Origin of the sequence: Streptomyces sp. NPDC050315 (assembly GCF_040655775.1) — a bacterium.
Classification (GTDB): Bacteria; Actinomycetota; Actinomycetes; order Streptomycetales; family Streptomycetaceae; genus Streptomyces.
On record NZ_JBFAKN010000006.1, the window covers coordinates 1 to 225,667 of the forward strand.

The following is a 225,667-nucleotide window of genomic DNA, read 5'->3' on the forward strand; positions in this document are numbered from 1 at the left end:
ATTGTTCCCGAAGGAAGGCCGTGCAGTAGTGGGTTGCCGCCGGTGCGGCGTGAGTGGCTGCCGCAAAACCGTTACGGCTGTGTGGCAACTCGGAGGACACTACACGAGGCCCCGGGTTCGTTCAAACCCGTGCCCGGCGGCGGTCCGGGCAGTACCGTGGGGGTCATGCATACGCGTGCGCTCGTACAGCAGTGGTGGCCCGCCTGACGGCGGCCGACCACAGCGCATGCATGATCACGGCCGCCGCCTCCGGCGGCCGTTCGCGTTTCTCCCTCCCGCAGCCGGCCGTCGGATCGGTGCGGCGGTCTCCACGTACGTACGTATAAGGAGACAGGCAGAGATGGCGCAGCAGCGGATCTTCAGCGGGGTAAAGCCGACCGGGCACCTGACGCTGGGCAATTACCTCGGGGCGATGCGGCAGTGGGCGCAGGAGGAGCAGCACCGGGCGGACGCGCTGTTCTGCGTGGTGGACCTGCACGCGCTGACCGTGGACCACGATCCGGCGCGGGTGCGGCGGCTCACGCGGCAGGCGGCGACGCTGCTGCTGGCCGCCGGTCTCGACCCGGAGAAGTGCACGCTCTTCGTGCAGAGCCAGGTGGATGAGCACACGCGGCTGGCTTACCTGATGGAGTGCACGGCCACGGACGGCGAGATGCGGCGCATGATCCAGTACAAGGAGAAGGCCGCGCGGGAACGGGAGCGGGGCGGGAGCGTACGGCTGTCACTGCTGACGTATCCGGCGCTGATGGCGGCGGACATCCTGGCGTACGGAGCGGATGAAGTCCCCGTGGGTGAGGACCAGACGCAGCATGTGGAACTGACGCGGGATCTGGCGGTGCGGTTCAACCAGCGGTACGGGCACACATTCGTGGTGCCGCGGGCGACCAATCCGAAGGTCGCGGCTCGGGTGATGGATCTGCAGGAGCCGACGTCGAAGATGGGGAAGTCGCATGCGCGGACGGCCGGGATCGTCTACCTGCTGGATGAGCCGGAGGCGGTACGCAAGAAGGTGATGCGGGCCGTCACGGACGCGGGCAGCGATGTCGTGTACGACCGGGAGGAGCGGCCGGGGGTCGCGAATCTGCTGGATGTGCTGGCGGCGTGTACGGGCGGGGAGCCTCGGCGGCTGGCGGAGGAGTACGACTCTTACGGGGCGTTGAAGAAGGACGCGGCTGAGGCGGTGGTGGAGGTTTTGCGGCCGGTGCGGGAGCGGCATGGGGAGCTTGCGGCGGATCCGGCTTATGTGGATGGGGTGCTGCGGGACGGGGCCGCGCGGGCGCGGGAGATGGCGCGGCCGCGGGTGGATGCGGCCTATCGGGCGGTGGGGTTGCTGGGGTAGCGGGGGCGGCGCGCTGTGGGGGCGCGGGTGGGTGGGGGCGGCTCCCCGCCGCGGGGGTGCCGCTGTGCCCACCCGTGCCGCCCTTAGCGGCACGATTGCCCACAGCGGCGGCGGATGTGGCAGAGGAAGGTCAGCCGTTACCCGAAGCGAGTTCGCGGCTGCGGTCTCGGGCGGCTTCCAGAGCCGCGATAAGGGCGGCGCGTACGCCGTGGTTTTCCAGTTCGCGGATGGCGTTGATGGTGGTGCCGGCCGGGGAGGTGACGTTTTCGCGCAGCTTGACCGGGTGCTCGCCGCTGTCGCGGAGCATCACGGCGGCGCCGATGGCGGCCTGGACGATCAGGTCGTGCGCCTTGTCGCGGGGCAGGCCGAGGAGGATGCCGGCGTCGGTCATGGCCTCGACGAGGAAGTAGAAGTAGGCCGGGCCGGAGCCGGAGAGTGCGGTGCAGGCGTCCTGCTGGCTCTCGGGGACGCGCAGGGTCTTGCCGACGCGGCCGAAGATCTCCTCGGCGTGGGCGAGGTGCTCGGCGGTGGCGTGGGTGCCGGCAGAGATGACGGACATGCCCTCGTCTACGAGAGCGGGGGTGTTGGGCATGACCCGTACGACGGGCGTGTTCGGGGCGAGCCGCTCCTCGAAGAAGGAGGTCGGGATGCCGGCGGCGCCGCTGATGACGAGGCGGTCGGCGGGGACGTGCGGGGCGAGCTCGTCCATGAGCGTGCCCATGTCCTGCGGCTTGACCGTGAGGATGAGCGTGTCGGCGGCCTTGGCGGCCTCGGCGTTGCTGACGGTCTCGACGCCGTACTTCTCGCGGAGCTGGGCGGCGCGCTCGGGGCGGCGGGCGGTGACCAGCAGGTCGGACGGGGACCAGCCACCGCGGATCATCCCGCTGAGCAGGGCTTCGCCGATCTTTCCGGTACCGAGTACTGCGACCTTCTGGGTCATGGTGCGGTTCACCTCTACGCTGCGCCGGGCCTGGGCCTTGTCCGTCCGTACGGTCATCGTCGCATCGGGTGGGGCGGGCGTGCGGGGGTGTTCCACGTTGTGGGCGAGTGGCCGGGCGGGGAGGGGGCTGTGGTCACCGGGAGGGGGACGTGGCCGCAGTCGTTCCGGGGTTCCCGCAGGCCGGCGGCGGGGCCTGTGGAGCGCGCCGCGAGGCGGCCCTTGCCCTGGTCGGGGCTGAACCATTGGATCCGGTACAGCCCGCTGCCCGCCGGGATCAGCGTGGTCCGCTGCGGGCCGACCTCGTCGCACGGCCGCTGTACAGCCACGAGGGAGTCGTACCGGCCGTCCGGGACGCGCCCGTCGGTCAGACACGGGTCCGGGGCGCTCAGGGGGTGGAGGAGTACTGGGCCGGTGGGGACTGCGGCCTTCTCCTCCAGCTGGCGGTAGGGCAGGCCGGATCGTTCCTTCAGGCGCCGCGTTGCCTCTGTGAATTCGGCCGTGTCTTGCGCCTCGTACGGCACTGAGCTCTCCCCATTCCCCGTGGCGTCATAGTGCACGGGAGATGACGCCATGGGGAATGGGCATTTCTCGGTCAGCGCGTTCGGCGGCGGAGGGTGGCGGCGCCCAGGGAGAGCACCAGGAGGGCGCAGCCGGTGACGATCGCGGTGTCGCGGAGGAAGGCGCCGGTGACGTCGGAATGGCGGAGTACTTCGTTCATGGCGTCGACCGCGTACGACATCGGGAGGGCGTCGGAAAGGCCGGAGAGTACCGGCTGCATTTCGTCGCGCGGGGTGAAGAGGCCGCAGAGCAGGAGCTGCGGCATCAGGACCGCCGGCATGAATTGCACGGCCTGGAATTCGGAGGCGGCGAAGGCCGAGACGAAAAGGCCGAGGGCGGTACCGAGGAGGGCGTCCAGGACGGCCACCAGGAGCAGTAGCCAGGGGGAGCCGGTGACGTCCAGGTCCAGCAGCCATACGGACAGGGCGGTGGCGAGCGCGGACTGGACGACGGCGAGCAGGCCGAAGGCGAGGGCGTAGCCGGCGATCAGGTCGGCCTTGCCGAGCGGCATGGCGAGGAGGCGTTCGAGCGTGCCGCTCGTGCGTTCTCGGAGGGTGGCGATGGAGGTCACCAGGAACATCGTGATCATCGGGAAGATGCCGAGGAGGGAGGCGCCGGTGGCGTCGAACGTGCGGGGGTTGCCGTCGAAGACGTAGCGGAGCAGGGCGATCATCGCGCACGGGACGATGAGCATGAGGGCGATGGTTCGGGGGTCGTGGGTTAGTTGGCGTAGGACGCGGGTGGTGGTGGGCGCGGTGCGCGATGTGCGGGCGGCGGGGTGCGGTGCCGCGGCGGGGTGCGAAGGGCGGGCTGCGCCGTCGGGGTGCGGGGTGCGGTTGCTCGCCTCCCGGCGTGGGGGTGCCGCTGTGCCCACCCTCCCCCAAGCTCTCGACTTCGCTCGAGCAGGGGGGACCCCCATCGCCCCAGCGGCACGATTGCCCACAGCGGCGCTGGGGGTGGGGGAGGCCGGGGCGGCTCGATTGCCCACAGCGGCGGCGCGGCTGCCCACAGCGGTGGGGGCGGGGGAGGCGGAGTCGGCGCGGCTGCCCACAGCGTCCACCAGGTGCAGGAATGCCGCCTCCACCGTTGGAGTCCCCGTGTGGCTCGTCAGTTCGGCCGGAGTGCCGTCCGCCAGGACGCGGCCCTCGCGCATCAGGAGGAGGCGGTCGCAGCGTTCCGCTTCGTCCATGACGTGGGACGAGACGAGGAGGGTTGTGCCGCGGTCGGTGGCGAGGGTGTGGAAGAGGGTCCAGAGGTCGCGGCGGAGTACGGGGTCGAGGCCGACCGTGGGCTCGTCGAGTACCAGTAGTTCGGGGTCGCCCAGGAGCGCCACCGCGAGGGAGGCTCGGCTGCGCTGGCCGCCGGAGAGGTTCCCGGCGAGTACGTCGGCGTGCGAGGCCAGGTCCACGTCGGCGATGGCTCGGTCGACGGCCGCCCGGCGCGCCGCGCGGGCGCTCCGCCCGGGGAGCAGGATCTCGGCGAAGTACGCGAGGTTCTGGCGGACGGTGAGGTCGTCGTACACGGACGGGGACTGGGTCACGTAACCGATCCGGGGCCGCAGCGACGCCTCGCCGGCGGGCCGGCCGAGGACGTCGAGCGTGCCGGTGACGTTCGCCTGGGTGCCGGCGATGGCGCGCATGAGCGTGGTCTTGCCGCAGCCGGAGGGGCCGAGGAGGCCGGTGACCTGGCCGCGCGGGACGTCGAAGGCGAGCGCGTCCAGGACGGTCCGGCCGCCGCGGACCACGGAGAGCCCCCGGGCGCGTACAGCAGGGAGATCCGGGGCGCCCGCCTTCCCGGCCCCGCTCGTCCTCTTGGTCTCACCCGTCTCGCCGGACGCGTAATTCACCATGTGTTGAATATGCGCCTGTACAGAACGAGGCGTCAAGACCCCACCCAGGGGAACCTGCCGAGGAAGGTAGACGTTCGGTAAAGGTGTGCACGTTGTGTCACGGACCGGAGCCGCCGAGCGGTCGGAGGGTCCGGCGTGTGGGGGTTCCGGGCGTGCTCCCGGCGGCCGCCGGAGCGCACGGAGAAGATCGTTCCGCTCCGATAACACCGCGTTAACTTGACGGTTACACGCGGACTTGCCGTGGGACAACCATCTTTGGACACAATGGAATTGACTGTCCACGGACGCCGGAGGGGGCGACGATGGGGAAGCCGGGTACCGCGATACGCCCTGCCCTGACGCTTCTCCTGGCCGTACTGCTGACCCTGCTGTCCACGGCGGGCTTCGCCTTCGCCGAGCCCGCGCAGAGCAGCAGCAAGATACGGGCGACCGCGCCCGCGAGCGACGGGCCCCTGCCTGCCGCACCCGCGCCCGCCTCCCCCGCCACCGAGGTCAAACACACCGCCAAGAAGAGCGGGAGCGAGGGCGAAGTCGGCCCCGAGACCGCTCATCTCCGGCGGGCCGTCCGGGTCTCTGCCGGACCGCCCACTCCCCCCGATCCGCGCGCTATGTGCGTGTGTTGCCGTACCGCACCGGCGGACGAGCACGAGCCGGCCGTACCGCTCACCCGCGCGCACGCCAAATCACTGCAGAGAACCGGTCAAATACCCCTCACTCTCTGTGTTTTCCGCTGCTGAGGGATGTCACGACGGGCTTCCCCCTTGCCCGCGCACCGCACGGGCGTACGTCGCCACAGAACGGCTGACCGGAACCGGCTGCTGACCGGTCCCGGCGATGCCCGCTGACCTGGCGTACCCACGCCCGCTCGTACGGATCCAGCCATCCATCCGCAACAGCTCCCGCCTGCAGCACGCACTGCCGGCGGGTACCAGCTGGAGGCATCCTCATGCGCAATTTCGTCGACCGGATCTTCAACTCCCGTCTCGGTCCCCCGGGCACCGCCGGACCGCCGGGCGCCCCCGCCCCCGGGCGCGGCACCCTCCGTGCCGACTTCACTGCCTCGCTCGTCGTCTTCCTCGTCGCCGTACCGCTCTGCGTCGGCGTCGCCGTGGCCTCCGGCGTACCCGCCGAACTCGGCCTGGTCACCGGCATCGTGGGCGGCCTGCTCACCGGCCTCCTGCCCGGCAGCAGCCTCCAGGTCAGCGGCCCGGCCGCGGGCCTGACCGTGCTCGTATACGAGGCGGTGAAGGAGTACGGCGTCGGTGCGCTCGGCATCATCGTCCTCGTCGCCGGCCTGCTTCAGCTGGCCATGGGCGCGCTCAAGCTCGGCCGGTGGTTCCGCGCGATCTCGGTCGCGGTGGTGCAGGGCATGCTCGCCGGCATCGGTCTGGTGCTGATCGCCGGTCAGGTGTACGCCCTCGCCGACGCGAAGGCGCCCGGCAGCGGCCTCGCCAACCTGGGCGGACTGCCCGACCTGTTCATGGACACGGTCGGCTCGAACTCGGCCCTCGCCGCGCTCGCGATCGGCGTCGGCACGATCGCCGTGCTCGTTCTGTGGCCGCGCTGGAAGAAGGCCGCGAAGGTGCTGCCCGCGCCGCTCGCCGCGGTGGCCCTCGCCACGCTCGCGGTCTTCGCGTTCGACCTGCCGGTCGCCCGCGTCGAGGTACAGGGCCTGCTGGGCGCCATCCAGCCGCCCGGCGCCGACGACTTCGCGCGCGTCGCGGAGTTCGGCATCATCGGTACGGTGCTCGCCTTCACGCTCATCGCGTCCGCCGAGTCGCTGTTCAGCGCGGCGGCCGTGGACCGGCTGCACGACGGGCCGAAGACGGACTACGACAAGGAGCTGATGGCCCAGGGCGCGGGCAACGCCGTCTGCGGTGTGCTCGGCGCGCTGCCGATGACCGCGGTCATCGTGCGGAGCTCCGCCAATGTGTCGGCCGGCGCGAAGACCAAGGCGTCCCGCGTGCTGCACGGCGTCTGGCTGCTGGTGTTCGCCGCCGCCTTCCCGGCCGCGCTGGGCGTCATCCCGGTGGCGGCGCTGGCCGGTGTCCTGGTGCACGCGGGCTTCAAGCTGATGCCGCTGAAGGACATCCGTCCGCTGTGGCGCGATCACCGTGGTGAGGCCGTCGTCCTCGCCACGACCGCCATCGCCATCGTGGTCACCAACATGTTCGAAGGCGTGATCATCGGTCTGCTCATGGCGGTCGCGAAGACCGCCTGGGAGACCTCGCACGTGCACCTGGAGGTGTCCGGCGGCGGCTCCGGCAGCCACGGACGCGAGTCCCACAGCGTCGTGGTGGCCAAGTCGGTGCACGGCTCCGGCTCCGCGCCGACCGCCACCCTCGATGAGGCCGAGCCCGCGACCGCCAAGGCGGCGGAGCCGGTCCGGGTACGCGCCGTCGGCAACGCCACCTTCCTGCGGCTGCCGCGCCTCCTCGACCAGTTGGAGGCGCTGCCCGCCGACCGCGAGATCCAGCTGGACCTCTCGGGCCTGCGCCACCTCGACCACGCCTGCGAGGCGGCGCTCCTGGGCTGGGCCGAGCAGCGCCGCCGTGAGCTCACCGAGCCGGCCGGTGTGAGCATCGATCACATGCCGGTGCGCGGGGCCGCCTCCTGACCCGCCACCGCTGAAGCGGGCCCTCTGAAGCAGGGCCCTCGTCCTGGGACGTCCCTCTGGTGGCGGAACGCGTTCCCGTCACCAGGGGGATACAGGAATCCGTACGACCTCATAAGGTCAGCGCAACTTCCTGTCCCCCACACCACCCCAGGACTCCCCGTGAATCGCCGGCCCCTGCGCGCCTGTGGCGCGACCGCCGCCCTGTCCGTGGCCCTTCTGCTGTCCGCCTGCACCCACGACCTGGCGGCCGGCCCCGCCGGCACCGCGGCCGTGGACGGCCGGGACACGCTCGGCGACCCGCTCTTCCCCGCCCTCGGCAACGGCGGCTACGACGTACGCCATTACGCGATCGGCCTGGACTACGACGTCCGGCACGGCAGCCTGGACGCCACCGCCCGGCTCTCCGCGACGGCACGGCAGCGCCTGGCCTCCTTCTCCCTCGACCTGCACGGGATGAAGGTGACGCGCATTCAGGTGAACGGCGAGAAGGCGGAGTTCTCCCGCCGGGGCGACAAGCTGCGGGTCCGCCCGGCGAGCGCGCTGCCGAAGGGGAGGACCTTCCGCACGGCCATCGCGTACGAAGGGCGCCCGACGGACTTCGCCGACCCCGACGGGTCGAAGGAGGGCTGGGTCCGCACGGCGGACGGGGCGTTCGTCGTGGGCGAGCCGGCCGGGTCGCAGACCTGGTTCCCCGGCAATCACCACCCGAGCGACAAGGCCTCGTACGACATCACGGTCACCGTCCCCCAGGGCTACACCGCCGTCGCCAACGGCGAGTTGAAGGGGCGACCGACGGCGAAGGGAGGGACGCGGACCTTCCGCTGGCACAGCGGGGAGCCGATGGCGTCCTACCTCGCCACCGCCACCATCGGGAAGTTCCGCGTGCGGACCGGCCGTACGGAGGAGGGCGTGCCGCTGTATGTGGCGGTGGACCCGAAGGAGGCCAAGCGGAGCGCCGGGCCGCTCGCGCGCCTCTCGGAGATCATGAGCTGGGAGAGCGGGATCTTCGGCCCGTACCCCTTCTCCTCCGCCGGGGCCATCGTCGACCACCCGCCCCGGGGCATCGACTACGCCCTGGAGACGCAGACCAAGCCGATCTACTCCGGGGCGCCCGACGAGGTGACCGTGGTGCACGAGATGGCGCATCAGTGGTTCGGCAATTCGGTGTCGCCGGAGACGTGGCAGGACATCTGGCTCAATGAGGGCTTCGCGACGTACGCGGAGTGGCTGTGGGCCGAGCGCCACGGGGGCAAGGGGCCGCAGGAGCAGTTCGACGCGCACTACCGGCTGCCCGCGGGCGACCCGCTGTGGGCCTTCCCGCCCGGCCGTCCGGGCAAGGCGGAGAACGTGATGGCCGCGCCGGTGTACGAGCGCGGCGCGATGGTCCTCCAGCAGCTGCGGAACGCGGTCGGCGACCGGACGTTCTTCCGCATCCTGAAGGAGTGGCCCGCCGCGCACCGGCACGGCAACGCCGGGTCGAAGGAGTTCATCGCCTTCTGCGAGCAGCGCGCGGGGAAGGATCTGAGTGGATTGTTCAACGCGTGGCTGTACGGGGAGGGGAAGCCGGGCCGTACGTACTGACGCCGGGCGGTCAGCGGCGCTTCTTGCCCTTGCCCTTCGCGCCCTGTTTGCGGGCCGCGGGGTTGCCCGTACGGGCGGTGCGCCGGCGGGCGTGCCGCTCGCGGGCCGCTTCGTACTCCGCGCGGTGCAGCTTCTCGCCGGGCGCCTCGATGAGCGCGCGGCAGAAGTAGGCCAGCAGCGAGCCGATGAAACCGATCATCATCAGGCTCTGCGCGGACTTCTCGGCCTTTTCGGCCGCCCGGTCGGCGGCCGGTTCGCGGCGCCGGACGAACCCCTCCCACGTACGGCGGAAGGCGAGGGCGCTGCACACCGCGAAGCAGACCACGATCAGGACGTTCACCAGCGAGCCGACCTCGGCGACGGCCAGGCCCTGGAAGGCGAAGCGCAGGACGAAGGCGCCGAGCGCGGCGAGCGCGAGCGCGCCGAGGGCCACGCCCGCGCGGCGCAGCGCGTAGCCGCCGTCGTGGTGGACCCAGGTCGTGCCGAAGAACCGGATGGCGACCGGCTCGGGCCCGGCCGGCTCGGCGGCCGGGCGCGTCTGCTCCTCGCTCATGTCTCGATTATCCCCGGCGGCACCTCGGGCGGGTGCACCGCCCGGCCGGTGGTCAGCTCGCGCAGCGCGGTGCGACGAAGCCGTCGCTCCCGGTCTGCACGTACGTGTCCGAGACGTACTCGCCGCTGCCGATGGAGTCCCAGATGTCGCTGGTGCCGTACGGGCCGCTGACCCGCTCGCCGTGGCGCTGGCAGCGGATCGGGACCGAGGAACCGGCCGGGAGCGTGCGGACGATCGCGGCGTTGGTGCTCGGGCCGCTGCGGACGTTGAGGCGGTAGCCCGGCGCGACGGGATAGCTGCGGTAGGCCGCGACGGTGCCGACCGCTTCGGCCGCGCTGTCGACGGTGTTCTCCTGCGTGCTCATTGCGCACTCCCCCGTGAAATCTTGTGTGAATACGGGGCTCAGGCTAGCAAGCCGCACCCCGGCCGTAACCGACGTCCGCCGGGCATCCACTAGGCTCCGAGCGTCGCGTCTGCGGCCGATTACGCGGCCGAATACACGGGGGTGGGGAGATGCCGCCGCTGCGGAGTTCCGGCGCCGGACCGGAAGCGGAACATCCGGAATACGCGGGGAACTACCGGCTGGAAATGCCGCTCGGTTCGGGCGGTATGGGCGTGGTGCACCTGGCGCGTTCGGCGTCCGGGCTGCGGCTCGCGGTGAAGGTCGTACACGCGGAATTCGCCCAGGACCCGGAGTTCCGGGGCCGGTTCCGGCAGGAGGTGGCGGCCGCGCGGCGGGTCAGCGGGGCTTTCACGGCGCCGGTCGTGGACGCCGATCCCGACAGCGAGCGGCCCTGGATGGCGACGCTCTACATTCCCGGACCGACGCTTTCCGCGCATGTGAAGCGGAACGGCCCGCTGCCGCTGGACGAGGTACGGAAACTGGGTGCCGGACTGGCGGAAGCGCTGCGCGACATCCACCGTGCCGGCGTGGTGCACCGCGATCTGAAGCCGAGCAATGTCCTGCTGGCGGCGGACGGCCCGAAAGTCATCGATTTCGGCATTTCGCGACCGTCCGACAGTGAAATGCGGACGGAAACCGGCAAATTGATCGGGACGCCGCCTTTCATGGCGCCCGAACAGTTCCAGCGGCCGCGGGAAGTCGGCCCGGCGGCGGATGTCTTCGCACTGGGTTCGGTACTGGTGCACGCGGCGACCGGCAGCGGGCCTTTCGATTCGGAGAGCCCGTATCTCGTCGCGTACCAGGTCGTCCATGACGAGGCGGATCTCGCGGGCGTGCCGGAGGAACTGGCGCCCCTGCTGCGCAGCTGCCTCGCGAAGGATCCGGCGGACCGCCCGACGCCGAGCCAGCTGATGGCCCGGCTCCGCGTCGACCTCCCGACGGAGCTGCACCTGGAGCCGCTGTACGCGCCGGCGGCGGCCGCGCTCGCGGGGCCCGCCCTGGCCCCCGCAACGGACCCGTCGGTGGGCCCCGAGTCGCTGGAATCGCTGGAGTCGCTCCTGGATCCCGACTCGACCCTCGACGCGCCGGAACCCCGGACCTCGGACGCGCCCGACTCGCGGACCTGGGACGCGTCCGTGCCCCGCATACCGCAGCAGTACGAGCCCGCGGAGTCCGTGCCCACCCATGTGCGCGCCAGGCCGCCCGCCGCACCGGCCGAAGCACCGGCCGAAGCACCGGCCGAAGCCCCCGCGCCCCGCGGCCGGCGCCGCTGGCCGGTCTGGGCGGCGGTCACGGCGGTCGTCGTCGGCGGGGGCGGTTTCCTGGGCGTACGGGCGCTGCTCCCGGAGGACGGGCCGCAGCGGCAGCAGCCCCGTAGTACGGCGGAGCCCTTCCACCCCTGGCGCACGGCACTGCTCGAACGTTCCGCCGACCACCCCGCCGAGATGCCGTTCTGCTCCCTCGCGCCGAAGAACGCGGCGTCCGCTTCCGGGCTCTTCTGTGCCCAGCGCGGGGTACGCGCCGCGCACCTGGACACGGAGCACGGGGCCGTGCGGTGGCGGCTGCCTTCGGGGCCCGCCGCCGACACCGATCTGCCGCCCGCCGCGCCCACGCTCTCCGGCGGCCTGCTGTACGCCCTCTCCCCCGACGGCAAGCGGCTGGACGCCTTCGATCCGGCGGCGGACGGCAAGGGCGCCCGGCGCTGGAGCAAGGACGTCTCCGCGTACGACGGGCAGGTCGCCGTCGTGGGCGACGCGGTGCTGCTCACCGCGGCGGACGGCACCGTGACCGCGCTGGACAGCCGGACGCACGAGCAGCGGTGGCGCCGCTCCTTCCCGGGGCACGCGCTGCCCCGCTTCCACGCCTACGGAGCGGCCGCCGGCACCGCGTACACGGTCACCGCGCAGAACGGCGGCCGCTCGCTCGTCACCGCGGTCGGCCTCGCGCACGGCACGGTCCGGTGGGAGAAGCGGCTGCCCGGGACGCTCGCCCCGGCCGGGACCGGCAGCGGCGGCGCGCTCTTCCTGACCTCGGCGGCGCTGGACTCCCGTACCGAGGCGGTCGTGCGGTACGAACCCGGCAGCGGCACGGTCCGTACGTATCGGCTGCCGGCGCCGCTGGACGACGCGCTCGCCACGGTGCGGGGCGACACGGTCTACCTGCTCGCCTACGGAGGCACGCTGCAGGCCGTCGGCGCGCGGACGTGGCAGGTCGAGACCTCGGTCAGCCGCGGCTCGCAGCCGGTGGTGGACGGCGACCGGCTGTACTTCAGCGCGGCCGACGGGCGGCTCCTGGCGGTGGACGCCCGGCGCGGGGCGATGCTCGGGCAGACCCAGCCGCGGCTGGCCACGGGGCGCGGCGGCTTCCTGGAGACCGTTCCGGCGCCGGTGGTCGACCCGGGCGCGCAGCGGATCTTCGGGGCGGCGCCGGACGGCACGGTCTTCGGGATGGACGCGGAGGACCCCGGCCGCTGGTAGCGGATACACGCGAGGACCCCGGCGCCGCTGGCAGCGGGCCGGGGTCCTCGTGGTCGTGGGGCGGCGGGTCAGCCGAGCTTGCTGACGTCCCGGACCGCACCCTTGTCGGCGCTGGTGGCCATCGCCGCGTACGCGCGCAGCGCCTGCGAGACCTTGCGCTCGCGGTTCTTCGGCGCGTACACGCCGCCCAGCGCCTCGCGGCGGGCGGCCAGCGTGGCCTCGTCCACGGCCAGCTCGATCGACCGCTCCGGGATATTGATCTTGATCAGGTCGCCGTCCTCGACCAGCGCGATGGTGCCGCCGGAGGCCGCCTCGGGGGAGGCGTGGCCGATCGACAGGCCCGAGGTGCCACCGGAGAAGCGGCCGTCGGTGACCAGCGCGCACGCCTTGCCCAGGCCGCGGCCCTTGAGGAAGGAGGTCGGGTACAGCATCTCCTGCATGCCCGGGCCGCCCTTGGGGCCCTCGTACCGGATGACGACCACGTCGCCCTCCTTGACCTGCTTGTTCAGGATCCGCTCGACGGCCTCCTCCTGGGACTCGCAGACCACCGCGGGGCCCTCGAAGACCAGGATCGACTCGTCGACGCCCGCGGTCTTCACGACGCAGCCGTCCACGGCGATGTTGCCGCGCAGCACCGCCAGGCCGCCGTCCTTGGAGTAGGCGTGCTCCAGGGAGCGGATGCAGCCGTTCTCCGCGTCGGTGTCGAGCGAGTCCCAGCGCTCGGACTGCGAGAAGGCGGTCGCCGAGCGCTTGCAACCGGGCGCCGCGTGGAACAGCTCGACCGCCTCCGGGGAGGGGGAGCCGCCGCGGATGTCCCATTCCTTGAGCCATTCGGCGAGGGAGGCGGAGTGCACGGAGGACACGTCCTCGTTGAGCAGCCTGCCGCGGTACATCTCGCCCAGGATGGCCGGGATGCCGCCCGCGCGGTGCACGTCCTCCATGTAGTACGTGCCCTGCGGCGCGACGTTCGGCGCCACCTTGGAGAGGCAGGGGACGCGGCGGGAGACCTCGTCGATGTCGGTGAGGCCGAAGTCCTGGCCCGCCTCCTGGGCCGCGGCCAGCAGGTGCAGGATCGTGTTGGTCGAGCCGCCCATGGCGATGTCCAGCGCCATGGCGTTCTCGAAGGCCGCGCGGGAGGCGACGTTGCGCGGCAGGACGGTCTCGTCGTCCTGCCCGTAGTAGCGCTCGGTGATCTCCACGACGGTCCGGCCGGCCCGCTCGTACAGCGACCTGCGCGCGGTGTGGGTGGCGAGCACGGAGCCGTTGCCCGGCAGGGCCAGGCCCATGGCCTCGGTCAGGCAGTTCATCGAGTTGGCGGTGAACATGCCGGAACAGGAGCCGCAGGTCGGGCAGGCGTTGTTCTCGATCCGGAGGATGTCCTCGTCGGAGATGTTCTCGTTGACCGCGTCGGAGATCGCGTCGACCAGGTCCAGCTTGCGGACCGTGCCGTTGACCAGCGTGGCCCGGCCGGCCTCCATGGGGCCGCCGGAGACGAAGACCGTCGGGATGTTCAGCCGCATCGCGGCCATCAGCATGCCCGGGGTGATCTTGTCGCAGTTCGAGATGCAGATCAGCGCGTCCGCGCAGTGCGCCTCGACCATGTACTCGACCGAGTCGGCGATCAGGTCGCGGGAGGGCAGCGAGTACAGCATGCCGCCGTGGCCCATCGCGATGCCGTCGTCCACGGCGATGGTGTTGAACTCCCGGGCGATGCCGCCCGCCTCCTGGATCGCCTCGGAGACGATCCGGCCGACCGGCGCGAGGTGGGTGTGGCCCGGCACGAACTCGGTGAAGCTGTTGGCCACCGCGATGATCGGCTTCCGGCCGATGTCCGCGCCCGCTACGCCCGATGCCTGCATAAGGGCACGGGCGCCCGCCATGTTGCGGCCGTGGGTAACGGTGCGGGACCTCAGCTCAGGCACGATGGTCACTCCCTTGGGGTTCGTCTGCGGCACGCGGCTGCGGACACATTCCGCACCACGTATCACCTGATCCCGAGGTTACGCTGCCGATCCAAGATCTGGACAGCACCTCCAGAATATGAGACATCTGCCCGCAGTACGGACGCGTACGCTCATGCCTCCGCGAGGTACCGCTGGAGCGTCGGCGCGACCATCCGGACGATGTCCTCGGGATCGGCCGAGGCCAGCGGCTCGACCTGGACGACGTACCGCAGCATCGCGACGCCGACGAGCTGCGCGGCGGCCAGCTCGGCCCGGAGGCGCGGCTCCGGCACCGCCAGCTCCGCCGCCACCCGCTCCAGCATCCGCCGCAGCACGAAGCCGCGCAGCACCTTCGCCGCGGTCTCGTGCGTCACCGCGGACCGGATCACGGCCAGCAGCGGGGCGCGGGTGGCCGGGTTCTCCCAGATGCCGATGAAGTAGCGGGCGAACCGCTCGCCGACGCCCTCCGTGCCCTGCGCCAGCACGTCGGGCAGGTGCAGCGCGGGCTCGAACGTGACCTCGATGGCCGCGCCGAAGACCTGCTCCTTCGTGCCGAAGTAGTGGTGCACCAGCGCCGGGTCGACCCCCGCCGCTCGCGCGATGCCGCGGATGGACGCCTTGTCGTAGCCGCGTTCGGCGAATTCCGTACGGGCCGCGGCGAGAATCCGCTCCCGCGCGCCGGGACCGGCCGTGCTCTCCGTACGAGAAGGACGGCCGCGCCGCCGCGGAGCCGGCCCGGAAGCGCCCGTCCCGGGCGCGCTCACGACCCGTACACCCGGTTCGGCGAAGCCAGGTGCAGGCGGGTGAAGGCGAGGGCCTCGGCGAGGTCGGCCTCGCGTTCGGCGGCGGACATCGCGCGGCGGGTGTTGACCTCGATGACGATGTGCCCGTCGTAGCCGGTGGCGGCCAGCCGCTCCAGCAGCTCGGCGCACGGCTGCTTGCCGCGCCCCGGGACCAGGTGCTCGTCCTTGTTGGAGCCGTTGCCGTCGGCGAGGTGGATATGAGCGAGCCGGTCACCCATCCGGTCCACCATGTGCAGCGCGTCGCTGCGGGCCGTCGAGGTGTGCGAGAGGTCGACCGTGAAGTGCCGGTAGTCGTCCTTGGTGGGGTCCCAGTCCGGCGCGTACGCCAGCATCTCGCGGTCGCGATACCGCCAGGGGTACATGTTCTCGACGGCGAACTTCACGTCCGTCTCGCCCTCCATGCGCCAGATGCCGCTTACGAAGTCCCGGGCGTAGTTGCGCTGCCACCGGAACGGCGGATGCACCACGACCGTGGAGGCGCCGAGCTTCTCGGCGGCGTTGCGGGCGCGCTGGAGCTTGGTCCACGGGTCGGTGGACCACACACGCTGCGTGATCAGCAGACACGGCGCGTGGATGGCCAGCACCGGCACGCCGTGGTAGTCGGACAGCCGGCGCAGCGCCTCGATGTCCTGGCTGACCGGATCGGTCCAGACCATGACCTCGATGCCGTCGTACCCCAGGCGCGCGGCGATCTCGAAGGCCGTCGCGGTCGACTCCGGATACACCGATGCCGTGGACAGGGCGACCTTCGCATCCGGGATGCGCACCACTGGCTCCGTCACGAGGGACAGGGTACGGGGCCGCGGCTTGCGCGGGGGAGCCGACCGCCATTGGGGGGTGCCCCTGGTCCGCCGTGCGCGGCTGCGGCGCCGCGGTGGCTGGGCGCGCAGTTCCCCGCGCCCCTGGAGGGCTCGCCCTTCGGGCTTGCCCTCAGGGCGCCGACTCGCCGTTCGGGAGATGGTCCAGGCGGCGCAGGATTACTCCCTCTCGTAGGGCCCAGGGGCAGATTTCCAGTTCGTCGACGCCGAAGAGGTCCATCGTTGCCTCCGCGACCAGCGCGCCGGCCAGCAGTTGGCGGGCGCGGCCTTCGGAGACCCCGGGCAGCTCGGCGCGTTCTTCCGCCGTCATCGTGGCCAGCTGCGGTACCCATTCCTCCAGCGCCTTCCGGCTCAGTCCGCGCTGGACGTACAGGCCCTCCGCCGAGCGGGCCGCGCCGGCCAGCCGGGCCAGCTGCTTGAACGTCTTGGACGTGGCCACCACGTGGTCCGGGCTGCCGAAGCGTGTGAAGTCGCTCACCACCCGCGCGACGTCGGCCCGCACGCGGCGGCGCAGCGCCCGTACGTCCTCCGGGTCCGGCGGGTCGCCGGGCAGGTCGGTGTTGGTCAGCCGGCCGGCCCCGAGGGGCAGCGAGACCGCCGCGTCCGGGTCCTCGTCCAGGCCGTACGCAATCTCCAGCGAGCCGCCGCCGATGTCCAGGAGCAGCAGCCGCCCGGCCGACCAGCCGAACCAGCGGCGGGCCGCGAGGAAGGTGAGCCGCGCCTCGTCCTCCCCGGAGAGGACCCGCAGCGTGACGCCGGTCTCGTCGGCGACGCGGGCCAGCACGTCCTCGCCGTTGGGTGCCTCACGTATCGCCGAGGTCGCGAACGGCAGCACGTCCTCGACGCCCTTGTCCTCCGCGACCTGCATCGCCTCGCGGATCGTCGCGACGAGCCGGTCGACGCCCGGACCTGCGACGTTTCCGTCCTCGTCGAGGAGTTCGGCCAGCTTCAGCTCCGCCTTGTGGGAGTAGGCGGGAAGCGGGCGCGCGCCGGGGTGCGCGTCCACCACCAGCAGGTGGACCGTATTCGAACCCACATCGAGGACACCGAGTCTCATACACAGAAAGCTACTGCGGTCACCTCGCGCCTTTACGCTGGGGAGGTGGCGAAGACGAAAAAGGCGAAGCAGGAAAAGGCCCGCAAAAAGATGGAAAAGCAGCAAGCGCGCGGGGCGGCGCCCGACGAGGTGACCGACGAGGTCGGCCTCGACTTCGCCCGCGCCTGGGTCACGTTCCCGGACCCGGCCGACGACGAGCAGATCTTCCGGTGCGACCTGACCTGGCTCACCTCCCGCTGGACCTGCGTCTTCGGGAACGGCTGCCAGGGCATCGAGGCGGGCCGCGCCGACGACGGCTGCTGCACGCTCGGCGCGCACTTCTCCGACGAGGAGGACGAGCAGCGGGTCGCGGAACACGTGGCCCGGCTCACGCCGGACATCTGGCAGTTCCACGACGTGGGCACCGCGACCGGCTGGGTCGAGGAGGACGAGGACGACGGCGAGCGGCAGACGCGCCGCTGGAAGGGCTCCTGCATCTTCCAGAACCGCCCCGGCTTCGCCGGCGGCGCCGGCTGCTCCCTCCACATCCTGGCCCTCCAGGAGGGCCGCGAGCCGCTGGAGACCAAGCCGGACGTCTGCTGGCAGCTCCCGGTCCGCCGCACGTACGACTGGATCGACCGCCCCGACGACACCCGCGTGCTCCAGATCACCATCGGCGAGTACGACCGCCGCGGCTGGGGCCCCGGCGGCCACGACCTGAACTGGTGGTGCACGTCGGCGACCTCGGCGCATGGCGCGTCGAAGCCGGTGTACGAGTCGTACGCGCCCGAGCTCATCGAGCTGATGGGCAAGGACGCCTACGACCACCTCGCGCAGCTGTGCGCGGAACGCCTGGCAACGGAACGCCCGATGGCCCCGCACCCGGCGGACCCGGTACTGCTGCCGATGCCGGTGGTACCCAAGGCCTGAGCCCAGCCTTCAGCCCGGCAAAAATCAAGCCCGTCCGGCGATTGAGGACCGGGGGTCCGGGGGCAGCGCCCCCGGCACTCAGCCCGTCGGGCTACCCGATTCCGAGGGGGCCGGCGTCTCCGACGGCGGCGGGTCACTCGGCGACGGCTCGGACGCCGTAGGCGTAGGCGTCGGGGACGGCGGCGGCTCGCTCGGCGACGGGTCGGAGGGCGACGGCGTCGGCGTAGGTGTCGGGGAGCTAGGCGGAGCCGTAGGCGCTCCGCGGCCCTCGATCGTGATCACCGCCCCCGCCGGCTCCACGGCGACCCGTGCCCGCCAGTACCCGGCCGGCTCCCGGTCCCGGTCCACGTACACCCTGATCGTCGTCGTCTCGCCCGGCCGCAGCACCCCCGCGGTCGTACTGAACTGCAGCCACGGCGCCTCCGTATGCGCCGCCCACCGCACCGCCGTACCCCCGGACGCGGCCAGCGTGATGACCGTGAGGTCGCCGCTCGGCTGCGCCGCGACGGTCAGCCGCCCCGGCCCGGAGCGGGACCGCGAAGGGCTCGGCCCGGCCTCCCCCGGCCGCTCCCGCGCCCCGATGACCTCCACCGAGACGTCCGGCGTATGCGCACCGGGCCGGGACCGCGGGTCGGGCGTCAGCTGCGCGCTGCCGGCCTTCTCGTACGGGCTGCCGCCGATCCGGTCCCCCTCGTTGTCGCCCGCGGTGACGGCCGTACCGTCGGTCTCGCCGGTCAGCGGCGCGCCCCGGTACGCCGCCCAGAGCGCGAGCACGGGCGCCGCGAGCACGGTGGCCACCACGGTCGTGGTGAGCGCCCGGCTGCGCAGCCGGGCGTTCCGGGCGGCCCGGTCCTTGGGCCCGAGCGGGAACCCGCTGCGGTCGTAACGGGGTGCAGAACCGTTTACGCCGACCGCTCGTTTCGTGCGCCCCTGCGCCCCCTTCCCCGCTCCCTTCTCCGGCGGCTCCACCGCCCGCCCCGTACGCGACCGCAGCGCCGCCCGCATCGCCACGCGAGCCGCCGCGCGCGGCGCGGTGACCAGCGGGAGCGGCCCCTGCGCCACCGGCTCCGAGCCGGGCCAGGGCCCGCCCGCCGTCGCCCGCTCGGCCGTACGGCGGCACTCGTCGCAGGCGTCGACATGCCGCACCAGCTCCCGGAGCAGGGCGGTGCTCAGCAGCATCCGGCCGTCCCCGGCCGGTCGCGCCACCTCGGGGCAGCGGCCGGTCTCGGCCACGAGGAGCGCCGCGCGGGTGCGCTCCACCTCGCACGCCGCGGTGGACAGCAGAGCGCGGGCCGCGACCGGCTCCATGCCCAGTACGGCGGCCAGCTCCCGGGAGCCCAGCCCGTGCCGGACCGACAGCTCCAGGGCCTCGCGCTGCTCGGGCGTGGCGCCGGCGGCCTCCGGCCAGGCCAGCGCGGACAGTTCGCGCCGCCGGTCGGACTCCTCGGCGACCGCGGGCCCCGAAGGCGCACCGGGGTCGGCGAGCCGCCGCAGACAGGCCCAGCGGGCCAGCGCGTACAACCAGGGGCGGTACAGCGCCTGGTCGGACGGGCGGCGTCCGTGCTGCCGCTCGGCGAGCGCGAGCACCTCGCCGAGCACCTCGGTGGCCGCGTCGTGCTCGCACAGGACGGAGAGGCAGTACGTGAACAGCCCGTCGATATAGGGCTCATAGCGCTCGGGGGACGGGTCGTGGCGGTCGGGCCCGGCGGTCCGGCCGCCACGGCCCGCCCGCTGTGCCCGCTCCGCCCGGCCGACGGGGGGCGGAGCGGGGGCGGTGTACGTGGGGTGTCCGGGCCTGCTGCTCATCACCCGGCGACCGTAGACAGACGGCGCGGACCGGTCAGGGGCGCTCGGCCGGTTTTAATTCTTTCGGGTGACGATCTCCCTCAAAAGGGGACAGGAGTCCGAGAAAACCCCTCCCCCACACGCGCACCTGCCGTCCCGGGGCCCACCGCCCCGATACGGGCCATCCGTCGCCGCCCGGCCGCGTTGTCGGACCCCACGGCTACGGTGGCTTCCATGGCAACCCGTAAATCCCCGGCGAAGGACCGCCCGTCGTACCGCTGCACGGAGTGCGGCTGGACCACCGCGAAGTGGCTCGGCCGCTGCCCCGAGTGCCAGGCGTGGGGCACGGTCGAGGAGGCCGGCGGCAGCCCGGCCGTGCGGACGACCGCGCCGGGCCGGGTCACGACCGCCGCGCTGCCGATCGGCCAGGTCGACGGCCGGCAGGCCACGGCCCGCTCCACGGGCGTGGCCGAGCTGGACCGCGTGCTGGGCGGCGGCCTCGTCCCCGGCGCCGTCGTGCTGCTCGCCGGCGAGCCCGGCGTCGGGAAGTCCACGCTGCTGCTGGACGTCGCGGCGAAGGCCGCGAGCGACGACCACCGCACGCTGTACGTCACGGGCGAGGAGTCCGCGAGCCAGGTGCGGCTGCGCGCCGACCGCATCGGCGCGCTCGACGACCATCTGTACCTCGCCGCCGAGACCGACCTCTCCGCGGTCCTCGGCCACCTGGACTCGGTCAAGCCCTCGCTGCTGATCCTGGACTCCGTCCAGACCGTCGCCTCGCCGGAGATCGACGGCGCGCCCGGCGGCATGGCCCAGGTCCGGGAGGTCGCCGGGGCGCTCATCCGCGCGTCCAAGGAGCGCGGCATGTCCACCCTCCTGGTCGGCCACGTCACCAAGGACGGGAACATCGCGGGCCCCCGCCTCCTGGAGCACCTCGTCGACGTGGTGCTCAGCTTCGAGGGCGACCGGCACGCCCGCCTCCGCCTCGTACGGGGCGTCAAGAACCGGTACGGCGCGACGGACGAGGTCGGCTGCTTCGAGCTGCACGACGAGGGGATCACGGGCCTCGCCGACCCCTCGGGCCTCTTCCTGACCCGCCGCGACGAGCCCGTGCCGGGCACCTGTCTGACCGTCACCCTGGAGGGCCGCCGCCCGCTGGTCGCCGAGGTCCAGGCGCTCACGGTGGACTCCCAGATCCCCGCCCCGCGGCGGACGACCTCCGGCCTGGAGACCTCCCGGGTCTCGATGATGCTGGCCGTACTGGAGCAGCGCGGCCGGATCTCCGCGCTCGGCAAGCGGGACATCTACAGCGCGACGGTCGGCGGCGTGAAGCTCTCCGAGCCGGCCGCCGACCTCGCCGTGGCGCTCGCCCTCGCCAGCGCCGCCTCCGACACGCCCCTGCCCAAGAACCTCGTCGCGATCGGCGAGGTCGGGCTCGCCGGCGAGGTCCGCCGCGTCACGGGTGTGCAGCGCCGGCTCTCCGAAGCGGCGCGGCTGGGCTTCACGCACGCGCTCGTGCCGACCGATCCGGGCAAGATCCCGGCCGGTATGCGGGTCCTGGAGGTCGCGGACGTCGGCGAGGCGCTGCGCGTGCTCCCCCGCCGCCCGCGCCGCGAATCCCCGCGGAAGGAGGCGCCCGTCGAAGAGACGTCCGGGTCCCCGCTGAGCGGCCGCTGAGCCCCGGAGGCTGCCTCCGGTGTGCCGCCCCGCGCCGCCCGCGCAGGACTCCCCTAGGTAAACGGCGCGTCGCCGGTAGACTTTGCCCTGGTCTCGCCCGTCAACGCAGTCCTGCCGCAGATCGCGTCCGCGACGTACGTACGCGGCCAAGGCAACTCCGGGCGGGCTGCGGCACCGACAGACCTTGCGACGGAGGAGTGCAGTGGCAGCCAACGACCGGGCGTCGTCCCCCGGAAGGTCCGGCGGTAGCTCCGGCGGTGACAGTCTGATGCGCGCCTCGCTCAGCGCGGTCGCACCGGGCACGGCACTGCGCGACGGACTCGAGCGCATCCTCCGCGGCAACACCGGCGGCCTCATCGTCCTCGGCTTCGACAAGACCGTCGAGTCGATGTGTACGGGCGGCTTCGTCCTCGACGTGGAGTTCACGGCCACCCGGCTGCGCGAGCTGTGCAAGCTCGACGGCGCGCTGGTCCTCGACAAGGACATCACCAAGATCCTGCGGGCCGGCGTCCAGCTCGTGCCCGACGCCTCCATCGCCACCGAGGAGACCGGCACCCGCCACCGCACGGCGCAGCGGGTGTCCATCCAGGCCGGTTTCCCGGTCGTCTCGGTCAGCCAGTCCATGCGGCTGATCGCGCTGTACGTGGACGGTGAGCGCCGCGTCCTGGAGGAGTCCGCCGCGATCCTCTCCCGCGCCAATCAAGCGCTCGCCACGCTGGAGCGGTACAAGCTCCGCCTGGACGAGGTCGCCGGCACGCTCTCGGCCCTGGAGATCGAGGACCTGGTGACGGTCCGCGACGTCTCCGCCGTGGCCCAGCGGCTGGAGATGGTCCGCCGGATCGCCACCGAGATCGCCGAGTACGTCGTCGAGCTCGGCACGGACGGCCGGCTGCTCTCCCTGCAGCTGGACGAGCTGATCGCGGGCGTCGAGCCGGAGCGTGAGCTGGTCGCCCGGGACTATGTCCCCGAGCCGACGGCCAAGCGCTCCCGTACGGTCTCCGAGGCGCTCGCCGAGCTGGACGCGCTCTCCCACACCGAGCTGCTCGAACTCCCCATCGTGGCGCGCGCCCTCGGCTACAGCGGCTCCCCCGAGACCCTGGACTCCGCGGTCTCCCCGCGCGGCTTCCGCCTGCTGGCCAAGGTGCCCCGCCTCCCCGGCGCGGTCATCGACCGCCTCGTCGACCACTTCGGCGGCCTGCAGAAGCTCCTGGCGGCCAGCGTCGACGACCTCCAGACGGTGGACGGCGTGGGCGAGGCCCGCGCCCGCTCCGTCCGCGAGGGCCTCAGCCGCCTCGCGGAGTCCTCGATCCTGGAGCGGTACGTCTAGCGGTACGCCCAAACGCCTGCGGCCCGCTCAGCTCCTGCTTCGGCCCGCTCAGTCCTTCGCGAGGACGAAGGACGTGCTGTCCGGCTTCAGTCCCTGGACCGTGGCCTCGGCGAGGTAGGTGCCGGGCTTGGCGGACTTGGCGGCGGGGGTGGCGCACTGGTCGGCAGTGGGCTTGCGGTCCCACTCGACGGTGCGGGTGACGGCGGACCCGGCGGGGACCTTCACGAAGGCGCTGCCGGTGTCCGGCGGGCAGTCGTCCGAGGCGTACACATGGGCGTCGCTGTCGGTGTGACTGATCGTCAGCACCGCGGCCTTGCGGCCGAGGTCGACCTTGCAGTCCGCGTCCGAGGTGTTCTTGACGGTCAGCTCGAAGCGCGGCTTGGCGTCCGGGCCGTACGAGTTCTTGACGCTGCGCAGGGTCAGCCGCGCCGCGGAGCCGGTGCAGTCGGCGAGCGCCGAGCCGCCCGGCACGAGCACGCCGCCGCCGACGCCCGCGCCGGAGCCGCCGCCCGTACCGCCGCCTTCGCCGATCGGCGTGCCGGTGCCGGAGCCGCCCGAACCGCCGCTCCCGGTGCCGCCGGTGCCCGCGTCGGCGCCGCCCGTACCGCCGCCGTCGCCCGCCTCGTCGCGGCCGCCCGGCTTCTGGCTGATGCCGGAGTCGGTGGCGTTGGGTCCCGGGGTGATGGACGTGGCGGGACCGCCGGCCGAGCCCTTGCTGTTCGAGCTGCCGTCACCGCTGGTGTTGCCCATGTTGACGGCCCACACCGCCAGCAGCACGAGGAGGGCGAGGATCGCGCACGCGACCGCCCTCCGTCGCCAGTAAATGGACGAGGGAAGCGGCCCGATCGGATTGCGCAGAGATCCCACGCGGAAACTGTACGAGAGATCAGCCCGGATGCCAGCCAGTACCCGCCGACGGACCACCGGCTTTTCCCATCATCTGCCCGGTTCTTCCTGGTCAGGAAGGAGAATTGGCCCGGATGGGCGACCCCGTGGCGTCAACCGGCCACCTTCGTCCGCGACTTCACGCGCCCCACTCCTCCTTGTGGCCGAAACCGCGGGCGTTGTCGATCAGGCGGAGCCAGGTGGGGCGCAGCTCCCAGAAGGCGGTGTGGTTCATGGCGCCGCGGAGCTTGGGGTTGAGCGCCACGTAGGGGAAGCGGTCGGCGTACGCGCGCCAGGCGCGCCTGCGCTCCCCGCCGTCCAGGCGGCGGCACACGCCGCGCCCCTGTACGCCCGTCAGGCCGCTCCAGTCCTGGCCGTCGCGCTGGGCGGTGAAGGCGACCGGTGCCGCCGGCTGCGCGGCGGCCAGCGCGCGGCCGTGGCGGGTGGACTCGGAGGTGACGAAGAGGAGGACAGGGACGGCGGCCGGGTCGTCGTCCATGGGTGCGTACAGGACGGCGCACGCCTGGGGGCCGTCGCCGTCCGTGTAGGCGAGGGTCATGGTGGTGTGGTCGGCGAGGGCCTGCAGGATGCCGGGCGGGGGCGCGCTGTCGTTCATGACAGCATCCTCGCGCCCCGGCCGGACGCGCCGCGCGGCGCCCCGGGCCGCCTCGACCCCATCGCTCCGGGCCGCCTCGGTCCCGCCCTCCCGGCCGCCCCGCGCACGCCCCGTTGCAGCAGTGCGGGTACCACGTGCAGGTGCACAACGGGCGGCGTGGGCCCGGCGCGTTTCACCGGTGCGGGGGCCCGTGTCAGGATCGGCGGTGCCATGACTTCCACCTCTGCCACCGCCCAGTCCGCCGGCGACGCCGCCGTGGAGCCCGGCACCGGACGCCCCGCCGGGACCCCGGCGCCGCGCCCCGCCGACTCCGCCGCCGCCTCCGCCCCTGCTGCCGCATCCGTCACCGGCGCCGCCACGGATGCCGCCGACGCCGCCGACGCGGCCGGCCGGCGGCTGCACGCACCGGTCAACGACTGGTTCGACGAGCACGCCCGCGATCTGCCGTGGCGCCGCCCCGAGGCGGGTGCCTGGGGCGTGATGGTCAGCGAGTTCATGCTGCAGCAGACGCCCGTCAACCGCGTCCTGCCGGTCTACGAGCAGTGGCTGGCCCGCTGGCCCCGCCCGGCCGACCTGGCCGCCGAGCCGTCCGGCGAGGCGGTGCGCGCCTGGGGCCGGCTCGGCTACCCGCGGCGCGCCCTGCGGCTGCACGCCGCCGCCTCCGCGATAAGGGAGCGGCACGGCGGCGACGTACCGCGCGAGCACGCCCAGCTGCTGGCGCTGCCCGGCGTCGGCGAGTACACCGCGGCGGCCGTGGCCTCCTTCGCATACGGCCAGCGGCACGCGGTCCTCGACACGAACGTCCGCCGGGTCTTCGCGCGGGCGGTGAGCGGACGGCAGTACCCGCCGAACGCCACCACCGCCGCCGAGCGCAAGCTCGCCCGCGCGCTGCTGCCCGAGGACGAGGAGACGGCCGCGAAGTGGGCCGCGGCCACGATGGAGCTGGGCGCGCTGGTGTGCACGGCGCGCAGCCCGGAGTGCGTGCGCTGCCCGGTCGCCGCGCAGTGCGCCTGGCGGCTGGCCGGTTCTCCCGAGCACGAGGGCCCGCCGCGGCGCGTCCAGACGTACGCGGGCACCGACCGGCAGGTACGCGGCAAGCTGCTGGCCGTGCTGCGGGAGGCCGTCGCGCCGGTGCCGCAGGCGAAGCTGGACGCGGTGTGGCACGAGCCCGTCCAGCGGGCCAGGGCCCTGGACGGCCTGGTGGCCGACGGTCTGGTGGAGCCGCTGGCGGACGGCATGTACCGGCTCCCGCTGACCTGATCCCGGCGGTCCCGGCGGGCCCCCCGTACGGAGGGCCCGTCCTCCGCCTTGAGGAGGACCTCGGCGCCGCTCCCGTACCCCGCTGGGAGGAGCGCCGCGCCGCTGTTACACAACCGACGGATTTCCGTGCATCCGCTGTGCGGCAGTCGCGCATGACGCCGCAACACCCCCTCCGTAGCTTCGTCTTCGTGCTGGAGACGGACCGTGCGCCGAGGCGCTCGGTCCACGACCACCGGCACGGACAACGTGGGGAACGCAGGCGGAGAACGGAGGCGTCGGAATGGCGACCAGTGGCGGCAAGGTACTGGACTTCGAGGAATACGTGCGGACCCGGCAGGACGCCCTGCTGCGGAGCGCGCGGCGTCTGGTGCCCGACCCGGTCGACGCGCAGGACCTCCTGCAGACGGCCCTGGTCCGCACGTACGGGCGCTGGGACGGCATCGCCGACAAGTCGCTCGCCGACGCCTACCTGCGCCGCGTCATGATCAACACGCGGACCGAGTGGTGGCGTGCGCGCAAGCTGGAGGAGGTGCCCACCGAGCAGCTCCCGGACGCGAGCGTGGACGACGGCACCGAACAGCGCGCCGACCGTGCCCTGCTGATGGACATCCTCTCCGTACTGGCTCCCAAGCAGCGCAGCGTCGTCGTCCTGCGACACTGGGAGCAGATGAGTACGGAGGAGACCGCGGCGGCGCTGGGCATGTCCACGGGGACGGTCAAGAGCACGCTGCACCGGGCGCTGGCCCGGCTGCGCCAGGAGCTGGTGAACCGCGAGGCCGACGCGCGCGTACTGGAGCGTGACGACCAGGAGCGGGAGCGGTGCGCGGCCTGACCGGCCGCGGAGCCGTCGGTCCCCGGGCCGGCGGCGGGTGACAGGCATGGTGAGCAGGAGCGGTGTGACCAGAGGCGACGGAGCCGACGGCGGACCGGCCGGGAAGCGGCCGGGCGCTTCCGCGCGCCTGCCCGGGGGCTGGTGGCGCACGGCCGGTACGGCCCTCGCGGGGACCGCGGCGGTGGCGCTGCTGATGGCCGGGTGCGACGCGACCGGTGACGGGGTCCGGTCGGAGGGCTCGGCGAGCAACAGCCCCGTGCCGTCCCGGGCCCGCAGCGCGACGCCGACGCCTTCCCCCTCGTCCTCCGTGGCGTACAAGAAGGTCGACGCGCGGGCGCTGCTGCGCGAGGACCCCAAGGTCGGCGCCGACGTGAAGAAGACGCTGGCCAAGCCGTGCACGGCCGACGAGTACCCAATAGACGTCACGTACGCCGCGCTGACCGGCGGGAAGACCGCCGACGTCATCATCAATGTGATGACCTGCGCGGACTCCGTGGGGATCGGCTCGTACGTGTACCGCAAGGGCGACAAGGGCTATGAGAACGTCTTCAGCAACGAACAGCCGCCGGTCTACGCCGGGGTGAGCAAGGGCGAGCTGGAGATCACCAAGCAGACGTACGACACCGGCGACGCGGTGTGCTGCCCCACGGGCGAGGATGTGCTGACGTACCGCTGGGCGAAGAACCGCTTCAGCGAGTACTCCCGCTACCACACCGACTACAGCAAGACCGTGGACGGCGCCGAGGACGGCGCGACACCATCGGAGGACTGAGAACCGGCATGGCCGAGACCCATGTGCTCTTCGTCGAGGACGACGACGTCATCCGGGAAGCCACCCAACTCGCGCTGGAGCGCGACGGCTTCCGCGTCACGGCGATGCCCGACGGGCTGTCGGGCCTGGACGCCTTCCGCGCCACCCGGCCCGACATCGCCCTGCTGGACGTGATGGTGCCGGGCCTGGACGGCGTCAGCCTGTGCCGGCGCATCCGGGACGAGTCGACGGTCCCGGTCATCATGCTGTCCGCGCGGGCCGACTCCATCGATGTGGTGCTCGGCCTGGAGGCGGGCGCCGACGACTACGTCACCAAGCCGTTCGACGGCGCTGTGCTGGTGGCCCGTATACGGGCCGTGCTGCGCCGCTTCGGGCACGCGAGCGGCCCGGACAGCCGCAGCGGTGCGGGCAAGGAGGCGGCGGCGTCGGCGGCCGACGGCCTGCTGCGCTTCGGGGACCTGGAGGTCGACACCGAGGGCATGGAGGTCCGCAAGGGCGGCACGCCGGTGGCGCTGACGCCGACCGAGATGCGGCTGCTGCTGGAATTCTCCGACGCACCGGGCACGGTGCTCTCCCGCGACCGGCTGCTGGAGCGGGTGTGGGACTACGGCTGGGGCGGCGACACCCGGGTCGTGGACGTGCACGTCCAGCGGCTGCGCGGCAAGATCGGCCAGGACCGGATCGAGACGGTCCGCGGCTTCGGCTACAAGCTGAGAGGCTGACCCGCCGGTGGTCGGCCTCGCCCTGCGTACGGGACTGCGCTGGAAGCTCAGTGCGGCGATCGCGCTCGTCGGCGCGCTGGTCGCGATCGCGCTGAGCCTCGTCGTGCACAACGCGGCGCGCGTCTCCATGCTCGACAACAGCCGCGACGTGCAGATCGAGCGGCTGAACTTCACCCAGCGGATCTACGAGACCACCAGCCGGCTCCAGTTCGGCGCCCGCATCGACGACCCGAAGCTGCCCAAGGAGCTGCGCGCCGAGGTCGCCGAGGGCCGGCGCGCCACCTATCTGCAGGACAGCGGGGAGGGCGCGCCGGAGGTGTGGGCCGCGGCGCCGCTGGACGACGGCCGGGTGCTGTCCCTGCACAACGACTACCCCGACCGCTTCACCGTCCTGGACGACCTGGACCAGGCGCTGTTCATCGGGTCCATCTCGGTCGTCGCGGCGGGCTGCGCGCTGGGCGTGCTGGTCGGCGGCCGGCTCTCCCAGCGGCTGCGGAAGGCGGCAGCGGCGGCCCGCAAGCTCGCCGAGGGCGACACCTCCGTCCGCGTACGGGACGAGATCCCCGGCCGGGTACGGGACGAGACGGACGAGCTGGCGCACGCCATCGACGCCATGTCGGACGCGCTGCAGACGCGTATCGAGGCCGAGCGGCGGGTCACGGCGGACATCGCGCACGAGCTGCGCACGCCGGTCACCGGGCTGCTCACGGCGGCCGAGCTGCTGCCTCCGGGCCGCCCGACCGAGCTCGTACGGGACCGGGCGCAGGCCATGCGGACGCTGGTGGAGGACGTACTGGAGGTGGCCCGGCTGGACGGCTATGCCGAGCGGGCCGAGCTGCAGGACGTGGACCTCGGGGAATTCGTCCGGCGGCGGGTGCGCGCGCTCGGGCCCGACATCGAGGTCGAGATCGTTCGGGACGCGGAGGTCAGTACCGACCCGCGCCGCCTGGAGCGGATCCTCGGCAACCTCATCGCCAACGCGTCCCGGCACGGCAGGCCGCCGGTCGAGGTCACGGTCGAGGGCCGGGTGATCCGGGTGCGCGACCACGGGCCCGGCTTCCCCGAGGCGCTGCTGCGCGAGGGCCCGAGCCGCTTCCGCACCGGCAGCAGCGACCGGGCGGGGCGCGGCCACGGGCTGGGCCTGACCATCGCGGCGGGCCAGGCACGTGTCCTGGGCGCGCGGCTGACCTTCCGCAACGCGGAGCCCGCCGTCGACGGCACGACCGGCGCCGTCGCCGTCCTGTGGCTCCCGGAGAACGCCCCGACGGCGACGGGCAGCTTCCCGGTGATCCAGCTGCCGGGCCCGGAGAACTGACCGCCGGGCCCGGCAGCGGGCGTCAGACGCCCTGCGGCAGCTTTTCCGGGACGGCGTCCTGCGGCTCGTCACCGGACGCCGGCTTCGCCGGGCCGCCGCGCAGCGGGACCTCCTTGAGGAACCACGCCGCGGCGAAACCGATGACGCTGATGGCAGCGCCCCACAGGAAGACCAGGTGGGTGCCGTCGGCGACCGCGTGCAGGTACGCGTCCTTCAGCTGGGCCGGGATCTGTTCCAGGCCCTTGGCGTCGAGCTGCGTCCCGCCGGACATGGCCTTGCCGCCGGCCGCGCCGACCCGCTCGGTCATGGTGCTCTGCACCTGGTGGGTGAAGAGCGCGCCGAAGATCGCCACGCCGAAGGAGCCGCCGATGGTCCGGAAGAGCGTGGCGGAGGACGAGCCGACGCCCATGTCCTTCATCTCGACGCTGTTCTGCGCGATGAGCATGGTGGTCTGCATCAGGAAGCCCATGCCGGCGCCGAGGACGGCCATGTACGCGCCCGAGGTGAAGCGGCTGGTGCCGGTGTCCATGAGGGACAGCAGGAAGAGGCCCGCGGTGATCAGCGCGCCGCCGCCGACCACGAAGATCTTGTACCGGCCGCTGCTCGTGGTGATCCGACCCGCGATCAGCGAGACCGCCATCATCGCCAGCAGCATCGGCAGGAGCAGCAGCCCGGAGTTGGTGGCCGAGGCGCCCTGGACGCTCTGCTGGAAGAGCGGCAGGAAGGTCATCGACCCGAACATCACGAAGCCGACGAGGAAGCCGATCACGGTGACGAGCGAGAAGTTGCCGTTGCGGAAGATGTGCAGCGGCAGCACCGGCTCGCTGACCTTGCGCTCGACGAGCACGAAGGCGAGGAGGGACAGCACGCCGAGCGCGCCGAGGCCCACGATCTGCGCCGAGCCCCAGGCGTACTCCGTACCGCCCCAGGTCGTGATCAGTACGAGCGCGGTGATGCCGATGGTGAGCAGCGCGGCGCCCACGTAGTCGATGCGCGCCTCGGTGCGCTTCTTGGGCAGGTGCAGCACGGCGGTGACCATGGCCAGGGCTATCGCGCCGAGCGGCAGGTTGATGTAGAAACTCCAGCGCCAGCCGAGGTGGTCGGTGATGGTGCCGCCGACCAGCGGGCCGCCGATCATGGCGACGGCCATGACGCCGGCCATCATGCCCTGGTACTTGCCGCGCTCGCGGGGCGGGATCAGGTCGCCGATGATCGCCATGACGCCGACCATCAGACCGCCGGCGCCCAGGCCCTGGACGGCGCGGAAGGCGATGAGCTGGCCCATGTCCTGAGCCATGCCGGAGAGCGCCGAGCCGATCAGGAACAGCACGATGGACGCGAGGAAGACGCCCTTGCGGCCGTACATGTCGCCGAGCTTGCCCCAGATCGGGGTGGAGGCGGCGGTGGCGAGCGTGTAGGCGGTGACCACCCAGGAGAGGTGGTCGAGGCCGCCGAGCTCGCCGACGATCGTCGGCATCGCGGTGCCCACGATCATGTTGTCGAGCATCGCGAGCAGCATCGCGATCATCAAGGCGAAGAGCACCACGCGCACGCTCGCGGGCTGTTCCCCGCCGTGCTCCGTAGGTGCGGTGGCCTGGGTGGCGGCCATCACTCACTCCCCCGTTTTCCTGTTGTCGTGCCGTCCGGCCCGTCCACTTACTTGCCGACCGGCTAGTTTTGATTCCACGAGGACGGTAAGAGGCAACTAGCCGGGCGTCAAGTAAGTTTGTGCCCGGCCCGGCGCGGCCACGGACGGTCCGCGGGAACGAGCACGACAAGGCAGGAGCGCACCATGGGCACAGCACGCGCGCGCAGGGGCGACACCCGGCAGCGCATTCAGGACGTGGCCCTGGACCTCTTCGCGCAGCAGGGCTACGAGAAGACCTCACTGCGGGAGATCGCCGAGCACCTCGAAGTCACCAAGGCGGCGCTGTACTACCACTTCAAGACCAAGGAAGACATCGTCATCAGCCTCTTCGAGGACCTGGCCGGGCCCTGCGACGAGCTGATCGCGTGGGCCGCCGACCGGCCGCGCACGCTGGAGACGAAGACCGAGGTCCTCCGCCGGTACAGCGAGGCGCTGCGCGACGCCGCACCGCTCTTCCGCTTTATGCAGGAGAACCAGGCCACCGTCCGCGACCTGAGCATCGGCGAATCGTTCAAGGAGCGGATGCTCGCGATGGCCGGGCTCCTCAACGAGCCGGACGCCGCACTGAAGGACCAGGCGCGCTGCATCACCGCACTGGTATCGCTGCATTCCGGCATGTTCGCCATGCAGAACGTCGAAGGCGACCCCGAGGAGAAGCGCAGGGCCGTCCTCGAAGTCGCCTTGGAATTGGTCACCGCGGCGAATACCGCCGCGGCACCACAGGATTAAGTTGTCGTCGGCCGGCCGGCTCAGACGTTCACGTGCTCGCCGCGCAGGAAGTCCACGGGCTCGATGCCGGTGCCGTAGTTCGGGCCGGTACGGACCTCGAAGTGCAGGTGCGGGCCGGACGAATTACCGGTGCTGCCGGAAAGGCCGATCTCCTGGCCGGCGGACACCTTCTGGCCCGCCTGGACATCGATCTTCGAAAGGTGCGCGTACTGGGTGTACGTGTTCGGGCCGTGCTTGATCACAATGGCATTGCCGTACGCCGGACCGTCACCGCCGCCATTCGGGCCCGCCTTCACCACGGTGCCCTCGTGCGCGGCCTTCACCTTGGTACCGGTGGGCACCACGAAGTCCTGACCGCTGTGCTTGTTCGACCACATGCTGCCGGCGTTACCGAACTTCTCGCCGATGCCGTACTTGTCCACCGGCTTCTCCCAGCCGCTGGTCTTCTGCAGCTGCCGCTCGGCACGCTCGTGCCGGTCAGCGGCGGCCTGGGCGCGATCGGCCGCGGCCTTCTTCTCCGCGTCGATCGACTTCTTCTGCGCGTCGGCCTGCGCGCTCACCGTGCTCGCCACGTCCGTGGAGAGGCCCTGGAGCGATACCGCGCCGCCGTCCATCGCCGAAGCAGCACCGGCACCCAGCGCGAGGGAGGCGCCCATCCCGGCCACGAGAACGGTGGCACGGGTACGCAGGGCGGGCTTCTTCGAATACCGGGTGAGGGAGAACTTCGACATACGGGGATTACCTCCGAAAGAATTGACTCCCGGCCGGGACCAACCGGGATCGCTATTCATTGGTAACCGCCGCTCGCGGGCCTGCCAAGAAGCCTTTCTACTACCGCACCCCGTATTAAAAGCTGCGGGAATCAGCCCCTTGCGCTACCCGGCTCCGCCACTCCAAAACATCCCGACCCGGCCTGCGCGAAAGCCGATCTCGCGGCCCGGATTCCGCCCCCACCAGCCATTCCCTTGATCCTCGACTTCTCCGACGCAGGTCCCGCCCACCCCCCTGCCAAAAGTCCCGGCCCACCCGGGAAACGGGTCCCGCACCACTGTCCGGCGCCTTTCCTATGGCCTTTAGTAGGCCCGAAATCCGCTGTGCGGCATGTCACCGAACCCCCCGTTCCGTCCGCTTTGGGCGGGGCCCTTGGTATGTCCGTTTCGGGACCAAGGACCTGTGATCCCGGTAACGTAATAGGCCGCATCCGGCCCGGCGGAAAGAAGGGGGAGGGCCCGGCATGGACCCCTCGGCACTCGGCGCGCGGCTGGCGTCGTCCGTCGTCGCGCCGCTCGTGAAACGGCTCTTCGTGAAGGAGGGGCCCGGCGCGGGCCTGGCGGAGAAGCCGGTACGGGTGTCGGCGCTGGTCTCGTTCACGGGCGAGAAGCGCACCCTCACCGAGAGCGACCTGCGGAAGATCGCCGAGGAGCTGGTCACCCGCGCGGTGCGCGCGGCCGGGCCCGGCGAGCGGCCCGTCCCCGCCGACGAGGAGACCGCCGTCGCCGACGCGCTCGCGCGCACCCTGTACGGCCTGGGCGAGCTGGCCATGGACGACGTACAGGCCGTCCAGCTCGGCGCCCCGGCGCTCGCGGAGCGGCTGCGGCGGGCGAACGGGGCACGGCTCGACGCGCTCTCCCGGGACGCGGAGCTGCTGCACGACGCCCTGCTCGGCGTGGCCTGCCTGCACATCGTGCACTTCTTCACCCAGCGCTCGACCTTTGTCGCGCGCACCCTCGTCCAGCAGAGCCGGAGCCTGGACCGGCTCGTCGCGCTGACCGACGAGCTCCTCGCGCGCACGCCCTCGCCGCGCGCCGCCGACACCGCCTTCGAGCGCGAGTACCTCGGCTACCTCGGCAAGAAGCACGGCCGGCTGACGATCTACGGCATCGACCTGGCCCATTCACCGGACCGGTGGCCACTGGACGCGGCGTACATGAGCCTGGAGGCGACGTACGCGGACCGTGCGGCCGCCGCCCCCGAGGACGCGTTCTTCACCGGCCTGGACGACGCCCCGGCCCCACCCGCGCCGCCGGTCCCCGCCGACCACGCGCTCGCCGGGCACAGCCGGGTACTGCTGCGCGGCGTGGCGGGCTCGGGCAAGAGCACGCTGGTGCAGTGGCTCGCGGTCTCCTGCACCCCGGCGGGCGACGCGGTCGCGATGCCGCACCTGTACGGGCGCATTCCCTTCGTCCTGCCCCTGCGGACGCTCCAGCGCGCCGGCGCGGACCTCCCCACGCCCGGCCGCTTCCTCGCGGCCGTCGGCTGCCCGGTGTCCGGCGCGCAGCCGGACGGGTGGGCGCACCGGGTGCTGACGAGCGGGCGCGGGCTGGTCCTCGTGGACGGACTGGACGAGATACCGGAACGGGACCGCGACCGGACCCGGCGCTGGCTGCGCGACCTCCTCGACGCGTTCCCGCACAACCTGTGGATGGTGACCTCGCGCCCCTCCGCCGTACGCGAGGACTGGCTCGCGGCCGACGGCTTCACGGAGCTGACGCTCGCGTCGATGAGCCGGGACGACGTCGCCGCGTTCATCGGGCGCTGGCACGCCGCCGCCCGCGCGGACACCCCCGCCGACGAGGACCGGCTCGCCGCGTACGAGCAGTCGCTGCTGCACGCCGTACGCACCAAGGCGGACCTGGCGCGGCTGGCCACCAATCCCCTGATGTGCGGGCTGATCTGCGCGCTCCACCGGGACCGGCGCGGCTATCTGCCGCACGGGCGCAAGGAGCTGTACGACGCGGCGCTGACGATGCTGCTCTCGCGCCGCGACCGCGAGCGCGACATGAACGGCCCGGACGGCATCGAGCTGAGCGACGAGCCGCAGATCCAGCTCCTGCAACGGCTCGCGTACTGGCTGATCCGCAACGGCCGGACCGAACTGGACCGCGCGCACGCGGAACGGATCATCGCCGACGCCCTGCCGGCCGTCCCCGCGGCGGCCGCCCAGGGCGACGCGCCCGCCGTCTTCCGCCACCTCCTGCTCCGCAGCGGCCTACTCCGCGAACCGGCCCCGGGCGCCGTCCACTTCGTGCACCGCACCTTCCAGGACTACCTGGGCGCGCGAGCCGCGGTCGAGGAGTGGGACATCGGCCTGCTGATCGCCCACGCGCACGACTCCCAGTGGGAGGACGTGATCCGGATGGCGGTCGCCCACGGCCGCCCGCGCGAACGGGCCGAGATCCTGCGCGAGTTGCTGGCCCGCGCGGACGCGGCGAACGGCGAGGGGGAACGCGCGATCCGCATCCGCATCCAACTCCTCGCCCTGGCCTGCCTGGAACACGCCTCGGAACTGGACCCGGCGGTCCGCCGAGCCGTGGAGGAACGCACGGCCGACCTGCTGCCGCCCCGCTCGGCCGAGGAGGCACGGGAGCTGGCGGGGGCGGGATCGCTGGTACTGGAACTTCTGCCGGGCCCGGAGGGGCTGAGCGAGGACGAGGCCGTCGCCGTCACGGTCGCGGCATCGAACGTGGAGTCGGAGCGGGCACTGCCGGTGCTGGCGCGATTTCGGGACCATTCGGCGCTCCGGGTGCGCTCGCAATTGGTGTGGGCGTGGCACCGGTTCGATGCGGAGCGGTACGCGGAGGAGGTGGTCCGGCATCTCGATGCGGACGGCTTGATGTTCTCGGTCCACACCGACGCACATCTGCGGCTGCTGCGGGAGCTGGGCGGGCGCGAGCGGATCGACGTGCGCAGCAAGGTGTCCCAGGACGCGCTCGCGTCGTACGCCCGCGAGGCCGGCGCCGGGTTGCTCCGGATCGAGGCCAATGACGTCCACGACCTCGCATTCCTGCGGGAGACACCTCGGCTCGCCGAGCTGACCCTCTATGACACCCCGCGTGTCACCGATCTCTCCCCGCTCGCCGGGCTGCCTCTGGAGTGGCTGGGGCTGTTCCACCTCACCCAGCCCCGGGACCTGCGCCCCCTCGCCTCGCTGTCCGGGCTCACCAGCCTGTCGATCCATCTGCCGGACGTCCCCTGGAGCCCCGACGACCTGCCGAAGGAGGCCCCTCTCCAGAGTCTGCGGCTGGGCGGCACCGCTTCCCGCGACTGGTCCGGCCCGTGCGGCGTGCGGGCCTGGCCGGAGCTGAAGAACCTGCTGCTCGACTCCCATGCCTGCCCGCGGGACGCCGCGGGCTGGGCGGAGATCGCGGCTCTGGAGTCGCTCACGTACCTCAGCGTGAGCGCCGACTGCCTCGCCGACTGCCCGGCCGGCCTCACGCTCCCCGGCCTGGCCAGGCTCAGGCTCTACGACCCCACCGGGGAGTTCGCCGACCGGGAAGCCGTCGCACGCCACTTCCCCCACCTCCACGCGCTCGACGTCGTCGGGCAGGACTTCCCGGCCTCCTCACAATCCCGCCCCGCTCCCCTACCCTGATTCCCCAACAGCGTTGACCGCGCCCACCAGTTACCGGGGGACACCGCCGTATGGATCCCACGACCGACGACGCCGCCTTCGAGGCGCGGTTCGCGCGGGACACCACCGTGCTCCACAACCACCTCACGATCTTCGGCATCGACCTCGCGCACTCGCCGGACAGCTGGCCGCTGGACGCGGCCTACCTGGGGCTCCAGTGCGAGCGCGGCCAGCCACGACTGCCCGCGACGCCGGACGAACAGCGCGACCCGGGGCCGCAGGCCCCACCCGTGCCTGCCGAGCAGGCGCTGGCCGGGCTGGACAGGGTGCTCGTACGGGGCGTCGCGGGGTCCGGCAAGACGACGCTGCTGCAGTGGCTGGCGGTCGCCACGGCACGCGGCGAGCTGCCCGCGGCACTGGCCGGGGAGCTGCGCGGCCGGGTGCCGTTCCTGCTGCCCGTACGCCGCTTCGCGTCCCGCTCCGGCATCCCGTCGCCGGACGGCTTCCTGGCGGCCATGGGGTACCCGGGCGCGGACGCCCAGCCGGCCGGCTGGGCGGAGCGGGTGCTGCGGGACGGCCGCGGGCTGCTGCTCGTGGACGGCGTGGACGAGGCGCCGGAGGACGAGCGCGAGCGGCTCCGGCTGCGGCTGCGCGAGTGGGCGGAGCAGTACCCGGGCAACGTCTGGGTGGTGACCTCCCGGCCGTCCGCCGTGCCGGAGGACTGGCTGGCCGCCGACGGCTTCACCGAACTGCGGCTGGCGCCGATGAGCCGCGAGGACGTCGCGGCGTTCATCCAGCGCTGGCACCGCGCCGCCGCCCAGCAGTCACCCGCCGACCTGGACCGCCTCGGGCATTACGAGCGGACGCTGCTGAACGCCGTACGCATCACCCGTGACCTCGGACGGCTGGCGACCAACCCGCTGATGTGCGGCCTGCTGTGCGCGCTCCACCGGGACCGGCGCGGCTATCTGCCCAGCGGGCGCAAGGAGCTGTACGACGCGGGCCTGTCGATGCTGCTGGAACGGCGGGACCGGGAACGCGCGATGGTCGCCACCGACGCCATCGACCTGCCGCGGCAGCCGAAGATACAGCTGCTGCAGAAGCTGGCGCGCTGGATGCTGGTCAACGGCCGCTCCGAGATGGACCGCGACGTCGCCGTGGACACCCTGGCCCAGCATCTGCCCGCCATTCCCGACGCGGCCCGGCAGGGCGACGCCAAGGACGTCTACCGGCACCTGCTGAACCGTACGGGGCTGCTGCGCGAGACGACGCCCGGGACCGTCGACTTCGTACACCGCACGTTCCAGGACTATCTGGCCGCGCGGGCCACCGTGCAGCAGCACGACTTCACCCTGCTGCTGGACCACGCGCACCACACGGAGTGGGAGGACGTCATCCGGATGGCGGTCGCCCTCGCCCGGCCCGACGAGTGCGCGGCACTGCTGAACGGGCTGCTGGCGCCGCACGCGGGCGTAAAAGCCGCGGACGCCCGGCACCGCAAGCTGCTGGCCGCCGCGTGCCTGGAGCACGCCACGGAGCTGGACCCGGAGGTCCGGGCGCGGGTGCAGCGCTTCACGCGCGACATGATGCGGCCGACCACCCCGGCCGGGGCCCGCGCGCTGGGCTGGATCGGCCCGATCGTCCTGGAGATGCTGCCGGACCCGGCCAAGGCCACCAACGCCGAGGCGTACCTCCTCGCCCTCACCGCCACCTCCATCGCCGACGACATGGCCATCGACTACCTCACCGGGCTGCGGGAACGGTCCCACCTGGACGTACGGGCGCAACTGGCGAGCGCCTGGCGGCGGTACGACACCGAGCGGTACGCCCGCGAGATCATCGCCCACCTCGACGACGCCGAGCTGTACTTCCCGGTGTCCGACCTGGAGGAGCTGCACGCGCTGCGCCGGCTCGGCGGCCGGCCGCACCTCCAGATCGCCGGGCGGTTCACCCCCGACCAGCTCATCGAGGGCATCGCCGCCGAGCCGCTGACCCGGCTGTGGCTCTCCTACGACCTCGGCGTCCCGATGGACTGGCTGGCCGCCTTCCCGCACCTGGACACGCTCCTGGTGGGCAGCCGCCTGCCGCGCCCGACCGGCGTGCCGGAGGGCATCGAGGTCGTGGAGCTCTAGGCGTACGCCGCCCGAAAACGCCGCTGCCCCGGAACCAGGTGGTTCCGGGGCAGCGACGGTGAGCTGCGGTGACGCTTACGCGTCCTTGCTCAGGTTCGGGCCCGAGCCGGCGGACTCGATCGGCGGGGCGTCGGGCAGGGCCGACTTCTCCTCGCCGCGGAAGGTGAACTTGGCGTTCTCCCCCTCGCCCTCGACATCGACGACCACGATGTGGCCCGGACGCAGCTCGCTGAAGAGGATCTTCTCCGAGAGGGCGTCCTCGATCTCGCGCTGGATCGTCCGGCGCAGCGGGCGGGCGCCCAGCACCGGGTCGTAACCGCGCTTGGCGAGCAGCGACTTGGCCTCGGAGCTGAGCTCGATGCCCATGTCGCGGTCCTTGAGGCGCTCGTCCACCTTGGCGATCATCAGGTCGACGATCTGGATGATGTCTTCCTCGGTGAGCTGGTGGAAGACCACCGTGTCATCGACACGGTTCAGGAACTCCGGCCGGAAGTGCTGCTTGAGCTCTTCGTTGACCTTGTTCTTCATCCGCTCGTACCCGGACTTGACGTCGCCCTGGGCGGCGAAGCCCAGGTTGAAGCCCTTGGAGATGTCCCGGGTGCCGAGGTTCGTCGTCATGATGATGACGGTGTTCTTGAAGTCCACGACCCGGCCCTGGGAGTCGGTCAGGCGACCGTCCTCCAGGATCTGCAGCAGCGAGTTGAAGATGTCCGGGTGGGCCTTCTCGACCTCGTCGAAGAGGACCACGGAGAACGGCTTGCGGCGGACCTTCTCGGTCAGCTGGCCGCCCTCTTCGTAGCCGACGTAGCCGGGAGGCGAACCGAAGAGCCGGGAGACCGTGTGCTTCTCGCTGAACTCCGACATGTCGAGGGAGATCAGCGCGTCCTCGTCGCCGAAGAGGAACTCGGCGAGCGTCTTGGACAGCTCGGTCTTACCGACACCGGACGGGCCCGCGAAGATGAACGAACCGCCGGGGCGCTTCGGGTCCTTCAGGCCGGCACGCGTACGCCGGATGGCCTGCGAGAGCGCCTTGATGGCGTCCTTCTGGCCGATGACGCGCTTGTGCAGCTCGTCCTCCATGCGGAGGAGACGGGAAGACTCCTCCTCGGTGAGCTTGAAGACCGGGATGCCGGTGGCCGTGGCCAGGACCTCGGCGATCAGCTCGCCGTCGACCTCGGCGACGACATCCATGTCGCCGGCCTTCCACTCCTTCTCCCGCTTCGCCTTCGCGGCCAGGAGCTGCTTCTCCTTGTCGCGCAGGCCCGCGGCCATCTCGAAGTCCTGCGAGTCGATCGCGGACTCCTTCTCCCGGCGCACGTCGGCGATCTTCTCGTCGAACTCGCGGAGGTCCGGCGGCGCGGTCATCCGGCGGATGCGCATCCGGGACCCGGCCTCGTCGATCAGGTCGATCGCCTTGTCCGGCAGGAAGCGGTCGGAGATGTACCGGTCGGCCAGCTGGGCGGCCTGGACCAGCGCCTCGTCCGTGATCGAGACGCGGTGGTGCGCCTCGTAGCGGTCGCGCAGGCCCTTGAGGATCTCGATCGTGTGCGGCAGCGACGGCTCCGCGACCTGGATCGGCTGGAAACGGCGCTCCAGGGCCGCGTCCTTCTCCAGGTGCTTGCGGTACTCGTCGAGCGTGGTCGCACCGATGGTCTGCAGCTCACCGCGGGCCAGCATCGGCTTCAGGATGCTGGCGGCGTCGATCGCGCCCTCGGCGGCACCCGCACCCACCAGGGTGTGCAGCTCGTCGATGAACAGGATGATGTCGCCGCGGGTGCGGATCTCCTTGAGCACCTTCTTCAGGCGCTCCTCGAAGTCACCGCGGTACCGGGAGCCGGCGACCAGGGCACCGAGGTCGAGGGTGTAGAGGTGCTTGTCCTTGAGGGTCTCGGGCACCTCGCCCTTGACGATGGCCTGCGCCAGGCCCTCGACGACCGCCGTCTTGCCGACGCCGGGCTCGCCGATGAGGACCGGGTTGTTCTTCGTACGGCGGGACAGCACCTGCATGACCCGCTCGATCTCCTTCTCGCGCCCGATGACCGGGTCGAGCTTGGTCTCCCGAGCGGCCTGCGTGAGATTGCGGCCGAACTGGTCCAGGACGAGGGAGGTCGAGGGCGTGCCCTCGGCGGGGCCGCCCGCGGCGGCCGTCTCCTTGCCCTGGTAGCCGGAGAGCAGCTGGATGACCTGCTGCCGCACCCGGTTCAGATCGGCGCCCAGCTTCACGAGGACCTGGGCGGCGACGCCCTCGCCCTCGCGGATCAGGCCGAGCAGGATGTGCTCGGTGCCGATGTAGTTGTGGCCGAGCTGGAGGGCCTCGCGGAGCGACAGCTCCAGGACCTTCTTGGCACGGGGAGTGAAGGGAATGTGGCCGGACGGGGCCTGCTGGCCCTGGCCAATGATCTCCTCCACCTGCTGGCGGACCGCCTCGAGCGAAATCCCGAGGCTCTCCAGGGCCTTAGCGGCGACACCCTCACCCTCATGGATCAGGCCCAGGAGAATGTGCTCGGTGCCGATGTAGTTGTGGTTGAGCATCCGGGCTTCTTCCTGAGCCAGGACGACAACCCGCCGCGCGCGGTCGGTGAACCTCTCGAACATCGTTAATCGCTCCTCAGAGCGGTCAGGCAGTTAGGGGTCGGTCCCCTCCCTGTCCTTCCGCATGCTAGTCCCGCGGGGCGGGACAGCTCATTCCAACTGCCGACACCCGTCCTTGGCCTCCTGCCCCGAACAGCCGACATCTGCTCCAACCCGATGGTGCGAGACGATGTTCCCGCAGGCCAGGCATATACGCCCCATGCCAGTACGCCCATGGCGAACGCGGCCTTGCCCGACACGCCCGCGCTTCTTGCGCGGCCGTGGCATTGATCCCGTTCAGAGCGTCGATTCATCGTCCCTCCCCTCGGAAAAGTCTTACCCGCTGCCTCTGACAGTCCATCCGCGCGGCCCGCCTTCCTCCGCTACGGGCGAACACCCTTGCGCCGTTTTACGCGCCCGCACGCCTGTCCTATACCCACCGGACAAGCACGGTACGTGTCCACACTTCAACCCAGCGTAACTTCTGAGCATTTCGGGAGTTGCACCGGGCATGGCCCTCGCGCTCCCGCGCCCCCGCGACCCGCTGCACGCCGCAGGCCCTGCCGCGCGGCAGTGGTACGAACAGGCGCTGGGCTGGCCGACGGCCGGCGGGGAGCCGCTCCGGCTGCGCACGGGAATCCGCTTCGACGTCCTGGAGATGCCCGCGGACGCCGGATTCGCCACGCTGCGCCGTGCCGGGCGCACGGGCCCGGTCGCGCTCGGCAGGAGCCAGGGGCGCCCGTACGCCTCCCAGGAGCCCGGAGAACCGGTCCTGCGCCTTCTGGTGGCCACCGGCGCGGCGGACGAGCTGCCAGGGATGCTGGAGTGGCTGGAGTGGGGCTCGGTGAGCCTGGAGCTGACCGCTCTCGGCTCCGGTGACCTGATGCCCGCGCCACCGCCTGTGGCGCCCTGGACGCCGGCCGCGCGAGAGGCGACGGCGCCGGTCCCGGCAGCGGGGCCCGGGCTGCCTGCGGGCTTCGGTCCGTGGGGGGCCGCGTGGGTACGGCCTCCGGAGCCGGGCTGCGATGTCGAGGCGACACTGCCCTCCACGGGGAGCGGGGCAGGTCTCGGGGGCGGTGGTGGGGTTCCCCGTACGTCACGTATGGGGCGCGCCCCCGACCTCGTACGGCTCGTGAGCGTGGCGGCCACGGAATGCCACCGGGCCCGGTTGCTGCGCGTAAGAAAAGGTCGAACGGATCGCTTCCGCGGTGATCAGCCGTTGGCCTTCTCGTACGCCTCGCGGACGGTCGCGGGGACGCGGCCGCGGTCATTGACCTCGTAGCCGTTCTCCTTGGCCCACTTACGGATCTCAGCAGTGTCCTTGTTGCCGGACGAGGCGGCGCGCGCCTTGCCACGGCCGCTCGCGGCACGACCGGTACGACGGCCGGCCTTCACGAACGTCTCAAGGGCGTCGCGCAGCTTCTCCGCGTTGCCGTTGCTGAGGTCGATCTCATAGGACTTACCGTCGAGCGCGAACGTCACGGTCTCGTCCGCCTCGCCACCGTCGAGGTCGTCGACAAGAAGAACCTGAACCTTCTGTGCCACCGGTTTCCCTTTCATCGAATGTGGATTACGACGGAAAGCAAACCGCTTTTCCGGGAAAAACACAAACCCCCGGGTCGGGTTCAGATGCGACGGGTGCGGGGAACACCGGCTTCGACAGCTATGAGATAGGGGCGCGATTCGGACATAGAACGCTGATCACAGGTGCAGAAGCATGCGACTGTTGCCTAGGGTGTTGGGCTTCACTCGTTCGAGACCGAGGAACTCGGCGACGCCCTCGTCATAGGAACGCAGCAGCTCGCTGTAGACATCGCCGTCGACCGGAGTCTCGCCGATCTCCACGAAGCCGTGCTTGACGAAGAAGTCGACTTCGAAGGTCAGACAGAAAATACGGCGCACTCCCAGCCACCTTGCTGTACGGAGCAGCTTGTCCAGTACCTGATGCCCCACGCCCGCGCCCTTGAGCTGCGGGGCGACGGCGAGGGTACGGACCTCGGCGAGGTCTTCCCACATGACGTGCAGGGCGCCGCAACCCACCACCTCGGCGTCCTCGTCGCGCTCGGCGACCCAGAACTCCTGGATGTCCTCGTAAAGCGTGACGGTGGCTTTGTCCAGCAGGATCCCGTCACGCGAGTAGGAGTCGATGAGGCGGCGTACGGCGGGCACATCACTGGTCCGGGCCCGGCGGACGGTGACGCCATTCGATAGCGGTGGCATGCAAGGACGCTATCGTTCCGACTCCTCCGCTCCGGAGCCGGGTTCCGCGACTTCCTCCGGGGTCCCCGCTTGGACGACGCGCATGGCATCACTGAGGGCCTGCCGCTGTTCCTGCGACATCATCCCGAAGAAGGCGACGAGGGCGGCCGCGGGGTTGTCGCTCACGGACCACGCTTCGTTCATCAGTGCGGCCGAGTAGGCGGCGCGAGTGGACACCGCCTCATATCTATAGGCCCGGCCTTCCGCTTCTCGTCGTACCCAGCCCTTCTGGTGAAGGTTGTCCAATACGGTCATCACCGTGGTGTACGCGATGGACCGTTCCTTCTGCAGATCTTCGAGTACTTCCCGAACGGTTACCGGCCGGTTCCACTGCCAGACCCGCGTCATGACGGCATCTTCCAGTTCACCCAAACGTCTCGGCACACGAGAACAATAGTGGGAGATGTCCAGAATGCCGTGTGTTCGCGTCGGCGAGCGACCGATTCATCGCAGAAAAAGACGTACGGCCCGGGATGTGCAATCCCGGGCCGTACGCCACATTCGCGAAGCTCGAAGACCGGAACGGATCATGCCGCTCCGGGGCGCGATTCAGGCGCCTTGCGCCTTCGCCTCCTGGCGGGCGGACTCGGCGCTCTGGAGCACGGCGTCCACGGCCGCGTCTTCCTTCGTCTTGTTCGCGCCGCCCTGGCTCTTGATCATCGTCACGATGACCGCGGTGAAGGCGATGGCCATCACTACGGGGGGCAGCAGCGCCGATACGTAATCCATGCCGAGGGCCTCCTTGTGCGACGAGGGTTCCAGAGTACGCGCCGGGCTCAGGCCGTCCGGGCCGCGGGGGGCGGGGAAGGCCGGCGGCGTGGCGGGAAGACCTCGCCGGGGGTGGGCACGGGGCGGCCGCGGCGGCTCGGCTGCGGGCCCGCGGGGCCGGGCTGCGGGGGCTTCGGCGCGGGCTGCGGCGCCGGCTTCGGGGCGGGCGGGCGCTCCGGCTCGTCGGCCAGCCGGCCGCCGGGCAGGGCGCGCAGCCGGGCACGTGCGGAGCGCTCGGCGGCCTGCTCGCAGCGGCGCAGCAGGGCGGTGCGGCGGTCCCGCTCGGCCGGGCCCGCGTTCACCGAGCGCAGCACCCGGAGCGCGCCGAGGTCGTCCGGGCCCGGGACGTGCCCGGCCGCCAGGGCCTCCTGGAGGCGCCCCAGATAGCCGTGTACGGAGCCCGGGAGCGCGTCGCGGTACCGGGCGAGGTCGGCGAAGAGAAAGTCGCGCAGCCGGCCGCTCTCGCGGGCCGCCTCGTCCAGCTCCTCGGAGAGCCGGAGGCACTCCTGGACGGGGACGGTCGTGGGCTGAAGGGCGGCGGCGAGGGCCCGGCGCAGCACGCGCAGTTCGTCCGCGCTGAACGCCATGCCGCCGCAGTATCCGTATGGCGTGGGCATGGCCCCGACTTTAATTACTAAACGGACAAAAACCCCGGTATTTGGAATTCCCGGGTGCGGCGCACGGGGCGCTGCGCGGACACGCCTTACGGGGCGCCGCGGGGCGCCCCGCATTCAGTACCGCGTCACTGCCGCCCGACATTGCGCTCGTACACCAGGCGCAGCCCGATGAGGGTGAGCCAGGGCTCGTGCATGTCGATCGTGGAGGACTCGCCCAGCACCATCGGGGCCAGCCCGCCCGTGGCGATGACGGTCACGTCCTCCGGGTCCTCGGCCAGCTCCCGCGCCATCCGCTGGACGACGCCGTCGACCTGGCCGGCGAAGCCGTACAGGATGCCGGACTGCATCGCCTCGACGGTGTTCTTGCCGATGACGCTGCGCGGCCGGGCCAGCTCGATCTTGCGCAGCTGCGCGCCCTTGACGCCCAGCGCGTCCACCGAGATCTCGATGCCCGGCGCGATCACGCCGCCCACGTATTCGCCGCGCGCGCTCACCGCATCGAAGGTGGTGGCCGTGCCGAAGTCCACGACGACCGCCGGGCCCCCGTACAGCTCCACGGCCGCGAGGGAGTTGATGATGCGGTCGGCGCCGACCTCCTTGGGGTTGTCCATGAGGATCGGCACGCCGGTCTTCACGCCCGGCTCGACCAGTACGGCGGGCACGTCGCCGTAGTAGCGGCGGGTGACCTCGCGCAGCTCGTGCAGGACCGAGGGAACGGTCGAACAGATCGAGATGCCCTCGATGCCGTCCCCCAGCTCCTCGCCGAGCAGCGGGTGCATCCCCATCAGGCCGTTGAGCAGTACGGCCAGCTCGTCGGCGGTCCGGCGGGCATCGGTGGAGATCCGCCAGTGCTCGACGATCTCCTCGCCGTCGAAGAGGCCGAGGACGGTGTGGGTGTTACCGACGTCGATGGTCAGCAGCATCAGGCCCCGGCCTCCCCGGCTCCCTCGTGCGCGTCGCCCTCGCGCAGGTCCAGGCCGATGTCCAGGATCGGCGAGGAGTGCGTGAGGCTGCCGACCGCGAGGTAGTCCACGCCGGTCTCCGCGTACGTACGGGCGTTGCCGAGCGTCAGGCGCCCGGAGGACTCCAGCATCGCGCGGCCCGCGACCAGCTCCACGGCCTCGCGGGTCTGCTCGGGCGTGAAGTTGTCCAGCAGGATCAGGTCGGCGCCCTCGGCGAGGATCGGCGGGATCTGGTCGAGGCGGTCCACCTCCACCTCGATCGGCACGCCGGGGAACTCGGTCCGTACGGCCTTGAACGCCTCCGCGACGCCGCCGGCGGCCACCACGTGGTTGTCCTTGATGAGCGCCGCGTCCGAGAGCGACATGCGGTGGTTCACGCCGCCGCCGCAGCGCACCGCGAACTTCTCCAGGGAGCGCAGGCCCGGCGTCGTCTTACGGGTGTCGCGCACCCTCGCCTTCGTGCCCTCCAGGGCGTCCGCCCAGGCGCGCGTCGCGGTGGCGATGCCGGAGAGCCGGCACAGCAGGTTCAGCGCGCTGCGCTCCCCGGTGAGCAGGTCGCGCGTACGGGCCGTGACCGAGATCAGCTTCTGCCCCGCCTCGACCCGGTCGCCCTCGTCGACGTGCCGCTCGACCGCGAATTCGTCCGTGCACACGACGGAGAGCACCGCCTCGGCGACGCGCAGCCCCGCGACCGTACCGGCGTCGCGCGCGGTGAAGTCGGCGGTGGCGACGGCGTCCTCGGGGATGGTCGCGACGGTGGTGACGTCCACGCCCTGGTCGAGGTCCTCCTCGATGGCCAGGTGCGCGATGTCCTCGACCTGTACCGGGTCCAGCCCCTCGTTCACCAGCAGGGCCGCCAGGTCCGGGTCCAGGCCGCACTCCAGCGGGTCCAGCTCGTACGCGTCGTCGCCGGCGCCGCAGCCGCAGGCGTCGCCGCAGCCCCCGCCGGACGCGTCCGAGGGGCTCTGGCCGGGCCGGCCGATCTGCAGGAGGGGGAGGTCGTCGGGCGTGCTCACGGGTTCGGCTCCGTTTCGGGATGGGTGGCGGGGAAGTCGGCGGAGTCCGTGATACCGAACACCACTGTGTGGGGCGGGCGGAAGGTGACCACGGAGTGGCGCTGCCAGACCTCGTCGTTCCGGTCGGGGTGGTCCTCCCGCCAGTGGCAGCCGCGGGTCTCCTCGCGCGCCCGGGCGCCGGCGACCAGGGCCCGCGCGACCAGCAGGAGGTTGGTGGCCTCCCATGCTTCCACGCCGGGCTCGGCGGCCTTGCCCTCCTCGGATTCCGCCGAGGCCCTGGAGGCCAGCCGCACGAGCGCCTTGTAGGCGCCCGCGATGCTGTCCGCCGACCGCAGCACGCCGACGCCCGCCGTCATGATCCGCTGGATCTCGAAGCGCGTCTCAGGGGCGAGCAGCGGTACGGGCGCGCCCTCGGGCAGCCGCGGCTCCCCGGGGCGCGGCAGCGGCCGCACTCCGATGTCGGCCGCGATGCGCTCGGCGAAGACCAGGCCCTCCAGGAGGGAGTTGGAGGCCAGCCGGTTCGCGCCGTGCACGCCGGTGCAGGCGACCTCGCCGCACGCGTACAGGCCCGGGACGGTCGTCCGGCCGTGCAGATCGGTCCGTACCCCGCCGGAGGCGTAGTGCGCGGCGGGCGCGACCGGGATCGGCTCGGTGACCGGGTCGATGCCGTGGCTGCGGCAGGCCGCCAGGATGGTCGGGAAGCGCTGCTCCCACATGGCCGCGCCGAAGTGCCGCGCGTCCAGGTACATGTGCTCGGTGCCCTGCTCCAGGGCGCGGCGCAGGATGCCCTTCGCCACGATGTCGCGCGGCGCCAGTTCGGCCAGCTCGTGCTGCCCCACCATGAAGCGCACGCCGTCGCCGTCCACGAGGTGCGCACCCTCGCCGCGCACCGCCTCGGAGATCAGCGGCTGCTGCCCCTCGGCCTCCGGGCCCAGGTAGAGCACGGTCGGGTGGAACTGGACGAATTCGAGGTCGGAGATCTCGGCGCCGGCCCTGAGGGCCAGCGCGACCCCGTCGCCCGTGGAGACGGACGGGTTGGTCGTCGCCGAGAAGACCTGGCCCATGCCGCCGGTGGCGAGCACCACGGCGGGCGCGTGCACGGCCCCCACGCCGTCGTGCTGGCCCTCGCCCATCACGTGCAGGGTGACGCCCGCCGTACGGCCCTCGGAGTCCGTGAGGAGGTCCAGGACGAGCGCGTTCTCGATGGTGCGCAGTCCCTTGGCGCGGACCGCCTCGACCAGCGCGCGGGAGATCTCCGCGCCGGTGGCGTCGCCGCCCGCGTGCGCGATCCGGCGCCGGTGGTGGCCGCCCTCGCGGGTCAGCGCGATGCCCGCGCCGTCCTCGTCCGGGTCGAAGCGCGCGCCCGTGGCGATCAGCCGTCGTACCGCGTCCGGGCCCTCGGTGACCAGCGTGCGGACCGCCGCCTCGTCGCACAGCCCGGCGCCCGCCACGAGGGTGTCGTCCAGGTGTTGCTCCGGGGTGTCGCCCTCGCCGAGAGCCGCGGCTATGCCGCCCTGCGCCCAGCGCGTGGAGCCGGCGTCCAGCCGGGCCTTGGTGACCACGACCGTACGGTGGCCGGCCGCCGCGCAACGGAGTGCGGCGGTCAGCCCCGCGACGCCGGAGCCGACCACCACGACGTCCGCGTCGATGGCCCAGCCGGGCGCGGGGGCGTCGAGTCGTATACCGGGCCCGGTCATCGGGTAGCTCCTGCGGTCATCGTGGCTCTCCTGCTGACGGAGGTCCGCTCTGCGGTACGGCGGGCCCGAAAGTGAGGCGGATGTTGTCGATGAGGCGGGTGGTACCGACCCGGGCGGCGACGACGAGCACCGCCTCGCCTTCGTACCCGCCCTTGTACGGCCCGTCGTCCGGGGCCCGCTCCGTGTCCGGGAGCACCGTGAAGCCGTCCGGGTCGACCAGCTCCAGGTAGTCCAGCTCCAGCGGCGGGTCGAAGCGCGCTGCGTCCTCCAGGACGGCGCGGGCCGCCGCACGGGCCACGGCCGGGCCCTGGGGGCTGCCCGCGGACGCCACGTAGGCGAGGGCGTGCGCGTCGGCCGCCGCCCGGTCCTCGCCCATCGCGGCCAGGCCCATGGCGCGTGCCTCGGAGTGCGTACCGGACCCGGCCCGCACCCGCAGCGCCTCTTCGGCGGCCAGCCGGTCGCGGGCCGCGAACAGGGCGCGCGAGAGGGCCAGCGCGGTCCGGCGCTCGTCGGGCGAGAGGTAGCGGTTGCGGCTGGAGAGGGCCAGCCCGTCGTCCTCCCGTACGGTCGGCACGCCCACGATCTCCACGGGGAAGTTCAGGTCGCGTGCCATACGGGTCACGATGGCGAGCTGCTGGGCGTCCTTCTGGCCGAAGAAGGCCACGTCCGGCGCCGTGAGGTGGAGCAGCTTGGCGACGACGGTGGCCATGCCGTCGAAGTGCCCGGGGCGCGAAGCGCCTTCCAGCACGTCGCCCATGGGGCCCGCGCTGATGCGCACCTGGGGCTCGCCGCCCGGGTAGACCTCCTCGACGGCAGGCGCGAAGACCGCGTCGGCGCCGGCCGACCCGGCCACCACGATGTCGGCGTCCAGCGTGCGCGGATAGCGGTCCAGGTCCTCGCCCGCGCCGAACTGCAGCGGGTTCACGAAGACGGTGACCACGACCTGCCCCTCGGGGCCGACGTGCGCGCGCGCCGTACGGACCAGCGTCGCGTGGCCCTCGTGCAGCGCGCCCATCGTCATCACGACGGCGCGGCGGCCGCGGCGCGGCAGGGCGCGCAGCTCGGCGGCGGTGCTCACCATGCGGGGGCGGCCGGCGGGCGCGGGAGCGGGGGCGGCCGACGGGACGTGGGCGTCCGTACCGGCCCGGTGCTGTGCGGTGGCGTTCATCGGGTGCCTCCCTCCGTGCGGTCCGGGTCTCCGGAGAGCACGCCGAGCAGGTCCTCGGCGAGCTCCGGCTTGAGCAGGCCGTGCGCGAGCGCCCGGTCCGCCGTCGTACGGGCCATCGCGAGGTATCCGGCGACCGCCTGCGGGGAGTGCTTGCGCAACTCCGCGACGTGCGCGGCGACCGTACCGGCGTCACCGCGCGCGACCGGGCCGGTCAGCGCGGCGTCCCCGGAGCGCAGCGCGTTGTCCAGCGCGGCCCCCAGGAGCGGCCCGAGCATCCGGTCCGGCGCGCCGACCCCGGCCGTGCGCAGCAGCTCCAGGGACTGGGCGACCAGCGTGACGAGGTGGTTGGCCCCGATGGCCAGGGCCGCGTGGTACAGCGGCCGGGCGGCCTCCTCGATCCACTCGGGCTCGCCGCCCATCTCGATGACCAGCGCCTCGGCGGCCATCCGCAGCTCCGCGGGCGCGGTGACCCCGAAGGAGCAGCCGGCCAGCCGCTGGACGTCCACGGAGGTGCCGGTGAACGTCATGGCGGGGTGCAGGGCCAGCGGCAGCGCGCCGGCCCGGGTGGCCTCGTCCAGCACCCCGGCGCCGAACCGCCCGGAGGTGTGCACGAGCAGCTGTCCCGGCCGCACGGCGCCGGTCTCCGCGAGCCCGGCGACCAGGCCGGGCAGCGCGTCGTCGGGGACCGTCAGCAGCACCAGATCGGCGCGCGCGAGGACCTCCTCGGGCGTCACCAGAGGCACGTCGGGGAGGAGCGCGGCGGCGCGCCGCCGGGAGGCGTCGGAGACGCCGGAGACGGCGACCGGGTGGTGCCCGGCAAGCTGCAGGGACGCGGCGAGCGCGGGCCCTACACGGCCTGCCCCGACGACGCCGACGGTGAGCCGGGCGGGGCGGTCCTGGGGCTCTGCAAGGGGGTTCTCATTCACGCGGCAATGGCCTTCCGTTCCAGTCCGCGGGGGGTACCGGACGTTTCCTGGTCATGCTACGCGGTGTTCCGGACGCGCCCCGAGGGACGGACGGCAGGTGAGACGGGCGTCTCGTGGAGTGTCCAGCCCGTCCGGGGTTCGAGGACCGGGTCCGGGGCGGAGCCCCGGTGACGGGAAGGGGCGGGGTGGGGAACAATCCCCAGGACACCGAGGGGGAAGGCGGGGCACACGAATGGACAACGAGGCGCGGACGCGCCAACTGGCGGCGTGGCGCGGCTGCGACCGGGCACTGATGCGCCGCGCGGGCGACGAGAGCGTCGCCGAGCGGCTGGCCCGGCTGACCGCCGATGCCCCGGGAGCGTACGACCTGGACGCCCCGGTGGACTTCTACGCCGACGAGGAGGGCATCGTCGGCACCCTGGAGCGCCGCACGGCGGAGCTGCTGGGCACCGAGGCCGCGGTGTTCTTCCCCACCGGCACGATGGCGCAGCAGGTCGCGCTGCGCTGCTGGGCGGGGCGCACGGGCAACGCCACGGTGGCCGGGCATCCGATGTCGCACCTGGAGGTGCACGAGCGGGACGCGTACGCGGTGGTCAGCGGGTTGCGGATGATCCACCCGACGCGGGAGCCCCGGCTTCCGACCGCCGAAGAGGTACGCGGCCTGGACGAGCCCTTCGGGACGCTCACGCTGGAACTGCCCCTACGGGACGGCGGTTTCGTGCTGCCTTCGTGGGACGAGCTGGTGGCCGTGGTGGACGCGGCCCGGGAGCGCGACGCGGTGGTGCACTTCGACGGGGCGCGGCTGTGGGAGTCGGCGTCGCACTTCGGGCGCTCGCTCCCGGAGATCGCCGATCTCGCCGACAGCGTGTACGTGTCGTTCTACAAGTCACTGGGCGGGATATCGGGCGCCGCGCTGGCCGGCAGCGAGGACTTCGTGGCCGAGGCGCGGGCCTGGCGGCACCGGTACGGCGGCCTCCCGTTCCAGCAGTGGCCGGTCGCGCTGGCCGCGCTGGCGGGCCTGGACCGGGAGCTGCCCCGCCTCCCGGAGTACGTCGCGCACGCCAAGGTGATCGCGCGGGCGCTGGCCGAGGGACTGGCCGAGTGCGGCGTGCCGTGGTTCCGTGTGCATCCCGCCCCGCCGCACACCCAGGACTTCCAGGTGTGGCTGCCGTACGCCCCCGAGGTGCTGGACGAGGCGTCCCTGCGGCTGGCGGAGGAGACCCGTACGAGCCTCTTCAGGCGTTGGTGGGGCGGCGTACCGGGCGTGTCCGGGACCGAGATGTCCGTGGGCTCAGCCGCACTGAGCTGGACTGCCGCCGATGTGCGGGACGTTCTCCCGGACTTCCTGGCCCGGGTGCGGGCGGTGGCCGACGGGGGCTGAGACGGGCGTACGGCGCCCGAGGAGGGCCCGTACGGCACGCAGCAGGCCCCGGGCCGGCCGCCGGTCGGCGGGCGGCGTGACGACGGCTTCGAAGCGCCGCCACTCCCGCACGGCCCGCAGCGCCCGTACGTCGCCGGAACCGGGCAGCGGCGGCCCGGCCTCCCCTCGCTGAGCTGCGCGGTAGACATCAATCATGTGCTGCTGCATCGCGTTCATGCCCTTCACGGTGGGCGGCGCGCGCCGCCCGGGGCACGCCGATTGACGGGAGCCGTCAAACGTCGGCGGGCGCGCCCTACGGGTCGCGCATGATGGGCGTACCGGGCCGGCGACGGCGCGCGCACAGGGGAGGAACACGTGGGGATCCAGATCGACATCACCGGCCTGCCGGAGGAACGCTTCGTCTTCGTCCCCTCGCCACTCGCGGAGCTCGGTACCGCGCTGCACGCACTCACCGAGCCGGGCCACCACCCCGGGCTGCACGGCTGGACGACGGCGACGTCCAGCGCGATGAAGCCGGAACTGGCCGACCGGCTGCACGAGGCGGGCTTCCTGTGGGGGCCGGCGTTCTCCGACATCTCGATGCCGTTCGCGGCGCTCGCCGACACCCACGGCATGCCCGGCGCGACCCTCGCCGAGGACCTGGACCTGGTCGACCGGCTGGACGACGAGCTGTACGTCGCGGCGGCGCTGGAGATCTCCTGCGCCAGCCAGTACAGCAAGGGCGGCCCCTCGCCGCTGGTCGACGCGGAGTCGCGGCGCCAGGCGCTGGAGCGCGCGGTGGCGCGCGGCCCGCGCCAGGTGGAGTTCGCGCGCCGGCTGCTGGCCGACCCGCCCGCCGTACGGGCCTGGATACGCCGCTTCTTCGAGGACTGCGACCAGGCGTTCTTCGCGGACGTCTGGCAGCGTGTCCGCGTGCAACTGGCGGCCGATGCCCGGCACAAGACCGAGGTGCTGCGTCACAAGGGCCTGGCCGACGCGCTCACGGAGGTGTCCACGGCCCTTTCGGTGGACGAGGAGCAGCGCCGCATCACGGTCGACAAGCTGAGCAACGGCCGGACCACCGCCGTGGACCCGGAGGTCGGCCCCGGGCTGACGTTCGTCCCGAGTTCCTTCGGCTGGCCGCACCTGATGGTGCTGCACGCGCCGCGCTGGCGACCGGTGATCCACTACCCGGTGGCCGCCCCCGAGTTGTCGCGTACGGCCTCCGTGGAGCTGCTCCAGCAGCGCCTGGAGGCGCTGGCGCACCCGGTGCGCATCCGGATCTGCCGCAACCTCGCCCGGACCGCGTACAGCACCGGCGAACTCGCCGCGGAGCAGGGCATCACCGCGCCCGAGGTCTCCCGGCACCTCGGCGTCCTGAAGAAGGCGGGCCTGATCCAGACCCGCCGCCGCGGCCGGTACGTCCTGCACCAGCTCGACCTCCAGGTCGTCGCCCGGCTGGGGAGCGACTTCCTGGAGGGCATTCTGCGCTGACGGGGCGCCTACGGGGCGAGCGCTCGGCCTACGGGGGCGTGCGCGTTGCCCACAAGGCTGGCGCGCGGCCTACGGGTCCTGCCGCTGCCGCACCCGGTCCCGTACCGCCGCGCGCCACTCCTTCACGACCTCCTCCGGGTCGTACGGGGCGAGGCCCAGCGGCGGCCCCGGAGGCGGGTTCTTCAGCGCTTCCCGGATCCTGCCGTTGATGTCCGCGACGATGTGCCGGGCCTCGCGCTCGGAGCGGGCGCCGCGCGCCGCTGCCAGCGCGTCCTCGGCCTCCTTGCGCAGCGCGAGCGTGGGCGGGAGGTAGGACAGGCTCTCCCGCTCCATCTTGTCCCGCACCCACCACATCTCGTCGTACGGCTTGTTCAGGCCCTTCAGAGGCTCCCCGGCCCCTGGCAGATCGTCGAACTCGCCCCGCTCGGCGGCTTCCCTGATCTGCCGGTCGACCCAGGTCTCGAAGCTGACGCCCGGCGGCTTGCGGTCGGTCACGGTGCTCTCCCTGCTGCGTAGGGGGCTCGGTCCTTCTATGATGCGCCGCCGCCCGCCCGCACCAGGCCCGTCTCGTACGCCAGCACGACCGCCTGGACGCGGTCCCGCAGTTCGAGCTTGGTGAGGATGCGGCCCACGTGCGTCTTGACCGTGGCCTCGGAGAGGACCAGCCGGGCGGCGATCTCGCCGTTCGACAGCCCCTGCGCGACCAGCAGCAGCACCTCGCGCTCCCGCTCGGTGAGCCGCCGCAGCTCCGGGCGGCCCTCCTGCGGCGCGGCCGACGGCAGCATCGGCGTGAAGCGGTCCAGCAGGCGGCGGGTGGTGGACGGCGCGACCACCGCGTCACCGCTGTGCACCGCGCGGATCGCCCCCAGCAGCTCGTCCGGCGGCACGTCCTTGAGCATGAAGCCGCTGGCCCCTGCCTTGAGCGCGGAGAACGCGTACTCATCGAGGTCGAAGGTGGTCAGGATGAGCACCTTCGGGGCGTCCTCCGCCGTCCCGTCCGCGCAGATCCGCCGGGTGGTCTCCACGCCGTCCAGGTTCGGCATCCGCACGTCCATCAGGATCACGTCGACCCGGGTGGCCCGCAGCGTCTCCAGGGCGGCCACGCCGTCGCCCGCCTCCGCGACGACCTCCATGTCCGGCTGGGCCGCCAGCACCATCCGGAAGCCGGTGCGCAGCAGCACCTGGTCGTCGACGAGCATCACACGGATGGTCATGCGGGGGTCCGTCCCTTCGGGGGCATCGGTTCGGGGCATCGGTTGGGGCGTCGGTCAACAAGAAGTGCGCCGGTGCGGCGCATCCGTAGGTCGTGGCGCATACGTAGGTCCGGTGCCTCAACGCGCCGGTGCGAGCGGCAGCACGGCGCTGATACGGAAGCCGCCGCCCGGCCGCGGCCCCGCGTCCAGGCTGCCGCCGACCATACCGACGCGTTCCCGCATGCCGATGAGGCCGTGGCCCTGCCCGTCGGCGCCGCCCTCCTCGTACAGCTCGTGCTGCGCGCCCCGGCCGTCGTCCTCCACGAGGAGCTGCAGGCTCTCGTCCCCGTAGACGATGCGGACCGTCGCCGCGACGCCGGGCCCGCCGTGCTTGCGGGTGTTGGTCAGCGCCTCCTGGACGATGCGGTACGCGGTCAGCTCCACGCCGCTGGGCAGCGGCCGCTCCCGGCCGTCCACCGTGAACTCCACGGGAAGGCCCGCGCCGCGCACCTGCTCCACGAGGTCGGCGAGCTGGTCGACGCCGGGCTGCGGGACGTACTCGCCGCCCTCGGCCCCCTCGCCGGTCCGCAGCACGCCGAGCAGCCGGCGCATCTCGGCGAGCGCCTGCCGGCCGGTGCCGGAGATGGTCTCCAGCGCCTGCTGGGCCTGCTCGGGCGCGGACTTGAGCACATACGCCGCGCCGTCGGCCTGCACCACCATCACCGAGACGTTGTGCGCGACGACGTCGTGCAGCTCGCGGGCGATCCGGGCGCGCTCGGCCGCCACCGCAATCCGGGACTGCGTCGCCCGCTCCTTCTCCAGCCGCGACGCGCGCTCCTCCAGTTGCGCCCAGTAGGCACGCCGGGTGCGCAGCGAGTCGCCCATCACCCAGGCCAGTACGAACGGGACGGTCAGGAAGACGACGACGACCACGTCCTGCCACATCGTGTAGTACGGGTCGGGCTGGTGCCAGCGGAGTCTGGACAGGATCGGCGCGAGGATGCCGCCTGCCAGCGCGTACCAGGAGGCCCAGCGGACGTTCCCGTACGCGACGGTGTAGATGATCACCAGCATCGCGAAGTCCGCCGGATTCGACTCCACGTCGAAGACCAGCTGCGCGACGCCCGCGAGGGTCGCCAGCAGCAGCATCCTCAGCGGGGCCTTGCGACGCAGCGCGACGACCGTGCACAGCGCGAGGACGACCAGCACCCCGACGGCGCGCTGGACGGAGCCGGTGAGTATGTCGGACATCAGCCACAGGCCGCAGAACGCGAGCAGCAGCAGCGCCCAGAAGGTGTCCACACCTGTCGGGTGCCTGCGGAAGAAGTCGTAGAGACGCTGCACGTCACCCAGCGTAGGCAGGGCGTATAGGTGTACGGGTCAACCGAAGGAGCGATCCTGGGCGCGCGCCCTACTCCCCAAGGTGGATGCCGGGCGGTACCCGGGCCGCCCGTACGGTGGGGCCGTGACGAACGAGTGGTGCGGCTGGCGGGACGCGACGGAACGGGCGCTGTACGGGCCCGGCGGCTTCTACACGCGCGCCGACGGCCCCGGGCCCGCCGGGCACTTCCGCACCTCGGTGCACGCCTCTCGGCAGTACGCGGGCGCCGTGGCGACGCTGCTGGAGCGCGTGGACGAGGCGCTGGGGCGTCCGGAGCGGCTGGACGTCCTGGACGTCGGGGCGGGGCGCGGCGAGCTGCTGAGCGGCGTCCTGGCGGCGCTGGACGCGGCCGGGGCGGGGGCCGCCGGGGCGTCGGCCGCCGGGGAGCCCACCGGTACGTCGGCCGGGCGCCCGCTCCCGGCGCGGCTGCGTGCGTACGCCGTCGAGAAGGCGCCCCGCCCCGAAGGGCTCGACCCCCGCATCACCTGGCTCCCCGAGCTGCCGGACCCGGGGACGCTCACCGGGCTGCTCTTCGCCAACGAGTGGCTGGACAACGTCCCGGTGGACGTCGCCGAGACGGACCCGGAGGGCGTGGTGCGCCGCGTACTCGTACGCGCGGAGGACGGCGCGGAACGGCTCGGCGAGCCGGTGACGGGCGAGGACGCGGCGTGGCTGGCGGAATGGTGGCCCACTGGCGGGGACGGCGGTCCCATGGACGGGGACGGCGGACCGGGGTGCCGCGCCGAGATCGGGCGGCCGCGGGACGCCGCGTGGGCGCGTGCGGTACGGACGCTGCGCCGCGGGTTCGCCGTGACCGCGGACTACGCGCACCTACGGGAGGCCCGCCCGCCGTACGGCACCCTCACCGGCTTCCGCGACGGCCGCGAGGCCGCCCCCGTACCGGACGGCAGCCGCGACATCACCGCACACGTCGCGCTGGACGCCTGCGCGGCGGCCGGCGGCACCGGGGCGCTGCTGCTCACCCAGCGGGCCGCGCTGCGCTCCCTGGGCGTCGACGGCAGCCGGCCGCCGCTGGCCCTCGCGACCACCGATCCCGCCGCCTACCTGCGGGCCCTCAGCGGCGCCGGCGAGGCCGCCGAGCTGACCGACCCGGGCGGCCTCGGGGCCTTCCACTGGCTGGTCCAGCCGGTCGGCCTGCCGGCCGGAGCTGTCAGACTGTCCCCATGACGGAGACGACGGTCGGCATTGGCGGTGCGGCGGAGAGCACGGACATGGTGCTCAACATCGGGCCCCAGCATCCCTCCACGCACGGAGTGCTGCGGCTGCGCCTGGTACTGGACGGCGAGCGCATCAGCCACGCCGAACCGGTGATCGGTTACATGCACCGCGGCGCGGAGAAGCTTTTCGAGGCGCGCGATTACCGCCAGATCATCGTGCTCGCCAACCGCCACGACTGGCTGTCGGCGTTCTCCAACGAGCTCGGCGTCGTGATGGCCGTCGAACGGATGCTCGGCATGGAGGTCCCGGAGCGGGCGGTCTGGACGCGCACCCTCCTGGCCGAGCTGAACCGCGTACTGAACCACCTGATGTTCCTCGGGTCGTACCCCCTGGAGCTGGGCGGGATCACCCCGGTCTTCCACGCCTTCCGCGAGCGCGAAGAGCTGCAGAACGTCATGGAGGAGCTCTCCGGCGGCCGGATGCACTACATGTTCAACCGCGTCGGCGGCCTCAAGGAGGACCTGCCGGCCGGCTGGCTGGGCCGCGCCCGGGACGCCGTGGCCGCGGTCCGCTCCCGTATGGACGTCTTCGACCGCCTCGTACTGGGCAACGAGATCTTCCGCGGCCGGACCCGCGGGGTCGGCGTGCTGACCCCGGAGGCGGTGCACGCGTACGGCGTCTCCGGGCCCATCGGCCGCGCCTCGGGCGTCGACTTCGACCTGCGCCGCGACGAGCCGTACCTGGCCTACGGGGAGCTGCGGGACACCCTGAAGGTCGTCACCCGCTCCGAGGGCGACTGCCTGGCCCGCTTCGAGGTGCTGCTGGAGCAGACGCACAACGCGCTCGACCTGGCCGACGCCTGCCTGGACCGGATGGCGGAGCTGGCCCCCGGGCCGATCAACCAGCGGCTCCCGAAGGTGCTCAAGGCCCCCGAGGGCGCGACGTACGCCTGGACCGAGAACCCGCTCGGCATCAACGGCTACTACCTCGTCTCCAAGGGCGAGAAGACCCCGTACCGCCTCAAGCTCCGCTCCGCCTCGTTCAACAACATCCAGGCCCTGACGGAGCTGCTCCCCGGCACCCTGGTCGCCGACATGGTCGCCATCCTGGGCTCGCTGTTCTTCGTGGTGGGCGACATCGACAAGTGACGGCCGGGGCGTGGCCGGCTGTACGCCGGGTATCGCCCGGGCCAACACCAACAGGGTCGTCCACAGGGTGTGGATAACTTTCCCGCGGCTCTGGGACACGTAAAAGCGCCCGCACCGATCAGTGACCGGTGCGGGCGTTTCTCGTGCCTCTCGCGCGCCTACTGTGAAGCCGCGCTGCGGAGCTCCACGACGTCGATCTGTTCCGTCTCGTCGTGCGCGGTCAGGTCGATGACCTCGCCGGCGGCGGGCTCGTCGGAACCGGCCTCGGGCGCGGGCTCCGGCGCGGCGCTCTCCTCGCGCGGCTGTGCGGGCTCCTGCGCGGCCTGGCGGGCCGCCGCGCGAGCCGACTGTTCGGCCACCGCCTCGTCGCCCACCACGTCCGCCAGATCCTCCTCCAGCGGCGCCGCCGGGGCCTCCTGGGGCACGGCGACCGGGCCCGTGGCGGAGGCCGTGTGGTCCGCACTGGGGGCCGTTCCGCCGCCGGAGGCCGGGCCCGCTCCCGTACCGAAGAAGTCGAAGCCGCCGGTCGCCCGCGAGGCGGGCCGGTGCTGCGCGCTGAGCGGCGCGACCGCGGCAGCCGGCACCGGGCGCAGCGCGGGGGCGCCCTCGGCCGTCGCACGGACCTGCGCGGCGGCGCGGGCCTGTTCGGCGGCGCGCTGCCGCTCCGCCCGCTCCCGCTCCGCACGCCGGGCGGCGTCGCGACGGGCGGCCTCCTGCCGGGCGGCGCTCTCGTTCAGCCGCAACAGCGCCTCGTCCGCCTTACGGAAGTCACGCGCGGTGGGAGCCGCCGAGTCGGCGCGACCGGCGGCCGAAGCCGGGGAGGCGGCGTCGTCGGACCCCGTGGCCGGACACACGTCGGCGCCCGTGGCCGGGCGCGCGGCAGCGCGGCCGGGAGCGGCAGCCGGTGAGGCGGCGGCGTCGGCAGCGGCAGTCGGCGTGCCCGGCGTGATGGCGGCCGCCGTCGTTCCGTCGGCGACGGGGCCAACGGCCGCGGGCCGGACGGCCGTCAGGCCCGGTACCGGCACGGCGCCGCCCGCCGTCAGCTCCCGCGCCGGGGCCGTGGCCTCGATCGCGAGCCGGCGGCGGCCCTCCAGCGCGCTGGCCCGCTCGGTCTCGGCCGTGGCGTACCGGCGCAGCAGCGCGGCGTGTTCATTGCGCAGCCGGGCCAGCTCGGCGCGCTTGGCGCGGAGTTTGGTCTCCAGTGCGGCCCGGATCTCCCGGGCCTCCTCGACGTCCGTCTCCAGTTCGGCGACGCGCTCCTCGGTCCGCCACTCGTCGCGCACCCGGGCGCGGGTGAGTTCGGCGACCCGCTTGCCGGCCGTACGGTCCCACGTACGGGCCAGCACGGCACCGCCGACCGCGGCAACGGCCGCGGCGGCGACCAGGATCCGGAGCACCAGCGCATCGCCGACCAGCCAGGCACCGGCGGCGCAGGCAATTGACGCACCGGCGACCGTCGTAGGGGGAAGAAGCCGGTGCAGGGGTGGGGAATGGCGATGGCGTCCTCGTGGCATGGCCTGAAATTTACCGTGCGTACGAGGCTGATGGGGCCCCGCCCTGCAATCCGTTTCCCGCTGGTTACTTCTTGAGCAGCTCCTTCTCCTTCAGATAGGCCGTCGCGACATCCGCCGGCTTGCGCCGATCGGCATCGACCTGGCGGTTCAGCTCGATCAAGTCCTTCGTCGTGAGCACCTTCGTGAGCTTGCCGAGCGCGCTCGCGATCGCGCTGTCACCGGCGCTCTCGGCATTCACCACCGGCAGCACATTCTCGGCGTTCTGCAAGTGCTTGTCGTCCTTGAGGAGCACCAGCCCGAAGCTGTCGAGCGTGGCGTCCGTCGTGGTCGTCAGCACCAGCTGATCCGTGCCGTCCTTGACCGCCTGCTTGGCCTGCACCGTGCCCACGCCCTTGGGGTCGATGCCCGTCACGGCTATGCCGTACGTCTTCTTCAGGCCCGGCAGGCAGTACGGCCTGGTCTCGCACTCCTCGCCCGCCGCGAGCTTCACCTTCTCCTTCGAGTCGCCAAGGTCCGAGAGCGTCTTCAGCTTGTGCTTCGCGGCGAATTCCTTGGTGACCGCGAAGGCGTTCTGGTCCGTCGCCGCGCCGTGCGGGAGAACCTTCAGTCCGCGCGGCTCGGCGAGCTTCTTCAGTGCCGCGACGGTCTCGTCCGCGTCGTTGGACGCGACCGACTTCGCCTTGGCGCCGTTCTCCTTGGCGTTGAGAAAATCGGCGAGCGTGGAGGCGTATTCCGGAACGACATCGATCTCGCCCTTCTCCAGCGCCGGTTCGTACAGCTCGCGATTCTTCAGCGTCTGCACGGACGTCTTGTACCCGGCATTGGAAATGATCTTGGAATAGAGCTCGGCGAGCACCTGGGACTCGGTGAATCCCGCGGAACCGACCACGATCGTGCCCTTGCCGCCCTCGCTCTTGCCGCCCTTTTCCTCCAGGCTCTGGCCGCCGCACGCGGACAGCCCGGCGGCCAGCGCCAGCACCGTCCCCGCGACAAGGGCCGTCCGCGCGGTACGCGACATGCTGTTCATCCGAACTCCCCATCCAGTCTTCGAGGTCAACCAGTGGAGCACGCCACCGGCCCCCGCCCACCTGTCTTTTCCGCCCGCCGCCGACGGCGGCCGCGCATCGGGTCGCACAGCCGCTCCACCGTCACCAGCACCGCCTCCACGAGCAGCGCCAGCCCCGCGACCAGCACCGCGCCCGCCACCACCTGCGGGGTGTCGTAATTGCCGAAGCCCGCCGTGATGATCCGGCCGAGACCACCGCCGCCGGCCAGCGCGGCCAGCGTCACCGTCGCCACGACCTGCACCGACGCCGACCGCAGCCCCGTCATGATCAAGGGGTACGCGAGCGGGAGCTCGACCCGGAGCAGCAGCTGCGGGCCGGACATGCCCATCCCCCGGGCCGCCTCCACCACATCGCGGTCGGCCTCCCGCATCCCGACGTACGCATTGGTCAGCAGCGGCGGCACCGCGAACAGCACCAGCGCCACGATCGTCGGCCAGTCCCCCGCCTTGCCCAGCGGACTGAGCGTCAGCAGCACCAGTACCGCGAAGGTCGGCACCGCACGGCCGACGTTGGCGAGATTGACCGCCAGCGCCCCGCCCCTGCCGATGTGGCCCAGATACAGCGCCACCGGCAGCGCCAGCAGACAGGAGATGACCAGGCAGACCACGCTGAGCTGCACATGCTGGCCCAGGCGGTGCCATACGCCGTTCTCCCCCGCCCAGTTGGCGGCGGAGCCCAGCCAGTCCCATGCGCCCGTGATCGCGTCCATCGCTCAGGCCACCGCCTTCCGCTCGGGTCCGGACCGGCGTATTCCTCCGGCCCCGCCGAGCCCCCGCCGCGTCCGGCCGGCCCGGGTCCAGGGCGTCAACGCCCGCTGCAGGCCCACCAGCAGCAGATCGGCGACCAGCGCCAGCAGCACGCACAGCACGGACGCCGTGAGCACCTCGGCCTTGAAGAAGCCCTGCATCCCGCTGTCGATGAGATTGCCCAGGCCGCCGAAGCCGACGACCGCGCCGATCGTCGTCATCGCCACCGTCGAGACCGTGGCGATCCGCAGTCCCGCCATCAACGCGGGGAGCGCCAACGGCAGTTCGACCTGGAAGAGCAGCCTCAGCGGGCCGTACCCCATCCCGCGGGCCGCCTCGCGCACCTCCGCGGGGACCGCCTGCAGGCCCGCGAGGATGTTCCGCACCAGGATCGTCAGGGAATAGAGCACCAGGCCCGTCACGACCACGGCGGCCGAGACCCCGAACACCGGGGTCAGCAGCGCGAACATGGCCAGCGACGGGACCGTGTACAGAATCGTCGTCAGGCCGAGCACCGGCCCGGCCGCGCCGCGCCGCTGCCGCGCGAGCAGCGCCAGCGGGAACGCCACCAACAGGCCGATGGCCACGGAGAGGACGGTGATCCAGACGTGCTGGACGGTGGCGTCCACCAACTCCTGGCCACGACTGCGGAGATACTCACCGCAGATCCAGTCGTTCGCCTGCAGGCAGTCGCGCGGGCTCACGGCCGCGCTCACGTACGTACTGCTCATGGGCGTGCTCACGCCACGTCACCTCCCCCGTCCGCTCGTTCACCAATCCGGTGACTGTCTGCGACCTTATCCCCCACCACTGACAATCGGCCCGGCCCGCCGTTCACTTGCAACATCCCGTTCATCCCGCCCCCCGGCGGACCGACGACAATGGGGAAGCATGAGCATGATCCGCTTCGAGCACGTCACCAAGCGTTACGCGGACGGCACCACCGCCGTCGACGACCTCTCCTTCGAGGTCGCCGAGGGCGAGCTCGTCACGCTCGTCGGCCCGTCCGGCTGCGGCAAGACCACGACCATGAAGATGGTCAACCGCCTGATCGAGCCGAGCGGCGGCCGCATCTTCCTGGACGGCGCCGACATCGCCACCGTCGACCCGGTCGAGCTGCGCCGGCGCATCGGGTACGTGATCCAGCAGATCGGGCTGTTCCCGCACAAGACCGTGCTGGACAACACCGCCACGGTCCCGCACCTGCTCGGCCGGCCCCGCAAGCAGGCCCGCGCCCGGGCCGCCGAACTCCTCGACCTGGTCGGCCTGGACCCCTCCGTGTACGGCGACCGGTACCCGGAGCAGCTCTCCGGCGGCCAGCGCCAGCGCGTCGGCGTGGCCCGCGCCCTCGCCGCCGATCCGCCCGTGCTGCTGATGGACGAGCCGTTCGGTGCCGTGGACCCGGTCGTCCGCGAGCACCTGCAGACGGAATTCCTGCGGCTGCAGTCCTCGCTCCGCAAGACGGTGCTCTTCGTGACGCACGACATCGAGGAAGCGGTACGGCTGGGCGACCGCATCGCCGTCTACGGGGCCGGACGCATCGAACAGTTCGACACTCCGGCGACGGTGCTGGGCGCGCCCGCGACACCGTACGTAGCGGAGTTCGTGGGCGCCGACCGGGGGCTGAAGCGGCTGTCCGTCACCCCCATCGAGACCGGCGACCTCGAACAGCCGCCGGTCATCCACCTCGACGACCCCGTGGGGCGCGCGCTGGCCGGGATGACGGCGGACGGCGCCCGCTGGGCGGTCGTACTGGACCACGAGGACCGGCTGCACGGCTGGGTCTCGGCGGACACCCTCGCGCTCGCGAAGGAGGGCACGGTCCGCGAGCACGCGCGGCGCATGGAGGCGTGGCTGCCGGTCGGGGCGCCCCTGAAGCAGGCGTTCAGCACGATGCTGCAGCACGATGCGGGCTGGATCGCCGTACTGGACGGCGACCGCTTCCTCGGCGTCCTCACCCCGGGCCGCCTCCACGAGGCCCTGCGCCGCTCGACCACGGCGGACGCGGCGAACATCTCCCGCGCGGACGTGGCCCTGGAGTCGGTACTGGACGCGTGAGGGGGCTCGGGGGCGGGGCGGGGCGGCGGGCGGAACCGGGCGCGGGCCGTGGCAGAGGCCGCTGCGCCTACGGGTGCAGCTCCGGGGTCCCCCACCCCGGGGGTTACCCAAAGGCGCGCCCCGACGCACCCGAGCGGCCCCGGGGCCACCCGAAAGAGCTCCCGCGCCCGCGCATCACACAGCCACCGGTCGCCTCACACAGCCACCGGCCGCCTCACGCAGCTGCCGGCCGCCTCACGCAGGCGCTGCCCCCGCCTCGTCCTCATCGTCCGGGAGCTTGCAGACGCGCTCCAGGAAGACGGCGGCGGCGACCACCGCCAGGCCGGCGAGGACCGCCAGGCCCGCGTACACCGTCTGGTCCGTGCGGCCCTGGGCCGCGGAGCCCGAGGTCAGCAGGAAGACCGCGACGCCGCCGTACAGGCCGCTCACGACCGCGGCGACCAGCGCGCTCGCCTGGCCGAACAGCACAGCCCGCGCGGCCATCATCGGCTCGACGCCCTTCGCGCCGGGCACCCGCTCGCGCTGGGCCTTCAGCCGGCTGCGCAGCGACAGAGCCGTCGCCGCCAGCACGGCCGCGATCAGCGCCAGCACGATCGGGGCCGCCAGCGGCACGCTGGGCAGGCTGCCGAGCGCGTCCCACAGCCGGGCGCCGGCCCAGGCCAGTACGCCTGCCACCACGAACAGCCCGACCAGCACCTTGATCTTTAGCTGCTTCATCGAGCTCGTCGCCCCTCACACCGTTCTGGCCACGCGCCCACGCGGACGCGCCGGCCGTCATGTCCACCGGACACCATCATGATCCCTCTACCGGCCCCCGGAGAGCCGTAGGGACAACGATCACTCCGGCAGTCGCAGTTCCAGGTCGGCGCGCGGCGCGACGCCGCCCCGGCCCAGCTCCGCCAGCAGCTCGGCCACCGAACCGTGTCCGGGGACCTTGGCCTCGGGGTCGACGTCGTGCCACGGCACGAGGACGAAGGCGCGCTCGTGGGCGCGCGGGTGCGGCAGGGTCAGCACCGGGTCCTGCGAAATAACGTCCTGGTACGCGACGATGTCGACGTCGATCGTGCGCGGACCCCAGCGCTCGTCGCGCACCCGCTCGAACGCCTCCTCGATGGCGTGGCCGCGCTCCAGGAGCGAGGACGGCGGCAGGGTGGTCTTCAGGAGGACCACGGCATTGAAGTACGTCGGCTGGGAGCCCGGCTCCACGCCCCACGGCTCGGTCTCGTACACCGGCGAGACGGCCTTCACCCGCACGCCGGGGGTGTCCTCCAGCGCATCGATGGCGCCCTGCAGCGTCTCCAGGCGGTTGCCCAGATTGCTCCCCAGGGAGATCACCGCGCGTTTGGGATTGGTGAGCGTCACGTCCGCCGCGTCCACCTGCTCCACCACGGAGGCGGGCACCGGCTGTACGGTCGGGTCACTGCTGGTCATACTCGGCTCCGGGTGATGGTGATGGTCACGTCGTCAAAGGGGACCGTGATCGGGGCATCGGGCTTGTGGACGACGACCTCGACCTCCTCCACCCCCTGGTGCTTCAGGCATTGGGCGGCGATCCGCTCCGCGAGCGTCTCGATGAGGTCGACCGGCTCGCCCTCGACGATCGCCACGACCTCCTCCGCCACGACTCCGTAGTGCACGGTCTTCGCGAGGTCGTCGGTCGCCGCCGCAGGGCGGGTGTCCAGGCCCAGCACCAGGTCCACGACGAACGCCTGGCCCGCCTCGCGTTCCTGGGCGAACACGCCGTGGTGTCCCCGGGCCTTCAGCCCGCGCAGCGCGACACGGTCCACGCGAATCACTCCCACTGGTACCACTGATCGTCGAATTGCCGGGCACGCGCCGGACACCGTCCGGAACACCACCCGGTCATCGAATTTACCTGCGAGCACTGACAGCGCTCGCCCACGGGGGCCCTGTACGGCACCCCGCACAGCTGCTGCACAGCCGAGTCCCCGTCCGCGCGGCCATTTACCCCGCGGCCCCTCGCCCCACCCCTACCCCGTCACGACTTGGCTCGAACGAGTGCTCCCTCGGTCACCCCGCTGACCCTGACCGATGACCCGGACACGGTATCCGCCCACGTCAGCGCGGTGCACGCGCCCGTTCAGAAGTCTCAGCAGGTGGTCGCCGCCCCGCCGAGACGCGTCTCACAGGCCGCCGGGGAGACCGCCCACGCCGTCGTCCTCGTCCTCCGGGCCGTCCTCGTCGTCCTCGTCGTCCCGGTCGGCGAGGACCGGCGACCCGTGGTGCGACCACACCCGCCAGCCGTCCTCCGTGCGCCGGAAGACGTTGGTCGCCACGACCAGCTGGCCGATCAGCGGGCCCACCGAGCCGTCCTCCTCGGCCGGTCCGCCGCTGAGGATGTTCTCCGTGCAGGTCACCAGCGCGGTGTCGGCCACCACGTCGATCTCCACATCGGTGAGGAAGAACTGGATGTACTCGGTGTTCGCCATGATCAGCGCATAGGAGCGCAGCACCTCGCTGCGGCCGCGCAGCACCGGCCAGCCAGGGTGCACCACGCTCACCTGGCCGTCCAGCCACAGCTCGGACATCGCCTCGTGATCACCGCGCTCGATGGCCTCGTAGAACGCGGTATTGGCCTGCTCCACCAGCTCGATGTCCGTACGTGGGCTCAAACCGCTCACACCGCTCCCGTCATGTTCCTCATACGTACTTCGCGTCCTTATGGGCGTGCACACGTACGTGCACGAAGGCGCGTCCCGCGCCCCCGTCACCGGGCACACCGCGCGCCACCTGGCTGCCCTGTGCCCTGCCGGGCCCCGTTCTACGCCGGGCGCCGGGCCGCGGAACCGGCCGCCTCCACGGCGCGCGCGACCCGTACCGCGTCGGCGCTCGCCCGCACCTCGTGCACGCGGACCGCCCAGGCACCCTCGCGCGCCGACAGGGCGGTGACCGCCGCCGTCGCCGCGTCCCGCTCCCGGGCCGGCGGCACCGAGGCGGAGGCGCCGGCACCGGCCAGCACCCGGCCCAGGAACCGCTTCCGCGAGGCGGCCACCAGCAGCGGCCGGCCCAGCTCGTGCAGCCGCTCCAGGCCCGCGACCAGCTCCAGGTCGTGCTCGGCCTGCTTGGCGAAGCCCAGCCCGGGGTCGATCACGATGCGCTCCGGGTCGATGCCCCCGGAGACCGCACGGTCCATCGACACCCGCAGCTCGGCCAAGACCTCGCCCACCACGTCGCGGTAGACCGCCCGGTCGTTCATGTCGACGGACTGACCGCGCCAGTGCATCACCACGAACGGCGCGTGCGCAGCAGCCACCACCGGGATCATCGCCGGGTCGGCGGCGCCCGCGCTGACGTCGTTGACCAGCCGCGCGCCCGCCTCCAGCGACTGCTCGGCGACAGAGGCCCGCATGGTGTCCACGGAGATCACCACGCCGGCCGCCGCCAGCTCCCGTACGACCGGGATGACGCGGCGCAGCTCCTCGGCCTCGTCCACCCGCGCGGCACCGGGCCGGGTCGACTCGCCACCCACGTCCACCAGGTCGGCCCCCTGGGCCACCAGGTCCAGGCCGTGCTTGACCGCGAGCTCGGTGTCGAACCAGTCGCCGCCGTCGGAGAACGAGTCGGGCGTCACGTTGACCACGCCCATGACCGCGCACCGGTCCCACTCGGGAAGACCGGCCACCCGGCCACGCAAAGTACTCATACATCCAGCCTAGGCGCTGTGGCCGGGCCGCTCGCCCCGCGCACCGCGCGTACCTGGGCGAACGCGGACGTATGGGCACGCCTGTACGTCCGCGTACGTACCCCTTCGCCGACTCCCCCGCCGGCCCGGCCGCCACCGCGCCCGCCCCTCGGGCCCTGATCAGGCGGCCCGCTCGACCGATGTGCCGCGCAGCCCCGAGGCCCGGTGCGCACACGGCCGCGCGACGGGCTCCGGACGCCGCCGGCGCAGCAGCCGGGGGAACCCCAGCTGTACGAACCCCTCCGCCTGCATCGCCGCGAAGCCGATCCGCGGCAGGTCCCGGGTGGCCCGGAAGACCACGAAGCGCGGCTCCCAGCGCGGCTGGAACTTGGCGTTGAACTTGTACAGCGATTCGATCTGGAACCAGCGCGAGAGGAACACCAGCAGGCCGCGCCACGTGCGCAGCACCGGCCCCGCGCCCAGCTTCTCGCCGCGGGCCAGCGCGGAGCGGAACATCGCGAAGTTCAGGGAGACCCTGGTCACGTCCAGCTTCGGTGCCGCCTGCAGGGCGGCGACGATCAGCAGCTCGTTCATCCCGGGGTCGGCGCTGCGGTCGCGCCGCATCAGGTCCAGCGACATGCCGTCCGGGCCCCACGGTACGAAGTGCAGTACGGCCTTCAGGTCCCCGTAGGGGCCCGGCACCTCGCCCTCCTCGGGTGCGCGGTGCGCCGTGGCGATCACCGCGTCCCCGTCCCGGGGGTCGCCGATCCGGCCCAGCGCCATCGAGAAGCCGCGCTCGGTGGCGGTGCCCCGCCAGCCGTCGGCGGCCCGCTGGACCGCCTCGACCTCCTCCGGGGACAGCTCGGTCACCCGGCGCACCCTGGTCTCGTACCCGTTGCGCTCGATGCGCTTGACCATCTGCCGTACGTTGCGCATCGCGCGCCCCGAGAGCGTGAAGTCCGCCACGTCCACGATGGCCTCGTCGCCCAGCTCCAGCGCGTCCAGACCCGTCTCCCGGGTCCACACCTCGCCGCCGGTCTCGGAGCAGCCCATCACCGCGGGCGTCCAGGAGTGCGCCCGCGCCTCCTCCATGAAGCGCTCGATCGCACCCGGCCACGCCTCGACGTCCCCGATGGGGTCGCCGCTGGCCAGCATCACCCCGGAGACCACGCGGTAGCAGACCGCCGCCTTGCCGCTGGGCGAGAAGACCGCGCCCTTGTCGCGGCGGAGCGCGAAGTGGCCGAGCGAGTCCCGGCTGCCGTGCCGGGCCAGCAGCTCCCGCAGCCGGTCCTCGTCCCCCACCGTGAGCCGGGCGGCCGGCTGCTCGGGCCGGAAGGCCAGGTACGCGGTGGTCGCCAGGGTCAGCAGGCCGAGCGCGCCGAGCGAGTAACCGACCGTGTAGTCGACGTGGTGGGTGTACGCCACGGGCCCCTCGAAGCCGAACAGGCCCCACACCACGTGCTCCAGCTCCGCCCAGACGGTCGGGTCGCCGACGGTGCGGTGCGGGTGGGCGTTGACGATCACCATGCCGAGGCCGACGCTCAAGCCGCCCAGCACGACGAAGTTCAGCAGCGCCTTCCAGCGGCTGCGCGGGTCCGGCAGCGCCGCGAACTCCCGGCGGTGCCACACCAGATAGGCCAGCAGCGCCAGCGAGAGCACCGCTCCGATGACGGAGTGGCGGTACGCGAACTGCGCCGCCGCGCCCACCGGGAGCAGCGTCACCGCGGCGAGCCACACCCGGCGCTTGCGCCGCTTCAGACCGTGCGCCAGCAGCAGGAGCAGCAGGCCCACCACGATCGAAGCGGCCGCGGCGAGCGGGCTCACCGCGCCCGGCAGTACCTCCGCCAGCGCGTGCATCCGGCTGTGCCGGAAGCGGGGGAACACTCCGGACGCCACGTTCAGCAGACCGATCAGCGTGCAGGCCGTACCGACCGCCGTGGGCACCGCTTCCGGGCGCGGTCCCCGCACCCAGCGTGCGCGACGCCACGCAACCACTCCGGACTTTTCGCCATCTAGCCTGTCAGACATCACTTTCCCGTCGCCCGCTCCTCAAGCCGCCCGACCTTCGGAACGCGGAGCATCAAAGTCACCACTACGTGGACAATTCGCGCTGTAGGACGGCGCTTCAGGGCCCGGGGTTCCATCAGGCGACCGGGCCGTCCGGCCGCCCGGCAGGAAGTGGACATGGATCTCACCAGTAAGGCCGTGCTGGCGCTCACCGTGCTGGTCGCGGTGGCTTTCTTCGCCTGGACAGTGCTGCTGTGGCCGCGCCTCGCGGGCCGTACCTGGCGCGCGGTGACGGGCCGGATCGCGCTGCTGCTGGCGACCCAGCTGACCCTCTTCGCCTCGGTCGGCCTGGCCGTCAACAACGCTTTCGGCTTCTACGCGTCCTGGGCCGACCTCTTCGGCCAGGAGCGCCAGACCGGTGTCGTGGTCGACCACACCACCGGCCCCGGCGGCACCGACCTGAAACGACAGGGTGTGGAGCGGACCGGCCTGCCGCACGACAACCGGCGCGCCGACATCGCCGGCCGGCTGGACAAGGTACTGATACGGGGCGAAGCCACCGGCATCACCAGCCCCGCGTACGTCTACCTGCCGCCGGAGTACTTCCAGCCCCGGTACGCCCACCGGCGCTTCCCCGCGGCCGTCGTCCTCACCGGCTACCCGGGCACCGCCGAGGCCCTCTACACGAAGCTGCACTACCCCCAGACCGAGCGCCGGCTCGTCGCGAAGGGCGCGATGCAGCCGACCATCCTGGTCATGCTCCGCCCGACGGTCGCCCCGCCGCGCGACACGGAGTGCATGGACATACCGGGCGGCCCGCAGACCGAGACGTTCTTCACCAAGGAGCTGCGCGCGGACATCGCCGCGCACTACCGCACCGGCACGGCCGCCCGCAGCTGGGGCGTGATGGGCGACTCCACGGGCGGCTACTGCGCCCTGAAGATGACCATGCGCCACCCGGAGGCGTACTCGACGGGCGTCGCCCTCTCCGGCTACTACGAGGCGCCCCTCGACCCCACCACCGGCGACCTCTTCGTCGGCGACGACCGGCTGCAACGCGAGAACGACCTCATGTGGCGCCAGCGCCACCTACCGGCCCCCGCGGTGAACCTCCTGGTCACCACCAGTAAGCAGGGCGAAGCCAACTACGCCGACACGATGCGCTTCATAGCGGGCACCAAGTCGCCCACCCGCATCTCGTCCATCGTCCTGGACAGTGGCGGCCACAACTTCAACACCTGGCGCCGGGAAATCCCGGCCGCCCTGTCCTGGCTGGGGGGACGGCTCAGCGCTTAGCGCTCAGCGGGCGAGAATCAGGCTCATCGCCTCGGCCCGGGTCGCCGCGTCCCGCAGCTGGCCCCGGACGGCGGACGTGGTCGTCTTGGCACCCGGCTTCCGGACGCCCCGCATCGTCATGCACATGTGCTCGCACTCGACGACGACGATCACGCCGCGCGGCTCCAGTATCTCCATGAGGGAGTCGGCGATCTGCGTGGTCAGCCGCTCCTGGACCTGCGGACGGCGGGCGAAGACGTCCACCAGGCGGGCCAGCTTGGACAGCCCGGTGATCTTGCCGTCGGTGGACGGGATGTAGCCGACGTGCGCGACACCGACGAACGGCACCAGGTGGTGCTCGCAGGAGGACATCACCTCGATGTCCTTGACCAGCACCATCTCGTCATGACCGAGGTCGAAGGTCGTCGTGAGGACGTCCTCGGGCTTCTGCCAGAGGCCCCCGAATATTTCCCTGTACGCCCGCGCCACCCGCGCCGGCGTCTCCAGCAGACCCTCGCGGTCCGGGTCCTCGCCGACCGCGATCAAGAGCTCACGCACGGCGTTCTCGGCGCGCTTCTCGTCGAACTCGCCGATCTTGCCTTCGCCGTCCAGCGTCACCGGGTCGGTCATCTCGTGCCTCGTTCCGTCATTCACCCCGCTACGAACCGCGGAATGCCGCGTCCCCCAGGCTAGAACCTGGGGGACGCGGCATTCATTCCGGGGCCGCTGTGGCAAGCGGCTGACCTGTCACGCTTCGCTGCTGCCGGAGTCCTCCGGGAGCTCCACCTTCTCCGTGGAGACGGTGGGCGTCACGGTCGTCGCGCCGTTGGCCGCGGCCAGCTCCTTGGGAGCGAGCACCGGCGGGCGGGTGGAGGGCGTACGCCGTGAGGAGCCGGTCCACGCGGGGCGGGACGGGCGCTTCACGATGTGCTTGAAGATCTCGGCGATCTCCTCCTTGCCCAGGGTCTCCTTCTCCAGGAGGGCCAGGACCAGGTTGTCGAGAACATCACGGTTCTCGACGAGGATCTCCCACGCCTCGTTGTGCGCGGTCTCGATCAGCTTCTTGACCTCCTCGTCCACCAGGGCCGCGACCTCTTCCGAGTAATCGCGCTGGTGGGACATCTCGCGGCCCAGGAAGGGCTCGGAGTTGTCGGAGCCGAACTTGATCGCGCCGAGCCGCTCGGTCATGCCGTACTGCGTGACCATCGCGCGGGCCGTGGCGGTCGCCTTCTCGATGTCGTTCGCCGCACCCGTCGTCGGGTCGTGGAAGACCAGCTCCTCCGCCGCGCGGCCGCCCAGCATGTATGCCAGCTGGTCGAGCATTTCGTTGCGGGTGGTGGAGTACTTGTCCTCGTCCGGGAGCACCATCGTGTAGCCGAGCGCGCGGCCGCGGGACAGGATCGTGATCTTGTGGACCGGGTCGGAGTTCGGCGAAGCCGCCGCGACCAGGGCGTGTCCGCCCTCGTGGTACGCGGTGATCTTCTTTTCCTTGTCCGACATGATCCGGGTCCGCTTCTGCGGTCCGGCCACGACCCGGTCGATCGCCTCGTCCAGGAAGTGGTTGTCGATCAGCTTCTTGTCGCTGCGGGCGGTGAGCAGCGCGGCCTCGTTGAGGACGTTGCTCAGGTCCGCGCCGGTGAAGCCGGGCGTACGGCGGGCCACGGCGCTGAGGTCGACGTCGGGCGCGACCGGCTTGCCCTTCTGGTGAACCTTGAGGATCTCCAGCCGGCCCTGCATGTCCGGGCGGTCGACCGCGATCTGCCGGTCGAAACGGCCCGGGCGCAGCAGCGCCGGGTCGAGGATGTCCGGCCGGTTCGTGGCGGCGATCAGGATGACGCCGCCCTTCACGTCGAAGCCGTCCATCTCGACGAGCAGCTGGTTCAGCGTCTGCTCGCGCTCGTCGTGACCGCCGCCCAGGCCCGCACCGCGGTGCCGGCCGACGGCGTCGATCTCGTCGACGAAGACGATCGCCGGGGCGTTCGCCTTGGCCTGCTCGAAGAGGTCACGGACGCGCGAGGCGCCGACACCCACGAACATCTCGACGAAGTCGGAGCCGGAGATCGAGTAGAAGGGCACGCCCGCCTCGCCCGCGACGGCGCGCGCGAGGAGCGTCTTGCCCGTACCGGGCGGGCCGTACAGCAGTACGCCCTTGGGAATCTTGGCGCCCACGGCCTGGAACTTGGCCGGCTCCTGCAGGAACTCCTTGATCTCATGGAGCTCCTCGACCGCCTCGTCCGACCCGGCGACGTCCGAGAACGTCGTCTTGGGGGTGTCCTTGGTGATGAGCTTGGCCTTGGACTTGCCGAAGTTCATGACCCGGGAGCCGCCGCCCTGCATCTGATTCATCAGGAACAGGAACACGACGACGATCAGGACGAACGGCAGCAGCGAGAGCAGCATGCCCACGAAGGGGCTCTGCTTCTGCGGCGAGACGGTGTACCCGTCCTTGATGTCGCCCGTCTGGTACTTGGACTGCAGGGTCTTGGCCAGGTCCACGCCCTGGTCGCCGATGTAGCTCGACTGGATCTTGTCGGAACCCTCGACCTTGTTGCTGCCGGAGAGGTCGACCTTGATCTTCATCTCGTCGCCGGTCGTCAGCTCGGCGGACTGCACCTTGTTGTCGGTGATCGCCTTGACGACCTGACCGGTGTCCACCGTCTTGTAGCCGCCGGACGAACTGACGACCTGCATCAACACGACCACGGCGAGGACGGCCAGCACGATCCACATGACCGGCCCACGGAAGTATCGCTTCACGTCCATCCATACGGAGCCCTAAAGGCCCCGTCCCTCCTGCCACAGTGAGGCACTCCAGCCCTCGGGGAGGTCTGGTCGTGCGTACGGTGTATTACTGGCCCGAAAAAGACTGACCTTCGGACGGTACCCCAGCATTGTCACCCGACGCCGCTGCCCGTGGGGAACAATGCGACTTGGATTCCGCCCTCCCTGCTCCAACGGCGGGAGACCGCTGAGGGTTCCCGCCGTCCGGCACGAGGTGCTTTCCGAGCCCTGTCCGGCACCGCCGGCCGGGCGTCAGCCGCCGTAGACGTGCGGCGCGAGCGTGCCGACGAACGGCAGGTTGCGGTACTTCTCGGCGAAGTCCAGGCCGTATCCCACGACGAATTCGTTGGGGATGTCGAAGCCGATCCACTTCACGTCGATGTCGACCTTGGCCGCTTCCGGCTTGCGCAGCAGCGTGCAGACCTCCAGCGAGGCCGGCTCGCGCGAGCCGAGGTTCGACAGCAGCCAGGACAGCGTCAGGCCGGAGTCGATGATGTCCTCGACGATCAGGACGTGCTTGCCCTTGATGTCGGTGTCCAGGTCCTTGAGGATGCGGACCACGCCGGAGGACTGGGTGCCCGCGCCGTACGACGACACGGCCATCCAGTCCATCGTGACGGGGGTGGACAGCGCACGCGCCAGGTCCGCCATCACCATCACGGCGCCCTTCAGGACGCCGACGATGAGCAGCTCCTTGCCCGCGTACTCCGCGTCGATCTTCGCGGCCAGCTCGGCCAGCTTCGCGTCGATCTCTTCTTTGGTGATGAGCACCGACTGAAGGTCGGAACCCATGTCCTTGTCGTCCACCCGTGCCACTTTCGCTCGGTTCGGTGTCATTAGACCGTCATCGACTCAGCCGTCCCGGCGGTCCCGCTCGGCTCAGCCCTGCCGGATGACCAGTTTGCCACCCTGCCGACGCACACCCACCAGCCCGGGGAGGTCGATGGCCCCCTGACCCCGCCATGCGGTGATCAGCCGGTCGACCTCCTCGATGTGCCGCGCGAAGAGCGAACCCGCAGGTGAGCCCGCACGCAGCAGGGCTCGGCGGAGCACTCTGCGGCGCACCGCAGGGGGGAGCGAGTACAGCGCGGCCACATCCAGCGCACCGGTGGCATCGGCCACACCGCGCTCGGCCTCGACGGCCCAGGAGTCCAGCGCGTCGGCGTCGTCGCGGGAGAGCTGCGCCGTACGGGCGAGGGCCTCGACGACACCCTTGCCGAGCGCCTTCTCCAGCGCCGGCAGGCCCTCGTGGCGGAGGCGGGAGCGGGTGTATGAGGGGTCGGTGTTGTGCGGGTCGTCCCAGACGGGCAGCGACTGGATCAGGCACGCCTTGCGGGCGGTCTGCCGGTCGATCTCGAGGAAGGGGCGGCGGTAGCGGCCGTCGGTGCCGGAGACGGCGGCCATGCCGGACAGCGAGCGGGTGCCGGAGCCGCGGGCGAGGCCGAGGAGCACGGTCTCGGCCTGGTCGTCGCGGGTGTGGCCGAGGAGGACGGCGTCGGCGCCGTGCCGTCGCGCCGCATCGTCCAGGGCTGCGTACCGGGCCTCGCGGGCGGCCGCTTCGGGGCCGCCGTCCCTGCCGACCTGGACGGCGACGGCCTCGGCCGGGTCCAGGTGGAGCGACTGCATACGGAGGACGACCTCGGCGGCACGGGTGTCGGAGCCGTCCTGGAGGCCGTGGTCGACCGTGACGCCGCCGGCGCGGACGCCGAGCCGCGGGGCTTCGAAGGCGAGGGCCGAGGCGAGCGCCATGGAGTCGGCGCCGCCGGAGCAGGCGGCGAGCACCAGGGGCGGCGGGGCGCCGGGGCCGGACCGCCGGGTGTGGGACGTGAGGACGTCGTGGAGTACGCGGCGGACCGCCAAACGTATTGCGGCGACCGCTGGATGGGGACCCATGTCCGTTTCCAATCGTTCAGCTGGGGGAGCCTCGGGCCGGACGGCGGCTGCCGTCCGGCCCACCGGGAGCATCTCGGGGTCGAGCGCCGGGGGGATCGCCGGGCGATCCCCGGGGCAGTCACTCAGAGTGTCTCGATGGTGACAGAGAAGAGCTGTTACCCGAGCATTGCACGCCTCTCCCCGGGCCACGGTCCCTCAGAAGGGTGATTGAGGGGGCGTTCTTCTGTCCTACGGCGCGTCCATGGCGCCCTTCCTTCCTAAGGCGCACCGTCCGCCTTGCGGTGCACCCGCGCGACCCAGTCCGCCGGTTTGGCGATCTCCTGCTTGGTCGGGAGGGTGTTCGGCGAGGTCCATACCCGGTTGAAGCCGTCCATACCGACCTCGTCGACGACGGCCCGTACGAAGCGCTCGCCGTCCCTGTACTGGCGCAGCTTGGCGTCCAGCCCCAGGAGCTTGCGCAGCGCCTGGTCCAGGCGCCCGGCGCCGCTCGCCCGGCGCTGCTGGAACTTCTCCCGGATCTCCGTCACCGAGGGCACGACCTGCGGGCCGACGCCGTCCATGACGTAGTCGGCGTGCCCCTCCAGCAGGGACATCACGGCGGTCAGCCGGCCGAGGATCTCGCGCTGCGTCTTGGTCTGCACAAGGTCGACGAGGCTGCGGCCGCCGTCGTCCTCACCGGCCTCGCCCTCGGGCTTGGCCCCGGTCAGCGACTGGGCGGCCTCCCGCAGCCGTTCGAGGAGCGTGCCGGGGTCGATCTCGGTCTCGCCGAGGAACGACTGCACCTCGCCCTCGATGTGGTCGCGCAGCCAGGGCACCGCCGTGAACTGTGTGCGGTGCGTCTCTTCGTGCAGGCAGACCCACAGCCGGAAGTCGTGCGGCTCCACTTCGAGCTCGCGCTCGACGTGCACGATGTTCGGCGCGACGAGCAGCAGCCGGCCCCCACGGGCGCCCGCGGGCAGGTCCCGGGTGGGCGGCGCGAAGGTCTCGTACTGGCCGAGCACCCGGGAGGCCAGGAAGGACAGCAGCATGCCCAGCTCGACGCCGGTCACCTTGCCGCCGACCGCGCCTATCACCGCGCCACCGGGGAGCGAGGAGCGGCGCTCCTGCATCTTCTCCAGCAGCGGCTTCAGTACGGCGCGGAAACCGGCGACGTTGGCGCGGATCCAGCCGGGCCGGTCCACGACCAGTACGGGCGTGTCATGGGCCGCCGCGCCCTCGCTCCCCGGTGGGGTCATGCGGGTGAACGCGCGCACATGCTCCTCGGCGGCCTTCGCGTGCCTGCGCAGCTCGGCGACGACCGCGCGGGCCTCGTCGCGGCTCACCTCTGGGCCCGGCCGTACGAAGCGGGACGCGGTCGTCACCGCGAGATTCCAGTCGACCATCTCGGCACCACCGATGCTCGTCATGACTTCACGGTACGGGTGCGCTCGGCCGGGGGGTAGCCGATTCGCGGCGCTCGGCGGTGGGCGGCGCCGCATACGGGGCACTGTGCGGTGGCCGGTGTCGCATACGGGGTACGCCTGCGGGCGTGCCGCATCACCGGCAGCCGCAGTTGGCCACCGCCGAGGCGAGCCGGTCGAGGGACCGCTGCGCCCCGTATCCGTCGCTCGTGCCATTGGTCATGAAGGCGAAGGTCAGCAGCCGGCCGTCGGCGTCGACGACGGTGCCGGCGAGGGTGTTCACGCCGGTGAGCGTGCCGGTCTTGGCGCGTACGGCACCGGCGCCCGCCCGTTCGTCGGCGTACCTGGCCTCCAGGGTGCCGGTGAAACCGGCCACGGGGAGGCCGGTGAGGACCGGGCGGAGCTCCGGGTGGTCGGGGTGGGCGGCGAGCAGCAGTACGTGGGACAGCAGGGCGGCGGAGACCCGGTCCTCGCGGTCCAGGCCGCTGCCGTCGTGGAAGACGGTCCGCGCCACAGGAAGGCGGAGCTGTTCGAGTGTGCGCTGTACTGCGCGGCCCCCGCCCTTGAAGGTCGTCGGTGCTCCGGTGGCCACGGCCGTCTGGCGGGCCAGCTGTTCGGCGATGTCGTTGTCGCTGTGCGTGAGCATTCGCTCGACGATGGCCGAGAGCGGTAGGGAGCGGGCGGCGGCGAGCCGGGTGGCCGTGCGGCGGGCCTCGGCGTCCCGGGGCGCTCCGGTGACCGCGATGCCGTGGGCGCGCAGGTCGTCGGCGAAGGCGCGGGCGGCCTCGGCGGACGGGTCGGCGGCGCGGGGCGCGGGGCCGTGGCTGCTGGTGTCCAGGCGGGCCTCGTCGGCGGTGAGGGCGGTGATGGGTGCGAGGTTCTCGTTGGGGCCGATCGGGTGCTGCGGCGAGCCCTTGTAGAGCGAGTCGTCGTAACCGAGGGTGACCTTTTTCGTGCCGCGCTTCTTGAGGGCGCGCGCGGTGTCGGCGGCGAGGTCGCCGAGCGCGGCGGGGCGCTGCGCGGTCGGCGTACCGGGCTTCGGCGTGCGGGCGGTGAGGGTCGGGTCGCCGCCGCCCACGAGGACGATGCGCGGGGTGCCGTCCTTCGTACGGCCGTCCTGTACGGCCTTCGTGGTGAAGCGGTGATCGGGGCCGAGGGCGGTGAGGGCGGCCACGGCGGTGCCCAGCTTGATCACGGAGGCGGGGGTCGTGGTCCGGCCCGCGTGGCTGGCGAAGACCTCGCGGCCGGTGGCCACGTCCACGACCGAAGCGGTCCGTACCGGGCCCAGCTCGGGCGCCTTCAGCAGGGGCGCCAGGGCGTCCGCGAGGCCGCTGCGGGTCGGGGGCGGGGCGCTGTCGCCGCCGCCCTTCACAGGGGCGCCCAGGGCCGCCAGGACGGGCGCGGCGCCGGGAGCCGGGGTTCCGTCGCCGTGACGCTCGCCACCTCGGCCGTCCCAGCGGGCCGCGCGGGCCCGTTCGGCCGTACGCTGGCCGGAGTCCCACGGACCGGCCGCCGCCACCGCGCCGGCCGCGACCGCGAGACCGGCGACAGCGGAGCCGGCCGTCAGCTGCCAGGTCCGTTTGCGCTGTACAGGGGTCCGCCGCCACCACTGGCGGGCGAAGAACCATTCATCGGCCACGAACTGTGCGGCGCCCCGGCCGGCACCGGCTGTCGCCCGTATGCAGGAACGGCACCGGCCGACCCACCTGACCTGCCACGACCTGGTCTCCGGCACTTTGGACCCAGCCCCTTTCGCCACCACACACCTGCGTGGGGGACACTTAATCACCAGACGTATGTGTTGATCATGGAGGAGCCACCCGTGGAGTTCGACGTCACCATCGAGATCCCGAAGGGTTCGCGGAACAAGTACGAGGTGGACCACGAGACCGGTCGGATCCGCCTGGACCGTCGACTCTTCACCTCGACCAGCTACCCGGCCGACTACGGCTTCGTCGAGAACACCCTCGGCGAGGACGGTGACCCGCTGGACGCGCTGGTCATCCTGGACGAGCCGACCTTCCCGGGTTGCCTCATCAAGTGCCGCGCCATCGGCATGTTCCGCATGACCGACGAGGCCGGCGGCGACGACAAGCTGCTGTGCGTCCCGGCCTCGGACCCGCGCGTGGAGCACCTGCGCGACATCCACCACGTGTCGGAGTTCGACCGCCTGGAGATCCAGCACTTCTTCGAGGTCTACAAGGACCTGGAGCCGGGCAAGTCGGTCGAGGGCGCGAACTGGGTCGGCCGCAGCGAGGCCGAGGCCGAGATCGAGGCTTCGTTCAAGCGCCTGGAGGCGCAGGGCGGCAAGCACTGAGAGCCTGGCGGCTCGGTTTTTCCGACTGAGCCCTGCTGAGTGATACGCCGGTGGGCGGGCATCTGCGGGTGCCCGCCCATCGGCGTACAAGATTGTCCTCAAACGCCGGACGGGCTGGGTCTTACCGGACGGGCTGGGTTTTAGAAGCCGCGCGTCCGCTTCGCCGCGCGGCGGGTGGCTGCTTCCTCGCCGCTGGGGGCCTTGATGAAGAGGCGGGCCACCTCGCCACCGAGGTTCACGCCGACCGCGATGGCCAGGGCCAGGGAGATGGCCTTGATCAGCGAGGAGACGCCGGCGTCCAGGTTGCCCTGGGCGAAGTTGAGCAGCGCGAAGTACGTCGCGCTACCGGGGAGCAGCGGGCCGATGGCCGCCGTGACGTACGGCAGCGCGGACGCGTAGCGGTACCGGGACAGCAACTGGCCGAAAAGGCCCACCAGGCCGGCCGCGATCGTGGTGGCGACCACCGGGTGGATCTTCGCCTGCGTGAGGGCGCCGTATATCACCCAGGCCACGCCGCCGTTGAAGGTCGCGAACAGCACGGTGTGACGTTCCTGCTGAAGCAGCACACAGAAGGACAGCGCCAGCAGCAGCGAGGCGATGATCTGGACCACCGGCTCGTCGAACGTTCCGAAGCCCTCTTCCGGGTTCAGCGTGTGCGCGCTCAGCTGGACTCCGATGTACAGCACGCCGAGCACCCCGATGACGATGCCGACGATGAGGTAGCCGACCTCCAGCAGACGTGCGGCGGCGGTGATGTAGTAACCCGTCAGGCCGTCCTGTACGCCCGCGACCAGCGCCCGTCCCGGGATCAGCGCGAAGAGGCCACCGGTGATGACCGCCGACGCCTGCACGCCGGTGTGCGTCATGCTCAGCGCCACGCCCATCGCGGCGGGCGGCATCGCCGCGGCCACGAACTGGTAGAACTCCGGCAGCCCGCGCGCGGACGCCAGCCACGCCAGCCGGTCGCCGAGCATCGACCCTATGGCGGCCGCGACGAAGACCGTCAGGCCACCGCCGACCAGCATGCTCGCCGCGCCGGACAGCAGGCCGGACGCCACGGTGAGCGCCCAGCTGGGGTACGGGTGGCGGTTCCGCCGGATCTCGGCGAGGCCGCGGTACGCCTCCTCCAGGGTGATGCCGTCCGAGGTGATGTCGTCGACCAGTTGGAAGACCGCGGAGAGCCGGGTGTAGTCCACGCCGCGCCGGCGGACCGTGCGGCTGGCCGTCACCGGGTCGTCCACCAGCGAGGGCTGATGCGAGATCGACAGCAGCGTGAACGTGACCGTGGGCTCGACCCGTTCCAGGCCGTACGCGTGGGCGACGCCGAACATCGCCGCCTCGACGTCCTCCGCCCCCTCACCGCCGGCGAGCAGGATCTCGCCGATACGGAGCGTGAGGTCGAGCACGCGCGGCACGGCGGGGCCGGTCTCGTCGTGGCGCTCGATCCGCTCGGGGGCCGGGCGCTCGGTGACCGGCATCCGCAGCATCGTGCGCATCCGGTCCTGCCAGGGGACGTCCTTGGTCAGGCTGACGACCGGTATGCCGTGCGGCGGGGTGAAGGCGGGCCAGCCGGCGGGCGTGGTGGGCAGCCGGTGGGTGCCCGTGGTGGAGCCGGTTGCGCCGTTGGGGGCGCTGCTGCCCGGGGGCGCGAAGGCGGACCCCTCCGGCTCGGCGGGCGCCTCGGCCCGCATTCCCTCCGGGAGGGCGAATTCCGAGGTGGGGTGCTCGTCCTCGTGCAGTGGGGGCTGGGGCACGCCGAGCGGCGGGGTGAACGCGCTCCGCGCTTCGTCCGATTGGGGTTTGCGGTCCTCGGGGGTCTCCGGGTCCGACGCCACTGCTCCTCGCTCCTCGTGCGCCTGCTGCGTCCGTCGTCAAAGCCACCATGCCTGATCGCCGCCCCTGGCGCGCGGGGCGGGGGTTCGCAGAGTGGTGGGAAATGGGGTGGGGGGTGAACCCGCCCTGGACGCCGCGAAGGCGCCCCTGAACCACTCCGCGGCAGCGCGGAACGGAAGGGACGCCCAAGGGCGGTGCGGTACGGGGGATGTGCTGCGCAGCCGGTCAGCGCTTGGCGTGGCGGCCGCGGCGCCCCTCACCCGGAGGCTGCTGGTGATCCTGGGGGTGCGGCTGCTGCGGCCCCTGCTGAGGGTGCTGCGGCTCTGAATAATACTGCTCCGGCCCGCCCGGCTGCTGCGCGGGACGGCCGTACGGAGCGGGCCCGGACTGCCCGCCGTACGGGGGCTGCTGGGGCTGCTGCGACTGCTGTCCGTACGGCGCCTGCGGGGCCTGCGGAGCGTCCTGCCGGCCGTACGGCGACTGCTGCGCCCGAGGCGCCTGCTGCTCACCGTAGGAGGATGCCTGCTGCCCTCCGTAGGGGGCCTGCTGTCCGCCGTAAGAGGCCGGATCCTGCCGTCCGTACGGAGACGACTGGCCCTGGCCGTACGGGGCCTGTCCGCGGCCGTACGGGGGCTGCTGCTGTCCGTACGGGGGCTGCTGCTGGCGGCCGTACTGGGGCCCGTCCTGCTGCGCGCCGTACGGAGACGGCTCGTGACCGCCCCGGCCGCCGCCGTACGGGGCACGCTCCTCGCCCTCGTACGGGACGCGCGGCATCGGCTGGGTGGCGTCCGCGGGGCCGCCCTGCGGCACGCCCCGGTCCTCGGCGCGCTCGGCGCGCTCGGCGGCCGCCTGCTTGCTCTTCTTCCGGCCGCGGAGGTACTCGATGACGATCGGGACGACGGAGATCAGCACGATCAGGACGAGGATGGCCTCGATGTTCTTGTGCACGAACTCGACGCCGCCCAGCGCGGCGCCGAGCAGCGTCACGCCCGCGCCCCACAGCATGCCGCCGATGACGTTGAAGGTGATGAACGAGCGGTAGTTCATCCGGCTCACGCCCGCGATGATCGGCGTGAACGTCCGCACGATCGGCACGAAGCGGGCCAGGATCAGCGACTTCGGGCCGTGCTTCTCGAAGAACTCGTGGGCCTTCTCGACGTTCTCCTGCTTGAACAGCTTGGAGTCGGGCCGCTTGAACAGCGAGGGCCCGACCTTCCGGCCGAAGAGATAGCCCGCCTGGTCGCCCAGCACCGCCGCGAGCACGATCAGCAGACACACCAGCCACAGCGGCTTGTCCAGCTTCCCCGCCGTGACCAGCAGGCCGGTCGTGAAGAGCAGGGAGTCGCCGGGCAGGAAGAAGCCGATCAGCAGACCGGACTCCGCGAAGACGATGACCAGAACGCCGATCAGGCCGAATGTGCTGATCAGAAAGTCCGGGTCCAGCCACTGGGGGCCGAGCGCGAGAGTGTTCACGGTGGGCAGGGCTCCTGGGTCGAGGGCGCCGGATCGGTCGGTAGGCGGAAGCGGGGTACAGGCGCAGTATGCGGCCCAAAGCTATCAACGCCTCGTGCCGCCCCTTGGTTCCAGCTGCCCGCTCCGGCGCCCCGGAGCCCCTCAGGAACGGCGGACCGCGTTCGCGAGCATCGCGTCCCGCATGTAGGCCGCGAGCCCGGTCCTGATGGCCTCGTACGTGGCGGTGAACCGCTCGTCCGCGACGTACATCTCGCCGAGACAGGTGTGCATCTCGTACGAGCACTCGTAGTGGTGCCGGGAAATGAAGCGGCGGTGCTCCTCGGCGACGTCCATCGCCGCCTCCGAGTCGGCCGGCACGCCCTGCGCCAGCAGCTCGCCCATCCGGCGGTGGAGCGCGTCGAAGTCCGCCGTGAGCCGCTGCCAGTCCTCCTTGGTGTACGTGGCGGCGCGGCGCTGCGACTCCTTGTACGCGTCGGTGTGGCCCCAGCGGCGCTCGACCTCCTCCGCGTACCGGTCCGGGTCGTGGTCGCCGAAGACCTCGAACTTCTCCTCGGGGGTGAGATTGATGCCCATCCTGCGTGCCTCCATCGCTGTCTGCACGGCCGCGGCCATCTCCTGGAGCCGGGCGATCCGGGCGGTCAGCAGATCGTGCTGCCTCCGCAGGTGTTCCTGTGGATCGGCGTCCGGGTCGTCCAGGAGTGCCGCGACCTCGTCGAGCGGAAAGCCGAGCTCCCGGTAGAACAGGACGCGCTGCAGCCGGTCGAGGTCGGCGTCGTCGTAGCGCCGGTGGCCCGCGTGGCTGCGCGCGCTCGGCGAGAGCAGTCCGATCTCGTCGTAGTGGTGCAGGGTGCGCACCGTCACACCGGCGAACCCGGCGACCTGTCCCACGGAGTACGTCATCTCCGCTCCCTTCTCGGTACGCCTTCACGGTGCTGCCTCACGTCGCGTGAGGTGCAAGCCCGACCCCCGGGCGGGACGTGTCCGCATCCCGGAAACGGCGTGACCCTTCCGGTTCCGGATGGCATCCTGCGGCCATGCTGGGGATAACGGATCTTTCGACGTATCTCGCGGGTCTCGCGCTGATCATCCTGCTGCCGGGCCCGAACTCGCTGTATGTCGTCTCGGTCGCCGCGCGCCGTGGCCCGAAGGTGGCCTACCGGGCGGCCGCCGGCGTGCTGTGCGGCGACGCGGTACTGATGACGCTCTCCGCGGGCGGCGTGGCATCGCTGCTGCAGGCCAGCCCGCTGGCCTTCGGAGTCGTGAAGTTCGCCGGCGCCGGCTATCTGACCTGGCTGGCCATCGGGATGCTGCGCGGCGCGGTGGCGATGTGGCGCGGCCGGGAGGCCCGTAAGGCCGAGAAGGACGGGCAGGGCACCTCGCCCGCGCGGCCCAAGGAGGAGACCGAGCGGCCGTACCGCCGCGCCCTCGTGGTCAGCCTGCTCAACCCGAAGGCGATCCTGTTCTTCATCTCCTTCTTCGTGCAGTTCGTCGATCCGCACTACGCGCACCAGACGCTGTCCTTCCTGGCGCTCGGCGCGTGGGCCCAGCTGTTCAGCTTCACGTACCTGTCGATCCTGATCTTCAGCGGTACGTATCTGGCCGCGACCTTCCGCAAGCGGCGCCGCCTCACCGCGGGCCTGACCGCGGGCGCCGGCGCCGCCTTCCTGGGCTTCGCGGCGAAGCTGTCGATGGCCGGCACGGGCTGAGAGGCTGCGACCAGGGGGCTAGCCCGGGAACGGCGGCTTGTCCGCGAACGGGTTCGCCGTGCCCTCCGGCAGTACGCCCACGAAGGGGGCGCCCTCGCCCGCGAAGACGTAGGCGCCCCCTTCGATGCGCGTGATCAGTGAGCGGGCCCACTCGGCTCCGGTGTCCGCTGCGTGCACCCACATGTTCATGATCTCGCCGATGTGGCCGAGCTGCTCCGGGCCGTCCTCGGGGACGTAGTGCCCGGTGACCTCGGCCCGCCACGCCTCCAGGGCCCGCACCCGCTCCCTCAGCAGGGCCACCGCCTCCTGGCGCGGCAGGTCGACCATGAAGCCGATGCCGGCGCTCAGCACGTCCACCTTCTGGTCGTGCTGGGAGAGCGCGGCACGCAGCAGCGCGAAGTACTCCGCCTCCCCGGCGTCCGTCAGCTCGTACTCCGTGCGCGGCGGCCCGCCTGCCGTGCTCGGCGCGGTCTCGTGCGCGCGCAGCAGTCCCTGCTTCGCCATCTGCTTCAGCGCGTGGTAGATCGAGCCGGGCTTGGCGTTCGACCACTCATGGGCGCCCCAGTACTCCAGGTCGCTGCGTACTTGGTAGCCGTGGGTCCGGCCGTGCTGCCGCACGGCTCCCAGTACCAGCAGCCGGATCGCCGACATCGCCCGCGCTCTCCTCGTCCCCGGGTGTGACCTTGCCGGTCAGCACGCTACTGCCCGGTGCCGGCCTCCTTGCGCAGCAGCTCCCGCTCCTCGTCGACCAGGACGAAGGCGGTCTTCCCGTCCAGCGACTCGCGGATGATGTCGGCGTGGCCCGCGTGCCGGGCGGTCTCCTCGATCAGGTGCAGCATCAGCCAGCGCATGGACTGCCGGGCGTTCGGCGGGAACCACGGTGCTTCGGGGAGCGGGAAGGTGTCGTCCAGGCTCGGCACCGAGCGGATGAACTTCTCGGTCTCCTGCGCCACCCGGTCGTAGAAGGCGAGCACACTGGCGACCGACTCGCCCTCCTCCAGCCGGAAGCTGCGCTGCCAGTCGCTCGGGTCCCGCTTGATGGAGGACGGGCGCTGGTGAGCCAGGTCCAGCCAGTTCAGCTCGGCCTCCGCGACGTGCTTGAGCAGCCCGGAGAGGGACAGCTCGCTCGCGCTGGGGCGGCTCGCGGCCGCCTCGTCGGTCAGGCCGAGCAGTGTCCGGCGGAGCCCGCCGCGCTGCACTTCCAGGAAGGCCAGGAGCGCGCCGCGCTCGTCGCCGTGGGCCTCGGCAGGCACGTGAGTGGGCATGGCAGCCGCCTTTCGTCGCTTCGTGGGTGCCGGTGGGGTTCCCCCGACATCGATCAAGCTACGAGCCCTTGCGGTCAGCTTCTGTCCGCAAGGGCCCACGAGCTTCCGCGAGAACCGGTCAGAACGGAAACGTCGTCCGCTCATGCTGGATCGAGACCCACTTCTGGGTCGTGAACGCCTCCACCGTCGACTCGCCGTTCAGCCGCCCGACCCCGGACGCCTTCTCGCCGCCGAAGGCCACCAGCGGCTCGTCGTGGACCGTGCTGTCGTTGATGTGGATCATGCCGGTCTCGATCTCCCGGGCCACCCGCGCGCCGCGCTCCACGTTGCCGGTGTGCACCGCGCCGCTCAGGCCGTACGGGGAGTCGTTGGCGAGCCGTACCGCCTCCTCCTCGCCGTCGAACGCGCCGAGCAGCACCACGGGCCCGAAGATCTCCTGCCCGTAGAGGGCGGAGCCGGCAGGCAAACCCGAGAGCACCGTCGGCTCGACCAGATTGCCCCGCGTACCGCCGCGCACGAGGGGCGTGGCGCCCTCGGCGACCGCCCGTTCCACCAGCGCGGTCAGCGCCTCGGCCTGGAAGCTGTTGATGAGCGGCCCGATGTGGGTGTCCGGATCGCGCGGGTCGCCGGTCTTCAGCTTCCTGACCCGGGCCACGAACTTCTCGGTGAACTCCGCCTCGACCTTGCGGTCCACCAGGACGCGGTTGGCCGCCATGCAGACCTGGCCCTGGTACACGAAGCGGCTGAAGACCGCGGCGTCCACCGCGTAGTCGACGTCCGCGTCGTCCAGGACGATCAGCGCGCTGTTGCCGCTCAGTTCAAGGATGGCGCGCTTGAAATGGCCCGCGGTGACCGCGGCGACGTGCCGGCCGACCTTGTCCGAGCCGGTGAAGGAGATGACGCGGGGCACCGGGTGCTCTATCAGCGCGTCGCCGATCTCGGCGATGTCGGTGACCAGGACGTTCAGCAGCCCTGCCGGCAGGCCCGCGTCCTCGAAGATCTTGGCGATCAGGCCACCGCCGACCACCGGGGTGTTCTGGTTGGGCTTGACGACCACGGCGTTACCGAGGGCCAGCGCGGGCGCCACCGACTTCAGCGTGACCAGGAACGGGAAGTTGTACGGGCTGATCACGCCGATGACGCCGACCGGCAGCCGGTAGACGCGGTTCTCCTTGCCCTCCACCGGGGACGGCACGATGCGGCCCTCGGGGCGCAGCGCGAGCTGTACGGCCTCGCGCAGGAACTCCTGTGCCGTGCGCACCTCGTAGGCCGCCTTGACGCGCGTGCCGCCGAGCTCGACGACGATCGCCTCGATGATCTCGTCCTCGCGCTCCTGGACGATGCGCAGCGCGTTCTCGAATATCAGCCGGCGGCTGTACGGGTTGGTGCGCGCCCACTCGCGCTGCGCGCGCTCGGCAGCCCGGTACGCCTCGTCGACCTGGTCCACGCCCGCGACCGTGACGGACGCCAGCTTCTCCTGGTCGTACGGGTTGAAGTCGATGATGTCCCACGAGCCGCTGCCGACCCGCCACTCACCGTCGATGTACTGGTAGGCCAGGTCGGAGAAGAAGGACATGGTTGTTCCTACTCTGTGCGGGCGCCTGTGGGGTTGGCTGAGACGGCGTCATTCTACTGGCGAGTCACGTCAGTTGGAGGAGACCTCGAAGAAGATCCCGGGTGCGGGACGGGTCCAGGCTCTCCTCCTGGAGGCTGTTCATCACCCGCTCGTACTGGCCGACCTCCTCGGCCTTGTCCAGATACAGCGCGCTGGTGAGCTGCTCCAGATAGACGATGTCGGAGAGGTCGGACTCGGGGAAGCGCAGCATCGTGAAGGCGCCGCTCTCGCCCGCGTGCCCGCCGAAGTTGAAGGGCACGACCTGCAGCCGCACGTTCGGGCGCTCCGAGATGTCGATCAGGTGCTGCAGCTGGCCGCGCATGACGGAGCGGTCGCCGTACGGGCGGCGCAGCGCGGCCTCGTCCAGTACGCAGTCGAACTGCGGGGCCCGCTCCGCGATCAGCAGCTTCTGGCGTTCCTGGCGCAGCGCGACGCGGCGGTCGATCTCGGCCGCGGGGGCGCCGCGCATGCCGCGGCTCACGACGGCGTGCGCGTACCCCTCCGTCTGCAGGAGCCCGTGCACGAACTGCACCTCGTAGGTGCGTATGTGCGAAGCGGCTCCTTCCAGTCCCACATATGTCTGGAACCAGCCGGGAAGTACATCGCCGTAACTGTGCCACCAGCCCGCCACGTTGGCCTCACGGGCCAGTCCGAGGAGGGAGTCGCGCTCGGCCTCGTCCCCGACGCCGTAGAGCGTCAGCAGGTCCGCCACGTCCCGTGCCTTGAAGCTCACCCGCCCCAGCTCCATACGGCTGATCTTCGACTCCGACGCGCGGATCGAATAGCCGGCAGCCTCACGTGTTATCCCGCGGGACTCTCGCAGCCTCCGCAGCTGCGACCCCAGCAGGATGCGTCGCACCACAGATCCGCTCGACTCACTTGCGGTCACAACTTCGACCCTCCCGTGACCCACCCCGTCCAACAATGAGCGGCAGTCTGCCACGTTCGGGCTCCGTTGCGTGCTCAACCGGTTACGGATATGGGCCTGTTCTCGCGCCTTCGGTAAAGCCGGGTACAAGAGTGCGTAGGAAGAATTACGCCTCTATACCTACGGCCGTACACAAAGTGGACGCGTGCACGTGCATCTGCCCTTGCATCTGCCGTACGCATTCGGAACCATGGAGGTCGCACACATGCACGCTCGTGAAAGACCCGCGAGATCTGGGCACACCCGTCTGGATCGTGACGTCCGCGAACGCCAGGAGTGCCTCGCATGGGGACCAAGGTTTCGACCATGCTCGCGCCGTTATGGCAGGGGCTTCCGCCAGTCGACCCCGCAGCCATCTCCGGCTCCGTCACCTGGACCCTGCGACCGCAGTACGAATCGGTGCGCGGCGCCCGGCAGTTCACCCGCGAGACGCTGCAGCGCTGGAACATGGACGAGCTCTTCGACAGCGTCGCGCTCGTCGTGTCCGAGCTGGTCACCAACGCACTGCGGCACGCGGCGCCGGACGACGCGGCGGACAGGCAGGCCTACGGGGCCGCCGACGACACCTCGCCGAGACTCCACCTGATCCGCTGGGCGGGCCGGCTGGTCTGCGCGGTACGGGACGGCAGCGACGCCTCGCCGGTCGAGGGCGAGGCGGACTTCTCCGCGGAGTCCGGGCGCGGGCTCTACCTGGTGGACTCCTTCAGCGACAGCTGGGGCTGGCACCGCCTGGAGGACGTCCCGCACGGCAAGGTCGTCTGGGCGCTCTTCCAGCTGCCGCAGGTACCGGCCCAGGCCACGGCTGCCTCCCGGGCCCAGGCGAGCTGACCTCGCTCGTCATCCACACCACATAGCGTGCGACTTATGCACGTGCATAAGTCGCACGCATGCGCAGGTCCAACCGGCTTGAGCTGGTTCAGTCGCGTATCAGGTGATCGAACTCGCCGTCCTTGACGCCGAGCAGCATCGCTTCGATCTCGGCAGGCGTATAGACGAGTGCGGGCCCTTCCGGAAAGCGCGAATTGCGCACGGCAACGTCACCACCAGCCAGTTTGGCGAACTCCACACAGGAGCCTTGCGAGTTGCTGTGCCGGCTCTTCTGCCACACCACTCCGTCGAGATCCGATGCGGCCATGCCGTTGTACGCGTGGGGCACTGGTCTCTCCCGGTAAGAAATGGCGTCAGAAAAGGCGTCAACTGCCCGGGATCATAACTCTGTTCATATGCCAATGCTCGGGCAGATGCACGTGCACGACAGCGTGTGGCCGACCCGTCACAGCTCGTCGGGCCGCGCCCCGTCCGTCGAGCGCCTTCCCCTACGCCCCGCTCCCCATGCCCGGCGGCGTACGGTCAGCGGGAGGCGTACGGCAGCAGCGCCATCTCCCGGGCGTTCTTGATCGCCGCGGCGATCTGCCGCTGCTGCTGGGCAGAAACCCTGGTGATGCGGCGGCTGCGGATCTTCCCGCGGTCGGAGATGAACTTCCGCAGCAGGTCGGTGTCCTTGTAGTCGATGTAGGTGATCCCCGCCGCATCGAGCGGGTTGGGGCGCGGCGCGCTCTTCTTGCGCGGGTCGGGACGACGGGGCATGACAGGGGTTCCTCACGAAATCGGGCCATCGAAGACGACCGAGAATTGATGTAGATGCACGACACACGCGTAACGCGGTCGGCGGACGCCGACTACGGCACCGGGTCGAGCAGTTCGTCGAACGCGGTGGACAGCTGCCGCCAGTACTCCCGGCCGCGCGCGTACTCCGCGTCGGTGAGCAGGCAGGACTCCAGCAGCGCCGTCAGCCCCTCCCGGTCCAGGCCGGGCGAGGTGAAGACCAGGTGCTGCGCCCGGTCGCCGTGCTCGGGGTCCCAGTCCAGCGCCGCGGCGGCCCGGCGCATCGGCGGCACCATCTCCCAGGCGGCGTCCGGCAGCGACGCCAGCCACGGCCCGGTGTTCTCCACACAGAGCGCGCCGCCCGCCGCGTCCCAGGACAGCAGCGTGTCCGGCCGGTCGGCCAGCCAGAAGCGGCCCCGGCTGCGCGCGGCGGCACAGCACAGGTCCTCCAGCGCGGCGTGCAGCCGGCCGGGGTGGAACGGCCGCGTGCGGTGCCACACCAGGGTCGCGACGTCCGCCTCGTCGGCCTCCTGCGGCAGCAGCGCGCAGGCAGGGTGCTGGCGCGCGGCGGCCGCCGCGACGTCGAAGCCCGCGACCGCGGCGGCCGCCAGCTCCGGCGCGTCCACGGCGATGCGCTGCGCCGTGGGGTGCAGCTGGTTCAGCAGCGCGAGGTCGGACTCGTCAGCCGGCTCCTCGCCGGGCGCGACGACCAGCACCGGCGGGTACTCCAGCTGGCGCGCCCAGGTGTCCGCGACGGTCCGCTGGTCGGAGGCGGCGGCCGAGAGGCCCGCCTCGGAGAGGTCGTCGCCGCAGCCCAAGTAGGGCAGCAGCAGGGCCGGATCGACGGCCGTCATGACGCCGGTCAGCGCGAGCGACTCGCCGCCGCAGGAGTCGATCACCTCGGCCATCGCCTTGGGCTCCACGGAGTCCCACAGCTCCACGACGGCCAGCCGGCAGGTCCGGCCGTCCGCCAGCCGCTCCAGCTCGGGCACCAGGTCCTCGCGCAGCGCGCAGCACGCGCAGTCGTTGACCAGCGGCGCCTCGCCGCTGTCCAGCAGGCCCGAGCCGTCCCGCACGGTGCGCTGCACGACGCCGTCGGCGGCGGTGGCGAGGTCGTGGTGGAGGGCGACGCTGCCCGGGACGGTCCGCAGCAGCTGCTCGACGGCGGCCCGGCGGGCCTCCGCGTGCAGCCCGCCGACGATCACCACGGAGAGCCGGTCGCGGTCCATCAGCGGTCCCCGCGCTCACCGTCGGCCGCGCGCCGCCCGCCGGGCGTCCGCTTGCCGAACCGGCGCTCGAAGCGCTCCACGCGCCCCGCGGTGTCCAGTACGCGCGCCGTGCCCGTGTAGAAGGGGTGGCTCGCCGACGAGATCTCCACGTCGATCACCGGGTAGGTGTTGCCGTCCTCCCACTCGATCGTCTTCTCGCTGGTGGCGGTCGACCGGGTGAGGAAGGCGAAGTCGGCGGCCCGGTCGCGGAAGACGACGGGCCCGTACGCGGGGTGGATTCCAGGCTTCATGGCGCTGCTCAGCGCTCCTCTCGGAAGTCGACGTGCCGGCCGACGACCGGGTCGTACTTCTTCAGCACCAGCCGGTCGGGGTCGTTACGGCGGTTCTTGCGGGTGACGTACGTGTAGCCCGTGCCGGCGGTGGACCGGAGCTTGATCACGGGACGTAGTTCGTTGCGGGCCATACGAGCTACTATACAGAAACGACAGTCATTTTCATTAAGCGCTCAGTAGGAGGTACCTCACTTGTCCGCCCACTGCCAGCTGACCGGCCGCGCGCCGGCCTTCGGCAACACGATCTCCCACTCGCACCGGCGCACGCCGCGCCGCTTCGACCCGAACATCCAGCGCAAGCGGTACTGGCTGCCCAGCGAGAACCGCTTCGTACGCCTGCGGCTCAGCACCAAGGCGATCAAGACGGTCGACACCATCGGCATCGAAGCCGCCGTCGCCCGCATCCGAGCCCGAGGGGAGCGCGTCTGACATGGCGAAGAAGAGCAAGATCGCGAAGAACGAGAAGCGCCGCGTCGTCGTCGCCCGTTACGCGGCCCGCCGCGCGGCCCTGAAGGCGATCATCCGCGACCCGAAGACGCCGGACGAGGAGCGGCTGGCCGCCCAGAGCGAGCTGGCCCGCCAGCCGCGCGACGCCAGCGCCACCCGCGTCCGCAACCGCGACAGCGTCGACGGCCGCCCGCGCGGTTACTTCCGTACGTTCGGCCTGTCCCGCGTCAACCTGCGCGAACAGGCGCACGCCGGCTACCTGCCGGGCGTGACGAAGTCCAGCTGGTAGGCGGCGCGGTGACACCGGGGGCCGGGGTGCCGTTCACGCGCACCCCGGCCCCGGTTTCCCTCCCGTACTCCTGTACGGGTCATACTGAGCGGAACGTCCGATTCTGTACCGCGCGTACGGGCGCGCGGCTGCGCACCCACGGGAACGCACCCCAACGAGAGCGAGCCCCCCATGTTCCGCAATGCCCTCGAGCCCTGGCACCTGGTGCTGATCCTCACGGTCCTCGTCCTGCTCTTCGGCTCGAAGAAGCTCCCCGACATGGCCCGCGGCCTCGGCAAGTCGATGCGCATCCTGAAGTCGGAGACCAGGGCCATGAAGTCCGAGGACCGCGACAGCGACCGGGCGGCACCGGAACAGCAGCGGACCGTCGGCCAGGAGTGACGCGCCGGGAGTGACCGCCGGGACCTCACTTCCGGAGGAAGTCCTCCATCACGGCGGCCAGGGCCACCGGGGTTTCGTACATCGGGTAGTGGCCCGTGCCCGGGAGGGTGATGAGCTCGGCGTTCGGGTACCAGCTCTGCCATGTCGCGCGCATGACGTCGGCGGTGAGGGCGAGGTCGTGCTCGCCTACGACGACGCGCACGGGGACGGGATTGCCGCGTACCGCGTCCGAGAGGTCCAGCGTGTGCCAGCTGGCGAGGTAGCCGGCGTGCGCCTCCTTGCGGGAGGCCGCCATCGACTGGCTGATCATCCGCTGCTGCCAGACCCGGCCCGTACGGTGGCCGGTCACCAGATCGAGGATGGCCCGACGCTTCTCGGGGTCCTCGGACGCTCCGTAGAAGAGGGCCTGCGTCGGCTCGTCCATCGGGTACGGCGCCGCCGGTACGGGTGCGAGGCCGAGCAGCCGGCTGACCCGCTCCGGCGCGCGGACCAGCACCTGCTGGATCGCCTTGCCGCCCATGGAGTGCCCGACCAGCGCGAAGCGGTCCCAGCCGAGCTGGTCGGCGAGGGCCAGCACGTCGTCGGCGATCTCGGGGAGGTCGTAGCGGCCGGGGACGTCCTTGCGGTCGCCGTAACCGCGGTAGTCCAGGAACGCGTAAGTGAAGTCCTCGGTGTCCAGGTACTCCAGGATCGCGCCCCAGCCCGCGCAGGTGGCGAACCAGTCGTGCAGCACGATGACATGGCGTGGGCCCGAGCCGATGAGGCGGTGGGCGACGGTGTGCTCGGTTCTGGTCATACGGCGGCTCCCTCATCGGTGTCCGGTCCTCCGGACTCGCGAGCGTATGGTCCCGCCGCCCGGTGGTGCGGGAACAGAGGCGGGACACGGCGAACCCCACTGGCACGGCTGTGACTTGCGGTGCCGGGCGATTGTCAGTGGCGTGCGGTGCAATGGGCTCATGGACCGAACCCTCAAGGTGCGTCACGACCAGGTGCTGGCCTGGCGGCTGCGGCAGCAGAGCCTCGCGCCGCGCGGTGCCGGGTCCGTCGCGGAGCTCGCCGGGCGGCTGGCCGGGGTGCAGGCGCAGGTCGCCTCGTCCGCCGAGCTGGCGGTCGCCACCCGCCGGAGCGACCCGGTGCCGGGCTCCGTCGACGCCGCGCTCGCGGACCGCTCGGTGATCAAGACCTGGGCCATGCGCGGCACGCTGCATCTGCTGCCCGCGCCGGCGGCCGGTGCGTATCTCTCCCTGCTCGGCGCGGCGCGGACGTGGGAGAAGCCGTCCTGGCAGAAGGCGTTCGGGGTGAGCCCGCAGCAGCTGGCGGCGCTGGGCGAGGCGGTCGACGAAGCGCTGGACGGACGGGAGCTGACGCGCGAGGAGCTGGTGATGGCCGTGTGCTCCCGCAAGGATCTCGGCGGGCTCAGCGAGCAGCTCTCCTCGGGCTGGAGCGCGCTCCTCAAGCCGCTGGCGTGGACCGGCCGGCTCTGCCACGGGCTGCCCCGGGGGCGGAACGTCACGTTCACCGCGCCGCACTCCTGGGTGCCGGGCCGGTTCGCCATACCGGACCCGGAGGACGCGTCCGGGGCGGTGATCTCCGCGTATCTGGGGGCGCACGGCCCGGCGACGCCCACCGCCTTCGACGCGTGGCTGCTGCGCGGCGCGACCCGCAGGGCGACGCTGCGCGGCTGGTTCGCGGCGCTCGGGGACGCGCTCACGCCGGTCGAGGTGGACGGCGAGCCCGGTGCGTACATCCGCAGCGAGGACGCCGACGCGCTGGCGGCCGTGCGGCCCTCCCGCGAGGTGCGGCTGCTGGCCGGCTTCGACCAGTACGTCCTGGGGCCCGGCACCGCCGACAGCCGCCTGATCCCGGCCCACCACAGGAAGGCCGTGAGCCGTGCGGCCGGGTGGATCTCCCCCGTGGTCGTGCACGGCGGCCGGGTCGCGGGCGTCTGGGACTTCACCGACACGGCCGTTGCGGTCAGCCTCTTCAAGGACCATGTGGCGGAGCACGGCCCGGTGCCGGACGAGGGCCTGGCGGCCGAGGCGGCCCACTTGGCCCGCTGCACGGGCCGCGATCGCCCGATAGCGGTACAGGAGATCTAGCCGGGGGCCGGAGGGGCGCCGCCACGGCCGGATTGTCGTACCCCGGTGCGAAACTCACAGCATGCGGTGGTTGGTGGGCGAGTCGGCGAGCGGGGGTGTGCGGCTGTGTGCGGTGGACGGGGCGGGAGCGGCCGTCGGTGCGGTCGTCGAGGAGCCGGACCTGGTCACGGCGGTGCGGGCGCGGCCGGACGTGGAGCGCTGGGTGTGGCGGTCCACGGCGGAGTCGTACCGCAAGCTGCTCGCGGCCGGAGTGCGGGTCGAGCGGTGTTACGACGTCGAGGCCGCCGAGGCGCTGCTGATCGGGCACGAGGAGGGCCAGTCCGGCCAGCCTCGGTCGCTCGCGGCGGCCTGGGCGCGGCTGCGCGGCCTGCCGGTGCCGGACGACCCGCCGGTGCGGACCGCGGAGACGCAGCCCTCGCTCTTCGAGCCGGGCCCGGTCCCGCTGCCGCCGGGCACGGACGAGTTCACGGCGCTGCGGGAGGTGTACGCGGGCCAGCTGGCGCGTACGGAGAAGACCGAGCGGCCGGAGCGGATGCGGCTGCTGCTCGCGTCGGAGTCGGCCGGGATGCTGGTCGCCGCCGAGATGCACCGGGCCGGGGTGCCCTGGCGTGCGGACGTGCACCGCGCGCTGCTGGACGGGCTGCTCGGCGAGCGCTATGGGCGCGATCTGGAGCCGCAGCGGCTGGCCGAGCTGGCGGAGGAGGTGTCCCGCGCCTTCGGGGCGAGCGTGCGGGTCCGCCCCGACCTGCCGGCCGACATCATCCGGGCCTTCGCGCAGGCCGGGATCAAGCTGACCTCCACCCGCAAATGGGAGCTGCTCGGCATCGACCACCCGGCCGTCGCCCCGCTCCTGGAGTACAAGCGGCTCTACCGCCTGCACACCGCGCACGGCTGGTCCTGGCTCCAGCAGTGGGTGCACGAGGGCCGGTTCCGCCCGGAGTACCTCCCCGGCGGCACGGTCTCCGGGCGCTGGACCACCAACGGCGGCGGCGCGCTGCAGGTCCCCAAGGTGATCCGGCGCGCGGTGGTCGCCGACCCCGGCTGGCGGCTGGTGGTCGCGGACGCCGACCAGATGGAGCCGCGGGTGCTGGCGGCCGTCTCCCGGGACCGCGGCCTGATGGAGGTGGCGGGCAGCGGCCGGGATCTGTACGCCGACCTGGCGGCCCGCGCCTTCGGCGGCGACCGCGCGCAGGCCAAGCTCGCGTTGCTCGGCGCGATCTATGGCCAGACCTCGGGCGATGCGCTCAAGCACATGGCGGACCTGCGGCGCCGGTATCCGGCAGCGGTGGCGTACGTGGACGACGCGGCGCGGGCGGGCGAGGAGGGCCGCCTCGTGCGGACGTGGCTGGGGCGCACGAGCCCGCCCGCCTCGGTGGTCCCGCCCGACGAGGCGGGCCTGCCCCAGGAGGAGGCCCCGGCCTCGTACGGCAGTACGGCGGGCGCCCGGGCCCGCGGCCGCTTCACGCGCAACTTCGTCGTGCAGGGCAGCGCCGCCGACTGGGCGCTGCTCGTACTGGCCGCGCTCCGCCAGTCGCTGCACGACGCAGGGATGCGCGCCGAGCTGGTCTTCTTCCAGCACGACGAGGTGATCGTGCACTGCCCCGAGGAGGAGGCACCCGCGGTCGCCGAGGCCATCGCGGCAGCCGCCGACCTGGCGGGCCGCCTCGCCTTCGGCCCCACCCCGGTCCGCTTCCCGTTCACCACGGCGGTGGTGGAGTGCTACGCGGACGCGAAATGAGCGGGCCCTCCGCCGCCCGGGAAGACCTCCTGGCAGGCCCCCGTGCAGGCTCTAAACTCCCAGGAGGCCCCGGTGCGGCCGGCCGGGCCGTGAGGACGTGTGAGGACGTGGCCGACCGCCGGCCGGGAGAGGACGAGCGTTGACCGGTACCGAAGGGACAGCCGACGGCACTGCCGAGGGGACGCCCGACGCCGTGCCCCCGGCCGACGGTGCCGCGCCCGCCGCCGACGACGCCGCGCCCCCGGCCAAGCTCGGCCCCAAGGACCGCCGGAAGCGGATCGCGGACCGGGTGCTGGCCGAGGGCCAGGTCAGCATCGAGGACCTGGTCAAGGAGCTGGGCGTCAGCCAGATGACCGTCCACCGCGACCTGGACACCCTGGAGCACCAGGGCTGGCTGCGGAAGGTGCGCGGCGGCGCCACGGCCGCGCCCAACGCCCTGTTCGAGTCCAACGCGCGCTGGCGCGGCAGCGAGCACGTCGCCGCGAAGGAGGCGATCTGCGCGGCCGCGCTGGCCATAGCGGAGCCCGGCCAGGCGGTGATCATCGACGACTCCAGTACGGCGCTGCCGCTGGCCCGATCGCTCTCCGGACGCGGCGCGTACACCGTGATCACCAACTCCCTGCAGGTGATCAACGAGCTGGCCGACGAGCCCGACATCCGGGTGATCGCCCTGGGCGGCGAGTACCACGCCGCGTTCAACGCCTTCCTCGGCATGTCCACCGCCGACATCGCGCGCAGCTTCCGCGCCGATGTCGCCTTCCTGTCCACCTCCGCCGTCGACAACGGCCACTGCTACCACCAGGCCCAGGAGAACGTCCTGGTCAAGCGGGCCCTGATGGCGGCGGCCCGGCGCAAGGTGCTGCTCGTGGACCACTCCAAGTTCAGCCGCCAGGCGCTGTACGAGCTGGCTCCGCTGGCCGACTTCGATCTCGTCATCTCCGACCAGGATCTTCCGCAGGAGGAGCAGGAGGCGCTTCAATCGCTGGGTGTGCGCTACGAATTGGTGGCGACGACCGGTAGCTGAGGCGGAGGCGGGAGCATGAGCGAGCTGGAGCGGATCAACCCACCGCGGCTGTCCCCGCCCACCGGCTTCAGCCACGCCGTCCGGGCCCCCTCCGGCACGCTCGTCCTGCTCGCCGGGCAGACCGCGCTGGACGGTGCGGGGCGGATCGTCGGCACGGGCGTCGTCGAGCAGTTCGAGCAGGCGCTGACGAATCTGCTGGCCGCCGCCGAAGCGGCCGGCGCGGGCCCCGCCGACCTGGCCAAGCTCACGGTGTACGCGGTGGACGTGGCCGACTACCGCCGCAACGCCGCGGCCATCGGCCGGGTATGGAAACAGCTGGTCGGCAGCGACTATCCGGCGATGGCCGTGATCGGCGCGACGCGGCTGTGGGACGAGGCCGCGCTCGTCGAGATCGAGGGCATCGCGGTGGTGTCCTGAACAGTTTCCTGAAAGGCGTCCTGAGAACGGCTGAGGGGCCCGGTCCGTCGTAGCGGACCAAGCCCCTCGTGTGCGTTCAGTGCGTCACTTCCGGTGGCGGGCCACCTCGGCCGCGTCCTTCTTGAAGGCCCAGGCCATCTTCGGCTCCATCGCCCAGCGGAACATCCGTTGCACGGGCGGGGTGCACAGCACGGTGATGAGCGTGCCCGCGAAGAGGGTGAGCAGGACGGCGCCCCACGGGGTGTGGATCCAGTCCCAGTCGTCGTACCAGCCCCAGAAGCGGGAGCCCTTGGCGAGGAAGCCGTGCAGCAGGTAGCCGTACAGCGTGCCGGCGCCGAGCGCGGTGCACCACATCGTGCGGCCCGGGATCCAGGCGAAGAAGCACGCGACCAGGACGAGCGAGCAGCCGAACATCGCGAGGGTCATGACCGCGCCGCTCCACCACGGGGCGGCGAGCTCCTGGGCGGCGTCACGGTGGTAGAACCACGCGGCGTTCATCCGGGGTGCGGCCCAGTACGCGAAGACCAGGGCACACGCGAAGACCGGCAGCGCGAGGATGCGGGCCCGCTTGTTGCGCACCATCAGGAAGTGCTCGGGCTTGAGGTTCAGGCCGATGACGAAGAACGGCAGGAACTGCAGCACCCGCTGGAGGTCGAGGTCGTTGCCGATGTCCGGCGAGACCGACGCGAGGACGGCGATGGCCAGGGCCAGCGGGACCGGCCAGCGCACGACCTTCCAGATCGGCGTGGTGAGCCGCCAGATGAACAGCGCGATCAGGAACCAGGTCAGATACCAGGGGTCCAGCAGGCTGAAGTCGTAGCCCGGGTCGTTGTCCGCGTACCGCTTGAACAGCGTGTACGCGACCTCGAAGAGGATGTACGGCACGGCGACGCCGGTGATCAGCCGCTGCAGCCGGTCCTTGCGCATGTCGAAACTGCGCGAGAAGTAGCCGGAGATGATGATGAACGCCGGCATGTGGAACGCGTACACCATGATGTACAGCGCCGCCGCCGACCGGCTGCCGTCCCGCAGCGGTTCCCACGAGTGGCCCATGGCCACCAGCACGATCGCCAGGTACTTGGCGTTGTCGAAGAAGGCGTCCCGCTGCTTGCCGTTCTTCGACGGCTCGGTGCGCTTCCGAGGGGCCTGCTGCGCTCCGCCCGCTACCGCGGCGTCCGCGGCCGCAGGCTGTGGTTCCGTCCGCGTGGGCGGAAGAGGGGTGCGCCGCTCACTGTGCGGCTGCGCGAGATTGTTCACGTCCCCTCCCCCGGGCAACCCAGGGAGAGAATTCTCCGTCTTACCGGAATTGCGGGGAGCGAGGCAGCTGAGAACATCAGAGGCACCCTAGCCCGGCACGCGGAATCCCGTAAATCGTCTCCTCACTTGCTTCACATGCCATGTACGTCACACGGCGACCCGTGAGTAACGAAGGCGCAGGTCAGAGGCGTCAGAGGATGACACCGTCGACACTGTAGGCCGAGAACGCCCGTTTGGCCTGACCGACCGACACGCCCCAAGTGTGCACCTCCATCCGGTCGGCGTGCGGTCCCCACAGGCTCTGCACAGCCGACACATAGGACGAACTCAGGCCCTTGAACGGCGGATTGATCCAGTCGGCGAACCGGGCGTACTCCGGGAGCTGCGCCCGGCTCGGCTTGCCGAGCACCGCCGTACGCACCTCCGGATGCAGGGAGTGCACACGGCGGACGGCGGGGACGCCGAAGCTCTGAATGACGAGCCCGTCCATCACGTGCGTCGCGTCCAGCCATCCGGACGACCGCAGCTGGGCGAGGATCTGCTTCTCGATTCCCGGGTACCGCTCCGGATTCTTGATCTCCAGCAGCAGGCGCTGGTCATTGCGGTCCACCCGATTCAGGTACGAGGCCAGCGTGGGCACCCGCTCCCCCTTGAACTTCCTGCCGAACCAACTCCCGGCATCCAGCCTGGCGATCTCGGCCGCGGTGAAGTCGCCCACTCCCCACGGCGACCGGTCGGGGTAGACCTTCTCCACATTGGTGGTGCGCTTGAGCGTGGCGTCATGGATGACGACCAGCTTGCCGTCCTTGGTGCGCTGCACGTCGTTCTCGACCCACTCGACGCCGCGCCGGTCGGCCTCGTCGACCGCGGCCAGGGTGTTCTCGGGGGCGTACTTGGCGGCACCCCGGTGGGCGATGACCGTGGGGCCGTCGAGCGGCAGCCCCTTCTGCGCGGCGGCCAGGCGGACCGGGGCCGGCGGGGCGGCGACCCCGCCACCGCCGCCCGGGGCCCCCGCGTCGGCGGCGAGCACCGCCGCGAAAAGAAGGACGAGACCGGCTGCGGCGCTGCGGACGGCGCTTCGGAGCATGGGACCTCCTGGACGCTGGCGGCGGGCCTGGCGGGCCGGCCGGAGCGGACCACCCACCCCTGCCAGGTGCCGGAGCCCATGACAACTCCCACCACAATTGCACCAGTTTATCCGTTTTCCCATTCGTGTGCGCCAGGCGGGCTAAGCCGACCCGGTGCAATCAGGACACGGACGGCACCGACAGCGGCACCGACAAGGAAGAAATACGAGGGGTAATTCACTGGCCATGGATTTATCGCGCCGGCCCCACCACGTCACACGAGAGTGCGCAACTCCGCCAGCACATCGGCGTCCGTGCCGTCCAGCGCCGCCAGCGACAGCCGCCACTGCTCGTCCGACTCCGCCGCGCGCCCGAGAGTGCGCAGCACGTGTCCGTACTCGTACCGCGCCTTGCCGGCGGTGTACGCGTCACCGCGCTGCTCGGCGAGGTCCAGCAGCGTCTCGCACTCCCGCGCGGCCCGCTCGGCGCGCGCCAGCGTGCGCAGCGCGCGAATCAGTCCGAGGCGGCTCTCGGAGACCGTGTGCCAGTCGGTGGAGTCCTCCAGCGAGCGCAGCGCCTCCTCGAACTGCCGCACCGCGGCCTCCGGTTCACCGAGCGTGAGATAGGCGCAGCCGATGTTGCAGCGCGCCGTCTGCTGCAACCGTGCGCTGTCCAGCCGGACGCCCGCCTCCAGGCTGCGTCGGTGGTACTCGATGGCCTTGCGCGCGTCCGTCAGCTCGTAGAGATTGCCCAGGTGGCTCAGGCAGATCGCCACCGCGTGGTCGTCGCCCAGCCGGTGCGCGTACGCGAGCGCCTCCTCCTGCGCCGCCGCCGACTCCTCCGCCCGCCCCAGTACGTACAGGAGCAGCCCCCGGTTGCCGAGCACCCGCTGCAGCCACTCGTCGTCACCCAGCGCCCGCCAGCGGGCGATCGCGTCGTCGATCAGCACGAGCGCCTTCTCGTAGCGTCCCGACATGTAATACGCGCTGGCCAGGTCGCCCATCGCCACCGCCTCGGCGGCCGCGTCCGCCGACTCCCGGGCCCCGGACCGCGCCAGCTCGCTCAGATTGGCCAATTCCTGTGTGCGGCCGCGGCGTTGCAGATAGGGCGCGAGCATCCGTACCAGCGTCACCGCCGCGTCCCTGCCGTACTCGGTACGGACATGCCGCGCCACCAGGCCGCTCATCACGGCCAGTTCCCGGTCGCCCCAACGGAACGCCTCCTCCGCGTCCGCGAACGGCGCCGCCGCCTCCTTCGGCTCGCCCGCCAGCCGCAGCGCCTGGAAGGGCGACGACGGCAGCAGGACGCGTACGGACTGCGCGGCGCGGGCGGCGAACCACTCCACGCCGCGCCACTCCGCCGCCTCCCGCTCCGCCGTGTCCTCGTGCCGCGCCGCCAGTTCCCGCGCGAAGTCCCGTACCAGGTCGTGCGGCGCGTACCGGCCGAACGCCACCTCCTCCAGCAGCGCCACGTCCACCAGCCGGTCCAGCGCGGCACACGTGCGCCGGGCATCGGCGTCCATCAGCCGGGCCGCGAGCGCGGTCTCGTACTCGGGCAGGTCCAGCGCGCCCATCCGGCGCAGCGCCAGCGCCGCGTCCCGGTCGGCCGGCCGCTCCGACGCCACCAGCGCGTCGTACGCGACGGCCAGCGAGCGCCGCACGCTCAGATCGTCGTACTCCAGGTGGTCCAGCCGCCCGTCCTGCCCGTCCAGCAGCTCCACCAGCGCCTCCACGGTCAGCGCGCGGCGGGCCGCGAGCCGCGCCCCGGCCACCCGCAGCGCCAGCGGCAGCTGCCCGCACAGCTCCGCCAGCCGACGGGCCGCCGGGCTGCCGGCCGGCACCCGGCCGTGCCCCGACACCCGGCCGATCAGGTCCACGCTGTCCCGCTCGGCGAGCCGGGCCAACGGCAGGTGCACCGCGCCGTCCAGCGCGGCCAGCGGCGAGCGGCTGGTGACCAGCACCGCGCAACCGGGGCCCGCCGGGAGCAGCGGCCGCACCTGGGCCGCGCCGGCCGCGTCGTCGAGGACGAGGAGGGTACGGGCCCCGGCGAGCGTCGAGCGGAGCAGCGCCGAGGCGGCGTGCACCTCGTCGGGCACCCGCCCGCTCGGCACCCCGAGATCGCGGAGCAGCACCTCCAGCGCCTGGAGCGCACTCATGGGCGCGACGCCGGGGTTGGCGCCGTGCAGATTGAGGAAGAGCTGCCCGTCCGGGTACTGCTCGCGCAGCCCATGGGCCACGTGCACGGCCAGCGCGCTCTTCCCGACACCCGCCATGCCGCTGAGCACGGCGGTCGCGGCCCGGCCACCACGGGGCGCCAACGCCTCGTACAGCGCGGCGACCTGCTCGTCGCGGCCGAGGAAGGGGTCGGGCGGGGGCGGGAGCTGGGCGGGGCGATGCGCGGGCTTCGGTTCCGCGGGGGTTTCGGCCTCAACGGGCGTACCCTCGGCGGCACCCGCGACGGTGGCCTCGACCGCGTCCCCGTCGGCCGGCTCCGGGTCCTCCCGCAGCACCTCCTGGAGCGCTTCCTGGACCGCCGCGCCCGGCTCGACGCCCAGGTCGTCCACCAGCCGCCGGCGCAGCATCTGGAAGACCTCCAGCGCCTCCGCCTGCCGGCCCGTCCGGCGCAGTACCAGCATCAGCTGCCGGTGGAAGCCCTCCCGCAGCGGGTTTTCGGTGGCCAGCCGGCACAACTCCGGGGCCAGCCCGCCGTGCCGCCCCAGCCGCAGCTCGGCGTCGTACCGCCACTCCAGCAACTGGAGCCGTTCCTCTTCCAGTTGCTGGACGAACGGCTGGGCGTCCAGCGCGTCGGACACCTCGGCCGGCAGCCCGTCCAGCGGGCGGCCGCGCCACAGGGCGAACGCCGTGGCGGCCTCCCCGAGCACCGTGGCCCAGTCCGCACGGACGTACGCCTCCCGGGCACGCCGTACGGCAGCGGTGAATTCGGTACTGTCCAGCTCCCCCGCGCCGACCCGCAGCAGATACCCCGGGGCGACCGAGCTGAGCCGGCCGTCGCCGTCCGCGCCGAGCGTCCGGCGCAGCCGCGTGACGTGGTTGTAGAGCGAGGCGTTGGCCGAGGCTGGCGCGTGCGCTCCCCAGAGCGCTTCCTTGAGGACGTCGACCGGGACGACGCGGTTCGCCCGCAACAGGAGGGCGGCCAGCAGCGCCCGGCCCTTCGCGCTGCTGAGGGAACGGGCCCCGCCCGCCTTGTCGTGCACCGTCAGCGGGCCCAACAGGCCGAACCGCATGTTGCTCCTCCGTACCGGCCGACCCGTTGGCCACATGGTTGGGCACATGTTAGTCAGCCGTTGGACCCGTCCGATGAGATCGTCACATCGGATCCGGCCCGTCGGTGCGCCGGCGCGCACACCGTCGTCGGGGGAGCGCAACCGCCGAGCCGGATCCGCAGCCACATACCGCCGTCGGCCGGCCAGGGGCCCGGAGGTTTTGATGGCCGCCGAAGAGTGACAGGCTCTGGGGACCGACCGGTCAGGGACGACAGGGAGCCACGCTTGGAGAGCGAGCACAGCGACGAGAGCGGCAGCGGCGCCCCGGACGAGGCCGTACGGCAGCAGGCCGTCGCCCTCGTCCAGCGCATCCTGGACGGCGCGTACGACGGCGAGGCCGGGCTCTACGCCCATCTGGACTGGCTGGAGCAGGCCCTGCAGTGCCGTTACGTCAGCGACCTGATCTTCTGGCCCGACGTGCCGCCCACCGCCGAGGAGGTCGTGCGGCAGGCGCTCGCGTTCGGCCCGGCCATCCCCCGGCCACGCGACTGCCCGCCGGACCGTACGAACGCCGCTCGCTGAGCGCCGCCGGGCACCGCCCTCACAGCGGGTGCGAGGCGGCCACCGGACGCGGCGCGACGGGCACCCTGCCCCTGCGCACCATCGAGGGCGGCACGACGGCAGGCAGCCGCCCACCGGCCGGGCCAACGGGGACACCGGGGCCACCAGGGCGGCCGGGGCCTCCCGGGCCGGAGCCCGGACCGGCGGGCCCCAGGCCGGTGCCGCACACCGTGTCGTCGTGCGGCCACAGGGCGGCGGGCCGCCGGACGATGCCCGCCCGCCATTCGGCCAGCAGCCGGTCGTAGATCGGGGTCGGCTCCATCGCGGGGCGCGGCACGACTCCCGGGCGCTGTCTGTCGAGAAAGAGCTCCACGCCGGGGTTCAACTCGGACCGATGGCCCCGGGTTGCGGCCCGTACTCGTACCGGGTACGGAATACGCCTGCACCGGGGACGGCATGAAGATACGTTCCCTCAGCCGTACGAACGCGCCGCTGCCGGGGAGGCGGGACGGTGCCGGAGGGTGAAGGACGGCACCGCCCCGCGAAGGCCCCCGCATCACAGTCAGTGACACGTTCCGCCACACCCAGTGCAACGCCGTCACGGGCCGGTAGGTAATGACTCCGGGCCCGGTGCCACCCGGCCGTGCGTGCGGCGCACCCGGCCGTGCGCGCGTCCGCACCGCCACGAATGGCCGCAGCCCCGCCGTCTTCGCTGCTCGGGCCGAAACGGCAGGTCAGACAATACGACCGCAACCGGCGGCTCCTGACGGCACGTTGCCCATGAATTGCGCGCCGCGACCGGCCTTTGCACCGTGACGGTATCTCGGCGTTCTCCCGACGCACCGCTCGGCGGTACCGCTCGACGGCACTGCCGCGCCGACCACCGGCCACTCCTACCGGTCACCCGAAAGGACCACCATGCGCATGCCCCGGAAGCCCGGACTCATCGTCACCTCCGCCGCCTGCGGCGCCCTCGTCCTCGGCACGGCCGGCCCGGCCGCCTCGTCCACCGCCGAGCCGCACGCCGCCCCGCCCGACGCGGCCGTCCAGGCGCCCGCCCCCGACGCCCCCCAGAACGGCAACGAGTCCGGCGGCCTGCTGGGCGCCCTCCGCGACGTACTCCATGTGGTCGGCGACGCGCTGCAGAAGGACGACACCGCCTCCACCGCGAACACCAAGACCGAGGCCCAGGCCATCGCCGCGGAACTCGCCAGGCTGCAGGGCCGCGACGCACGGCCGGCTCCGGGCTACGACCAGTACGGATACACCGGTACGAACCCGTCCTCCGACGTGTACGCCGAGGCCGATCCGTACGCCGGTACCGCCCCGTACGCCGGTGCCTCCCCGTATGCGGGCCCCGCTCCGTACGCGCCCGCCGACCCGACGAGCGCGGACGCCGCCGGGAGCGCGGAGCCGACCGGCACCCGGGCGCAGGCCGCCGGGCCGCGGGACCGCGCCGTCGGCGATCTGCACGCGAAGATCGTGGCGCTGGTGGACGCCCTCGGCGCCCGCGACCGGGACGACGTGGTGACCGCCGCCCAGCAGACCCTCATCGCCGCCGGCGACCTGGCCAAGACCATCGCCAACAGCCCGCGGCAGCAGTCGTCCGCGCAGACCCCGCCCGAGCAGACCCCGGACGTGGATTACTGACGGGGCCCACCGCATAAGAGCCTGTGTCGTAACTCCTTCGGCCCACACTCGGCATAACCCGCGGCCGGGGCGCGCGGTTGTACGTGGACGTGGACATGAAGGACGACGACGAGCACGCGGACCCGCAGCCTCCGCGCGTGCCACGGCCCGGCCGCTGGGTGCGGGAGGAGCCGACGCCGATCTACGACCGGCTGCTGGCCGAATGGCACGCGCGGGGCCCGTTCCCGCCCCGCCGCGAACGCCCCGACGACGCCGAGCCGCAGGCCGGTCCGCGCATCCCGCCGCTCCGGCCGCCGCGCGTACCCGACCCGCCGCGCCGACCACCCCGCCAGCGGCCGTACGAGCTCTGAGCCGTACGCGAGGCCCGCCCCGGTCCGCCGCCCACCCGCGGCGACCGGGGCCGCAGCCGTGCCCGTACGTCGGAGGCTCGGCCCTGTGGGGCCGGGGCCTCGGGGCAGCAAGAAGCCCGGGCCGTCCCCGCGAAGGATGAACGGCCCGGGCTCCCGTCACGCTCAGCTGTTGCCGGCGCCGTTCGCGGACAGGATCGGGATGTCGTCGAGCAGGTGCGACAGCGCCTCGTCACCCTTGTTCTGGGTGGAGTTCTCGGTGCACTGCTGGTTCTGCGGCGAGGAGAGGACGTTGATGTCCTGGACCGTGATCGGGATGAGACCGATGAGCGAACCGACGTTCAGCTTGGCCGGCAGACCGATGCAGGGCTTGTTGAGCGAGCCCTGGATCAGACCGATCTGCGGGCTCATGTTGCCGTGGGTGGTGGAGTTGCCGTACGACTGCGACGCACCGTTGCCGCTCAGGGCAGTGGCGCCTTCGTCGTCACCCACAGCCATCGCCTGCGGAGCGGCGGCGGCCGAGGCACCGACGATGGACGCTGCGACTGCGGCCGAGGCCATGAACTTCTTGATCACGATTCACCCTTCTTGTTACTGAATGCCCGCATCCGGAGCGCTATGCCCAACTCGTTTCCGCGGGTTTGGTTTTGCACTTTCACCCATATGGTTCTTCGCCCCGGCGCCCCATGCGGAATTCCGCACGCAATCCCGGGAAAGCGGACCGACAGCCGGCTTCCGCCGTTCGACGGTAAATTCGGCGGTGCGCCGAATAACGGGCCGGAGCAAGGTATGTTGATCGAGCGGCCGATCAGCGGGGGCGATTCCGATCCCCTTCACCTGGAACCGTCCTCGCGGTCGCGGGCCCGGACGGGCCGTACGCCGTCCCGCTGCACGGCGGCTGATCCTTGCGCCGGATCGGCCGCCCAGCGGCGTTAGAGCCTGTGTCTGAACCCCGGCCGGGCGCCCGCCGCCTGGCACGCACTCTCGCGGCGTTGCCAAAAGGCCCTAGTAGCTCCGCTACGAGGCCCTTCCGGCGCCTTGCGACAGCACGCACCAGACGACGTCCGCTGATCCGACCAGGGCTCAGACACAGGCTCTTACTTCCCGATCGGCAAGTGGGCCAGCGGAAGGTGTCCCGCGAGGCCGGTGACGCCATCCACCAAGCCCTCGGCGTCGGCGGCGGCCAGCGCGTGCGTCGTGCGGTGCGCGTTGTCCACCAGCGGGTCGACCTCGGCCCTGCCCGCGTTGGCGGTCGCTTCGTTCAGCCCGGCGTTCAGGCTCATGCGCGGGGAGGTCGAGGGGCCGGGGGCGGCGAGCGCGGGGGACGCGGTCCCCAGCGCCACCACCGAGCCGGCGAGGATCGCCGCGGTCTTCGCGAGCTTCATCTTCAGCGTTCCTTTCCGCAGTGGCGGAGGCGACGAGGACGCCCCGCGCGTCGCGCAGGCAGTGTGGCGTGCCGTACGTTCCACCGCTGTCGTCATGGGTAACGACCCGGTCCGCACACGGAAACTGCGGGCCCACTCCTTTTTCCCGCGCCACCCGAACGACGGGAATTCCGGGGGTTCTTCCGGCGTTACCGTGCCCCCGCTTCCCGTTCTCCCGCACATCCGTCCATAAGGAAATCCGAATTTCTCCCCGGCAGCCCGCCGATGGCCCGCCGTGCTGCCCGGCGCCGCACCGCGCACCGGGCATTCGGCGTCAGCGCCTGCCCGGACGCGCCCGGCGGTACAGGATCGCCCCGCCGAGCACCAGCGCGGCGCCGGTACCGGCCGCGACGCCGATCTGCTGCGTACCGGTGTGCGCCAACTGCGTTCCCAGGGACCCCGGATCGCTCGCCTCGCCGGCGCGCGGGTCCCCCGGCCCGGCCGGCCGCGGCGCTTCGGGCGCCACATGGTGCGGTACGGAGTCGTCGGTGTGCTCCTGCTCGTTCGACGCCCCGGCGCAGTGGTTGCCGAAGACGGGGTTCAGCAGGCCGACGATGTCCGCGGTGTTGCCGCAGGCGTTCACCGGGACGTCGACGGGGGCCTTGGCGTCGTTGCCGGAACCCACACCCGGCGAGTTCTGTGCCGAGCCGGCCGCGCCCGCGCCCTCCCCGGCGTCCTGCCCGTCGTCCTGTTCGCTGTCCTGCCCGCCGTCCTCGGTGGAGCGCTGCTGCTGCCCGCCCTGCGGCTGCTGACCGGCGTCGCCCCCGTCACTGGCACAGCCGTTGCCGAAGGACGGGTTGAGCGCCCCGACGACGTCCGCGCTGTTCCCGCAGATGTTCGCGGGGACCTCCACCGGTGCGTGGACGTTGTTCCCGGAGAGCACTCCCGGGGAGTTCGCGCTCCCGCCGCTCGCTCCCGCGTCCGCGAACGCGGTGCCTCCGGTCGCCCCGAGCACACCCGTGGTGGCCGCGGCGGCGAGGAGACCCTTTGCCAGGACCTGTCGCATTGGTCTTCCTGTCTTCGCTTGCCGTCGCGTAAGGGCTGCTGCCCGTACGCCCGTAACTACGAGGCGGCCCCGGGGCGCGTGGCACGCGTCCCGAGGCCGTCCGGGTCGAACTCGCAACTGCGTACGTCGCGGACGTCAGTCGTTGACGCAGGTGTTGCCAAAGGCGGGGTTCAGCAGGCCGATGATGTCGATCGTGTTGCCGCAGACGTTCACCGGAACGTGAATGGGAACCTGCAGAACGTTGCCGGAGATCACGCCCGGAGAGTTGTTGGCGGCACCGCTGGCGCCCGCGTCGGCGAACGCCGGCGCGGCGGTTCCCGCCGCCATCAGCGTTCCAGCGGCGACCGCGGCGACCTTCGTGTACTTCACTTTCAGCCCTTTCTGCAGCGGAGTTCGCAACGGTCACGACCTTCGTGCCGCACGAGCGCTATCCCGATCGCCCGTAACAACGCTGCCGTGTCTGGTAACGAGCACCCGGGGGAATCGAAACCCCACTGCTGGAACTTTCCTCAGAACACCCTCTAATGACCCAACGACTCGGCCTGAAGTAATGTTTGTCAGAATTTCCGCTCGTCGCCTCGCCGGTACGCAATGCGCCCGCAAGACGGCCGGATTTGCCGTCCGGCGGCGGCCTTTCGAGCACGCGAAAAGGCCCGGACCGCCCAGGAGGAGAGGACAGGCGGTCCGGGCCTTCTCAGCCGGGAACGGATCAGCCGTTGTTGGTCCCGTTCGCCGACAGGATCGGCACGTTGTCGATGATGTGCGACAGGGGCTCGTCGCCCTTGTTCTGGGTCGAGTTCTCGGTGCACTGCTGGTTCTGCGGGTTCGCCAGCACGTTGATGTCCTGGACCGTGATCGGAATGAGACCGATGAGCGAACCGATGTTGGCCTTGAGCGGCAGACCGATGCAGGGCTTGTTCAGCGTGCCCTGGACCAGACCGAGCTGCGTGCTCATGTTGCCGTTCGTCGTCTGATTACCGAACGACGTCGAAGCACCGTTGCCGCTCAGGGAAGTGGCACCGCCGTCGTCACCGAGCGCCAGCGCCTGGGGGGCCGCTGCCGCCGACATGCCCACAATGGACGCCGCCACGGCACCCGTGGCAAGAACCTTCTTGAACACGATTCACCCTTCTCAATACGGAATGCCCGTAGTCGGAGCGAACTGGTCAACGTGATCCGGGGAGTTTGGTTGCGTGCTGTCACTCGAATGAACGCGCAACGGCGCGGCGGCCTGACGCCCCGAAGGACAACAGACCACCGCGCCGTACAGAAAACGGTCCGCGGGCATGCGGCCGGCCGGTTCACCGGCCCGCGCCGAGCACTCCCGTCAGTGGTTGACGCAGTCGTTGCCGAAGACCGGGTTGAGCGCGCCGATCACGGTGACGGTGTTGCCGCAGGCGTTCACGGGGACGTGCACCGGAGCCTGGACGAGATTTCCGGACCCGACACCCGGGGAGTTCTCGGCGGCGCCGAACGCGCCCGCGCCGGTGGTGGCGGACGCCATACCGGAAGCACCGAGGACCGCGGCTCCGGCCACGGCGGAGAGCAGGGCGGTCTTGGCAACGCGCGACATATCAGTACCTCTTCACTGAACAGCGGACAGTAACGTCGGCTTCGGTTTCCGTCGCCCAGTTGGGCTAACAGACCGATCAACGCATCAACAGCCCAACGGGTGCGGCCCCACCCGGGTGAACCACTGGTCAGATGTACGGATCGCGATGTACGGATCGCAACACGCCGAAACCGGCTCGTGCGGCCGGTACGCAGTCCTGCGTTCAATACCCTCCAGAATTCAGAACGCAGCCGGTCGCTCCTGCACATTCAGCGCATTGAGCCGATCGAAGGTTTATCGGCGGCTGCCCGTAGCCGATGGACCGGATCTGCGTTCAGCACGGTGCGGCGCCCGTCCGGAGCCGCGGTAACCATCCCTGGAGGGACTCCCCATGAAGACTGCCCACAAGGCCGCTATTGTCCTGGCCTCTGCCGGCCTCGCCGCGGGTGCCGCTTCCGGTTCCGCGATGGCCGACAGCGGTGCCAGCGCCGCCGCGAACAATTCGCCCGGCGTCGTTTCCGGCAACGCCATTCAGGTGCCGGTCCACATTCCCGTGAACGTCTGCGGCAACTCCATCAACATCATCGGCCTGCTGAACCCCGCCTTCGGCAACACCTGCGTCAACGACTGACGTTCGCGCAGCAGCAGGCAGCGAGGAAGGGCCCCGCAGAAGCGGGGCCCTTCCTCCTTTCCCCGGCCCGTCAGAGGATCCCCAGCCCGAGGTCGATGTTGATCAGGTTGTGGTCGTGGTGGTGGTGCCAGCCCCAGCAGTCCCAGCCCCAGCCCCACCCGCAGGGTCCGGCTGCCGATGCGCTCGTCGGTGCGGCGGTCGGCGTCTGGGCCGCCGAGGCCACTCCGGACAGCGGGATGACCGCTACTGCGGTAAGGGCGGTGGTGGCGGCGAAGCGTCCAATGAACTTGCGCATGGTTCTCTCCTTCTGCGCATGAATGGGACATAAGAATGATTACAGCCCCACCCCATTGGGCGCTCGCTCAGACTTACGAATAACTCCACTGGCGCAATCCGCCGGACCCGCTGTCGCGGGAATTCCCCGACACCCTTACGCTGCCCCGAAAAGCCCCAGCGCTTGACCATTCAATCGAATGGCTCAGCGCACCGAATGGCGAAGGCACGAGAACTGAAAAAGCCGCCGGGCCAAGAACTCATGTCCGACGGCGGCGAGGGGTCGCCGCCGGGTGCGTGAGTCGGCTCCGGCGGCGACCTGCGCGAGAAGGCGTGGCTCCCCGTCCCCGTCTCCTGGCGCGTGTTTCGCCCGTCACCGGCCGCCGGAAGCGCGGGATGTTCCCGGCGGGACAAGTCCGGGAGGGCGGGGCCGGAAGAACCGCATGTCGCCGCAGACTCGGCGGATCTCCGGCCGTCTGTGGGCCCGGACGACGATCTCGGGGGCTCGGAGATCCCTGCACCCGCACGAACGGGTGGTCCTGCACACCCCGACCCTACGACCCCCACCCCCGCCCGCACACCCTCATTTCCCGACACATCCCCCACCCACGCGAGACAGTCGTGAGAACGGAAGAAGCCCCAGGTCACGGTGTGACCTGGGGCTTCCCCTCGCCGAGCCGCCTAAGGGAATCGAACCCTTGACCTACGCATTACGAGTGCGTCGCTCTGGCCGACTGAGCTAAGGCGGCGTGGTGCGCGGCCCAGTCTACACATGGCGGAGGGGTGGTTCGTAATCGGATTCGGAGGGGGCCCGGGGGCGGGTGGTGCTGGTCAGGAGCAGCGCTTGTTCTTGGCGGGGGGTGTGCCCTCCAGCAGGTAGGTGTTCACGGCGGTGTCGATGCAGTCGCTGCCGCGGCCGTACGCGGTGTGCCCGTCGCCCTCGTACGTGAGGAGGCGGCCGGAGGAGAGCTGGGAGGCGAGGCCGCGGGCCCACGGGTAGGGGGTCGCCGGGTCGCGGGTGGTGCCGACGACGAGGATCGGGGCCGCGCCCTTCGCTTCGATGCGGTGCGCCTCGCCGGTGGCCTTGGCGGGCCAGTACGCGCAGTTCAGCGGGGCCCACGCGAAGTTCTCACCGAAGACCGGGGACGCCTTGCGGAAGGTGGGGAGCGCGGACTCGACCTGGGCCGGGGAGGAGAAGGCCGGGGGAAGGTCCAGGCAGTTCACCGCGGGGTTGGCGAACATCTGGTTGGCGTAGCTGCCGTCCGGGTCGCGCTCGTAGTACGTGTCGGAGAGGGCGAGCAGGCCGCTGCCGTCGCCCTTCTGCGCCTTGGTGAGGTACTCGCGCAGCAGCGGCCAGGCCGACTGGTCGTACATGGCGGCGATCACACCACTGGTCGCGAGGGACTCCGTGAGCTCGCGGGAGTCGCCGGTGGCGATCGGGCGCGCGTCCAGGCGGCGGAAGAAGGCGGAGAGCTGCTTGCCGGCGTCGGCGGTGCTCTTGGTGCCCAAGGGGCAGTCGCGCTTCTTGATGCAATCGGCGGCGAAGGAGTTGAAGGCGGTGTTGAAGCCGGCGGTCTGGTCCTCGTTGAGCTGCCGGGAGGTCAGGGAGGGGTCCATCGCCCCGTCCAGCACGAGCCGGCCGACGCGGGAGGGGTACAGCCCGGCGTACGTCGCGCCGAGGAAGGTGCCGTACGAGGCGCCCACGTAGGTCAGCTTCCGGTCGCCCAGGACGGCGCGGAAGATGTCCATGTCACGGGCCGCTTCGACCGTCGAGACATGGCCGAGCACCTTGCCGGAGCGGGTCTTGCAGCCATCGGCGAACTTCTTGTAGGCGGTGGTGAGCTTCGTCTGCTCCGCCTTGTCGTCGGGCGTCTGGTCGACCTGCGTGTACCCGTCCATCTGCTTGTTCGTGAGGCAGCGGACCGGCTCGCTGCGGGCCACGCCGCGCGGGTCCATCGCGACCATGTCGTACCGGGCCTTCACGGCGGCGGGCTCCGGCGCGTACTGCTGGAGGTAATTGATCGCCGAGGCGCCGGGGCCGCCCGGGTCGACCATCAGGGAGCCGATCCGCTTGCCGGGCCCGGGGGCCTTCTTGCGGGAGACGGCGAGCTTCAGGTCGGTGGCGCGGCTGGGCTTCGCGTAATCGAGCGGGGCCCGGAGGGTCGCGCACTCGAAGCCCTTGGGGCCGCAGGAGCGCCAGCTGAGCTTCTGGTCGTAGTACGGGCGCAGAGCCGCCGGTACGGCCGTGGGCAGCGGGTCCAGGGGCTTGGTCGCCTTGTCGCTCTCCGGGCGGGCGTCCGGGCCGTGCTGGGCCGGTGAGGCGACGGCGTCGCCGTCCGGGCTGCCCGGTTTACTGCAGGAGACGAGCAGCGCGGCGGCCGCGAGCACGGCGCCGGAGGTGCGGAGCAGACGGCTGGTGTCCATGGGTACGGTCCCTCGTTCGGCGGCGGTGGCGCACTCGGCTCGGTGACGATTGGTGACCAGTGGTGACAGTTGGCGACAGCTCTGGGGAGCGTATCGGTCCTGATGGGGTCATGCCTGGCGTTCTGCCCTCGTACGAGTGAGTTCGGCCGTCCGGCGGGTACGGGGCGTACTCGTACTCCGGGGTCCCGGGGCTCTCAGCCCGCGCGGAGGGCCGCCGTCATGGCCTCGACCGCCAGCAGCGGCGCGACGTTCCGGTCCAGGGCCTGGCGGCAGGCGATGACCGCCTCTATCCGGCGCAGCGTGCGCTCGGGGGTGGAGCCGTTGGCGATGCGCTGGACGCTGTCCCGTACGTCCTCGTTGGCCAGCTCGGCGGCCGTGCCGAGCTGGAGCGCCAGGACGTCACGGTAGAAGCCGGTCAGGTCGGTGAGGGCGAGGTCCAGGCTGTCCCGCTGGGTACGTGTGGAGCGGCGCTTCTGCCGGTCCTGCAGCTCCTTCATCACGCCCGCCGTGCCGCGCGGCAGCCGCCCGTTGGTCCCCGCCGCGGCGCCCAGCGCGGCCCGCAGCTCCTCGGTCTCCTTGGTGTCGACCTCCTCGGCGACCTGCTTGGCGTCCTCGCCCGCCGCGTCGATCAGCTCCTGCGCGGCCTTGAGGCAGCCGCCGATGTCGTCGACGCGGAGCGGGAGCTTGAGCACGGCGGCGCGGCGGGCCCGGGCCCGCTCGTCCGTCGCGAGCCGGCGGGCCCGGCCGATGTGCCCCTGAGTGGCGCGAGCCGCGGCAATGGCGGCCGCGGGCTCGATGCCGTCGCGGCGCATCAGCATGTCGGCCACCGCGGACGTGGCAGGCGTACTCAGCGTCAGCAGGCGGCAGCGGGAGCGGATGGTGGGAAGCACGTCCTCGATGGAGGGGGCGCACAGCAGCCAGACCGTGCGCGGCGCGGGCTCCTCGACGGCCTTCAGGAGGACATTGCCCGCGCCCTCGGTGAGCCGGTCGGCGTCCTCCAGGACGATCACCTGCCAGCGGCCGCCGGCCGGTGACATCGAGGCCCGGCGGACCAGGTCGCGGGTCTCCTTCACGCCGATGGACAGCAGGTCCGTACGGACCACCTCGACGTCGGCGTGCGTGCCGACCAGCGCGGTGTGGCAGCCGTCGCAGAAGCCGCAGCCGGGGGCGCCGCCCAGCGCGCGGTCGGGGCTCACGCACTGCAGGGCGGCGGCGAAGGCGCGCGCGGCGGTGGACCGGCCGGACCCGGGCGGCCCCGTGAACAGCCAGGCGTGCGTCATCCTGGACGCGCTCATGGACTCCGGCGCGGACTCGGGCGCGGCGGCGCCCGGCTCCTCCGCCGTGACCAGGGCGTCCGCGTCCTGCGCAGCGGCGGCGAGCTGCTCCTTCACCCGCTCCTGACCCACCAGGTCGTCCCACACCGCCATTGCCGCTCCGCCGTCCTGTCCGTGTCCTGCCGTAACCGCCGCCGCACGAGCGGCCCGTCGGAGTCCATTGTGGTGGACGGCACCGACAATCCGTTCCGCCTGTGGATAACTCCGGGCCGGAGGGGGCCCGCGGTACCGGAAAAGCCACCGGCCCCCGGTACGCGTACGTACCGAGGGCCGGAGAGGCGGGGATCAGCGGCGGCCCCAGCGGCCGCGGCGCTCCTCCTCTTCCTCCGTGTCGCGCGGGCCGAGCAGCTCGTCCGCGAGGGTCGGGAGGTCGTCGAGCGGGGTTTCCTCGGCCCACTCCGGGCGGCGCCGTCCGGCGCCCGGCCGCGGCTGCTGTTCGTACTGGGAGTGCGGCTGCTGCGGCGCGTACGACTCGTACGGCGACTGCCCGGTCCGGCCCGGGGACGGCAGGCCCGTCGCCGGGTCGATCTGCGGCAGCTCGGCCGTGCGCTCGGTGCTCGACTCGGCGGCGGGACGGCGCGTGCCGCCCTGCTCGGGACGGAACATCCACGACGGCACCCGGTCCTCCGGGCCCTCGGGGCGTACCGGCGGCAGTACGGCGGTCTCGTCGGCCGCGCCGCTGTGCGCCGCGTCCTCGGGGCGTACGGAGGGCAGTACCGCCGTCTCGTCGGCGGCACCGGAGCGCGCGGAGGGCGCCCGCCGGCCGTCACCGGACCGGTCGTCCGGGGCCGTCCGGTCGTCGTCACCATCGCTGTCCGCAGCCGGCTCCGGCTGCGGCAGTACGGCGGTCTCCTCGGAATCGGAGCCGGAGCGGGAGTCCGAGCCGGAGCCGGCGCCCGTACGGTCGGCCGCCTCGCCCGAGCCCGCGCCCGGCCGCGCCGCCTCCTTGTGCATGTCCACCCGCGGCGTCCCACCGGGCACGGTCTCCGCGGCGTCCCGCGGCGCGTACTCCTTGCGCATGCTGACGACCGGCGTCTCCGTGGTCGGCGCATCGGAGTCGTGCAGCCCCTCCGCCGCCGAGGCCGCGGCGAGCCGGGCCTGCTCGGCACGGAGCAGCGCCTCCTCCGCCTTGCGCTGCTTCTCCAGGCGGCGCTCCTCGGCCTCCTGGCGCAGCCGCTTCTCCTCCTCGTGCTGCCGGCGCAGCCGCTCCCGCTCGGCCTGCCGGGCCGCCTCCTCGGCCTCCCGGCGCTTGCGCTCCTCCTCGGCCTGGCGGCGGGCCTCCTCGGCACGCTGCCGGGCCTCTTCCGCCTGCCGGGCCTCCTCGCGCGCCTTGGCCGCCTCGATCTCGCGGCGCTTGCGCTCCTCCTCCTCGGCGCGCAGCCGGGCCAGCTGCTCCTGGCGCTCGCGCTCCTGCCGCTCCTCCTCGGCCTTGCGCGCCGCCTCTTCCTCGGCCTTCTTGCGGGCCGCCTCCTCGGCGGCCTTGCGGGCCTCGGCCTGCGCCTCGACCTCGGCCTCGGAGAGCGGCAGCACCTGGTCCAGGCGGTGCCGTACGACCGTGGTGACGGCCTCCGGCTCCAGCCCCGCGTCGACGACCAGGTAACGGGCCGGGTCGGCGGCGGCCAGCGTCAGGAAGCCGTTGCGCACCCGCTCGTGGAACTCGGTGGGCTCGGACTCCAGCCGGTCCGGCGCCTCGGTGAAGCGCTCGCGTGCGGTCTCCGGGGAGACATCCAGCAGCACCGTGAGGTGCGGGACCAGGCCGTCGGTGGCCCAGCGGGAGATGCGGGCGATCTCGGTGGGCGCGAGGTTGCGGCCCGCGCCCTGGTACGCCACCGAGGAGTCGATGTACCGGTCGGTGATCACGACGGCGCCGCGCTCCAGGGCGGGCCGGATCACGCTGTTCACGTGCTCGGCGCGGTCGGCGGCGAACATCAGGGCCTCGGCGCGGTCCGACAGCCCGGAGGTCGAGACGTCCAGGATGATCGAGCGCAGCCGCTTGCCGATGGCGGTGGCGCCCGGCTCGCGGGTCACCACGACCTCGTGGCCCTTGGCCCGCATCCAGTCGGCGAGCGCCTCGACCTGGGTGGACTTGCCGGCCCCGTCGCCGCCCTCCAGGGCGATGAAGAAGCCGGTCGCGGCCGGGGCCTCGGCCGGGTCGCCGCCGCGCAGCGCCTCGCGCAGGTCACGGCGGAGCGAGACGCCCTGCCGGTCGTCGGTCTTGCCCAGTACCCACGCGGCGACCGGCAGCAGCAGCGCGCCGACCAGCATGAGCGTGAAGGCCGCGCCGCCGTGCGCGAAGACGAACGAGCCCGTACCGAGGTGGTGCGGGCCGATGGCCGCGGCCAGCAGCGGGGCGACGATCGCGGCGGGCGCGATCGCCAGCCGCACGACGGCGTGCAGGTGCTCGGTCGTACGGGAGCTGCGGAACTCCTCGGTCTCCTGGTCCAGCAGGGCGTGCCCGGTGTGCGCGGCGATGCCGGCGCTCACCCCGGCCAGCAGCGCCAGCAGCAGGACGGTGGTCGGGTCGGGCACCAGGCCCATGGCCAGCAGCGCGAGGCCGGTGACGGCCACGGAGAGGGCGAGCAGCCGGCGCCGGGAGAAGCCGGGCAGCACCTTACGGGCGCTGCGGATGCCGAGCACCGGGCCGCCGGTCAGGGCCAGTACGAAGAGGGCGAAGCCGACCGGGCCGCCCCCGAGGTCGCGGACGTGCAGCACGGTCAGGGCGACGGCCGCGGCGATCGCGGCGGCGACCGCGGCGCAGGCCAGTACGAGCAGCGGGATCGCGCCCGTACGCCCCTTGTCGAGGCCGGTGCCGGTCTTCGGGCGGCGCAGGCCCTCAAGGGGCGAGCGCGGACGCGGGGTCCGGACGCCGGGGAATTCGAGGAAGTACAGGATCGAGACGGACGCGGCGAACAGGCCGGCCGCGACGTACGAGCCGAGCGCCGCCTGGTGCGTGTGGAACCAGTCGATGCCCGCCCCCAGCGCGTTCCCGACCAGCGTGACAACCAGGAGGCCGGCGGCGGCGATGGGGAGCGCCACGAAGCCCGTGCGCAGCGAGAGGCGGCGCAGCGCCTCGTGGTTGTCCGGCAGTGGTCTCACGGCGTCGCCCTCGGCGGGCGGCGCGGGCAGCAGCGCGGGGGCCGCGCTCTCCCGGCACACCGTCCAGAAGCGCTCGGCGACACCGACGACGAAGGCCGTGATCAGTACGAAGGCCAGCGCGTCGCCCCGTACCCAGTCGATCCACAAGGGGGCGACGATGAGCAGCAGGGCACGCAGGCAGTCCGCGGCGATCATCGTCCAGCGGCGGTCCAGCGGACCATCCGGGGCGGTCAGCGCGGAGAGCGGGCCGAGCAGCACGGCACCGAAGAGCAGCGTCGACAGCAGCCGGGCACCGAAGACGGCGGCGACCGCGAAGGCCGCGCCCCGGTATCCGCCGCCGAAGGCCGCGACGCCTCCGTTGGGAGTGAAGACCGCCGCTTGGAGCGCGAGCAGCACCAGTACCAGGACGCCGAGGGCATCACCGATGCCACCGACGAACTGAGCGCTCCACAGCCGTTTGAGGGGAGGGAAGCGCAACAGGGCTCGCACGGCGCGCTCGCGGGAGTCCGCGGCGAGTGCGCCTGATGTGGGGGTCACGTCCGTTGGCTGCTCGGTACGCGTCATTCCGCCAGCCTAGCGGGATCCGGCGTGTCGCCGGATGCCCGCCCGAACAGAAGATCGGCCTCTGTCCGGGGCGGGCCTTGCCGGCAGCCGTCTGCGGCCACGTTGTGGCTGGTCGCGCCCACGCGGCGGAGCCGCACATCGGCACTCCCCGCGCCCCTGAGGGCTTGCGCCCCCGTCTCCCCGAAATCGGCCCTTCGGGCTCGTCCTCAATCGCCGGACGGGCTTGTCTTGGCCGCTGCCGTCTTCTTGGCAGCAGTCGTCTTCTTCGCCGCGGTCTTCTTGGCCGTCGTCTTCTTGGCGGCCGTCTTCTTCGCGGTCGTCTTCTTGGCGGCGGTCGTCTTCTTTGCCGGGGCCTTCTTTGCCGCCGTCTTCTTCGCGGCGGTCTTCTTCTTGGCCGGGCCCTTGGCGCGCTTCTCTGCCAGGAGCTCGTAGCCGCGCTCCGGGGTGATCGTTTCGACGTCGTCGTCGCGGCGCAGGGTCGCGTTCGTCTCGCCGTCCGTCACGTACGGGCCGAAGCGGCCGTCCTTGACCACGACCGGCTTCTCGCTGACCGGGTCCGTGCCCAGCTCCTTCAGCGGCGGCTTGGCGGCGGCGCGGCCGCGCTGCTTGGGCTTGGAGTAGATCTCCAGCGCCTCGTCGACCGTGATGGTGAAGAGCTGCTCCTCGCTCTCCAGGGAGCGCGAGTCCGTGCCCTTCTTCAGGTACGGGCCGTAGCGGCCGTTCTGCGCGGTGATGTCCACGCCCTCGGCGTCCTGGCCGACGACCCGCGGCAGCGACATCAGCTTGAGCGCGTCCTGCAGCGTGACCGTGTCCAGGGACATCGACTTGAAGAGCGAGGCCGTGCGCGGCTTGACCGCGTTCTTGCCGGTCTTCGGGGTGCCCTCGGGCAGGATCTCGGTGACATACGGGCCGTACCGGCCGTCCTTGGCGACGATCTGGTGGCCGGTCTCCGGGTCCGTGCCCAGCTCGAAGTCGCCGCTGGGCTTGGCCAGCAGCTCCTCGGCGTACTCCACGGTCAGCTCGTCGGGCGCCAGGTCGTCCGGCACGTCGGCGCGCTGGTGGCTGTCGGTGTCCTTCTCGCCGCGCTCCACGTACGGGCCGTAGCGGCCCACCCGGAGCATGATGCCGTCGCCGACCGGGAAGGAGGACACCTCCCGGGCGTCGATCGCGCCCAGGTCCGTGACCAGCTCCTTCAGGCCGCCGAGGTGGTCGCCGTCGCCGTTGCCCGCCTCGGAGGCGGCACCCGCGGCGTCGCCCTCACCGAAGTAGAAGCGGCGCAGCCACGGCACGGACTGGGCCTCGCCGCGTGCGATGCGGTCGAGGTCGTCCTCCATCTTGGCGGTGAAGTCGTAGTCGACGAGCCGCCCGAAGTGCTTCTCCAGGAGGTTGACCACGGCGAAGGACAAGAAGGACGGCACCAGGGCCGTGCCCTTCTTGAAGACGTAGCCGCGGTCCAGGATGGTGCCGATGATCGACGCGTACGTCGACGGACGGCCGATCTCCCGCTCCTCCAGCTCCTTGACCAGCGTCGCTTCGGTGTAGCGGGCCGGCGGCTTGGTGGCGTGACCGTCGACGGACATCTCGCGGGCGGTCAGCCCGTCGCCCTCGGCGACCTGCGGCAGCCGGCGCTCGCGGTCGTCCAGCTCGGCGTTCGGGTCGTCCGCGCCCTCGACGTACGCCTTCAGGAAGCCGTGGAAGGTGATGGTCTTGCCGGACGCGCTGAACTCGGCGTCGCGACCGTCGCTCGCGGTGCCGCCGAGCTTGACGGTGACGCTGTTCCCGGTGGCGTCCTTCATCTGGGACGCGACCGTGCGCTTCCAGATCAGCTCGTACAGCTTGAACTGGTCGCCGGTCAGACCGGTCTCGGCAGGGGTGCGGAAGCGGTCGCCGGAGGGGCGGATCGCCTCGTGCGCCTCCTGCGCGTTCTTGACCTTGCCGGCGTAGCTGCGCGGCTTCTCGGGGAGGTAGTCGGCGCCGTAGAGCTGCGTGACCTGCGCCCGGGCCGCCGCGATGGCGGTGTCGGAGAGCGTCGTGGAGTCCGTACGCATGTAGGTGATGAAGCCGTTCTCGTACAGCTTCTGGGCCACCTGCATGGTCGACTTCGCACCGAAGCCCAGCTTGCGGCTGGCCTCCTGCTGCAGCGTCGTCGTACGGAACGGGGCGTACGGGGAGCGGCGGTACGGCTTGGACTCGACCGAGCGGACGGAGAACTGCGTGTCCTCCAGCGCCGCGGCCAGCGCTCGCGCATTCGCCTCGTCCAGGTGCAGGACCTGGTCGGACTTGAGCCGGCCGTCGGAGCCGAAGTCGCGGCCCTGGGCCACGCGGCGGCCGTCGACGGTCGTCAGGCGGGCCCCGAAGGTGCCCGGGTCGGTCGCGTCACCCTTGCGGCCGGTGGCGAACGTGCCGGTCAGATCCCAGTACTCGGCGGAGCGGAAGGCGATGCGCTCGCGCTCCCGCTCGACGACGAGGCGGGTGGCCACCGACTGGACGCGGCCGGCCGACAGCCGCGGCATGACCTTCTTCCACAGGACCGGCGAGACCTCGTAGCCGTAGAGGCGGTCGAGGATGCGGCGGGTCTCCTGGGCGTCGACGAGCTTCTTGTTCAGCTCGCGCGGGTTCGCCACGGCGTCCCGGATGGCGTCCTTGGTGATCTCGTGGAAGACCATGCGGTGGACGGGGACCTTGGGCTTGAGGATCTCCTGCAGGTGCCAGGCGATGGCCTCGCCCTCGCGGTCCTCATCGGTGGCGAGGAAGAGTTCGTCGGACTCGGCCAGCAGCTCCTTGAGCTTCTTGACCTGGTCCTTCTTGTCGCTGTTCACGACATAGATCGGCTGGAAATCGGCGTCGACGTTCACGCCGAGGCGGGCCCACGGCTCGCCCTTGTACTTCGCCGGAACCTCGGCGGCGCCGTTCGGAAGGTCACGGATGTGCCCGACGCTCGCTTCGACGACGTATCCAGGGCCGAGGTAGCCCTTGATCGTCTTCGCCTTGGCAGGCGACTCGACGATGACGAGTCGGCGGCCGCCGCCTTGTGCGGTGTCGCTGGTCGGGGACAACTTCGCTCTTCTCTCCGGTCGGCGCTGGGGGGTACCTCGGGAGGGAATTCCCGAGGGCGACTCTGCGGTGACGCTGCGGAGTGTGACGGTACATCCCGCCCCCGTGTCAAACGGAAAAAGCCCACAACGCCACTCGAACGGTAACCCGAGTCCAGCCCTTCATGCCGCCCGGACCGCGCACCGCGGGCCCCGCCACTCGGCGTGATCATGCGCCGCAGGGGGGCGGCGGAAGGGGCCGCGAGGGGGCGGCCGACGGCGCTGCGTGCCGCGGAAGGGGATACTCCGGATCCGGCTCCGGCAAACGCTCCGGAGCTGGAACGGAAGGGGTTCGGAAGGTATTCCGTTTCCGTGTTCCATCCGCATTTCTCCCGGGCCTTTCCGGGGCTGTGCGCGACCCCCCGGGGGTACCGGACGGGGGCCCGGTACCGGCGCGCGGACGGCTGACAGGATGGGTGGCGGGTCACACACGGACGTCTTCGGGGGGCACAGGGCATGACGAGCGAGCGCGACGTCCTCGCCGGCGCGGTTCCGGCGCCGCCGGCACCGCCGATCCCGGGCGCGTCGGAGGACGGGCGGCGGGTGCGGCGGGCGACTCTGCTGGGCGCCGCGGCGGTGACCGGTCTCACGGCGGCGGCCTGCGCCTATCTGTGGCACACCGACCCGCACCAGCCGGGCCGGCTGCTGCCGCGCTGCCCCTTCAACGCCATGACCGGCCTGCTGTGTCCGGTGTGCGGCGGTACCCGCATGGTCTACGACCTGCTGCACGGCGATCTGTCCGCCGCCTTTCACGACAACGCGGCGCTGCTCCTCCTCGGAGTGCCGCTCGCCGCGTACGTGGGCGGGCGGCTGCTCTACGAAGGGCTGCGGGGGCGCCGCTACCGCCCCCGGCCGACACCGCGCGCCCTGGCCGCGGCCCTGACGACCGCGGTCGTCTGGGGCGTCGTACGGAACGTGGTGGGCTGACCGCCTTACGGGGGCGAGGGCCGCCCTACAGGGGCGAAGGCCGCCCTACGGGGGCCAGGGCCGCCGCCCCGCTATGCGGCGGACAGCAGCCAGCAGCCGACCGCCAGGAACAGCGTGCCGAAGAGCGCGGTCATGGTGACCGCGAGGGGGCGGCTCACGCCGTGGGCGACCGGCGCACGGAAGCTGACACGCGCCACCAGCCAGAGCAGCAGTCCGCCGCCGAAGAGCGCGAAGGCGGCACCGGAGAACACCGCGGGTCCACTTTCCATACGGGCACCCTGGCACTCCCGTACGGCCCGCGGGCGAACAGCGGGTGAACGCGCGCGGCTACTCCCCCGTACGGGCTTCACATCCCCCGGTACGTAGCGTTTCCCCGGTACGTACTGCTGCGAGCCCGCCGTCCCCCCGTAAGCCCGCCTCCGCCGTCAGCCCTCCCCAGGGGCCGCGGCCGCCACCGGGCCGTCGACCGGCTCCAGGAAGCCCTGTTCGACCAGCATCCGGATCGCCTCCGGCGTGCGGTCCCGCAGCATCACCGGGTCCTCGCCGACCAGTTGGGCGATGGCGTCCAGGATGCGCCCGGCCGGCAGCGAGCCGTCACAGACCCCGGCGAAGCCCGCACCCACCGTGTCGACCTTCGTCGCCCGGCGCATACCGCGGTTCTGACGGAGCACCACATGCTCCGGGTCCTCCGCGCCCGGCAGCCCGACCTGCTCCTGCACGACCTCGGGAGCCAGCTTGAACCGCCCGGCCAGCAGCGCCGCGTCGTCCGTGGCCCGCAGATAGTCCTGGCGCTCGAAGTGGCGGAGCACCGCGGGGCCCAGCGGCTGCTCGACCGGATGCGGCCACTCCTCGATCGTGATCGAGGGGTCCTCGGCGCCGGACTTGCGCAGCGTGATCCACCCGAAGCCGACCGCCTTCGTCTTGCGCGCCTCGAACTCGTCCAGCCACGCCTCGTACCGCGCCGCGTACTCCTCCGGGTCGGCGCGGTGGTCGCCGGCGTCCCGCAGCCACAGCTCGGCGTACTGCGTGACGTCCTGCACCTCGCGCTGCACGATCCAGGCATCACAGCCGCGCGGCACCCATTCGCGCAGCCGGTCGCGCCAGTCCTCGCCCTCGACGTGCTGCCAGTTGGCCAGCAGCTGGCAGTACCCGCCGTCGTTCAGATGGCCTGCGGCCTGCTGCACCAGCGTGCGGCACAGGTCGTCGCCGCCCATGCCGCCGTCCCGGTACGTCAGCCGCGCGCCCGGGGAGATCACGAAGGGGGGATTCGAGACGATCAGGTCGTACGTCTCCTCGCCGACCGGCTCGAACAGCGAGCCCTCCCGGAGGTCGGCGGGCTGCGCACCGGAGAGCGCGAGGGTGAGGGCCGCGATGCGCAGCGCCCTCGGGTTCAGGTCCGTGGCGGTGACCTGGGTGGCGTACTGGGCGGCGTGCAGCGCCTGAATGCCGGAGCCCGTACCGATGTCGAGTACCGAGTCGAAGGACGGGCCCGCGGCCGGGGCGCCGCCCTGGGGGCGCAGCGTGAGCCCGGCGAGGGTCGTGGACGCGCCGCCCACGCCGAGCACCAGCTCGGCGCGGTCCACGTCGGCCGGGCCGCGGCCGATGCCGCCCGCGCCGCCGACCGCGCAGCCCAGGTCGGAGACGATCCACCAGTCCTGGCCCTCGGGGCCGCCGTACGGCCGTACGTCCACGCTCGCGCGCACCTCGTCGCCGTCCCGGACGAGCCAGCCGTCGGCGAGGCAGTCGTCCAGGGGCAGCGCGGCGCCCGCGCGGGCGGCCGGCACCGGCTGCTGGAGCAGGAAGAGCCGCACCAGCGTCGCCTGCGGGCTGTCGCCTCTCGTGGCGCGCAGGGCCGGCACGGTCTCGCTGCGGGCCAGCGCGGCGTAGGCGGTGGCGCCGAGCAGCTCCAGCAGGCCGTCGGCGGTGAAGCCGGCGGCCAGCAGCGCCTCCCGCAGCCGGGAGGTGCGGGCGGCGGACTCGGGGTCTCGGTCGTCTGCGACGGGGAGGTGCGTACTCACGCTCCCATTGTCAGGGCAACCACTGACAGCGAACCACCGCCACGACGGCAGCGGCCCGGCCGGCCCTCTCCGGAGAGGGTTTCCCTCCGCTCTCCGGGGACCGACCGGGCCGCACGGCCCATATGCGCAGCACTATGAGCTCTTCTTGGGCGAAGCCGTCGTCTTCTGGGTCTGGCAGCCCTTCTGACCCGCCATCGCCTTGCCGACGTCGCCGGACTCCAGCTTCTTGAAGGCGGCCTCGCTCTTCTTGTTGAGCTTGTTGATGCCGTCCGAAAGCGAGCGCAGCCCGTCGGCGAACTTCTGCTTGTCCTTCGTGTCCAGCCCGTCGACCTGCTTCTTGAGGTCCGCGTAGCCGGAGGAGAGCCCGTTCAGCTCCTTGACGGCGTTCTTCTGGTCCGCATCGCCCCCGTCGACCGGCGGGGCGCCGGCCTTCTTCAGGGACTGCGCCAGCGAGCCGTACGCGTCCGAGATCTTCTGGAACGCCTGGGAATCGGTCTGCTGGACCTTCTTGGAGTCGGTGCTGCCGTCGTCAGCGGTCTGCATCGACGCGTTGGCGTCCTGGATCTGCTTGAACTGAGCCTGCGCCGGGTCGCAGAAACGCTTGGCCCAGTCATTGAGCTTCTTGTTGCTGTCGTCGCTGCAGCCGGTCAGCGCGAGCACCAGTGCCGCACCGCCGGACAGTGCAGCCACAAGCTTCTTGTTCACCGGATTGGTCCCTTCCATGGCTCTCGGCCCCGGAACATACACGCCCAGAGGGCTTTGACCATGAGACGAGCATCCCGTACGACCCGCATTGAAGCCATTTGCACCAAGGGACGGTGACCGATAACTCTCGTATCCGGCACGCCGACGGGCGGGTGCCCGAGGCGTACAAAACACCTCGGGCACCCGCCCGTTGAGCGGTTGTGCCGGTCCCCCCGCTAGGAGGCGACCGCCGGGTCGGCCGTCTGAGCGACCTTCCCCGAGTTGTCTTCGTCACCCACGGCGATGCCGCGGCGCTTCGAGAGGTACACCGCGCCCACGATGATGAGCATCGCGATGACCGCGACCCCGATCCGTACGCCGGCGTTCGCGTCATTGCCGTAACTGAACTTCACCACGGCCGGCGCGATCAGCAGCGCCACGAGGTTCATCACCTTCAGCAGCGGGTTGATCGCCGGGCCCGCGGTGTCCTTGAACGGGTCGCCCACGGTGTCACCGATGACGGTCGCCGCATGCGCCTCGCTGCCCTTGCCCCCGTGGTGGCCGTCCTCGACCAACTTCTTGGCGTTGTCCCAGGCGCCGCCGGAGTTGGCGAGGAACACCGCCATCAGGGTGCCGGTACCGATCGCGCCCGCCAGGAACGAGCCGAGCGCGCCGACGCCGAGCGAGAAGCCGACCGCGATGGGGGTGAGCACCGCCAGCAGGCCGGGAGTCGCCAGCTCGCGGAGCGCGTCCTTGGTGCAGATGTCGACGACCCGCCCGTACTCGGGCTTCTCGGTGTAGTCCATGATCCCGGGCTTCTCCCGGAACTGCCGGCGCACCTCGAAGACCACCGAACCGGCCGACCGGGACACCGCGTTGATCGCCAGCCCCGAGAAGAGGAAGACGACCGCGGCGCCGATGATCAGCCCGACGAGGTTGTTGGGCTGCGAGATGTCCAGGCTCAGCCCCATGCCCGTGGCGGCCTCGCCCACCTCGCCCACGGCCCTGGCGATCGCGTCCCGGTACGACCCGAACAGCGCGGCCGCCGCGAGCACCGCCGTGGCGATCGCGATGCCCTTGGTGATGGCCTTGGTGGTGTTGCCGACCGCGTCCAGGTCGGTGAGCACCTGCGCGCCGTCGCCCTGCACGTCGCCGGACATCTCGGCGATGCCCTGCGCGTTGTCGGAGACCGGCCCGAAGGTGTCCATGGCGACAATGACGCCGACCGTGGTCAGCAGGCCCGTACCGGCCAGCGCGACCGCGAACAGCGCCAGCATGATGGACGTACCGCCCAGCAGGAACGCGCCGTACACGGCGAGACCGATCAGCACGGCCGAGTAGACCGCCGACTCCAGGCCGATGGAGATGCCCGACAGTACGACGGTCGCGGGGCCGGTCAGCGAGGTCTTGCCGATGTCCCGTACGGGGCGCCGGTTGGTCTCGGTGAAGTAGCCGGTCAGCTGCTGGATGAGCGCGGCGAGCACGATGCCGATGGCGACCGCGACCAGGGCCAGCACGCGGGGGTCGCCCGCCCGGCCGGTGATCGCGTCGTCGGTGACGCCGGTCAGGCCCGCGTAGGTGGACGGCAGGTACGTGAAGGCGGCGATGGCCACCAGTACCAGCGAGATCGCGGCGGAGATGAAGAAGCCGCGGTTGATGGCGGTCATGCCGCTGCGGTCGGAGCGCCGGGGCGCGACGACGAAGATGCCGATCATCGCCGTGACGACGCCGATGGCCGGGACGAGCAGCGGGAAGGCGAGACCGGCGTCCCCGAAGGCGGCCATGCCGAGGATCAGCGCGGCGACCAGGGTGACCGCGTACGACTCGAACAGGTCGGCGGCCATACCGGCGCAGTCGCCGACGTTGTCGCCCACGTTGTCCGCGATGGTCGCGGCGTTGCGCGGGTCGTCCTCGGGGATGCCCTGCTCGACCTTGCCCACCAGGTCGGCGCCGACGTCGGCGGCCTTGGTGAAGATGCCGCCGCCGACTCGCATGAACATGGCGATCAGCGCGGCGCCCAGGCCGAATCCTTCCAGCACCTTCGGGGCGTCCACCGCGTACACGAGGACGACGCAGGAGGCGCCCAGCAGGCCGAGGCCCACCGTGAACATGCCGACGACCCCGCCCGTACGGAATGCGATCTTCATCGCCTTGTGCGAAACGGCGGTCAGATCACGGGGCGCCGTGTCGCCTTCGGCCGGAGTGGCTTCGCGGGCGGCCGCGGCGACGCGCACATTGCTGCGCACCGCGAGCCACATGCCGATATAGCCGGTGGCCGCGGAAAATCCCGCACCGATCAAGAAGAAGGCGCTGCGCCCGATGCGCTGCGTCCAGTTGTCGGCGGGCAGCAGCATGAGCAGGAAGAACACCACGACGGCGAATACGCCGAGGGTGCGCAACTGCCGTGCGAGATAGGCATTTGCGCCTTCCTGCACGGCAGCGGCGATCTTCTTCATACTGTCGGTGCCCTCGCCGGCCGCGAGCACTTGCCGTACCAGTACGGCCGCGACGGCGAGCGCCGCCAGTGCCACGAGGGCGATCACCAGCACCATGCCGCGGTTGCCGCTCGTCAGCGATGGCTCGGCCAGGTATGTGGGGGTGTCGAGCATCTGAGGGGTGTAAGGCCCCGCCATTCGTCCTCCTTGACGTTTGGCACATGGGCGCGCGAATGCACGCTCAGGCGTCCTGAGCAAAGATGTGGACGGATTGTAGGGAGCCGCACTAGATCAAAACAGTACGCGTCAAAGGGAATTCGCCTGCAGCCGCGAAGATCAATAGGTGATCGCTCCGAGAATTCGCCCGAAAGACGGAAAGCAGCAAATTCGCTGACCGCATCCGGATGATCTCGCTGTCCTATTGAACGCCGCTGCTCAGAGCGGCCGCACGAGATCCTTTTCGCGCAGGCCGCACGGGGCGCGCCGCGGAGCAACGGCCTCCGCTCCGGCGCCCGGCGCCGACGGAACGGCTCGCGTGTGCGTACGCGTACGAACATGTAGGCGCGTACGTAGGCCCGCCGGTACAGCTGCGCGCGACGCTCAGTGGACGCGGGGGCTGGACGCGAGGGCTGGACGCGGGGGTTCGCTTCGGGCGGCCGCTGAAGGCCGCTGGCAGGGCGGTGTGCGGCCCAGGGCACGCCGGGCGGGGTGCCGGCGGGGCAGGGCCGTCAGAAGGCGCTGTGAGGGCGCTACGAGGAAGCCCTGCGAGGGCGCTCGGTCGGCCCGGAGTCATCGGGCTGTGGCGGGGCCCTGCCAGGACGGGGCCGCCCCGGGCTCACGGGAGTACCGGTCCGGGCTTACGGCAGTACGGGTCCGGACTCACGGCAGTACGGGGCCTGGAGTTACGGCAGTACGGGGCCGGGCTTACGGCAGTACGGGGTCCGGGACCGTCGGCCAGCTCATGCGGATGACGCCACCGGTCTCGCTGGAGGACACCTCGACGTCGTCGACCAGGCCGCTGATCACCGCGAGGCCCATCTCGTCCTCGGCCTCGTCGCCGGTCACGGATTCCGCGCCGTCCGGCTCGCCGCCGGCGCCCTGGACGCCCGGCTCGGATCCGGCGGGCGTCCCCGGCACCTCGTCACCGACCTCGATGGAGAACTTCTTCTCGTCCTCGATCAGCATGACCGTGATGGGCGCGGTGACGTCGTTACTGCGGTGCAGACCCACCGCACGGCTGCACGCCTCACCGACGGCGAGGCGGACCTCGTCGAGCACCGCCTCGTCCACCCCGGCCCGTCGCGCCACGGCGGCCGCGACCAGACGCGCGGTCCGTACGTGCTCGGGCAGGGCGCTGAAACGAAGTTCGACGGTGGCCATTGCCATCCCCCTCGATATGCGGGCGTGCTAGGCAGGGGGCCGGACGCGTCGTCCGGTACCCCCCACTGCTTCCTGCCCCCGTGCACACGGCACGGGGCACCGAACAGCCGTCAGTCGGTTGCCGCGACGGCCTCGTCGACCGAGGTGTGAATCGGGAACACCTTTGTCAGTCCGGTAATGCGGAAGATCTTAAGAATGCGCTCCTGGTTGCAGACCAGGCGCAGCGAGCCCTCGTGGGCACGCACCCGCTTCAGGCCACCCACCAGCACGCCGAGCCCGGTGGAGTCGAGGAAGTCGACGCGCTCCATGTCCACCACGAGGTGGTAGCTGCCGTCGTTCACGAGCTCGACCAGCTGCTCCCGCAGCTTGGGCGCGGTGTATACATCAATCTCGCCACCGACGTCGACGACCGTACGGTCGCCAACGGTACGGGTCGACAGGGACAGGTCCACGGATCCTCCAGCACCTTGCTATCGAGCGGTCGCCCCCCATGGATCGGCAGCCGCGATGGCATTCAATCACTTACCAGCAGGCGCGCACGACGCCTTAAGAGCATTGTCCGTCACTCCGGTGACACACTCGGTGCCGATGGCCTCCAATCAACCGCCTCCGGATGCGGGTGCGCGCCCCTCCCCGGGCATGGTCCTCGACCGTCTCGCCAGGGGAGAGATCCGCGCTACGCGCATCACCCATACGGAGCACTTGCCCCCGCGGATCGGCAGCCATGCCGACTGGCCCGCATCTATCCGTACGGAAGTGATCGACGCCATCCGTACCGCCGGCATCGAGCGCCCCTGGAGTCACCAAGCCCGCGCGGCGGAGCACGCGTTGCGCGGCGAGTCGGTCATCGTGGCCACCGGCACCGCCTCCGGAAAATCGCTGGCGTATCAGGCCCCCGTGCTGTCGGAGCTGCTGGACGGTGCCGAGGCGCCCAACGGGCGGGGGACGACCGCGCTGTACCTCGCTCCCACCAAGGCGCTCGCCGCCGACCAGCGGCGCGCCGTACGCGATCTGGCCGCCCCGCTGGGCACGGCGATCCGCCCGGCCGTGTACGACGGCGACACGCCGGTCGAAGAACGCGAATGGGTGCGTCAGTACGGCAATTACGTCCTCACCAACCCCGACATGCTGCACCGCGGCATCCTCCCGGCCCACGCCCGCTGGTCCTCCTTCCTGCGCGCGCTGCGCTACGTGGTCATCGACGAGTGCCACACCTACCGCGGCGTCTTCGGGTCCCACGTCGCGCAGGTGATACGCCGGCTGCGCCGGGTCTGCGCGCGCTACGGCTCGGAACCGGTCTTCCTGCTGGCCTCCGCCACCTCCGCCGAGCCCGCCGAGTCCGCCGCCCGGCTCATCGGCCGCCCCGCCGTGCAGATCACCGAGGACACCTCGCCGCGCGGGGAGGTCGTCTTCGCCCTCTGGGAGCCGCCGCTGACGGACCTGCACGGCGAGCAGGGCGCTCCCGTACGCCGCACCGCCACCGCCGAGACCGCCGACCTGCTCACCGACCTCGCCGTACAGGGCGTCCGCAGCGTCGCCTTCGTACGCTCCCGGCGCGGCGCCGAGCTGATCGCCCTGATCGCGCAGGAACGCCTCGCGGAGGTCGACAGATCGCTGCCCGGGCGCGTCGCCGCCTACCGGGGCGGCTATCTCCCCGAGGAGCGCCGCGCCCTGGAGCGCGCCCTGCACACCGGCGACCTCCTCGGCCTCGCCGCCACCACGGCGCTCGAACTGGGCATCGACGTTTCCGGCCTGGACGCCGTCCTCATCGCGGGCTATCCCGGCACCCGCGCGTCCTTGTGGCAGCAGGCGGGCCGTGCGGGCCGGGCAGGCCAGGGCGCGCTCGCCGTGCTCGTCGCCCGCGACGACCCCCTGGACACCTACCTCGTCCACCATCCCGAAGCCCTCTTCTCCCAGCCGGTCGAGTCGACCGTGCTCGACCCCGACAACCCGTACGTCCTCTGGCCCCACCTGTGCGCGGCTGCGGCGGAGATCCCACTCGGCGAGGAGGACTTGGCCCTCTTCGGCCCGGAGGCCCCCGATGTGCTCGCGGGCCTGGAACGCCGCCGGCTGCTGCGCCGCCGCGGCAAGTCCTGGTACTGGACCCGCCGCGAACGCGCCGCCGACCTCACCGACATCCGCGGCCAGGGCGGCTCCCCCGTCCAGGTCGTGGAGGCCGCCACCGGCCGGCTGCTGGGCACGGTGGACGAGGCCGCCGCGCACTCCACCGTCCACGAGGGCGCGGTGCACCTGCACATGGGCCGTACGTACGTCGTGCAGCACCTGGACCTGGAGGACAGCGTCGCCCTGGTCGAGGAGTCCACGCCGCCCTGGTCCACGACCGCCCGCGACACCACCGCCATCTCCATCCTGGAGACCGACACCGAGGTGCCGTGGGGCGACGCGCGCCTGTGCTTCGGCTCCGTCGAGGTCACCAACCAGGTCGTCTCCTACCTGCGCCGCAAACTGATCACGGGCGAAGTGCTCGGCGAGACCAAACTCGACCTCCCGCCGCGCACGCTGCGCACCCGCGCCGTGTGGTGGACCATGACCGAAGACCAGCTCGACGCGGTCCGGGTCAGTCCGGAACAGCTGGGCGGCGCCCTGCACGCCGCCGAACACGCCTCCATCGGCATCCTTCCGCTCTTCGCCACCTGCGACCGCTGGGACATCGGCGGCGTCTCGGTCCCGCTGCACCCCGACACCCTGCTGCCCACGGTCTTCGTCTACGACGGCCACCCCGGCGGCGCGGGCTTCGCGGAACGCGCCTTCCACACCGCGGCCGAATGGCTCACCGCCACCCGCCAGGCCATCGCCTCCTGCGAGTGCGACGCCGGCTGCCCCTCCTGCATCCAGTCCCCCAAATGCGGCAACGGCAACGAACCACTCCACAAACGAGGCGCCGTGCGATTGCTTACGGAGCTGCTGCGGGGGGCGGCGGGGGCTGGGGTTGGTGCCGGGGCGACCGAGGCCGGGGCCGGGGCCGGGGGCACTGCTGTCCCTGGCGGCGGGTCCACTGCTGGGGCCGAGGCGGGGGCCGGTGGGGATGGCGGCGGTTGATTTCGGGGTGGGGGCACGCCGGTCGGGTTCAGGAGTGCGTCCGCCGGGCCCGCCCGGGAGCGGATGCGCGGGGCGAAGGGTCCCGCCCGGGCCTCGGCCGACACGTCGGCGACGGCGGCCCGTACCGCACACCGCACCAGCCGGGCACCCTGCGCCGCCGCGACCCGACGGGCCGCGCCGCACGCCTCCCCCTCTCCGTACACGCTCCGCGCCGAGGCGGCGAGAGCCGCCAGATCCGCGGCCGCACCAGCCCTGTGACGGGCCATCACGGCCTGGCCCAGCACGATCACCACGGCGAACACCGCGCACAACGCCATGCTGCTCACCGCTACCCAGACCGTCGCTGAGCCCCTGTCTCCCTGCCGTCTCCGCAGCTCACTGCTGCACCGTCTCCACGGCTCATCCCTGCGCCGTCTGCTCGGCAGCTCACCACTGCGCCGTCTCGGCAGCTCACCGTGCCTCCCGCGCCGCGGCTCACCGCCCCACCGTCTCCTCAGCAAGAGCGACCGCCTCCCCTCTGAGCGTCATGGCCAGCGGCCCCAGCGCCGGAGCCGCCGCCACGACCCGTACGCGCACCAGGTCACCCTCCCGTCGCAACGCCACCCGCGCCCCGCGCGGGGCGGCCGCCCGGGCCGTGGCCAGCGAGGCGCCCTCGGGCTCCGAACGCGCCGCCGCCCTGGCTCCGGCACGGGCCGCGTCCACGCACTGGATCTGCGCGCACACCGCCATCAGCCCCCACAGGAGCATCGCCACGAACAGCACCAGCGTCGGAATCACCACCGCCGCCTCGGCCGTCACCATCCCCCGATCGGCAGCCGCCTTCAGCGACACGGCTGTCGGCTCGGCGGCCCCGCCGACCGGGTCAGACCTGGACATGGAGCGCCTTGCCGATCACCGAGCTCAGGGCCGAGCTCACCGCCCCGCTCGTCACGACCTTGAAGAGCACCGCGGCGAACGCACAGGCCGCCAGCGTTCCCATAGCGTACTCGGCCGTCGCCATGCCGCGGTCCACCCTCTGCCGCAGCGCAGCACGCCGACGCCGGCCCCACTCGCCCCTGAAGTACCCGGCCCGGCGCCTCGCCGCCAGTCGCCCCGTCACCTTCCTGTAGTCGAGACACGAGGCGGCCCAGGCGGCCCACGCCGCGGGCCCGCCTGCCACCGTCACCGCATCCCGGCCTTCCCCGGCGGCTGTGGTCGCCCCGGCCCTCGCCTCACGTACGGCGCTGCCGGCCGCAGCCGCCCACGCGGGCACGGGAGTTCGCCCTTCGGATGGCGCGGCAGCCCCCTGTCCGCCCCTCGTCGCGATGTCCAACGCCTTCTCGGACGGCGTCGTCGGCTGTCCGGACGGCTTACGTGCTGCTGTTGTCATGAGATCCCCCTGATGGAATGGCAGTTACTGCGTCGTTGTTCTGTTCGTTTGGCTTGTTCGGTTCGTCAGTCGTTGGTCGTTGGGCCGTCACACGTGGGGCAGCAAGCCCTGGGCCAGTCCGACGAGGACCGGGGCCACCCCGATCACCAGAAAGGCCGGCAGGAAGCACACCGCCAGCGGCAGGGTCACGAGCACACCCGCCTTGCGCGCAGCCCCCGTTGCCGCGCGGCCCCACTCGGACCGCAGGTCCGCCGCGATCCGCGCGACCGACTCGACGGCCGGCACGCCGGATATACCGGCGCGCGCCAGGCAGCGCCCCAACTCCCGTGCTCCCGGGAGCTCCGCGAACCGCCCCCAGCTCGCGTCGGCTTCGCCCCCGAGGTGCAGCTCCGCCGCGGTGTGGCGCAGCCGCTCGCCGACCGGGCCGCGGAGGGACTCACCCACCGCGCCCGCCGCTTCGCCGGGGCTCGCCCCCGCCGCGAGACAGCCGGCCAGCAGATCGGCGGCGGTGGCCAGTTGCTCCCGTACGGCAACCTCCGCCGCGCGGGCGGCGGAACGGGCCCGGGCCCGGTGCCGAGGGCCTCGCGTGGCGAAAGCACCCGCGGCCCCCAGTACGGCCCCGACAACCCCGCCGACCAGGACAAGGCCGACACCCGTCGCGGCGGCCACCACGCCCCACTCCCGAACAGCGTCGTTTCGCCGCTCCAAGTGGACGCGTCCCGCCGCCCCCACAACCGTCGAGGTGCGGGCCACCTCCCCCACAGCTGAGAAAATACGGATCGCGCGGCGTCGTACGGCTGCCGTGCGGGCGGCCCGGCGGATGACCAGTGCCGTACAGACCAAGGTAGTCGCGAGCGCGAAAACAATCCCCAGGCTGTGGATAACTTCAGCGGTCATCGGTCCGCCCGCCCCTCGGCCATGCGGACGATGCGCCCCGTCCAGAGCACCCCGGCCCACTCCAGCAGCCCGCCGACCGCCAGACAGCCCCAGCCGACCGGCGTGTGCAGCAGCACATGGAGCGGGTCCGCGCCCAGCGCACTACCCATGAGCAGTCCGAAGGCCGGAAGGAGGGCGAGCATCAAGGCCGTCGTGCGAGCACCCGCCAACTGGGCCTGCAGGTCGGCCTCTTGGTGCCGCTGCGCCCGGAGCCCTGCCGTGACGCGCTCGATGCCTGCGGCGAGGCCGACGCCGCCCTGCACGGCGACCTGCCAGCACGCGGCCACGCCCGTCAGCCCCTCCGCGCCCGGCAGCCGCGCCGCCTCGCGCAGCGCACCCGGCACGTCCCCGCCGAACCGCGCCGCCGCCAGCACCGCGTCCCCCGCGCTGCCCCATCCGGCCGGCCCCGCCCGGCCCTCCGCACCGGCCAGTACCAAGGCCTGCCCCGGCTGGCAGCCCGCGCGCAGCTCGGCGGCCACCGCCGCGCAGAACGCGATCACGTCGTCGCGACGACGGTCGCGTTCCCGTTGCGCGGCGCGGCCGGTCAGCCAGCGGTGCGTTACGGGCACGGCCAGCGCCCCGAGAGCCACCGGCAGCCACGACTGGCCCAGGAGCCCCAGTACGGCCCCGATAGGCAGGCACCACAGGGCATGCCCCAGTTGCGCCGACCGAGCGGCCGCCCACGTCCAGCGCCTATGGACCGCCCGTTCGCCGTCCGCCCAACGCCGCCCGGTACGTGGCCACTTCCCAGCACCCTGTCGCCTTACGGCATGTCCAGGGCCCGCGGCCTCACCTCCTGCCAGCAGCAACCGCGCGCGCCGCAAGGAGTTGCCCCGGCCACCGGTCGTCCACAGTCCGGCCCCCGCGCACAGCAACGCCGCGCACACCGGCGTCATCGCATCCGCCGCCACTTCCCCGCTCATGGCATGTCCCCGTTCACGTCGTCTCCGCCGCTCATGGCGCTTCCCCGGCGGCAGAGGGCGGCCAGGCGTGCCCAGCCCTCGGCCCGTCGGAAGCCGGTCGGGTGCCAGACCGCGGCCGGTGTGGTGGTGACCAGGCCCGAGGGGGCCCGGTCGAGGACGTGGATCTCGGCGATGCGACGGTGACCCGTGCGATCCCGTACGAGGTGCAGTACGACCGAGAGCGCGGCGGCCAACTGGCTGTGCAGGGCCGCGCGGTCCAGCCCGGCGGTCGAGCCGAGCGCTTCCAGCCGGGCCGGGACATCGGCGGCGGCGTTCGCGTGCACAGTGCCGCAGCCTCCTTCGTGGCCGGTATTGAGCGCGGCCAGCAGCTCCGTCACCTCGGGGCCGCGCACCTCGCCCACCACCAGCCGGTCCGGACGCATGCGCAGTGCTTGGCGCACCAGGTCCCGCAGCGTGACCAGGCCGACGCCCTCCTGGTTCGCCGGACGGGTCTCCAGTCGTACGACGTGCGGGTGGTCCGGCCTCAGCTCCGCGGAGTCCTCGGCCAGGACGATCCGCTCGTCCCGCCCCACCAGGCCCAGCAGGGCGCTGAGCAGTGTGGTCTTGCCGCTGCCCGTGCCGCCGCTGACGAGGAAGGACAGCCGGGCGCTCAGGACCGACCGCAGCAGCCGGTCGCCGCCCGGCGGCACCGTGCCCGCCGCGACGAGCTCCTCCAGCGTGAACGCCTTCGGGCGCAGCACCCGCAGCGAGAGGCAGGTCGAACCGACCGCCACGGGTGGGAGCACGGCGTGCAGACGGGTCCCGTCGGGCAGCCGCGCGTCGACCCAGGGGTGCGCGTCGTCCAGGCGCCGCCCGGCCACCGCCGCCAGCCTCTGGGCGAGTCGGCGGACGGCCGCGGCATCGGGGAAGCGCACGTCCGCGCGCCGCAGTCCGCCACCGCGGTCGACCCACACCTCGTCGGGCGCGGTGACCAGTACGTCCGTCACCTCGGGTGCGGTGAGCAGCGGCTCCAGGGGGCCGGTGCCGACCATTTCGGAGCGCAGCGCGGCCACGACGCCGAGCACCTCGGCATCGCCGAGCAGCCGCCCTTCCTCGCGCAGCGCCACGGCCACTCGGGCGGGCGTCGGCTCGGCACCGGCCCGGGCGAGTCTCCGGCGTACGGCCTCCAGGAGCTCGTCCCCCGCGCCACCGCATGTCCCGGACCCCAGGCGCTGCGTGCCCGCCCCGGGCTCGGCCCCGGGCGGCTCCGCCACGCCGACCTGATTCGCCGCGCCGGGCACACCCCTTGCTCCCGGAAGGCCACGCGCCCCGGTGAGGCCGCGTGTCCCCACGAGGCCGCGCGCTGCGATGAGATCACGCGTCCCGGTACGGGCCGGTCTCCCCCGCCCGGCACCGACCGCCCGCCGGGCTTCCTTCCGCACCCCACCGAAGCCGTTCATGAGACGGCCCCCTCGCCGGCCTCCGAGCGGGACTGTGCAGCTCCCGCCGTACCCGTAAGGCCGCCGCGGCATGAGATCCCTGTGCCCGGAGTGCCGGACGTACTCGCGGCACCCTCTGATCCACCCAGCACCCGCCCCCAGAACTCCGTGCAGAACCGGGCCAGCGGCTCCCTCGCATGCGCGCCCGGTGGGGCGCCGCGGGCGAGGGAGTCCGCGAGGTGGGGGTCCCAGGGCGCGGTGCCGACCAGGGGCAGCGAGAGCAGCCGGGCCGGCTCGCTCTCCGGCAGGCCGGGGCCCGGCGTCTCGCGTACCACCACGCGCAGATCGCGCAGGGCCGCCCGAGCAGGGACCGCGATGCGCCGGGCCGCCACCGTCGCGCGCAGTTCGGCGGGGACCAGCAGCAGTCCGATGTCGATCTGGGAGAGCGCTTCGGACACGGCTTCGTCGAGGTGGCGCGGCAGGTCGACCACCACGACACCGCCACGTCTGCGGGCCGCCGACATCACCGCGCGCATGGCCGGCGGCGGGATCGTGACCGAGTCCCCGCGGTCCCAGCTCAGGACGCGCAGCGCGTGGAGCTGGGGCAGGGACTCGGCCAGGGCGCCGCCGCCGACCCGGCCGCGGGACTCGGCGAAGGCGGGCCAGCGCAGCCCCTTCTCCCGCTCGCCGCCGAGCAGCACGTCGAGGCCGCCGCCCAGCGGGTCGGCGTCGATCAGTATCGTCCGGTGGCCCTGTCGCGCGGCGGTCACCGCCAGGGCGCAGGCGAGGGTGCTCGCGCCGGCGCCGCCCCGGCCGCCGAGCACGCCCACCGTGAGCGCCGGCCGCCGATCGCCCTCCACCGCGTCCGCGATCCGGTCGACCAGCCAGCTCTCTCCGTCCGGCAGTCCGAGGACGCGCTCGGCGCCGATCTCGACGGCCTGCTCCCATACACGGGTTTCCCGCGCGTCGCGTCCGATGAGGACCACGCCCGCCCGGCGTCCGGTGCCCCGCAGCCGGTGGACGCAGTCCTCCCCGACGATCACCAACGGGGCCGTCTCCCAGCCCGCGGCCCGGGCGCTGCCTCCGTGCGCCACGGCCGGCACCGTGCCGGCCGCCGCGCAGAGTCTGAGGAGATCGTCGAGGAGACTTTCGTCCTCCGTGACGATCAACGGTCCGGGCTCTTGCGAGACCCGGTCCATACGATCCAAATCGTTGCTTCCGGCCACGTTCCGTCCCCCTGTCGCTACACAACTCGCACATCCGCGAACTTCGCGGACTTTCACGGTGCAGCGATCCGGAAAATTTCGTGGATCTTGGTCGAAAACTGTGGACAACTACTGAGGCTGTGAATATCCCGGTCACCTATACCGGTGACTATGGAAAACTTCCTGAGAGCAGTCTTCTGATTACGGTAAGTTACGAACGATGGGCGCGACGGCGCGCGGCGGTCGATCGCCGAAGGAAGATCAGGAAGCAGGCCCCAGGGACCAAAAACGGGTCCGGACATGCGACGACCCCCGCCGGGGGGGAGAGCGGGGGTCGTCTCCACGGCCGACTCGGGGGGGGAGGAGCCGGGCCGGGTTAGCACGGTCGCGAACGATCCGTGACTTCCATGGTGTACCCGAGAGCCTTCTCAGGCAAACCCACGCGCCACACCTTACGCCGAATGGTGCCCCCCTATGCTCGCCTTGTGGAAAACCGAAGCTCGACTCCTTCAGCACCGCACTCAGCGCCTCGGGCGGCAGCGTTCTTCGACCTGGACAAGACAGTCATTGCTAAGTCGAGCACGCTGACCTTCAGCAAGTCGTTCTACCGAGGTGGCCTGATCAATCGACGGGCCGCACTGCGCACCGCGTACACCCAGTTCGTCTTCTTGGCGGGCGGCGCGGACCACGACCAGATGGAGCGGATGCGGGAGTACCTCTCCTCGCTCTGCCGCGGGTGGGACGTGGCGCAGGTACGGGAGATTGTCGCCGAGACCCTCCACGACCTGATCGACCCGCTCATCTACGACGAGGCGGCGTCCCTCATCGAGGAGCACCACACCGCGGGCCGCGACGTCGTCATCGTCTCCTCCTCGGGAGCCGAGGTGGTCGAGCCGATCGGCGAGCTGCTCGGCGCCGACCGGGTGGTGGCCACGCGCATGGTCGTCGGCGAGGACGGCCGCTTCACGGGAGAGATCGAGTACTACGCCTACGGCCCCACCAAGGCCGAGGCGATCAGGGAGCTCGCCGCTTCCGAGGGGTACGACCTCGCGCGCTGCTACGCGTACAGCGACTCGGCGACCGATGTCCCGATGCTGGAGACCGTCGGCCATCCGCACGCGGTCAACCCCGACCGGGCGCTGCGCCGGGAGGCCGCGACCCGCGGCTGGCCGACGCTGACCTTCAACCGGCCGGTGCGCCTGAAGCAGCGGATCCCGTCGCTCGCCATGCCGCCACGGCCGGCGCTGGTCGCCGTCGCGGTGGGCGCGGCCGCCGCCACCGCGGGCCTGGTCTGGTACGCCAGCCGGCGGCGCGGCACGCCGGCGCGCGCCCTCTCCGCCTGAGGCGAGTCCTCACGCGCGTCCCTCAGGCGGAGCCGGGCCCCTGCAGGCGCCCGAATCACCCCCGTTTGAAGGCAAAAGTAAAGATGTGCGGTGAGGGGTTCCGCTTACCGGACAGCAGGAGTACAAAGGAATTAACGGCCCGCGAGACCAAGGATTCTCCGAGAGGAGCACCTTCAACGCAGGTAGGCCCCACGGACCGAGCATGAACGTCGGGCACCCACGCGACGCCGACCCGTCGATTACGGGCCAGCCGCATCAGGTAAGGACAAAGTCTCCGACCTGTCGGCGACTATCGTGCACGCATTGGTAACCCGGCGGGAGTGCAATGCGGCGGTACCGAGCAGGACCAGGTACCGCCGCAACCCTTGTCCGGGCCCTTGAAGGCCCGCGTACCGCCCGAAGGGCTACTACGCCGCGCCCCGCTGGAGCGCCTCGCAGACCGCCGTGCTCTCGCGTGCGCCCAGCTCGACCGCGCGCCCGCAGTGGGCGATCCAGGCCGCCATCCCCTCCGGGGTGCCGGACACGTAGTTCTCCAGAGCCGCGACGTACGCAGCCCGGCCCAGCTCCGCGTGGCCGACCTCCGACGGGGAGATCGACTTCGGGTCGAGGCCGCTGCCGACCATGACGATACGTTCCGCCGTGCGCGCCACCAGGCCGTTGCAGGATCCGAAGGGCCGCAGCGCGAGCAGTTCACCGTGCACCACGGCAGCCGTGACCAGCGCCGGCGCCTGGGTGCCGGACAGCAGCAGGCGGGCCAGCCCGTCCAGCCGGCCGGCCACCTCCTCGGCGTCCGGGAGCGGCAGCTCGATCAGCGGCTCGTCCACCGGCTCGTCCGCCAGCCGGGGCCGACCCACACTCTCATCAGGCGCGTCGCCCCCCGCCGCAACGAGGTGCAGCCGGGCCAGCACCCGAAGCGGCGACTGTCGCCACACACTCAGGAGCTGCCCCGCCTCGGCCGACAGGCGCAGGGCCGCGCCCACGGTGCGCTCCTCACCCTCGCCACTGAAGTCCGTGCGCCTGCGCACCTCTTCCAGCGCCCAGTCGGCGCCGGACAGCGCCGCCGAGCCACGCGCGCTGCGCAGGGCCGCCTCCGCGGTGACCTCGTTGCTGCGGCGCCGCATGATCCGGTGCCCGTAGACCCGGTCGATGCTCTTGCGTACGGAGTCCACGCTGTCGGCGACTCCGGGGAGCGAGGCGAGGGTCGCGAGCGGATCGGCTGTCGTACTCATGGGGACGACCCTACGCACCACAAGGGCACACCCCTCGTTGGAGTGGTCTTCTTCACGTAAACCCCTTACTTAAGGCGATTCCGCAATTACGCTTCGTGAACATGAAGATCGCTTTCGTGGGCAAGGGCGGCAGTGGCAAGACCACGCTGTCCTCGCTGTTCATCCGTCACCTCGCCGCCACCGCCACGCCCGTGATCGCGGTGGACGCCGACATCAACCAGCACTTGGGGGCCGCGCTCGGCCTAGACGACGCCCAGGCCGCCGCGCTCCCCGCGATGGGCGCCCATCTTCCGCTCATCAAGGACTACTTGCGCGGTGACAACCCGCGCATCGCGTCCGCCGACGCGATGATCAAGACAACACCTCCGGGCGCAGGCTCGCGGCTGCTGAGGGTCGTCGAGGACAACCCGGTGTACGCCGCCTGCGCACGGGACGTACGCCTCGACGACCGCACGGTCCGCCTGCTGGTCACCGGGCCGTTCACCGAGTCCGACCTCGGCGTGGCCTGCTACCACTCCAAGGTGGGCGCCGTGGAGCTGTGCCTGAACCACCTCGTGGACGGCCGCCAGGAGTACGTGGTCGTCGACATGACGGCCGGCTCGGACTCGTTCGCCTCCGGGATGTTCACCCGCTTCGACCTGACCTTCCTGGTGGCCGAGCCGACCCGTAAGGGCGTCGCCGTGTACCGCCAGTACAAGGAGTACGCGCGGGACTTCGGAGTCGAGCTGAAGGTGGTCGGCAACAAGGTGCAGGGTCCGGACGACCTCGCCTTCCTGCGGGAGCAGGTGGGTGACGACCTGTTGGTGACGTTCGGACACTCCGACTGGGTGCGCGCCATGGAGAAGGGCAGGCCCGCGCCCTTCGTGGAGCTGGAGAACGCCAACCAAGAGGCGCTGCGCACGCTGCACACCACTGCCGACGCCGCGTACGAAGGGCGCGACTGGGAGCGCTACACCCGGCAGATGGTGCACTTCCACGTGAAGAACGCCGAGAGCTGGGGCAACAGCAAGACCGGGGCCGACCTGACGTCCCAGGTGGACCCCGGGTTCGCGCTCTCCGAGGGCATGACCACGACCGCACCGCAGCCCGCCTGAACGGCTGTGCGCCGGCCCGCACCAGGTGCCTGCCGGCCGGCGCGTCACAGGGGCCGGGCCCGCGGCCCGATACCGCGCCCGGCCCTGCGGTAAACGCACGCGGAGCGACCGCCCCCGCATTCACCTGTTGGATTGAACCACCAACCCATTTGCCCGTTCTGGCTTCTTTGCTGCCGGGAGCGACATTACGATTCCTTTACCGAATGCAGAGAGTCACCGGAACCGTCACCCACCGCGACGCACACCGGCCGGCTCAGCCCCGCAGTACACCGCCGCCCACGACCGCGCCCCGTAGCGCGGCCGCGTCGCCCCGGAGGAGACGGGAATGCCGCAGCCTTACACACCCGAGCCGGCCACGCCGGGGTCCCCGGACCCCCAGTACGCACCGCAGGACCACGACCGACAGCGGCCCGCCGGAAAGCCGTCCGGGCCCTTCCGCCGCCTCTCCCCAGGGGCCTGGCGCCGCGATCTGGGCGCCTCCTTCGTCATCTTCCTGATCGCCATCCCCCTCTCGCTCGGCATCGCGCTGGCCACCGGTGCGCCCCCGCAGGCCGGGCTCATCGCCGCGGCCGTGGGCGGTCTCGTGGCGGGTCTGCTCGGCGGCGCCCCGCTCCAGGTGAGCGGCGCCGCCACCGGCCTCCTCATCGTCACCGCCGACCTCGTGCAGCGGTACGGCTGGCCGGCAACCTGCGCGATCACAGTGCTGGCCGGACTGGCCCAGCTCGCCCTGGGCGCGCTCCGGGTGGCCCGCGCGGCGCTCGCCATCAGCCCGGCGATCGTCCACGGCATGCTCGCCGGCATCGGCGTGACCATCGCGCTCGGTCAGCTGCACGTGGTGCTCGGCGGCGGCGCGCACAGTTCCTCGCTCACCAACATCGCTGAGTTGCCGGGTCAGTTGGCGGGCCTGCACGGCGCTTCGGTACTGATCGCCGCGGTCACCGTCGCCGTCCTGGCCTGCTGGCTGCGGCTGCCCGGGCGCGTGGGGCACGCGCTGCGCAAGGTTCCCTCGCCGCTGCCCGCGGTCGCCGTGGCCACCGCCCTGAGCGCGGGCTTCACGGTGCCCCGGGTCGAGCTGCCCTCGTGGCACGTGCCGACGCTGCCCACGCTCCCGGACACTCCCCTGCTGGGGCTGACCGCCGCCGTCCTGACGGTCACGCTCGTGGCGAGCATGGAGTCGCTGCTGTCGGCCGTCGCGGTCGACAAGCTGGCCACCGAACAGCCCGGCCCCGGCCCCGGCCGCACCCATCTGGATCGCGAGCTGACCGGCCAGGGGGCGTCGAACGTCGTCTCCGGGCTGCTGGGCGGCCTGCCGATCGCCGGCGGCGCGATGCGCGGCTCGGCGAACGTGAAGGCCGGCGCGACGGGACGCGCGTCGACGGTGCTGCACGGCGTATGGGTGGTGCTGTGCTCCGGGCTGTTCGCCGGCGCGCTGGAGCTGATCCCGCTGGCCGCGCTCGCCGCGCTGGTGATGCTCGTCGGCGTACGGATGGTGAGCTTCGCGCACATCCGGCACGTCCAGCGGCACCGCGAATTCCCGGTCTACGCCATCACGTTGGGCGGTGTGGTGGTCTTCGGAGTGCTGCAGGGGGTGGGACTGGGTATCGCCGTCGCCGTCTTCCTGGCGCTGCGCCGGCTCACCCACACCCGCGTCTCCGTCATCAAGGACGGCGACCTGCACCGGGTGCGTGTCAGCGGGCAGTTGACATTCCTGGCCGTGCCGCGGCTGACCCGGGCGCTCGCCCAGGTGCCCGCGACGGCCCCTGCGGTGATCGAGCTGTACGGCTCGTTCATGGATCACGCCGCCTATGAAGCGCTGCAGTCCTGGACGAGCGCGCACCGGGCGCGCGGCGGCGAGGTCACCCTGGGCGGGCGCGGCGGCAGGCCGATCGGGGAGCCGGCCGGCACGCACGCCTGCCGCCCCTGGACCCCGTGGCGCAACCACCACTGCACCCGGACCACGCCGCCCTCCGGTACGGCCGAGGGGCAGCTCCTCGGTGGTGGCCAACTGCTCGGCGGGGTCAGCGCATTCCAGCGGCATACGGCACCACTGGTCCGCGAGGAGCTGGCGCGGCTCGCCCGGGAAGGCCAGCGGCCCACCAACCTCTTCCTGACCTGCGCCGATTCCCGCCTCGTCACGAGCATGATCACGTCGAGCGGTCCGGGCGACCTCTTCACGGTGCGCAACATCGGCAATCTGATGCCGCCGCCGGGCACGGAGGCCGCCTGCGACTCCGTGGGCGCCGCCATCGAGTACGCCGTCGAGGTTCTGAAGGTCGGCTCGATCACCGTGTGCGGGCATTCGGGCTGCGGCGCGATGCAGGCGCTCCTCGCCTCGGACCGCCACGAGCCCGGCGCGCGGACCCCGCTCGCGCGTTGGCTGGGCCACGGCCGCCCCAGCCTGGCCCGGATGGCACGGCCCGAAGGCGCGGAGGTCAGCCTGGCCGACCGGCCGGTCGCCGACGATCTGGAACGCCTGGCGCTCGTCAACGTCATGCAGCAGCTCGATCACCTGATGTCGCATCAGTGCGTGGCCCGCCGGGTGGCCGAGGGTTCACTGTCGCTGCACGGCATGTACTTCCACGTCGGCGAGGCGCAGGCGTACGTACTGGAGCACGGCTCGGGCCGTTTCTCGGCCGTACGGCCCGAAGCCACGCCGGTCGCCCCGGTCACGGCGTAATCCACAGCGGGCACCACGGGGCGGCACCGTCGTGACCTGCGGCGACTCCCCCGTCTCGTCAACTCCCATACGGAAGTCACCCGGAAGGTTGATGATCACGTAAAGGTCTACACCAATTTTTATCAACAGCCCTTGTCAGGCTGGCCATCGGCTGATGAGCTATGGCCGGGACAACCGGACGCCCTGAGACTGGGAGATGCCGTGAGCAACGAAAGCCTGGCCAACCTGATGAAGGAGGAGCGGCGGTTCGCGCCGCCCGCCGATCTGGCCGCCGACGCCAATGTCAAAGCGGTGGCGTACGAGCAGGCCGGGGCGGACCGGCTGGGCTTCTGGGCCGAGCAGGCGAAGCGTCTGACCTGGGACACCGAGCCCACCCAGACGCTGGACTGGTCCAACGCGCCGTTCGCGAAGTGGTTCGCCGACGGCAAGCTCAACGTCGCGTACAACTGCGTCGACCGGCATGTGGAGAACGGCCTGGGCGACCGGGTGGCCATCCACTTCGAGGGCGAGCCCGGCGACACACGGGCCATCACCTACGCCGAGCTGCAGCACGAGGTCTCCAAGGCGGCCAACGCGCTGACCTCGCTGGGCGTCGAGGCCGGCGACCGCGTCGCGATCTACCTGCCGATGATCCCGGAGACGGTCATCGCCATGCTGGCCTGCGCCCGGCTGGGCGCGCCGCACTCGGTGGTCTTCGGCGGCTTCTCCGCCGACGCGCTGGCCACCCGCATCAACGACGCGGACGCCCGTGTCGTGATCACCGCCGACGGCGGTTACCGCCGCGGCAAGCCCTCCGCGCTCAAGCCCGCCGTCGACGAGGCGCTGACCAAGCCCGGCACGGAGAACGTCCGCAACGTCCTCGTGGTCCGCCGCACCGGCCAGGACACCGCGTGGATGGAGGGCCGGGACGTCTGGTGGCACGAGCTCGTCGACCAGCAGAGCGACCAGCACACCCCGCAGGCGTTCGACGCCGAGCACCCGCTGTTCATCCTGTACACCTCGGGCACGACCGGTAAGCCCAAGGGCATCCTGCACACCACGGGCGGCTACCTCACCCAGGTCTCGTACACCCACCACGCGGTCTTCGACCTCAAGCCGGAGACCGACGTCTACTGGTGCACCGCCGACGTCGGCTGGGTGACCGGCCACTCGTACATCACCTACGGCCCGCTTTCGAACGGCGCGACGGAGGTGCTCTACGAGGGCACGCCCGACACCCCGCACCAGGGCCGCTGGTGGGAGATCGTCCAGAAGTACGGCGTGACGATCCTCTACACGGCGCCGACCGCGATCCGCGCCGCCATGAAGTGGGGCGACGACATCCCCGCCAAGTTCGACCTGTCGAGCCTGCGTGTGCTGGGTTCGGTCGGCGAGCCGATCAACCCCGAGGCGTGGGTCTGGTACCGCAAGCACATCGGCGGCGACCGGACGCCGGTCGTGGACACCTGGTGGCAGACCGAGACCGGCGGCATCATGCTCAGCCCGCTGCCGGGCGTCACGACCGCCAAGCCCGGCTCCGCGCAGGTCCCGCTGCCGGGCATCGCGGCGACCGTCGTCGACGACGACGCGAACGAGGTGCCGGACGGCGCCGGCGGCTACCTGGTCCTGACCGAGCCCTGGCCGTCCATGCTGCGCACCATCTGGGGCGACGACCAGCGCTACCTCGACACGTACTGGTCCCGCTTCGAGGGCAAGTACTTCGCGGGCGACGGCGCGAAGAAGGACGAGGACGGCGACATCTGGCTGCTGGGCCGGGTGGACGACGTCATGCTCGTCTCCGGCCACAACATCTCCACCACCGAGGTCGAGTCCGCGCTGGTCTCGCACCCGAAGGTGGCCGAGGCGGCCGTCGTGGGCGCCACCGACCCGCAGACCACCCAGTCCATCTGCGCCTTCGTGATCCTGCGCGGCGGCGTCGAGCAGGACGAGGCGCTGGTGAACGAGCTGCGGGCGCACGTTGCGCAGAGCCTGGGCCCGATCGCCAAGCCCAAGCGCATCCTGCCGGTCGCGGAGCTGCCCAAGACCCGCTCCGGCAAGATCATGCGCCGACTGCTGCGCGACGTCGCGGAGAACCGTGACCTGGGCGACGTCTCGACGCTGACCGACTCCTCGGTCATGGAGCTGATCCAGACCCAGCTGCCGAGCGCGCCGAGCGAGGACTGACCGGTACTCATCACTGAGGGGCGCCCCGCCGTACACCGGCGGGGCGCCCCTCAGCCGTGCGCGGGCGCGCACGCGTACGGAGGCGGGCCCGGACGGGGGCGGACGGAGGACGCCCCACACCCCGTACGCCACACCACCATTCGCCCCATATGCCCGTAAAGTGAAGATCGCTGGATCGTTCCTGCGCCACCCGGTAGAGTGAAGAACGCGTCAAGAAACGCGCGAACGAAACTGGGTGCGCCGGGAAGTCTGGTCGGCAACTGCAACAGCCATGCACAGCTGCCGATACCCGGAGGTCCCCGCGTGAACTCGCCCGCCCCCCGCCGTTCCGTCTTCCTCGGGCGGATGTCCCTGCCCGAGCGGAACTACTTGGCGGACCTCCTCCGCACGGAGACGGTGGGCGGTGTCCTGCTGCTGGTGGCGGCGGTGGTCGCGCTCCTCTGGGCCAACACCCCGCTCGGCGACAGCTACGAGACGGTACGCGGCTTCCACCTCGGCCCGGCCTCCCTCGGCCTGGACCTCTCGATACAGCACTGGGCGGCCGACGGCCTGCTGGCGATCTTCTTCTTCGTGGCCGGCATCGAGCTCAAACGCGAGCTGGTCGCAGGCGAGCTGCGCGACCCCAAGGCCGCGGCGCTGCCGGTCGTCGCCGCGCTGTGCGGCATGGTCATGCCCGCGGTCGTCTACACCGTCGTCAACACCACGGGCGGCGGCTCACTGGCCGGCTGGGCCGTCCCGACCGCGACGGACATCGCCTTCGCGCTGGCCGTCCTGGCCGTCATCGGTACGTCCCTGCCGTCCGCACTGCGCGCCTTCCTGCTGACCCTGGCCGTGGTCGACGACCTCTTCGCCATCCTGATCATCGCGGTCTTCTTCACCTCCACGATCAACTTCTGGGCGCTCGGCGGCGCGGCGCTGGGCCTCGCGGTCTTCTACGTACTGCTGCGCAAGGGCGTCCGGGGCTGGTACGCGTACGTACCGCTCGCGCTGGTCATCTGGGGCCTGATGTACAACAGCGGCGTGCACGCGACCATCGCGGGCGTCGCGATGGGGCTCATGCTCCGCTGCCACCGGCGCGAGGGAGAGCCGCACTCCCCCGGCGAGCACATCGAGCACCTCGTGCGCCCCCTGTCCGCCGGCCTCGCCGTACCGCTGTTCGCCCTCTTCTCGGCCGGTGTGTCCATCTCCGGCGGCGCGCTGCACGACGTCTTCACCAAGCCGGAGACGCTCGGCGTGGTGCTCGGCCTGGTGCTCGGCAAGGCGGTCGGAATTTTCGGCGGTACGTGGCTGACCACCCGCCTGACCAGGGCCTCGCTCAACCCGGAGCTCAAGTGGCCGGACGTCTTCGCGGTGTCGGCGCTGGCCGGCATCGGCTTCACGGTCTCGCTGCTCATCGGCGAGCTGGCGTTCTCCTCGGACCCGGCGCTCACCGACGAGATCAAGGCCGCCGTGCTGACCGGCTCGCTGATAGCCGCCGTACTGGCCACGGTGCTGCTGAAGGTCCGCAACGCCAAGTACCGGCGGCTGTGCGAGGAGGAGAACCGGGACGAGGACCTCGACGGCATCCCGGACATCTACGAAGAGGACAGTCCCGCGTACCACCTACGGATGGCCGCCCTCCTCGAAGCGAAGGCGGCCGAACACCGACGACGAGCCGAGGTGGCCGCCGCCCCCGACTCCGGGCAGGATGGTCCGGCATGATCTGAGGGGTAATCACCGGGAGACAGAGAACGGGAGCAGTCGATGAGCACAGCAGACGACGGCGCGGACCGCGGCGCGGACCGCAGCCTCGGACAGCTGGTGGCCCACGCCACCACCGAAGTGTCCGCACTGGTGCACGACGAAATCGCGCTGGCCAAGGCCGAGCTGCGGAACGACGTGAAGCGGGCCGGTGTCGGCGGGCTGGCCGGCGGGGCGGCGGCCATCGTGCTGCTCTTCTCCCTGCCGATGCTCAGCTTCGCGCTGGCCTACGGCATCCAGGCGTGGAGCGGCTGGCACCTCTCGGTCTGCTTCCTGCTCTCCTTCGCGGCCAACGTGCTGGTCGCCGGGCTGCTCGGGCTGATCGCCCTGGTGTTCTTCAAGAAGGCCAAGGCGGGCAAGGGCCCGCAGAAGACCGTCGCCTCGGCCAAGCAGACGGCGGCCGTCCTGGGGAAGGTCAAGCCGCACCCGCGCCAGTCCGTGGAGGAGCACCCGGCGGTCGAGAGTGTGACACGCTCGGCCGTATGACGGCTTCCGAATCCTCGCCGGCACCCTCGCCCGCATCGGTCCTACGACTCGGCGTCCCCGGCGACCACGAGGTGACGCACCGGGACGTCGCGGCCAACGGTGCGCGCTTCCACATCGCCGAGATGGGCGACGGGCCGCTGGTACTGCTGCTGCACGGCTTCCCGCAGTTCTGGTGGACCTGGCGGTACCAGCTGCCCGCGCTCGCCGAGGCGGGCTTCCGGGCGGTGGCGATGGACCTGCGGGGCGTGGGCGGCAGCGACCGCACGCCCCGCGGCTACGACCCGGCCAACCTCGCGCTGGACATCACCGGCGTGGTGCGCTCGCTCGGCGAGCCGGACGCCGCGCTGGTCGGGCACGATCTGGGCGGCTATCTGGCCTGGACGGCCGCGGTGATGCGGCCCAAGCTCGTACGGCGGCTCGCGGTGGCCTCGATGCCGCACCCCCGCCGCTGGCGCTCGGCCATGCTCTCCGACGCCAAGCAGACCCGCCGGTCCTCGCACATCTGGAGCTTCCAGCGGCCCTGGCTGCCCGAGCGGGCGCTGGTCGCGGACGACGCGGCGCTGGTGGGGCGGCTGATCCGGGACTGGTCCGGGCCCCGGCTGCCCGAGGACGAGGCGGTCGAGGCGTACCGGATGGCCATGACGATCCCGTCCACGGCGCACTGCTCGATCGAGCCGTACCGCTGGATGGTGCGGTCGATGGCGCGGCCGGACGGGATCCAGTTCAACCGCCGGATGAAGTGGCCCGTACGAGTGCCGACGCTGCACCTGCACGGGTCGCTCGACCCGGTGATGCGTACCCGCAGCGCGGCCGGCTCCGGTGAGTACGTCGAAGCGCCGTACCGCTGGCGTCTCTTCGACGGGCTGGGGCACTTCCCCCATGAAGAGGATCCGGTCGCCTTCACCACCGAGCTCATCAACTGGCTCAAGGATCCCGAGCCGGACCGGTGACCTCGCGGCTTGCCCCTCACGGCGCCCCAGAAGCCGCGCCGTGACGCTCCGCAGAACGGTGGGGAACGCGCGTTTGTCGAACAGCCACTTGCCTCGCGCATAGGCCAATTGACCGACACCGGTGCGGTTACGGACGGCGGGGCACGGGCAGAGTCGAGGGTATGGGCTGGACGCACGACTACCGTGACGTGGCACGCAACCGCCGCAGCAACGCCGCTGCGCTGGGCACCAAGGAGAGGAGCGCCCCGGACCTCCGGGCGGGCGGACCTCATGCGCTCGCCGACCCACTCGGCATTCCGCGCATCCTGCGCCGCCGTGCGCGCTGGATGACCGCGCGGCTCCGCCATCCCCGGAGCTGATCCCCGCTTCCCGGGCCGCGCAGCCTGAAGCGGCCGCGCCGCCGGAAGCCCGCAGGACGGGCTCACAGGGCGGACTCACAGCGCGGCGGACGCCGCGCAGGGCCTGGGGCCCCCGGAGACCCCGGGGAGCCTTCGCAGCCGCCCCGGGGCCCCTTCTCACATCGCGCAGCCCTGGCTGTCGACCGGTCGCTGGGCCGTACGGCCCCGCTCGATGTCGGTGCGGACCTCGTCGGCCGTCAGGGCGTAACCCGTGCTGTCGTCATCGAGGGACTTGGCGAAGACCACGCCGTAGACCTCGCCGTCAGGAGTGAGCAGCGGGCCGCCGGAGTTGCCCTGCCGGACCGTGGCGTAGAGGGAGTACACATCGCGCGCGACCGTGCCGTGGTGGTAGATGTCCGGGCCGTTGGCCTGGATACGGCCGCGGACGCGGGCCGAGCGGACGTCGTAGCCGCCGTTCTCCGGGAAGCCGGCGACGATGGCGCTGTTGCCGCTGCGCGCGTCCTGGTCGGTGAAGCGGAGCGGGCGCGCCTGCAGGTCGGGTACGTCCAGTACGGCGATGTCCCGCCGCCAGTCGTACAGCACGACCTTCGCGTCGTAGACCCGGCCCCGGCCGCCGATCTGTACGGTCGGCTCGGACACGCCGCCGACGACGTGCGCGTTGGTCATGACGCGGTGCGGCGCGAAGACGAAGCCGCTGCCTTCGAGGACCTTGGCGCAGCTGGCGGCCGTGCCGACGACCTTCACGATGGACTGCTGCGCGCGGGCCGCTACGGGACTGCCTGCCAGCGCCGGGTCGGGCGGCCGCACCTCCTGGATGGGCTCGTTCGAGAACGGCGTGAAGACCTGCGGGAAGCCGTTCTGCGCCAGTACCGAGGAGAAGTCGGCGAACCAGGTGTCGGCCTGCGCCGGGATCACCCGGGACACGCCGAGCAGCACCTTGGAGTTGCGTACCTCCTTGCCCAGCGTCGGCAGGGACGTGCCCGCCAGGGCCGACCCGATGAGCCAGGCCACCAGCAGCATCGCCACGACGTTGACCAGCGCGCCGCCCGTGGCGTCCAGGGCGCGCGCCGGTGACCAGGTGATGTACCGCCGGAGCTTGTTGCCCAGGTGGGTGGTGAGCGCCTGCCCCACGGAGGCGCACACGATCACGATGGCGACCGCCGCGATGGCGGCGAAGGAGCCCGGTGTGGCGTCATCGGTGACTTCGTTCCAGATCACGGGCAGCAGAAAGACCGCGACCAGACCGCCGCCGAGGAAGCCGATCACGGACAGGATGCCGACGACGAAACCTTGGCGATAACCGACGACCGCGAACCACACGGCGGCGACCAACAGCAGGATGTCCAGGACGTTCACGCCCGCCACCGTCTCACGAGCGCCAGTCGAGCGGGACCTGCTTGTCCCGGTCCCAGGGCACTTCCCACCCCGCGTAATGCAGGATGCGGTCGATGAGACCGGCGGTGAAACCCCAGACCAGAGCCCCCTCGACGGTGAAGGCCGGGCCGACGTGGCCACTCGGATGGCGGGTCGTCACGCGGTGCGCGGGGTCCGTGAGATCAGCCACGGGGACCGTGAACACCCGGGCCGTCTCGGCCTGGTCGACCGCGCCGACCGGGCTGGGCTCGCGCCACCAGCCGAGCACCGGCGTCACCACGAAGCCGCTGACCGGGATGTAGAGCCGGGGCAGCACACCGAAGAGCTGCACGCCGGACGGGTCCAGGCCGGTCTCCTCCCACGCCTCGCGCAGCGCGGCCCGCAGCGGACCGTCGCCCTCCGGATCGCCGTCCTCCGGGTCCAGCGAACCGCCGGGGAACGACGGCTGGCCCGCATGCGAGCGCAGCGTCCCGGAACGCTCCATGAGGAGCAGCTCCGGGCCGCGGACGCCCTCCCCGAAGAGGATCAGCACCGCGGACTGCCGGCCGCCGGTCGGGGGCGGCAGAAAGCGGCTCAGCTGCTGCGGCCGGACCGTCGCCGCCGCGTCGGCCACGGGGCGCAGCCACTCCGGCAGACCGTCGGTGGTGACCCGGACGTCCCAGTCGGCCGCCCCCGTGTCGGCCGCCTGCGCTCCGTACGCCCCCTGTCCGTCCGTCTGCCGTCTGTACGCGTCCTGGCCGCACATCCCCTGCGCCGTCTCCTGTGCTCTCGTCATACGCGCCCCCTCAGGCCCTCATTGCGATGGTCACCGACACACCGGGCGGTGGTCATCGACGTACCGGCCCCGGAGCCGTCCTGGCGTCATCCGTGCGTCATCCGGCCCCCAGGGGAGGCGCGGGCTCGCCGGGATAGCCGGCCGGGGGCCGCAGCCGCTGCCCCGGCTTGCCGCCCATCTCGTACTTGAGCAGCTTCTTCGCCTTCTCCGGGTCCGTCTCGCCCTCGCCGTACGACGGGCACAGCGGCGCTATGGGGCAGGCTCCGCAGGCGGGCTTGCGGGAGTGGCAGACGCGGCGGCCGTGGAAGATCAGGCGGTGCGAGAGCATCGTCCACTCGCTCTTGGGGAAGATGTCGGCGATCTCCGCCTCGACCTTCTCCGGGTCCTCCTGGGCGGTCCAGCCGAACCGGCGGACCAGCCGCCCGAAGTGCGTGTCGACCGTGAGCCCCGGGACGCCGAAAGCGTTGCCGAGCACGACGTTGGCGGTCTTGCGGCCGACGCCCGGCAGGGTCACCAGATCCTCCAGCCGGCCCGGCACCTCGCCGCCGAACCGGTCGCGCAGCGCGACCGACAGGCCGAGCAGGGACCGCGCCTTCGCCCGGAAGAAGCCGGTCGGCCGGATCAGCTCCTCCAGCGCCTCGGGGTCGGCGGCGGCCATGTCCTCGGGCGTCGGATACGCGGCGAAGAGGGCCGGAGTCGTCTGATTGACCCGCAGGTCGGTGGTCTGGGCCGACAGGACCGTGGCGACCAGCAGTTCGAAGGGGTTACGGAAGTCCAGCTCGGGGTGGGCGTACGGATACACCTCGGCGAGCTCCCGGTTTATCCGGCGGGCGCGGCGGACCATGGCGACGCGGGACTCGGGCTTACGGGGGGCGGGGGGCTTGGCGGGGGCCTTGGCAGCGGCTTTGGCGGGGGCCTTCTTCGCTGCTGTCTTCTTGGCGGCCGTCTTCTTGGCCACCGTCTTCTTGGCTGCTGTGGTGGTCTTCTTCGCGGCCGCGGTGGCCTTCTTCGCAGCCGTTGTCCGCGCGCTCGTGGTGGCCGGTTTCGTGCGGGTCGGTCCGTCGCCCGTGGCCGGGTCCGCCGAGGTCGGCGCGGCGGCCTCGGCCGGCTCCCTCACCCCGGCGTTCTTCCCCGTCGGCGCCCTTTTGGCGGTAGCGGGCCCGGGCAACTCGGAGTCCCTTTTCAGAGGATTCGCGGCATTCGCACTCGCCTGTTCGCCCACAGCAGAATCGCGGTCTGCGCTCACTCGTCCGGCCCCCTTGTCCTGTGCTCTCACCGGCGTATTGGACACTCGGCCAGACTAAGGCCACCCACTGACATCCGGCCCGATCACCAGGAATCGCGTCCCCAATCGGCCCCCTGCCTTATGACGGCGGACACCTGTCCGGCATCCTTGTGATTGATCGCACTGTTTTGCATTCCGGCATGATGGGGACCTACGTCACCCGGAGCATGTCGACAAGGAGAGAACTCGTGGACGACGTTCTGCGGCGCGCACCGCTCTTCGCGGCGCTCGATGACGAGCAGGCTGCTGAGCTGCGTGCCTCGATGACCGAGGTCACGCTTGCCCGTGGTGACGCCCTGTTCCACGAAGGGGACCCGGGCGACCGCCTGTATGTGGTCACCGACGGCAAGGTGAAGCTGCACCGCACTTCCCCCGACGGCCGCGAGAACATGCTCGCCGTCCTCGGCCCCGGTGAGCTCATCGGTGAGCTGTCCCTCTTCGACCCGGGCCCGCGCACGGCCACGGGCACCGCGCTCACCGAGGTGAAGCTGCTCGGCCTGGGCCACGGCGACCTCCAGCCCTGGCTGAACGCGCGCCCCGAGGTGGCCACGGCCCTGCTGCGCGCCGTCGCCCGACGGCTGCGGAAGACCAACGACCAGATGTCCGACCTGGTCTTCTCCGACGTTCCGGGCCGTGTCGCGCGGGCCCTCCTGGACCTGTCGCGCCGCTTCGGTGTGCAGTCCGAGGAAGGCATCCACGTCGTGCACGACCTGACCCAGGAGGAGCTGGCCCAGCTGGTCGGCGCCTCCCGCGAGACGGTCAACAAGGCGCTCGCGGACTTCGCCGGCCGCGGCTGGCTGCGCCTGGAGGCCCGCGCGGTGATCCTCTTGGACGTGGAGCGCCTCGCCAAGCGGTCGCGCTGACCGCTGCGCGTCAGCGCGCGTACTGAAAGGCCCCGCATACATGCGGGGCCTTTTCGCGCGGGTTCTGCCCCCGGACGCGCGCGTCGCCGCCCTCAGACCAGCCCGTGCTCCCCCAGGTAGTCCAGCTGCGCCCGTACGGACAGCTCGGCCGCCGGCCACAGGGAGCGGTCGACGTCCGCGTACACGTGGGCGACGACGTCCGCAGCCGTACGGTGGCCCGCCTCGACCGCCGTCTCCACCTGGGCCAGCCGCTTGGCCCGGTGCGCGAGGTAGAACTCCACGGCGCCCTGCGCGTCGTTCAGTACCGGCCCGTGGCCCGGCAGGACCGTCGTCACGCCGTCGTCGACCGTGAGGGAGCGCAGCAGCCGCAGCGAGTCCAGGTAGTCGCCGAGGCGGCCGTCCGGGTGCGCCACCACCGTCGTACCGCGCCCCAGGATCGTGTCCCCGGTCAGCACGGCGGCGTCGGCCGGCAGGTGGAACGAGAGGGAGTCGGCGGTGTGCCCCGGGGTGGGCACGACGCGCAGCTCCAGGCCGCCGGTCGTGATCACGTCCCCGGCGGCCAGGCCCTCGTCCCCGAGGCGCAGCGCGGGGTCCAGGGCCCGTACCGGCGTACGGGTCAGCTCGGCGAAGCGGGCGGCGCCCTCGGCGTGATCGGGATGCCCGTGGGTGAGCAGGGTGAGCGCGACCCGCTTGCCGGACCGCTCGACGGTGTCGACGACCGCCTTCAGATGGCCTTCGTCCAGCGGCCCCGGGTCGATGACCACCGCGCGGTCGGAGTCCGGCTCGGCGACGATCCAGGTGTTGGTGCCGTCCAGCGTCATCGCGGACGGATTCGGCGCCAGTACGCAGTACGCGCGGGCGGTCGCGGCGCCCGAGAGCACACCGCCGCGCGGCTGGCCGGGGAGTGCGGCTGCGTCGGTCATGCGGCAGGCCCTTCGGGGGAGTCGGACGCGGCGCCACTATTGCCGGGCGCCGCTCCCGTGGGGATGTGTTTGGTGAATTCTTCGTGGCCCGGCCAGCTCAGCACGATCCGCCCCTCCATGAGCTCCGCACGCGCCAGTACGGGAGCGAGGTCCTGCCGTACGGAGGCGGCGAGCGCCTCGGAGGCGCTCTCGTACGGCTCCAGGGTGCGCAGCGTGGCGATCGTCGGCGGCATCATCAGCAGCTCGCCGCGGTCGTAGCCGGCGGCCGCCTCGGCGGGCCGGGTCCACACCGTACGGTCCGCCTCCGTAGAGGCGTTACGGGTGCGCTGCCCTTCGGGGAGCGCGGCGACGAAGAACCACGTGTCGTAGCGCCGCGGTTCGAACTCCGGGGTGATCCAGCGCGCCCAGGCCCCCAGCAGGTCGCTGCGCAGCACCAGGCCGCGGCGGTCCAGGAAGTCGGCGAAGGACAGCTCACGGTCGACCAGCGCGGCCCTGTCGGCCTCCCAGTCGTCCCCCGTGGTGTCGGCGACGACGGTGTCGGCGGACGGCCCTGCGAGCAGTACCCCGGCCTCTTCGAAGGTCTCGCGGACAGCCGCGCAGACCACCGCCTGCGCCACGGCCTCCTCGACGCCGAGCCGGGCCGCCCACTCGGCGCGCGAGGGCCCGCCCCAGGCGACCGGCCGCTCGTCACGGGGGTCGACGGCGCCGCCCGGATACGCGTACGCGCCGCCCGCAAAGGCCATGGAGGCGCGCCGACGCAGCATGTGGACGGCCGGCCCGTGGCCGGAATCGCGCAGGAGCATGACGGTCGCCGCACGGCGGGGCGTGACCGGCGTCAGCTCACCACTGGCGAGCGCTCTGATCCGGTCCGGCCATTCGGGCGGATACCACTGGCCATTGGTCGTCGTCGACATGGCCGGATGCTATGCGTTCACGCGCGGATGTTCGAGAGGGCCCCGCGCGGCCGGAGTTTCGCACGGCTGGGGGGCTTCGCGTGGGTTTGGGGAGGGGGCGGCGCGCATACATGGGCGCGGGCGAGGGCCCCCACTCATCCCATACCCGGCGGGGTATGGGATGAACCGGGTGGGGGCCGCTCGCCCTGGATCCCCTCGGACTTGGGCAGCTCAGGCTGAAGCCGTACTGGCTGGAGCCCTTGGGGCCGCTCAGGCTGGAGTGTGTCGGACCGGGGACGTTCAGTCCGCGATCTCGACCTGGATCTCGACCTCGACCGGTGCGTCGACCGGCAGTACGGCCACGCCCACCGCGGAGCGGGCGTGTACGCCCTTGTCGCCGAGGATCTCGCCGAGCAGCTCGCTCGCGCCGTTGAGGACGCCGGGCTGGCCGGTGAAGTCCGGCGCGGAGGCGACGAAGCCGACGACCTTCACGACCCGCACGATCTTGTCCAGGTCGCCGATCACGGACTTCACGGCCGCCAGCGCGTTCAGCGCGCAGACGCCGGCCAGTTCCTTGGCCTGCTCGGGGCTGACCTCGGCGCCGACCTTGCCGGTGGCCGGCAGCGCACCGTCCACCATCGGCAGCTGGCCCGCGGTGAAGACGTACGCGCCGGAGCGCACGGCCGGCTGGTAAGCGGCCAGCGGCGGCACGACCTCGGGGAGCTTCAGCCCGAGGGCAGCGATCTTCTCCTCGACCGCGCTCACGCCTGCTTCTCCCGCTTCAGGTAGGCCACCAACTGCTCGGGGTTGTTCGGGCCCGGCACGACCTGGACCAGCTCCCAGCCGTCCTCGCCCCAGGTGTCCAGAATCTGCTTCGTCGCGTGCACCAGCAGCGGCACGGTCGCGTATTCCCACTTCGTCATGGGGCGAGCGTAATGCCTGTACACGGCGCCCGAAGACGCGCGTCCGCAGCGCCCCAGTACGCGCCCACCGCGCACCCGAAGGCGCGCGCCGTACCGTGGCATACGCGACAGGCCCGGCGTCTCGTGCGTAGCAGCCGGGCGGACTGGTTAGGCTCCATGGCGTGAGCAGGCTCCATGTCGTCAGCGGCAAGGGCGGTACCGGCAAGACCACGGTCGCCGCTGCCCTCGCGCTCGCCCTGGCCACCGAGGGGCGACGCACCCTCCTGGTCGAGGTCGAGGGCCGGCAGGGCATTGCCCAAGTATTCGAGACCGAAGCGCTGCCTTACGAGGAGCGCAAGATCGCCGTATCTCCTGGGGGCGGCGAGGTGCACGCGCTGGCCATCGATGCCGAGCGCGCGCTCCTCGACTACCTCCAGATGTTCTACAAACTCGGCGGAGCCGGGCGCGCCCTGAAGAAGCTCGGCGCGATCGACTTCGCCACGACCATCGCCCCGGGGCTGCGGGACGTCCTGCTGACCGGCAAGGCGTGCGAGGCCGTCCGCCGCAAGGACAAGAACGGGCGCTTCGTGTACGACGCGGTCGTCATGGACGCGCCGCCCACGGGCCGCATCACGCGCTTCCTGAACGTCAACGACGAGGTGGCCGGGCTCGCGAAGATAGGGCCGATCCACAATCAGGCGCAGGCCGTGATGCGCGTACTGAAGTCGCCCGAGACGGCCGTCCATCTGGTGACGCTGCTGGAGGAGATGCCGGTCCAGGAGACCGTGGACGGCGTCGCCGAACTGCGCGCCGCCGGGCTGCCGGTGGGCGGCGTGGTCATCAACATGGTCCGGCCCACGGTGCTCGCCCCCGACGAGGTGGACCTGGCCGCGAACGGCGCCCGTGCGGGCATCGCGGCGGCCCTCTCCGGCGCCGGACTGGGCGGCGCACGCCGTGGCGGCCGCGCCGAGCGGCTCATCGATCCGCTGCTGGAGCAGGCCCGCGAGCACGCCGAGCGGGTCGCGCTGGAGCGCGCGGAACACACCGAGATCACCGGGCTCGGGCTGCCGACGTACGAACTGGAGCTGCTGGCCGAGGGCGTGGACCTGGCCGGGCTCTACCGGCTGGCCCGCGAACTGCGGAAACAGGGACCGATATGACATCGGAGTACACGACCTTGGACGCTTCGGCTCCGCATCTGGACGTGGACGCGCTGCTCGACGACCCGCATACCCGCATCGTCGTCTGCTGCGGCTCGGGCGGCGTCGGGAAGACCACCACGGCGGCCGCACTGGGCGTCCGCGCGGCGGAGCGCGGCCGACGGGCCGTCGTCCTCACCATCGACCCGGCCCGCCGGCTCGCGCAGTCGATGGGCATCTCCGAGCTGGACAACGTCCCGCGTCAGGTCAAGGGCGTGAGCGGCCCCGGAGGCCGGGGCGAGCTGTACGCGATGATGCTGGACATGAAGCGTACGTTCGACGAGATCGTCGAGGCGCACGCGGACAAGGAGCGGGCCAGGGCGATCCTGGAGAACCCCTTCTACGAGTCCCTGTCGGCCGGGTTCGCCGGTACGCAGGAGTACATGGCCATGGAGAAGCTGGGCCAGCTGCGCTCCCGCGACGAGTGGGACCTGATCATCGTCGACACCCCGCCGAGCCGGTCCGCGCTGGACTTCCTGGACGCGCCCAAGCGGCTGGGGTCCTTCCTGGACGGCAAGTTCATCCGGGTCCTGATGGCGCCCGCGAAGGTCGGCGGCCGGGCCGGGATGAAGTTCCTGAATGTCGGCATGTCGATGATGACCGGCACGCTCAGCAAGCTGATGGGCGGCCAGCTGCTCAAGGACGTCCAGACGTTCGTGGCCGCGATGGACACCATGTTCGGCGGCTTCCGTACCCGCGCGGACGCCACGTACCGGCTGCTGCAGGCCCCCGGGACCGCCTTCCTGGTCGTGGCCGCACCGGAGCGGGACGCGCTGCGCGAGGCGGCGTACTTCGTGGAACGGCTGGCCGCCGAGCAGATGCCGCTGGCCGGCCTCGTACTGAACCGCGTACACGGCAGCGGGGCCGACCAGTTGAGCGCCGAGCGGGCGCTGGCGGCCGTCGAGGCGCTGACCGACATGGCCGGAACGGAGAATTCCGCACCGGCGGACGGAGACGGCGCCGAAAATCTTGACGAGGGCGGAATTGTGGATCTCGAGGGCGGGAAGGCTGGATCACGTACCGCCGACGCTCCCTCCCCCGCTGCGCCGGCGCTGCATGAGCAAGACCCTTCCGCAACTCCCGAATCGAAGCAGTCCCCCGAGGCCCGGTCGGCACGGCTCGCCGCCGGCCTGCTGACCCTGCACGCCGAGCGCATGCAGGTACTCGCACGCGAGCGGCGCACCCGCGACCGCTTCACCGCGCTGCACCCTGAAGTACCGGTGGCCGAGATCACCGCTCTGCCCGGTGACGTCCATGACGTCGCGGGCCTGCGCGAAATCGGCAACCGCCTCGCGTCCGACCCCGCCGGCGATATGAACGGCGCGGCCAACGCGAACGAAGTTGGCTGACGCAGGCCAAGGCAGCGCGAGCGACGCAAGCTGACGCAGGCACAGTAGGCACCGTAGGCACAGCAAAACCGCGCAGTCATCGCAGACATCGGCAGGACCGCGCAGTCATCGAGTCCGGCGCATCACACGCCGACCTCCGTACGCCAGCGCAAACCGACGGCCGATTCCACCACCACGGCGGCACCCTCACCACGTCGGTGAATTCACCGCATCGGTGGTCTCACCGCATGCGTGGACTCACCGCATCGGTGAACACGGCAACCGCGCGCGTCGGCTCATCAGGCCGATTCAAGCGCCGACGGCCATGCCGCAGTCGGCGCCCACCTGACCCGGCCGGATATGCGCCGGGTGTTCATGTCCCGGCCGGTGAGCCGGGCACGTACCACGGGCCGGCTCAGCCGACCGCGGCGAAGTTGTTGTCGAACTCCTCGTCTTCGCAGTCCACGAGAATTCCCGCGCTGCGCTCGTATTCCGTACGTGCTGTCTCCAGCAGCCGGCGCCACGAGGTGACGGTCGGACGGCGGCGCAGCAATGCCCGCCGCTCCCGCTCCGTCATCCCGCCCCACACGCCGAATTCCACACGGTTGTCCAGCGCGTCGGCGAGGCATTCGGTCCGCACGGGGCATCCGGTGCAGACCGCCTTGGCGCGGTTCTGCGCTGCCCCTTGAACGAACAGCTCATCCGGATCGGTCGTGCGGCAGGCTGCCTGTGCACTCCAGTCGGTTACCCAGCTCATGCTGGCGCCGTCCTCTCCCGAATCGAGGCTCCCCCACGGCGGCAAGCGGCATATTCACCGTTGCCAGTTGAGGACGTTACGGAAGGCAGGCAGGGCGCAACACCCCCTTCGGGCCCAATCTTGAATGGTCCGAACGGACTATGCGTATGCGGCAGATCACCCAACGGAGTGAGCGCAGGGCATACGTCGCTTTTCTGGCAGGCCAGGACAGTTCAGGGTGTTTCCCACACGTCACGGACGAGCGCGGGCGACACATGGGGGCAATCCGGTCACCGGTCCCGCCGCAGAAAAAGGGGATGTGCTGGTGCGGAACCACGTTCGAGTGACAGGCGTGAACAGAGTAAGCGAACAGATGCGCCCCTGTCCGGTGATTGAGAACGTAGGGTGCCCTCATGGGTAAGAAGCGCGACGGTGGCGGCCTGACCGCGACCCAGCAGGCCGCGAAGTTCCTCGGCGTGAGCGTCCTGGCCGGAGCGGTGCTGGCCGGCCTGGCCCTTCCCGCCGCCGGTGCGCTGGGTCTCGCCGCCAAGGGGACGGTCGAGGGGTTCGACGACATCCCGTCCAATATGAAGACGCCGCCGCTGAGCCAGCAGACGAAGATCCTGGATGCGAACGGCGGGGAGATCGCCAAGGTCTACTTCCGCAATCGCACGGTGGTGGACCTGAAGGACATCTCCCCGTACATGCGGAAGGCGATCGTCGCCATCGAGGATTCGCGCTTCTATCAGCACGGCGCGATCGACATGAAGGGCATCCTGCGCGCGGTCAACAAGAACGCGCAGTCCGGCGGGGTTTCCCAGGGCGCTTCGACGCTGACCCAGCAGTACGTGAAGAACGTCTTCGTCGAGGAGGCGGGCAACGACCAGGACAAGGTCGCGGAGGCCACCCAGCAGACCATCGGCCGCAAGGTCAGGGAGCTGAAGTACGCGATCCAGGTCGAGAAGGAGCTGGGCAAGAAGAAGATCCTGCAGAACTACCTGAACATCACCTTCTTCGGGCAGCAGGCGTACGGCGTCGAGGCCGCGGCCCAGCGGTACTTCAGCAAGCCCGCCAAGGACCTGAACCTCCAGGAGTCGGCGCTGCTGGCCGGCATCGTGCAGTCGCCGAGCCGGTACGACCCGGTCAACGACCCGGAGGAGGCGACCAAGCGGCGCAACACGGTCCTGCAGCGGATGGCCGATGTCCACGACATCACCCGGGCGCAGGCCGACGCCGCCGCGAAGAAGCCGATCGAGCTGCACGTCAGCACCCCGCGCAACGGCTGCATCACTGCCGTCGACGGCGCCGGCTTCTTCTGCGACTACGTCCGCGAGGCTTTCCTGAACGACCCGGTCTTCGGCAAGACCCCCAAGGCGCGGCTGGCCCGTTGGCAGCGGGGCGGCATGACGATCCGTACGACGCTGGACCCGCAGGCCCAGAAGGCCGTGCAGAAGTCGGTCAGCGACCACGTGTACGACTCCGACCCGGTCGCCACCGCGGCGACGCTGGTCGAGCCGGGCACCGGCAAGATCCGCGGCATGGGCCAGTCCCGGCCGTACGGCTTCAAGGTGGAACAGCACCAGACCCAGCTGAACCTGTCCGTGGACGGCGACATGGGCGGCGGTGCCGGGTACCAGCCGGGCTCGACCTTCAAGCCCGTGATCGCGGCGGCCGCGCTGGAGCAGGGCGTCAGCCCGAACAAGGTGTACCCCTCCCCGTACCGCATGCAGTATCCGAGCCCGGTCTCCACCTGTAAGGGGCAGTGGTCGGGCAGCGCTCCGGTGGAGAACGAGAACCGCAGCGAGAAGGGCCCGTACGGCATGAAGGAGGCGACCGCGAAGTCGGTCAACACCTACTTCGTGGAGCTGATCAGCGATGTCGGCATCTGCCCGGTCACGAAGATGGCCGACAAGATGGGCATCAAGCGGGCCGACGGCAAGGAGATCGACCAGGTCCCGTCGATCACCCTGGGCACTCAGGAGATGTCGCCGCTGACCATGGCGGCGGGGTACGCCGCCTTCGCCAACCGCGGTGAGTACTGCACGCCGGTCGCCATCGAGTCGATCACCGGCCCGGACGGCAAGGCGATGAAGGTCCCGCAGACCAGCTGCCACCGGGCCATGTCGGAGAAGACGGCCGACACCATGAACACCCTCCTGCAGGGCGTCGTCGAGGACGGCACCGGCAAGGAGGCGGGCCTCAGCAGCCGGCCGAGCGCGGGCAAGACCGGTACGACGGACGGCCGTTACGCCGCCTGGTTCGTGGGCTACACCCCGAACATGGCGGGCGCGGTGTGGGTCGGCGACCCCGAGCACAAGCGGCGGATGGTCGACATCAACATCGGCGGCCGCCCGTACGACAAGGTCTTCGGCGGGCAGGTACCGGGGCCGATCTGGCGCGACGCGATGGCCGGGGCGCTGGCCGGGAAGCCGGCGCCGGGCTTCCACACGGTGCCGATCCGCGACCCCAAGAAGAAGAAGGATCGGGCCAAGCCGCCGTCCCGTACGGACGACAAGCCCGGCGGGGGCGGCATCGACCTGCCCGACTTCTCGGACCTGCCGGGCGGCGGTGACGGCGGCTGGAGCTGGCCGGGCGGCGGGAACGGTCGCGGGCACGACAGGTGAGCGCGGCGACGGCCGGTCACGGTCCCGGCCGAACCGCGTGAGAGATCGCGAGAGGGGCGCCTCCCACCAAGGGGGCGCCCCTTTTCACATCAATGCGCGGTCGGCCCGCCGAGCTCGCTCAGCCCGCTCAGCCCGTTCAGCCCGTTCAGCCCACTCAGCCCGCTCAGCCCACTCAGCCCGCGAGCAGCTTCTTCACCGTTGCCGCCACCCGGCCGCCCTCGGCGCGGCCCGCGACCTTCGGGTTCACGATCTTCATGACGGCACCCATGGCCCTCGGCCCCTCGGCGCCGCTGCCCTTGGCCTCCGCCACCGCCTCGGCGACCAGCTGCTCCAGCTCGTCGTCCGTGAGCTGCTTGGGGAGGTAGTCGGCGAGCACCTCGCCCTCGGCCTGCTCACGCGCCGCCTGCTCGGCCCGGCCGCCCTTCTCGAACGCCTCGGCGGCCTCGCGGCGCTTCTTCGCCTCGCGCGCGATGATCTTCTCGACCTCGCCGTCCGACAGCTCGCGGGCCTCGGTCCCCGCGACCTCCTCCTTCTGGATCGCGGTGAGCGTGAGGCGGAGGGTGGAGGAGCGCAGCTCGTCGCGCGCCTTGATCGCTGCGGTGAGGTCGTCCTGCAGCTTCGTCTTGAGCGTGGTCATGACCCAAGTTTGCCAGGGCGGGGCGGGTACTGCGCGGAGTTATCGAGCCGGAGCCCCTTCGGGGAGCGGCTCGTGCCCGTACGGGAACGTCCTGCAGCGCAAGATCATCCGGCCCCGTGATGCTCCCGTACCCCGCTCTCTGCCACGATGGGGGCCATGCGCGCGCGATACGGAGTACCCCTGTCCCTCACGGCGGTCGGCGCGGCCGGCCTCGCCTATGCCGCCGGAATCGAGGCCCGTTCTTTCCGGCTGCGGCGGGTGACGGTGCCCGTACTCCCGCGCGGCATGCGCCCGTTGCGGGTCCTGCAGGTGTCCGACATCCACATGGTCAGCGGTCAGCGCAAGAAGCAGCGCTGGCTGCAGTCCCTGGCCGGCCTCCGCCCCGACTTCGTCGTCAACACCGGCGACAACCTCTCCGATACCGAAGGGGTACCGGAGGTACTGGACGCGCTCGGCCCGCTGATGGAGTTCCCGGGCACGTACGTCTTCGGCTCGAACGACTACTACGGACCGAAGCTGCGCAACCCCGCCCGCTACCTGATCGAAAAGGTCCAGGGCCGGCACGGTCTGAACGGCAACGCACCCGCCGTCGGCGTCGTCCACAACCCGTGGGAAGAGCTGCGGGACGCCTTCGACGCGGCGGGCTGGGTGGGCCTGTCCAACACCCGCGGCCGCCTGAAGCTCGAGGGCATCGAGATCGCGCTGACCGGCCTGGACGACCCGCACATCAAGCGCGACCGGTACGCCGAGGTGGCCGGCGGCCCCGAGGAGGGCGCCGACCTCTCCCTCGCCGTCGTGCACGCGCCGTACCTGCGCTCCCTGGACGCCTTCACCGCGGACGGCTACCCGCTGATCCTCGCCGGGCACACCCACGGCGGCCAGCTGTGCATCCCCTTCTACGGCGCGCTGGTCACCAACTGCGACCTGGACACCGGCCGGGTCAAGGGCCTCTCCACCCACACCGCCGGCGAGCACACCTCCTACCTGCACGTCTCCGCCGGCTGCGGCGCCAACCGCTACACCCCCGTCCGCTTCGCCTGCCCGCCCGAGGCGACGCTGCTGACGCTGACGGAACGGGCCTGACCGACGGCCCCCGAAGCTTCCCCTTCGGGGGCCGTACCGTCCCCGATCCCCTCATATCCGGTCTAGCGTGGAGGGATGATCGACCCGACCCGGTCCGACCCCACCCGTTCCTCGCATTACGCGACCGGCCCGGCCGGCGCCTCGGCGCTCACCCCGTCCTCCGCGGTCGCGCCGCACGCCCGCCGCCCGCTCGCCGCCGTCCTCCGCGTCCTGCTCGCCGCGGCCGCGGCCACCGGCGTCGCCCTGGAAATCGGCCTCTCCGCCGACCTGCCGCGCGTACTCAGCGACTTCTCCGTCCAGGCCGGCGCCGCCTTCGCGCTCTGCGCCCTGTGGTCCGCATACCGCATCGGGAGCGGCCGCCGCCCCGTCTCCCCCCGGATCACCGGCGCGCTCCTCCTCTACGTACTCGCCGCCGCGCTCCTCCGTCACACGCACCTCGCGCAGCCCGGCGCCGGCGGCTCCACCCTCCCCGACGCGTCCTCCCCCACCGGCACCGTCGCCGACCAGCTCCTGCACACGGCCGTCCCGCTCGGCGCCGTACTGGACTGGCTCCTCCTGACCACCCCGCGCCAGTACCGCCTCCGCCACACCTGGCAGTGGCTCGCCTACCCGGTCCTCTACCTCCTCTTCGCCCTCCTCCGCGGCGCCCTCCTCACCCCGGGCACTCCCGGCCGCTACCCCTGGCCCCTCCTGAACCCCGCCACCCACGGCTACCCGACCGTCCTGCTCCACGCCCTCCTCGCCTTCCTGGCCCTCTCCCTCCTCGCCACCGCCCTCCTCGCAATCGACCAGTTCAGGCCCACTCCCCCGCGCCCCGGATACCGGATTTCACGTTCGGGGATCGGTCCGCTAAAGTAGAGCTCGTTGCTTCGGGGTGTAGCGCAGCTTGGCAGCGCGCTTCGTTCGGGACGAAGAGGTCGTGGGTTCAAATCCCGCCACCCCGACTGAAGAAACACCACTCAGCCCTGGTCCTCCGATAAGGAAGACCAGGGCTGAGTGGTTTCCAGGGCCTTGTTGGGAGAGACCTGGGAGAAGATCTTGGAATCCGCCTCCCAGCGCCCCGTTACCGACGCCCCGTCAGGCGCTCCCGCAGCAGATCATTGAGCACGGCTACCAGTGAGGTAGGACACATCGCCAGCCGCGCATCCAGCGCCGCCTCCCACATCCCGGTCAGCCCGGCCATCAGATCCTCACGCATCTGCCGCGTGATGTGGCTGTACCGAGCCTGAACCGAGCCGTCCATATGCCCCATTCGCTCGTCCATCAGCTTTGTAGGCGTACGCAGCTCCTCCATTAGCGTCTTGTGAGTGTGCCGAAGCCCGTGAGGCGTCAGCCCTTTGGCGATCGGCAGCCAGCACGCGTCAGCGCGCCCCTGCGCTCCCCTCCCCCGCGCCGGTACGCCCGGCCACGGGTCGCCGAGCAGCGGCACGGGGCGTGCCTCCTGCGGAGCCTTCTTCGGATACCAGCCGGAGGCGGCCGGCGTGAACAACCATGTAGCGAAGCCGTTCCTGCGCCAGTGGGCTGCCTGGTCCACCGATCCCCCGCCGCGAGTGAAGCCGAGTGCGGTGATGGCTTCCCAGACCCGCGCTTTCGTCTCCTCGGCCACGATGTCGGGCCGGTTGAGGACGTTGGACACGGTGCCGGTGGAAACGCCGGCGCGCCTTGCCACGTCCACGACCTTCGCTCCGGTCTCTCCGGTCCGCGATATGCCTTGCCCACGAAAGGTGTAGGTCCTGCCGTGGCACGGGCAGGGCGTCGGCTGCGTCCGGGCCACCTGCCTGGACAGGAGGGCGGAGAGGAAGGGCGGCGTGTCGACCGTGCGGTAGCTGTCGTCCTTCGGAGGGCAGCGCTCGAACACCCCTGTGTCGAGCTCGTAGAGCTGCCACTCGACGCGGATCGCCTGCGGTCGTAGGAACTCCGTTTCCAATCCGACCAGCTCGCCCCAGCGAACGCCGGTGTACCCCTTCGTGACGCACCCTACGAACTCGTCATCGCGGCCAGAGAGGAGCGATGCCCGCTCGGCAGTCAGCAGGATGCCGAGCGGATCGGTGATCACCTTCTCCGGCCCTCGGTCACGGGAACGGCCAGCACGCTTGCCCCGCCCCCTACGCTTGGTGGCCGGATTGGCGCTGATGAGTCCTTCGTCGACCGCGTCTTCGAGCACCAGATGCAGGGTGCCGCGCCACGTCTTGACGCTGGACGCCGCGTACAGGGCCTTCTCCCGCTTCTCCCATGCCTCGACATCAGACCGCTGGATCGATGCGAGAGTGCGGTCCTCGAACTCGGGGAGCAGGTGCTCCTCAAGATGGCGGCGGTAGTTCTGCATCGTGGATGCGGCAAGATCCTGAGCCGCGTACCACCGCGACGCGTAGTCGCCGAAGGTGATCTGACCGGCTGCCGGGTCCCTCCAGTTACCGGCTCGGACTTTCGCTTCTTCTGCATCGGCCGCGCGCTTCGCTTCTCGCTTGGTGCGGAAGCGGATGACTTCCCCGCCGTCGTCGACCACCGTGCCGTACTTACCGGTCGAGATCTTGTACCGGCCGCGCCAGTACGTCCTGCGGTTCTCAGCGAATCCCATGGTCTCCTTCAGGAAAGGTGATGGGTGGGAACCGCTGCTCGCAGTTCCCACCCATCGCGGTCTTGTGTTCTCAAGCTGCGTCGCGGCACCGCCGCGGGCGACGGGCCCGAAGCTGCGCCACAGGGGCGGTGCGCGCAGCGTGCGTTCGCCGAGTCGGCGCGCTCGCGCCGGTCTGCGGAGTGCCCATGCGTTCAGGCCGCTCTTCAAGGATGTGGAGGATCTCCTGTACGTGATCCTTCGTGAAGCGGTAGCCGCTGCCGCTCCTGATGAACGGAATCCGACGCCGCCGCGCTTGTTCCTTCACCCACCACTCCGAGCAACCGAGTACTTCAACAACGTCAAAGGCCGGGTAGAGCTGAGGAAGGTCTTGACTCATCTGGTGCGAGCTCATGTCACCTCTCCGGGAATCTGAACAGGCGAGGACGGTCCTTTGGCTGGGCGATAAGAGAGGTAAGGACGGTAAGCCGTCTGACCTGGGCCTTCTTAGAGGCGGTAAGGGAGTCGGGAACCGGGGCGATAAGTGCAGGCCCGGCGAACAGGCGGCTTACCGCCCCGCTAACCACTCCCCTTACCGATCTGCTGTTAGCGCAGGCCAACGGGCTCACCACCCTTCGTTGCCTTACCGCGCTCAGCCCGCATAGCTCACGACGGTGGTCGGGCGACCACCCGTCGACTTCTGATGGCGGCTGTAGCCAGGAAGGTCGAGCAGCTCGGCGACCAGCCGGTCCCGCTCCGCTCGCGTGGTGTTCTTGAACAGGCGCCGTCCCCATCGACCGCGCGTAAGCCCGGTGCCCGCAGACATCCACCAACTCGGGAGCCCGCGTGACTGCTGCTCTTCACCGGATCAAGCGAGACCTGGCACGCTGGTATGTGCGTTATGCCCCGGGCGTCGTTGGCAAATCAGCGGTGCAGACTATGGGCGCAACTGCGCTGCTGCCTGCCGCGCTCGCCCGCGCCGATCGACTTGCAGTTGCGCCAGAATAGGAGTATTAGCCACCATGAGGTTCTGTTGAGATGTGCACTCTCTGGAGCGCATAAAAAACAACAGCCCCACTGGTTTCGATCCATCGACGGGGGGTGCTCGTGTGAATTCTCCGGATCGTCTCCGTAGGTCACTAGGGTGGATCGCGGAGAGACGTGGACACCTATTCGTGTTCGGCGCTGTCGTCTTAGGAGTGATCGGGCTCGCGTTTGTCATATCTGCGCCGTTCGACGATGCAGCGCGCACCGGACTAGGTTCTGCCTTGCTGACAGGCTTGATCGTCAGCATTGCTGTTGCTGCTATCGAGCGAGGCATTGAGGCTCGTCGGGTGGCGTCCGAGCGCCGACGCGATGAGGAACAGCACCAGGCAATGCACGAAGTAGCGCGTAATAGGCTCGGTCGCCTGATCGCGTCGCACGCGTGGGCCTATTGGCAGCTATTCCTCCCCTACCGGGACAACCCAAATTTCGTCATGAAGCTGCCGACAGGTTTCGGGGACGAAGATATGCATGAGGTCCACCGGAGTTTACACTGGATACGAGAAATGATGGGTGCCAATCAGCGTTGGTGGCAGGATCCCACTCTTCGGGAGACAGTAGACGCACTGTCATTCATTGCAACGGATCTTCTTGAGAGAACGAGGTTGCCCGAAATCCTGATGGAGGATGAGCAGGATGAAGATCCCGAAGCAAGGCTATCCGCGCAGCAGTCTTTGCAATCGATCTCAGTTGAGCGAGAGCGGACCGTGGATCGCCTTGCGGGTGTAGCGCAACGCCTCGCCGAAGCCGGGGATTCCCAGCGGGCATTTCTGATCGACGGTCAGGTCGATTTACTCTTGTCCCCTGATCTGCCCGTAGGGATTTATGCCCCCACCCTCGAGCCACTGGAGACGATTGAGGGAATTACCTTGTTTGGCCGCCGCCCCCTGTCTCCGCTGCGAGATGAGGTCGCTTGGATCGTGGATCAACTCCGACCCGACCCGATCACTGTAAATGAATACGGTGCGCCCATCGCTTCTGGCGCGCCGGAGCCCGCAAAATACCGCTGGAGCCACCTATTCGATGCTCATGATGAGCCAGAAGGTATGTGGGAGCAGAGGTTTACTCAGAATTCTTGGCTTCGACGCATCTTCGCCAGAGCGGCTAGCGAACTTCCAGCACTGTATGGACTCAATTCACCGGCTTTATGATTTCCCGTTGACTACAGAGTGGACGCTCACCTCTAGGGGCATCATTCTATGATGCCCCTAACGCGTTGGAGATTGCTCCGCTAAAGGAAGGACGAGGAGATCTTGGAACACTTCCCGTAAAAGCGCCTACACGCGGACTCTCCGTCGCTCTTGCAAGAGTTCATTGAGCACAGCCACGGGTGACGTGGGCGACATTATGAGCCGGGCTTCAAGGGAGGCCTCCCACTCCCGGGTGTGAGATTCTCCAATAGTTCCTCACGCATCTCTCGGGTGATGTGCGTGTAGCGTGCCTGCACCGACCCGTCTAGGTGTCCCATGCGCTCGTCCATCAGCTTCGGCGGGGTGCGGAACCCTTCCATGCGCGTCTTGTGCGTGTGGCGCAGTCCGTGAGGCGTCAGCCCCTTCGCGATCGGCACCCAGCAGGAGTCCGCGCGCGCCTGTGCTCCTCTCCCCCGCGCCGGCACACCCGGCCAGGGGTCGGCGAGCACTGGCACGGGCCGCGCTTCCTGCGGAGCCTTCTTCGGGTACCAGCCGGAGACCGCCGGTGTGAAGAGCCAGGTGGCGAACCCGTTCAGTCGCGAGTGCTCGACTTGGTCGACGGCGCCCCCGCCACGCGTGAACCCGAGAGCCTCGACGGCCTCCCGTACTCGTGCCCCGGTGGCTTCGGCTGCGACGTCCGACCGGTTGAGGACGTTGGACACGGTGCCGGTGGAAACGCCTGCGCGTCTCGCCACATCGACCAACTTCGCGCCGGTCTCGCCCGTCCGCGAGCCATGTTCTTGTCCAGTTTGGCTCGCCACCACTCTGCGTTTTGCTTCGGTCGTGTTTTGTGCTCGGGACATCCGTGCCAAAAGCAGCCGGGGAAGAAGACGGCGATCTTGGCCTTGGTGAAGGCGATGTCGATTCTGCGACGGGGCACGCCGGGGACCGGAAGGTTCACCCGGTAGCGCAGGCCCGCCGCGTGCAGGAGTCGTCGGACCGCAACCTCGGGAGCGGCGTCGCGGGAGCTCTGCCGGCTCATGCGGTCGGAAACGGCCACGGAGGAAGGGTTAGCTTGGGGCACAACAGCATTCTGCCGGCGCGGGCGCATACGGGCGAGTGGCCTCAAACTAGCGCGGCGGTGAGGACGTGTGCAGCCAGGAGCGGTGGGGTGGCGTTGCCGATCTGTTGGGCTTTGTCATTGCCCGCCCAGGGGTGGTTAGCAGAGAAGCTTTGAAGCTGGCCTGCTTCGGAGGTAGATAGGCGGTCCAGGTCCTCGGTGCCATCTTCGGTCATGACCCGACAGCGGAAGATCTTGCCGGTGACGGTGAAGGCCGGTTCTGCAGAGGTGCGCCGGGGCCGGGCTTTGGGATTTCCACCGCCGCCGTAGTTGGAGACCACGAGGAACGGCTCGGGTCGGTCCAGTGTCTCGCCCAAGTCACGCATGGCGGAAGTGTGGGGTCGGCCGGAGCACCGGAGGTATTCGTGCGATACGGCTGATGCGTGGCTTTGGGGAGCGCTGCCGTCCCGTGGCGTCGCGCGATCAGCACGGCGTAGCGGCGCGTCTGGGGGACTCCAAACTCCTCGGCTCTCAACACTGGTCCTCACTGAGGGCCAGGCCCTAGCTGTATTTCCCGAAACTGCGGGCGGGGTAAGGGAGTCCGGCGGTGATTTTTTCGGGGGCGGGGGTCACGGCAGGGGCATCTTGTTGATGCGGGGGGCCAGTTCGCGGGCGAGGGTGGTGGTGAGGGCTCGGAAGACGGCCACCTCGGGGTTGGGGTCGTCGGCGCGGGCTGCGAGGTGGCTGGACTCGTGGGGCGCGTCCAGGACCGGGACGAAGACGGCGCCGGGCCAGTTGTAGTAGCGGGCGAAGGAGTGGAGGCCGGAGCCGGCGCCGTGGCCGGTGAGGACGCCGGTGAGGACTTCCTGCGGGGTGAGGGCGATGCTGCGGCCGCGGCGGGCGGCCTCGTTGCCGAAGTAGAGGTACTCCTTGAAGATCGCCGGCGTGTGGTCGGGGACCCGGAAGATCGGGAGGGCGGCCAGGTCGGCGACGCGTACGCCCTCGGTGCGGGCGTCGGCGAGCTGCGTGGACTCGGGGACGACCACGATGCGCTGTTCGGTGAGGAGTACGTCACCCACCAGCCGGTCGTCGTCGGGCATCGGGCGGATGAAGGCCAGGTCCACCCGGTCCTCGACGAGCGCCGTGACGTGCTCGGTGAAGTTGAGCTGGGTCACTTCCACGGGGACCTCGGGGCGCGCCCTGCGGTAAGCGTTCACCGCGGCCGGGGTGATCTCCGCCGAGCCGTGCCCCATGATGCCGACGCGCAGCGGACGCGTGGTCGCCTCGCGCTCCCGGCGCACCGCCTCGTGGACGTCCTCGACCGCCGCGTCCGCCGCGGCCAGCAGCGTGCGGGCGTGCTCGGCGAGGCGTACGCCGGCGGCGGTCGGCCGGACCGGGTTGCGGTGCAGCAGCGGGGTGCCCAGTTCGCTCTCCAGGCGGCGGATGTGCTGCGTGACGGCGGGCGGCGAGAGGAAGAGGCGGGCCGCCGCCCGGCCGAAGTGCCGTTCCTCGACGACGGCCAGGAATGACGGGAGCAGCCGGAGGTCCATGTTCGCCCAGGGTACGGCGCGGTCGCGGTCGGCGCGGGGGGCCGTTCACGAATCGTGAAGGCGGGCGGCGGGGAGTGGGCGGTGGCTCGTACAAAGGGTTTCGTGACCAGTATCGATACCACTAATGCCAGTAATAACGCATTTGCCAGGACAGCGGCCGCCTGCGCACCGCCCGCCGCCGCGCCGCGCGTCCCTCGCCGGTACGGGCTGCGGACGGCGTTGATGATGACCGCCTCGGGGTGGAGCGCCAACCAGTTCGCCGCGCTGCTCGGCGCGTACCGGGCCGGTGCGGGGCTGTCGGACGCCGCGGTCAACGCGCTGCTCGCGGTGTACGCGGTGGGGCTGATACCGGGGCTGCTCGCTGCCGCCCCACTCTCCGACCGGTTCGGGCGGCGTCCGGTGGCGCTCGGCGCGCTCGCCCTCAATGCGGTGGCCACGCTGCTGCTGATGCCCGGCGCCGGCTCGGCGTTCTGGCTGGGCCCCGGGCGGCTGCTCACCGGGATCAGCGCCGGGGCGCTGCTGGCGGCCGGCGGGGCCTGGGTGAAGGAGCTCTCCTCGCCGCCGTACGCGCCCGCGGGCGCGGAGACGGTGGCCGCCCGGCGCTCCGGCGTCTTCGTCTCGCTGGGCTTCGCCTCGGGCGGGCTCGCCGCCGCGCTGATCGCCCAGTGGGCGCCGCACCCGATGGTGCTCGCCTATGTGCCGCATGTGGTGTTGGTGGTACTCGCGTGGGGGCTGGCCCGGAGGAGTCCGGAGACCTGTCCGGAGACCTGTCCGGCCAGCGGCGCTGGACGTACCGCCCGAGGCACGACTTCCGGGCGTACCGCCGCGGGCACAGCCCCCAGGCGTACTGATGGCCGTACCGGCGCTCATCCCCCCATCGCACGCCCCGGTTTCTGGCGTGCCGTGTTGCCGATGGCGCCGTGGGTCTTTGCCGGGCCGATGGTCGGGTTTGCGACGCTGCCCGGGCTGGTGGACGGGGGGCTGCGCGGCTGGGAGGTGGTGTACGCGGGGGTGGCGACCGCCGTCGTGCCCGGTGCGGGGGTGGCGGTGCAGCCGCTGGCCCGCCGGCTGAGTCTGCGCAGTCGGCTGCGCACCGCGGTCGCCGGGCTGCTGGTGACGGCCGGGGGCTTCGGCCTCGCCGGGCCGGCCGCCGCGCACCAGCAGCCGGTGCTCGGCCTGGTCGCCGGGGCGGTGCTGGGCGCGGGGTACGGGCTGGTCCTCACGTACGGGCTCGGCACCGCCGCCGCCCTCGCGGCGCCGGCCGGACTGGCCCGCCTCACCGCGTACTTCTGGAGCCTCGCCTACCTCGGGATGTTCGCGCCGCTGCTGCTCAGCACGCTCGGCGGCAGCTTCCCGATGCCGCGCCTCCTGGCCGGCGCCGCGGTACTGGCGGTGCTGTGTTGCGGCCTGCTGGTCCTCCTGAACCGGCCTCGCCGCTGAACCGGCACCGCCGCGCCGGAACCCGCCCGGTGAGACCGGGGAGGTCCGACGCGGCGCCCGTAAGTGACCGGAAGGGGTGGGCCTCAGCCCTCGCCCTCCAGCTCGCCCTCCGTCTCCAGGAAGATCTCGCGGAGCGCTTCGAGAGCGGCGGGGTCGGGCTCGGCCCACATGCCGCGCGACTCCGCCTCCAGGAGGCGCTCGGCGATGCCGTGCAGGGCCCAGGGGTTGGCCTCCTGGAGGAACGCGCGGTTCTCCGGGTCCAGCACGTACGCCTGGGTGAGCTTGTCGTACATCCAGTCGGCGACGACGCCGGTCGTGGCGTCGTACCCGAAGAGGTAGTCGACCGTCGCGGCCAGCTCGAACGCGCCCTTGTAGCCGTGGCGGCGCATCGCCTCGATCCACTTGGGGTTCACGACGCGCGCCCTGAAGACGCGCGAGGTCTCCTCCACGAGGGTGCGCGTGCGCACCGTCTCAGGGCGGGTGGAGTCGCCGATGTACGCCTCGGGGGCGGTGCCCCGCAGCGCCCGTACGGTGGCCACCATGCCGCCGTGGTACTGGAAGTAGTCGTCCGAGTCCGCGATGTCGTGCTCGCGGGTGTCGGTGTTCTTCGCGGCGACGGCGATGCGCTTGTAGGCCGTCTCCATCTGCTCGCGCGCCGGGCAGCCTTCGAGGCCGCGCCCGTAGGCGTAACCGCCCCACACCGTGTAGACCTCGGCGAGGTCGGCGTCCGTACGCCAGTCGCGGGAGTCGATGAGCTGGAGCAGGCCCGCGCCGTACGTCCCCGGGCGGGAGCCGAAGATACGGGTGGTGGCGCGGCGTTCGTCGCCGTGCTCGGCCAGGTCGGCCTGGGCGTGCGCGCGTACGAAGTTCTGGTCGGCGTGCTCGTCGAGGCCCGCGACCAGGCGTACGGCGTCGTCCAGCAGCCCGATGGTGTGCGGGAACGCGTCCCGGAAGAAGCCGGAGATGCGCAGGGTGACGTCGATACGCGGGCGGCCCAGCTCGTCGAGCGGGATCGGCTCCAGGCCGGTCACGCGGCGCGAGGCGTCGTCCCAGACGGGGCGGACGCCGAGCAGCGCGAGGGCCTCGGCTACGTCGTCGCCCGCGGTGCGCATCGCGCTCGTACCCCACAGGGACAGGCCAACGGAGGTGGGCCAGTCGCCGTTGTCGGTGCGGTACCGCTCCAGGAGCGAGTCGGCGAGGGCCTGGCCGGTCTCCCAGGCGAGGCGGGAGGGGACGGCCTTGGGGTCGACGGAGTAGAAGTTGCGGCCGGTCGGCAGGACGTTGACCAGGCCGCGCAGCGGCGAGCCGGACGGGCCTGCCGGTACGAAGCCGCCCTTCAGGGCGTGTACGACGTGGTCGAGTTCGGCGGTGGTGCCGGCGAGGCGGGGAACGACCTCGCGGGCCGCGAAGTCGAGGATGTCGGCGACCTGCGGCCCGTGGTCGGCGGCCACGTCGGCCACCGCGGCCGGGTCCCAGCCCGCGTCCTCCATCGCCTGTACGAGGGCGCGCGCCTGCTCCTCGGCCGCGTCCGCGGTCGTACGGGTCGCCGCCGACTCGTCCAGCCCGAGCGCCTCCCGCAGGCCCGGCAGCGCGGACGTACCGCCCCAGATCTGGCGGGCGCGGAGGATCGCGAGGACCAGGTCGACGCGCGGGGCGCCGGTCGGCGCGCCGCCCAGTACGTGCAGGCCGTCGCGGATCTGCGCGTCCTTGACCTCGCAGAGCCAGCCGTCGACGTGCAGCAGGAAGTCGTCGAAGCCGTCGTCGTCCGGGCGGTCCTCCATGCCCAGGTCGTGGTCGAGCTTGGCGGCCTGGATGAGGGTCCAGATCTGCGCGCGGATCGCGGGCAGCTTGGCCGGGTCCATGGAGGAGATCTGCGCGTACTCGTCGAGCAGCTGCTCCAGGCGCGCGATGTCGCCGTACGAGTCGGCGCGGGCCATCGGGGGGACGAGGTGGTCCACGAGGGTGGCGTGGACACGGCGCTTGGCCTGGGTCCCCTCGCCCGGGTCGTTGACCAGGAACGGGTAGATGAGCGGCAGGTCGCCGAGGGCCGCGTCCGGGCCGCAGGCGGCGGAGAGGCCCGCGTTCTTGCCGGGCAGCCACTCCAGGTTGCCGTGCTTGCCCAGGTGGATCATGGCGTCGGCGCCGAAGCCGCCGTCCTCGGCAGCGGCGGCGATCCAGCGGTAGGCCGCCAAGTAGTGGTGCGAGGGCGGCAGATCGGGGTCGTGGTAGATGGCGATCGGGTTCTCGCCGAAGCCGCGCGGCGGCTGGATGAGGATCAGCAGGTTGCCGCGGCGCAGGGCCGCGAGCACGATGTCGCCCTCGGGGTTGCGGCTGCGGTCGAGGAACATCTCGCCGGGCGCCGGGCCCCAGTGCTCCTCGACGGACTTGCGCAGCTCGGCGGGGAGGGTCGCGTACCAGCGCTTGTAGTCGGCGGCCGGGATACGGACGGGGTTGCGGGCCAGCTGCTCCTCGGTGAGCCAGTCCTGGTCGTGGCCGCCGGCCTCGATGAGCGCGCGGATCAGCTCGTCGCCGTCACCGGAGACCAGGCCCGGGATCTCCTCCTCGGGCCCGAAGTCGTAGCCCTCCTCCCGGAGGCGGCGCAGCAGTTCGACGGCGGAGGCGGGGGTGTCCAGGCCGACCGCGTTGCCGATGCGGGAGTGCTTGGTCGGGTAGGCGGAGAGTACGAGCGCCACACGCTTGTCGGCGGGCGCGATGTGGCGCAGCCGGGCGTGCCGGACGGCGATGCCGGCGACGCGCGCCGCGCGCTCCGGATCGGCGACGTACGCCGGGAGCCCGTCCTCGTCGATCTCCTTGAAGGAGAACGGCACGGTGATCAGGCGGCCGTCGAACTCGGGCACGGCGATCTGGCTGGCCGCGTCCAGCGGCGAGACGCCCTCGTCGTTCTCCTCCCAGTCCGTACGCGAACCGGTGAGGCACAGCGCCTGCAGGACCGGTACGTCGAGGCCGGTGAGGGCGCCCGCGTCCCAGGACTCGTCGTCGCCGCCGGCCGAGGCCGTCGCGGGCTTGGTGCCGCCTGCCGCGAGCACCGTGGTGACGATCACGTCGACGGCGCGCAGCTCTTCGATGAGCTCCGGCTCGGGGGCCCGCAGGGAGGCGACGTACAGCGGCATCGGGCGGGCGCCCGCGTCCTCGATGGCGCCGCACAGCGCGTCCACGAAGGCGGTGTTCCCGCTCATGTGGTGAGCGCGGTAGTAGAGCACCGCAACCGTGGGGGCGTCCGTGGCAACGTCCTTACGGGCGGTGCGCTCCAGCGGCCCCCAGGAGGGCGCGGCGGCCGGCGCCTCGAAGCCGTGGCCGGTCAGCAGCACGGTGTCGGACAGGAAGCGGGCGAGCTGCTCCAGGTTGGCGGGGCCTCCGTGCGCGAGGTACGCGTGCGCCTCGGCGGCGATGCCTACCGGGACGGTGGAGGCAGCCATCAGCTGCGCGTCGGGGGCCTGTTCGCCGGTGAGTACGACGACCGGGCGGCCGTCCGCGAGCAGCTGGTCCAGGCCCTCCTGCCAGGCGCGGATGCCGCCGAGGAGGCGCACGACGACCAGGTCGCAGCCGTCGAGCAGGGCGGGCAGGTCAGCCAGGTCCAGCCGGGCGGGGTTGGCGAAGCGGTAGCCGACGGGGCCGCTCGCCGCGCGGGCGCTCAGCAGGTCCGTGTCGGAGGTCGACAGGAGCAGGATCCGGCGGGTCTCGGGGTTCGGCTCCCCGGAGGAATGCAGCATGCGGCGTCGGGCCTTCCTCGGGGTCCGCGCCCCGGGCGGTGTCGGAATGGATTTCCCTTTGCGCGCGCGGAAGCGCGAGCTCGGGAAAGGGAGTTCCTGGCTCACCCGGCCGTGGGGGCCGGGGTCACAGTGGCGGGACCGCGCCGGATTCGCACCGGGCTTCCTCCCTTGTCGCCGTCGCCGGCGAGGGTGACGGACCGGATGGCCCGCCGTGAGCATAGTAAGGGCCGCGCCCCGAGCGTGGGGCGGACGCCCGGTCTCCGGCTCGGGCGGGCGGCGGCCTCCCGCTCGGGCGGACGCCCGGGACGGGATCGGTATGCTCGCCGCCATGCCCACGGCGACCAACCCTCCACCTCGGGACGAACCCCCCATACCGGTTCGTCTCGACGCCTGCCCGGGCACTTTGCGGCTGCACATGGCGGACGACGGTGCGCTGGCCCGCGTCCGGGTGCCCGGCGGCGTACTGACCGCCGCTCAGGCGGCCGCGCTGGCCGACGCGGCGGTCCGCCTCGGGGACGGCACGCTGCACCTCACCTCGCGCGGGAATGTGCAATTGCGCGGCCTGGAAGGCGACTGCGGCGGGGCCCTGGCGGGCTTGCTCGACGCGGCCGGACTGCTGCCTTCGTACCGTCATGAGCGGGTACGCAACATCGTCGCCTCCCCGCTCTCCGGCCTCGACGGCACCGGAGACGCGGACGTACGCCCCTGGTTGCGCGCGCTGGACGGCCTGTTGTGCGCGAGCGAGGCCGCGACCGCGCTCTCGGGGCGCTTCCTGTTCGCGCTGGACGACGGGCGCGGGGATGTCGCTTCGCTGGGGGCTGATGTGACATTGATCGCCTCGGGTGCGGCGGGCGCCGCTTCTGGTGGCGCGCTGCTGCACATCGGGGGCGCGGATGGTGCCCTTCGGGTGCGCGGCGCCGACGCTCCTCGGGCCGCGCTGTTCGCGGCCGAGGCCTTCCTGGAGGCGGCGGAGGGCCAATCCCGCGCGTGGCGGGTACGCGATCTGCCGGACGGCGCGGGCCCGTTGGTGCGCGCGACGGCCCGCCTACTGGAGGCGGCCGGTATCCCCTGCACGTATGTGGCGAGTGTCTCGCTGCCTACAGGCGCAGCGCCCGCCCCCGGGATCGTCGACGGCCCCGACGACCACCGGGCGCTGTCCGTCCTCGCCCCCTTGGGGAGCCTGACCGCCACTCAGTGGCGACTGCTGGCCGAGGTGGCCCGTACGGACGGCGACGGCGAAGTACGGCTGACACCGTGGCGCGGCGTGGTCGTGCCCGGGGTGGACCGCGCAGCCGCCGACGACCGGCTGCGGGACCTGGCGGCGGCCGGACTGATCACCGACCCGGCCTCCCCCTGGTACGGCGTCGGCGCCTGCATCGGCCGCCCCGGCTGCGCCAAGTCCCTTGCGGACGTACGGGCCGATGCCGGCACCGCACTCGGTACGGGCGGCGGGCTGCCCGTGTACTGGTCGGGGTGCGCGCGCCGCTGCGGCCACCCGCAGGGCGACTGGGTGGACGTGGTCGCCGAACAGGACGGCTACCGCGTCTCCGTACGCGGCGCGTCACCCGGGGAACCGCCGCCCGCCACCGTGACCGAGCCCACTCCCCCGACGGCACCCGCCGTACTCGCCGCCGCCGTAGCGTCAGCACGTACGGCGCCGGCCTGCACCACCCCTCTGACGCAGTGACCTGCACCCACACCCCTCTGACGCGTGACGAGATGAGCGAGAGCACCGTGTTCGACTACGAGAAGGACGGGGCGGAGATCTACCGCCAGTCCTTTGCCACCATCCGCGCGGAGGCGGACCTCGCGGGGCTGCCCGCGGACGTCTCCCAGGTCGCGGTCCGGATGATCCACGCCTGCGGCATGACCGATCTCGTCCGCGACCTCGCGTACTCCCCGGACGTCGTGGCCCGCGCCCGTAAGGCGCTGCACGACGGCGCGCCCATCCTGTGCGACGCGCAGATGGTCGCCAGCGGAGTCACCCGCAAGCGGCTGCCCGCCGACAACGACGTGGTGTGCACCCTCTCGGAGCCGGGCGTGCCCGAACTGGCCGAGAAGCTGGGCACCACGCGCAGCGCCGCCGCGCTGGAGCTCTGGCGCGACCGCGGCCTACTGGCGGGCTCGGTGGTGGCCGTGGGCAACGCGCCGACCGCCCTGTTCCGCCTCCTGGAGATGATCGCGGAGGGCGCGCCGCGACCGGCGGCCGTCCTCGGCATACCGGTGGGCTTCATCGGCGCGGCCGAGTCGAAGGACGCCCTCGCGGCGAACACGCTGGGCCTGGACTACCTGGTGGTGCGGGGCCGGCGCGGCGGCAGCGCGATGGCCGCGTCCGCCGTCAACGCGATTGCGAGCACCGCGGAATGAGCACCACCACGGAGAGCGGCGCCGCTTCTATGAACAGCGGCGGCACCGGGAAGCTGTACGGGGTCGGGCTGGGCCCCGGCGACCCGTCCCTGATGACCCTGCGGGCCGTCCAGGCCATCGCGGAGGCGGACGTGGTGGCGTACCACAGCGCCCGGCACGGCCGGTCCCGCGCCCGGGCGATCGCCGAGCCGCACCTGCGCCCCGACCACATCGAGGAGCTGCTGCGCTACCCGGTGACGGTCGAGACGACGGACCACCCCGGCGGCTACCGGGGCGCGCTGAACGACTTCTACGAAGAGGCCGCGGCCCGGCTGGCGGCGCACCTCGACGCGGGCCGCACGGTCGCCGTACTCGCCGAGGGCGACCCGCTCTTCTACGGCTCGTACCAGCACATGCACAAGCGGCTCGCGCACCGCTACCCCACCGAGGTGGTCCCCGGGATCACCTCGGTGAGCGCCTCAGCGGCCCGCCTGGGCGCCCCGCTCGTCGAGGCCGAGGAAACCCTCACGATCGTGCCCGGCACGCTGCCTGAGGACGAGCTGACGGCCCGGCTGGCCGCCGCCGACTCGGCGGTCGTGATGAAGCTCGGCCGTACGTTCCCGACCGTCCGCCGCGCCCTGGAGCGCACCGGCCGGCTGGCGGACGCGCGGTACGTGGAGCGGGCGTACATGGACGGCGAGCGCACGGCGGCGCTGGCGGACGTGGACCCGGAGTCGGTGCCGTACTTCTCAGTGGCCGTGCTGCCGTCGCGCGTGGACACCGGGCCCGCGGTCCCGGAGACCGGCGAGGTGACGGTCGTCGGCACCGGCCCCGCCGGCGCTCCCTGGCTGACGCCCGAGTCGCGCGGCGCCCTCGACAACGCCACCGACCTGGTCGGCTACACGACCTACCTGGACCGGGTGCCGGTACGGGCCGGGCAGGAGCGGCACGGCTCGGACAACAAGGTCGAGTCCGAGCGCGCCGAGTTCGCGCTGGACCTGGCGCGGCGGGGGCGGCGCGTCGCCGTGGTCTCCGGCGGCGACCCCGGCGTCTTCGCGATGGCCACCGCCGTGCTGGAGGTGGCGGCGCAGGAGGCGTACGCGGACGTGCCCGTACGGGTGCTGCCGGGCGTGACCGCGGCCAACGCGGCCGCCGCCCGCGCGGGCGCCCCGCTCGGCCACGACTACGCCACGATCTCCCTCTCGGACCGGCTCAAGCCGTGGGAGGTGATCGCCGAACGGCTGCGCGCGGCGGCCGCCGCCGACCTGGTGCTCGCCCTGTACAACCCCGGTTCGCGCAGCCGTACGTGGCAGGTGGGCAAGGCCCGCGAGCTGCTCCTGGAGCACCGCGCGCCGGACACCCCGGTCATCCTGGGCCGCGACATCGGCGGCCCGGAGGAGAGCGTCCGCGTCGTACGACTGGCCGACCTGGACCCGGCCGAGGTCGACATGCGGACCCTCCTGATCGTCGGCTCCTCGCAGACGCAGACCGTACGGCGCGGGAACGGCGAGCAGATCGTGTGGACGCCGCGGCGGTATCCGGAGGACTGAGGCGGGCTTCCGGGGGCGGCGGCTGTCCTTCGGGAGCAGCGGCCGTCCTTCAGGGGCAGGCGGTCTCTTTCGGAGCTGCGCCCCCGGGATCACGCCTCCGTGAGGAACGCGCCGCCCATGTGCTCCGCCAGCCAGCGGACGGCCTGTTCCGGGCCGTCCGCGACGGGGACGCCGGCCGGGGCCGCCGGGCGGCGGACGACGACCACCGGGACGCCGGCCTCACGGGCCGCCGTGAGCTTGGGCGCGGTGGCCGCTCCCCCGCTGTCCTTCGTGACCACGACGTCGATCCGGTGCTCGCGCAGCAGCGCCCGCTCGCCCTCCAGGGTGAACGGGCCGCGGTCGAGCAGCACCTCCATGCGCGGCGGGCACGGGCCCTCGGGCGCGTCCACGGACCGCATGAGGAACCAAAGGTCCGCGAGGTCCGCGAAGGCGGCCAGGCCCATCCGGCCCGTGGTGAGGAAGACCCGGCGGCCCAGGTCCGGGAGGAGCGCGGCGGCCTCCTGGAGCGACCCGGCCGAGTGCCAGTCGTCGCCGTCCCCGGGGACCCAGCCGGGGCGGCGCAGCGCCAGCAGGGGAACATGGGCCATGCCTGCGGCCGTCGCCGCGTTGAAACTGATCGTTCCGGCGAAAGGATGGGTGGCGTCGATGAGCACGTCCACCTGGTGCGCGCGCAGCCACTGGGCCAGCCCCTGCGCACCCCCGAAGCCGCCGATGCGGACCTCGCCCGGCGGCAGCACGGGGCGGGCGACCCGGCCCGCGAGGGAGGTCGTCACGCGGACGCCGCCGGCGAGCGGGCCGTCGACCAGCGCCGCGGCGAGCCGGCGGGCCTCCGTCGTCCCGCCGAGTATCAGTACGTGCGTCGCGGCGTGCATCGGAACCTTCCATGAGTGAGGCGAGTGGCGGGCGCAGCGCCCAACTCAAGCACACCGGTCTGCGGCCCGGCTGGACGACCGGCGCCTGTGCGACGGCGGCGGCCACCGCCGCGTACACCGCGCTGCTGACCGGCGACTTTCCCGACCCGGTGACGATCACGCTGCCCAAGGGCCAGACACCGGCCTTCGCGCTCGCGGTCGAGGAGCTGGCCGAGGACGGGCCCGGGAAGGCGCCTGGAGAGCCGTCAGGCAGGCGCGCGACGGCGGGCGTGGTCAAGGACGCGGGCGACGACCCTGACGTCACGCACGGCGCGCTGGTCCGCGTCACCGCGCGCGCCCTGCCGCCCGGCTCCGGCGTGGTCTTCAAGGCCGGACCGGGCGTGGGTACGGTGACCCGCCCCGGCCTCCCCCTCGACGTCGGCGAGCCGGCCATCAATCCGGTACCGCGCCAGATGATGCGCGACCACCTGACACAGGTCGCCGCGCGCCACGGGGGCGGCGAGGCGGACGTCGAACTCACCGTCTCGGTGGACCACGGCGAGGAGATCGCCCGCTCCACCTGGAACCCGCGGCTCGGCATCCTGGGCGGCCTGTCCATCCTCGGGACGACCGGCATCGTCGTGCCGTACTCGTGCTCGGCCTGGATCGACTCGATCCGGCGCGGCGTGGACGTGGCCAGGGCCGCCGGCCGTACGCATGTGGCGGGCTGCACCGGCTCGACGTCCGAGAAGACGGTGGTGGCCGAGTACGGCCTGCCCGAGGACGCCCTGCTGGACATGGGCGACTTCGCGGGCGCGGTACTGAAGTACATCCGCCGGCACCCGGTCGAGCGGCTCACGATCTGCGGCGGCTTCGCCAAGCTCTCCAAGCTGGCCGCGGGCCACCTGGATCTGCACTCCGCGCGCTCCCAGGTCGACAAGGGCTTCCTCGCCGAACTGGCCCGGCAGGGCGGCGCCGACGAGGCGCTGGCCACGGAGGTCGCGGCGGCCAACACCGGCCTCGCCGCGCTCCAGCTGTGCGCGGCCGCGGGTGTCGCCCTCGGCGACCTGGTGGCGGCCACCGCCCGCGATCAGGCCCTCGAAGTGCTGCGGGGCGCGCCCGTGGCGGTCGACGTCATCTGTATCGACCGGGCTGGAAACGTCGTGGGGCGCAGTACGGTGCGCTGACGCACGGCCTCCTGGGGCACGTGGCCTGCGCGCGTCAGCACACGTGGCGGTCGCGCTCCGCCGAGTACAGGTGGCTGTCGCGGAACTGCTCGGCGCCCAGCGTGCGGCCGACGATGATGACGGCGGTACGGACGATCCCTGCCGCCTTCACCTGGTCCGCGATGTCCTCCAGGGTGCCGCGCAGCACGAGCTCGTCGGGCCGACTGGCCATCGCGACGACCGCGGCCGGACAGTCGGCACCGTAGTGCGGCAGCAGCTCTTCGACGACCCGGTCGGCATACCGGGCGGCGAGGTGCAGCACCAGAAGGGCACCGCTGCGCCCCAGGGTGGCCAGGTCCTCGCCCTCGGGCATCGCCGTCGCCTGCTGCGCGATACGGGTGAGGATGACCGTCTGGCCGACCGTGGGCACGGTCAGCTCCCGCTTGAGCGCCGCGGCGGCCGCCGCGAACGCCGGGACGCCGGGTACCACCTCGTAGGGCACACCGGCGGCGTCCAGCCGCCGCATCTGCTCGGCGACCGCGGAGAAGACCGAGGGGTCGCCGGAGTGCAGCCGGGCCACGTCGTGCCCGGCCTCGTGCGCGCTGATCACCTCGGCGATGATCTCGTCGAGGTTCAGCTGCGCGGTGTCCACCAGCCGGGCGTCCGGCGGGCATTCGGCGAGCAGTTCACGGGGTACGAGGCTGCCCGCGTACAGGCAGACCTGGGAGGCGGCGAGCGTCCGGGCACCGCGCACCGTGATCAGGTCGGCGGCACCGGGGCCCGCGCCGATGAAGTACACGGTCATCTGTCGTCTCCTGAGGGTGCGTCGTAGTCGGTGCCTTCGGGGCGGCCGCTGTCCTGGGAACGGCCATCGCTTACGGGGGCCTTGCGCACGGCCCACTGGGTGACCGGCATGGCCTGCCGCCACCCGGTGAAGCCGCCCACCGGTACGGCGTGCGCCACGGCCAGCCGTACCAGCTCGCCGCCGTGCTTCCGGTACCACTCCGCGAGCAGCGCCTCGGACTCCAGCGTCACGGTGTTGGCGACCAGCCGGCCGCCGGGCGGCAGCGCGTCCCAGCAGGCCGCGAGGAGCCCGGGGCTGGTCAGCCCGCCGCCGATGAAGATTGCGTCCGGTACCGGCAGGCCGGACAGGGCCTCCGGGGCCGGGCCGGTGACGACCCGTAGGGCCGGTACGCCGAGCCGGTCGGCGTTGCGCCCGATGCGCTCGGCCCGTACGGGGTCGCGCTCGACGCAGACGGCGCGGCAGGAACGGTGGGTCCGCATCCACTCGATGGCGATCGAACCGGAGCCGCCGCCGATGTCCCACATCAGCTCGCCCGGGGCCGGCGCGAGCGCCCCGAGGGTGGCGGCACGTACGTGACGCTTGGTCAGCTGGCCGTCGTGCTCGTACGCGTCGTCGGGCAGCCCGGGGACGGCACCCAGCCGCAGCGCATCCGGGGCGCGGCGGCACTCCAGGGCGATGATGTTCAGCGCGTCCCCGGGCGGGTGCGGCCAGTCCTCGGCCGTGCCGGTCAGGACGCGCTCCCGCTCGCCGCCGAGCTGTTCGAGCACCCGCATCCCGCTCGGCCCGAAGCCCTGGTCCGCCAGGAGCCGGGCGACCTCGGCGGGGGTGCCGGGGCCCGCGCTGAGGACGAGCAGCCGCCGGCCGTCGTGCAGGGCGGCGGACAGCTGCGCGGCAGGCCGCCCGACGAGCGTGACCACCTCGGTCTCCTCCACCGGCCAGCCCAGCCGGGCGCAGGCGTAGGAGACGGAGGAGGGGTGCGGCAGGATGCGCAGCGCGTCGGTGCCGACGGCTCCGTCGCCGAGTACTTCGGTGAGCGTCCGCCCGATGCCGTAGAACATGGGGTCGCCGCTGGCCAGCACCGCGACCTTCTGCCCGGCGTGCGCCGCGAGGAGCCCGGGCACGGCGGGCCGCAGCGGTGACGGCCAGGCCACTCGCCGCCCCGCGCACTCCGCAGGCAGCAGGGCCAGTTGGCGCGGCCCGCCGATGACGACGTCCGCGTCCCGCAGCACGGTCTGCGAGGCGGACGGGATACCGCCCCACCCGTCCGCTCCGATCCCGACGACGGTCACGGCCGGTGGCGTGGGGGGTGGGGACGTGGCGGGGGTCACAGCCGGCTACCTCGGAGATCGAGCGGGTTCGGAGCCGCACTCTACTGGCAGCCCGCGACGCCCCGGCGGCCGCCTCCTGACGGCACCACGGGCGGGACGCCGACGGCACGGCGGACGGATCGCCGACGGTGCTGCGGACGGTCGTCGACAAGACCGCGGACGGGCTGCCGACCAGGCCGCTGTCATGCCCGTGGCGAAAGTTTTCCACAGGCGAACGGTCGGCCCGGCGCGATGTGCCTCGCCGGGCGCAGAATGGGTCGCATGACTGACGAGACCACTGCCATCACCGAGTCCATGCCGGACTGGGAAAAGCGCTTCCGGGCCCCGCGCGTCGGCCTTCCCGAGTGGGCCGAGGACGCCCCCGCGCGCTCCCTGTTCGTGTCCAACGCCACCGGCACCTTCGAGTTGTACGCGTGGGACCGGGCCAGCGGTGAGCAGCGCCAGGTCACGGACCGGCCGAACGGCACGACGGACGGGACGCTCACCCCCGACGGCGAGTGGATCTGGTGGTTCTCGGACACCGACGGCGACGAGTTCGGCGTCTGGATGCGCCAGCCGTTCGGCGGCGGCGAGGACGAGCCGGCCGCGCCCGGACTCGCCCCCTCCTACCCCGGCGGACTCGCCCTCGGCCGCGACGGCACGGCCGTCATCGGCCGCTCCACCGACGAAGAGGGCTCGACGATCCACCTCGTCCGACCCGGCCAGGACCCGGTGGAGATCTACCGCCACCGCGAGTCGGCCGGCGTCGGCGCCCTCTCCCACGACGGCTCGCTGATCGCCGTCGAGCACACCGAGCACGGTGACGCGATGCACTCCGCGATCCGCGTCGTGCGCACCGACGGCTCCACCGTCGCCGAGCTGGACGACACCAAGGGCGGCACCGAGGAGCTGGGCCTGTCGGTGATGGGCTTCGCCCCGGTCGACGGCGACGCCCGGCTGCTGGTGGGCCATCAGCGCCGCGGCCGCTGGGAGCCGATGATCTGGAATCCGCTGACCGGCGAGGAGACCGCGCTCGCCATAGAGCTGCCCGGCGACGTCGGCGCCGACTGGTACCCGGACGGCTCGGCCCTGCTGGTGGAGCACGAGTTCCAGGCCCGCGGCGAGCTGTGGAAGTACGTCCCCGAGGACGGCGAGCTGTCCCGCGTCGAGACCCCGACGGGCACGGTCTCGGGCGCCACGGCCCGCCCCGACGGCACGGTGGAGTTCCTGTGGTCCTCCGCGGCTCAGCCCCCGGAGGTGCGCTCCACGAGCGGCGCGGTCGTGCTCGACCCGCCAGGGATGAAGGCTCCGGGCTCCGTCCCCGTGACCGACACCTGGGTCGAGGGCCCCGGCGGCCGCATCCACGCCCTGATCCAGAAGCCGGCCGGTGAGGGCCCGTTCCCCACCGTCTTCGACATCCACGGCGGCCCGACCTGGCACGACAGCGACGCCTTCGCCTCGGCGCCGGCCGCCTGGGTGGACCACGGCTTCGCGGTCGTACGGGTCAACTACCGCGGCTCGACGGGCTACGGCCGGGAGTGGACGGACGCGCTCAAGCACCGCGTCGGCCTGATCGAGCTGGAGGACATCGCCGCGGTACGCGACTGGGCGGTGGAGTCCGGCCTCGCCGACCCGCGCAAGCTCGTGCTCTCCGGCGGCTCCTGGGGCGGGTACCTCACGCTCCTCGGCCTCGGCACCCAGCCGGAGTCCTGGGCGCTGGGCCTGGCCGCGGTCCCCGTCGCGGACTACGTCACGGCGTACCACGACGAGATGGAGGCGCTGAAGGCGATGGACCGCACGCTTCTCGGCGGCACGCCGGAGGAGGTGCCGGAGCGGTTCGAGGCGTCGTCCCCGCTGACGTACGTGGACGCGGTCCGCGCGCCGGTGTACATCTCGGCCGGGGTGAACGACCCACGCTGCCCCATCCGCCAGGTGGAGAACTACGTCGACCGCCTCAAGGACCGCGACCACCCGCACGAGGTCTACCGCTACGACGCGGGCCACGGCTCCCTGGTCGTGGAGGAACGCATCAAGCAGCTCCGCCTGGAACTGGACTTCGCCCGCCGGTACCTGGGGGACGTATGACCAATTTGTGAGGGGGCGAGGGGGTGGAGGGGAGGGGGCGGGGGCGGGGGGGGAGGCCCCCCGCCCCACCGGTCAAGACCCGGAAGAGACCTTCCGCTCGGCCCCGCCCTCGGAAAGGCCGCCCGCACCAGACCCCGGCTCGGGCTCCGCCCCCGCCTCACCCGCGGCCCCCACTCCCGCCCCCATCTCGTCCACAGGAATCCCCAACGCCGCATCCCGGGCCGCTTCGGACTCGCGGCGGAAGAGGCGGAACCACATGAAGAGGACGAAGCCCGCGAAGACGAACCACTCGCCGGTGTAGCCGAGGTTCTGGAACGCCTTGAGGTCGAGTCCGCTGCCCTCGGCCGCGGCCGGCGGCACGGCCTTCATCGGGCTCTGGGCGTGCGAGACCGTGATCCAGGCGTCGTACACGTCGTACGGCACGATGTTGACCAGCGACGCCGCGCTGATCATGCCGAGCTGGCCCTGCGGCAGGCCGCCGCCCGCCTGGACGCCGTTCGTGCCCTGGTTCTCCGACGCCTGCAGCGCGCCGGTGACGGTCACCTCGCCGCGCGGCGGCGCCGGCACCTTCGCCGCGTCGGCCTTCGCGTCCGCGTCGCCCGGCAGCCAGCCGCGTACGACGGGCAGCGCCTTGCCGCCGCCCGTACGCAGCATGGTCAGCACGTAGAAGCCGGTCCGCTCGCCGAGCTGCCGACCGGGGACGAGCAGCTGATGGCCGGCGTCGTAGTGCCCGGTCGCGGTGGCGCGCCGGCCCGAGGTGTTCTTGTCGACGGGCAGCAGCTGCGTCAGCGGGCGGGCGGCCGCGGTCTTGGCGTCGGCCGCCTGGTCCTCCTGCTGCTGATGCGTGTCGACGCGGTCCTCGAAGCGGCTCAGCTGCCAGCTGCCCATGAAGACGCACACGGGGATCGCCAGCAGGACGAAGACGTTGATTCCCCACCATCGCGGGGTGAGCAGGAACCGGTACACACCATCAAAGGTACGGGCACGTGCCTCGTACCCGGACGGCGGGCCCGTATCTGCCGCGGCCCCGCTGGGATCTACTGCGCCGGCAGCGGGCCCGTGCGGTACACCGTTCCTGCACAGGCGTCGTTGATCGTGGTGGTCGCGGCCGAGGGCTCGCCGGCCTCCGGGGTGTGGCTGACCGCGACGCTGGCCGCCTGCGTACCGTCGTCCGCCGGCCCCTCGCTGCCGCTGCCCGACTGGTCGCCGCTGCCGTCGGCCGAGGAGGAGTTCGCCGGTTCGCCGGATCCGGCGCCCTCGGAGCTGCCGGGCGTCGGCGTACTGGACACCGCGCAGCCCGACGACCCGCCGCCCTCCGCCGGGACCCAGGCGAACTTCACGTCGTACGCCTGGCCGGGCTTCAGCACGATCTGGTCGGGTGCGGCGGCCGGGTCCGGCAGGCCCGGCGCGGCGTCGCCCGCCGTGTGGTCGACGACCTGGACGCGGGTCGGGTCCGCGCTGCCCTGGGCGACGGCGATCACGCTGCCGCCGCCGTCGACCGAGCAGCTCGCGGCGGAGGTGTTGACGACCCGCAGGGAGCCGTAGACACGGCCTTCGGCGTCGGGCGTGCCGAGGCTCGCGCTGCCGCTGCCGAGCTGGGCGCGCAGGCAGGTGGGCGAGGTGACGTCCATCGTCGCGGCGGGGTCGACGACGGAGCCGCCGGGCTGCTCGGTCCTGCCGTCCTTCGCCGTGCCCTTGTCCTTGCCGGTTTTCTTGCCGTCCTTGTCGGTTTTCTTACCGTCCTTGCCGGCCGGGCGGTCGCTGTGCCGGCTGCTCGTACCGCCCTTGGTGCCGCCGGTGGTGACGTGCGCCTCGGAGCTGCTGGCGGCGTTGGCGCGGCGGTCGTCGGCGTCCCCGCCGTTCGCGACGTGCAGCATGGCGGGCATGGCCGTACCGCCGAGGAGCAGTACGGCGGCCGCGCCGACCACGGCGTGCCGGCGGCGCCTGCGCCGGGCCGGTACCGCGCGGCGGAGGGTTTCGAGGGAGTCGGGGGACGGTTCCAGGTCCTGGACGGCGGACTGCAGGAGATTCCGCAGCTCCTCCTCGCCACCGCCCCCGGAACCACCGGGGCCGCCGTCGGCGTCGCGCCCGCCCTCTCCCGTGGCACCGTTGTCATCCGGTGCCGAGGCCGCCCCCGAGGCCCCGCGCTCCGTACCGTGCGATTGCTGATCCTCGCCGGGCGTCTCCCCCGGTCCCCCCTCGGACGCGGGCTCGTGCGGGCCGTGCTGCTTGCTGGTCATGCCGGAGCCTCCATGGCGACGCGCAGCGCCGCGATACCCCGTGAGCCGTACGCCTTCACCGAGCCGAGCGATATGCCCAGCGTCTCGGCGACCTGCGCTTCGGTCATGTCGGCGAAGTAGCGCAGCACGAGGACTTCGCGCTGGCGCCGCTGCAGACCGCGCATCGCCTTGATCAATTGGTCTCGCTCCAGCTGTTCGTACGCGCCCTCTTCGGCGCTCGCCATGTCGGGCATCGGCTTGGAGAGCAGCTTCAGTCCGAGGATGCGGCGGCGCAGCGCGGAGCGGGAGAGGTTGACGACCGTCTGCCGCAGATAGGCGAGGGTCTTCTCGGGGTCGCGTACGCGTCCGCGCGCGGAGTGCACGCGGATGAACGCTTCCTGGACGACGTCCTCGCAGGACGCGGTGTCGTCCAGGAGCAGCGCGGCGAGACCGAGCAGGGAGCGGTAGTGCGCTCTGTAGGTCTCGGTGAGGTGGTCGACTGTCGTGCCCGCTGCCATCGCTTCGTCAGCGTTCCCGTGCGGGGACGGGGCCTGCGTGGGGCGCGCGGCGGGCCAGGGGGCGATCACCGGCATGCCACCGGGGATGCGAGTACGCGACGGCCGCGCCACAGCCGCGCTGCCCGCGCTCCCGGGGCCGATTGCAATGCCGAGTACCTCTGCCACGCCTGTTGGACACGCTTCCCCCCGTCAGGGTTGTACGCGCAAGGCACCGTTTTTGGCGATGCGTTGAATGCCCTCATGCGTACCAGCTCTTCCCCGATGCCCCGTATTGCCCGTGCCCATAAGGGCGGACCGCCGAACCGTGCTGTGCCGAACGCCCAGGAGGGCGGCGACAAAGACGCTCCCCGCGCGGCTGCGGTTGCAGCCGACGGGGAGCGAAAAGCCGAACGGCACACCGACCAAGATCAAGAGACCGGGGCCGATGGTCCGCTCACAGGACTTTCACAAGTAGTCCTCGAATTATTACCCACGGGCCGAGCGCTTGGGGAGTGGATTCTTCGAAATTCAAGCATCGCCGAGCGGGGCTCAGCTCCCGGTCAGCTCCGCCGCGACCACCTCGGCGATCTGCACCGTGTTCAGCGCCGCGCCCTTGCGGAGGTTGTCGCCGCACACGAAGAGTTCGAGCGCGTGCGGGTCGTCCAGGGACCTGCGTACGCGCCCCACCCAGGTCGGATCCGTGCCGACCACGTCGGCGGGCGTGGGGAACTCGCCCTCCCCCGGGTCGTCGCACAGGACGACGGCGGGCGCCGCGGCCAGGATCTCGTGCGCGCCGGCCACCGTGACCTCGCGCTCGAAGCGCGCGTGCACGGTCAGCGAGTGGGTGGTGATCACCGGTACGCGGACGCAGGTCGCGGTGACGCGGAGCTCCGGCAGGCCGAGGATCTTGCGGGACTCGTTGCGGACCTTCAGCTCCTCGGAGGACCAGCCGTCCTCCTGCAGCGACCCGGCCCACGGCACGACGTTGAGCGCCATCGGCGCGGGGAAGGGGCCGAGGTCGTCGCCGACGGCCCGCCGCACATCACCGGGCGTCGTACCCAGCTCCGTACCGGACACCGCGGACAGCTGACCGCGCAGCGCGTCGACGCCGGCCTTCCCGGCGCCGGAGACGGCCTGGTACGAGGAGACGATCAGCTCGCTCAGGCCGTACTCGGCGTGCAGCGCGCCCAGCGCGACGATCATCGAGAGCGTCGTGCAGTTCGGGTTGGCGATGATGCCGCGCGGCCGTACGCGGGCGGCGCGTGCGTTGACCTCCGGTACGACCAGCGGGACGTCCGGGTCCATGCGGAAGGCGGCGGAGTTGTCGACGACCACCGCGCCCTTGGCGGCGGCGATCGGCGCCCACGTCGCCGAGACCTCGTCCGGCACGTCGAAGAGCGCGATGTCGATGTCGTCGAAGACCTCTTCGGCGAGCGCGAGGACCTCGGTCTCCGCGCCCCGTACGGTCAGCTTGCGCCCTGCCGAGCGCGGCGAGGCGATCAGCCGGACCTCGCCCCAGATGTCGGCGCGCTCGGAGAGGATGCCGAGCAGTACGCCGCCGACGGCGCCGGTGGCGCCGACGACGGCGAGGTTCGGCCTGCGGGCCGCACGGTCCTCCGCGCGGCCCGCACGGGCCGCCGCCACCGGATCGCTGTCCGGGAGCGGCGCCCCATGGGCCGGTGCCGGCAGCCCGTCGGCCGCCGGCGTCAGCCCATCAGGGGTGATCATCGTCCGGTGCCGCCATAGACCACGGCCTCGTCGGAATCGGTGTCGAGACCGAACGCGCTGTGGACGGCCTGGACGGCCTCGTTGACGTCATCGGCACGGGTGACGACCGAGATGCGGATCTCGGAGGTCGAGATGAGCTCGATGTTCACGCCCGCGTTCGACAGCGCCTCGAAGAAGCCGGCGGTGACGCCCGGGTTGGTCTTCATACCGGCGCCGACCAGCGAGATCTTCGCGATCTGGTCGTCGTAGCGCAGCGAGTCGAAGCCGACCGACGGCTTGGTCTTCTCCAGCGCCGCGATGGCCTTGCGACCCTCGGTCTTCGGCAGCGTGAAGGAGATGTCGGTCAGGCCCGTCGACGCGGCCGAGACGTTCTGCACGACCATGTCGATGTTGATCTCGGCGTCCGCGATGGCGCGGAAGATCGTCGCAGCCTCGCCCGGCTTGTCCGGTACGCCCACGACCGTGACCTTCGCCTCGGAGGTGTCGTGCGCGACGCCCGAGATGATCGCCTGCTCCATCGGCTGGTCCCCTTGCGGTTCGTTGCTGACCCAGGTGCCGCGCAGTCCCGAGAAGGACGAGCGGACGTGGATCGGGATGTTGTAACGGCGTGCGTACTCGACGCAGCGGTGCAGCAGCACCTTGGAACCGGAGCTGGCCAGCTCCAGCATGTCCTCGAACGAGATCCAGTCGATCTTGCGGGCCTTCTTCACGACCCGCGGGTCGGCGGTGAAGACACCGTCGACGTCGGTGTAGATCTCGCAGACGTCCGCGTCCAGGGCGGCGGCCAGCGCGACGGCGGTCGTGTCCGAGCCGCCGCGGCCCAGCGTGGTGATGTCCTTCTTGTCCTGGGACACACCCTGGAAGCCGGCGACGATCGCGATGTTGCCCTCGTCGACGGACGTCTTGATCCGGCCCGGCGTGACGTCGATGATCCGTGCCTTGTTGTGCACGGAGTCCGTTATGACGCCGGCCTGGCTGCCCGTGAAGGACTGCGCCTCGTGTCCGAGGTTTTTGATCGCCATCGCCAGCAGGGCCATGGAGATCCGCTCTCCGGCGGTCAGCAGCATGTCGAACTCGCGCCCCGAGGGAATCGGGGAAACTTCCTCCGCGAGATCGATCAGCTCGTCCGTCGTGTCGCCCATCGCGGAGACCACTACGACAACCTGGTTGCCGTTCTTCTTGGCCTCGACGATTCGCTTGGCAACGCGCTTGATGCCCTCGGCATCCGCAACGGATGAGCCGCCGTACTTCTGCACGACAAGGCCCACGTGTGCTCGCTCCTCGCAACTGTCTGTCGGATCCCCGGGTACCTGCGGGTTCCGCAGGCCTGCGGGCGTTTCCGGACCCCTGTGTGGGGGTCATGCGGTCGGCTCAGTCTATCGAGCAGGCGGAATCCGCCTCGCCAATACCACATCGTGAGACACATTGCTCGCTACCCGATCAAAACAGTCGGCGTGCCGGTCGTACGCGGCCTCCTGCGAGGCCGTACGCGACCGAAGCGCCCTCCGCCGTGACCGGCGCGAGCCGACTCGCGTCCCGCTTCCGAGTATCTCCCGAAATGGTCGGCGTGGCGCATCGTCGCGCCCGCTCGGCAGGCCACCTGCCCGCTCCGGAGGAGAGCACACGGAAACCATGCGGAAACGTAAGCCAGCTCACAGGCGTACACGGAGGCGCCGCCCGATGCCTCAGCCCCGGTGCAGCCCCAGCGGCCCCGCGATCTCCGCCGCCATGACCTTCCCGGCCTCTTCCTCCAGGTTCTCCTCGCCGTCGGCCCCGCTGTCGGTGTCCAGGCCGTCCAGCTCGTCCAGCGGCTGGTCCAGGCGTACGTGCGCGACCAGCGACTGCAGGGCGCGCAGCGCGGCGCTCGCGGTCGGCCCCCAGTTCGACAGGTACGAGAACTGCCACCACCACAGGGCCTCGCTGATCCGCCCGGCCCGGTAGTGCGCGAGGCCGTGCCGCAGGTCGGTCACGATGTCGGCGAGGTCGTCGGAGATCCGGCAGGCCACGGGCGCACTGCGCGGTACGTACGGGTCGAACAGCTCGTTGTACACGTCCACCGGGTCCAGCAGCGTCGCGAACCGCTCCCGCAGCTCGTCCACGTCCGGCTCCGGGCCGATGTCCGGCTCGTACCGGTCCTGCGGAACGATGTCCTCGTGCGCGCCCAGCCGGCCGCCGGTGAGCAGCAGCTGCGAGATCTCCAGCAGCAGGAAGGGCACGGCGCTGTCCGGCTCGTCACCGCGCGCCACTTCCGTGACCGCCACGATGAAGCTTTCGACCGAGTCGGAGATCTGTACGGCGAAGTCGTCCGGGTTCTGCGTGGCGTTGTGCAACGTGGGATCAGACATCGAGAAGTCTCCGTCCTTCGAAGGCCCGCCCGAGCGTGACCTCGTCGGCATACTCCAGATCGCCCCCGACCGGCAGTCCGCTGGCCAGACGCGTCACCTTCAGCCCCATGGGCTTGATCATGCGCGCGAGGTACGTGGCGGTCGCCTCGCCCTCGAGGTTCGGATCCGTGGCCAGGATCAGCTCGCCGACCGTGCCGTCGGCGAGCCGGGCCAGCAGCTCCCGTATCCGCAGATCGTCCGGGCCCACGCCCTCGATGGGGCTGATCGCCCCGCCGAGCACGTGATACCGGCCGCGGAACTCCCGCGTCCGCTCGATCGCGACGACGTCCTTGGGCTCCTCGACCACGCAGATGACCGCGGGGTCGCGGCGCGGGTCGCGGCAGACCTGGCACTGCTCGTCCTGCGCGACGTTGCCGCACACGGCGCAGAAGCGGACCTTCGCCTTGACCTCCATCAGCGCGTTCGCCAGCCGGCGGACGTCGGTCGGCTCGGCCTGGAGGATGTGGAAGGCGATCCGCTGCGCGCTCTTGGGACCGACGCCGGGCAGCCGCCCCAGCTCGTCGATCAGGTCCTGAACCACGCCTTCGTACACGGAACGCTCTCTCCCTTGTCCGCCCTGCTCCGTACGCTAGTTGGCCTCCCGCCCGAAGGGGAGGCCCCGGCTCTCCGTCAGAACGGGAGGCCGGGGATGCCGCTGCCGCCGCCGAGGCCCTGCGCGAGCGGGCCCAGCTTGTCCTGCTGGAGCTTGGCGGCCGCGGCGTTGGCGTCCTGAACGGCGGCGATGACGAGGTCGGCGACGGTCTCGGCCGTCTCCTCCGCGGACGCGCCCTCCTGGGCGATCGCCTTCGGGTCGATCTGCAGACCCTTGAGCTCACCGGCGCCGGTCACGGTCGCCTGGACGAGCCCGCCGCCCGCGGAACCCGTCACGGGCGTCTGCGCCAGCTCCTGCTGGGCCGCCGCAAGGTCCTGCTGCATCTTCTGGGCCTGCTGAAGCAGCTGCTGCATATCGGGCTGACCACCGGGGATCACTGCGGACTCCTGCCGTACGACTACACATGTTTGCGGTAGCCCGAGCCTACGTGCTCCGTGGCCGCCGCGCCCTACGCCGCAGGAAGGAGTACGGATGTACGCCTTCCCCGGGCCGCCCCGCGCCTGCGGCGATTACGGAAAGCGATATACGGAGGGTCGATCTTCACCTTCCGGCCCGCCGTCCGCCGCCGCGGCCTCACTCGTTGTTGTACTCCTCTATGACCGTCGCGCCGAGCTCGCGGACGATGAGGTCGTAGCCGCTGAGGGCGGTGTCGACGAGGTCCGGATCGTCCTCGGCCGGCATGTCCTCCTCGATCGAGTACGACGGGGGCTCCGGCTCGCGGTACGCGGGCTCGGCGGCCGGCGCCTGGGCCTGCTGCGCCCCGGTCGAGGCCACGGCCTGCCGGGCGCGCTGCGCACCCTGGCCGCCGCCCGCGCTCCCGGGCTGCTCGGGCGCGCCCTGCGGGGGCGGGGCGGGAGCGGCGGCCTGCTGCGGGGGCGCGGCCGGGGCACCGCCTCCGCCGTAACCACCACCGCCGCCGAAGCCGCCGCCGGGCGCACCGGCGCCGCTGCCGCCGAAGCCGCCACCGCCGCGCGGGGCCGCGCCGCCGCCCGGCGGGCCGGCGCCGCCCGACGGGTCGATGATCGCCTCGACCCGCCACTGCACGCCGAAGCGCTCGGCCAGCGCCTCGCGCAGCACGTCCTCACTGCCGCCGTTCGCGAAGCTGTCGCGCGCACCGGCATTCGGGAAGCCGACCTGGAGGGTCGTGCCGTCGAACCCGGCGACCTGGGCGTTCTGACTGAGCAGGATCCACGTGAAGCGGCGCTTGCCCTTCACCGCCTCCAGGATGTCCGGCCACATCTGCCGTACTTGCTGGGTCCCCTGAGCGGCGCTCTGCGCGGCGGCGGGCCCACCCGAGCCGTACTGCCGGCTCTGCGCGGGCTGCTGCGGCGCCGACGGCTGGGGCGCGGACGGCTGCGGGGCGGGCGCCTGCTGCGCGGGGGCCTGCGGGGCGGACGGCTGCTGCCCCGGCGGCTGCTGTACTGGCGCGGCGCCCTGGCCGCCCTGGCTTCCGGGCGCGGCCGCGGTCGGCCAGCCGCCCGGCTGCCGCCCACCGGCCGCACCGCCGTCGGCCGCACCGGCCGCGGGGCCCGCCTGCGATCCCGTACCACCGCTCGTCGGCCAGGCTCCGGGCCGCTGACCGGCTTCCTCACCGGGGCCGCCGGGCCCACCGGCGCCGCCCGGCCCGCTCGTGGCGCCGGGCCAGGCGCCCGGACGGCGCGCTCCCGCGCCGCCCGCCTGGCCGCTGTCACCCTGCGCACCGCCCGGCTGCTGCGCACCCGAGGGCCAGGCGCCCGTCGGAGCGCCGCCGCTGCCCGTGGGCGCGGGGCCCGCCGCCGCACCGGAGGCCTCGCCCGGCCCGGCACCCGCCGGGCCACCGGCCGGCGCCGCATCCGCCGGAGCCCCCGTCGCACCGCGGACCGCGGCCCGCGCGGCCGCCGGACCTGCGGGACCGGCCGGGGCAGCCGGAGCCGCGTGCGCGCCCGGCCCGGGCACGTATCCCGCCGCGACCTCGCCACCGGGCTGCATCGACGGCACCCCGCCGGGGCCGGGCGCACCGCCCGGGCCCGCGGGCAGGCCGCCGCCGAGCGCGGCCGCGCCGGCCCCACGCTCCAGGCGGTCCAGCCGCGCCTGCACCGAGCGCTCGTCGTCGTACGCCGCGGGCAGCAGCACCCGCGCACAGATCAGCTCCAGCTGCAGCCGCGGCGAGGTCGCGCCGCGCATCTCCGTCAGCCCGGAATTGACGAGGTCGGCCGCGCGGCTGAGCTCGGCGGCCCCGAAGACGGAAGCCTGCGCCTGCATCCGCTCCACGACATCGCCCGGGGCGTCGATCAGCCCCTTCTCCGCCGCGTCCGGCACGGCCGCGAGGATCACCAGGTCCCGCAGCCGCTCCAGCAGGTCGGCGACGAACCGCCGGGGGTCGTTCCCGCCCTCGATCACGCGGTCCACGACCTCGAAGGCCGCGGCGCCGTCCCCCGAGGCGAACGCCTCCACGATCGAGTCCAGCAGCGACCCGTCCGTATAACCGAGCAGCGCCGTCGCCATGGCATAGGTCACACCGTCGGCACCGGCTCCGGCCAGCAGCTGGTCCATCACCGACATCGAGTCACGCACGGACCCGGCACCCGCCCGCACGACGAGCGGCAGCACCCCGTCCTCGACCGGGATGTCCTCCCGGCCGCACACCTCTCCCAAGTACTCGCGCAGCGTCCCCGGGGGCACCAGCCGGAACGGATAGTGGTGCGTACGCGACCGGATCGTCCCGATGACCTTCTCGGGCTCGGTCGTCGCGAAGATGAACTTGAGGTGCTCCGGCGGCTCCTCGACGACCTTCAGCAGGGCATTGAACCCCGCCGAGGTGACCATGTGGGCCTCGTCGATGATGTAGATCTTGTACCGGCTGCTCGCCGGGCCGAAGAACGCCTTCTCGCGCAGCTCGCGCGCGTCGTCCACACCACCGTGCGAAGCGGCGTCGATCTCGATGACATCGATCGATCCCCGCCCGTTACGCGCAAGATCGACGCAGCTCTGGCACTCCCCGCACGGCGTCGGAGTGGGGCCTTGCTCACAGTTGAGGCAGCGCGCCAGGATCCGCGCGCTGGTCGTCTTGCCGCAGCCGCGCGGTCCGCTGAAGAGATACGCGTGGTTGACGCGGTTGTTCCGCAGGGCCTGCTGCAGCGGGTCGGTCACGTGCTCTTGCCCGATGACCTCGGCGAAGGTCTCGGGGCGGTAGCGGCGGTACAGCGCAAGGGATGACACGCATACGACGATATCGGCCCGCACTGACAACCGGCCCCGCCTCCGGCCGCCCGCGGCCACCGCAGGCCGCCCGGCCCGGGAACGCAAACGCCCCCCACGCACCCGCCAGAGCCGACCTACCCTTGCTGCCTTCCGGCCCTGGGGGAGTTCAGTCAGATAGCGCCACGTGAGGGGCTGCGCCCACAGTACCTGATCCAGCGCCCCCGAAACGACCCTCTCCCCGCCTCCCCGGACGGGGTTACTCACGTCACACGGACCGGCCCCGATCTGGTTCGCGAGCACTCCTCCACGTCATGTAGTGTCTTCCTCGGAGGATTCGCCTAGTGGCCTAGGGCGCACGCTTGGAAAGCGTGTTGGGGGCAACCCCTCACGAGTTCGAATCTCGTATCCTCCGCCATTGCTCTCACCGGGCAATACGTCGAAAGGCCCCACCTCCGGGTGGGGCCTTTCGACGTTGTTCTCAGCCCTCGTTGTCCTGGTTTTTGTCCACAGCGGCCTTCTCAGGGTCTCCCCAGATCGCTTTCCCGATCTTCCGGGCGACGTCCTTGAGGAGCGCGTCCGGGACGTGGAGGTACCGAGCCCGCATCCTGACCGCGCCGCCGGGCTCCCATCCCATGATCTGGTCGATGACCCGGTCGGGCACTCCGAGGAGCATCAGGACCGTGCCCGCCGTGTGCCGGGCGTCGTGCAGGCGGCCGTCTCGGACCTCCGCCGCTTCGAGCAGCCGCTTCCAGTCGTGGTAGTCCGTGTTCGGGTTCAGCGGCCCGCCCACCGGCCTGGTGAAGACGTACTCGGACTCCTCCCACAGGTCGCCGGCCACCTGCCGTTCACGCGCCTGAGCTTCCGCGTGGGACCTCAGCATGACGGCCAGTTGCCCCGGCAAGGGAACGATTCGCCTGCCCGCCTTGGACTTGGTGTTCTTCGTCTCACGCCGTACCTGCACGCGGTCTGGGCAGTAGCCGGCCTTCCGCCCGCAGGGCTTCCCCTCGGAGCACCCGTGCTCGTACTTCGGCCGTAGCCGGTTCCGGCGCAGCTTGAGATATTCGTTCTCCAGGTCGACGTCCGACCACCGCAGGCCGAGCGTTTCCCCCTGGCGTAGGCCGAGCGCGAGAGCGAGCATCCAGCGGGCGCTGTTCCGACGCTTGTTTACCTCCAGCAGCAGACGCTGCACCTCGTCCACCGAGTACGGCTCGACCTCGTGCTCGTCCTCTTCGACGCGCGGCGGTTTGGCCAGCGCCGCGGCGTTCTTCGCCGCATAGCCGCGTCGTACGGCTTCGCCGAGGGCCGTCCGCGCCGTGCGGTGCGCCTGGTGAGCCGTGGCGGCCTTGCTGCCGTTGGCCAGCATCCGCCGGTACAGGCTCTCCAGGTGCTCCGGTTCGAGACGGTCCAGCCGGTGCTTCCCGATACCGGGAACGAGGTGGACCCGTACGGCCACCTCGTACCCGGCGTAGGTGTTCTCGCTGATGACCGGCTTGGCGATGTTCTCGACCCAGTGCAGCAGCCACTTCTCGACGTTCCAGGGCTTGCCCGGCTGTTGCGCGGTCCCCTGGTCGCGCTGCTTCTCCAGTCGACGGACCTCATCCACCAGCTTCTGGCGCGTGGAGCGGGTCACGTGGCGGCGGTACGGGCTGCCGTCGTCCTTGTAGCCCATGGGCACCCGGGCGTGCCAACGCTCGTCCTTTCCGAAGTAGATGGCGGATTCGCCGTTGGCACGGCGGGTGCCCTTCTTCTTGTCGGTCACAGGTTCCTCTCAGGCGGCGGTGCGGTGGGTCTGGCGGAGCCGGGCGGCGTAGTCGTCCAGCGCGGCGACCGGCACGCGGCGGAGGCGGCCGACAGGAACGGATTCGAGTTCGCCGGTGCGGATGAGGCTGTAGCAGAGGGTGCGGCCGATGCTGAGCCGGCGGGCGGCCTCTTCGACGGTGAGCAGAACGAGGGTGGTGTCCACGGGGGTAGCGAGCTGGATCGCTTCCACGGACGGTCCTTCCTGTGATTGGCGAGGGATGGAGTTGGGTTCGTGGGCTCCTGAGGGCCGCGTCTGTCCGAGGTCGGGATTTCTGCGTCACTGCGACATCTGCGACATCCGTGCGCCTGACCTGCGGCTTTTGGTGACGCGGAGGCTGCGGGGTGCGTCAGCTGGTGACGCTGGCTTTCGTCATGGGTGACGTGGGTGACGCGGGGTGACGCAGCTCCGGCCGTCCTGCGTCACCCCTGTAACGGCAGGTCAGCGACCGTTTCCGCCCTTGGGTGACATGGGTGACGCAGCGTTTCTTCTCTTAGGAAAAGAGAAGGGGGGTGTCTGTTGTAGTGCGCGCCTTAGAGCGTGAAGAAGGAGCCGCTTCGCGGCGCGACCCTTGGGCGGCGCCGAGGCGCCGAACAGCAAGAGGAGCACCCCGGGCGTGGTGCGACCTGGTGCTCCTCTTGCTTGTGCCGGTACCGCGCGGTCAGAGCATGGGCTCTTGCTGGTGCGGCTGCGGGGTGGGGCATCGGGTCATCTCGATGTAGCGGGCCGCGCTGGTGCGGCCCCAGTCGACGAGGACGCCCCGAGCGGCGAGGGTGGGCTGGAGGCGCTTGAGCCGGTCGGAGAGGACCTTGCCGGTGGTCGGCCAGCCCTTGGGCAGGGGGCGGAAGTCCTCGCCGGTGTAAAGGCCGGTGAGGCAGTGCAACCACTCCGAGGACGTCATGCGTACCTCTGCGCCCGCTTCGAGGCCGGCGGCGTGCTTGAGCACGGTCTGGGCCAGGAGGTCGCCCTCGATGACGTCGTCGTTGAGGTCGTCCAGGCTGGCCCGGTAGGCGCCCAGCGCGCCGAGGCCGGTGGCGGCGTCGAGCTGCGCGCACAGGTGCGCGAAGTCGGCCATGCGCAGGTCGGTGGGGATGTCGGCCTTGGCGGCCCGGACCTGGACGGTGAGGTCCAGGAGGGAGCCGAGGATCACGGGCAGCACTTCTTCGAACTCTGCCCACAGCTCCGCCTCGGTGCGCCGGACCTTGGGCCGCTCCAGGCGGAGCGGCAGAAGGCGTTCGGCGAGGTCGGGCCGGACGACGCCCACGTCGATGCCGGTCAGCAGCAGGGGACGGCGGTAGCGGGAGCGGACCACGTCCCCGTCGGTGAACAGGGCGCGCTTGATGGTCTCCGCGCCGGTGACGATGCAGCACATGAGGTCGGACAGGTCCGGTGTCAGGTGGGAGAGGTTGTCCAGCGCGGTGACCCACCCGGCGGCCACGGCCGCGATCAGGTTCTCCTCGTCCTTCGGAGCGCGGCGCAGGTCCCCGCTCATGCCCTCGATGATCCGCACCAGCATCCGGCCGCCGGTGGACTTGCCCGCGCCCTGCGGGCCGGTCAAGAACGGAGCGGGGACGGGCACGGACGGCCCCAGGCAGCCGATGAGCCAGGCGAGGGCCAGGCATTCGGTCTCGGCGTTCGCGAAGTTGCACAGCCGCAGCAGCAGATCGATGCCCTTGCCGTCGGTGTCCTTGGCCGGCAGGGGCAGTTCCCCGGTGAGCTGGGTGCGCCGCCAGCGCACTTCCTGCGGGTCGGGGGTGACGATGTCCCAGCCGGTGGGGTGGATGCGGACGGACTGTCCGTCGTTGCGGCCCAGGTCGAGCCAGGTCGCGCCGTCGAATCCGGGGGCGACGCGGATGTGGACGGGTTGGGTGTCCTCGGTGAGCGCGAGTGCTTCGATCAAGTCCAGTGCCTCCTTGAGGGCGGTGCCGTTGAACACGCCGCGCCCGTCCTTGAACAGGCCGATCATGAGTTCCTGGCGGTGGCTGCCGGTGGTGCCTTGGGAGCGGATCGGGCGGGCGACGGGGTGGCCGTTCCTCTGCGCGTAGACGGTCCCGTCGGCGGTGCGGAAGTAGCGGAAGTGGGCCTGGGCGTAGTCGGTGATGACCTCGCGGGCCGGGGTCTTCTCGTCCTCGGACATGTCACAGTCCCAACGTGGTGCGGGCGTTGGTCCACGCCTCTGTGCAGTGTCGGGGCCGCTCGCCCTTGGCCTGCGCGGCGGCGAACAGCCGCTCGACGTGGGCCTCGGTCAGGCACCCGCACCGGCCGTGGGCGGACAGTACGGCGAGGAAGGTCCGGTAGACCGTTGTGTGGATCGCGCTGCGGGCGTCGGTGATGCGCTGCTCGGCCATGGCAATCCCGCGCTCCAGATAGACGGGCGTGCGGTGACGGCACTCTCCGCTCCCGGCCGGCACGCTGATGGCCTGCGGCACGGGCCGGGCCGGGGAGGGTTCCTTCGCGGCCAGCTTGCGCACCTGGTCCGGCAGCCCCGTCATGCCCCCGGTGCCGGGCCCGAGCCAGCGGGCATAGGACATGCGCGACTTGATGTCCACGCCCGGCCGGACGCCGTTGGAGGACTGCAGCGTCCCGCTATAGATCCAGTGCTCTCCGCGCGTGCTGGGCACCGTGCGGGTCGGCGGCAGGGTCTGCCGGGCCCAAGCGACAGCGGCCGGGTTGTCGAGATCCACCACGGTCAGCCCAGCGCCGCCGGGGTGGTAGGCGACGGCCGCGGCCTGCCGCCACGCCGCAGCCCAGGCCGGGGAGGTGAGCACGCGGGTGTCGGTGGTGGCGGCAGCCCAGCCGTGGCAGGGCGCCGGGCACTGGCACGGGCCGGCGGCCAGCATGTTCGGCCGGTCACCACAGGCGCTGCCGGCGCAGGCACGGCAGTTGCCGAACGGGAGCTTGCCCGCCCGCAGCGGCAGCACCGGCACCCCGGTCACGGCCAGTTCCAGGGCAGCGTGGAAGGGCGTAGTCATGCGACAGCCCTCCTTGCCTGTGCCTGGCGGGCGCGGTGGGCCCGCTGACGGCAGGCGTTGGAGCAGTAGAGCGGGAGCCGACCGCGACCACCGTGCAGAGCAACCGCGGTGCCGCACGTAGTGCACTCAATTGCGTTACGCAATTCGTTACGCAGAACGGTGATGTCCGGCAGCGCAGGGGCGTGGTCGCGCGCCTGCTCCCACAACATCCGAGCGATCCTGTCCGTGCCGCGATTCTCACGAGGCCGCGACGGGGCATCCCACCCCGCACGGGGCCGTAGGACGGCAACCAGACGCCACCCGGCGGCCCGCAGACTCGCCCCGGATTCCCCGTCTTGCGTGTAGGTCAGCGCACGCAGGTAGCCAGCTGCTGAGGCGGTCCGCCACGCGGCCCCATACAGGGCGGAGCAGGCATTGGGGGTGCCGTCGGTGGCCACGCGGGTTACCTCGACATGCCAGCCGGTGTCGAGCGGGCGGGCGATGGGGCGACCGACGATGGCAACGCCGCACAGCGAGCCGTCCGGGCGCAACACTCCCAAGCTGAACTTGTGGCCCTGGGGCCGCTTGTGGTGACGGTGCAGAGCATCGACCGCGTCGCAGGCATCCGCTAGGGACAAGGGCACGACGGTCAGCCGCGGCCGAAACGGCCGGGCGGCGGGTCGCCGAATGTCGGTGGGTTGGGTCATGCTGGACTCCTCCATGTCTGTGGAAGGGCTGGAGACCAGGGCGACCGCGTGGCCTGTGACGAGACGTGCGGTCGCCTTTGGTGTGCCCTGAGCTGGTCAGTGGTGGTTGATGGTTCCGCTGGCCTTGCCGAAGAGGCCGGTTGCGGTGATGTTCTGAGTGATCGGGGCGGGGGCGGGGCGGCGGCAGCGCTTGAACAGGGCTACCGCCGCGGCGCCGCCGGTCGCGATGAGGGCGACGGCGGCCCACAGGGCATCGGTCATGGCAATCAGTCCCGGTGCGGCGTAGGAGAGCCCGACTCCGGCGACGGCGATCCCGCCCCCGACGGTGGGCACGAGCAGGGCGGTTGTCTTCGCCCAGGCCGGGATCGGCTGCACGGCCGGAGCCGCGGGTGCCGGCGGGGTGGCCTGTTCGGTGTAGGCGAGGGTGCGGATGCCGCCGGGCAGGGTGACCACCTGTACGCCGGGCGGGATCTCGTGCACCGGCATCCGGAGCGCAGTGGGCTGGTAGAGGAGGGCGGGCGCCTGCTGGGCGGGGGCGGCGGTGATCGGGTAGACGGGCTGGTAGTCCACGGCTGCTCCTCCAACGGGCGGGCGGGGTCAGGCGGTGAGCTGAGTGAGGGCGCCGGCTATCGCCTGGCACGCGGCGTAGATCGGCTTGGCGGCTCCGGTCTCGGCGGCGAAGAAACCGAAGAGGAAGAGCACGAGCGCGCTACCGGCGCCGACCTGGCGGCCGCGGATGAGGAAGAAGGTGAGGGCGCCGAAGAGGACGGCGGCGGAGACGGTCAGGGCCACAGGAGAGCTCCCGTCGGTACGGCGGTGGGCGGCCCTTCGAAGGAAGAGCCGCCCACGCGGTCATTACGGTGTGTAGCTGTAGTGGGTAGTGAGTACTGGGTAGTGGGTAGTGGGGTGTCTACTGGGGAAGGCCTGTTGAGAACCCCCAGGTGAGCGAATTAAGGGGTTAGTGGGTAGTGGGGTGTCGCGCCCCACTACCCACTACCCAGTAACCGTGCGTGAGGGTCAGGTGTGGTCGGGGTGGACGTAGACCGAGTGCGGTCCGCGGTCGCGGTAGATGAGTTCGCCGCGTTCGGCGGCGGCCTTGAGGGCTTCGCGGACGGTCTTGCGGTCCCGGCCGACCAGGTCGGCGATGGCGGCCGGCTTCATGCCCATCGCCCCGGCGGACTCGATCGCGTCGATCGCGGTCGGCAGCCACTCCGGCCCGGACGGAGCCGCCTCTGCCTCCTCCTCGGGGGCAGTTTCGGCGGCCTGTTCGGTGATGCGCTCGAACTCCGCCAGGGCCCGCGCGATCGCCGCGGCCACCTGCGGATCATCCCCGTCACCGCCCGAACCTCCGCCCGCGGCGGGCTCAGCGGCCGGGGACGCTGGTTCCTGCGGTGTTTCGGCCGAGGGTTTCTTGGCCTTGTCGATGTAGTAGTCGATGGGCTTCATCGGGGTGAGCGTCCCGATGCCCCCCGCCTGTCCCGGTGCGGCGTTGCCGCCCGCGGCGCTCGTCCCGCCCGCCATGGCGCGGGTGCCGGTGCCGGCCGGGGTGGGCAGGCCCAGGGCGTCCAGCAGCCAGGCGATCCGCTGGGGGGCGGACCAGCGCTCGTGGTAGCCGAACGGCGCGGCGTCCTCCTGCGCGGCCTGGTCGAGGTCGGGGCGGATGTCCCAGCGAGCCACGGACAGTTCTTCGATGTCGTGGCGCGGGGTGCCGTCGGCGTGCTCGTCCTCGTCGTTGGCGAAGTAGACCTTGCCGCGCTCCGGGCCGATCCCGCCTTCCTGCGCGCGGGCCTGGTCCAGGATGTAGAGGGCACCCTTGCCGGGCAGCTTGGCCAGGTCGACCTGCTGGTAGTGGCCGGGGAAGACGAACTGGCCTTCCTGCTTCTTGGCGAAGCGCATGCCGATGGTGATGTCGTACTGCGAGTCGACCTCGCCGCCGCCGGTGTTGGGGCCGGTGCCGCGCTGGACGGCGTCGACGACGTCCACGGCGGCCTTCCGGCCCTTCTTCAGCAGTCGGATCTTCGCCTTCAGTGCTTCCGGCGTCCAGGCCATCAGGTCCGAGTTCTCGTCAGAGAGGACGATGACGGCCGGTTCGGTGTCCTTGGGCTGGATCTTGCCGCCCTTCATCCGGCGGGCGCGGCCGTCGGCGATGGCCAGGGCGGCGTTTAGCAGCCGCACCGCCTCCGCCGGATCGGTGGCCACCCAGTCCAGGATCGGCCGATCAATCAGGCGCCCGTCAGCGTCCTTCCATTGCTGAGCCCAGGGCCGCAGCCAGCGCTTGGCGGTGTTGCCCTGCGCCATATCGATCATCCAGATCACCGCGTCCGTGCAGCGGGTGAGCGCCGCGATGATGACGTGCAGAAGCACGCTCTTCCCGGAGCCCTTCATGCCCGCGATCATGATGCTGACCTGGCGGAACAGGATCTCGATCGGCTCCCCCGACTCCAGCATTCCCAGCGTGAGCGGCTCGCGGATCGTGAGCGGGTGGGCGTCGCCGGGCAGGTCGATGGTCTCGGCCAGCACGTTGCGGGTGGTGACGTGCAGCATCGCCTCGGAGGCCAGCCCGGAGTCGCTGCGGACCAGGCGGAGGGCGCCGGGGCGGATGTCGCCCTTGCGGGTCTCCAGCGCCGGCAGCATCGTAAGCAGCTGCTCGAAGGAGGTGCTGGTCAGGCGCAGCGGCATGGCGTAGCCGCCGCGCGTGCGCTGACTCTTGCCGACCTCCACGCCCCGCGCCCCGACCTCTTCGAGCAGGCGGGCCCATTCGGCGCGGTCGCCATAGCCGGTGCCGGCTTCGGCGGCCCACTGCGCGGCGATCTCCTCCGCCCGAAGCCCCCGGTCGATCGCATAGAACGGAGTGAGGGCGGCGGTGGCCGCGCCGACGACGGCTGCTGAGGCGAGCGTCCAGGGGCTGCCGTGGGCGGTCCAGTTGATCCAGGCGTAGGCGGCGCTGGTCCAGGCAGTGGTGAAGCCGGTGTGGAACCAGCGGCGGAACTTCGACTGGCCGGAGGTGCGGATGAAGCGGGAGGTGGCCGCGGCGGCGATGCCGGTGAGGGAGCCGACGCCGATCCAGCCCAGCGGCAGCGCGGTATCCGCATCGGCGGCCAGACCCAGGCCGAGGCCGCCGGCGTAGACGGTGGCGGCGGTGAACAGCGGGGTAGACACCACGCCGTGCCGCCAGGGGATCGGCTCGTGGTTGCTGGGACGGCTCAGCATGAGCAGGGTCTCCGTTCGATCGGGGTGAGCCGGAAGAGCGCAGGCCAGGCACCGACGGTCGGTGCCTGGCCTGCGGTGATGACGGGCTAGGGGGTTACTGCCAGTTGGCGGACTGGTCCCACTTGGCGCCCTGGATGGTGGGGTTCTCGATGTTGTCGATCTGCTCGGCGTGGATGATCCGGTACAGCGTCGGGATCGAGTCCAGGCGTCCGGCCAGTGCGTGGGCGTAGACGGCGGTGTCGTCGTACGCCTCGGGGATGGCCTGGTTGACCTTGAAGTTCTCCCGGCTGGAGTGCGCGGCCATGGAGATCACGTCGCCGATGGCGCGCTGGATCTCCGCCAGGCTGTTGATGGTGGCTTCGTAGCCGATCATGTTGCTGGCCGGGTTGAGGACCATCATGGCGCCGGCGGTGCGCACGGCGTCGGCGGCGTACTGCAGGGGAAGTGCCGGTTCGATCGAGCCCACGGGGACTCCCTTCGTTGCGGGGGTGGTGATGATGCGGGTCGGGCTGTGCACCGGCCGGTGACTGCCGGAGGCGCGGCGGCCGGCCGGGGTCGGGCGGCGCGGCGGCGTGGGAGAGCTCCCGCCGCCGGTGTGCCGGTACATCCAGCGGTTCAGCCAGCCCCAGGTACCGGCCCAGGCCAGCGCCCGGGCGGCGGGGGTGGTCAGGGTGTGGAAAACGCGGGCCAGCGGGCGCAGCCAGTTCGGCCCGGCGGTGGAGAAGCGGATCGAGCCCAGGGCCAGGTGCCCGTTGAGCAGGGCGCGCGAGCCGTAGCGCCAGGCGTGAGCCAGCAGCGGCGATCCGTACCGGGCTGCCGCGTGGGCGGTGGCCCGGATCGGGGCGGCGGCCTTGCGCAGCCGCTGCCGGGTCAGGGCACTGGTGTGCTGACGCAGCTTCCGCCCCACCCAGTACCGGCTCCGCCGCCAAGCGCCCATCGCCGCACCAAACGACCGCTGAGCGACCTTCGCCCCGGCTCCCTGGCCCGTGTCGCTGCTGCCCTGGGCCTTCTGGTTCGGGTGCTTGGGCCGGGTCTTGAGCTTGCCGGGGTAGGGGTCCTTGCCGCCCGTGCGGTCGCGGTTGACGGCCCGTTGCAGGGCCTTGGCCGCCTTCCACGCCCGGCTGGACACCGACGGGGACGAGGACTGCGGCCGGTGCTTGTGCTTGCCCCTCACGTCGCCTGGCTGCGAGCGCCCGCCGGAGCTCCCGGCGCCGGTCGGTGAGGTGGGCGTGGTGGGGGACTTGCGGCGCAGCGTCCGCGACAGCTGCTCCACCGGCCCCGACCGCCCGCCACCGCCGGCACCGCCTCCCCGCTTAAGAGGAGACGCTGACCCGCCGGAACCTGCCGAGGACCGAGGGCTCTTAGGAGAGGTGAGGCTGCGGCCAGTGCCGCCGGTGGCGGCCGCATTCCGCCCCAGACGAGCAGGACTGCCCCCGGCCGTGTTGGACGCGCCGAACAGCGGCCTGTTCTTCCCGGCCATCGAGCCGCCCGGCTTGTGCGACGAACTGCCCATGCGGCCACCACCGGCCACAGCAGGACCGGTGGGCTTGCGCAGGGAGGGCCCGGAGCCGGTGCGGGTCGCCGGAATCCGCCCGCCTGCGCCCGACATACGCCCCGCAGAGCCGGGGCCCGAAGGGCCGCGGTGGGTGCCGGGTGAGCGCGAGGACGTCCGCCCCAGGCGGCCGGTGCCGGAACGGCGGATGCGCCGGCCGGTCTTCACCACCAGGGCGGCGGTGGCAACCGCGGAGCAGGCGATGACGGCCAGCAAGACGGCGGGCAGGCCGAACTGGTGGGACAGCCAGCAGAACCCGATCAGGCCGGTCAGGGCGCCGCCGGGGATCAGCACACCGGCCAGCGTCTGCCCCGGGGCGGAGGCCGGTTCCTTGGTCTGCGCCACGGGTTCCTTCTGTGGCCGCGTGACGGGTTCGGGGGTGGTCGTGGTGGGAGGTTTGGTTTCGGTGGTGGTTGCGGGCATGAGGGCCTCCCGGTCAGTGGCGGTGGGGGTGCTGGGCGGCGATCTCCTGCCACCGGCGGTTCTCCGCCGCGTCGCTGCCGCTGAGCCGGACGGTGAAGTCGCACCCCTCCTCGCGGCAGCGGTGCGTGGTGGTCGTCCAGGCGTCTGCCAGGCGCTGGCAGCAGGTGGTGCCGATGGCCCAGATGCTCGCGGTGCAGGCGACCAGCAGGCTCGGGGGAACGTCGTAGGAGACCAGCTCCGCGGCGTTGGCAGCGGCCACGGTGCCACCGAGGAAGATGGAGACGGGGAAGGAGAAGCGGCGGATACGGTCAGTGCTGTTCACGATCGACTCCTTGAACCGCACGTCAGGCGGCGAGATAGAGGGCGGCGGCGACAAGGGCGGTGATGTGGGCGGTCTGGTCGACGTGCGCGGCCCCGCCGCGCTCCGCCCAGCCCGACTGCCGGGCCAGCCTCATCCAGCGCTGGATGGGCCACCGGCGGTCGATGAGGCTGTGCGTGGCACCGATCCACACCACGGCGAACGCCGCGGGCAGCAGCGGAAGGCGCCACCCCAAAACCGCGGTACCGACCGCGAGCAGCAGGCCGCTGGTGAGCAGGTGGGTGCCGGCGTGGGTGAGGTTGGCCCCCCAGCCGCGGCGGCCGGACTGGGCCTTGCAGGCGGCCTGGTGGTCGGTCTGGAAGGGGTAGTCAGCCAGCAGATGCGCCAGGTAGAGCAGCATCGCGATCTCAGCGAACACGAGAACTCCTGTCAGGCGGCCTGCGCGGGAGCGTCCGCGCAGGCCACACAGATGCCGAGGGAGGAGGGGAGGATGTAGCCCGCATCGCACCCGCAGGCGGGGCACGTACGGCGGGCGGCGTTCGCCCTGGCCAGCGCCGCCCACCGCGCCGAGGTCATCGGCCTAACCGGCAGCGCCAGGTCCAGGCGGTAGAGGTACGCGACGCGGACGCCGGCGCGGTAGCGGCGCGAGCACCACAGGATCTGCGCGGCCACCTCCTGGCCGCCCGGCCGCAGCCCGCGAGCACGGAGCTGTCGCCGGGTGGCCAGCCCATCCGGGGCGAGCCGGAAGGGGTAGGTGGGGATGCCGTACCGCGACCCCTGGGGGTCGTAGAACCGCATCACGGCCTACCGGCCAGCGCGGTGCCGTTGACCGGGCGGGGCGCGTCGCGCAGCTCCTGGTAGCGGGTGGAGACCCAGCCCACCGACCAGCCGGTCAGCTCGGCCGCGGTCCGTACCGGCAGCTCGGCCGCGAACGCGGCCTGCACGGTGGCTCGGGCCTGGTCTTCGGGGAGCTTCTCGGTGGCCGGCCCGGCGGCGAGGAGAGCGTCGCGTTCACGCGCGGCCCGCTCCTCGCGCTGCTGGCGTTCACGGCGTTCACGCTCGATGCGCTCCTGCCGCTCTCGTTCGCGGCGCTCGGTGGCCTCACGTTCACGGCGTTCACGCTCGCGCTCGGCCTGTTCACGTTCCCGCTCACGCTGTTCACGAGCCTCCCGTTCCTCCCGTTCCCGGGCGGCGGCCTGCTCGCGCTCCTCCCGCCGATGGCGCTCTTCCCGCTCGGCCTGTTCACGAGCGAGCTGGGCCTCGTGCTCGCGCTGTTCACGGGCAAGCGCGGCAGCGTGTTCCCGTTCCTCCTGCCGCTCCCGGCGGACGGCATCCGCCCGCTCCCGGGCAAGCTGTTCCCGGCGTTCGCGTTCGGCCTGCTTCTTGTCCTCCAGCGCGGTCACTGCGCGGGTGATAGCGCGCCGGTAGGCAAGTCCCGTCTCGGCCGTGACGATCAGCAGGAGTGGCGCCACGGAGTGGACGGACACGCCGACCAGGTCGCCTTTCAGGGCGGAGTCGGCGATGTTCAGGGCCAGGGTCATGGCGCCGGTCATCCATCGCAGGGCGATGGGCCACCGGCCGCCGTGCCCGCCCAGGCGGGCCAGCACCGAGTCCAGACGGACGACGATGACCACTGCCGCGTCGACCACCAGCGGCAGGATCGGTGCCGTCCAGGCCCACGCCTTGGGCGTGTGGGCGGCCATGAGCGGGGTCACGGTCAGGATCGAGTAGAGCATCGCGCCGCCCACGATCAGCCATGTGCCGACCGACAGTGCGCGCTCTGCTGAACGCACCTGAACACCGTTCATCACGCACCCCCCGGCGGCTCGGTTGCGGGGGCGGTGACGCTGCGGAAGTGGTCTCGGTCGGCGTCGTAGATGAACGGCAGGCACCGCCACCGGACCTCCGCCGCGGGGCGTTCATCCGGCGGGCCCCAACCGCTCAGCGGAACCCCCAGGGTGGCCGCGTAGGCGTAGGCGGCTTCCCGGTCGGGGTGGACGCTGTGGGGCTCTCCGTAGTGAATCAGCAGCATCATGGACGCGTCTGTCGGTGTCTCGCTCAGCGCGCGAAGACGCTTCTTCACATCGGCCAGCTCGGCGCGGGCCTCATCCAGCTCGGCGACCGTGTCCTCCAGCGTGAGCCGGAGCATCCGGGCGCACATCCTGGCGATGTCGGCGTCCTTCTCGGCATCCTCGGCGCGAGCGGTGAGCACGAACGTCTCCCGGATGTGGGCGCCGTACGCAGCGTCCGCCTGCTCCTGCACCTCGCGCGTCCGGGCGCGGGCGGCGTCCAGCTCAGCGGCCAGCTGGGCGAGACGGGTTCGGGTGACGATGCGGATCATGCCGCGTCCCCCATTCCGGCCTGGTTGGCCAGCGCGGCGCGGGCGGCCAGCACCTTGTTGGCGGCCCGGCGCAGACGGCGGGTGTCCAGCTCGGACGCCGGCCGGTCCAGCAGGCTGATCTGCACGTCCAGCAGCTCGACCTCCGCCTCAATGACGGGCATCTCACGCTCGATCGCGTCCAGCTCAGCGGCCGACGGCTCACCGTCGACCGCGATGGCGGTAACAGCCACCTGATCAGCAGCGATGTGCTTCATGGGTCGTGGTCCTCTCACAGTGGAACGGCCCGAAAGCGGCTCCGGTGTGCCAGCACCGGAGCCGCGCGCCGTTGTGGAAAAGCCGCTCACAGAGGGCGGGCGGCTGGGCTGCCGACTTGCGGCAGCGGTGCCCCGGCCGGGAGTCGAACCCGGCCTGCGACCATCGGGGCGGTACGTCGATCAGGCGTTGCCGTTGTGCCCGCACGTTGAGCAGGCGTAATGGCCGTTGATGACCACCACGGCCTGCTGGCAGTTGCCGCAGATGCCGGTGCTCATCGCCGACCACCCCCGGCGCGGACCCGGCGCAGGGCCTCGTCCATGTCCGGGTCGCTGTCAGCCGGGTACGCCGCTAAGGCGCGGCATGCCATGCTGGTGATCACAGGTGCCTCCCAATCAGGTGCCTGTACGCGGCCTCCGGTGTTCCAGCACCGGGGGCCGCACTTCGTTGTGGAGCTGTCCGGCTCCCCTCAGCCCCGCCCGTACGGCCGTAGCCGGACGGGCGGAGGAGGCAACCGGCCGCAGCGCTAGCCGCTGCGATGGCAGGAAGAAGGACGACCGGGTTGTTCGTCGACGGGTGATTCCGCGCGAACCGTGGTGTTGCTCAGGCGCCGCGGTGCCGGTCGATCACTGCGGCGCCCAGGTTCTTCTTGTGCTGTGCACGGGGCCTCCTTGTTCGGAAGCGGACGTGAACAGGTCTCCTTCGGGGGTGCGGCGCCCGTATCAGGTAGCGCGGCATGACCCCGTTGTAGGCGTATGGAGACATGACCTTTCGGTCTAAGCCCTCCCGAATGCCCAGGGTCGGGTGCGCCCTCGGCCCGCTCTGTCCCGGGCCCCTTGAGGCCACGTCCGTGGACGTGACCCCCGTTAGTCGTGCAGGCACGACAGCTGCTTTCGGCCCCGTTTCCGGAGCGCTTCAGCGTCGCGAGATACATGTAACACGTGTATCTCTTGTGCCGTCAAGAGTTCCGCCCCCGGAGGGGCGTTCTCTCGGTGTGCTTCTAGATTGCTGGCAGAGCGTCAGACGGACGACTGCGCTGGTGGACGGCTCAAGGACGTCTCACTAAGGTCGAAGTCGTCCCAGGACGTCCCAGTGCGGGGGAAGGACGGCGCATGGCGAACGAGAGACTTCGAGGCGCGATAGTCGAGCGGGGGCTCACCTTCGAGGAGGTCGCCGAACGACTTGGCGTAGCCAGCAAGACGGTTGAGCGCTGGGTCAGTAACTCGGACCGCAAGCCCTACCGCCGCTACCAGTACGCGCTCGCCTCGTTGCTCCGGTACGAGATCTCCTACCTCTGGCCGGATGAGCGCACGATGGCCGAGGTGACCGCATCCGGCAGTGCCGAGCTGGTCAAGCTGTACCCCCACCGGTCGGCAGTACCGCAGAGCCTTTGGCCGCAGCTCTACGCGAAGTCTCAGACCCACTTCGACGTGTTGGTCTACTCCGGGTTTTGGCTCACGGAAGATCCCGCGTTCCTGCGACTGGTCAAGGAGAAGTCGGCGGCCGGCGTACCGGTCCGCTTCATGCTCGGGGACCCGGACAGTCCCGAGGTGGCGACCCGCGGCGCCGACGAGGGAATCGGCGGGGCGATGGCCAGCAAGATTCGCAATGCGCTGATGAACTACAGCTCTCTCTTCGGCCTGCCCGGTGTGGAATTCCGCCTCCACAGCACGACCCTCTACAACTCCATCTACCGGACCGACAACGAGCTGCTCGCCAACGGTCACGTCTACGGCGTCGGCGCGTACCTCGCGCCCGTACTGCACCTACAGCGGGTCCCAGGCGGGGAGCTGTTCGACACGTACGCCGAGAGCGTCGAGCGGGTGTGGGAGAGCGCCCGTCCGATCTCGTCACCCATGGATTGCGCGGAGGCCCACGTATGAGCCGTATCGACTACTACGACGACCCAGCCGCCCCGAAGGCGAACTCTGTCGTGCCCTCAGTGACCGCGATTGTCCGTGACGCGGACGGACGATTGCTGCTCATCCACAAGACGGACAACGACCTGTGGGCTCTCCCCGGCGGCGGTCACGACATCGGTGAATCGATCGCTGAGACCGTCGTACGCGAGGTGGAAGAGGAGACCGGCATCAAGGTCGCTGTCGATGACGTGAGCGGGCTCTACACCGACCCGCGGCACGTCATGGCGTACGACGACGGAGAGGTTCGTCAGCAGTTCTCCATCTGCTTCCGCGCGCACCCCACGGGCGGCTCGCTGCGTACGAGCGACGAATCCAAAGAGGTCCGCTGGGTTGCCCCAGCGGACCTGGACGCTCTCGACATCCACCCGTCGATGCGGCTGCGCATCACGCATGGCCTGGATGGTTCGCGGCCGGCGCCCTACATCGGCTGATCTGCACCAGCCATGGCCATACGCTCTTCGATCCGGGCTGTGGCCGCGTGAATCTCCGGTGCCGCCCGCTGGATGAAGCGGCCCACGATCGTGTCAGGGCCGTACCGGGACACGATCTCCTCCAGCCGATCGGTCGAGGTGGTGTGGCCGCCGTCCGGTGTCGTCGTCATGTCGCAGAAGATCAGCGCGTCGACGAGGTCGGGCCGCTCCAGCTCGAACTCGCTCGCCAGCTCCTCCCGCAGCCCCCGCTCCTCAGCTTCCAGCAACGCGCAGGAGTGATGGGCCACGAGCCGCACGACTCGTTCGTCCATCCCTTCCTGATCACGCAGGAAGCGCGCACCGTCGAGCGGGTGGAAGCCGGTGGTGGCGATTGAGGGGGAGTACCCGACGTCGTGAAGTACCGCGGCGGCCTCCATCAACTCGGCGTCAGCCCCGAGGATCGGCCGCAGGTAGGCCGCACGCTTCGCGACTCCGAGCGAGTGCGCCCACCGGCGCGGGAGAGGTTCGGCGAGTAGCGATTCGGAGAGCGCGTATGCCCGCTCGGTGAGTCCCATACAGCCAGCCTACGAATTCACCGCAGGACGCGGGAGGGCACGTACGAAGCGCCCCTTCCCGTGGACCGCTTCCAACAGGCCCTGTCCTTCCAGCGTCGACAAAGCCGCACGCACGGCCGTCCGGGAGACACCGAACTCGTCACAGAGCCGCGCCTCGGACGGGAAGGCATCACCAACCGAGAAGTCCCTCTCCGCAAACAGGTCCCTCATCCGCTCCACCAAGGGCCGGCGCTCAGTACCGTCGCTGACCACACGGCCGACGCCGGGTGCGGAATGGATGAGACCTTCCTTCTGCAGGATGTCCAGGGCACGGCGGACAGTGGTGCGTGCCACACCGTGGTCGCGCATCAGGGCAGACTCGGACGGGAGCTCCTTGACGATGCGCCCCTCCCTGATCTCCTTGCGGAGCGCATCCGCGATCAGCAGATACGTCCCGCGCGGGCTCGCCCCCGGCATCTGGTCCCCTCTCCTCCACATGAGTTTGCCCTCCAAGACTCGCACGGTCGCTCGTTCGCAGTCTTCGTGCGGCGCGTTCACCTTGCTCGAAAATCGAACAAGCGATCTAATTAGGGGTATGGATCGCCCCGACTTCCCGCACGACCTCCTGGAGGTCCAGACCGCTTGGTACCTCACCTACGGTCGGCTTGCTACGGCGCCGACGAACCAAGTGGCTCCCTACCGCCGGCGTCTGCTGGAGCTCTCCCGGCGCATCGCCGACCACCCCTACTGGCAGACCCCGCAGGGCACGCCCGCGGCCCGCGTGGCGCTCAAGGAGCAGGCCCGCGCCGCCGCCGTGCGCGGCCGACGGCCGTGAGCCTCACCGCCCGCCAGGAGCGCATCGCCCGTAGCGCCCGCGAATGGCAGGCCGCGCACGGCGAGCCGCCCACCATGCGGGAGCTCGCCACCGCGGCCGGCCTCTCCTCCCCCTCCTCGGTCTCCTACCAGCTGCGCCGGATGCGTGAGCAGGGCGTGCTGGTCGAGACCCGCGGCCGTAGGGCTCGCTGCCCCTACTGCGGCCGCTGACCGCAGCATTGCCCCTGTCGGTCCCTACAGGGGCAGAGGGTTGGACGGCGGTCCTTCCCGAAGCCCTCTACCGAGCGCGGAGGCGAGACGCCACCCTTGGGGGATGGAGGATTTCGAGTTCGAGTGCTGGCGGTGCTTAGAGACCAACGTCATCCAGGGGCGACCCAAGGGCTTTTGGAGCACGACGCACTATGAGCTGCCGGGCGAGTTCGAGTGCTGGGCGTGCGGCGCTCTCAACACCACGCCCGACGACTGAGCGCCGGGTCATTGGTCGCCGGCGCGGCCGTTGTCCTCGTTGTCGGCGTACTCGGGCACCGTGCCGGTTCCGTCGCATCGCTCGCACGGGATCGTGTACGTCTGGCCGGTCTCAGTGTCGGTGACCGTGACCTGTCCGTTCTGGCACGAGCCGCACGTCGGCACGGCGACTGTCGTCTCCTTCTCCGCCAAGAGGCGCTCGGTCAGGTTCAGCAGGCGTATGTACCGCCCGTCAGCACGCAGCGCGGGGATGTACTTCGGATCCACCCAGCCCATGACCGCCTCCACTCGCCGAGGCTGGCCTCCATCGTCGCGCTCACCGCCGACGAGCACCAGGGGCAGAGCGGTGTGCGTCTCGAATGGCAGGAATAGCAGAGCTTTCTGATGGCCCTACGTCGTCGTTGAGTGGGGAGGATTGTCACGCGGTGAATCCTCAAGCAAAGGCTCGACGAAGTGCCATGACAAGCTTCCGCTCGGTTCATACTGAACGGATCCCCAATAGATGGCATGCACCCCGTTATCCATGTCCGAGGTGAAGCATACCAAAATCACTCGCCAATCGGGGTCAATCTCGCCGAGATGATTGATGTCACTCGACGAGAAGAGCGACTCCTGTCCGTCTTCTCGATTTTCGAAAAGTCGATTGCGCGAAGCCTTAAGATGCAGAAGAGCGAAGTCCGGCGACTTCGGGCGCTTTGCGTATCGGATCGGATAGATGACGCTATTTCCAAGAACTGGATAATCTTTCCCTGCTAGTCGGCAGGTGGTCCCTCCGAGCGATAACACTGCCTCCTTCAGCTCGTGCAGAACTGCAGTAGGAATGGCTGCCCCATAAGTGAAACCAGGGTCTGGAAATGGCTCGGCTGCGGCCTTCGCTCGAAGGTGAGCCCGGTGGATGCAATGCGGGATGGAGTGAGCCAGTGTGGCGGGAAACTCTCCGGCAAAGTTCATTTCGGCTTTCGCCAAGTCGCTAACGGAGCGTTCGTCGACCTTCAGGCTGAAGATCTCGTCTGCTTGCGTCAGCAGTTGACTGGGAGTCAACATGAAAATTTCGGCGCCCACTCGCTGTCGAAACTCGACCTTGAGTTCCTTTCTGGGGCGCGCTGGCACCTCACCATCCCTGGGTACCCACCAGTCTTCCTTCACGTCTCCCGTTACGAGTAGAGCGTCACAGTGGCGGCGTTCGGCCTCTTCAAGGATCTGCGTCCACAGCACGTAATCCCCCGCAGCTCGCTCTGGTGGTTTGGATTTGAAATCTGCATATCCGGGAGGTATTTCTTGTTCAGCGCGCCTCTGTGCATCTTCCACCAAATTCGCAAGGTCGGCCTGAGAATACGGTTCGCCGACTCGCCCCTGCAATAAATGTCCGAGCTGGATAAGCACCGGGTCGGTATGCGTGGTCGCGGTTCCATCGAGGGCATCATTTCTAGCTTGCTCCTGTATGATTCTCCTCAAATCCTCCAGGGTATTCGCCAAGATCGCCCTCTTGGTGTCGATGCTCTGAGTCACTGATTCATCGGTATGGAAGTGCACGTCCTTCTGCCAGCGGTCCAGTGCATCGGTAACAGATCGAAACGCCTTATCCAACGCCGCGCACGCATCTCGCGCCTTCATGCGATGGTGATTACGGACCGATGGAAGATCGCGGTCACGCCAGAACTCCGTCAGCACCTGATGTGGCACCCACAGACGGTCACGGAGCTTTCCCAGGACGGCGAAGGTGTCTCCCCTGGTGCGCTCGTTGGAGCGATACAAGTTGAGCAACACGTTTGTGTCGAGAACGACCATCCCCGTCTCGAAGACGCGCTCATAGTCGGCACGTACGGGCGTCCGGTAAGCCTCTTCGCAGTCGAATATCCCGCGCCCTTGTGGCTGGTCGCCTGCGCCGACCTTGGCCTCAGTCATAGTCTCCCCCTATGCCACAGCCCCAACTGCCTGGACAACTAGCACAAGTGTCCCAGCCTGTGGCGCTCCTCGCAGACGTATCTTTAAGCCACACCGACACCGACCCTCCGGCCTGTGGCAACGTGGCCAAGGGTCAGGACTAGACCGCTGCCGGGCCTCATCCGGAAAGAAGAAGTTGCAGATGCGCGACCCGCGTGGGTAGCCGGCCTGGGAGGGGGCGATCTGACGGGTTACGGGCCACCGACGGGCCAGAGGTGCGCATACGACCGTGCCAAAGAGTGCTTTTGCAGGTCAGGGCGGTGGGGCTGGTTGTGAGCGGAGCGCTCTTGAAAACCGTTACCGCGACGCTATGCCTCAAGCTCCCACCCTGGGCAAACAGGGTGGGAGCTTGAGGAGCACTAACGAAGCGCCTCTTCGTGCAGTCGGCGGGCGGTGCTTGTCAGGCGACGGCGGAGTTTCTCCTTGTTGACGCCGTAGGTCTTGAGGGCGTGGCAGTTCGGGCACAGGGCGATCATGTTCCAGGGGACGTCAGGTCCCCCCTTGGCCAGGTCTTGCACGTGGTCGACCTGCAGGATGGGCTTGCCCGCTGCTGTGCGTTCCTTGGGGTGGCCATCACAGTCAGGGTTCTCGCAGCTGTCCTTGCAGCGGCGTAGGACAGCCGCCCTCGCGCTGGGGTCGCGGACGAAGCGGTCAGCTAGTGACGGCTTCTTCGCTTGTCCTCGGCGTTTGGCGTTGGCTTCTGCATTTTTCGTTAGGCGCCGGTACGCGTCCTCGTCGGTCTCTGAGGTGTCCCGTACTTCGGGGTCCAGGTCGCTTGGGCGATAGGTGCCCGTGTCGTCATGCAGAGCGCCCGTGTCAGCGTCCAGTGCCTCCAGGACCTCAGTGGGCCACGTCTCGCGCTCCGGAGAGGGCACGGGGGCCAAAATCCAGAGGAACTCCCGGCGCCACTGGCGGTCCTCTCCGATGCCCCACCGCAAGCGACGCTGGACGATGACGGCCCATGTCTCGAAGCTGAACTGCCCCTGGTACGGCTTGTGCCAGTAGCGGAGAGGACGGCCGGCAGACTGATACCCGGCCATCAGCTCGTTGCCATCGGTAAGCTCCTGGTCGCCCGAGAGGCCATCTCCGACGTAGGAGATCCAGTGCGTGTCCGGGATGCGGCTGTCGTTGTAGGGCCCCTTCTCGTCTGAGAAGACACTCAGGATCCCGTCAGCGAGGCAGCCGATCCCCGCCATCTTCTGGCCGCCGTAGGCGCGCCAGATGGCGTCCCGGTCCTTGAAGCTTTCGCCTAGTTGCGGGCGTAGGGCGTCAGCCCACCGGCCGGCGAGCAGTTCGTGAAGCCCGAAGTCCCTCAGCAGGTCGGGAGGCAGCGGATAGAAGTAGCGCAGGATGAGGCCGGCTGCGGCTGAGGCCGCGGCGTCAGGGCGTGATTGCAGCAGGGCGTAGTCGTCCTCGCGGAGACCGCCGGAAGGGTCCACCTGATTCAGGGACTGCAGGGTGGGCCGCCGTCCGCGGCTGGTGAGCGCGAGGCCCTCCTCGTGGTCCAACGTCCACAATTCATCGCGCAGGAGAGCCCAAAATGGGTATCGAGTACTGTCCACGCCATCGTCTACCTGGGCGTACTTCACCATCAGCGGTGCCACGGCATCACGTGTAGCTGACCACGGCTGCATGCGGGGCGCGCCGGCTACGGCCTGCCCGATTGCCCACAGCAGGAGCACGGGCCGATGCAGAGCTGTGCCCGCCGCACGCCGTGCTGGCCGCACATCTCCCACTCGTCGGTGAAAGGTCTTAGGGGGCTCCACGACGGTGAAGCCCTCCCGCCTCAGCCAAGCCACCGCGTGCTTGAGGCCGCCACTCAGCTCCGATGGCTTGAGCGCTTTGCCGAAGTCATACCGGTGGGCGACACCGGCTATGGCCTTTGAGTCGTACTGCCGCCCCTCGTGAACCAGTAGATAGGTGGCAGCTGCGTTGTAGCCGTAGGTGGCACGGAACTTCTCCACCCCAAGCCGGTCGTGCTCTTTAATCGCCTGCAGGATCCCCGCGCGCGTGATCTCAGATGGAGCCATAAGCGACACCGTAGATCGGGGCACTGACAGTGAGGCTGTGCCCTGCCTCCCCCAGGCGGAACCGAGTTGAGGCGTCAAGTTGCAACCGCGGACGGCATCAGCGCGGCCGGCTCCCGCGCCGACGCTCCGTCGTTCGAGCATGGCCCGACGGCCGCAACCGGCTGGGAGAAGACTGGGAGAAGCCCTTCTCCGTGGGCTGATGCGGACGATGTCAGACCAAGCCATACCAACACTCTGACCCCCCATTGGTTCCGGCGCCAGGGCTTGATCATCATCGGACCTTATTCGAGACGAAGAAGTCACAAGTCGTGGTTCTTGGCCGTTGGTCTTGCTTGGAGCCGGCGTCGGCCCTCAGGGGCTGGCCTAGAAGTAGCGCCAGCCCCTGAGTTAGGCGAATGACTTGTCAGTCGTCCTCAGGTTCCTCGTCATCTTCGGGCGCCTCGCTCGCGATGAACCCCTCGTCGAGGTCGGGCCCGTGCTTGATGAGCATCTCGTAGACCTGGTGAGCAGTGTTGCGGGTGCGGTTCCACTCCTCGTAGGTGCCGAAGGGGTGCGGTGGTGGTGAGACTGGCGAGTCCTTTAGGGCGGTTGCCGCGTCGTGGGCAATGTCCAGCGCCATGGTGAGACGTTCGCGGTTGTCCCGGTCGCGGTCCTCGGGCGTGGTGGACTGGTTCTTGGCCTTGCGGGTTTCCTGCTGTTTGAGGAAGCCGGCCATCGCCTTCGCAGGATTCGCGATCTCGTAAAGCCGGTACTCGGTCAGCGGTTCCGGGTGGCGGGTCTCGCGAGTGTCACCGGTGAGGATGACACTGCCGTCCTCGCGGATCACCGGAATCTCGTATTCGTGGGCCGGCTGGATTGGATTCCAACGTTCCCAGGCAATGGCGAGCAGGCGCAGGCCGTGTTCGTGCTTTGCCAGGTCGGCGAGGATCGACGGTGGTGAGCCTCGGAACGGTGCGCTGCCCTCGTAAAACTTCGACTCGCGGTCGCGGGTGAGGTAACCGTCCATCATCAGGACGAAACCGCCACCGATCATCAGCGTGATCCGTGCGTTCCGGTCTCCAGCGAGGGCTCGCTCCAGCAGCTGGTCCAGTGGCGTGTAGACCGGAGCCCAGTGCTTGCCGGGCACCTCCTCGGTGAGGAAGCCTCCGTCGCCGAAGGCATTGCGCGCCGTCTGCAAAGTGGCTGGCCGGCGGACACCGGATGCCTTGCGGTTCTTCGGCCGGCGCACGTCCCGGTCAACCAGTACGCCGAGCATGAAGCTGAACTGTTTGTTGGTCACCGCACGGCGGGCCATGATGTTGCGGATCTCGTACTTGGTGTTGCCGAAGGATGAGCCTGCGGTGAGCCGGTAGGCGGTGTAGATGCAGCGCCACACGGGAGAGGCATCCGGGCAGCCGATGGCCGCAGGCAGTGCGTCCAGCGGAGTCAGGCCAGTAATGATGTCGGCCTCCTCGCGTTGTAGCTCGCCACGAACCACCAGCGCATCCACGGTCTGGTTGGCGATGTTGTGCCACATCGCGTCGGGCGTCCACGGGTTCTTCTCCAGGTGCTCGCCGGCGACGAGGTTCTCCACCATCGTCACGAACGACATTCCAGGCGCCTGTGCGGCGGTCTGCGTGGTCACTGGTTGACCTCCATGGTGTCGTCGTTACGCGCGCCGACGACCAGACGCACGGGAACGGTGGCGGCTTGGCCAACTCGCACCACCTGGTCCGACAGCCCCCGTCGATAGGCAGCGTTGTAGGCCGTGATCTCGTCGCGGACGGCGCGTCGCAGCGAGTTGGGGTCGCGCAACAGATCCTCGACGACAGCGTCGGCGACACCGGCGTTGGACTTGCCTGTGCGGGTCTTGGCCGCGGAGGACAGTCGAGAAATGCCGTCGACGACGACAGGCAGGACCCGGCTCGGTGAGCCGTCGGCGAAGGTGATGCGCACCAGGATGACCAGCAGAGGCTCGGACACGCCGCGCTGCAGAATCGAGTCGGAGTAGTCAGCCTTCGGCACGCCCAGCGTGCCGGTCACGGTCTCACGGACCAGGTCCGCCAGTTCCTTGGGGCTGCCGAACTCGCAGCGCGCTTGGGCCAGGGGCCTGTCCGCGTCGTGGTCGTCCAGCAGTCTCGGTGCCGGCACCGCCAAGGAGAGAGCTGCGATCCGCGGTTGATAGAGCGGGAAGAGCATCCGCGTCCATGCCTGGCACTCGATGACGTACAGCGAGCCGCCCGGGACGGCGACCTCGCTTAGAAGCGAAACTCCGTTGGGCTGCTCAGTCACCAGCAGCGCGGCCCGCTCGGGCTCCACCTGGAGGGCAGCGGCCGCCTTGCGGGCGTCCTCGCTGATGTTGGTACGCCGGTTCCTGGCCAGCCTGTTGCCGACCTTGCGCAGAGCGCCGGTCTCCGGGACGTCCGGAAGTGGCGACGGGCGGCGGGTGATGCTCAGCTCTTCCAGGTCCGGATCGACTGCCGCAGGCAGGTGCACGGGCGGCTGGGGAGACTGGGGGTCCTGGAAAAGCGGGATGTTCTCGGTCACTGGCTCAGGTCCATCGTGACGTTGCCGCGCACAGCCCAGTTGCTGTGCCGGCTTCAGCGGTGCGACACCAAGAAGTGGAGTATTCGTCCGCCCACGAAGGGGATCGCCGCCCGACGGCTGACGATGTGCTCCGTGGCGCCTGCCACATTCCGCTTTCGCTGAACCTTCACCGTGGTCCCGCCGGGGCCCTTTGCCCGAAGCGATTCCGCGAGTCGCAGTGCCCCGAAGGGCCACCCGGATTTGGTGGTCCAGGCGTCAAGCGACGACGGCCATGCAGATCGACGCCGTAAACATGTACCACGCGAGCTTTCAATTGTCAACTTCAGTCACAGTGCTCTCGTTCGTGCATGTGCTCTCATCTGTCTCGCTTGGGACGGGGCTCGCGGTGAAACGCCGCAGCGCTGTGCGCAGCCTCGTCCTCCACGCCCCTGACTTCTTGGCATCGTTCGTTGTCCTGGTCTTTGTCCAGTGCACTGACGGACGCCACCGTTCACCGCCGTACGTGCATCCCGCCTGACCTGCGCCGCGAACCACGGCGGACGCCCCTGTACGGCCAGACGAACAGTTGGAAAGCGTGTTGGGGGCAACCCCTCACGAGTTCGAATCTCGTATCCTCCGCCATTGCTCTCACCGGGCAATACGTCGAAGGGCCCCACCTCCGGGTGGGGCCCTTCGACGTTGTTCGAGCAACGCGTCCGGGACGTGGAGGTAAGCGAGCCGCATCGCGATCATGTGAGGGCCCTCATCCGGGTCGCCGTCGTGCACGTCGGCCTCGCCCGACTCGATCATGTTCGACGAATTCTGCGCGTATTCCATCAGGAGCGCGCTTTCATCGATCAGCACCGCGCTCGGCGCATTTCGTCCGCATCGCGCCGATAGGGTTCTTGGTCCCACCGGAGCACACACCGGACAGACAACTGAAGTCCTCGACGGAGGCGAGTCCGATCGTGAACGATGTCGAGACGCGGGGGAACGTCTGCCGGAGCCTGAGCGAGTCGGCCTTCGTCGGCCGACGGCAGGAGGTCGCCGAAATCCGACGGCTGCTGGCCACGCACCGGCTGGTGACGGTGACGGGGACGGCCGGCGTCGGCAAGACGAGGCTGGCGTTGCACACGGTGCCCCGGCTGGCGCGCACGTACCCTGACGGCGTGCACGTCGTCCAGCTGGCCGGCGTACACGACGCGTCGCTGGTCCCGCTTGCCGTCATCGAAGCGCTGAACGTGCAGGACACTTCGGGGCGTTCGCCCCTCCAATCCCTCGTCGACCGGCTCAAGGACCGGGAGCTCCTCCTCGTCCTGGACAACTGCGAACACCTGGCCGACGCCTGCGCGCGGTTCGCCGAGACGCTGCTGGACGAGACGGCACGGCTGCGCATCCTGGCCACCAGCAGGCATCGGCTGGGCCTGGCCGGCGAACACGTCCTGGACATTCGGCCGTTGCCGACGCCCGTGCCGGGCGAGCCGCTGCCCCCGAAGCCCGCGCTGGAGTACCCGTCACTGGCGCTGTTCGTCGAACGGGCCGCGGTCGCGCTGCCCGGGTTCGTCCTCACGGCGGACAACCAGGACACGGTGACCGCCCTGTGCCACCGGCTGGACGGCCTGCCGCTCGCCATCGAGCTCGCGGCGGCGCGACTGCGGTCCCTCGGCGCCCGGCAGCTGCTGGACCGGCTCGACCGCCGCTACCGGCTGCTCGCCGGTGACGAGGGCGCCCTGCCCCGCCACCGCACGCTGCAGGCGGCCGTCGACTGGAGCTACGAGCTGTGCACGCCGCAGGAGAAGGCGGTGTGGGCCCGCGCGGCGGTCTTCGCCGGGGGCTTCGACCTGGACGCGGCGGAGAAGGTCTGCACCGGGCCGGTTCTCACCCGCGACGAGGTGACCGAGGCCGTCGCCGGTCTGGTGGACAAGTCGCTCCTGGTCCGGGACGGCGACGCGGTCGTCGCCCGGTACCGCATGCTGGAGTCGATCCGGCAGTACGGGATCGACAAGCTCCGTGAGGAAGGCGCCGGCGCGGAGGAGGAGGTCAGAAGCCGTGTACGGGACTTGTGCCTGAGCCTCGTCGAGGAGCACGACCGGCGGTGGTTCGGCCCCGACCAGCCCCAGCTCGCCCGCCGGATCCACGTCGAGATGGACAACATCCGGTCGGTCCTTGAGTCATGTCTGAGCCGACCGGACGAGGTGCAGGCCGGACTGCGACTGGCCGGGCACCTGTGGTTCTTCTGGTTCGGCTGCGGGGCGTTGGTGGAGGGCAGGTACTGGCTCGAACGCCTGCTCGGCGCGGCTGCGGAGCCGACGCGCGCCCGGGCGCGGGCACTGTGGACCCTGGCCCTCCTTCTGTTGGCCTCGGGTGACCCGGCAGGCGGGCTGGCGCGGGCGGAGGAATCGCACGAGCTGGCCCTACGGCTGGGAGAAGAGGCCGAGGCGGCGCACACCTACTTCAGCCGGGGCGGCGCCCACCTGCTCCGCGGCGAATACGACCGCGCGCGGGCCGTGTACGAGGAGGCACTCTCCCGGCCGCCGGTCGAGGGCGAACTGATGAGCCTGGTCGGCTTCAAATACGTCGAACTCGCCTTCGTCCTCACTCAACACGGCGAGTACGACCGCGCGATTGCCCTGTGCGAGGAGTTCCGGCGCGTGTGCCTCGCACAGGGCGAGCAGTGGATCCACTCGTACCTCCTGCGCGTCCTCGCCCTCGCCGAATGGTCCAGGGGAGACCGGTCATCAGCGGGCGTTCACGCTCTGGGATGCCTGCGACTCAAACGCGCCGTCGGTGATGTGCTCGGGATCGCCATGACGCTGGAACTGCTCGCCGCCGCGGGCGCGCAAGGCGGGGAGGGCCGACGCGCCGCCGTCCTGCTCGGCGCGTCCTGGCGGGTCTGGCAAGACACCAACAGCTTCGTGCCGGGCAGCGCGTCCCACGGGTCCGTGCGCTCCGTGGCCGAGAAACACGCCCGCCGACTGCTCGGCGAGAGCTTGTTCGAGAGCGCCTACCAGGAGGGCCTGAGGCTGTCCAGTGACGAGGCGGCGGCCTACGCACTGGGCGAGCGGAAGCCCCCCGGCCGGTCCACGCTCGACAGCCGGCTCACCCGCCGCGAGACGGAGGTCGCCGAACTCATCGCCGAGGGGCTGACCAACCAACAGATCGCCGACCGCCTCGTCGTCGCCCTGCGTACGGCGGAAGGCCACGTGGAGCGGATCTTCCGCAAACTCGGACTCACCTCCCGCAGTCAGGTCGCGGTCTGGGCCGAGGGCCGCCGCGCCACACAGGCACGCGCGCACGCGGACGCGAACGGCGTACCGCCGTGAGCCCGCGCCGGTAACGCCGCTGGTACGGCTGCCCGGCGGCAACCACCGCTCACGCCCACCAGCGCAGCCACCATACGAAAGCGAGCCAGAACGATGAACCAGCCGGAACACCGGCCTCCTGCCCCACCCATCAAGCATCACGTCGGCGTCCACTCCTCGGACGAGGAGTTCCTGACGGTCGTCGTGCCGTTCCTCCGGGAGGGCATCGCGGCCGAGGACGAACCGGACCCCTTGGCCATCACCACGCCACGCAAACTCGACCTGTTGCGGGATGCACTCGGGTCCGACGCCCGCCACGTGGACTTCCTCGACTCGGCGCGCTGGTACCGCGGAACACCCGCGAACGGCCTGGCCTTCGCCCTCGACTACTACGCGGCGCACGCGGGTCCCCAGGGCCGGATCCACATGACGGGCGAGCCGGTGTGGGACGGCCGCTCCCCACGCCAGATCGCCGATTGGACCCGGTACGAGGCACTGTGCACCGAACTCTTCACCGGGTACCCGCCCGACCTGATGTGCCTGTACGACACCCGCACGGCGCCGCCCGCCGTCGTCGACGCCGCCCGGCGCACCCACCCCACGGAACTGGGCCCGGACGGAGTCCGCGCCAGCCGGCTCTTCACAGAGCCGCGCGTGTACGCGGCCCTGAGCTCCGACCCGCTGCCGACGCCGCCGCCGGACGCGGCGCGGCTGAGCCCGCCCGGGGACACGGCCATGAGTCACCGTTTCGTCGCCGAACAGGCCCTGGCACGCGGCATGACCGGTGAGGAGGCCGGCCGGTTCGGGGAGGCGGTATCCGGCGCCACGGCCTATGCCGCGTCCCAGGGCTGCGCCGATGACGCGTCCATGGTGCTGTGGTCGACGCGGGAGCGCATCGTCTGCGAGCTGCGCACCTCGCGCGGGCGTATCACCGACCCGTTCCTCGGCTTCCGCCCGCCGGGCCCCGAGGCACGGCCGGACGACGGACTCTGGCGCACCCGTCAGATCTGCGAGTTCGTTGACCTGTTCGCCGGTGAGCAAGGCTGGAGCATCCGCATGGAGGCGGCTCTCGTGCCCTCCGGTTGACGAAGCCGGAGGCGGAACCGGGTAGTTCCCCCCTGTTCCGCCTCGGCCGGCCGACGCATGGTTGATGCGTGAAGGGGCGGAACTGCCCGTGCTCCCGCCCTCGGAACTTCCGGGCCCGATCGGCCGAAGAGGAAGCGACATGCGCAATGCCCATGCACCTGATCGGCCGTTGGCGGACGGCGGCTACTCCACGTTTCTGGGGCCCGGCGCGCCCTCGGTGCGGGAAGCCCGGGACGCCGTCCGCACGTGGCTTGCCGAGTACGGCCTGCACGACGCGGTGGAGACCGCCGAGCTCCTGGTCAGTGAACTCGCCACCAACGCCGTCCTGCACGCCCGGAGCCGCTTCCGGCTCACCCTCACCCTGTGCCGGGGCGTGCTGCGGTGCGAAGTGGCGGATCAGGTACGGGACGCGCCGCCGCCGGGGCGGGCAGGGGCGTGCGAGGACAGCGAGAACGGCCGCGGCCTGTTCCTGGTCGACGCGCTCTCCGAGCGGTGGGGGAGCACCCTCCTCGAGGACGGCCAGGGCAAGTGCGTCTGGTTCGAGCTGGCCGCCGTCGCGTCGCGAGCCGTGACGACGGCACGGT

202 protein-coding genes, 3 tRNA genes, 1 other RNA gene, 4 pseudogenes and 1 riboswitch (1 of these 211 cut by a window edge) are annotated in these 225,667 nt (G+C 71.5%); of the genes and pseudogenes, 70 read left to right on the plus strand and 140 right to left on the minus strand.

The genetic code is table 11. The features are described from left to right. Positions 1–340: 340 nt before the first annotated feature. Complete coding sequence (trpS, locus tag AB0I82_RS22240) at positions 341–1,339, plus strand: tryptophan--tRNA ligase (RefSeq protein WP_363259097.1); 999 nt, start codon at positions 341–343, stop codon at positions 1,337–1,339. A 130-nt stretch (positions 1,340–1,469) separates the two neighbouring features. Here the strand turns inward: trpS and proC are convergent, their stop codons facing one another. From proC to AB0I82_RS22260, 4 genes and pseudogenes are all read right to left on the minus strand, one after another. Continuing rightward, positions 1,470–2,279, minus strand: a complete 810-nt coding sequence (gene proC / locus AB0I82_RS22245; RefSeq protein ID WP_363259628.1) for a pyrroline-5-carboxylate reductase — start codon at positions 2,277–2,279, stop codon at positions 1,470–1,472. Positions 2,280–2,332: 53 nt separating this feature from the next. After that, positions 2,333–2,800, minus strand: a complete 468-nt coding sequence (locus AB0I82_RS22250) for a hypothetical protein (protein WP_363259098.1) — start codon at positions 2,798–2,800, stop codon at positions 2,333–2,335. 71 nt (positions 2,801–2,871) lie between these two features. Beyond that, positions 2,872–3,711, minus strand: a complete 840-nt coding sequence (locus AB0I82_RS22255) for an ABC transporter permease (RefSeq protein ID WP_363259629.1) — start codon at positions 3,709–3,711, stop codon at positions 2,872–2,874. Positions 3,712–4,089: 378 nt separating this feature from the next. Next, positions 4,090–4,686, minus strand: a pseudogene (locus AB0I82_RS22260) (ABC transporter ATP-binding protein); the annotation flags it as partial. 302 nt (positions 4,687–4,988) lie between these two features. Between AB0I82_RS22260 and AB0I82_RS22265 the strand changes: the two are divergent. The 3 genes from AB0I82_RS22265 (at position 4,989) to AB0I82_RS22275 (ending at position 8,884) form a co-directional block, all read left to right on the plus strand. Further along, positions 4,989–5,423 carry a hypothetical protein gene (locus AB0I82_RS22265; RefSeq protein WP_363259099.1) on the plus strand — a complete coding sequence of 145 codons (435 nt, stop codon included), beginning with the start codon at positions 4,989–4,991 and terminating at the stop codon, positions 5,421–5,423. 209 nt (positions 5,424–5,632) lie between these two features. After that, positions 5,633–7,303: a SulP family inorganic anion transporter gene (locus AB0I82_RS22270; RefSeq protein ID WP_363259100.1), complete on the plus strand. Its 1,671-nt coding sequence runs from the start codon at positions 5,633–5,635 to the stop codon at positions 7,301–7,303. Positions 7,304–7,462: 159 nt separating this feature from the next. Further along, positions 7,463–8,884, plus strand: coding sequence for a M1 family metallopeptidase (locus tag AB0I82_RS22275; protein ID WP_363259101.1), 1,422 nt, complete (start codon positions 7,463–7,465; stop codon positions 8,882–8,884). Between the two features lie 10 nt (positions 8,885–8,894). Here AB0I82_RS22275 and AB0I82_RS22280 read toward each other — a convergent pair whose 3' ends face one another. Both AB0I82_RS22280 and AB0I82_RS22285 read right to left on the minus strand, forming a co-directional pair. Next, positions 8,895–9,437, minus strand: coding sequence for a hypothetical protein (locus tag AB0I82_RS22280; protein WP_363259102.1), 543 nt, complete (start codon positions 9,435–9,437; stop codon positions 8,895–8,897). 52 nt (positions 9,438–9,489) lie between these two features. Beyond that, on the minus strand, positions 9,490–9,801 hold the full coding sequence (locus tag AB0I82_RS22285; RefSeq protein WP_363259103.1) for an SH3 domain-containing protein: 312 nt from the start codon (positions 9,799–9,801) through the stop codon (positions 9,490–9,492). A gap of 149 nt (positions 9,802–9,950) precedes the next feature. Between AB0I82_RS22285 and AB0I82_RS22290 the strand changes: the two genes are divergently transcribed. Continuing rightward, on the plus strand, positions 9,951–12,317 hold the full coding sequence (locus AB0I82_RS22290) for a serine/threonine-protein kinase (protein ID WP_363259104.1): 2,367 nt from the start codon (positions 9,951–9,953) through the stop codon (positions 12,315–12,317). A gap of 68 nt (positions 12,318–12,385) precedes the next feature. Here AB0I82_RS22290 and ilvD read toward each other — a convergent pair whose 3' ends face one another. The 4 genes from ilvD to AB0I82_RS22310 form a co-directional block, all read right to left on the minus strand. Further along, positions 12,386–14,239 carry a dihydroxy-acid dehydratase gene (gene ilvD, locus AB0I82_RS22295; protein WP_363259105.1) on the minus strand — a complete coding sequence of 618 codons (1,854 nt, stop codon included), beginning with the start codon at positions 14,237–14,239 and terminating at the stop codon, positions 12,386–12,388. A gap of 152 nt (positions 14,240–14,391) precedes the next feature. Next, positions 14,392–15,024: a TetR family transcriptional regulator gene (locus tag AB0I82_RS22300; protein ID WP_363259106.1), complete on the minus strand. Its 633-nt coding sequence runs from the start codon at positions 15,022–15,024 to the stop codon at positions 14,392–14,394. Then, positions 15,021–15,845 carry a sugar phosphate isomerase/epimerase gene (locus tag AB0I82_RS22305; protein WP_363259107.1) on the minus strand — a complete coding sequence of 275 codons (825 nt, stop codon included), beginning with the start codon at positions 15,843–15,845 and terminating at the stop codon, positions 15,021–15,023. Before AB0I82_RS22305 ends, AB0I82_RS22300 begins: the two co-directional genes overlap by 4 nt. A gap of 148 nt (positions 15,846–15,993) precedes the next feature. Then, a complete protein-coding gene (locus AB0I82_RS22310; protein WP_363259108.1) occupies positions 15,994–16,938 on the minus strand; it encodes a Ppx/GppA phosphatase family protein in 945 nt (314 codons plus the stop codon). Between the two features lie 45 nt (positions 16,939–16,983). Here AB0I82_RS22310 and AB0I82_RS22315 point away from each other — a divergent pair, with 45 nt between their 5' ends. After that, entirely contained in the window at positions 16,984–17,847 is an 864-nt protein-coding gene (locus AB0I82_RS22315) for a hypothetical protein (protein WP_363259109.1), read from the plus strand. 78 nt (positions 17,848–17,925) lie between these two features. Here AB0I82_RS22315 and AB0I82_RS22320 read toward each other — a convergent pair whose 3' ends face one another. Next, entirely contained in the window at positions 17,926–19,653 is a 1,728-nt protein-coding gene (locus tag AB0I82_RS22320) for a sigma-70 family RNA polymerase sigma factor (protein WP_363259110.1), read from the minus strand. Between the two features lie 213 nt (positions 19,654–19,866). On the opposite strand from AB0I82_RS22320, the gene radA reads away from it, so the two are divergent. Together radA and disA are read left to right on the plus strand one after the other, a co-directional pair. After that, complete coding sequence (gene radA / locus AB0I82_RS22325) at positions 19,867–21,309, plus strand: DNA repair protein RadA (RefSeq protein WP_363259111.1); 1,443 nt, start codon at positions 19,867–19,869, stop codon at positions 21,307–21,309. 202 nt (positions 21,310–21,511) lie between these two features. Continuing rightward, a complete protein-coding gene (disA, locus tag AB0I82_RS22330) occupies positions 21,512–22,636 on the plus strand; it encodes a DNA integrity scanning diadenylate cyclase DisA (RefSeq protein ID WP_363259112.1) in 1,125 nt (374 codons plus the stop codon). A 48-nt stretch (positions 22,637–22,684) separates the two neighbouring features. On the opposite strand, the gene AB0I82_RS22335 is transcribed toward disA, so the two are convergent. Together AB0I82_RS22335 and AB0I82_RS22340 are read right to left on the minus strand one after the other, a co-directional pair. Next, complete coding sequence (locus tag AB0I82_RS22335; protein ID WP_363259113.1) at positions 22,685–23,503, minus strand: hypothetical protein; 819 nt, start codon at positions 23,501–23,503, stop codon at positions 22,685–22,687. Between the two features lie 157 nt (positions 23,504–23,660). Next, positions 23,661–24,137 carry a pyridoxamine 5'-phosphate oxidase family protein gene (locus tag AB0I82_RS22340; RefSeq protein WP_363259114.1) on the minus strand — a complete coding sequence of 159 codons (477 nt, stop codon included), beginning with the start codon at positions 24,135–24,137 and terminating at the stop codon, positions 23,661–23,663. Positions 24,138–24,347: 210 nt separating this feature from the next. On the opposite strand from AB0I82_RS22340, the gene AB0I82_RS22345 reads away from it, so the two are divergent. The 5 genes from AB0I82_RS22345 (at position 24,348) to cseC (ending at position 29,038) form a co-directional block, all read left to right on the plus strand. Beyond that, positions 24,348–25,397 carry an A/G-specific adenine glycosylase gene (locus AB0I82_RS22345; RefSeq protein WP_363259115.1) on the plus strand — a complete coding sequence of 350 codons (1,050 nt, stop codon included), beginning with the start codon at positions 24,348–24,350 and terminating at the stop codon, positions 25,395–25,397. Between the two features lie 280 nt (positions 25,398–25,677). Then, entirely contained in the window at positions 25,678–26,229 is a 552-nt protein-coding gene (locus tag AB0I82_RS22350) for a SigE family RNA polymerase sigma factor (protein WP_030260466.1), read from the plus strand. A gap of 193 nt (positions 26,230–26,422) precedes the next feature. Beyond that, positions 26,423–27,001: a hypothetical protein gene (locus tag AB0I82_RS22355; protein ID WP_363259630.1), complete on the plus strand. Its 579-nt coding sequence runs from the start codon at positions 26,423–26,425 to the stop codon at positions 26,999–27,001. An 8-nt stretch (positions 27,002–27,009) separates the two neighbouring features. Next, complete coding sequence (gene cseB, locus AB0I82_RS22360; protein ID WP_363259116.1) at positions 27,010–27,723, plus strand: two-component system response regulator CseB; 714 nt, start codon at positions 27,010–27,012, stop codon at positions 27,721–27,723. A gap of 7 nt (positions 27,724–27,730) precedes the next feature. Continuing rightward, positions 27,731–29,038 carry a two-component system sensor histidine kinase CseC gene (gene cseC / locus AB0I82_RS22365; RefSeq protein WP_363259117.1) on the plus strand — a complete coding sequence of 436 codons (1,308 nt, stop codon included), beginning with the start codon at positions 27,731–27,733 and terminating at the stop codon, positions 29,036–29,038. A 22-nt stretch (positions 29,039–29,060) separates the two neighbouring features. Here the strand turns inward: cseC and AB0I82_RS22370 are convergent, their stop codons facing one another. Next, the gene (locus AB0I82_RS22370; RefSeq protein ID WP_363259118.1) at positions 29,061–30,647 is read right to left on the minus strand and encodes an MDR family MFS transporter; all 1,587 of its coding nucleotides are present in this window, start codon (positions 30,645–30,647) and stop codon (positions 29,061–29,063) included. A 183-nt stretch (positions 30,648–30,830) separates the two neighbouring features. Between AB0I82_RS22370 and AB0I82_RS22375 the strand changes: the two genes are divergently transcribed. Further along, positions 30,831–31,415 (plus strand): helix-turn-helix domain-containing protein, encoded by a 585-nt coding sequence (locus AB0I82_RS22375; protein WP_363259119.1) that lies wholly within the window; start codon positions 30,831–30,833, stop codon positions 31,413–31,415. Between the two features lie 20 nt (positions 31,416–31,435). Here AB0I82_RS22375 and AB0I82_RS22380 read toward each other — a convergent pair whose 3' ends face one another. Beyond that, entirely contained in the window at positions 31,436–32,146 is a 711-nt protein-coding gene (locus AB0I82_RS22380) for a M23 family metallopeptidase (protein ID WP_363259120.1), read from the minus strand. Between the two features lie 503 nt (positions 32,147–32,649). Here AB0I82_RS22380 and AB0I82_RS22385 point away from each other — a divergent pair. Continuing rightward, positions 32,650–35,787, plus strand: a complete 3,138-nt coding sequence (locus AB0I82_RS22385; protein WP_363259122.1) for an NACHT domain-containing protein — start codon at positions 32,650–32,652, stop codon at positions 35,785–35,787. A 50-nt stretch (positions 35,788–35,837) separates the two neighbouring features. After that, on the plus strand, positions 35,838–37,898 hold the full coding sequence (locus AB0I82_RS22390; RefSeq protein ID WP_363259123.1) for an NACHT domain-containing protein: 2,061 nt from the start codon (positions 35,838–35,840) through the stop codon (positions 37,896–37,898). A 75-nt stretch (positions 37,899–37,973) separates the two neighbouring features. On the opposite strand, the gene AB0I82_RS22395 is transcribed toward AB0I82_RS22390, so the two are convergent. Then, positions 37,974–40,493: an ATP-dependent Clp protease ATP-binding subunit gene (locus tag AB0I82_RS22395; protein WP_223734902.1), complete on the minus strand. Its 2,520-nt coding sequence runs from the start codon at positions 40,491–40,493 to the stop codon at positions 37,974–37,976. 487 nt (positions 40,494–40,980) lie between these two features. On the opposite strand from AB0I82_RS22395, the gene AB0I82_RS22400 reads away from it, so the two are divergent. Continuing rightward, positions 40,981–41,751 carry an SCO3374 family protein gene (locus AB0I82_RS22400; RefSeq protein WP_363259124.1) on the plus strand — a complete coding sequence of 257 codons (771 nt, stop codon included), beginning with the start codon at positions 40,981–40,983 and terminating at the stop codon, positions 41,749–41,751. Here AB0I82_RS22400 and AB0I82_RS22405 read toward each other — a convergent pair. From AB0I82_RS22405 to AB0I82_RS22450, 10 genes are all read right to left on the minus strand, one after another. Continuing rightward, on the minus strand, positions 41,682–42,014 hold the full coding sequence (locus AB0I82_RS22405) for an Lsr2 family protein (RefSeq protein ID WP_030260437.1): 333 nt from the start codon (positions 42,012–42,014) through the stop codon (positions 41,682–41,684). The genes AB0I82_RS22400 and AB0I82_RS22405 overlap by 70 nt on opposite strands. Positions 42,015–42,170: 156 nt before the next feature. After that, entirely contained in the window at positions 42,171–42,689 is a 519-nt protein-coding gene (locus tag AB0I82_RS22410) for an amino-acid N-acetyltransferase (RefSeq protein WP_051831430.1), read from the minus strand. Between the two features lie 9 nt (positions 42,690–42,698). Next, complete coding sequence (locus AB0I82_RS22415; protein WP_078600582.1) at positions 42,699–43,112, minus strand: BlaI/MecI/CopY family transcriptional regulator; 414 nt, start codon at positions 43,110–43,112, stop codon at positions 42,699–42,701. Between the two features lie 165 nt (positions 43,113–43,277). Further along, a complete protein-coding gene (locus AB0I82_RS22420) occupies positions 43,278–43,457 on the minus strand; it encodes a hypothetical protein (protein WP_363259125.1) in 180 nt (59 codons plus the stop codon). A 47-nt stretch (positions 43,458–43,504) separates the two neighbouring features. Then, positions 43,505–44,113, minus strand: coding sequence for a hypothetical protein (locus AB0I82_RS22425; RefSeq protein ID WP_363259126.1), 609 nt, complete (start codon positions 44,111–44,113; stop codon positions 43,505–43,507). Between the two features lie 125 nt (positions 44,114–44,238). Continuing rightward, the gene (locus tag AB0I82_RS22430; RefSeq protein ID WP_030260419.1) at positions 44,239–45,036 is read right to left on the minus strand and encodes a type III pantothenate kinase; all 798 of its coding nucleotides are present in this window, start codon (positions 45,034–45,036) and stop codon (positions 44,239–44,241) included. Continuing rightward, entirely contained in the window at positions 45,036–46,091 is a 1,056-nt protein-coding gene (gene nadC, locus AB0I82_RS22435) for a carboxylating nicotinate-nucleotide diphosphorylase (RefSeq protein ID WP_363259128.1), read from the minus strand. Before nadC ends, AB0I82_RS22430 begins: the two co-directional genes overlap by 1 nt. Continuing rightward, positions 46,088–47,788, minus strand: a complete 1,701-nt coding sequence (locus tag AB0I82_RS22440; RefSeq protein ID WP_363259129.1) for an L-aspartate oxidase — start codon at positions 47,786–47,788, stop codon at positions 46,088–46,090. Before AB0I82_RS22440 ends, nadC begins: the two co-directional genes overlap by 4 nt. A gap of 16 nt (positions 47,789–47,804) precedes the next feature. Continuing rightward, on the minus strand, positions 47,805–48,869 hold the full coding sequence (panC, locus tag AB0I82_RS22445) for a pantoate--beta-alanine ligase (RefSeq protein ID WP_363259631.1): 1,065 nt from the start codon (positions 48,867–48,869) through the stop codon (positions 47,805–47,807). Positions 48,870–48,952: 83 nt separating this feature from the next. Continuing rightward, on the minus strand, positions 48,953–49,882 hold the full coding sequence (locus AB0I82_RS22450) for a DUF2520 domain-containing protein (RefSeq protein WP_363259130.1): 930 nt from the start codon (positions 49,880–49,882) through the stop codon (positions 48,953–48,955). A gap of 232 nt (positions 49,883–50,114) precedes the next feature. Between AB0I82_RS22450 and AB0I82_RS22455 the strand changes: the two genes are divergently transcribed. Beyond that, on the plus strand, positions 50,115–51,263 hold the full coding sequence (locus tag AB0I82_RS22455; RefSeq protein WP_363259131.1) for a beta-eliminating lyase-related protein: 1,149 nt from the start codon (positions 50,115–50,117) through the stop codon (positions 51,261–51,263). Here the strand turns inward: AB0I82_RS22455 and AB0I82_RS22460 are convergent. Next, on the minus strand, positions 51,174–51,479 hold the full coding sequence (locus tag AB0I82_RS22460; protein ID WP_363259132.1) for a hypothetical protein: 306 nt from the start codon (positions 51,477–51,479) through the stop codon (positions 51,174–51,176). The two genes, AB0I82_RS22455 and AB0I82_RS22460, sit on opposite strands and share 90 nt — an antisense overlap. Before the next feature lie 144 nt (positions 51,480–51,623). On the opposite strand from AB0I82_RS22460, the gene AB0I82_RS22465 reads away from it, so the two are divergent. Continuing rightward, complete coding sequence (locus tag AB0I82_RS22465; RefSeq protein ID WP_363259633.1) at positions 51,624–52,736, plus strand: DUF5937 family protein; 1,113 nt, start codon at positions 51,624–51,626, stop codon at positions 52,734–52,736. A gap of 69 nt (positions 52,737–52,805) precedes the next feature. Here the strand turns inward: AB0I82_RS22465 and AB0I82_RS22470 are convergent, their stop codons facing one another. The 3 genes from AB0I82_RS22470 to AB0I82_RS22480 all read right to left on the minus strand — a co-directional run bounded on the left by AB0I82_RS22470 (position 52,806) and on the right by AB0I82_RS22480 (position 55,273). Further along, positions 52,806–53,231 (minus strand): DUF1992 domain-containing protein, encoded by a 426-nt coding sequence (locus AB0I82_RS22470; protein ID WP_363259133.1) that lies wholly within the window; start codon positions 53,229–53,231, stop codon positions 52,806–52,808. A 35-nt stretch (positions 53,232–53,266) separates the two neighbouring features. Then, the gene (locus AB0I82_RS22475; RefSeq protein ID WP_363259134.1) at positions 53,267–53,950 is read right to left on the minus strand and encodes a response regulator transcription factor; all 684 of its coding nucleotides are present in this window, start codon (positions 53,948–53,950) and stop codon (positions 53,267–53,269) included. Between the two features lie 117 nt (positions 53,951–54,067). Continuing rightward, positions 54,068–55,273 (minus strand): sensor histidine kinase, encoded by a 1,206-nt coding sequence (locus AB0I82_RS22480; protein WP_363259135.1) that lies wholly within the window; start codon positions 55,271–55,273, stop codon positions 54,068–54,070. Between the two features lie 121 nt (positions 55,274–55,394). Between AB0I82_RS22480 and AB0I82_RS22485 the strand changes: the two genes are divergently transcribed. Both AB0I82_RS22485 and AB0I82_RS22490 read left to right on the plus strand, forming a co-directional pair. Further along, positions 55,395–56,498, plus strand: a complete 1,104-nt coding sequence (locus AB0I82_RS22485; protein WP_363259136.1) for an SAM-dependent methyltransferase — start codon at positions 55,395–55,397, stop codon at positions 56,496–56,498. Next, positions 56,495–57,637, plus strand: coding sequence for an NADH-quinone oxidoreductase subunit D (locus AB0I82_RS22490; protein ID WP_363259137.1), 1,143 nt, complete (start codon positions 56,495–56,497; stop codon positions 57,635–57,637). The genes AB0I82_RS22485 and AB0I82_RS22490 overlap by 4 nt, the downstream gene beginning before the upstream one ends. Before the next feature lie 158 nt (positions 57,638–57,795). Here AB0I82_RS22490 and AB0I82_RS22495 read toward each other — a convergent pair whose 3' ends face one another. The 4 genes from AB0I82_RS22495 to AB0I82_RS22510 form a co-directional block, all read right to left on the minus strand. Beyond that, positions 57,796–59,151, minus strand: a complete 1,356-nt coding sequence (locus AB0I82_RS22495; RefSeq protein ID WP_363259138.1) for a hypothetical protein — start codon at positions 59,149–59,151, stop codon at positions 57,796–57,798. Positions 59,152–59,215: 64 nt separating this feature from the next. After that, positions 59,216–60,169 (minus strand): ABC transporter substrate-binding protein, encoded by a 954-nt coding sequence (locus AB0I82_RS22500; RefSeq protein WP_363259634.1) that lies wholly within the window; start codon positions 60,167–60,169, stop codon positions 59,216–59,218. 35 nt (positions 60,170–60,204) lie between these two features. After that, positions 60,205–60,927: an ABC transporter permease gene (locus AB0I82_RS22505; RefSeq protein WP_363259139.1), complete on the minus strand. Its 723-nt coding sequence runs from the start codon at positions 60,925–60,927 to the stop codon at positions 60,205–60,207. Positions 60,928–60,930: 3 nt separating this feature from the next. Further along, the gene (locus tag AB0I82_RS22510; protein ID WP_363259635.1) at positions 60,931–61,695 is read right to left on the minus strand and encodes an ABC transporter permease; all 765 of its coding nucleotides are present in this window, start codon (positions 61,693–61,695) and stop codon (positions 60,931–60,933) included. A 166-nt stretch (positions 61,696–61,861) separates the two neighbouring features. Here AB0I82_RS22510 and AB0I82_RS22515 point away from each other — a divergent pair, with 166 nt between their 5' ends. Beyond that, complete coding sequence (locus tag AB0I82_RS22515) at positions 61,862–63,022, plus strand: betaine/proline/choline family ABC transporter ATP-binding protein (protein WP_363259636.1); 1,161 nt, start codon at positions 61,862–61,864, stop codon at positions 63,020–63,022. A gap of 234 nt (positions 63,023–63,256) precedes the next feature. Here the strand turns inward: AB0I82_RS22515 and AB0I82_RS22520 are convergent, their stop codons facing one another. The 6 genes from AB0I82_RS22520 to AB0I82_RS22545 form a co-directional block, all read right to left on the minus strand. After that, positions 63,257–63,739 (minus strand): DUF3180 domain-containing protein, encoded by a 483-nt coding sequence (locus AB0I82_RS22520; RefSeq protein WP_363259140.1) that lies wholly within the window; start codon positions 63,737–63,739, stop codon positions 63,257–63,259. A 120-nt stretch (positions 63,740–63,859) separates the two neighbouring features. Continuing rightward, on the minus strand, positions 63,860–64,453 hold the full coding sequence (gene folK, locus AB0I82_RS22525) for a 2-amino-4-hydroxy-6-hydroxymethyldihydropteridine diphosphokinase (protein WP_363259141.1): 594 nt from the start codon (positions 64,451–64,453) through the stop codon (positions 63,860–63,862). Then, a complete protein-coding gene (gene folB, locus AB0I82_RS22530; RefSeq protein WP_031058505.1) occupies positions 64,450–64,809 on the minus strand; it encodes a dihydroneopterin aldolase in 360 nt (119 codons plus the stop codon). Before folB ends, folK begins: the two co-directional genes overlap by 4 nt. 357 nt (positions 64,810–65,166) lie before the next feature. After that, positions 65,167–65,655, minus strand: coding sequence for a nuclear transport factor 2 family protein (locus AB0I82_RS22535; RefSeq protein WP_030260354.1), 489 nt, complete (start codon positions 65,653–65,655; stop codon positions 65,167–65,169). Between the two features lie 149 nt (positions 65,656–65,804). Then, positions 65,805–66,686: a dihydropteroate synthase gene (gene folP, locus AB0I82_RS22540; protein ID WP_363259142.1), complete on the minus strand. Its 882-nt coding sequence runs from the start codon at positions 66,684–66,686 to the stop codon at positions 65,805–65,807. Positions 66,687–66,845: 159 nt separating this feature from the next. Further along, positions 66,846–68,693: a phosphatidylglycerol lysyltransferase domain-containing protein gene (locus tag AB0I82_RS22545; protein WP_363259144.1), complete on the minus strand. Its 1,848-nt coding sequence runs from the start codon at positions 68,691–68,693 to the stop codon at positions 66,846–66,848. A 156-nt stretch (positions 68,694–68,849) separates the two neighbouring features. On the opposite strand from AB0I82_RS22545, the gene AB0I82_RS22550 reads away from it, so the two are divergent. After that, positions 68,850–69,968, plus strand: a complete 1,119-nt coding sequence (locus tag AB0I82_RS22550; protein WP_363259145.1) for an alpha/beta hydrolase-fold protein — start codon at positions 68,850–68,852, stop codon at positions 69,966–69,968. Between the two features lie 3 nt (positions 69,969–69,971). Here the strand turns inward: AB0I82_RS22550 and folE are convergent, their stop codons facing one another. From folE to dacB, 6 genes are all read right to left on the minus strand, one after another. Then, positions 69,972–70,577 carry a GTP cyclohydrolase I FolE gene (gene folE / locus AB0I82_RS22555; protein WP_030260345.1) on the minus strand — a complete coding sequence of 202 codons (606 nt, stop codon included), beginning with the start codon at positions 70,575–70,577 and terminating at the stop codon, positions 69,972–69,974. A gap of 117 nt (positions 70,578–70,694) precedes the next feature. Then, positions 70,695–72,710, minus strand: a complete 2,016-nt coding sequence (ftsH, locus tag AB0I82_RS22560) for an ATP-dependent zinc metalloprotease FtsH (RefSeq protein ID WP_363259146.1) — start codon at positions 72,708–72,710, stop codon at positions 70,695–70,697. 270 nt (positions 72,711–72,980) lie between these two features. After that, complete coding sequence (gene hpt, locus AB0I82_RS22565) at positions 72,981–73,520, minus strand: hypoxanthine phosphoribosyltransferase (RefSeq protein WP_031058519.1); 540 nt, start codon at positions 73,518–73,520, stop codon at positions 72,981–72,983. 87 nt (positions 73,521–73,607) lie between these two features. Beyond that, positions 73,608–74,621 (minus strand): tRNA lysidine(34) synthetase TilS, encoded by a 1,014-nt coding sequence (gene tilS, locus AB0I82_RS22570; protein ID WP_363259147.1) that lies wholly within the window; start codon positions 74,619–74,621, stop codon positions 73,608–73,610. A 257-nt stretch (positions 74,622–74,878) separates the two neighbouring features. Further along, positions 74,879–76,027 (minus strand): zinc-dependent metalloprotease, encoded by a 1,149-nt coding sequence (locus AB0I82_RS22575; protein ID WP_363259148.1) that lies wholly within the window; start codon positions 76,025–76,027, stop codon positions 74,879–74,881. A 130-nt stretch (positions 76,028–76,157) separates the two neighbouring features. Beyond that, positions 76,158–77,660: a D-alanyl-D-alanine carboxypeptidase/D-alanyl-D-alanine-endopeptidase gene (gene dacB / locus AB0I82_RS22580; RefSeq protein ID WP_363259149.1), complete on the minus strand. Its 1,503-nt coding sequence runs from the start codon at positions 77,658–77,660 to the stop codon at positions 76,158–76,160. Positions 77,661–77,843: 183 nt separating this feature from the next. Here dacB and AB0I82_RS22585 point away from each other — a divergent pair, with 183 nt between their 5' ends. Then, the gene (locus AB0I82_RS22585; RefSeq protein ID WP_030260327.1) at positions 77,844–78,338 is read left to right on the plus strand and encodes an inorganic diphosphatase; all 495 of its coding nucleotides are present in this window, start codon (positions 77,844–77,846) and stop codon (positions 78,336–78,338) included. 140 nt (positions 78,339–78,478) lie between these two features. On the opposite strand, the gene AB0I82_RS22590 is transcribed toward AB0I82_RS22585, so the two are convergent. From AB0I82_RS22590 to AB0I82_RS22600, 3 genes are all read right to left on the minus strand, one after another. Further along, on the minus strand, positions 78,479–80,173 hold the full coding sequence (locus AB0I82_RS22590) for a threonine/serine exporter family protein (protein ID WP_363259150.1): 1,695 nt from the start codon (positions 80,171–80,173) through the stop codon (positions 78,479–78,481). A 223-nt stretch (positions 80,174–80,396) separates the two neighbouring features. Beyond that, a complete protein-coding gene (locus AB0I82_RS22595; RefSeq protein ID WP_363259151.1) occupies positions 80,397–81,644 on the minus strand; it encodes a VTT domain-containing protein in 1,248 nt (415 codons plus the stop codon). Positions 81,645–81,785: 141 nt separating this feature from the next. Next, positions 81,786–82,544, minus strand: coding sequence for a MerR family transcriptional regulator (locus AB0I82_RS22600; protein WP_363259152.1), 759 nt, complete (start codon positions 82,542–82,544; stop codon positions 81,786–81,788). A 134-nt stretch (positions 82,545–82,678) separates the two neighbouring features. On the opposite strand from AB0I82_RS22600, the gene leuE reads away from it, so the two are divergent. Continuing rightward, positions 82,679–83,350, plus strand: a complete 672-nt coding sequence (leuE, locus tag AB0I82_RS22605) for a leucine efflux protein LeuE (protein ID WP_363259153.1) — start codon at positions 82,679–82,681, stop codon at positions 83,348–83,350. Positions 83,351–83,368: 18 nt separating this feature from the next. Here the strand turns inward: leuE and AB0I82_RS22610 are convergent, their stop codons facing one another. The 4 genes from AB0I82_RS22610 to AB0I82_RS22625 all read right to left on the minus strand — a co-directional run bounded on the left by AB0I82_RS22610 (position 83,369) and on the right by AB0I82_RS22625 (position 87,119). Continuing rightward, positions 83,369–84,001 (minus strand): PadR family transcriptional regulator, encoded by a 633-nt coding sequence (locus tag AB0I82_RS22610; protein ID WP_363259154.1) that lies wholly within the window; start codon positions 83,999–84,001, stop codon positions 83,369–83,371. Positions 84,002–84,048: 47 nt separating this feature from the next. Continuing rightward, on the minus strand, positions 84,049–84,615 hold the full coding sequence (locus tag AB0I82_RS22615) for a DinB family protein (RefSeq protein WP_363259155.1): 567 nt from the start codon (positions 84,613–84,615) through the stop codon (positions 84,049–84,051). 118 nt (positions 84,616–84,733) lie between these two features. Continuing rightward, positions 84,734–86,191, minus strand: coding sequence for an aldehyde dehydrogenase family protein (locus tag AB0I82_RS22620; RefSeq protein ID WP_363259156.1), 1,458 nt, complete (start codon positions 86,189–86,191; stop codon positions 84,734–84,736). 64 nt (positions 86,192–86,255) lie between these two features. After that, on the minus strand, positions 86,256–87,119 hold the full coding sequence (locus tag AB0I82_RS22625; RefSeq protein ID WP_363259157.1) for a helix-turn-helix transcriptional regulator: 864 nt from the start codon (positions 87,117–87,119) through the stop codon (positions 86,256–86,258). Positions 87,120–87,443: 324 nt separating this feature from the next. Between AB0I82_RS22625 and AB0I82_RS22630 the strand changes: the two genes are divergently transcribed. Continuing rightward, positions 87,444–87,986 carry an ATP-binding protein gene (locus tag AB0I82_RS22630; RefSeq protein ID WP_363259158.1) on the plus strand — a complete coding sequence of 181 codons (543 nt, stop codon included), beginning with the start codon at positions 87,444–87,446 and terminating at the stop codon, positions 87,984–87,986. Between the two features lie 88 nt (positions 87,987–88,074). Here AB0I82_RS22630 and AB0I82_RS22635 read toward each other — a convergent pair whose 3' ends face one another. The 5 genes from AB0I82_RS22635 to rpmG form a co-directional block, all read right to left on the minus strand. Beyond that, positions 88,075–88,314, minus strand: coding sequence for a DUF397 domain-containing protein (locus tag AB0I82_RS22635; protein WP_363259159.1), 240 nt, complete (start codon positions 88,312–88,314; stop codon positions 88,075–88,077). Between the two features lie 194 nt (positions 88,315–88,508). Then, positions 88,509–88,745: a 30S ribosomal protein S18 gene (gene rpsR, locus AB0I82_RS22640; protein WP_030621789.1), complete on the minus strand. Its 237-nt coding sequence runs from the start codon at positions 88,743–88,745 to the stop codon at positions 88,509–88,511. 92 nt (positions 88,746–88,837) lie between these two features. Continuing rightward, entirely contained in the window at positions 88,838–89,992 is a 1,155-nt protein-coding gene (locus AB0I82_RS22645; protein WP_363259160.1) for a GTP-binding protein, read from the minus strand. After that, entirely contained in the window at positions 89,992–90,282 is a 291-nt protein-coding gene (locus AB0I82_RS22650; RefSeq protein WP_363259162.1) for a type B 50S ribosomal protein L31, read from the minus strand. The genes AB0I82_RS22645 and AB0I82_RS22650 overlap by 1 nt, the downstream gene beginning before the upstream one ends. 8 nt (positions 90,283–90,290) lie before the next feature. Further along, the gene (gene rpmG / locus AB0I82_RS22655) at positions 90,291–90,455 is read right to left on the minus strand and encodes a 50S ribosomal protein L33 (protein ID WP_223732034.1); all 165 of its coding nucleotides are present in this window, start codon (positions 90,453–90,455) and stop codon (positions 90,291–90,293) included. A 61-nt stretch (positions 90,456–90,516) separates the two neighbouring features. Between rpmG and rpmB the strand changes: the two genes are divergently transcribed. The 3 genes from rpmB (at position 90,517) to tatA (ending at position 91,441) form a co-directional block, all read left to right on the plus strand. Then, the gene (gene rpmB, locus AB0I82_RS22660) at positions 90,517–90,753 is read left to right on the plus strand and encodes a 50S ribosomal protein L28 (protein ID WP_363259163.1); all 237 of its coding nucleotides are present in this window, start codon (positions 90,517–90,519) and stop codon (positions 90,751–90,753) included. A 1-nt stretch (position 90,754) separates the two neighbouring features. Beyond that, complete coding sequence (gene rpsN, locus AB0I82_RS22665) at positions 90,755–91,060, plus strand: 30S ribosomal protein S14 (RefSeq protein WP_030260281.1); 306 nt, start codon at positions 90,755–90,757, stop codon at positions 91,058–91,060. A 171-nt stretch (positions 91,061–91,231) separates the two neighbouring features. Further along, the gene (gene tatA, locus AB0I82_RS22670) at positions 91,232–91,441 is read left to right on the plus strand and encodes a Sec-independent protein translocase subunit TatA (RefSeq protein ID WP_363259164.1); all 210 of its coding nucleotides are present in this window, start codon (positions 91,232–91,234) and stop codon (positions 91,439–91,441) included. A 25-nt stretch (positions 91,442–91,466) separates the two neighbouring features. Here the strand turns inward: tatA and AB0I82_RS22675 are convergent, their stop codons facing one another. Then, a complete protein-coding gene (locus AB0I82_RS22675; protein ID WP_363259165.1) occupies positions 91,467–92,237 on the minus strand; it encodes an alpha/beta hydrolase in 771 nt (256 codons plus the stop codon). Positions 92,238–92,397: 160 nt separating this feature from the next. On the opposite strand from AB0I82_RS22675, the gene AB0I82_RS22680 reads away from it, so the two are divergent. The 4 genes from AB0I82_RS22680 (at position 92,398) to AB0I82_RS22695 (ending at position 96,719) form a co-directional block, all read left to right on the plus strand. Beyond that, positions 92,398–93,540 (plus strand): winged helix DNA-binding domain-containing protein, encoded by a 1,143-nt coding sequence (locus tag AB0I82_RS22680; protein ID WP_363259166.1) that lies wholly within the window; start codon positions 92,398–92,400, stop codon positions 93,538–93,540. A gap of 61 nt (positions 93,541–93,601) precedes the next feature. Next, complete coding sequence (locus AB0I82_RS22685) at positions 93,602–95,278, plus strand: bifunctional 3'-5' exonuclease/DNA polymerase (RefSeq protein ID WP_363259167.1); 1,677 nt, start codon at positions 93,602–93,604, stop codon at positions 95,276–95,278. Between the two features lie 139 nt (positions 95,279–95,417). Further along, complete coding sequence (locus tag AB0I82_RS22690; RefSeq protein ID WP_363259168.1) at positions 95,418–96,302, plus strand: DeoR/GlpR family DNA-binding transcription regulator; 885 nt, start codon at positions 95,418–95,420, stop codon at positions 96,300–96,302. A 15-nt stretch (positions 96,303–96,317) separates the two neighbouring features. After that, the gene (locus AB0I82_RS22695; protein ID WP_363259169.1) at positions 96,318–96,719 is read left to right on the plus strand and encodes a RidA family protein; all 402 of its coding nucleotides are present in this window, start codon (positions 96,318–96,320) and stop codon (positions 96,717–96,719) included. Between the two features lie 84 nt (positions 96,720–96,803). Here AB0I82_RS22695 and AB0I82_RS22700 read toward each other — a convergent pair whose 3' ends face one another. The 3 genes from AB0I82_RS22700 to AB0I82_RS22710 form a co-directional block, all read right to left on the minus strand. Then, positions 96,804–97,976, minus strand: a complete 1,173-nt coding sequence (locus AB0I82_RS22700) for an acyltransferase family protein (protein WP_363259170.1) — start codon at positions 97,974–97,976, stop codon at positions 96,804–96,806. A gap of 190 nt (positions 97,977–98,166) precedes the next feature. Beyond that, positions 98,167–99,063 carry a glycerophosphodiester phosphodiesterase family protein gene (locus AB0I82_RS22705; RefSeq protein ID WP_363259171.1) on the minus strand — a complete coding sequence of 299 codons (897 nt, stop codon included), beginning with the start codon at positions 99,061–99,063 and terminating at the stop codon, positions 98,167–98,169. Positions 99,064–99,317: 254 nt separating this feature from the next. Continuing rightward, a complete protein-coding gene (locus tag AB0I82_RS22710; RefSeq protein WP_363259172.1) occupies positions 99,318–102,287 on the minus strand; it encodes a BTAD domain-containing putative transcriptional regulator in 2,970 nt (989 codons plus the stop codon). A gap of 264 nt (positions 102,288–102,551) precedes the next feature. Here AB0I82_RS22710 and AB0I82_RS22715 point away from each other — a divergent pair, with 264 nt between their 5' ends. Continuing rightward, complete coding sequence (locus AB0I82_RS22715; RefSeq protein WP_363259173.1) at positions 102,552–102,848, plus strand: hypothetical protein; 297 nt, start codon at positions 102,552–102,554, stop codon at positions 102,846–102,848. A 19-nt stretch (positions 102,849–102,867) separates the two neighbouring features. On the opposite strand, the gene AB0I82_RS22720 is transcribed toward AB0I82_RS22715, so the two are convergent. Beyond that, a complete protein-coding gene (locus AB0I82_RS22720; protein ID WP_363259174.1) occupies positions 102,868–103,164 on the minus strand; it encodes a hypothetical protein in 297 nt (98 codons plus the stop codon). Positions 103,165–103,751: 587 nt separating this feature from the next. On the opposite strand from AB0I82_RS22720, the gene AB0I82_RS22725 reads away from it, so the two are divergent. Continuing rightward, a complete protein-coding gene (locus AB0I82_RS22725; RefSeq protein ID WP_363259175.1) occupies positions 103,752–104,477 on the plus strand; it encodes a hypothetical protein in 726 nt (241 codons plus the stop codon). Positions 104,478–104,572: 95 nt separating this feature from the next. Beyond that, the gene (locus AB0I82_RS22730) at positions 104,573–104,827 is read left to right on the plus strand and encodes a hypothetical protein (RefSeq protein ID WP_223734540.1); all 255 of its coding nucleotides are present in this window, start codon (positions 104,573–104,575) and stop codon (positions 104,825–104,827) included. Positions 104,828–104,989: 162 nt separating this feature from the next. Here the strand turns inward: AB0I82_RS22730 and AB0I82_RS22735 are convergent, their stop codons facing one another. From AB0I82_RS22735 to AB0I82_RS22760, 6 genes are all read right to left on the minus strand, one after another. Beyond that, on the minus strand, positions 104,990–105,400 hold the full coding sequence (locus AB0I82_RS22735) for a rodlin (RefSeq protein WP_363259176.1): 411 nt from the start codon (positions 105,398–105,400) through the stop codon (positions 104,990–104,992). Between the two features lie 521 nt (positions 105,401–105,921). Further along, entirely contained in the window at positions 105,922–106,209 is a 288-nt protein-coding gene (locus AB0I82_RS22740; protein WP_363259177.1) for a hypothetical protein, read from the minus strand. A gap of 313 nt (positions 106,210–106,522) precedes the next feature. Continuing rightward, positions 106,523–107,254: a chaplin gene (locus AB0I82_RS22745; protein ID WP_363259178.1), complete on the minus strand. Its 732-nt coding sequence runs from the start codon at positions 107,252–107,254 to the stop codon at positions 106,523–106,525. A 135-nt stretch (positions 107,255–107,389) separates the two neighbouring features. Continuing rightward, complete coding sequence (locus tag AB0I82_RS22750) at positions 107,390–107,623, minus strand: chaplin (protein ID WP_363259179.1); 234 nt, start codon at positions 107,621–107,623, stop codon at positions 107,390–107,392. Positions 107,624–107,963: 340 nt separating this feature from the next. Then, a complete protein-coding gene (locus AB0I82_RS22755) occupies positions 107,964–108,374 on the minus strand; it encodes a rodlin (protein WP_363259180.1) in 411 nt (136 codons plus the stop codon). Positions 108,375–108,581: 207 nt separating this feature from the next. Then, complete coding sequence (locus AB0I82_RS22760; protein WP_363259181.1) at positions 108,582–108,827, minus strand: chaplin; 246 nt, start codon at positions 108,825–108,827, stop codon at positions 108,582–108,584. 370 nt (positions 108,828–109,197) lie between these two features. Here AB0I82_RS22760 and AB0I82_RS22765 point away from each other — a divergent pair, with 370 nt between their 5' ends. Then, entirely contained in the window at positions 109,198–109,437 is a 240-nt protein-coding gene (locus AB0I82_RS22765) for a chaplin (RefSeq protein ID WP_363259182.1), read from the plus strand. Positions 109,438–109,507: 70 nt separating this feature from the next. On the opposite strand, the gene AB0I82_RS22770 is transcribed toward AB0I82_RS22765, so the two are convergent. The 6 genes from AB0I82_RS22770 to topA form a co-directional block, all read right to left on the minus strand. Then, positions 109,508–109,732: a hypothetical protein gene (locus tag AB0I82_RS22770; RefSeq protein WP_363259183.1), complete on the minus strand. Its 225-nt coding sequence runs from the start codon at positions 109,730–109,732 to the stop codon at positions 109,508–109,510. A gap of 653 nt (positions 109,733–110,385) precedes the next feature. Further along, positions 110,386–110,459 (minus strand) — tRNA-Thr (locus AB0I82_RS22775). An 82-nt stretch (positions 110,460–110,541) separates the two neighbouring features. Further along, positions 110,542–112,134 carry an alpha/beta hydrolase gene (locus tag AB0I82_RS22780; protein WP_363259184.1) on the minus strand — a complete coding sequence of 531 codons (1,593 nt, stop codon included), beginning with the start codon at positions 112,132–112,134 and terminating at the stop codon, positions 110,542–110,544. A 194-nt stretch (positions 112,135–112,328) separates the two neighbouring features. Further along, on the minus strand, positions 112,329–113,561 hold the full coding sequence (locus tag AB0I82_RS22785; protein ID WP_363259185.1) for a DNA polymerase III subunit delta': 1,233 nt from the start codon (positions 113,559–113,561) through the stop codon (positions 112,329–112,331). 192 nt (positions 113,562–113,753) lie between these two features. Further along, positions 113,754–117,128 (minus strand): dTMP kinase, encoded by a 3,375-nt coding sequence (tmk, locus tag AB0I82_RS22790; protein ID WP_363259186.1) that lies wholly within the window; start codon positions 117,126–117,128, stop codon positions 113,754–113,756. Between the two features lie 206 nt (positions 117,129–117,334). Continuing rightward, positions 117,335–120,184, minus strand: a complete 2,850-nt coding sequence (gene topA / locus AB0I82_RS22795) for a type I DNA topoisomerase (RefSeq protein WP_363259187.1) — start codon at positions 120,182–120,184, stop codon at positions 117,335–117,337. A gap of 492 nt (positions 120,185–120,676) precedes the next feature. On the opposite strand from topA, the gene AB0I82_RS22800 reads away from it, so the two are divergent. Beyond that, positions 120,677–121,147, plus strand: a complete 471-nt coding sequence (locus tag AB0I82_RS22800) for a DUF2752 domain-containing protein (protein ID WP_363259188.1) — start codon at positions 120,677–120,679, stop codon at positions 121,145–121,147. A 71-nt stretch (positions 121,148–121,218) separates the two neighbouring features. Here AB0I82_RS22800 and AB0I82_RS22805 read toward each other — a convergent pair whose 3' ends face one another. From AB0I82_RS22805 to bldG, 6 genes are all read right to left on the minus strand, one after another. After that, a complete protein-coding gene (locus AB0I82_RS22805) occupies positions 121,219–121,416 on the minus strand; it encodes a hypothetical protein (RefSeq protein ID WP_363259189.1) in 198 nt (65 codons plus the stop codon). A 156-nt stretch (positions 121,417–121,572) separates the two neighbouring features. Next, positions 121,573–123,165: a methyltransferase gene (locus AB0I82_RS22810; protein ID WP_363259190.1), complete on the minus strand. Its 1,593-nt coding sequence runs from the start codon at positions 123,163–123,165 to the stop codon at positions 121,573–121,575. A gap of 132 nt (positions 123,166–123,297) precedes the next feature. Beyond that, entirely contained in the window at positions 123,298–123,870 is a 573-nt protein-coding gene (locus AB0I82_RS22815; RefSeq protein WP_363259191.1) for a small secreted protein, read from the minus strand. A 215-nt stretch (positions 123,871–124,085) separates the two neighbouring features. Further along, positions 124,086–126,482 carry a sodium-translocating pyrophosphatase gene (locus tag AB0I82_RS22820; RefSeq protein WP_363259192.1) on the minus strand — a complete coding sequence of 799 codons (2,397 nt, stop codon included), beginning with the start codon at positions 126,480–126,482 and terminating at the stop codon, positions 124,086–124,088. Positions 126,483–127,208: 726 nt separating this feature from the next. Continuing rightward, positions 127,209–127,664: an ATP-binding protein gene (locus AB0I82_RS22825; RefSeq protein WP_363259193.1), complete on the minus strand. Its 456-nt coding sequence runs from the start codon at positions 127,662–127,664 to the stop codon at positions 127,209–127,211. A 110-nt stretch (positions 127,665–127,774) separates the two neighbouring features. Beyond that, a complete protein-coding gene (bldG, locus tag AB0I82_RS22830) occupies positions 127,775–128,116 on the minus strand; it encodes an anti-sigma factor antagonist BldG (RefSeq protein ID WP_030260174.1) in 342 nt (113 codons plus the stop codon). Positions 128,117–128,171: 55 nt separating this feature from the next. On the opposite strand from bldG, the gene AB0I82_RS22835 reads away from it, so the two are divergent. After that, positions 128,172–130,724, plus strand: a complete 2,553-nt coding sequence (locus AB0I82_RS22835) for a DEAD/DEAH box helicase (RefSeq protein WP_363259194.1) — start codon at positions 128,172–128,174, stop codon at positions 130,722–130,724. A gap of 104 nt (positions 130,725–130,828) precedes the next feature. Here the strand turns inward: AB0I82_RS22835 and AB0I82_RS22840 are convergent. The 7 genes and pseudogenes from AB0I82_RS22840 to ssd all read right to left on the minus strand — a co-directional run. Beyond that, positions 130,829–131,041 (minus strand): annotated as a pseudogene (locus AB0I82_RS22840) (Rv3654c family TadE-like protein); the annotation flags it as partial. Positions 131,042–131,198: 157 nt separating this feature from the next. Next, positions 131,199–131,525, minus strand: a complete 327-nt coding sequence (locus AB0I82_RS22845; protein ID WP_363259637.1) for a TadE family type IV pilus minor pilin — start codon at positions 131,523–131,525, stop codon at positions 131,199–131,201. Positions 131,526–131,586: 61 nt separating this feature from the next. After that, the gene (locus AB0I82_RS22850) at positions 131,587–132,093 is read right to left on the minus strand and encodes a DUF4244 domain-containing protein (RefSeq protein WP_363259196.1); all 507 of its coding nucleotides are present in this window, start codon (positions 132,091–132,093) and stop codon (positions 131,587–131,589) included. Between the two features lie 87 nt (positions 132,094–132,180). Further along, a complete protein-coding gene (locus AB0I82_RS22855; protein WP_363259197.1) occupies positions 132,181–132,762 on the minus strand; it encodes a type II secretion system F family protein in 582 nt (193 codons plus the stop codon). A 224-nt stretch (positions 132,763–132,986) separates the two neighbouring features. Continuing rightward, the gene (locus tag AB0I82_RS22860; RefSeq protein WP_363259198.1) at positions 132,987–133,598 is read right to left on the minus strand and encodes a type II secretion system F family protein; all 612 of its coding nucleotides are present in this window, start codon (positions 133,596–133,598) and stop codon (positions 132,987–132,989) included. Between the two features lie 350 nt (positions 133,599–133,948). Further along, a complete protein-coding gene (locus tag AB0I82_RS22865; protein WP_363259638.1) occupies positions 133,949–135,160 on the minus strand; it encodes a TadA family conjugal transfer-associated ATPase in 1,212 nt (403 codons plus the stop codon). A 227-nt stretch (positions 135,161–135,387) separates the two neighbouring features. Further along, entirely contained in the window at positions 135,388–136,569 is a 1,182-nt protein-coding gene (gene ssd, locus AB0I82_RS22870; protein WP_363259639.1) for a septum site-determining protein Ssd, read from the minus strand. Positions 136,570–137,036: 467 nt separating this feature from the next. Here ssd and AB0I82_RS22875 point away from each other — a divergent pair, with 467 nt between their 5' ends. Beyond that, a complete protein-coding gene (locus AB0I82_RS22875; protein WP_363259199.1) occupies positions 137,037–137,918 on the plus strand; it encodes an HAD-IB family hydrolase in 882 nt (293 codons plus the stop codon). Positions 137,919–138,325: 407 nt separating this feature from the next. Here the strand turns inward: AB0I82_RS22875 and AB0I82_RS22880 are convergent, their stop codons facing one another. Further along, positions 138,326–139,147, minus strand: a complete 822-nt coding sequence (locus AB0I82_RS22880) for an oxidoreductase (RefSeq protein ID WP_363259200.1) — start codon at positions 139,145–139,147, stop codon at positions 138,326–138,328. 101 nt (positions 139,148–139,248) lie between these two features. Here AB0I82_RS22880 and AB0I82_RS22885 point away from each other — a divergent pair, with 101 nt between their 5' ends. From AB0I82_RS22885 to AB0I82_RS22915, 7 genes are all read left to right on the plus strand, one after another. Next, complete coding sequence (locus AB0I82_RS22885) at positions 139,249–140,241, plus strand: ATP-binding protein (RefSeq protein WP_363259201.1); 993 nt, start codon at positions 139,249–139,251, stop codon at positions 140,239–140,241. 325 nt (positions 140,242–140,566) lie between these two features. Further along, entirely contained in the window at positions 140,567–142,918 is a 2,352-nt protein-coding gene (locus AB0I82_RS22890; protein ID WP_363259202.1) for a SulP family inorganic anion transporter, read from the plus strand. Between the two features lie 201 nt (positions 142,919–143,119). Continuing rightward, complete coding sequence (gene acs, locus AB0I82_RS22895; protein ID WP_363259203.1) at positions 143,120–145,081, plus strand: acetate--CoA ligase; 1,962 nt, start codon at positions 143,120–143,122, stop codon at positions 145,079–145,081. Positions 145,082–145,426: 345 nt separating this feature from the next. Next, positions 145,427–146,782, plus strand: coding sequence for a Na+/H+ antiporter NhaA (gene nhaA / locus AB0I82_RS22900; protein ID WP_363259640.1), 1,356 nt, complete (start codon positions 145,427–145,429; stop codon positions 146,780–146,782). A 42-nt stretch (positions 146,783–146,824) separates the two neighbouring features. After that, the gene (locus AB0I82_RS22905; protein WP_363259204.1) at positions 146,825–147,307 is read left to right on the plus strand and encodes a phage holin family protein; all 483 of its coding nucleotides are present in this window, start codon (positions 146,825–146,827) and stop codon (positions 147,305–147,307) included. Next, positions 147,304–148,257: an alpha/beta hydrolase gene (locus tag AB0I82_RS22910; protein WP_363259205.1), complete on the plus strand. Its 954-nt coding sequence runs from the start codon at positions 147,304–147,306 to the stop codon at positions 148,255–148,257. The genes AB0I82_RS22905 and AB0I82_RS22910 overlap by 4 nt, the downstream gene beginning before the upstream one ends. Positions 148,258–148,418: 161 nt before the next feature. After that, positions 148,419–148,616 carry a hypothetical protein gene (locus AB0I82_RS22915; protein WP_030260123.1) on the plus strand — a complete coding sequence of 66 codons (198 nt, stop codon included), beginning with the start codon at positions 148,419–148,421 and terminating at the stop codon, positions 148,614–148,616. 156 nt (positions 148,617–148,772) lie between these two features. On the opposite strand, the gene AB0I82_RS22920 is transcribed toward AB0I82_RS22915, so the two are convergent. The 3 genes from AB0I82_RS22920 to nth all read right to left on the minus strand — a co-directional run bounded on the left by AB0I82_RS22920 (position 148,773) and on the right by nth (position 151,723). After that, positions 148,773–149,972 carry a MarP family serine protease gene (locus AB0I82_RS22920; RefSeq protein ID WP_363259206.1) on the minus strand — a complete coding sequence of 400 codons (1,200 nt, stop codon included), beginning with the start codon at positions 149,970–149,972 and terminating at the stop codon, positions 148,773–148,775. Positions 149,973–149,985: 13 nt separating this feature from the next. Next, positions 149,986–150,765 carry a CoA pyrophosphatase gene (locus tag AB0I82_RS22925; protein ID WP_363259207.1) on the minus strand — a complete coding sequence of 260 codons (780 nt, stop codon included), beginning with the start codon at positions 150,763–150,765 and terminating at the stop codon, positions 149,986–149,988. 97 nt (positions 150,766–150,862) lie between these two features. Beyond that, the gene (gene nth, locus AB0I82_RS22930; protein WP_363259641.1) at positions 150,863–151,723 is read right to left on the minus strand and encodes an endonuclease III; all 861 of its coding nucleotides are present in this window, start codon (positions 151,721–151,723) and stop codon (positions 150,863–150,865) included. Positions 151,724–152,238: 515 nt separating this feature from the next. On the opposite strand from nth, the gene AB0I82_RS22935 reads away from it, so the two are divergent. Next, positions 152,239–152,913 carry a Crp/Fnr family transcriptional regulator gene (locus tag AB0I82_RS22935; RefSeq protein WP_030260115.1) on the plus strand — a complete coding sequence of 225 codons (675 nt, stop codon included), beginning with the start codon at positions 152,239–152,241 and terminating at the stop codon, positions 152,911–152,913. Positions 152,914–153,005: 92 nt separating this feature from the next. Here AB0I82_RS22935 and AB0I82_RS22940 read toward each other — a convergent pair whose 3' ends face one another. The 4 genes from AB0I82_RS22940 to AB0I82_RS22955 form a co-directional block, all read right to left on the minus strand. Continuing rightward, entirely contained in the window at positions 153,006–153,836 is an 831-nt protein-coding gene (locus tag AB0I82_RS22940; protein WP_363259208.1) for an MBL fold metallo-hydrolase, read from the minus strand. Continuing rightward, positions 153,833–154,750, minus strand: a complete 918-nt coding sequence (locus tag AB0I82_RS22945) for an NUDIX hydrolase (RefSeq protein WP_363259209.1) — start codon at positions 154,748–154,750, stop codon at positions 153,833–153,835. Before AB0I82_RS22945 ends, AB0I82_RS22940 begins: the two co-directional genes overlap by 4 nt. Before the next feature lie 279 nt (positions 154,751–155,029). After that, positions 155,030–155,494 (minus strand): RidA family protein, encoded by a 465-nt coding sequence (locus AB0I82_RS22950; RefSeq protein WP_363259210.1) that lies wholly within the window; start codon positions 155,492–155,494, stop codon positions 155,030–155,032. Further along, complete coding sequence (locus AB0I82_RS22955) at positions 155,491–155,652, minus strand: DUF4177 domain-containing protein (RefSeq protein ID WP_003975360.1); 162 nt, start codon at positions 155,650–155,652, stop codon at positions 155,491–155,493. The genes AB0I82_RS22950 and AB0I82_RS22955 overlap by 4 nt, the downstream gene beginning before the upstream one ends. 161 nt (positions 155,653–155,813) lie before the next feature. Between AB0I82_RS22955 and AB0I82_RS22960 the strand changes: the two genes are divergently transcribed. After that, the gene (locus AB0I82_RS22960; protein ID WP_363259211.1) at positions 155,814–156,791 is read left to right on the plus strand and encodes an ArsA-related P-loop ATPase; all 978 of its coding nucleotides are present in this window, start codon (positions 155,814–155,816) and stop codon (positions 156,789–156,791) included. After that, the gene (locus AB0I82_RS22965) at positions 156,788–158,179 is read left to right on the plus strand and encodes an ArsA family ATPase (protein WP_363259212.1); all 1,392 of its coding nucleotides are present in this window, start codon (positions 156,788–156,790) and stop codon (positions 158,177–158,179) included. The genes AB0I82_RS22960 and AB0I82_RS22965 overlap by 4 nt, the downstream gene beginning before the upstream one ends. A 394-nt stretch (positions 158,180–158,573) precedes the next feature. Here the strand turns inward: AB0I82_RS22965 and AB0I82_RS22970 are convergent, their stop codons facing one another. Next, positions 158,574–158,915 carry a WhiB family transcriptional regulator gene (locus AB0I82_RS22970; protein WP_363259213.1) on the minus strand — a complete coding sequence of 114 codons (342 nt, stop codon included), beginning with the start codon at positions 158,913–158,915 and terminating at the stop codon, positions 158,574–158,576. Between the two features lie 392 nt (positions 158,916–159,307). Between AB0I82_RS22970 and AB0I82_RS22975 the strand changes: the two genes are divergently transcribed. Further along, positions 159,308–161,518, plus strand: coding sequence for a transglycosylase domain-containing protein (locus tag AB0I82_RS22975; protein ID WP_363259214.1), 2,211 nt, complete (start codon positions 159,308–159,310; stop codon positions 161,516–161,518). 172 nt (positions 161,519–161,690) lie between these two features. On the opposite strand, the gene AB0I82_RS22980 is transcribed toward AB0I82_RS22975, so the two are convergent. Then, entirely contained in the window at positions 161,691–162,155 is a 465-nt protein-coding gene (locus AB0I82_RS22980) for a GatB/YqeY domain-containing protein (protein WP_363259215.1), read from the minus strand. Positions 162,156–162,311: 156 nt separating this feature from the next. On the opposite strand from AB0I82_RS22980, the gene AB0I82_RS22985 reads away from it, so the two are divergent. From AB0I82_RS22985 to AB0I82_RS22995, 3 genes are all read left to right on the plus strand, one after another. Next, positions 162,312–163,238: a metallophosphoesterase gene (locus tag AB0I82_RS22985; RefSeq protein ID WP_363259216.1), complete on the plus strand. Its 927-nt coding sequence runs from the start codon at positions 162,312–162,314 to the stop codon at positions 163,236–163,238. A gap of 75 nt (positions 163,239–163,313) precedes the next feature. Further along, positions 163,314–164,096: a Pr6Pr family membrane protein gene (locus tag AB0I82_RS22990; protein WP_363259217.1), complete on the plus strand. Its 783-nt coding sequence runs from the start codon at positions 163,314–163,316 to the stop codon at positions 164,094–164,096. Between the two features lie 12 nt (positions 164,097–164,108). Then, positions 164,109–164,182: transfer RNA gene (locus AB0I82_RS22995), tRNA-Pro, on the plus strand. A 119-nt stretch (positions 164,183–164,301) separates the two neighbouring features. On the opposite strand, the gene AB0I82_RS23000 is transcribed toward AB0I82_RS22995, so the two are convergent. Next, on the minus strand, positions 164,302–165,816 hold the full coding sequence (locus AB0I82_RS23000; RefSeq protein ID WP_363259218.1) for a LacI family DNA-binding transcriptional regulator: 1,515 nt from the start codon (positions 165,814–165,816) through the stop codon (positions 164,302–164,304). Between the two features lie 1,151 nt (positions 165,817–166,967). Here AB0I82_RS23000 and AB0I82_RS23005 point away from each other — a divergent pair. Continuing rightward, the gene (locus AB0I82_RS23005) at positions 166,968–167,987 is read left to right on the plus strand and encodes a hypothetical protein (protein ID WP_363259219.1); all 1,020 of its coding nucleotides are present in this window, start codon (positions 166,968–166,970) and stop codon (positions 167,985–167,987) included. A gap of 126 nt (positions 167,988–168,113) precedes the next feature. On the opposite strand, the pseudogene AB0I82_RS23010 reads toward AB0I82_RS23005, so the two are convergent. The 4 genes and pseudogenes from AB0I82_RS23010 to AB0I82_RS23025 form a co-directional block, all read right to left on the minus strand. Further along, positions 168,114–168,739 (minus strand): annotated as a pseudogene (locus AB0I82_RS23010) (LacI family DNA-binding transcriptional regulator); the annotation flags it as partial. An 8-nt stretch (positions 168,740–168,747) separates the two neighbouring features. Further along, positions 168,748–169,008 (minus strand): annotated as a pseudogene (locus AB0I82_RS23015) (very short patch repair endonuclease); the annotation flags it as partial. Positions 169,009–169,091: 83 nt separating this feature from the next. Then, the gene (locus AB0I82_RS23020; RefSeq protein WP_363259220.1) at positions 169,092–169,412 is read right to left on the minus strand and encodes a hypothetical protein; all 321 of its coding nucleotides are present in this window, start codon (positions 169,410–169,412) and stop codon (positions 169,092–169,094) included. A gap of 243 nt (positions 169,413–169,655) precedes the next feature. Further along, entirely contained in the window at positions 169,656–170,576 is a 921-nt protein-coding gene (locus tag AB0I82_RS23025; protein WP_363259221.1) for a LysR family transcriptional regulator, read from the minus strand. A gap of 222 nt (positions 170,577–170,798) precedes the next feature. On the opposite strand from AB0I82_RS23025, the gene AB0I82_RS23030 reads away from it, so the two are divergent. Further along, positions 170,799–172,016 carry an MFS transporter gene (locus AB0I82_RS23030; RefSeq protein WP_363259222.1) on the plus strand — a complete coding sequence of 406 codons (1,218 nt, stop codon included), beginning with the start codon at positions 170,799–170,801 and terminating at the stop codon, positions 172,014–172,016. Between the two features lie 83 nt (positions 172,017–172,099). Here AB0I82_RS23030 and cobN read toward each other — a convergent pair whose 3' ends face one another. Beyond that, positions 172,100–175,747 carry a cobaltochelatase subunit CobN gene (gene cobN / locus AB0I82_RS23035; RefSeq protein WP_363259223.1) on the minus strand — a complete coding sequence of 1,216 codons (3,648 nt, stop codon included), beginning with the start codon at positions 175,745–175,747 and terminating at the stop codon, positions 172,100–172,102. 90 nt (positions 175,748–175,837) lie between these two features. Beyond that, positions 175,838–175,913, minus strand: a riboswitch (cobalamin riboswitch). Between the two features lie 150 nt (positions 175,914–176,063). Here cobN and cobG point away from each other — a divergent pair. Genes cobG through AB0I82_RS23050 form a run of 3 tightly spaced genes read left to right on the plus strand, consistent with a single transcriptional unit; the run spans position 176,064 to position 179,643 of the window. Continuing rightward, positions 176,064–177,434, plus strand: coding sequence for a precorrin-3B synthase (gene cobG / locus AB0I82_RS23040; protein WP_363259224.1), 1,371 nt, complete (start codon positions 176,064–176,066; stop codon positions 177,432–177,434). 32 nt (positions 177,435–177,466) lie between these two features. Beyond that, positions 177,467–178,114, plus strand: coding sequence for a precorrin-8X methylmutase (locus AB0I82_RS23045; RefSeq protein ID WP_363259225.1), 648 nt, complete (start codon positions 177,467–177,469; stop codon positions 178,112–178,114). 29 nt (positions 178,115–178,143) lie between these two features. Continuing rightward, positions 178,144–179,643 (plus strand): precorrin-2 C(20)-methyltransferase, encoded by a 1,500-nt coding sequence (locus AB0I82_RS23050; RefSeq protein WP_363259226.1) that lies wholly within the window; start codon positions 178,144–178,146, stop codon positions 179,641–179,643. A gap of 89 nt (positions 179,644–179,732) precedes the next feature. On the opposite strand, the gene AB0I82_RS23055 is transcribed toward AB0I82_RS23050, so the two are convergent. After that, positions 179,733–180,515, minus strand: coding sequence for a cobalt-precorrin-6A reductase (locus AB0I82_RS23055; protein ID WP_363259227.1), 783 nt, complete (start codon positions 180,513–180,515; stop codon positions 179,733–179,735). Between the two features lie 11 nt (positions 180,516–180,526). Between AB0I82_RS23055 and AB0I82_RS23060 the strand changes: the two genes are divergently transcribed. Then, positions 180,527–181,681, plus strand: coding sequence for a cobalt-precorrin-5B (C(1))-methyltransferase (locus AB0I82_RS23060; RefSeq protein WP_363259228.1), 1,155 nt, complete (start codon positions 180,527–180,529; stop codon positions 181,679–181,681). A gap of 34 nt (positions 181,682–181,715) precedes the next feature. Here AB0I82_RS23060 and cobM read toward each other — a convergent pair whose 3' ends face one another. Continuing rightward, a complete protein-coding gene (gene cobM, locus AB0I82_RS23065) occupies positions 181,716–182,465 on the minus strand; it encodes a precorrin-4 C(11)-methyltransferase (RefSeq protein ID WP_363259229.1) in 750 nt (249 codons plus the stop codon). Continuing rightward, positions 182,462–183,793 carry a precorrin-6y C5,15-methyltransferase (decarboxylating) subunit CbiE gene (gene cbiE / locus AB0I82_RS23070; protein ID WP_363259230.1) on the minus strand — a complete coding sequence of 444 codons (1,332 nt, stop codon included), beginning with the start codon at positions 183,791–183,793 and terminating at the stop codon, positions 182,462–182,464. Before cbiE ends, cobM begins: the two co-directional genes overlap by 4 nt. 294 nt (positions 183,794–184,087) lie before the next feature. On the opposite strand from cbiE, the gene AB0I82_RS23075 reads away from it, so the two are divergent. Continuing rightward, on the plus strand, positions 184,088–185,857 hold the full coding sequence (locus AB0I82_RS23075) for a prolyl oligopeptidase family serine peptidase (RefSeq protein WP_363259642.1): 1,770 nt from the start codon (positions 184,088–184,090) through the stop codon (positions 185,855–185,857). 72 nt (positions 185,858–185,929) lie between these two features. Here AB0I82_RS23075 and AB0I82_RS23080 read toward each other — a convergent pair whose 3' ends face one another. From AB0I82_RS23080 to ffs, 10 genes are all read right to left on the minus strand, one after another. Beyond that, a complete protein-coding gene (locus AB0I82_RS23080; protein WP_363259231.1) occupies positions 185,930–186,823 on the minus strand; it encodes an SURF1 family protein in 894 nt (297 codons plus the stop codon). A gap of 71 nt (positions 186,824–186,894) precedes the next feature. Then, a complete protein-coding gene (locus AB0I82_RS23085) occupies positions 186,895–188,097 on the minus strand; it encodes a DUF4232 domain-containing protein (protein ID WP_363259232.1) in 1,203 nt (400 codons plus the stop codon). Then, positions 188,094–188,669, minus strand: a complete 576-nt coding sequence (locus AB0I82_RS23090; RefSeq protein WP_363259233.1) for a SigE family RNA polymerase sigma factor — start codon at positions 188,667–188,669, stop codon at positions 188,094–188,096. Before AB0I82_RS23090 ends, AB0I82_RS23085 begins: the two co-directional genes overlap by 4 nt. 453 nt (positions 188,670–189,122) lie before the next feature. Further along, positions 189,123–190,301, minus strand: a complete 1,179-nt coding sequence (locus AB0I82_RS23095) for an aspartate-semialdehyde dehydrogenase (protein WP_363259234.1) — start codon at positions 190,299–190,301, stop codon at positions 189,123–189,125. After that, on the minus strand, positions 190,298–191,569 hold the full coding sequence (locus AB0I82_RS23100) for an aspartate kinase (protein ID WP_223731564.1): 1,272 nt from the start codon (positions 191,567–191,569) through the stop codon (positions 190,298–190,300). Before AB0I82_RS23100 ends, AB0I82_RS23095 begins: the two co-directional genes overlap by 4 nt. 417 nt (positions 191,570–191,986) lie before the next feature. Continuing rightward, the gene (locus tag AB0I82_RS23105) at positions 191,987–192,646 is read right to left on the minus strand and encodes a DUF5063 domain-containing protein (RefSeq protein ID WP_363259235.1); all 660 of its coding nucleotides are present in this window, start codon (positions 192,644–192,646) and stop codon (positions 191,987–191,989) included. Then, positions 192,639–193,238: a recombination mediator RecR gene (gene recR, locus AB0I82_RS23110; protein ID WP_363259236.1), complete on the minus strand. Its 600-nt coding sequence runs from the start codon at positions 193,236–193,238 to the stop codon at positions 192,639–192,641. The genes AB0I82_RS23105 and recR overlap by 8 nt, the downstream gene beginning before the upstream one ends. Before the next feature lie 77 nt (positions 193,239–193,315). Further along, on the minus strand, positions 193,316–193,675 hold the full coding sequence (locus AB0I82_RS23115; RefSeq protein WP_363259237.1) for a YbaB/EbfC family nucleoid-associated protein: 360 nt from the start codon (positions 193,673–193,675) through the stop codon (positions 193,316–193,318). Positions 193,676–193,871: 196 nt separating this feature from the next. Further along, a complete protein-coding gene (locus tag AB0I82_RS23120; protein WP_363259238.1) occupies positions 193,872–196,496 on the minus strand; it encodes a DNA polymerase III subunit gamma and tau in 2,625 nt (874 codons plus the stop codon). A gap of 80 nt (positions 196,497–196,576) precedes the next feature. Next, an RNA gene (gene ffs / locus AB0I82_RS23125) (signal recognition particle sRNA small type) lies at positions 196,577–196,675 on the minus strand. Between the two features lie 130 nt (positions 196,676–196,805). Here ffs and AB0I82_RS23130 point away from each other — a divergent pair. Next, a tRNA-Ser gene (locus AB0I82_RS23130) sits at positions 196,806–196,893 on the plus strand. Between the two features lie 63 nt (positions 196,894–196,956). Here AB0I82_RS23130 and AB0I82_RS23135 read toward each other — a convergent pair. The 15 genes from AB0I82_RS23135 to AB0I82_RS23205 all read right to left on the minus strand — a co-directional run bounded on the left by AB0I82_RS23135 (position 196,957) and on the right by AB0I82_RS23205 (position 210,033). Continuing rightward, on the minus strand, positions 196,957–198,237 hold the full coding sequence (locus AB0I82_RS23135; protein ID WP_363259240.1) for a site-specific integrase: 1,281 nt from the start codon (positions 198,235–198,237) through the stop codon (positions 196,957–196,959). A gap of 9 nt (positions 198,238–198,246) precedes the next feature. Beyond that, positions 198,247–198,468 (minus strand): helix-turn-helix domain-containing protein, encoded by a 222-nt coding sequence (locus tag AB0I82_RS23140; RefSeq protein ID WP_363259241.1) that lies wholly within the window; start codon positions 198,466–198,468, stop codon positions 198,247–198,249. Positions 198,469–198,937: 469 nt separating this feature from the next. After that, positions 198,938–200,413, minus strand: coding sequence for an ATP-binding protein (locus tag AB0I82_RS23145; RefSeq protein WP_363259242.1), 1,476 nt, complete (start codon positions 200,411–200,413; stop codon positions 198,938–198,940). 1 nt (position 200,414) lies between these two features. Next, positions 200,415–201,248, minus strand: a complete 834-nt coding sequence (locus AB0I82_RS23150) for a bifunctional DNA primase/polymerase (RefSeq protein ID WP_363259243.1) — start codon at positions 201,246–201,248, stop codon at positions 200,415–200,417. Further along, positions 201,245–201,934 (minus strand): XF1762 family protein, encoded by a 690-nt coding sequence (locus AB0I82_RS23155; RefSeq protein WP_363259244.1) that lies wholly within the window; start codon positions 201,932–201,934, stop codon positions 201,245–201,247. The genes AB0I82_RS23150 and AB0I82_RS23155 overlap by 4 nt, the downstream gene beginning before the upstream one ends. 96 nt (positions 201,935–202,030) lie before the next feature. Further along, positions 202,031–202,420 (minus strand): hypothetical protein, encoded by a 390-nt coding sequence (locus AB0I82_RS23160; RefSeq protein WP_363259644.1) that lies wholly within the window; start codon positions 202,418–202,420, stop codon positions 202,031–202,033. A 111-nt stretch (positions 202,421–202,531) separates the two neighbouring features. Continuing rightward, entirely contained in the window at positions 202,532–202,726 is a 195-nt protein-coding gene (locus tag AB0I82_RS23165) for a hypothetical protein (protein ID WP_363259245.1), read from the minus strand. A 225-nt stretch (positions 202,727–202,951) separates the two neighbouring features. Then, entirely contained in the window at positions 202,952–205,144 is a 2,193-nt protein-coding gene (locus AB0I82_RS23170; RefSeq protein WP_363259246.1) for a hypothetical protein, read from the minus strand. 94 nt (positions 205,145–205,238) lie between these two features. After that, the gene (locus AB0I82_RS23175; RefSeq protein ID WP_363259247.1) at positions 205,239–207,119 is read right to left on the minus strand and encodes a hypothetical protein; all 1,881 of its coding nucleotides are present in this window, start codon (positions 207,117–207,119) and stop codon (positions 205,239–205,241) included. Between the two features lie 13 nt (positions 207,120–207,132). After that, entirely contained in the window at positions 207,133–207,441 is a 309-nt protein-coding gene (locus AB0I82_RS23180) for a hypothetical protein (RefSeq protein ID WP_363259248.1), read from the minus strand. Positions 207,442–207,463: 22 nt separating this feature from the next. Then, positions 207,464–207,856 (minus strand): DUF3307 domain-containing protein, encoded by a 393-nt coding sequence (locus AB0I82_RS23185; protein WP_363259249.1) that lies wholly within the window; start codon positions 207,854–207,856, stop codon positions 207,464–207,466. A gap of 11 nt (positions 207,857–207,867) precedes the next feature. Continuing rightward, entirely contained in the window at positions 207,868–208,236 is a 369-nt protein-coding gene (locus AB0I82_RS23190; RefSeq protein WP_363259250.1) for an RRQRL motif-containing zinc-binding protein, read from the minus strand. Next, a complete protein-coding gene (locus AB0I82_RS23195) occupies positions 208,236–209,246 on the minus strand; it encodes a DUF2637 domain-containing protein (RefSeq protein WP_363259251.1) in 1,011 nt (336 codons plus the stop codon). The genes AB0I82_RS23190 and AB0I82_RS23195 overlap by 1 nt, the downstream gene beginning before the upstream one ends. Next, positions 209,246–209,779 (minus strand): hypothetical protein, encoded by a 534-nt coding sequence (locus AB0I82_RS23200; protein ID WP_363259252.1) that lies wholly within the window; start codon positions 209,777–209,779, stop codon positions 209,246–209,248. The genes AB0I82_RS23195 and AB0I82_RS23200 overlap by 1 nt, the downstream gene beginning before the upstream one ends. Continuing rightward, complete coding sequence (locus AB0I82_RS23205) at positions 209,776–210,033, minus strand: DUF6284 family protein (protein ID WP_363259253.1); 258 nt, start codon at positions 210,031–210,033, stop codon at positions 209,776–209,778. Before AB0I82_RS23205 ends, AB0I82_RS23200 begins: the two co-directional genes overlap by 4 nt. Before the next feature lie 1,110 nt (positions 210,034–211,143). Here AB0I82_RS23205 and AB0I82_RS23210 point away from each other — a divergent pair. Both AB0I82_RS23210 and AB0I82_RS23215 read left to right on the plus strand, forming a co-directional pair. Beyond that, entirely contained in the window at positions 211,144–211,914 is a 771-nt protein-coding gene (locus AB0I82_RS23210) for a helix-turn-helix transcriptional regulator (RefSeq protein WP_363259254.1), read from the plus strand. Then, a complete protein-coding gene (locus tag AB0I82_RS23215) occupies positions 211,911–212,384 on the plus strand; it encodes an NUDIX domain-containing protein (protein WP_363259256.1) in 474 nt (157 codons plus the stop codon). The genes AB0I82_RS23210 and AB0I82_RS23215 overlap by 4 nt, the downstream gene beginning before the upstream one ends. Here AB0I82_RS23215 and AB0I82_RS23220 read toward each other — a convergent pair. Together AB0I82_RS23220 and AB0I82_RS23225 are read right to left on the minus strand one after the other, a co-directional pair. Next, entirely contained in the window at positions 212,372–212,938 is a 567-nt protein-coding gene (locus tag AB0I82_RS23220; protein WP_363259258.1) for an HD domain-containing protein, read from the minus strand. The genes AB0I82_RS23215 and AB0I82_RS23220 overlap by 13 nt on opposite strands. A 9-nt stretch (positions 212,939–212,947) precedes the next feature. Further along, entirely contained in the window at positions 212,948–213,394 is a 447-nt protein-coding gene (locus AB0I82_RS23225) for a winged helix-turn-helix domain-containing protein (RefSeq protein WP_363259260.1), read from the minus strand. Between the two features lie 118 nt (positions 213,395–213,512). Here AB0I82_RS23225 and AB0I82_RS23230 point away from each other — a divergent pair, with 118 nt between their 5' ends. From AB0I82_RS23230 to AB0I82_RS23240, 3 genes are all read left to right on the plus strand, one after another. After that, on the plus strand, positions 213,513–213,752 hold the full coding sequence (locus AB0I82_RS23230) for a hypothetical protein (protein ID WP_363259262.1): 240 nt from the start codon (positions 213,513–213,515) through the stop codon (positions 213,750–213,752). Beyond that, a complete protein-coding gene (locus AB0I82_RS23235; RefSeq protein ID WP_363259264.1) occupies positions 213,749–213,961 on the plus strand; it encodes a hypothetical protein in 213 nt (70 codons plus the stop codon). Before AB0I82_RS23230 ends, AB0I82_RS23235 begins: the two co-directional genes overlap by 4 nt. 103 nt (positions 213,962–214,064) lie before the next feature. Next, complete coding sequence (locus tag AB0I82_RS23240; protein ID WP_363259266.1) at positions 214,065–214,217, plus strand: hypothetical protein; 153 nt, start codon at positions 214,065–214,067, stop codon at positions 214,215–214,217. Between the two features lie 8 nt (positions 214,218–214,225). On the opposite strand, the gene AB0I82_RS23245 is transcribed toward AB0I82_RS23240, so the two are convergent. The 6 genes from AB0I82_RS23245 to AB0I82_RS23270 all read right to left on the minus strand — a co-directional run bounded on the left by AB0I82_RS23245 (position 214,226) and on the right by AB0I82_RS23270 (position 221,559). Then, positions 214,226–214,492 (minus strand): hypothetical protein, encoded by a 267-nt coding sequence (locus AB0I82_RS23245; RefSeq protein ID WP_363259267.1) that lies wholly within the window; start codon positions 214,490–214,492, stop codon positions 214,226–214,228. Positions 214,493–214,606: 114 nt separating this feature from the next. After that, positions 214,607–216,121, minus strand: a complete 1,515-nt coding sequence (locus AB0I82_RS23250; RefSeq protein WP_363259269.1) for a PIN-like domain-containing protein — start codon at positions 216,119–216,121, stop codon at positions 214,607–214,609. 398 nt (positions 216,122–216,519) lie between these two features. Beyond that, positions 216,520–218,190, minus strand: coding sequence for an HNH endonuclease signature motif containing protein (locus AB0I82_RS23255; protein ID WP_363259271.1), 1,671 nt, complete (start codon positions 218,188–218,190; stop codon positions 216,520–216,522). 403 nt (positions 218,191–218,593) lie between these two features. Further along, entirely contained in the window at positions 218,594–219,814 is a 1,221-nt protein-coding gene (locus AB0I82_RS23260; RefSeq protein ID WP_363259272.1) for a hypothetical protein, read from the minus strand. Then, on the minus strand, positions 219,811–220,716 hold the full coding sequence (locus AB0I82_RS23265; RefSeq protein ID WP_363259273.1) for a hypothetical protein: 906 nt from the start codon (positions 220,714–220,716) through the stop codon (positions 219,811–219,813). Before AB0I82_RS23265 ends, AB0I82_RS23260 begins: the two co-directional genes overlap by 4 nt. Before the next feature lie 627 nt (positions 220,717–221,343). Beyond that, positions 221,344–221,559 (minus strand): hypothetical protein, encoded by a 216-nt coding sequence (locus AB0I82_RS23270; protein ID WP_363259274.1) that lies wholly within the window; start codon positions 221,557–221,559, stop codon positions 221,344–221,346. A 104-nt stretch (positions 221,560–221,663) separates the two neighbouring features. On the opposite strand from AB0I82_RS23270, the gene AB0I82_RS23275 reads away from it, so the two are divergent. The 3 genes from AB0I82_RS23275 to AB0I82_RS23285 form a co-directional block, all read left to right on the plus strand. Further along, positions 221,664–224,018 carry a LuxR C-terminal-related transcriptional regulator gene (locus AB0I82_RS23275; RefSeq protein WP_363259275.1) on the plus strand — a complete coding sequence of 785 codons (2,355 nt, stop codon included), beginning with the start codon at positions 221,664–221,666 and terminating at the stop codon, positions 224,016–224,018. Between the two features lie 93 nt (positions 224,019–224,111). Continuing rightward, positions 224,112–225,083: an MEDS domain-containing protein gene (locus AB0I82_RS23280; RefSeq protein ID WP_363259276.1), complete on the plus strand. Its 972-nt coding sequence runs from the start codon at positions 224,112–224,114 to the stop codon at positions 225,081–225,083. A gap of 139 nt (positions 225,084–225,222) precedes the next feature. Continuing rightward, positions 225,223–225,667, plus strand: the 5' portion of a protein-coding gene (locus AB0I82_RS23285; RefSeq protein ID WP_363259277.1) for an ATP-binding protein. It continues 53 nt past the right edge of the window; 445 of the gene's 498 nt are visible here — the first part of the coding sequence; the start codon lies at positions 225,223–225,225; its stop codon lies off the right edge, out of view.

What these genes read in the sequence shown, in the direction of transcription:
- AB0I82_RS23210 (WP_363259254.1), top strand. Translation starts at nt 211,144, where the DNA reads ATGGCGAACGAGAGACTTCGAGGCGCGATAGTCGAGCGGGGGCTCACC.
- AB0I82_RS22510 (WP_363259635.1), bottom strand. Translation starts at nt 61,695, where the DNA reads ATGAGCAGTACGTACGTGAGCGCGGCCGTGAGCCCGCGCGACTGCCTG.
- AB0I82_RS22825 (WP_363259193.1), bottom strand. Translation starts at nt 127,664, where the DNA reads ATGGCCACCGTCGAACTTCGTTTCAGCGCCCTGCCCGAGCACGTACGG.
- AB0I82_RS22745 (WP_363259178.1), bottom strand. Translation starts at nt 107,254, where the DNA reads ATGCGACAGGTCCTGGCAAAGGGTCTCCTCGCCGCCGCGGCCACCACG.
- AB0I82_RS22340 (WP_363259114.1), bottom strand. Translation starts at nt 24,137, where the DNA reads ATGAACGACAGCGCGCCCCCGCCCGGCATCCTGCAGGCCCTCGCCGAC.
- AB0I82_RS22395 (WP_223734902.1), bottom strand. Translation starts at nt 40,493, where the DNA reads ATGTTCGAGAGGTTCACCGACCGCGCGCGGCGGGTTGTCGTCCTGGCT.
- AB0I82_RS22265 (WP_363259099.1), top strand. Translation starts at nt 4,989, where the DNA reads ATGGGGAAGCCGGGTACCGCGATACGCCCTGCCCTGACGCTTCTCCTG.
- AB0I82_RS23050 (WP_363259226.1), top strand. Translation starts at nt 178,144, where the DNA reads ATGAACAGCGGCGGCACCGGGAAGCTGTACGGGGTCGGGCTGGGCCCC.
- AB0I82_RS23090 (WP_363259233.1), bottom strand. Translation starts at nt 188,669, where the DNA reads ATGCCGGTGATCGCCCCCTGGCCCGCCGCGCGCCCCACGCAGGCCCCG.
- AB0I82_RS23215 (WP_363259256.1), top strand. Translation starts at nt 211,911, where the DNA reads ATGAGCCGTATCGACTACTACGACGACCCAGCCGCCCCGAAGGCGAAC.
- AB0I82_RS22440 (WP_363259129.1), bottom strand. Translation starts at nt 47,788, where the DNA reads ATGACCGGGCCCGGTATACGACTCGACGCCCCCGCGCCCGGCTGGGCC.
- AB0I82_RS22740 (WP_363259177.1), bottom strand. Translation starts at nt 106,209, where the DNA reads ATGAAGCTCGCGAAGACCGCGGCGATCCTCGCCGGCTCGGTGGTGGCG.
- panC (WP_363259631.1), bottom strand. Translation starts at nt 48,869, where the DNA reads ATGGTGAGCACCGCCGCCGAGCTGCGCGCCCTGCCGCGCCGCGGCCGC.
- AB0I82_RS22350 (WP_030260466.1), top strand. Translation starts at nt 25,678, where the DNA reads ATGGCGACCAGTGGCGGCAAGGTACTGGACTTCGAGGAATACGTGCGG.
- AB0I82_RS23170 (WP_363259246.1), bottom strand. Translation starts at nt 205,144, where the DNA reads ATGCTGAGCCGTCCCAGCAACCACGAGCCGATCCCCTGGCGGCACGGC.
- AB0I82_RS23025 (WP_363259221.1), bottom strand. Translation starts at nt 170,576, where the DNA reads ATGGACCTCCGGCTGCTCCCGTCATTCCTGGCCGTCGTCGAGGAACGG.
- AB0I82_RS22770 (WP_363259183.1), bottom strand. Translation starts at nt 109,732, where the DNA reads ATGCGCAAGTTCATTGGACGCTTCGCCGCCACCACCGCCCTTACCGCA.
- AB0I82_RS23105 (WP_363259235.1), bottom strand. Translation starts at nt 192,646, where the DNA reads ATGTCTGATCCCACGTTGCACAACGCCACGCAGAACCCGGACGACTTC.
- leuE (WP_363259153.1), top strand. Translation starts at nt 82,679, where the DNA reads ATGCTGGGGATAACGGATCTTTCGACGTATCTCGCGGGTCTCGCGCTG.
- tmk (WP_363259186.1), bottom strand. Translation starts at nt 117,128, where the DNA reads ATGACGCGTACCGAGCAGCCAACGGACGTGACCCCCACATCAGGCGCA.
- AB0I82_RS23085 (WP_363259232.1), bottom strand. Translation starts at nt 188,097, where the DNA reads ATGACCAGCAAGCAGCACGGCCCGCACGAGCCCGCGTCCGAGGGGGGA.
- AB0I82_RS22850 (WP_363259196.1), bottom strand. Translation starts at nt 132,093, where the DNA reads ATGACAACAGCAGCACGTAAGCCGTCCGGACAGCCGACGACGCCGTCC.
- AB0I82_RS22970 (WP_363259213.1), bottom strand. Translation starts at nt 158,915, where the DNA reads ATGAGCTGGGTAACCGACTGGAGTGCACAGGCAGCCTGCCGCACGACC.
- AB0I82_RS23195 (WP_363259251.1), bottom strand. Translation starts at nt 209,246, where the DNA reads ATGAACGGTGTTCAGGTGCGTTCAGCAGAGCGCGCACTGTCGGTCGGC.
- AB0I82_RS22375 (WP_363259119.1), top strand. Translation starts at nt 30,831, where the DNA reads ATGGGCACAGCACGCGCGCGCAGGGGCGACACCCGGCAGCGCATTCAG.
- cobN (WP_363259223.1), bottom strand. Translation starts at nt 175,747, where the DNA reads ATGCTGCATTCCTCCGGGGAGCCGAACCCCGAGACCCGCCGGATCCTG.
- AB0I82_RS22380 (WP_363259120.1), bottom strand. Translation starts at nt 32,146, where the DNA reads ATGTCGAAGTTCTCCCTCACCCGGTATTCGAAGAAGCCCGCCCTGCGT.
- tilS (WP_363259147.1), bottom strand. Translation starts at nt 74,621, where the DNA reads ATGGGTCCCCATCCAGCGGTCGCCGCAATACGTTTGGCGGTCCGCCGC.
- AB0I82_RS22615 (WP_363259155.1), bottom strand. Translation starts at nt 84,615, where the DNA reads ATGCCCACTCACGTGCCTGCCGAGGCCCACGGCGACGAGCGCGGCGCG.
- AB0I82_RS22980 (WP_363259215.1), bottom strand. Translation starts at nt 162,155, where the DNA reads ATGACCACGCTCAAGACGAAGCTGCAGGACGACCTCACCGCAGCGATC.
- AB0I82_RS22955 (WP_003975360.1), bottom strand. Translation starts at nt 155,652, where the DNA reads ATGACGAAGTGGGAATACGCGACCGTGCCGCTGCTGGTGCACGCGACG.
- AB0I82_RS22475 (WP_363259134.1), bottom strand. Translation starts at nt 53,950, where the DNA reads ATGACCATCCGTGTGATGCTCGTCGACGACCAGGTGCTGCTGCGCACC.
- AB0I82_RS22685 (WP_363259167.1), top strand. Translation starts at nt 93,602, where the DNA reads ATGCGGTGGTTGGTGGGCGAGTCGGCGAGCGGGGGTGTGCGGCTGTGT.
- AB0I82_RS23280 (WP_363259276.1), top strand. Translation starts at nt 224,112, where the DNA reads ATGAACCAGCCGGAACACCGGCCTCCTGCCCCACCCATCAAGCATCAC.
- AB0I82_RS22505 (WP_363259139.1), bottom strand. Translation starts at nt 60,927, where the DNA reads ATGGACGCGATCACGGGCGCATGGGACTGGCTGGGCTCCGCCGCCAAC.
- cseB (WP_363259116.1), top strand. Translation starts at nt 27,010, where the DNA reads ATGGCCGAGACCCATGTGCTCTTCGTCGAGGACGACGACGTCATCCGG.
- AB0I82_RS22550 (WP_363259145.1), top strand. Translation starts at nt 68,850, where the DNA reads ATGGATCTCACCAGTAAGGCCGTGCTGGCGCTCACCGTGCTGGTCGCG.
- AB0I82_RS23075 (WP_363259642.1), top strand. Translation starts at nt 184,088, where the DNA reads ATGCCGGACTGGGAAAAGCGCTTCCGGGCCCCGCGCGTCGGCCTTCCC.
- AB0I82_RS22765 (WP_363259182.1), top strand. Translation starts at nt 109,198, where the DNA reads ATGAAGACTGCCCACAAGGCCGCTATTGTCCTGGCCTCTGCCGGCCTC.
- AB0I82_RS22645 (WP_363259160.1), bottom strand. Translation starts at nt 89,992, where the DNA reads ATGGACCGCGACCGGCTCTCCGTGGTGATCGTCGGCGGGCTGCACGCG.
- AB0I82_RS22430 (WP_030260419.1), bottom strand. Translation starts at nt 45,036, where the DNA reads ATGCTGCTGACCATCGACGTCGGTAACACCCACACCGTCCTCGGCCTC.
- AB0I82_RS22820 (WP_363259192.1), bottom strand. Translation starts at nt 126,482, where the DNA reads ATGGCGGGGCCTTACACCCCTCAGATGCTCGACACCCCCACATACCTG.
- AB0I82_RS22345 (WP_363259115.1), top strand. Translation starts at nt 24,348, where the DNA reads ATGACTTCCACCTCTGCCACCGCCCAGTCCGCCGGCGACGCCGCCGTG.
- AB0I82_RS23220 (WP_363259258.1), bottom strand. Translation starts at nt 212,938, where the DNA reads ATGGGACTCACCGAGCGGGCATACGCGCTCTCCGAATCGCTACTCGCC.
- AB0I82_RS22620 (WP_363259156.1), bottom strand. Translation starts at nt 86,191, where the DNA reads ATGTCCTTCTTCTCCGACCTGGCCTACCAGTACATCGACGGTGAGTGG.
- AB0I82_RS22675 (WP_363259165.1), bottom strand. Translation starts at nt 92,237, where the DNA reads ATGACCAGAACCGAGCACACCGTCGCCCACCGCCTCATCGGCTCGGGC.
- AB0I82_RS22630 (WP_363259158.1), top strand. Translation starts at nt 87,444, where the DNA reads ATGGGGACCAAGGTTTCGACCATGCTCGCGCCGTTATGGCAGGGGCTT.
- AB0I82_RS22455 (WP_363259131.1), top strand. Translation starts at nt 50,115, where the DNA reads ATGGACAACGAGGCGCGGACGCGCCAACTGGCGGCGTGGCGCGGCTGC.
- ssd (WP_363259639.1), bottom strand. Translation starts at nt 136,569, where the DNA reads ATGGACCGGGTCTCGCAAGAGCCCGGACCGTTGATCGTCACGGAGGAC.
- AB0I82_RS22650 (WP_363259162.1), bottom strand. Translation starts at nt 90,282, where the DNA reads ATGAAGCCTGGAATCCACCCCGCGTACGGGCCCGTCGTCTTCCGCGAC.
- AB0I82_RS22680 (WP_363259166.1), top strand. Translation starts at nt 92,398, where the DNA reads ATGGACCGAACCCTCAAGGTGCGTCACGACCAGGTGCTGGCCTGGCGG.
- AB0I82_RS22985 (WP_363259216.1), top strand. Translation starts at nt 162,312, where the DNA reads ATGCGCGCGCGATACGGAGTACCCCTGTCCCTCACGGCGGTCGGCGCG.
- AB0I82_RS22760 (WP_363259181.1), bottom strand. Translation starts at nt 108,827, where the DNA reads ATGTCGCGCGTTGCCAAGACCGCCCTGCTCTCCGCCGTGGCCGGAGCC.
- AB0I82_RS23240 (WP_363259266.1), top strand. Translation starts at nt 214,065, where the DNA reads ATGGAGGATTTCGAGTTCGAGTGCTGGCGGTGCTTAGAGACCAACGTC.
- AB0I82_RS22910 (WP_363259205.1), top strand. Translation starts at nt 147,304, where the DNA reads ATGACGGCTTCCGAATCCTCGCCGGCACCCTCGCCCGCATCGGTCCTA.
- AB0I82_RS22940 (WP_363259208.1), bottom strand. Translation starts at nt 153,836, where the DNA reads ATGACCGACGCAGCCGCACTCCCCGGCCAGCCGCGCGGCGGTGTGCTC.
- AB0I82_RS22545 (WP_363259144.1), bottom strand. Translation starts at nt 68,693, where the DNA reads ATGTCTGACAGGCTAGATGGCGAAAAGTCCGGAGTGGTTGCGTGGCGT.
- AB0I82_RS23020 (WP_363259220.1), bottom strand. Translation starts at nt 169,412, where the DNA reads ATGCGTGACTTGGGCGAGACACTGGACCGACCCGAGCCGTTCCTCGTG.
- AB0I82_RS22885 (WP_363259201.1), top strand. Translation starts at nt 139,249, where the DNA reads ATGAAGATCGCTTTCGTGGGCAAGGGCGGCAGTGGCAAGACCACGCTG.
- AB0I82_RS22695 (WP_363259169.1), top strand. Translation starts at nt 96,318, where the DNA reads ATGAGCGAGCTGGAGCGGATCAACCCACCGCGGCTGTCCCCGCCCACC.
- AB0I82_RS23250 (WP_363259269.1), bottom strand. Translation starts at nt 216,121, where the DNA reads ATGACTGAGGCCAAGGTCGGCGCAGGCGACCAGCCACAAGGGCGCGGG.
- AB0I82_RS23045 (WP_363259225.1), top strand. Translation starts at nt 177,467, where the DNA reads ATGAGCGAGAGCACCGTGTTCGACTACGAGAAGGACGGGGCGGAGATC.
- AB0I82_RS22835 (WP_363259194.1), top strand. Translation starts at nt 128,172, where the DNA reads ATGGCATTCAATCACTTACCAGCAGGCGCGCACGACGCCTTAAGAGCA.
- AB0I82_RS22270 (WP_363259100.1), top strand. Translation starts at nt 5,633, where the DNA reads ATGCGCAATTTCGTCGACCGGATCTTCAACTCCCGTCTCGGTCCCCCG.
- folE (WP_030260345.1), bottom strand. Translation starts at nt 70,577, where the DNA reads ATGACCGACCCGGTGACGCTGGACGGCGAAGGCAAGATCGGCGAGTTC.
- AB0I82_RS23160 (WP_363259644.1), bottom strand. Translation starts at nt 202,420, where the DNA reads ATGCCGGTGCACGAGATCCCGCCCGGCGTACAGGTGGTCACCCTGCCC.
- AB0I82_RS22420 (WP_363259125.1), bottom strand. Translation starts at nt 43,457, where the DNA reads ATGGATTACGTATCGGCGCTGCTGCCCCCCGTAGTGATGGCCATCGCC.
- AB0I82_RS22355 (WP_363259630.1), top strand. Translation starts at nt 26,423, where the DNA reads ATGGCCGGGTGCGACGCGACCGGTGACGGGGTCCGGTCGGAGGGCTCG.
- AB0I82_RS22390 (WP_363259123.1), top strand. Translation starts at nt 35,838, where the DNA reads ATGGATCCCACGACCGACGACGCCGCCTTCGAGGCGCGGTTCGCGCGG.
- AB0I82_RS23190 (WP_363259250.1), bottom strand. Translation starts at nt 208,236, where the DNA reads ATGCGGTTCTACGACCCCCAGGGGTCGCGGTACGGCATCCCCACCTAC.
- folP (WP_363259142.1), bottom strand. Translation starts at nt 66,686, where the DNA reads ATGAGTACTTTGCGTGGCCGGGTGGCCGGTCTTCCCGAGTGGGACCGG.
- AB0I82_RS22845 (WP_363259637.1), bottom strand. Translation starts at nt 131,525, where the DNA reads ATGGTGACGGCCGAGGCGGCGGTGGTGATTCCGACGCTGGTGCTGTTC.
- AB0I82_RS22500 (WP_363259634.1), bottom strand. Translation starts at nt 60,169, where the DNA reads ATGTCGCGTACCGCGCGGACGGCCCTTGTCGCGGGGACGGTGCTGGCG.
- AB0I82_RS22975 (WP_363259214.1), top strand. Translation starts at nt 159,308, where the DNA reads ATGGGTAAGAAGCGCGACGGTGGCGGCCTGACCGCGACCCAGCAGGCC.
- AB0I82_RS22320 (WP_363259110.1), bottom strand. Translation starts at nt 19,653, where the DNA reads ATGAGCAGCAGGCCCGGACACCCCACGTACACCGCCCCCGCTCCGCCC.
- AB0I82_RS23205 (WP_363259253.1), bottom strand. Translation starts at nt 210,033, where the DNA reads ATGAAGCACATCGCTGCTGATCAGGTGGCTGTTACCGCCATCGCGGTC.
- AB0I82_RS23150 (WP_363259243.1), bottom strand. Translation starts at nt 201,248, where the DNA reads ATGACTACGCCCTTCCACGCTGCCCTGGAACTGGCCGTGACCGGGGTG.
- nhaA (WP_363259640.1), top strand. Translation starts at nt 145,427, where the DNA reads ATGTCCCTGCCCGAGCGGAACTACTTGGCGGACCTCCTCCGCACGGAG.
- rpmG (WP_223732034.1), bottom strand. Translation starts at nt 90,455, where the DNA reads ATGGCCCGCAACGAACTACGTCCCGTGATCAAGCTCCGGTCCACCGCC.
- AB0I82_RS22285 (WP_363259103.1), bottom strand. Translation starts at nt 9,801, where the DNA reads ATGAGCACGCAGGAGAACACCGTCGACAGCGCGGCCGAAGCGGTCGGC.
- AB0I82_RS23230 (WP_363259262.1), top strand. Translation starts at nt 213,513, where the DNA reads ATGGATCGCCCCGACTTCCCGCACGACCTCCTGGAGGTCCAGACCGCT.
- AB0I82_RS22515 (WP_363259636.1), top strand. Translation starts at nt 61,862, where the DNA reads ATGATCCGCTTCGAGCACGTCACCAAGCGTTACGCGGACGGCACCACC.
- AB0I82_RS22965 (WP_363259212.1), top strand. Translation starts at nt 156,788, where the DNA reads ATGACATCGGAGTACACGACCTTGGACGCTTCGGCTCCGCATCTGGAC.
- AB0I82_RS22905 (WP_363259204.1), top strand. Translation starts at nt 146,825, where the DNA reads ATGAGCACAGCAGACGACGGCGCGGACCGCGGCGCGGACCGCAGCCTC.
- AB0I82_RS22925 (WP_363259207.1), bottom strand. Translation starts at nt 150,765, where the DNA reads ATGACGAGAGCACAGGAGACGGCGCAGGGGATGTGCGGCCAGGACGCG.
- AB0I82_RS22800 (WP_363259188.1), top strand. Translation starts at nt 120,677, where the DNA reads ATGACGAGCGAGCGCGACGTCCTCGCCGGCGCGGTTCCGGCGCCGCCG.
- AB0I82_RS22880 (WP_363259200.1), bottom strand. Translation starts at nt 139,147, where the DNA reads ATGAGTACGACAGCCGATCCGCTCGCGACCCTCGCCTCGCTCCCCGGA.
- ftsH (WP_363259146.1), bottom strand. Translation starts at nt 72,710, where the DNA reads ATGGACGTGAAGCGATACTTCCGTGGGCCGGTCATGTGGATCGTGCTG.
- AB0I82_RS23095 (WP_363259234.1), bottom strand. Translation starts at nt 190,301, where the DNA reads ATGATCACCCCTGATGGGCTGACGCCGGCGGCCGACGGGCTGCCGGCA.
- AB0I82_RS22725 (WP_363259175.1), top strand. Translation starts at nt 103,752, where the DNA reads ATGCCCCGGAAGCCCGGACTCATCGTCACCTCCGCCGCCTGCGGCGCC.
- AB0I82_RS22990 (WP_363259217.1), top strand. Translation starts at nt 163,314, where the DNA reads ATGATCGACCCGACCCGGTCCGACCCCACCCGTTCCTCGCATTACGCG.
- AB0I82_RS22945 (WP_363259209.1), bottom strand. Translation starts at nt 154,750, where the DNA reads ATGTCGACGACGACCAATGGCCAGTGGTATCCGCCCGAATGGCCGGAC.
- AB0I82_RS22310 (WP_363259108.1), bottom strand. Translation starts at nt 16,938, where the DNA reads ATGAGACTCGGTGTCCTCGATGTGGGTTCGAATACGGTCCACCTGCTG.
- AB0I82_RS23055 (WP_363259227.1), bottom strand. Translation starts at nt 180,515, where the DNA reads ATGCACGCCGCGACGCACGTACTGATACTCGGCGGGACGACGGAGGCC.
- AB0I82_RS22610 (WP_363259154.1), bottom strand. Translation starts at nt 84,001, where the DNA reads ATGTCGGCGATCCGGCTGCTGGTACTGGGAGCCGTGCGGCAGCACGGC.
- AB0I82_RS22730 (WP_223734540.1), top strand. Translation starts at nt 104,573, where the DNA reads ATGAAGGACGACGACGAGCACGCGGACCCGCAGCCTCCGCGCGTGCCA.
- AB0I82_RS22385 (WP_363259122.1), top strand. Translation starts at nt 32,650, where the DNA reads ATGGACCCCTCGGCACTCGGCGCGCGGCTGGCGTCGTCCGTCGTCGCG.
- AB0I82_RS22710 (WP_363259172.1), bottom strand. Translation starts at nt 102,287, where the DNA reads ATGCGGTTCGGCCTGTTGGGCCCGCTGACGGTGCACGACAAGGCGGGC.
- AB0I82_RS22400 (WP_363259124.1), top strand. Translation starts at nt 40,981, where the DNA reads ATGGCCCTCGCGCTCCCGCGCCCCCGCGACCCGCTGCACGCCGCAGGC.
- AB0I82_RS22705 (WP_363259171.1), bottom strand. Translation starts at nt 99,063, where the DNA reads ATGCTCCGAAGCGCCGTCCGCAGCGCCGCAGCCGGTCTCGTCCTTCTT.
- proC (WP_363259628.1), bottom strand. Translation starts at nt 2,279, where the DNA reads ATGACCCAGAAGGTCGCAGTACTCGGTACCGGAAAGATCGGCGAAGCC.
- AB0I82_RS22280 (WP_363259102.1), bottom strand. Translation starts at nt 9,437, where the DNA reads ATGAGCGAGGAGCAGACGCGCCCGGCCGCCGAGCCGGCCGGGCCCGAG.
- AB0I82_RS23175 (WP_363259247.1), bottom strand. Translation starts at nt 207,119, where the DNA reads ATGCCCGCAACCACCACCGAAACCAAACCTCCCACCACGACCACCCCC.
- folK (WP_363259141.1), bottom strand. Translation starts at nt 64,453, where the DNA reads ATGACCAGCAGTGACCCGACCGTACAGCCGGTGCCCGCCTCCGTGGTG.
- AB0I82_RS22915 (WP_030260123.1), top strand. Translation starts at nt 148,419, where the DNA reads ATGGGCTGGACGCACGACTACCGTGACGTGGCACGCAACCGCCGCAGC.
- AB0I82_RS23000 (WP_363259218.1), bottom strand. Translation starts at nt 165,816, where the DNA reads ATGGGATTCGCTGAGAACCGCAGGACGTACTGGCGCGGCCGGTACAAG.
- AB0I82_RS22425 (WP_363259126.1), bottom strand. Translation starts at nt 44,113, where the DNA reads ATGCCCACGCCATACGGATACTGCGGCGGCATGGCGTTCAGCGCGGAC.
- AB0I82_RS23255 (WP_363259271.1), bottom strand. Translation starts at nt 218,190, where the DNA reads ATGGCTCCATCTGAGATCACGCGCGCGGGGATCCTGCAGGCGATTAAA.
- AB0I82_RS22410 (WP_051831430.1), bottom strand. Translation starts at nt 42,689, where the DNA reads ATGCCACCGCTATCGAATGGCGTCACCGTCCGCCGGGCCCGGACCAGT.
- AB0I82_RS23200 (WP_363259252.1), bottom strand. Translation starts at nt 209,779, where the DNA reads ATGATCCGCATCGTCACCCGAACCCGTCTCGCCCAGCTGGCCGCTGAG.
- AB0I82_RS23030 (WP_363259222.1), top strand. Translation starts at nt 170,799, where the DNA reads ATGATGACCGCCTCGGGGTGGAGCGCCAACCAGTTCGCCGCGCTGCTC.
- AB0I82_RS22780 (WP_363259184.1), bottom strand. Translation starts at nt 112,134, where the DNA reads ATGGACACCAGCCGTCTGCTCCGCACCTCCGGCGCCGTGCTCGCGGCC.
- radA (WP_363259111.1), top strand. Translation starts at nt 19,867, where the DNA reads ATGGCAACCCGTAAATCCCCGGCGAAGGACCGCCCGTCGTACCGCTGC.
- AB0I82_RS22495 (WP_363259138.1), bottom strand. Translation starts at nt 59,151, where the DNA reads ATGCCACGAGGACGCCATCGCCATTCCCCACCCCTGCACCGGCTTCTT.
- AB0I82_RS23145 (WP_363259242.1), bottom strand. Translation starts at nt 200,413, where the DNA reads ATGTCCGAGGACGAGAAGACCCCGGCCCGCGAGGTCATCACCGACTAC.
- AB0I82_RS23245 (WP_363259267.1), bottom strand. Translation starts at nt 214,492, where the DNA reads ATGGGCTGGGTGGATCCGAAGTACATCCCCGCGCTGCGTGCTGACGGG.
- AB0I82_RS23060 (WP_363259228.1), top strand. Translation starts at nt 180,527, where the DNA reads ATGAGTGAGGCGAGTGGCGGGCGCAGCGCCCAACTCAAGCACACCGGT.
- AB0I82_RS22520 (WP_363259140.1), bottom strand. Translation starts at nt 63,739, where the DNA reads ATGAAGCAGCTAAAGATCAAGGTGCTGGTCGGGCTGTTCGTGGTGGCA.
- AB0I82_RS22600 (WP_363259152.1), bottom strand. Translation starts at nt 82,544, where the DNA reads ATGACGTACTCCGTGGGACAGGTCGCCGGGTTCGCCGGTGTGACGGTG.
- cobM (WP_363259229.1), bottom strand. Translation starts at nt 182,465, where the DNA reads ATGACCGTGTACTTCATCGGCGCGGGCCCCGGTGCCGCCGACCTGATC.
- AB0I82_RS22875 (WP_363259199.1), top strand. Translation starts at nt 137,037, where the DNA reads ATGGTGCCCCCCTATGCTCGCCTTGTGGAAAACCGAAGCTCGACTCCT.
- AB0I82_RS22575 (WP_363259148.1), bottom strand. Translation starts at nt 76,027, where the DNA reads ATGACGAGCATCGGTGGTGCCGAGATGGTCGACTGGAATCTCGCGGTG.
- trpS (WP_363259097.1), top strand. Translation starts at nt 341, where the DNA reads ATGGCGCAGCAGCGGATCTTCAGCGGGGTAAAGCCGACCGGGCACCTG.
- tatA (WP_363259164.1), top strand. Translation starts at nt 91,232, where the DNA reads ATGTTCCGCAATGCCCTCGAGCCCTGGCACCTGGTGCTGATCCTCACG.
- AB0I82_RS22890 (WP_363259202.1), top strand. Translation starts at nt 140,567, where the DNA reads ATGCCGCAGCCTTACACACCCGAGCCGGCCACGCCGGGGTCCCCGGAC.
- hpt (WP_031058519.1), bottom strand. Translation starts at nt 73,520, where the DNA reads ATGGGTTCCGACCTTCAGTCGGTGCTCATCACCAAAGAAGAGATCGAC.
- AB0I82_RS23155 (WP_363259244.1), bottom strand. Translation starts at nt 201,934, where the DNA reads ATGACCCAACCCACCGACATTCGGCGACCCGCCGCCCGGCCGTTTCGG.
- rpsN (WP_030260281.1), top strand. Translation starts at nt 90,755, where the DNA reads ATGGCGAAGAAGAGCAAGATCGCGAAGAACGAGAAGCGCCGCGTCGTC.
- AB0I82_RS22290 (WP_363259104.1), top strand. Translation starts at nt 9,951, where the DNA reads ATGCCGCCGCTGCGGAGTTCCGGCGCCGGACCGGAAGCGGAACATCCG.
- AB0I82_RS22370 (WP_363259118.1), bottom strand. Translation starts at nt 30,647, where the DNA reads ATGGCCGCCACCCAGGCCACCGCACCTACGGAGCACGGCGGGGAACAG.
- AB0I82_RS22805 (WP_363259189.1), bottom strand. Translation starts at nt 121,416, where the DNA reads ATGGAAAGTGGACCCGCGGTGTTCTCCGGTGCCGCCTTCGCGCTCTTC.
- AB0I82_RS23225 (WP_363259260.1), bottom strand. Translation starts at nt 213,394, where the DNA reads ATGCCGGGGGCGAGCCCGCGCGGGACGTATCTGCTGATCGCGGATGCG.
- AB0I82_RS22785 (WP_363259185.1), bottom strand. Translation starts at nt 113,561, where the DNA reads ATGGCGGTGTGGGACGACCTGGTGGGTCAGGAGCGGGTGAAGGAGCAG.
- AB0I82_RS22490 (WP_363259137.1), top strand. Translation starts at nt 56,495, where the DNA reads ATGACGGAGACGACGGTCGGCATTGGCGGTGCGGCGGAGAGCACGGAC.
- AB0I82_RS22460 (WP_363259132.1), bottom strand. Translation starts at nt 51,479, where the DNA reads ATGAACGCGATGCAGCAGCACATGATTGATGTCTACCGCGCAGCTCAG.
- cobG (WP_363259224.1), top strand. Translation starts at nt 176,064, where the DNA reads ATGCTCGCCGCCATGCCCACGGCGACCAACCCTCCACCTCGGGACGAA.
- rpsR (WP_030621789.1), bottom strand. Translation starts at nt 88,745, where the DNA reads ATGCCCCGTCGTCCCGACCCGCGCAAGAAGAGCGCGCCGCGCCCCAAC.